This is a genomic window from Lysinibacillus sp. NPDC093688 (genome assembly GCF_050280145.1).
Classification (GTDB): domain Bacteria; phylum Bacillota; class Bacilli; order Bacillales_A; family Planococcaceae; genus Lysinibacillus; species Lysinibacillus xylanilyticus_B.
Window position 1 is genome coordinate 1 of sequence record NZ_JBNNUX010000004.1, and the last position, 224,428, is coordinate 224,428.

Below are 224,428 nucleotides of genomic sequence, written 5' to 3' on the forward strand. Positions count from 1 at the left end.
AATAAAACAAAAGTGATGAAACGGAATGCATATGGCTTTCGACGTTTCGATCACTTTCGAGCAAAAATCTTATTAAATTTAAAGTATAAAGAAATCGGGGTTCATCTGGGTTAATGTGCTAAAAGATTGCACCACCCCAATATTTGACTTAGAACCTTTTTTTATATGGATATTTCACTTAGGTCGGGTCATTATGATATATTTTAAGTTGGGCGCAAAAAGGATGGAGGAATCACGGAATGAATTACATACCAATTAATTTACAAGAGAAATTAACTAAATTTCATGATCATTGGTCTCCAAAAGTCATTGCTGAAATGAACGATTATCAATTTAAGCTAGTCAAAGTACAAGGGGATTTTGTTTGGCATAAACATGAAGACACAGATGAAGTCTTTATCGTCATTGAAGGAAATTTAATCATAGAATTTCGTGATGGAGAAGTTTCCTTGAATGAAGGAGAAATGTTTGTTGTTCCACGTAATGTTGAGCATAAACCTTTCACTGCATCCGAGTGTAAAATAATGATTGTAGAGCCTAAAGGTGTTGTGAATACTGGACAAGAAAAAACAGAGCTAACAGCAGAAAATGATGTTTGGATTTAACTTTGCATTATGAAAATTTAATATACGCAACAGAACCCTTCAAACCATTAAAGTTAGAAGGGTTTATGTTGTTTATAAGGATTTTTTTGTGTTGTAACTTGCACTTGTACTAAACGATCAACATCATCTAATCAAATATTCTCTAAGAATTACTTACCATCGAAATGGAGGTTACATATTTTGAAACTGGAAAGGCTCTTATCTATTATTATTCTTTTACTGAACCGTCGAAAGGTGCAGGCTAAGGACCTGGCGGAGCAGTTTGAGGTTTCTACTCGGACGATATACCGAGATATTGACTCAATTAATGCAGCCGGCATCCCGATCGTCACCTATCAAGGAACAAACGGTGGCATTGGTTTGGCAGAAGGTTACCGTTTGGATCGAAATTTGTTAACAAATGACGAGCTTGCTACTATCGTTACCGCTCTTCGCAGTATTTCCACTTCATATGGCAAAGAGCAACACCAACAACTTGTTGAAAAAATAAATAGCGTCGTACTACCAGCACATGAAGAAGAATTTCAACATAAGACAAATCGCGTACTAATCGATTACTCTCCTTGGGAAGGTATTGAACGTCTCCGTCCGAAATTACAACTATTAGACGAAGCAATAGGTAGCTGTGTATTAGTGTACTTTACCTATTCGAATGCAGAAGGTGAAGTATCACAGAGAATAGTAGAGCCACATATGCTCATGCTCAAAGGGAGGCAATGGTATTTACAAGCTTATTGTCTAGAGAAAAAAGAGTTTCGCCTTTTTAAATTAAAAAGAATGAAAGGGCTCGAGTTAGATCGTGATAGAAACTTCATTCGTCGAAATCCAGCTTCTCAGAAGCAGGTCGAAAGCAAGCGTAAATTTAAGCCAAACGATGTACCAGAAATTGTCTTTCGATTCCAGGATGAAGCTCGGCATTTAGCGGAAGAATGGTTTGGTATTGAAGAACTTTTGCCAGTTGAAGATGGAAGTTGGCTGGTAAAAAAGGCGTATCCAGAAAATGAATGGCTTTATAGTTTCATTCTTAGCTTGGGACATCATGTAGAGGTGCTTGAGCCTCATCATTTACGGGAAATCATTGCTAGTCGTGCTGAAAAAATAGCGATCATTTACAAAAATGACAAAGTAACATGACAATCAGTTGTCAGGTTGAGTGTTTTATACTGGTTTTATTCTATAATAAGGAGAATGATTTAGGATGAAACAAAACGAACAAAAAAGTATGACTGGCGAGAATCACGTATTGTCTGAAGATAACGTACCTACGAAACGAATTGAACCTAGCCGAATTGAAGTATTACCCTCTTTCACGTTAGCTGGAATTAGTACCGTTACAACAAATGAAGCCGAACAAAGTCAAGATGGAAAAATTGGTAAGTTGTTCGAAAAGTTCCATTCTCAAAATATTGGTAAGGAGCTTGGAGCTCATATACAAGAGGATGGTCATTATAGCTGTTACTTCAACTATGAACAGGGAGATGCGGGACTTTATGAAGTAATGGTCAGCTTACGTATAAAGGAAGAATTACAACTTCAAAACCTAGATATGATAAAAGCATTTACTGTTCCTGCTGCAAAATATGCTGTATTCGTTACAGAACGTGGACCAATTATAGAGATGGTTCAGCGTACTTGGGCTGATATTTGGCAATGGTCACAGCAGCAAGGGAACAACCGAGCATTTACAGGGGATTTTGAATATTATAGCAAGGATATTAACCCAGAGAACGGACAAGCAGAAATTTATATTTCGATAAAATAGCTTTCGTGTTGTATTAGACAATTTGAATTGCTTTTAGAAATTTATTAATCGTACAATTAAGTATTGATTAGTTTGTTATTTTTAAAAAAGGAATGATGAATATGAGTACAATTGAAAATACCAAGGTGGAGGAAGTATTCAAACATTACCCTAAACACATTCAGTCGAAACTATTGATTCTTCGCCAGTTAATTTTGGATGCGGCAAAAGAGCCAGAAAGTGTAGATCATGTGGAAGAAACGTTAAAATGGGGAGAACCAAGTTATATCACAAAAAAAGGGAGTACAATTAGACTAGGTTGGAAACAGTCAAATCCAGATCAATACGCTATGTATTTTAACTGTAATACGAAGCTAATTGATACGTTTAAAGAGGTTTATAGAGATGTATTCAACTATGAAGGGAACCGAGCGATTATATTTGCTGTAAATGATGAAATACCAGTAAATGAAGTAAAACAGTGTATTGCTTTGGCACTCACGTATCATACTCGAAAGCATCTTCCAATGCTTGGGATATAGTAATATAAGCTCCATCTAATTGTTAGGCTCATTATGAATAAAAGTACCCTATAAGCGAGACTTTTTTAAGTGTCTGTCATATAGGGTACTTATTTCGTAAGCTATGATTTTAATTATAAGGACTTCTATGATATAAACATTACTCTAATTTTTCTAGAATGGAATAAATACCTGGTGACTCTTCGATTAGAAAAATTTTGTTATCCTCTTTGACATTGTAAATGACTGTACCTTCATCGTAATAATTGGAAGTTAAATTCTCGTTTTCGATATCAGAGGATGATACCCTTCTTTTTATTTCACCAAATACTTCTCCCGTTGAATATTTTTCATATTTTGATAAGTCATAAGAGGCATAAATTGTTCCATTTAAATTTACCATGGGTGCATACGATTGATCTTGTTCTAGCTCTAACGAAATATCATTTTCTTGAATTGTTGAACAGCCACTTAAGACTATTATTACAGCCACTAGACACCCCAAAATATTATACTTCAAAAAATCTCATCCCTTCAGTATTTCGTTTGCTAACTTAGACGTCTGATTAACTAAGTAAATTACCTCCTTTGGGTATTAGTGTAATAGAATATAATATGTGGAAATCAAAAATTAAAATTAGTAATATATTATATTAAAAGGAGAGAGTGTATTATGAAAAAGATGTTAGTAACAATCGGGTTAATCATTTTCCTAGTAGGAGCATTCGTATTTAACAACAAACTCTATCTTCCTCCACTCCCAATAGAAAATTTAAGTAAAAAAACAGTGATAGAAAAAATAAATGATTCCGAGACACGAATGGTTAAATTGTCGAACGAAAATGGCTATGAATGGTATGTAATAAAGGAACGAAATATATCCGCAGCTGATGAAATGATTAAAGAAATGCTTGATCAAAATGGTTGGATTTTTAAACAAAAGGAGGGGAATGGCCTATTCTTTGAAAGACATGACGAAAGCTCGATTGTGTCGACACAAATGTGGACTGGGGACTATGTGTTAGTGAAAATCCCCATCAGTTTTAACGAATAAGAGTGTTTTGAAATGAAGGAGGGCTTTATGGGATATATAAAAGATTTGCATAAAGTAGTTGGAACTAAACCGTTAACTTCTTTCAGCAGTTGTTTAAACATCCGCTGAAAGAAGTTAAAGCCTCCGGCGGATCTCACGGAATCGGAGAGGAGTTTTTTGTGCAAGCACAAAAACGATTCCGGACGCAATTATGCCGAGGCATAATTGATTTATGTGCGGTACTTGTGTATTAGTCATTAATAATCGTCAACAGGTTTTATTACAGCTTCGTATAGATAATAGGTGTTGGGGTTCAATGGAGCTAGGTGAGACATTAGAGCAAGTTGCCCATCGAGAATTATTTGAGGAAACAGGGCTCAAGGCTAAAAAACTAAAATTAATCAATACGTATTCTGGACAAGAATTTTATTATCAATATCCGCATGGCGATGAAGTTTATTACGTTGCAACAGCTTATGAATGTAAAAAATATAATGGCCAACTTATTCATGATCAAGCTGAGGCAACAATGCTAAAATTTTTCCCTTTAGATGATTTACCTGAAAATATTAGTCCCCCTGATAGACCGATTCTTGAAGATTACGTTGTAAGCTATAGAAAAAGCCCTTCCAACCATAAAAGTTAGAAGGGTTTTCATGTTTATATGATTATTTTTGAGGTGCTACTTGCACTTGTGCTAAGCGATCAACAGCTTCTTGTAACATTTCTTTCGGTTGTACTAAGGCTAAACGTAAATAGCCTTGTCCAGCCGAGCCAAATACTGTACCAGGAACTGTCACGATGCCAGCTTGTTCAATAAGTTTAAAAGCTAGCTCTGTACAATCAATATCGTACGGATATTTTGCCCAGACGAACATGCCACCTTCAGAAGGAGCTGCATCCCATCCTAATGCACGTAAGCCGTTCATTAATGTTTTATGGCGCTCTGAGAATGTTGCACGTAGGTCTGCTGTAATTTCTTCTGCGTTATCAAGCGCTACGACCGCAGCATCTTGAATTGGTTCGAAAATACCGAAATCTAAATTTGATTTTAATTGTTTTAAAATCGAAATCATCTCAGCGTTACCCGCGATATAAGCGATACGTGTACCAGCAAGGCTAAAGCTTTTCGATAATGAGTTAATTTCCATCCCAACTTCTTTTGCGCCAGGAGTGGCTAAGAAGCTAATTGGGCCATCACCAGTAAAGTAGAACTCAGAGTATGCTGCATCATGTAGAACGATGATGTTGTATTTTTTCGCAAAGGCAATGACTTTTTCAAAATAGGCGATTGAAGGCATTGCAGGCACAGGGTTACCTGGTAAGTTTAAAATTAGTAGTTTTGCTTTTTGCGCAATCTCTTCAGGAACAGCATCTAATTCTGGTAAATAATCGTTGTCAGCTGTTTGAGGCATATAGTAAGGTGTAGCGCCTGCTAGATGAATGCCTGCATCATAGGCCACGTAAGCTGGGTTTGTAGATAGTACGATATCTCCTGGATCACAAAAGGCGATTGGTAAATGCACTAAGCCCTCTTGAGAGCCGATCGTTTGAATGATTTCAGAAGCGGGATCTAAATCTACATTACTACGACGTTTATAGTAGCGACTAACGGCTTTATAAAAACGTTGCGTGCCTGTTAATGTATAGCCGTAGGATTCTGCTAAACCCGCTCTATATGATAAATGCTCGCGAATTTTAGCATGAGGGGGAAGGTCAGGACTACCTAAGCTTAAATCAATCATTTTCATGCCTTGCGCTTCCTGTTGCTTCGCATGGTTTTTTAAATCTCCGAAAATTGCTGGTGTAAATAAAGACATTTTTTTAGATGGTACGATTTTCAAACTAGTACACTCCTTATAGTTATATAACAGAATAGTAGTTCACATTTTATCATACTAAATCATATAAAGGGAAAGTTATTCAGAAAAAAGAATATATTTCTATAATGGAGAAGATGTATGCGTAGACTAGCGGGAATGACTTGACTTCTTTCAGCGAGGTCCAGAATCCGCCGAAAGAGAGGAACTCAGTCTAAGAACGCCACGTCCTGTGGCATCACCGAAATGACCGACTTCGTGTCGGCCCTCGTGCAGGCCTAACACAAAGCCGATTCCGGACGCATTGTTTATCTGTAGCGAAAGCAAAGCGACAGCTACAATTATGCTGGAAATAGTAATTTTGACGGAAAAAATGTGACGTTTCTGCTATCATAAAATGGAAAGGAGCTGTCAGTCATGGATGTTTATTCTTTAAGTGGTCCAAGTGGAACAGGGAAAAGTACAAGCGCACTAGTTTTCGCCCATAAAATCGGGGTAGAGGCTCTTATTGATGATGGTCTTCTCATTGTAAATGGTGTGAAAGTAGCTGGAATTTCCGCGAAATTTGAGAAAAATACGATAACTGCCGTTCGTCGAGCCATTTTTACAGATGATACACATTGTGATGAAGTAAAAAAAGCACTTGATACATATAAGGTACAGTCGATATTGCTGATTGGCACGTCCGATAAAATGACTAAAACGATAGCTCGTCAGCTTGAGCTTAGTCCGATCGATACATATTACTATGTTGAGGATGTGCGTTCTCAAAAAGAAATTGCAAAAGCTCGCTTTATTCGTCAGACGCAAGGGAAGCATGTGATGCCAATACCGTACCGACAAGTCGAGCAAAACTTTTTTAAACGACTTGTTCAAAAAGGGATGGAGATTTTCTCTACAAAGCGTGAAAAAATAGGGGAGACGACGATTGTTCGTCCTGATTTTCAACAAGAGTATATTGAAATTGGTAAGCATGTTTATGTGCAGCTACTAACGTATTGCTGTGCAAAGCAAGATATTGTTCAGAAAGTCGAGCACGTCCAATTCGTATTAGGCGATCTAGCGCAAGCTACGATTACTTTACAGCTAAAGTTACCTATTACTTATTCTTTACCAGATCGATTGTATGCATTGCAAAAAACGATACAGGCGGAATTTCATCAGCAGTTTGGGTATGAATTAGATGCGATTCATCTTCAAATCAAGTCGGTAGTACAAAAGCGAAAATCCTAAAAAACAGGTACTCCATTCGCGAGAGGGCGAGCAGAGTACCTGTTTTTTATTTTGATTGACGTGTAAATTGCGGTTGACGTTTTTCTACAAAGGCACGGCAACCTTCTGCAAAATCATTTCCAACAAAGGGTGTTGAACCTTGCCATAATGAAGGTACACTATCCACACATTCCTGAACAGATTGCTTCACAGCTAGTAAAGATTCAGGTGACATGCCTGCAACAAGCTTACCCATGCGAATCATGTATTTATTTAAGTCTTTTTCAGCTACTAAATAGTTAAGCATGCCAAGCTTAAAGGCTTCTTCAGCTTTAAACATACGCCCCGTAAAAACTAAATCCTTTGTTGTAGAAGGGCCAACTAATTGAACTAAACGCTGTGCAAATTTGTTATTTAACGTGATCCCTAATTTACCTACAGGGATACCGAGCTTTGCTTTTTCAGAGCCGATACGGATATCACAAGCTAATGCAAGCTCTAAACCAGCACCCATTGCAGGACCATTAATGACGCCAATCGTTGGAATTGGTAAACGCTCAATTGTTGAAATTGTTTTTTCCATATGTACAAATGCTTCTTCGGCTTTTTCAAGAGAAATGGCGTTGAATTCTTTAATATCTGAGCCGGCAGTAAAGTTTTCACCAGAGCCGCGTAAAATCAATACTTTATTTTTCGGGTTATCTAATACTTGTAGGGCAATTTTAGCTAATTGATCCCACATATTTGCTGTTAGCGCGTTTTTAGCCTGTGGGCGATGGATTGTAATAATTGCTAGCCCAGCTGTTTCTTGATAAATAATTTTTGCGTCTTCTGCTTCAAGTCGAGTTGTTTTTACTTGCATACTTGCAAAGCCCCCTACATGTTATAGTTGATACTCTTATTATATAACACAAACGGGTATAAACACTAAATTATACGAATTTTCATGTAAATTAGCCTAGTTATACAAGAATAGGGTCATTTTAAAGAAATTGTACTTCAACAAAGTACGGAAAATTACTATTGTAAGAAAACAAAAGATGTGGGACACTGCTAAAGGATCATTTGTTTCTTTGTTTCGAAAGAAGCATTTGAACACGGGAAGCGCGATAGTGTATAAATACAACAGATTATCCGACAATACAATTTATATAAATGAATTATAAACTAACGCCCCAAAAATATAGTAAACTTAAATTAAAACACGCACAGTCAATAAGGAGGTCACAAGATGGTCACACTAGTGGAGGCATGGAACAGCTATTATTTACTTTTAAACTCATTGAAGAAAAGTGCTGCGACGAAAAAGCAATACAATATAGATGGACAGCAATTTTTAGCGTTTGCTCATGAGAACAACTACTTGTATGTAGATCATCATTTAAAAGAATTGTTATTTATATATAGTAATTATTTGAAAGAGACCTACGCAAATGTCAACACGTTTAATCATAAAATTGCTACATTACGGGGCTTTGTAGACTTTGTCTTTTTAAGAGAGTGGGTGGAGCCCTTTGACTCTGAGGGCATTTTACAGCCCAAAAAGAGACAGAAAGAGGCTTTGACATTACTGACTAAGAAGCAATTGATGCAAATTTCGAACGTCTGGCCAACTTATTTCCAATACGCGAAAACAATGGAGCATGCTTGGCTTGCAAGACGTAATGGCTGCATTGTCCAACTACTGATGGAAACAGGATGTAAGCCAGCAGAGCTTGTACGCATGAAATGGTCTCATTTTGATTTTGGCATATCGATGGTTTACATTGCTAATCAAAATGGACGTAGAGAAATAAAGCTTTCTTCAATTTTAATGGGCATGCTGGAGCACTATAAAGAGGCAACAGAGGAATTACATGAAGAAAAGCTGGGGGAATGGGTTTGGGTAAGTGAGGCTAGTCAATCTAAAGCTATCTCAACGAAAACAATTGAGCGAATTTTCCAAACGATATCAAAGGATATCGGCACAAATGTGAGAGCTACGGATTTGCGCTACACTGTCATGCAAAAGGCATTTCAAAGTGAAAAAACAGTCGAAAATATTCAAGAAAAAATGGGCTATGTACGAAAATGGGTGCTTACTGAAAGACAGGGGCGTTTTGAATGAAGATGGATTTTTTTAAAAATGTTTAACTGTTTTCAGCAGATGTTTGTACACCCGCTGAAAAGTAACTTTTGAAAAACAAAGACAGCACCATTCCATTACGTGTGGATGGTGCTGTTTTTGGTAAACGGTAATATAAAATTGAACGATCATCAGCGTCAATCTATCTTTTAATTCATTATCTAGACATTCTTTTCATGGAATGTTACAAAAAGAGTCCTTAGTAACATCAAATGTTAATAAATAATAAAAATAAAATCAACAGTAAATTAACATTCATATAGTTTAATAGAACTGTAACAAAAGGAATCTACTAGGAGGATTATTAGATGATTAATAACAAACTTGTGAAAAAAGGGGCTACTTTAGCACTTGCTCTAGCTATTACAGTTCCAGCATTATTACCGACAGCCGTGAATGCTCAGGAAAATATAACAATAGAAGCTGTTAAATTTAATGGAATGAAAGCACCATCTACTATTGAGGAAATGGTAAAAACGTATACAACCGCAACAGTTGATGTGAAATATAGCAATGGAAAAGTGAAAAATTTCCCATTGTCTTACAACTACCTCTTTAAATCGGAAGATAAAGTAGCAACTGTTAAAGGGGAAAAAATCCCTGCAGGTACACCAATTGATTTAAAAGGAAAGCCAATTAAGGATCCAAGCAGCACAGACGGAAAATACTTTGTTTCCGATGCTCCGGATTCAAACAGCTTAATGCTGCCTATTGATGGAAAACTTTATATGGTTACACATTATGAATATCAAACCATTGATGCTGCTGGTAAATCAGCATACGGTTTAGTTCCTGCATCTATGTCTTTAACTGAGTTGGAACAGGACAAAAAAACAGGTAAATTGGAACCTGTAAAAGTAGAAAAAATCGATTTTTCAGCAGTAAATGGACTTTGGATTCCATGTAACGGATCATTATCTCCTTGGAATACACATTTAGGTTCTGAAGAGTACGAACCAGATGCACGACTATTCTTAGATCCAACTTCGAAAGTAAGAAGTCAAGTTGAAACATTCTCTCAATTCTATTTTGGAGATAAAGCAAAGGCTAATCCTTATTTCTATGGGTACACTCCTGAAATTACAGTAGAAAAGAACGGGAAAGCATCAGTTGTAAAGCATTATAGTACAGGACGCTTCTCTCATGAGTTAGCGAAAGTCATGCCTGATAACAAAACTGTTTTTTACGGGGATGATGGCAGTAACACAGGAATGTTTATGTATGTGGCCGACAAAGCAAAAGACTTATCATCAGGTACATTATATGCAGCAAAATTTAAACAAATTGGTACTGAAAACGGTGGTTCAGGAGATTTACAATGGATTAATTTAGGACATGCAACCGATAAAGAAGTGAAATCTATTATTGATAGCGGCATTACATTCAATGATATTTTTGAAACTTCAGATGCGCCTAAAGAAGGTTTTACAGCTATTAAAACATACTCAAATGAAGGAAAAGTTGAGTATTTAAAACTTAAACCGGGCAAAGAAAAAGCAGCAGCCTTCCTAGAAACTCGCCGTTACGCTGCCATTCTTGGTGCAACTACAGAATTTAACAAAATGGAAGGTTTAGCACTAAACGAAAAGGATAAAAAAGTATATATCGCAATTTCCGATCAAAGTAAAGCTATGGAAAAAGATTCAACAGGAAAAGACCCAGCAGACCATATTCAATTACCAAAAATTAAAGCTGGTGTAACTTATCAATTAGATTTGCAAGGTGGTCAAAAGGATAGCAAAGGAAAGGCTATTAATAGCTCTTATGTAGCACCATCAATGTCTGGATTAGTTGTTGGTGAAGATTTGAAAGAAGCTGATTCATTTGGAAACACTGCAAATGTAGATAAAGTAGCCAATCCAGATAACTTAAGTTACTCTGAATCAATGAGAACACTCTTTATTGGCGAAGATAGTGGAGCTCACACAAATAACTACGTTTGGGCATATAATGTTGATACGAAAGAATTAGATCGTGTCTTATCTGTTCCAGCAGGAGCGGAAGCAACTGGATTATTTGCTGCTGATGATCGCAATGGATTCTCATATATTTTCAGTAATTTCCAACATCCAGGTGATGAAGTAGATGTTAAGTCAATTACAGCTGTTAATAAAGATGAATTACTTAAAGCTATTGACGAACAAATTGGTATTAATAAAACAGGTGGTATTGGTTATATCTCTGGTTTGCCTTCTTTAACAAACATGCTAGATTTCACTGCACCTGATGCTCCTAAAGTAGATATAGTAACAGCAAAATCTAAATCAGTTACAGGTACAACTGAAAAAGATGCTACTGTACAAGTTTATAACGGGGAAACATTATTAGGGGAAGCAAAAGCAAATTCAAAAGGGAAATTCAGTGTGAAGATTAAAGCCCAAAAAGCTGGCGCTAGCCTAACTGTTGTGGCTAAAGATAAGGCTGGAAACAAAATTGAATCAACAGTCATAGAAGTTGTTTCTAAATAACAAATACTTTTATTTATTGTGCATGAGAAAAATAAAAAGGGCTGTCATAAAAGTGACTTTTGTGACAGTCCTTATTCTATCCCATAGTTTTCCACAAGAATGGATTTAACTTCATGGAACTCTATAATGTAGTTTTAATAGATATTCAACATCTTGAACAATAAATAAAAATGCATATTGAAGTACCGCTTAGATCGGACTTTTATAATTGAAGGAGACAGAAATAAAATAATTAGAGATGGAAATTTACTAACCTCTTTTAGACATCTCACGGAGGACCGTATCATAAATAAGTGTAGTTTAAATCCAATCATTGACTAACAATGATTGGATTTTTATGGTTACAAAACCTCTTTATGAATGGGTTGTGGCTTTTTATATTTATTTGAAGTCTATAAATATGTGTCTCTATATTCTAGGACATTTTTATAATTCACGAAACAGAGTTCTTCTAATGAGCAAAATTTAAGGCATATTTTTTGTAATTCTATTTTCTAGTCGCCGCGTTTCTCTAGATTCTTAGCAGTTTTACTTTGGTCAACATCCTTTTGGTTTTTAAAGGTACCCATGAGAAAATCATAGGCTGGGTTCGTAACACCATACCAGTAATTTTCATTTTTGAAATGATGCCATAAATGAACTTTTTTCATCCATCGCCCCCATGGAGATATTGGTCGAAGGGGACGGTGGGCGATATAATGCTTCCACTCATAAAACAATAAAAAGAGCATGATACCTGCAATAAATGCGTTTGTAATTACAAAGCTAGATGAAAGAAAATAAAAAATGGCTGCTGCAATTGCAATATTTGGCACACTATACCATAAGGGTAAAAATAATAAGTGTAATTCATTCGGATTTGAATGGTGGTCATAATGTAAGCGTTTAAGCATTTTTAACAAAAATGCATTCTTTGGTGGTTTCAGATGAAAAAGAAACCTGTGTGTAACATACTCAGCTAAAGAATACATAATCATTCCCAGAATAAAAGCACCCAAAATTCCGATAGAGGTTAAATGTAGAATCATAAATCCAAAACTAATAAGGAATAGACAGGTCATGATTAATATATCCGGGTAGGAAAAATATTCTTTAAAATATTTCAATCTCATTTATCACGCCTCCAGTATTCATTGATTTTTTCTATCTTTCCAGAGAGCTAAGCTTTTCGCCATTGTTGTCGTAGACAACCTTTCCGCTTCCCTTGCATCTCCCTTTAATGCAGCTTTTAATAAGTCTTGGTAATAGTTGAAGGACAACCCTCGATGATCTTTTACAGAAAAATATCTTTTTGCCATATCTATATAAATAGAATCGAAGCTATTTAAAATGAGTAGAAAGATTGGATTGACAGCAAGGCCAGCACACCTTTTTTGCAAATCCCAATCAAATGCTGCATAGCTTTCTGCACTATCTTCAAGCTGCTCTAGATTGGCAAGGAGAGCAACCACTTTAGGTTGATTAAACGTGATAGCATCACGAATATAAGTCGGAGCCAAAGAACTTCTTAATTCTAATAAGTACATGATAAATTCATCTGTTATGGTACGATGATTCTCAACAATATTAACAAGTGTCGTTAGATTTCCATTGCGCCAATAATCATTAACAACCGCAGGCATTCCTTTTCTCCCTGTTATCCATCCACCCCTTCCTAAACGTTGAAGTGCCTCCCGAATAGTTGGACGACCAACACCAAATTCTTTTGCAAGCTCTCTTTCCGGCGGTAAAGTACTTCCTACAGAGTAAACATCAGCCAATATGGATCTAATTAATTCATTCTCAATTTTATCTGAGGAGCGTTCCTTTTCTTTCAAATCCTCGTCTCCTTTGCTATGTGGTAATACAAATTAAATACAGTGGTAATACCAAAAATTATATACCGAGTCAGAATTTTCTGTCAATAATAAGTGCAAATATTTATAAATAGGATTATCAAACAAGCCAGCCAGAAAAAAACTTAGTAGAACGCAATATAAATTATTTGAATCAAACAATTAATAGAAAGAGGGAAAAAGCTTTAAATAAGCCTTAGCTAAGACAAATGAATTTCTCATTCCATAGCTTTGATGGCCATAGTGGTTTTAAAGATAAGGAAGGGTATCTGAGAAGTATCCGTAATGGAAATCAACCTAGCAGTTTATTAAATATGGTTAAAATTAGTTAATCAACACACCTGGTTTAAATCAAAGAATCGTCATGGTCTTTTAAAAACTGACCGAAAATAATAATCTGAATTATAGAAATTTAAATGATTTTTATAAATAAAAGATCTAAAAAATTCCTATATCTTCCTTGATGATCTAAAATTTTTTATGCTTACAATATGTTATTTTGACGCATCTATTAACAAATTTAATAGGTGTTCATTCTATAATTAATATAAAAAAAACTTATATGTATTTTTATTCACTTTTTCTGATAAATATTGAATCGTTACAAATTGTTACGCTTACTATTTAGGGTAAATGAATTAATTTTTATATTGATTAATCATAAAATAATATTAAAAAATAAATTGACACTCAAATGTTTATGACTTAATATGAGTCTCAGCATAATAATATAGCTCTTATTAATAACCGTTGAGACGAGGGGTCGAAGATACGGTGGCCAAACAATTTAGTTCATAATGAATTGAATCCAGTGGGCCGAACCTGAGCACAAAATTAACTTTTGTGAACAATAAGAGGAACAGCAGCTGATAGTATTCGAAGCTTTCCTTAAAATTGGGTGAGCTTTTTTTTATGCCCTAAAAATCTATAATTTGTTAGGAGCAGATAAAATTGTCAGAAAAAGTATTATTCACATCGGAGTCTGTATCGGAAGGACATCCAGATAAAATTGCAGACCAAATCTCAGATGCAGTACTAGACGCAGCATTATCGCAAGATCCGCTATCACGTGTGGCATGTGAAGTATTCACAACTACAAACACAGTAATCGTTGGTGGAGAGATCACTACAAAAGCAGAACTAGATATCGAAAAAATTGCTCGTAATACCCTAATCGGCATTGGTTACACAGATGATAAGTTCGGTATTGATGGTCATAACTGTAATGTACAAGTTTTAGTACACACGCAATCTCCTGATATCGCAATGGGTGTTAATTCATCAAGCGATACAAAAGAAGTTGGTGCAGGTGACCAAGGTATTATGTTCGGTTTTGCGACTAATGAAACTGAAAACTATATGCCTTTAGCAATTGAAATGGCACATATGCTTGTAAAACGTGCAACTGAGCTACGTAAAAATGGTCAATTCAAATGGGCTCGACCAGATATGAAATCACAAGTAACAATTGATTATACTGATAGTATGCAACCTAAAATTGATACTGTTTTAATGTCAATACAACATGATGATGATTTTGACCGAGTAGCATTCATTGATTACGTTACAGAAAAAGTAATTAAAGCTGTTGCGAAGCAATTTGGTATGAATGAAGACTTCCGCATTTTAATTAATCCTACTGGTCGTTTCGTAGTAGGCGGACCACATGGAGATGCAGGTTTAACAGGACGTAAGATTATTGTTGATACTTATGGCGGCGCAGCTCGTCATGGTGGTGGCGCATTCTCTGGTAAAGACTGTACAAAAGTTGACCGTTCTGCGGCTTACGCAGCGCGATACGTTGCAAAAAATATTGTTGCAGCAGGCTTGGCAGATAAATGTGAAATCCAATTATCATATGCAATTGGTGTAAGTGAACCAATTAGTATCGCTTTAGAAACATTTGGTACAGAAAAAGTAGCGAAAGAAGAAATTCTACTAGCGATTCGTCAATTATTCGACTTAACGCCAACTGGCATAATTAACATGTTAAATCTACGTAAACCTCAATATCAACAAGTTGCAGCTTATGGTCACTTTGGACGTAATGATGTAAACGTAACTTGGGAAAATACAGACAAAGTTTCAGAATTAGAGCAACTCTTAACAGTTGCTATGGGACAATAATGCAATGCGTGCAAAATCGAGTGGCTACAGAGGAATTTTTAGCCACTCAAGACCGCATGCCATTATTTGAAGCTTTAGTCAATTATACTAAACAAGAAGTTACGCCGTTTGATGTGCCTGGACATAAAATGGGGCTACATGAAAACCCATTAAAATGGACGCTTGGAGAAATGACATTAAGAATGGACGTAAACTCGATGAAGGAGCTTGATTTATTAAGTCACCCGGAATCGGTTATTAAAGAAGCTCAACAATTAGCTGCTCAAGCATTTAATGTAGACTACGCTTACTTTTTAGTAAATGGAACTACTGTAGGTATTTTGGCGATGATTTTAGCGACATGTAAACAGGGCGATACATTGATCGTACCTCGTAACTGCCATAAATCAGTTATGAATGGCATTATATTAAGCGGAGCAAAACCAGTATTTATTCAACCTGAAGTTGATCAACATTTTGGTATTGCACACGGAATTTCAGTTGAAAATGTAAAATCGGCACTTGCAGAAAATCCACAAGCGAAAGCTTTACTTGTAACGTATCCAACATATTTTGGATCGATGAATCAACTGCAAGAAATTTGTAAGCTCGCACATGAACAAAATGTAACAGTTATTGTTGATAGTGCACACGGAGCGCATTTAACATTTTTACCTGATGCTAACGATGCGATTAGCGCTGGTGCAGATGCAGTAACGGTCAGTATGCATAAAACTGGGGGTTCATTAACACAAAGTTCACTTCTATTACTACAAGAAAAACGAATCGATTCGAAGCATTTGCAAAAAGTATTAAATATGCTTCAAACGACGAGTGCAAATTATTTATTGATGAGTTCTTTAGATGTAGCACGAAGGGAATTAGCGGTGTATGGACAGCAACGTTATAGCCATTTAAAGTCAATTGTTGATGCAGCAATTGACGAAATTGAAAATAATTCACGCTATGAAGTGCTAAAAGCTGAATATGTACAACAAAATTTCAATCAATCCTATGATTGGACGAAACTTGTTATTCGTGTGAACGATCTCGGTTTAACTGGTTTCGAAGTTTACACAATATTGAAACAACAGTATGGCATTCAATTAGAACTTGCCGAAGGATATGTCATAATGGCAGTCATTAGTCATGTTGATACGAATGAAACAATCGGTAAATTAGTACATGCGTTAAAAGATATAGAACTTAATCACGCAAAAAAAGATGCGATTCAGTCAGCTTATGTCACAGCGAATCAAATTAATAGATTAGCAATGACACCACAACAGGCGTGTAATGCTGAAACAGAAACAATTTTAATTTATGATGCGGTAGGTCGAATTAGTGCAGATTCATTAATGATTTATCCACCGGGAATACCACTAATTATCCCCGGTGAAGTTATTTCAGAGGAAGTAGTAGAATTATATAACTTCTATTTTCTTAATTTTGGGAATGTTCTGTTCGAAACGAAAGAAGAAAATTATATAACAGTCGTAAGGGAGACAAATAAATGAGCATTGAATTATCAACATTAGGTAGACACGTATTAATTGAATTTTATGGTTGTCCAAGTGAAATTATTGAGCAAAATGCATTAATCGAGCAGTTTATGAATGAAGCCGCTGACTATTCTGGGGCAACAATTGTAGAATCTTGCTTCCATCATTTCAACCCATATGGTGTTTCGGGTGCAGTAATTATTGCTGAATCACATTTAACGATTCATACTTGGCCAGAATACGGATTTGCTTCTGTAGATGTTTACACATGTGGCGACTCAGTAAGTCCCTGGAAAGCAGCAGAATATTTAGAACAAAAACTGCAAGCGAAAAAGACAGAATCATTTGAAGTACCACGTGGAATGGCAGATAAAATTCGCCAATTTGCAGAACAAGAAATTGATACAATTCTAGTGAAACAAGAAGTATTAGAGGACGTGATTTAATGAAATGGTATACAGAACAATGGAGCAATAACTGTAAATTTTCAATCGGATACAACGAAGAAATTCATAGTGAACAATCTCCGTTCCAAAAAATCGATTTTTATAAAAGTGAAGAGTTTGGTACTTTCTTTACTTTAGACGGTTTGATGATGGTCAATGAAAAAGATGAGTTCGTTTATCACGATATGATTACGCACCCAGCATTCGCTACCAACCCAGATATAAAAAAAGTATTAATTATCGGTGGTGGTGATGGTGGTACTGCTCGTGAAGTATTACGTTACGAATCAGTAGAAAAAGTAGTAATGGTAGAAATCGATGAGTTAGTATTCCGTTTGAGTCAAAAATACCTTCCAATTACAGCTGCTGGTGTCGAAGAAGATCCACGTATGGAAATGATTTTCGATGATGGCTTAGCTTACGTTCAAAACGCAGCTGATCAATCATTCGATTTAATATTAGTAGATTCTACTGATCCAATTTCTGTCGGCGAAGGTTTATTTACTACAGCTTTCTATAAAGAATGTTACCGTGTATTAAATGAAAAAGGAATTTTAATTAACCAACACGAATCACCATACTTCGCGGAGTATGCAGAAAACATGCGCAAAGCACATAAAAAGATTAAAGGTATTTTCCCAATCGCAAGCGTATATCAATTCCATATGCCGACATATCCATCGGGACACTGGCTATTCGGATTTGCTTCAAAAGCATTACATCCAATTAAAGATATTCAAGTAGATGCTTGGGACAAATTTGGTCTAAAAACGAAGTATTACAATACAGATTTACACGTTGGTGCATTCGCACTTCCTACATTTGTGAAAGAGTCACTTGATCGTGATGAATAAGAGGCTGGGACATAATTAAAAGGTTCATTTGTAAAGCCGAATAATCTCTAAATTATCAAAACAAAAATAAATAGAAAAACCGAACTATTTCTAAACACTTCATGAGCGTTTTATTGGATAGTTCGGTTTTTCTTTCGACGGAAGAAGTAGTTTCCAGGATATCGCTTTGCAATGCAAGTAATTCGTCAGGATGAGGGCAGTATAAACAGTGGTTTTTCCAGAAAAGCATGTATGGGAAGATTTTATAAAAAAAATCCATTTGACGTTTTGTACTATTTTTTGTATTATATTGAAGAAAAGAATGCCCGGACTAAAACGGGAGAGGTTCATAGCTGATACCCTCTATAAAAAACTATGGAAACATGATAATATGCCATGTCCATATCGGACGTGGCTTTTTTTTATGTTTTTACTTATGTTTTAATAGAACGATTGGTAATGCCTCTCTTGAAAAGTGTTGGGAAACATTTTACAAGGAGGTTTTTTATGTTTGGCTGAAGCCATGAAGAAGGACTAACTGATTTAACATTATTGGGTAACCAAAGTACAATATTCATATGTCGTTTAATGAACCACGATCTTAATCCAGAAAAATTTGATTATCGATAAATGAGGAATTGAATAGTTCAATCAAGAAAGAGGTATTTAGCTACCCTCTAAAAAAAACTAAGAAGAAAGCAGCACTTTCTCTTACAGTGCTGTTCTTTCGATATAAGGGAGTTTTTATAGATGAAGCAGGAAAAAGCAATTGTTGTATTTAGTGGAGGTCAGGACAGTACAACTTGTTTGTTCTGGGCAAAAGAACGTTTTAAAGAGGTTGAGGCAGTAACTTTTGACTATGGTCAAAGGCATCGTCTTGAAATTGAATGTGCGAAGATGATAGCTGGGGAGCTTGGTGTTAGGCATCACATTCTTGATATGTCACTCCTGAATCAGCTTGCTCCGAATGCATTGACACGACAAGACATAAAGGTGGAAAACGGAGAAAATGGTGAGCTTCCATCGACTTTTGTACCTGGCCGAAATCTTCTCTTTCTTTCATTTGCGGGCGTTTTAGCGAGCCAAGTAGGAGCTAAGCATATTGTAACTGGCGTTTGTGAAACGGATTTTAGCGGATATCCGGATTGCCGAGATGTTTTTATTAAATCCTTGAATGTAACATTAAATTTATCGATGGATGATTCCTTTGTAATTGATACACCGTTGATGTGGCTGAATAAGGCACAGACATGGGAGCTTGCTGATCAGTTTGGGGCACTTGAATTTGTTCGGGAAAGAACGTTAACTTGCTATAACGGTGTAATAGCAGATGGCTGTGGTGAATGCCCGGCATGTAAACTGCGAAAAAAAGGGCTTGATGAGTATTTGAGTTACAGGAAGGAGTCTTAAGGTATGTCAGATTTTAGAATCGTCGATAAGCTCCAAAAAATAGATGAAGATATTCAAAGAAATCAATTGAACTATCATGCAAAGCGTGTTCTTGTAAGCAAAGAATTTACCTTCGACGCTGCTCATCATTTACATAATTATGAGGGTAAATGTAAAAACCTGCATGGTCATACGTATCGCGTAGTATTAGGACTGAGTGGATACACAGATGAACGCGGTTTGATGATTGATTTTGGGGATATAAAAGGAATATGGAAAGAAAAAATAGAGATTCATTTGGATCACCGTTATTTAAATGAAACGCTTCCACCCATGAATACGACGGCAGAGAACATTGTTGTTTGGATTTACGAAAAATTGGCTGAAGCCTTGCTTGATGAACAAAGAAATAACGGTGCGCGTGTAGAGTTTATCCGGCTATATGAAACTCCGACAAGCTATGCAGAAGCGAGACGGGAGTGGATGGAAGTTGAGTAAGATACCTGTTATCGAGGTTTTTGGACCGACGATTCAAGGTGAGGGAATGGTAGTTGGCCAAAAGACAATGTTTGTGAGAACTGCCGGCTGTGACTATTCCTGTTCTTGGTGTGATTCATCGTTTACGTGGGATGGCAGTGGAAAGCATCTTATTGTCCAAATGACAGCGGAAGAGATATGGTCTGAGTTGAAACGTCTTGGAGGCAGCGGCTTTTCATTTGTCACGATTTCAGGCGGCAATCCTGCACTCATCCAAAATTTAGAGAATCTCATTGCCATTTTAAAAGAAAATGACATAAAGGTCGGTGTGGAAACACAGGGAAGTAGGTGGCAAAAATGGATGTATGAAATTGATGAACTGACAATTTCTCCAAAGCCACCTAGTTCTGGAATGACCACAGACTATTCGGTGCTCTCCGATATCTTCGAAAAACTTAAAAATCGAAACAGTAATCACCATGTATCCCTCAAAATAGTCGTTTTTAATCAAGGGGATTACGAGTATGCTAAACAAATTCACCATCGATATCCAATGATTCCTTTTTATCTCCAAGTCGGTAATGATGATCTCTCGACAACTGACAATTCACGGTTAATTAAACATTTATTAGATAAATATCATGTGCTGATTGATAGAGTGATTAAGGATGAAGAATTAAGAGATGTCAAAGTACTGCCACAGTTGCATGCTCTTGTTTGGGGGAATAAAAGAGGGGTATAGTGCCATTACAAAAATGTCATTAAGACAAATTCTAGAAGAGGATACTGTAAACCTTCAAATCAAAAGTAGATCATTACTTGGGACGATGTGAAAGTATAGGCTAATTTGGCCTATACTTTTTTGCTGTACCAGTATGGATGTAATCAATAGAATACATATCTGAACCACGAAGACAGAAGTAGTGACTAGCCAAGTGCAAAGGTGCTCGTTGCGATGCGGAATCTGAAAAAAGCATGATTCTCTGTTCTGAGGAAAACAAACTTTATATAGAGATGAGGCTTGCATGAATAGCAAGCTAATTATTTTTGAATTTCCCTCTTGACCTTAAAGTAACTTCAAGATGTAGCATTGAATTAAGGAGCTATAATGTTTTGAATAAGTTGATGACAATACAGGATTTCGCCGAAAGAACTACAGGTTCCATACTAGAATGGGATCGAGGGAATGGCTTTACTATCTCAACTTATTATTGCCGGTCACACAATTTGGAAAGAGGGGAGAAACGAAAAATGTATAAAAATTATGAAGAGTTAGTTGTAAGAATAGTAGAATTGAGAGGGAATTATTATCAATTTGGCTTGGAGCAGGGAAGAGAATTAAGGTCATTACCGATCTTAGAACAATTCGAACAGCTAGGGAAATTGAATTTAAACTCAAATGTACAAAAGGCGAAGGAAATATTAAAGACTGTTTCACCGAATCTTTTTCAAGAACTAATCGGCTTGGCAGCAGGATTAGATATGGACATAGATCATACGATTAAACTTTTTAGTGGTTATGATGTAGCATTTCCACAAATGGGGTGTACTACATTAGTAAATGATGGATATTATGTACGCAATTATGATTTTAGTCCAGAAATGTACGATTCACGGCTTGTATGGACGAATCCTACAGATGGCTATGCTAGCGTAGGCTTTAGTCAGCAAATAATTGGAAGACTTGATGGAATGAATGAAAAGGGGCTCATTGTAGGGTTACATTTTGTTAATAACGAATACAGGGAAGAGGGATTTATTGCAACGACTATTGTTAGAATGCTATTAGAACAATGTGCAAATATCGAAGAGGCATTAAATCTCATCACAAATATACCTCATGGTTATTGCTACAATTACTCTATTACGGACCAAAGTGGAACAAGTGTAATAGTAGAAGCTTCTCCACAACAACAGGTCATAAATTTCACAAATCCTCTTATTTGTACTAATCACTTTCAGTCAGAGATATTGAGGGAGAAAAACAGAATAGGAGTACAAGGATCGATAAAACGTAAGGACTATGTGAGTTCCTTATTATCGGAAAGTTTATCACCTATGTCTACATATCATCGCTTTAATGATGAAAGTTCCCCGTTATTTTTTAAACACTATAAAGAGTACTTTGGTACGTTGCATACAGTTGTCTATTCCCCAAAAGATTTAAGCATCATAATTGGAGTTGGGGGGAATTGTAAACCGAAGATGTTTTCTCTGAAAGACTATAAGGAGGGGACATTAATTCTACCTGAATACATGAAAGGGACAATTAATCATTCTAAATAAAAAGGACATATTTCTTGTGGAAGTTAGCGCCTGAATTTTAACTTATAATTTAACCTCATTTAAGTACACTTCCTTCAATAAAGCTCTGCTATTTGATTTAGAAAATACTAGTTTAATAAGAAGGAGATAATTTCCTACTATCGAATATACTATATAAGAATAGGAAGTAATTCCAGATGAGGTGTTCGATTGAATAAAATAAGAACTGAAACAGAAAGATTAGTTATTCGATTAATACAAGAGGGAGACTATTCTTCTTGGCTTACCCAATATGAAAATCGTTTACCTTCTCAACATAAATACGATGAAGGCAAATTAGATATGAGCATCTGTACGAAAGAATGGTTTCGTGATTTAGTTACTAAACATCATCAGATGGCTGAGGATGACAAGGTCTATGTATTTGGAGTGTTTAGAAAAGAGGATAATACCCATATTGGCTTTATAGATTTTTCGACAATTATGAGGGGAGAATTTCAATGGGCCAGGTTCGGATATACAATTCATAACCACTTTTGGAGAAAAGGTTATGGGAAAGAGGCTGTAAAAGCAGCCATTGATCTAGCGTTTGAAAAATTAAATTATCATCGAATAGAAGCTCACATAAACCTTGATAATATAGCATCTATAAAGTTAGCAGAAAGTGTTGGAATGGTTTATGAATGCACGAGGAAAGGATTCATATACGAGGACGACAAATGGACTGATCATCTCGTTTACTTTATAAACGCAAAGTAAGTTTATAAAGTAGACACAAGGTATTTCAACGAATAGTTTTGAAAATTTAATATAAATTTTTTATCACTAGTTTAAGATTATATTATTTAAAAACTATTTTTCAAAACAATAGATCCTAATAAAACCCCTGATTCTTCTGCTATACGTAGAAAAATCAGGGGTTTTAATTTAAACCATTGCACATATTTATTACAAATGATTCAATGCTTTAACGCTCGCTTTAAATGATAAGGAACAAAATCGTATTTTCACAAATAATAAAAAATACTACCATTTTATCTACTTTCCAATCTATATTTGTGTTAACTTATTATTAATTGTAGTTAACACAAATATAGAAGAATAGGAGGAAATAACATAAAGTTATTAAAGGTTAATTAAATAATTTAAAAAGTAAGATGGAGGAATAAAATGATCCGAAAGTTTTCTACTTATGATCTTGCCCAGATTTCATTGCTAGCTTGTCTTATTATCGTTTCAGGCATGTTTAAAATCCCAACAGGTATACCTGGGTCTGAATTTCAATTATCAGCACCCATTGCAGTTGCGATTGCGGCGGTGTTTGGATTTAAGCGATATTTTCTAGCGGGGATCATTGCAAGTTTAATCTTATTTTTACTAGGTATACACTCGATCCTAAATGTGGAGATCGCCTTAATTTTTCGATTGACTGTAGGCCTACTCATTGTTTTATTTGGGACTTCAATTCCGGTACTTGTTTTGGCAGGCCCAATTGGTACAACGATTGCTAGATTTGGTTTGGCTTTTACGTTAGGGACTCCATTTTTACCGTTATTAGTTTTAGCTATTCCGGGCATGGTAATCACAGCTGTTAGTGTTTATCCGATAACGAAAATGTTACATACAATTAATAGGAAAGTAGCTGGTAATAATCATGTTAAAAGCGTGTTATAGCATTCGAATGCGTGCGGCTGAAAGAAGTCCTGAACTAGGGGAAAAGCATATATCTGGTGGTGAACGGATAGGCAGTAAATCTCAGATAGAGCCAATTGTAAAACAGTTATTGAACAAAGCAAATAATCATTCACGTGGAGATGCTGACTTTATTCAAATTACCGTTGAAAAAATTGCACGTGATCAGATACAGTATATACCCCCCTTAGAAATTACGACTGTTGAGGCGGCTTCAATCGAAAATGCCCATAGTGAAGCAAGAAAGATACTAACCTCCTTAGGTATTTCGGAATATGCACTGAATGTTGCTTTTCATCAACTTAGTAGTAATCAAAATCTCCGTGGGGCAATCATCCTAAATAGTAAAACCGGCTCACGGCTTGACGATCGGGGGCAAAAGGGTGTTCGTGTATCACGAATCGATTGGCAAGATGCTACTGGGGACCTTAATGAGCGTGTCCGTGAAGCGTTGGCTCTGGCGTCGAAAGTGGCAAATTCTCCGTATACAATTGCAGAATTATGTTGGTCTGATGATCCAGATTACGTGACTGGATATGTAAGTAATCGTGACATTGGTTATGTCAGAATTACACCGTTGAAAAGGGAAGGCTGTGAGAGCGGAGGGCGTATTTATTTTGTGTCAGATGAAGTTGAACTAGAATCTTTTATTGACTATTTAGAGAGCGTACCGGTTCTCATTAGGAGGGAATAAAAATTGGATCAATGGTTTCAACAAGAACTACAATTAATAGAAGAGAAAGGATTGACAAGGAAGTTACGTTCGTTTTCAAATGGAAATGAGAGCGAAGTAATCATGAATGGTAAGAAGTTCTTGCTTTTTTCATCTAATAACTATTTAGGTCTTGCAACAGATTATCGGTTGAGAAAGAAAGCATCTGAAGGTATTAGTAAATACGGTACAGGAGCTGGTGGTTCAAGATTAACAACTGGAAATTTCGTTATTCATGAACAGCTTGAATCTGAAATTGCGGATTTGAAGAATACTGAAGCTGCCATTGTTTTCAGCAGTGGTTATTTAGCGAACATTGGCGTGATTTCGAGTGTGATGAAGGCAGGGGATATAATATTTTCTGATGCCTGGAATCATGCGAGTATTATAGATGGTTGTCGCCTTAGTCAAGCAAAAACAATTGTTTATGAACATGCGGATATGGTGGATTTAGAGCAGAAATTGAGGCAATCACATGGAGATGGAAAGAAGTTAATTGTGACGGATGGCGTCTTTAGTATGGATGGTGACATTGCTCCACTTCCCGAAATAGTTGCGCTAGCAAAGGAATACAATGCTTACATAATGATTGATGATGCGCATGTGACAGGTATTTTAGGAAGTGATGGTCGTGGTACTGCTGACTATTTTGGATTGAAAGATGAGATTGATTTTACAGTAGGCACGTTGAGTAAAGCGATTGGTGCAGAGGGTGGTTTTGTGGCGACGTCGTCAATTGCAAAGAACTATTTACTAAATAACGCTAGATCATTTATTTTCCAAACAGGTTTATCTCCAAGTGCGATTGAAGCCGCGCGAGAAGGAATATCCATTATTCAAAATGAGCCCGAACGAAGGGAACAATTGCTGAATAATGCTAAGTATTTACGTTTGAAATTGGAGGAATCCGGTTTTGTAGTTAATGAGGGGGAAACGCCAATTATATCTCTTCTTATTGGTGATTCCCGTGAAGCTATGCAATTTTCTGAGAAACTTATGGATGAAGGTGTCTTTATTCCAGCAATTAGACCACCAACTGTGCCAAAAGGGTCAAGCCGATTGCGGATTACAGTAATGGCTACACATACAATGGAGCAGCTCAATACAGTTATAAATAAAATTAAGAAAATAGGAAAAGAAATGGGTATTGTATAAAAAGTCTAATAGAACTTAATAATTTTGAAAAAATGTTTAATGACTAAATAATCGTTGTTGGATTACTGAGAACTTTAGTTTTCAAAACAATAGATCATAATAAACCCCCTGATTCTTCTGCCTAGCGTAGAAAAATCAGGGGGTTTAATAATAACCATTACCCATTTTTGTTACAAATGATTCAATGCTTTGACACTCACTTTAACTGTTAAATCATGCTTTCCACCTGAATAAACACCTTCAACAGGACTAATATCGGAATAGTCACGGCCAATGCATAAAATAATGTGATTTTCTAATACTTCTACATTATTAGTTGGATCGAGGCCAATCCAGCCGATTCCTGGTATCATAACTTCTACCCAAGCATGGGTTGCAATATCACCGATTAATGCGGAGTTTTCGTCCACATATAAATAACCGCTCACATAGCGTGCTGGAATTCCTTTAGCTCTTAGCACCGCAAGCATGACATGTGTGAAATCCTGACAAACACCTCGCTTAAGGGCGAAGGCTTCACTTGCCGTTGTCGTCACATCGGTTGCACCCGGATCGTATTCAAAAGTCGAGTATAAATATTGCATTAAATTTAATGAAAATAGTACAGGATTTTCAGCATGACCAATGGCATGATAAACTTCCTCTAACTGATTGTCTGTCATATACGTAAATTGTGTAAACTTTAAATAAGGTAAATAATGCTCATAAAACAATTGCGAGTGAAAAATGGTCTGCATCTCTGGTGAATATTGAATACGATGAATAAATGGTGCACGTTGAATGCTGACAATAGAGGTCGTTTGAATTTCTAGTTCTTGATGCTGCTCTGGTATATAAAAAGTGCCAACCGTATTGCCCCATATATCTGTATGCTCATTCGTTAAAGATGAAGGTGTAATGGCAATGCGATAGGTTAATAAGCGCTGTCGCTCATCGCCTCTTGGCTTTAAGCGGATTGTATTTAAGCTTTGATCGACTTCAGACTCATATTGAAAAATATTAGTATGTTGAATTTCAAATTTCATTGTGTCCGCTTCCTTTGAATTACTGACTTGCTTGTTGATAGGGAGCTGTCGTTGATTCCTTTCAAGGTTGTACGCTGGGTTCATATAAATGATAAATTGTTGAAAATGTATTGCCAAAATCAATACATTGACACAATCTTTCCTCCATTAAAAAAATAGTTTCTTCTAAAGTACTATTCCATACATCTACATTCATTATGGCAAACAATACACTTTTTAATGGGGCATGAAGCTCTAAAAATCTTGCTGAAAGAGGATCATTTTCTAAACAAATAAATGCTTCTTCTAATTTTTGTAAGCAAAACATTACTGAACGTGGGAAATGCTTATCCTGTAATAAATATTGAAGTACACACAGTAAGTTTGTTTGGCGATGCTTTTGTAAATAAGACTCCGTCGCCTCTGATAAATCGAGTAAAAACGAACCGTCCGCTTCTACTAAGGAGATGGCTATTTCTTTATGTTGCTCCAGTATAATTAAAGCCATACGAATCGTTTTTTCTGCACGCTCTAACCATTTCCCAACTTGTATGAAATAAAAGGGTACATCTCGATCCATTGAACCTTCGATAAGCCCGGTAATCGTCAAAGAAGTCTTACGAACATTTTGTAAAAAAGAGTTAAGAACGATAAGTGGAATCGGTCTTTCACGTTCCAATATGTCTTGCTGTAAGGATAAATAAAAGGCGTTTTGCAATTCCCAAAGCTCAATGGGGATGCTATCTCGAGTTACACGCGCATTTTCTCTTACAGCACGTAAAGTGGCATGAAGAGCGTTACCATTATTAGTTGAAAAGAGTAGATATTCGATAAGTGGATTAACTCGAATCGACTCAAAGAAGTTCAAGTACTCTTCCTTCGAGGCGCAAATATTCAACACCGCTTCCCAATGATCGATGTATTCATTTTCTTTGCCAGATTGCTCCAACATATTCAACAGCTGTACTTGTAATATATGTGCATTCGATTGTGATCGTTCACTATATCGTGCCATCCAGTATAGTGCATCGGCTACTCGACTTAGCATACTGCAATTCCTCCTTTAATATCCAAGTATCTTTTGCTCCTCCACCCTGTGAAGAATTCACGACTAAAGATCCTTCTTTTAATGCTACACGCGATAAACCACCAGGAAGCACATAAATATCCTCACCCTTCATTACATATACACGCAAATCGACATGACAGGGATAGAATCTCCCATCCTGGAAAGCTGGTGCTCTAGACAGACTAATCGTTGGTTGTGCAATGTATTGATGTGGGTTTTCCATAATTTTTTCCTTATAAATAGCGATTTCTTCATCACTCGCATGCGGACCAATAAGCATATCATAGCCACCAGAGGCACTAACATTTTTAATGACAAGCTCGCTCATATGTTCAAGAACCCAATCTAGCTGCCGATCATCAGCTAGATGATAAGTCTTCACATTACGTAAAATAGGTTCCTCATTTAAATAGTAGCGAATCATATCCGGTACATAGGCATACATCGCCTTATCATCTGCAACACCGTTACCAACTGCATTTAAAATAGCAATATTTCCAGCTTTATAAGCATCGAAAATATGTGGAACTCCGAGCAAAGAATCGTCACGAAAAACAACAGGATCTAGGAAATCGTCATCAATTCGACGATAAATAATATCGATTTGCTTTAGCCCGTGTATAGTCTTCATGTACACTTTATCGTCTCTGACCACTAAATCACGACCTTCAACAAGCTGAATATTGAGCTGCTGTGCTAAAAAAACATGATCGTAATAGGCCGAATTATACATACCAGCTGTTAAGAGGACAGCTTTAGGTTCTCTATCTGGTTCCATACAAGGTGGTCGATGAGCAAGGAGTGCCTTCTTCATAAAGGCCATTTGTTTGTCGAGTGACTGGATCGTATGTTTAGAGAAAAATTCAGGATACACTTCCTTCATCACAGATCGATTTTGAAAAACATAGGAAATACCTGAAGGATTGCGTAAATTATCTTCTAACACGTAGTAAACACCATTTTCATCGCGAATCAAATCGATACCAGCTAAAAAAATATGATTTTCGATAGGTACTTTTACACCAATCATTTCCTTATAATAATACGGATTGTTTTCAATGAGCTGTTTCGGAATAAGCCCATCCTCAACAATAGATTGTTCATGGTAGACATCATGTAAAAAGCAATTTAAGGCTTTCACACGTTGCTTCATCCCGGCTTCTATTTCTTGCCACTGTTCATGTGGAATAATAATAGGTATAAAATCAAAGGGCATTGTCCGTTCTGTTCCACCTTGTGCTCCATATACGGTAAATGTAATGCCTTGCTTAAGGAATCTAGATTGTGCTTGCTGATATTTTTCCTCTAATTGCTCCTTTGTGAATGCATTGAGCTTATGGTGGAAAGACCGATAATGAGGCTTCGGTTGATTGCCATCTAACATTTCATCAAAAAACAAACCAGATTCATAGAAATTCATCATATGGATCGCCCTCCGAATTTAAGTAGTAGAGTAAACGTGTTACACTAAATATGACTCAATTTCGCCTTGGCGTAATTTCGTCCGGATTTTGAATTGTGCCTAGGCCTGCACGAGGGCCGACACGATGTCGGTCATTTCGGTAATGCCACAGGACGTGGCGTTTTTACCGATGCAGGTCAGTTAGCCGTTTTCGCAGGATGCGAAGGTTTTAGGCTAACATCCTTTATTCATTCCTTTCAAAATCCGTGACATCCGCCGGAGGCTTTGGGCCAACAAGATGTTGGTCACTCAGTCGTTGCCACAGGACGTGGCGTTCTTAGACTGAGTTCCTCTATTTCAGTTGGCCATTGGGTACCAATTGAAAATGAACTACATCTGCATTCATCTCACTACTTTTAGAGGAATGAAGATGAATACATATAAAAGGAGATAGAAACATGACAATCATTAACTTAATGCAAGCTTATGAGCTAGACAAGCTTTCGAAATTAGATTTTACTAATGAGGAGATTGTGCGCACATTGCGAACAGGGGATTTATCAGTTTGGCAGGAAAAACTACCAAACTATGAATTTTCCGAAACAATGGCACTTTTTCAAGAAGGAGAACAATTATTCTTGGACGCTTTGCAAGGTAACTACCGTATCAAATATGTAACTTTGCCAGGCATCCAACGTTTACTGTATCTTCGTTTCCAATTAGAAGAGGGTACGGATTATCAATTATTAGAAACAGGCATCCAACACTTAACTTGTAATGAGGAAACAATCGAGAAGCTTCAGCGTATGCTATCAACAAATTGGTCTCTAGCAAAACAAGTAGATGGGACATATAGTATCTTTATCTCGTAAACGGATTTTGTCCTAGCTTAATTGACGCTTCGCTTTCTCACGGGTAAACAATGTGCCCAAAATTGACAAAAACCAAATAATTCCACGCGCGTTGTGAGAAGAATCGACATGTATAGTTACCCACCTTTGCATTTTTCGAATCGTCTCACAGCACATAGTTCATTTAGTTCACTAGATTTAAATATTCATTTTTTTTGCGCTTTATGCCTAAAAAGTGAAATTTCCAAAAAAAACTTTAAAAAAGATGATTTTCTTGCTAAAAGAGAATCATCTTTTTTGTCACTCAAATAGCGTACGTATGTTTCTTTTATTTTAAAAAAGCACTTTTTTCATCATAAAGTTCCCAAATTTATATTTGGGAACGTTTTTTCGTGGTAAAATAGAGCAAATAGAGGTGATTTTATGGAAAAGCCTAAGCTGCCAAAAATAATGAGAGATTTCCTTGTTTATTTAACAACGATTAAAGGGAAGTCTCAACGCACTAGAAAAGAGTACGAATATGATTTGACATTATTCTTCCGTTTTTACATAGCCATTCAGAATGAGCATGAACTATCAGATTTAACGAAAATAGATATTTCTACTATTTCAATAGAAGAAATTCGTGAATTGACATTAGAAGATCTTTATTTATTTATGGAATATTGCGAGGTACAGCGTGGGAATTCTGCATCAGCGAGAGCACGTAAAGTAGCAACGTTGAAGTCATTTTTTAAGTACCTGAAAGGGAAACGTCGTCTTATAGAGGAAAATCCGGCAGATGAATTAGAAACACCAAAAATAGGACGGAAAAGACCTATTTATATGAATATCGAGGAAGCGACGCAATTTATCGATGGTATCCAGCCAAATCGTGCTTCACCGAGAAATTATTGTATGATGATGTTTTTCTTAAATTTAGGGATTCGTGTGACAGAGCTTTGCCAGCTAAATAGGTCATCTATACAAGGGCGCTACTTAACAGTTGTTGGGAAAGGAAATAAAGAACGGACTGTTTATTTGAATGATAGCTGTGTACAGGTACTTGCAGACTATGAAAATAGCGGAAAGTCAGCATATAAAGGTGAGGGAGAGGAGCCCCTTTTCATCTCCCAAAAGGGAACTCGCTTTACCCGTCAAACCGTTGCAAAAATCGTTAAACAAATTAACCAGCAATCCGGACTTCAAAAAGAACGACTGACACCACATAAGTTACGACATACATCCGCAACAATGATGTATAAATCAGGGGCAGATATTCGGAGTCTTCAGCACATACTGGGCCATTCAAGTGTGGCAACAACACAAATTTATACACATATTGAAAATGAAGAGCTGCAACATGTACTCGAAAATAATCCATTCAATATTGTTCGGGCAAGATAATTTCTAATATAAAGAATACTTTACATGGTATGGAACATATACAGAATAGGAATCAAAAATCGTTTGGTAAGGGGAGTAGCTTATGAATCAATTAATTAACGACCATTTAAGTGAAACAAGAAATAACTTAGTAGAGGAGATTAAATTATTAAGTGATACTCAATTCAATGCTAAGCCTGAGGCAAACAGTTGGAGTATCGCCCAGGTTTGCCATCACTTAACTTTAACGGATGCATCTTTTATAAGATTGATTGCGTGGGCATTAAAACAAGAAGATAGTAAACAAGCGGAACGTAAAAATATTCATATTATCGCAGATAGAACAAAGAAAGTCCCAGCACCAGAATTTGTTGTACCAGCTGAAGACTTTTTTACAGTTCAGCAAATTATTGAGTTACTTGACGATTCGAGAGGGAATTTTACAACTTTCCTTGATACAATTGAAGATCCATCTTTGTTAGCAGAAAAATCCTTTAAACATCCTTTTCTTGGCGATTTACCCCTCGATCAATGGGTAGAACTAGTTTCAATTCATGAACAACGACATATTGAACAAATAAAAGAAATTAAAGCATTAATCTAAGTTGAGCACTAATGAACTTGCTGGAAACTATATAAAAAGAATGAAAAAAAGAAAAGCACGACATTATGTTAAAAAAACTATTATAGAGATTAAAAATTCAATCGCATTAGAAATAATCTGGAACATTATAATATTTATCCCTAGAATGACAATCCGATTATTGAAAAATACATGGTGAAAGGTCTAATTTCTCGATATTAATATTGAGAAATTGGGCTTTTTTAAAGTGATTTTTCTTGAAGCTATCGTTCAGGTAAATAATCAATCAAAGATGATGAAGTATTATTTACTATTCGAAATTTACGAGAGCCATTGTTTTGATCAATCATTTTCAAAATAATGGTTTTTGTTATGTCGTGGAATTAAGTCTTCAAGGTTATTTTAATTGTAAAGCTTGACGAAATCAATCATCTGTTATATATTAATTAAAAATATAAACAACTGTTATAAAACAGTTTAGTTCTAGGAGGAATTTTAATGACAAAGTATCGTGATGGTTATGAATTTTATTGTGAGATGTGTGAGCGTTATGGTTTAGAGCCAATTTCATTCCGCTATTATGTGTTACAGTTATCACAGCAGCAACTTTCAGCTTATAATATGCAAGCAAAACAATTAGGCATTTAAAAGGTTTAACATTAAAGGATGTGGTTAGAACGGACGCCGAAGTGAATATTTTATGAAAAGCCCAGCCATACTAATTTAAATGGACTGGGCTTTCGACTATTTGAAAGAAATATCAGAAAATTCATTGACACAGTAACTAAACTGTTATATATTATTAAAAAATAATAAAACTGTTATATAACAAAAAAGAGGAATGCATATGTCTCATTATAAAACTGGCTATGAATTTTATCTTCATTCAGTAAAAGACTTCAACCTTTGAAGGTATGAGATGTATGAGGTTGTCACTTCTTTGCAGTCAGTATCCAAATACTTACTGAATGAAAATAAAGCCTCCGGCGGATGTCACGGATTATCAAAGGAATGAATATAAGGATGTTAGCCTAAAACCTTCGCATCCTACGAAAACGGCTAACTGACCTGCATCGTGCAGGCCTGAGCACAATTCAAAATCCGGACGCAATTACGCCAAGGCGAAATTGATTGAAGGAAGTGTGAACAATTTGATTTAGAACCGATCAATTTCTATTATTATGTCAATCAATTATCACAAGAACAATTAGAATATTATAATGAGGTTGCACAAACGAAAGGAAGTTATTAGGATGACAGAATATCGAGAAGGCTATGATTTTTATCGACAAGTATGTGAGAACCATGGCTTAGAGCCCATAAATTTTCACTATTATATGTTGAACTTATCTCAGGAGCAACTAGATGCCTACAATGAACGAGCCAAAACATTGGGAGGTCCAATAGAATATGAAGTCTCTTAGCTTATAAAATACCTTACTGCCTAGTTATGACAGTAGGGTATTTTTGGTATTTATCATAAATAATAGAATTATTCAAGTGCTGTGAAATTACAGAAAGTTCATATATTCGAAAAAATAGGCTAAATATAACATATGATTAGTCTAAGGTAATTAAAGTATTCTACAACAAGCGTTTTAAGTAAGTTAAAAGACCTTGTTTTTGGGGTCTGTTCTATTAAATATCATCAAATATTGATTTGAATGTTTTAACATTTGGGTTGAATTAACTGCTTTTCTAATACTATAATATAATTACATAATAAAGGGCGATATCCCATAACTTTATACCCTACTTTTTATAAAACAAAAGTACCAAACCCTTCTAATGAACGGAGAATGTAAATGATGAATATCACGCCTAGTAGTATTAATCAAATTAACTATAGTCTGAAAGAATTACAAGATATTTTTTCTGCAATGAATAGTTCAATCATCGTAGCAATTACAGACCGAACTGGGAAAATTACGTTTGTTAATGATCATTTTTGCAAAATTTCTAAATATACTCGTGAAGAATTAGTAGGGCAAGATCACCGTTTACTGAATTCAGGTTACCATCCAAGATCTTTCTTTAGAGAGATGTGGAAAACGATAGGTAAAGGTGATATGTGGAATGGCGAGGTGTGTAATCGCGCGAAGGATGGCAGCCTATACTGGGTGAAGACAACGATTTTCCCTTTTCTTGATGACGATGGTAAACCGTATCAATATATTGCTATTCGAGTCGATATTACCGCACAAAAGGATATAAAAAAGATTACCCATATTGCTTATCACGATGAATTAACGGGGCTTCCAAATCGTCGTAAGTTAGAGCAACGTTTAGAAAATGAATTCCATCAATCTCGACGTACAGGTGAGAAGTTTGCGTTATTTTTCATTGATGTAAATCGTTTTAAAAACATTAACGATGGACTTGGTCATATCATCGGGGATATGTTCTTAGTGGAAATGGCGCATCGACTACGCAACATTGATTACACATCGAATTCTATCTACCGCCACAATAGTGATGAATTTGTGATTATACTAAACGATGTTGACCGTGTTGAGGAGAAGGCTGAGGAAATAATTAGCGTCTTTAATGAGAGTTTTATTGTGAATACGTATGAATTTTACGCAAGTATTAGTATTGGAATTAGTATCTTTCCCGATCATGCAAACTCTGCGGAGGAATTATTGAAAAATGCGGATATCGCTATGTATTCTGCTAAATCTTCACGTGGTAATCAATATCGCTTATATCGTCCAAATATGGATGAAATCAATGATAAATGGCTATTACTTGAAACAAAATTACATCAAGCGTTAAAAAAAGATATTTTAGAATTACATTATCAACCAAAAATTGATTTAAAAACGAATACAGTGATTGGTATGGAGGCATTACTTCGCTGGCATGATCCTGTACTTGGTTATATACCACCGGATCACTTTATTCCATTTGCTGAGGAATGTGGGCTTATTAATGATATAGGGGTATGGGTGTTAAGAAAAGCATCTGCCCAGGCACGCACTTGGAACGAGGTACATAATGTAAACTTACGTGTTGCCGTAAACATTTCTCCGATTCATATTAGTACATCAGGCTTTGTCGAAATGGTACGCGAAATTATTTCAGAAACAAAAATAGATCCGCACTTATTAGAAATAGAAATTACAGAGATGAGTATGTTGGATTATACGAAAGACTTGATCAATACTATTAACCAATTAAGAACACTTGGTATTACGATTTCTATAGATGATTTCGGAACGGGTTACTCGTCGCTCAATTATTTAAAAACATTCCCCGTAGATGTTTTAAAAATAGATCGTACATTCGTCCGTGATATTTTGCCTGAAAAATCAGGCATTGCCATGATTTCAGCTATGATCTCTTTAGCGCATGCCCTAAATCTTCAAGTTGTAGCTGAAGGCGTCGAGGAAGAAGCAGAATTAAATGTGTTGCGTGAGCATGGCTGCGAGTACGTACAGGGCTATTATTTCAGTAAGCCACTATCGGTAGAGGACTTTACACAATTGATACTTGATAGTTCTATGTAAACAATAGGGAGGATCTTGTCTTAAGTTTAGGACAAGATCCTCCCTATTGTTTATGGTTATATGATTACGAAATGAAATTTTACAACGAAAGAAGAAAGAACAAATGAGTAGCGAGCGCTGCTCTTTTTTCTTTTTGGATTGGCTGGCCTATGATATTACTCCGATAGCCTAAACCGCAATTAATCGAAAAAAATAACGATTTGCAATATCAATTGGTGAAAAATCTTTTGTATTTTGAAAGTAGCTTTAGGCTAGTTAGAAGCAATTTGGTCCACCGGAAAGTAAAGTCAATTTTCTGATATTTCCCGAAAAATAATTGTATTTGAAATATTTCAATTGTTTTGCTAAAGTTATATAAAATATAAATTGATGATGTGGCCAAGTAAGATAGAATTGTGAAACAGAAAATATAGCAACTGTTGAGAGCTATATCACCGCTTCTATCCGAAACCTACCACGGAGATGTTATGCAAACATAACCGAGTCGTTTTCGTTACAAAACGTTTGAGGGTTTTAAAATTTACTTAAAACTAAATTCAAGGTGGTACCACGTTTATTCGGCACAAAGACGTCCTTATAGTAGGACAGCTTTGTGCTTTTTTATTTTTATTCAATAGGTGGCAAACACCTGATAGAAATGGAGGAAAGAACATGACAACACAACAAAATGATTTTTCAAAATGGTACATTGAGACAATTCAAAAGGCGGATTTAATGGATTATACACCGGTTCGTGGCTGTATCGCATTTAAACCAGACGGCTATGAAATTTGGGAACACATTCAGGCAGAGATGGACCGCCGTTTTAAAGAAACAGGCCATCGCAACGCTTATTTCCCTATGTTAATCCCTGAATCCTTCTTCCAAAAAGAAAAAGATCATATCGAAGGTTTCTCACCAGAGCTTCCTTGGGTAACGGAAGCAGCAGGTGAAAAATTAGAAGAACGTTTAGCACTTCGTCCGACCTCTGAAACGATGATTGGACATCTATATTCAAATTGGATTAAAAGTTATCGTGATTTGCCGGTCCTAATTAATCAATGGGCAAATGTTTTTCGCTGGGAAAAGAAAACACTTCCGTTCATTCGAACATCTGAATTTTTGTGGCAAGAGGGCCATACAGCGCATGTTGATGAAGAAGATGCGCGTAAAGAAACAATGCAAATGTTAACGGTCTATAAAGAGGTAGTCGAGGGTTTACTTGCAATTCCCGTCTATGATGGACAAAAAACACCTTCAGAACGTTTTGCAGGAGCGGTTGATACATTTTCTATCGAAGCAATGATGAAAAATGGAAAGGCTGTACAAGCTGGGACCTCTCACTATTTAGGGACAAAGTTCGCTGAAGCCTTTGATATTAAGTATTTAAACAAAGCTAATCAGCATGAACATGTACACACAACATCTTGGGGGACTTCCACACGCCTAATCGGTTCTGTCATTATGGTTCACGGTGATGAACAGGGACTTGTTTTACCGCCACGAATTGCACCAACCCAAGTTGTTTTAATACCTGTAGGCCCATGGAAAAAGAACCCTGAAATTATGGAGAAACTAGATGACATCTTCGCGGCCCTTAAGAAGAAGGGAATTCGAGTTCGTCTAGATGATTCGGACCAATCACCTGGCTTCAAATTTAACGAATGGGAATTAAAAGGTGTACCGATTCGTATTGAATTAGGACCTCGTGATTTAGAGAAAAATCAGGCATTGTTAAAAGCACGAGATGAAGATGAGAAGCAATCCATTGACCTGAATGATATTATCTCAGCCATTGAGGTAGAACTAACAACGATGCAAACTCGCTTATTTGAAAAAGCACGGACATTCCGTGATGAAAACGCTCATACAACGATCGATACACTGCAGGAATTACAGCAGCATATTAACACTTCAAAGGAAAATGGGTCTATTCCGGGCTGGATTCTTGCTGGATGGTGTGGAACTGATGCATGCGAGGAAAAAGTGAAAGAAGAGACGAAATATACTTCCCGTAACATTCCGTTTAATCCACCAACAACGAAAACTACTTGTATTTGCTGTGGCAATGAAGCAAAGCATACAGTTTGGTTTGCTCGAGCATATTAATATCCAAACACCCTCTTATCAACCAATAAAGAGGGTGTTTAACACTTTAGAAAAGTGGGTTATTTTAAAATTCAAAGCGTTTGACCATTATCAATTGTAAAAACTTGGCCAGTAACAGACTTTTGAGTCAATTGAAATAGAATAGCCTCTGCAATATCATCTGGTGTTGAAATTCTTTTCAGTGGTAAATTACCTGCAAGTTGAACCATTTTATCTTCATTTCCAGACCACCATCTCGTTTCAATTGCACCAGGAGATATACAATTCACTCTAATCTTAGGTGCTAATGCGATAGCTAACGATCTAGTCATTGTGTGAATGGCTGATTTCGTTGCTGCATAGGGGATAGATGAGCCTATTCCGGTCATTCCAGCCACGCTACCCATATTCACAATCACTCCCGATTGTTGCTTCTTCATATAAGGGACAACTGCTTTTACGCAATGAAACATTCCTTTCACATTTACGCTGAAAAGGGAATCCCATACTTCATCTGTAACGGCATCTATGTCATCCAAAGCTATTTGAGCTGTAATACTTGCATTATTTACTAAAGCATCAATCGTCCCGAAAGTTACAACAATATAGGATACTAACTCATTCACTTCTTTTGCTATTGCTACATTTGCTTTATACGCGACTGCAGTTCCTCCTAGCTGTGTAATCTCATTTACTACTTCGAAAGCTTCTTTTTTAGAACGACTATAATTAATGACAACTTTTGCACCTTCAGCTGCTAACTTAATAGCTGTTGCTCTTCCAACACCAGTGCCGCCACCCGTTATTAGAACTACTTTATCTTTTAATTCCATGCTAAAACATCCTTACTTTATTTAGATTTTTAATACATTTCTATTATATTTTTATGTATATGGCGTGTATAATACTGAATAATGAAGAAGGTATCATTTTAAATGATACCAGTGGAAGGAATGTAATTATTGGAAAGTCATGATTTGTGGATTTTTAAACATGTTGCGGAACTACAGTCGGTATCAAAAGCTGCTGAAAAACTTGGCTATGTACAACCTAATGTCAGTCAACGAGTAAAGGGTTTGGAAGATGAACTAGGTGTAAAATTATTTATGCGCAATAATAGAGGCGTAACATTGACCGAGGAAGGAAAAGTCTTACTCGAGTATACACATCAAATAATACTTTTAATGGATGAAGCTAAGTCATTAGTTAATCCTACAAAGTGGAGAGAATCTCTTACAATAGGTGCTTCTCAAACAATTTCTGCAGTTAAAGTTCCTCAATTGTTTTCTTCTTTTTTAAGAGAGTATAAAAATATTGATGTAAAAATAAGAACGAATGATCAGGGAAAGTTACAAGAAATGCTTACTTACGGAGAACTTGATGGTGTTTTTATTAATGGAACATCTAATGACTCACAATTTGAAACTGTTTATAGCTATTTTGAAAAACTAGTACTCATTTCACCTAACAATAGTCAATATGAAAAGCAACAAAAGCATACGTTAATTGTAAATAGTGATAAAAATTGCATATACAGAAAGAAAACATTAGATTTTTTCAAAGAGGATCTGTCCATTTTAGAGTTTGATTCACTTGAATCAATTCTTCAAGCCGTTCATGATGGACTTGGTATCAGTATAATACCTGCAGACGTTGCAAATAGTCGAAAAAAAATACAATCTATTAAATATAAGGAGCTTTCTGAAATAATCAAGATAGACTTTATCATCAAACATAGAAAACAACACTCTCAAAGTCTAAAAAAATTTATTGATTTCATACAGAGGACATCATTGTATTAACTTAATTTGAATAACTGATAAAATCTAACAAAAGCGATCCCTGTTGAATTTAAAACTATTTCTTTGGATACTAAAATAATTGAATAAATAATAACAGCACGCAATTTCCCCACCTAAATATCAATTTGGTGGGGAAATTGCGTCTTTTTATTAATAGAATAATTGTTCTTCCAAAAACACATAAATCCCTTTAAATCTCTAGATAAACTCCGCAGTATCTCCATATAAACTACAGGTTACCCATATATATTATAGCTATCAAGGAGGTAATAAAAATGAATTTTATCAAACGAGCATTTTTAAGTGTTAAAGCAAGGAAAGGGAAATCGCTAATATTATTTACTGTATTTTTAGTAGTTTCCAATTTAGTATTAGCGGGTTTCGCTATTCAAAATGTCTCACAAAAGGCGAATGATCACGCTAGACAGACATTAGGTGTTGACGTGAGTCTTAGAATGGACGAAGAGAAGCTTATGGAAAATGTGGCGAAACAGCGACAAGAGAATCCAAATGGAAAAATACAACATCCTGAACTTTTTGCTGATGAAGCAGACCAGTTAGCTAAGTCACCCTATGTAATAGACTACAACTATCTAAAAAGTGACATGCTTGTAGCAGATGATTACACGCCTATTAATGGTGACAAAGATGAGGATGGGGTAATTGGAGCAGTAGGTGGTAGTCACTCTGGAAATATGAAAATGCCTAATACATTTATCCAAGGTGTAAGAAGTTCTGATTTATTACAAGAATTTACAGATGGAACGAATGAAATGATTGACGGTCGTTCAATTGCATCAAAGGATACGAATAAGAAAGTAGCTCTGATTGAAAAACGGTTAGCCGAACAAAACGAGCTTCAAGTTGGTGATAAGTTAAAGATTAAATCAACTGATGAAACATCGGAGGTTGAGTTAGAAATAATAGGGATATACAAAAATTCCGGGATAACTGACTTTGAGGAAAATTTACCAGCTATGATGCACCCATCTAACAAAGTATACACTACTTATGACGCGACGAAAGAAATGTATGAAGAAAGTGATAAAAAGGGTGTATCTATTAACGAAGCAATTTACTACTTAAATGATCCAGAAAATATTCAGGATTTTAAAGCAGAGGCAAAGAAAACAAATATTGATTTCGATTTATTTAAGCTAGATGCGCATGATGCTTTATATCAAAAAATGGTAGGCCCTATCGAGAATATTGCCGCTACTTCCAAAATGATTGTTTATTTAGTATCCGTTGCAGGATCCATTATATTAGGCCTTATTATAATGTTGACCATAAAAGAGCGACGTAAGGAATTAGGTATTCTATTGGCAATCGGTGAAAAAAAGAGGAAATTAATAGGTCAACTGTTAGTAGAAGTACTATGTATAGCTGTACTAGCATTTGGTATTTCTATCATTACAGGTAAAACAGTGTCTCAAAAAATGGGCGACAGTTTATTACAGCAAGAAGTGATTGCTGCCGAAGATCAACAACAAGAATCAAATAATTTAGGATTCTCGTTTGGAATGATCAATAAACAAGAGAAAGATGTTGAACCTATCGACAATATTGATGTAAGTATATTATCACAAGATGTATTGAATTTAGGTGGCCTAGGGCTATTAATTGCGATTTTATCAACACTTCTACCAGCATTATCAATTCTTCGTTTAAATCCAAAAGAAATACTATTAAAAGATGAGTAGGAGGAGTCACATGGACACTATATTACAATTTAAAAATCTATATTACTATTATCAAAGTAATAATAAGAAGAATACTTTATTAGAGAATGTAAACTTTACCTTTGAAACAGGATGTTTCTATAGCATTTTAGGTTCATCAGGTTCCGGAAAAACAACAGCACTTAGTTTAGCAAGTGGTTTAGATAATCCTAAAGAAGGACATGTGCTTTTCAAAGGAAAAGATATACGAAAAATTGGTTTAGATAAATATAGAAATAAATATGTTTCGATCATCTTCCAATCGTATAATCTCATTACGTATATGACGGCTCTGCAAAATGTCGTCACGGCAATGGAAATTACAGGAGTTAACATAAATGATAAAAAAAGAAGAGCTCTCGAATTATTAGAAATGGTTGGCTTATCGGAAATCGAGGCAAAAAGAAAGGTTTTACAGCTTAGCGGCGGTCAACAACAGCGTGTAGCCATAGCTCGTGCATTATCTTGTGAAGTAGATTTATTAATTGCTGATGAACCGACTGGTAATCTAGACGAGAATACTTCGGATGAAATTGTCAAATTGTTTAAAGAACTAGCTCATAAAGAGAACAAATGTATTATCGTTGTCACGCATTCCCAAGAAGTTGCTAAACAATCTGATAAGGTAGTTTATCTTGAAAAACGAAATTTGGTTTGTAAGAATTTGAAGAAGAACTAGTTTGTAAAAATGTAGTTGGAATAGAAGTCAAATATTAAATTGGAGTAGAAAAAATGTGGACGAAAATAGCAACATCCATTGGCTTAGTATCTATCGGAATAGCAATTGGTTTATTTGCGAATTTGATGAATTTAGGCGGAAACCTGGATCAAAGTGAAATCAATATGGACCAAAATAATAACACGTATTCAGAAGAAAATACTCCTGATCAGCGGCACTGGGAATCTCCAAATCCAAGAGGAGAAATGACACCAGAACAGTGGGAGGAGTTCACATCAAAACCAAGTGAGCAGACACCAGAACAATGGGACCCTCACACATCTAATTCAGAAGAAGATATGATACAAGGTTCTACATCTCCTAATTGAATTTCTTTAATGTATTTAAATACAATTCTGTAAGATACTAAAGCCAATCAGATATATCTGATTGGCAGAAATAAAATAATAGTTATGAAAAACATATATTCCCCTTAGGATAAACAAGCAAGTTTATTCTAAGGGGAACTTTGCGTCTTAAAAAATTCTCAAGAAAATTCAGTGAGAATTTTTTCTATTGATGACGTTATTACATGTAAGAAAGATTTGTAGGAAGCTCAAAATTAATGGTAGGAAAGTGAAAAGAATAAAGGGGCGTGTCAAAACTTAAACGGCAAAATAAGAATCCATCTTATTTCAAGATGGATTCTTATTATTGATCATATTGAAAATATATAGATTTTAATAAATGTCATATTAACAAGTGACTTCATACACTTAAAGAAGATGTCCTCTGCTCCCAAAGCTTTAAGGGATACGTAGGTCAAACACGAACACATTAACAACATAAATACGACCAGAAATAACCATGGACGTAGATTGATTTTATACATAATAACTGCTCCTTAACTGAATAAGTTGAATGATATCTGCTGTATAGACAGATAAATATTGATTCTGAACACTCTATAAAGGAGGTTAAAATCAATTTTCTTCCTAACAATTAATGTACATGACCAATCTGGAATCTGTATGAAGATATTGAGGAGTTTATATAGAGAAGTTGAACCCAAAAGCTTTTATTCAAGTGTTGCTTTGAAATAAAGTCAATACGTTTATAAAAAAGGTTCGATGAAAAATGTTATTGTGGATTAAAACAAGGTTTGACCGTTTTCCCTCTTTGAATAGTAATCTAAAATGGTATTTTTATAGTGAAAACTAAAAGAATATCTGAATTTAAAAATCGATTAAGGAAATGAAGAGTGACAATAAGCTGTTCCACTAAAGGGCCAGATTGTTGAGTAAACACTAATAGACATTAAAACATATATTGCTGGCAAGGACTATCTTAAAAAGAATACGTTCTATTTATTCAGAATATTGTGTGATATAATATTGAACGAGCTCTCGGTCATTATGCTTTATTCATTGCATTTAAGGGGGAATAGGTTATGGGGAAATCTAGTATTGTTTTCTTTGAAAGAAAATTTCCAAGTGCCAATATGGTTTTAATTAAGGATGAGCTTCCTATTCTGATTGACACTGGTTTTGGAAGTGATAAAGAACAAACGGAACAATTAATTAGAGAAGCAGGCGTTTTACCAGAAGAATTACACCTTGTTGTGAATACGCACTATCATAGTGACCATGTAGGAGGCAATTTTTATCTTCAAAAGAAATATGGTGTTAAGATTGCTGCTCATAAATGGGATGCCGATTTAATAAATTTGGGGGATACTGAAGCTTGTAGTGCAGAATGGTTAGATCAGCCCGTGGAACCATATCGAGTCGATAGAAAGCTCTCGGATAACGATGAGATTCATACAGGAAACAGAACCTTGAAAGTCTTGCATACACCCGGGCATACATTAGGACATATTTCTTTATATGAACCTGAAGAGAGGATATTAATTTGCGGAGATCTTTTTCATAAAAATGATATTGGATGGTTAAATATCTTTCGAGAAGGTATAGCATCTATACACCAATCAATAGAAAGCTTGGATCGATTGGCTACGCTCCGAATTGAGCAGGCTTATTCTGGACATGGACCTCAAATAGACGATCCACTTAGTTCAATAGATTCAGCAAGAAATCGGTTCGATAAGTGGGTCAAAAGCCCAGATAAGGTTTCATGGCATGCGTGTAAGAGGATTTTTGCATTCACATTAATCATGAAAAACGGATTAGCAAAGGAAGAAATTAATCACTACCTATTACAATGTGGCTGGTTTCAAGATTTTGCACGTTACTCTTTCCAACTTCAACCAGAAGAATTTATTCCAATCCTACTTGACGAAATGATTCGTTCAGGAGCAGCAAGCTGGCACAATAATCATTTAGTAGCCCTTACTCCGTACAAAGCACCAGAAAAGGAATGGGTGAATAAAAACATTAAGCCGAAAGATTGGAAACCTCAAGACTTTCTCGTATAATCATACATCGAATTATTAATGACGCTAGGAAAAGTTTGGGAATCACTTTTTGAAGTGATGTCTTTTATTAAATAGCTTATATACCCTTAATATAATTTTATAGTTATTCCATAAAAGGGCGCATTTGTTTGAATATTGAAGGTAACATATCATTAGACTTTTTTATATAAAATTAACTTAATACCGCTAGATAAAAATCCATTTTGATCGATCTTTTTTCAAAATGGATTTTTCTAAATTACCGAAAAATACATATTTATGAGGTGTTTTAAATCAAACTTTATTTCAAAGCAACATCAAGCCGATTATCCTCTCAATGAGGTTACCCAACCAACGTCGTAAAGTCCCCCATCTTCGCAAATGAGATTATTCGAGTACTAATATATATTGTGCTAACTATTTAGAGAGAAGATAAATAATAGCGTTGGCAGCAATTATTAATTCCATCTCAAATTGAAGATTTGCTTTATGAAAGAGAGGATAGTAGAGGTTGCAAAGGGAATATGAGGTATCTTCACATAAACTACAGATTGAACGGTTATAATGGGCTTCGAGGGGGATATATCGATGAACTATCATATTCTTGTAGTAGAAGACGATTTAGAAATTCAAGAATTAATTAAACAGTTTTTGATGACACAAAATTATACAATAGAGGTTGCTTCAGATGGGTTAGAGGGAATGAAACGTTTTAATACACAACCCTTTGATTTAATTCTTCTTGATGTAATGATGCCAAACCTTAATGGATTTGAAGTTGCCAAAATGATCCGTAGTCAGTCAAACATACCCATTATTATGTTGACGGCTTTAGAAGAAGAACAAGATCAAATGAAAGGCTTTGATATAGGGATTGATGATTATATAACAAAACCCTTTTCATTTCATGTGTTGATTAGACGAGTACAAGCAGTTCTAAGAAGAAGTTCTAATAAAAATAGAGATAATCATTTAAATTTTAATGAACTGAATGTTGATTGCGATGGATATAAAGCTTATGTTAATAAAGTTGAAATACCGTTAACAACTAAAGAGTTCGAAATTTTACAACTACTGCTTCTTAATGAAAAAAAGGTGCTTACTAGAGAAATCATTGTAGAAAAAATTTGGGGATATGAATTTTCAGGAGAAACACGGATGATCGATACACATATAAAAAATTTAAGAAAAAAATTAAATATACCCTATATAAAAACAGTAAAGGGTATTGGGTACAAAATCGATGAATAGGATTGTAAACATCATGAAGATGAAACGAATAACGTATAAGCTCTTTATGATCACTTCGCTCATATTATTATCTTTTGCAGTCTTGATTTATTTAACGTTATACTTCTTCCTTCCAACATTTTATGAACAATATAAAACGAATCAGCTCCAATCTGGAATAGAGGAAATAATTAATGAATCTAAGAATTTAGCATTAAAAAATGTGATACCACTTTTTGATGAGTACACCAAAGAAAACAATGCGATCATTTACTTACAAACTAAAGAAGGATCTATTATATACTCGCCTTCTTTTTTTATTCAGGGGAATACGCAACCACCAATACTTACTGCAAAAACAGCGCCAATACAGAATCTAGAAAGCCTTAATAATGCATTTAATGTTACTTTACCCATCCAATTCCTAGATGAAGATAATTTAATGGTTACTGTATTTGCGACATTCCAACCTATTGATGAAGCGACACAGGTCTTAGTCCGTTTTCTCCCTTATATAAGTATCATTGTAGTGTGTATCGGGTTAGGAAGTGCCTTTTTATATTCAAGGTTCATTACAAAACCTCTCATCTATATTAATGAAGGTGCGCAAAAGATGGCAAACTTGGATTTTTCCGAAAACATCGTAGTTCGTTCAAATGATGAATTAGAGGAACTATCCAATAGCTTGAATGAGATGTCGAATAACTTGCAACGAACTATGCTCGATTTACAAAAAGCAAATGAGCAATTAAAAGATGATATTGAAAGAGAGCGAAAAATCGAAACAAAACGCCGAGAATTTTTCGCAACAGTTGCACATGAATTAAAAACTCCGCTCACTGTTATGAAAGGATATTTAGAAGGGATGATTTATCATATCGGCCCTTATCAAAATCGTGACCTCTACTTAGAAAAAAACCACGAAATTATCGAAAGAATGGAACAATTAGTTCGAGAGATTTTGAGCATGTCTAAATTAGAACAAGATACCTTTAAATTGCAATTGGAAGAAGTCAACCTTTTAGAATTATTAGATTCAATAACGAAAGATCTCGGTTTTTTTGCTTCTCAAAAAGACATTCAGATTATAAAACAAATTCCTCCTAACATGAATGTACGCATAGATCGTGATTTATTAGAAAAAGCTTTCAAAAACATACTTCATAATGCGATTACGTATTCACCGCACGGAGAAACAGTATTTATAGACGTAACTGATCTCCCAAAAGAAAATCAGATTCAAATACAAGTGATTAATACAGGTGTCACAATTAAAGAAGAGGAAATACAACAATTATTTGAGCCATTTTATAGAATCGAAAAATCGAGAAATAGAAATACTGGTGGGAGCGGACTAGGTCTTTATATTGTCAAACAGATATTTGAATCTCTTTCTATTACCTATTTAATGAATAGTACCCAAAATGGTGTTCAATTTTTAGCTACTATTCCTAAAGGAAGATCATAGTATAAATTTGGACTTAAACAACGTCGTCTAGTTAAAAAAACTTATTCCACATAAAAATATCAGTCAAAAGAGTGTCAAATTGTAAAGGGATTTGACACTCTTTTTTTATTGTTGTGGAATGCTTTCTAATTATTGATAAATAAAGGAATAAAACGAATGCCATTTTGTCAAAAATAATATTTGACTAGACACTAAATGGTGTCATATAATTAAGACACCATTTAGTGTCCTATTCATAAGGGAGAGGAGATTTTGAGTGAGAAAAATCTAGAGCGTGATGTGTATGCTGCGATTGCTGACCCAACAAGACGTCAATTAATACGTTTGTTGGCAGATGCAGATGAATTACCTCTTCACGAATTAACGGCTCAATTTCAAATGGGTCGTACAGCCGTTTCTAAGCATTTGGCTATCCTGAAAGATGCTGATCTCGTAATAGCTCGAAGGGTAGGTAGGGAAACGAGATATCGGTTGAATGCCAATCCATTGAAAGAAATTCAAGATTGGGTATCGTATTACGAAGAATTCTGGAAAGAAAGAATGGCTAAATTAAACCTTATATTGGAGGAAAAAAAATGAAAGCAGATGTATCTTTAGATTACCAATTTACAAGTTCAATCGAGAAAGTTTGGAACGCATTAACGGATTCAGACACTCTTGAAAAATGGATCTGGAAAAATGATTTTGAACCAATCGTAGGGCATAAATTTCAATTCCGAGCTGAGCCAAACGAATGGTGGGATGGAATTGTCAATTGCGAGGTGCTTAAAGTAGAAGAGCCCCATACATTATCTTACACATGGGCAAGTGCTGGAGAAATCACTACGGTTACATGGACGTTGACACAAGGTGCAGATGGAACTACTAATCTACATCTAGATCAATCTGGATTCAGTGAAGCAACGAAAGCCCGTCAAGGAGCAATCGATGGAGCTAAATATGCTTGGATTAATAATGGTAATCAGCTTGAAAAAGTGTTAGCAGAACTATAATCAATCGTAACTGTTTATATAAATAAACCGACGCTTTCCCAAACACGGAAAGCGTCATTTTTAACTTCTTTCAGCAAAAGCTGAAATAGAGGAACTCAGTCTAAGAGCGCCACATCCTGTGGCAACGACTGAGTGACCAACATCATGCGCCGAGGCATAATTGATTGGCATGTCAAAACACAACAAATACACTTGAAGTTATGCTAACATGACAGTACTAGTTTGAATGGAGAGAAATATCCGATGAAAATAAATCAATTAATTGCTAACAATATTAACCGATTAGATGTGGACTTGCCGGAAGATCAATCTTTAGGAATTGCTGGATTGTCCGGATCTGGAAAAACTACATTTTGCCAAGCAATTGGTGAAGAATCCAAAAAGCGTCTCGTTTCTTTATTACCAAAAGCTGAATATCAGTATTTATTTCCTACTATTATGGAAACGAATTTTAGTGCCATTAAGATACGAGAAATGCCTTTAGTCCTTTTTCTCGGAAAATCATCCATTTCTGCCAATCCACGTTCAACGGTCGGTACTCATACAGGTGTTTTTAAAGAGATTCGTGAAAAGCTAGCAGATAAGTTTGATCTTTCGCAAGAAGTTTTTTCCTTTAATAATGCATTAGGCTGGTGTCCTGCTTGTAAAGGGCGTGGTACGACTAAAAATGTCGAATGTAAAAAGTGTGAGGGTAAGCGCTATAATCCGGAAGTTGAGCAATATAAGTTTGAATTATGGAATCAACCATATAGTATTTCCGATATTAACAATTTAAGTATAGAAGCGATTTATTCCCTTTCAGAGGAATTAGCGATTAGCGAAGAAAGACAACGGATTCTTACGAATATTATCCAAATGAATATTGGTTACTTAACGTTAAACCGAATCATGGGGACTTTGTCTGGTGGGGAATTAACACGATTGTACTTGGCAGAATTTATGGCAGCTAGTGAAAATACGGTCATTATTATTGATGAAATTTCAGTTGGACTTGATCATCAAACGCTGTTGAAAATTTTAGAGCAGATTAAACAATTGGGCTATAAAAACCAAATTTGGCTTATTGATCATTCTGATACGGTGCTTGATACAGCGGATGAGCAGCTGTTCTTTGGGCCTGGCAGTGGGAAATACGGCGGTAAAATTGTCGAAGTATCACCACGTCCAGAACCAGTCTATTGGGACCGAAATCAGGCAAAGCCTACAGACTATTATCAATTCCAAGAACTTTTCTGTCGTAACATTGAAATGACTGACATCCAGATTCCTAAAAATAGACTCGTAACCGTTACAGGTGAGTCTGGTTGTGGGAAATCGACCCTTGTCAATGAGTGTATCTCTAAGAATTTCCAAAAACGATATCCAAAAGATAAACTGGTTATGGTAGGACAAGACCGAAACCAATCGATTACTAGCCGATCAACGGTTGCAACGTTTCTTGATATTAAAAAGAAAATGACGAAATACAGTGACGAAATTGATGATATTTTCCAACGTTCCATTGAGGACATTATCGAGGAGCTTCCAAATGAAGACATCGCACATAAACGTTTAAGTTTACTGATCAAGCTAGGGCTCGGTTATTTGACGTTGGAAAGAAAAACACAATCCTTATCAACAGGTGAATTCCAATGTGTTCATTTAGTGTCTGAGCTGTTTTCGAACGCAAGAAATCCCCATACGCTGTTTATTTTTGACGAGCCATCAAAAGGTTTATCACAAAATATTTTAAACCAATTTATTGATAGTGTCAGGGACATTTTGCATGATGAATCCGTCTCTATATTGATGATTGAACATAATACTTATATGATGGAAAGCTCTGATTTCATCGTAGATTTTGGTAAAAGACAGGAGGAACCTGTTCGACATCTAGATGTTGTCAGTCATGATGATTATTTTAGTCAACATCACAATACAAATAGTGTTGCTCCATTGCATATATCTTCAACACTAGATTCAAAAAATGGCATTCATTACTTAGAAGAGAATCATATTAGCTATTTTAAAAATGCCGAAAACATCTACAAAGGCGGTATTTTAAAAAGCTTATCATCTATGGCCCGATTAATTTATGGTGAATACGAATCCGCAACTATTGCACCCGTCGTCGCCATTGATTTAGAAAGACACTTATATAGTCAGTATAGTTTTTTATATGAAATCGGTGGCCTCATCAACCATATTGTGGCGGCACATCCGACGAATAAAGATACAAGAAGCTTCGACTTCTTTAGTCAGGAAAATCATTGCCCAAGCTGTTCTGGCCGCCTGCAAATTGAAAAATTTGATTTTGATTTGGTCATAGAAGACAAAACAGTGCCATTTTGGGATGGCCTATTACATTCAGACGTGATGGACGTATTAAACTATTATCAATATCCGAAATTGCAGTTCCTGTTTGATGAGATTAAAAATGATCTGGGTCAAGATATTAGTAAAAGCTACAATGACATGACAGCAGAAGAAAGACATACATTCCTATATGGTTATTGGGAAAAATCATTTTATGATAAAGCAACGAAGTCTTCAAAAAAATGGGAAGGTTTTAATTTTATCCTTGGACGTTATATGGTGATCTCGAAATCAATTATTAAAGAACAAATGAAAGCATCAAAAGAGATGATTGCCTGTCCAATCTGTCAAGGAGCCGTGATAAACCATAAGAAAACACTAACATTTGGGGACACAGATATTCGTGAGCTTATTCATCAACCGATCGATCAGGTCATAAAAACGATTGGCAACTTACCAGAGCTTGAAAAACTAAAAACAATTGTTGGTGGCGATATGACACTTACGGAAGATGTCTCCTTACTTCCTAGAGAAACACAAGTGTCGTTAAAAATGCTGGAATTAGAACTCGCAAGCTTTGCTGGATATGAAATAGTCCTACGAAATGTTTTACCATTCTGGGATAAAATACAAGATAATATCGAAGCCATAAGCAGCAAAAACCGAATGACAATCTGTGATTTCGCCAATATTGACGAAACGAGAGAATCTATTATTGATCAGTATTTCACGAATGGAAAATACAAAAAATTAACGTACGTTTATGAAGCATTTGGCTACAAAAAAATCGTCACTCAAATTAATAAAATTAAAGCAAGCCATAAATGTCCATTCTGTAGTGGAAAGAAAGTCATTTCAGAAGATAATCTCCATGATGGCGTTTATAAATTATCAGTACCATGTGTTCGTTGCTATGAAAGTGGTATCAACGATGAAGGGCGTAAGGAAATTGTCGATGGAGTAGACGTGCAAACATGGCTAACTGGCAAAGTAAGCGATGTTGTAGCTGAAAGCTTACGAACAGAGGCTGTTGCCGATATTCCCATTTTTAATCGAATTCGTGAGCTAAATAAACGAGAGATGATGGCGATTTACCAATGCCTTGTGGAAAATAATTAATTAAAGCAAGCCATATTTTAAAAGAAAGCTACCTCAAAAACTCATTTGCAAAAATAAATGCAAATGAGTTTTTATGTTATCCTGAGAAAGAGCTTATAAAAAGTTATTAGAATAAAAGGGGAAAGATAGGAATGGCAGAATTAGTAGACTGGAAAAATAATGCTCAAGGGCATCCATTTATAGCTTCATTTAGCGGAGGAAAGGATAGTGTCTTAGCTTTATATAAAGCAATGCAAGTTGGAGAGGCAGTTGGACTAATCGTCATGATGGAGGAAGAAGGGAAACGTTCCAGATCTCATGGAATGCCGCCGGAACTCATACGTGCTCAAGCTAATTCTATAGGTTTACCTGTCTATACTGCAGCAACAAGCTGGACCGATTATGAAAAAGTATTTATGAGCCTGTTAGAAAAAGCTAAAAATCAAGGTGCAGAAGTTTTAGTAACAGGTGATTTAGATATGCCTGAACATGGCTGCTGGCATGACAAGGTTACGAAAAATGCTGGTTTAAAACTAGGCATGCCTTTATGGGAAATGAACCATCGTGAAGCTGTCGATGAATTTATAAACCTAGGATTCGTTACCATCATTGTCACTGTTAATTTATCATTAGGTATGCGAGAGGACGATTTAGGGCGAACGTTAACCCATGAATACGTAAAAGAGCTGGAAGCGCGCGGTATTGACCCTTGCGGAGAAGGTGGAGAATTCCATACTACAGTATTAGATGGTCCAATTTTCAAACATCCTATTCCAGTTCGTAAATGTGATGTTATTAGAAGCAGAGAATATGCTTTTTTGCCTTTGGAACTAGATTAGATTGTAGTTAGGGATTATGGGCTGCGGAGAAGTATAGAATAGTATAAAATATAAGAGCCTTTACTACATTTAATTGTAGAAAGGCTCTTTCATGTTGTTTCATCCAATAATTAACTCTTATTTTTTTATACAAGTATTACAAAACACAAATGGATAATTAGTTAATCCATTGAACAACTTTTTCTCGACTTTGTCTGGATTTTTCATGGGCTGGTTCTTTAGATCGGTAGCCGAACGCTGCCATAACTGATACACCAAATTTCCCACTATCTAATAATCCTTCATGTTCAAGAACTTCTGTTACTTTATCCATATTGAAACCTTCCATTGGACAAGAATCAATTCCGATTAATGCTGCGGCAGTTAACATATTGCCTAATGCAATATATGTTTGTTTACTAGCCCAGTCAAATAGTGCTCGTTCACTTTCATACAACTTAAAATCAAATTGTTGGAAGTTTTCATACGCCTTCGTCATATCCGCTACGATATTTTCAGGAAGCATTTTAACGTTTTTAAATAGATTTTGTACATAATCAGAATTAGCTTTTGCATCTTTCCGAGCAAGAAAAATCACTAGATGACTTGCGGTAGGTAGCTGGCCTTGTCCTCCAAAACTAACTTCTTTTAATTTTTCTCTAATCTCCATATTTTGAATAACTAAAAATTTCAACGGCTCAAATCCTAAGGAACTTGGTGATAGTCTACCTGTTTCTAAAATAAATTCGAAATCATCTTCTGAGATTTTTTTAGTTGGATCAAAAACCTTCGTTGCATGTCGAAACATATAAGCATCAATAATCTCTTGTTTTTTAACTGAATTGTTCATACTCATTACCGCCTTCTCACTATTTTTGTACACGCTATTTAATTTGAACCAACTTTTATTATTGGTCACTGGATAAATTGTAATTGATGTTGTTAGTTTAGTAAAATAGATATAAATGAATGAAACGTTCAATAGAAGTGAACGCAAAAGGAGAAGAATAGTATGGAACTTCGTCATCTTGTAACTTTTAAAATGATCGTAGATAAAGGAGGATTTAAAAAAGCCGCCGATCAACTTGGATATGCGCAATCCTCTGTGACAAATCACATTAAAGAATTGGAAGAAGAACTAAACCAGCCTTTATTTGATCGCTTAGGGAAGAAAGTGGTTCTTACTAATTTCGGAAAAGAGTTTTACCCTTATGCCATAAAAATTATGGATCTCTATACGGAAATTAAAGAAAAGGCAAACCGATATGATAAACCAACAGGGAATTTGACTATTGGGGCTTCAGAAGCCTTAACAAGTTACCGCTTACCTCAAATTTTGTTGGATTATAAAGAAAGGTACCCTGAGGTGAACTTATCTATCACGTCTATTAACTATCGAAATATTCCTTTAGAACTTCAACAAGGTAATATCGATTTGGCGTTAGTAATAAAAAAGAATGATTGGAAAGAAAAAGATTTACACAGTGAAAAAATTAAACAAGAACCAATGGTGTTAATTACACCTTTAAAAGATAAACCAAAAGGAAACAGTAAGACTGTTCTTTATTCAGAACAAAATTGCACCTATAAAAGTATATTTAATGATTATCTTTCAGAGTTTCATATTGAGATTGAGGGGAGTGTAGATTTCGCAAGTCTAGAACCTATTAAGCAATGTGTTATGAATGGGCTCGGTATTTCTATGCTCCCTTACTTCACTGTGAAAAATGAACTAGATAATAAGTTATTAAACGGGAAGATTATTAAAGATGATCAATATGCAATTTCTACATTTGTTACTTATCATAAAGATAAATGGGTTTCTCCAGCGATGGAGAGTATGATCCATTTAATCCAGTCCTATTCTAAGTATTGGGATTGATTTAATCATTATAGCTACTGATAATACCGTCAAGTAGCTGAAGATTTAAGTGTTTTCTTCCTGTCTATTACTAAAAATAATGTATACACATTGATTAAGTAAACTATTAAAAGGGTCACTGGAGGAAAGTGACCCTTAAGAACGGGAGGTGTATAGGATTATTTTGTATAATCCTATACATTATGAGCATTAGAGGCGGTATTTGGTATTAGTAAAAGCCTATAAAGCTAGTACCAACAATAATCAATAGAATGAATAGAACAACGATGAGCGCAAATGTTGAACCAGAACTAGAACCGCCACCGCAATATTCAGACATAGTAATTTCCCTCCTTTCAATATTCTATAATATGAATCGTAGTTAAAAGGATTTGCGATATTTATCTACTAAAAAAATGAAAATAAAATTAAATATCCAGGGATTTTATAAAAGGGGGAAGCTCGAAAAAGTTGTGGGAGGCAGTTATTCGTTTAATACCAGAAGGTTGCGCCTAAAGTCGACTGGATTAGAACTACGGTGTTTGCATCAGCACTTTTAATCTCTTTATATGAGTATAAGGTAGATTCCTTTTCTTAATTTTTTGTATAATGACATTATTCAATTTTATTTTAGAGGAGGATACTATGATGCAAGGTTCTTGGAGAGCATTGGTATGGATTGGATTATCAGAATTATGTGCTTTAAGTTTATGGTATAGTGCATCTGTTATCGCGCCCGAACTAATTACCATTTGGGAACTTGGCTCTAATTCAGAAGCTTGGCTGTCCGCTTCTGTTCCTATTGGATTTGTCATAGGCGCATTATTTAGTTCCTATTTTGGGGTAGCTGACCGTTTTAATCCTCGAAAGGTTTTTGCCATTTCAGCATTTCTAGGGGCACTTTTGAATGCCTTGCTAATACTAGTCGATTCCGGCTTTTTCGGTATTCTCTATAGGATTTTAACTGGCATAACCCTCGCAGGTGTTTACCCGATTGCAGTAAAAATGTTATCACAGTGGTTTCCAAAAAAACGTGGGTTAGCCATTGGTATCTTAATCGCGGCATTAACTTTAGGATCATCTTTGCCGCATTTTGTTGTGATGTTCTTTTCTTCATTAAGTTGGAAACTTGTGATCATTTGTAGTTCGGTATTGGCTCTCTTATCGGCTATTATAGTCACTTACATGTTAGAAGACGCTCCCGTAACATCCCCAAAAACGCCATTCTCGTTCAAGTTAATAAAAAAAGTAATGATGAATAAACCAGTAATGCTTTCGAACTACGGTTATTTTGGCCATATGTGGGAATTGTACGCGATGTGGACATGGCTCCCTGGATTTTTGACAGCTAGTTTTATCATCAATTCATCTGAAACTCCTCATTGGTTCATTGCATTATCCTCATTTATGTCAATTGGAATTGCAGGAGGGATTGGGTGTGTAGTTGGTGGACTTATCTCAGATAAAATCGGAAGAGCCAATTTAACGATTATTTCTATGGTGATCAGCGCTATCTGTTCAATAGTAATAGGTTTTACATTTGGACAATCGATTTGGTTAACACTCATCATTTCTATGATTTGGGGGATGTCTGTCATATCCGATTCCGCTCAATTTTCTGCAGCAGTCTCAGAAATAGCCGAAGTTGAATATGTAGGTACTGCCCTTACATTTCAAATGTGTATTGGTTTCCTAGTTACTATATTTTCTATTAATCTCATACCTATTATTCAAAGAATCATTGGTTGGGAATGGGTCTTTACTATATTAGCGATTGGACCAATTCTTGGAATACTATCTATGGTCAAATATAGACGCTACGAGTTCAATGGACAACAGGAGAATTAATGATTGAGAAATCAAAAGAACCTTTTAGCAAAGTATTTGATATTTTCATTATCATGAAGCGGGGATTTAAGCTACATATCACATTTAGCAATAGAATTATTTTTGATACCAAACAGAATAGTTTTTAAGTCAGTACAAATTAGTACTGGCTTTTTTTATATGTATAGTGATTGGAAGTAGGGAGGGGTGTGAAATAATATTGCCTAGAAGCGAAAGAACGAAAAAAGGCATCTCATCAATAGATGAAACACCTTTTCTTGAAATTATTGAGCTACTCGTTGGATAAAGGCATCTAATTGTACTAGTGTGACATTGTCGTTCACCCCGAAAGTATTGTCACCTTTACCAACCGTAATTTTATTGGAAGCTAGAATGGATACATAATTGTAAGCCCAATGCGTACTTGGAACATCAACAAATTGTTCTATTGTTCCTTGTTGTTTTAAATGGAATGCTTCCACTAAAATTTTTGATAATTGACCACGTGTCATAGGAGAACCTGGATTAAATTTCCCATTTTCATCACCCGTAAAAACGCCGATTTTTTTAAGTGCTTCTGCAGCACCTGCATATTTAGACGATGGTGTTACATCTGGAAAACTTGAATTTGTGTTACTAGTATCTAAATTTAATTGCTTAGCCAGTTTAAGAGCTACCTCTCCACGCGATGCATAAACGTTAAAGTCGATTTGAGCATCTTTTACTTCTCCATCAGTGAAGTTTGCTATGCGTTTTGCCCCTACGTAACGAGATCCCCAGTAATAAGGATCATTGAGTTTATCGATTTTTACCCCAGAACTTGTAGTAGCTGAAATAAAATTGCTGTCGCCTATGTATATGCCAACATGGGAAACACCGCTTCCCGAAGTATTAAAAAATACAAGATCACCAGCCTTCAACTGAGCTTTCGCAATCGAAGTACCTTGCTGATATTGAGCACTAGATGTACGTTGTAGTGAAATCCCCAACTTAGAAAAAACGATTTGTGTATATGCTGAGCAATCTATGCCTGTCTTAATGTCTGTCCCTCCATATTGATAAGGAACACCTATATATTCTTTTGCTGTATTTGTTATATCTGCTATTGTTGCCGCTTTCGCATCATGAACACCCATGCCTGTGAAGAACATAAACGATGCGAAAATGGGTAGTAACCATTTTTTCTTCAATGAAATTTACTCCTTTCAAAAAGCTTTCACTTTTTAATAAAGTAAGAATAGCATGAAACAGGCATGAGTTATTTTTCAATCATATTACCGATTCTCGTTAAACAGCAAAATTGAAACCTTATTTTTAACTGTGTAAAACTTCTGCAATAATCATGGGCAATTTTACTAAAAAAAATTTAAATAACTGGATGGGTAGGGTTTAAAGGGGGAATTTGGATATTTCATCCAACTGAAAAACCGTTATTTATTTTTAAGTGATTCCCTTTTAGAAACAGCAGAAGAATTCAAACAGGTTATAGATGAATACCCGAAAGTAGATATTCTTATTAACAACCTAGGGTTTTTTGAGCCAAAAGGTTATTTTAATATCTCAGATGTTGAATGAAACCTTTACCCGAATAAGTAATTTCCGCTATGCAATTACGATTCAGAAAGTCAAACCTAATGCTAAAATACTATATTTCAACAAAACACTTTTGTGGTATAATATCCCTAAAAAGGGGTGGATTTTTTGGGAAATCGAAATCATTTTAACGTAATAAAATTTCTAGTAAGCTTATCTGTTATTTTATGCATTATAAATTATCCGATTATTTCCTTTGCTGAAACACTTGATACCCACTTATCTAGTGAAAAAAGCAAATCTAATGACATTGATACTGGTATTGCAAACATGAACTACAATAACAATGAAATTTTAGCAGTGAAAGGAGATAAGATTGATCGTTTCGTACCAAGAGAAGGTATTAACTCAAATGATAAATTTATAGTAGTTGAACGTAATAAAAAATCACTTACAACTTCACCGGTGGACATTTCAATTATCGATTCTATGGCGAATCGTACCTATCCAGGAGCTTTACAACTTGCAAATCAAGCTTTTGTAGACAATCAACCTAGTTTATTGGTGGCTAAAAGAAAACCGCTAAATATAAGCATAGATTTACCTGGTATGAAAAGAGAAAATACAACGACCGTGGATAATCCTACATATGGTAATGTATCTGGTGCAGTAGATGAGCTAGTATCTACTTGGAGTGAAAAATATTCAACAACTCATACTTTACCCGCAAGACTCCAATATTCAGAAGCTATGGTTTATAGCAAATCTCAAATAGCAAGTACGCTAAATGTTAACGCCAAAGTTCTTGATAATTCACTAGGAATTGACTTTAATGCGATTGCAAGTGGAGAGAAAAAAGTGATGGTTGCGGCATATAAACAAATATTTTATACCGTAAGTGCAGAACTACCTAACAATCCATCAGACCTTTTTGATGATAGTGTTTCTTTTGAAGAGTTAACGCGTAAAGGGGTAAGTAATGAGGCTCCTCCCGTTATGGTGTCAAATGTAGCTTACGGCAGAACAATTTATGTGAAATTAGAAACAAACTCTAAGAGCAAGGATGTACAAGCTGCATTTAAAGCGTTACTGAATAATGTCAATACGAATGTAGAAACTAGTGGACAGTATAAAGATATTTTTGAAGAAAGTTCCTTTACTGCTGTAGTATTAGGCGGAGATTCACAACAGCATAACCAGGTTGTCTCAAAAGATTTTAATGATATTAGAAAAATAATAAAAGATAATGCAGAATTTAGTCTTAAAAATCCAGCATATCCAATTTCATATACAAGTGTATTCTTAAAGGACAATTCAATTGCTGCTGTTCATAATAATACAGATTATATCGAGACGACATCTACGGAATACTCTAAAGGCAGCATCACCCTTGATCATTATGGTGCATATGTTGCTCAATTTGAAGTAGCCTGGGATGAATTTTCATATGATGAAAACGGAAAAGAAGTGCTATCCCATAAAACTTGGGATGGAAACTGGAAAGACAAAACGGCTCATTTCTCTACAGTAATACCACTTCCGGCTAATTCAAAAAATATAAGAATTTATGCAAGAGAATGTACAGGTCTTGCATGGGATTGGTGGAGAACAATTATTGATGAATACAATGTTCCATTATCAAAAGAAATAAAAGTTTCAATTGGTGGAACCACATTATACCCAACAGGTACTATTAATTAGGTATTCCTCATGAGAGGTAATTTTTCATAGGCTGTGAGAATTAATTTTTCATGATTAAGATGTAAACTCCAATCTAAACTAGGGCTTGAAGTGGGTAAATGGTAAAACTAGTTATTAAAATACATCATCCTGGAAAAACAAACGGCTGAGACTCTTGTAACACAAGAACTTCAGCCGTTTCTATTTTTTAAAACACCTCTCCTAATAAAAAGAACACTCCCAAAGACTCACTCAGTGCTGTACCTCCATACATCGTAGCGTTGAAGTTAGTGAAGAAATTGAACCTTTAAGCTTACACGAACCAATAAGGATAACGACATAATATGGAAACTATTTTGTAACTTAGTTTAAACGAGTTCGTCGAATGGTAAGGAGGGATATGCATGAAGAAATATTTTTTATATTTAATAGCTCTTTTAGTACTTACCATAACGGGATGTTCAAATACTAATGGATTGTCGGGAGAAAAGCCTCCTAAAGTCTTTATAGACATTGAAAACAAAAAATTTGAAACGACACTCGGTACTTATTGTTGGCAAACTGGATGCGTTGATACTGTTGGACCAGTTGAACTTTTAGAAGGCAAAAATCCTATAAAAGTTAAATCTGGTGAAAAAATAACGCTTGTCATGGACTATGAACCAAAACCGAATGAATTTCATGTTGCACAAATAAGTAATAACAAGGAAACTGAAGTAATGGTCAAAGACAATCATTTTACTGCACCTACACAACGTGGCGTTTATTATTACTCTTATGGCGTATGGTGGAAGGATGAAAAGGAAGCGAATGTATCTCATGGTGATGCTTTCTATGCCTTCGCCTTAGAAGTAGAATAGTTATTCCATTAAAAGGCGCGATATGGATCAACAAAAAATGAAAAAATGATTAAACATACAAACAAAATAACTGAAAAAGAATCTATTTAGAATCAATCTTTTATTCAAATAGATTCTTTTTGATTTGACTGTTTTCGAAAAGTTTGTTGCTATTCAACTTACGAAGCAGTTTAGCGGAACAAGAAGGATACATCAATAGCCTTGTGGAAGTATTATTATTTGGAGGGGGACTTTAAAATGTTTATCGTAAATGTTGAAGGTGCTATAAGGAAAAATGATAAGTGGCTTATTATTGAAAGAAGCAAAAAAGAGGAACATGCTGGTGGTTTGCTTTCTCTTGTTGGAGGTAAGGTAGATAGAGAAGGGAATTCATCAGACATATTAGAGAGAACAGTGAAGCGAGAAATATTAGAAGAAGTCGGTGTGAACGTAAAAGACAGGTTAAATTATGTATATAGTACATCATTTCTAACAGTTAAAGGTGAAAATGTAGTGAATATTGTTTTTCTTTGTGAATATGAATCTGGGGAAGCATTTTCTAAAAGTACCGATGAGGTCGAAGCGGTATTATGGTTAACAACTGAAGAAATATTAAGCCACCGCAATTCACCAATATATTTAAAGGAAAGTATTAAACATGCGGAGGCATTGATTCAAATTCAGTTGTCATCAATGCTTTAAATTTATAATAGAAGTAAAGTAGTTATACATAAATGGGGGAATTTGTATGAGAAAAAGGCTATATATTGTAAGACATTGTGAAGCACAGGGGCAACTTCCGGAGTCACATCTTACGGAAAAAGGATTGATGCAAGCAAAATATTTATCTAGATTTTTCTCAAATACTAAAATTGACCGAATTATTTCAAGTCCTTTTTCACGTGCAATTCAGTCAGTAGAACCAATTAGTGAGAAAACAAACATAAAAATAGAGATTGATAAACGTTTATCAGAACGTACACTAAGTACTAAGGATTTACCTGACTGGCTTGAAAAACTAAAAGCAACATTCAATGATATGGAGTTAAAATTTCAAGGTGGAGAGTCAAGTAAAGAGGCTATGAACCGAATAGTAAGAGTTGTAGATGAAGTTTTTATAAGTGAATCTGAAAACACAATTATCGTTACTCATGGAAATTTAATGTCTCTGCTGCTAATGAATTATGATAACAGCTTTGATTTTGATTGCTGGAAGAATCTTAGTAATCCTGATGTGTTTGTATTATGTTACACAAACAATGAAGTAAATATGGAACGTTTATGGCAAGAAGAACTAATAGAAAAATAGTCAATTTTCTTAAATAAGAGGACGTCTTTTGGAATGCCTCAACACATTCAAACGATTGGATTTTGTTAGGGTAAAGAAATGATTGTGAAGATACTATAGAGTACTTTAGTTAAATTTCAATTCACGAAATATCAAAACTAAAAGGCGGATTTAATCTACACGTTTTGTAGATTAAATCTGCCTTTTGTTTTAAAAGCAACAATCTTTCGGAAAACAAAATTTTATTATTATAGTAATAAGTATGTATAATGGCGACTTTAGGCAAACTCGAAATTTCGACTTTGGCTAAAGTCTAAGAAGCAATTTACAGTGAATCTTTTCAGAGTAACTATAGCTATCGAACCGCTTTTCGTTTCTGTTCGATTTTTCGAAATATCAAAGAAATCATTGTAATCACAAAATAAAGTAGGACAAAGTTTAGAATTACACTATTTTCACTTTTACTCGCTATATAAACGTATAAGCCTACTACCAACGCAAAAATTAATGGTTTGTACATTGAATTCATCATCAATCCACCTTTTCTTAATACTTAAAATGAGTTTGCAATATTTCATTGGAGTACAACGTTTTAATATGGTAAAGGTCTATATGTAATAAATTAGCATATTGAACACAAAATGGAATGTAGGATTTTTATTTTGGTATCAAAGATATTTCAGCCTAAAATCAACGCAAAGGGACCAGGGCGATATCAACTAGTACCTATATCAAGGACTGTAGCAAAAATGATCAAAGCAAGCAAATATGATCCTGTTTATGAATAACATAATTTTGCTTCGATTGAGAACGACTTTAAATGTTCATCTAGCTAAGGTGAAACGTCTATTTTAGAGCAACCCATAAATTTTATTAATTTGGTCTAAGGCAACTTATTTTTACGCCCGAATTTTATTTAGTAATGGTAAAAAAGGTTGCTGTAGACCCACTCGATATTCGTCTGTTATCATAGTTGAGTATTAATTGAAGGAAGAAGAGTAAAGGGTATTTGAGGAAAATTCTTCCCACATTTTTTATGTACAAAACTCTTACTCGGAGGAGATATAAATGGTTAGTGAGAGAGAACAAATTAGCAAAAAAGTTGCATGGATTGCACTTATATCCAACCTAATTCTTATGATAGGTAAGATCTTCTTTGGTCTTTTTGGTGGTAGTGAGGCTGTTTTTGCAGATGGGATTCACTCTGGAGCAGATGTAGTAGCTTCGATTGCTGTGCTAGCAGTAGTCGGTATTTCTAATAAACCACCTGATAAGGATCATCCCTTTGGGCATGGTAAGGCGGAGGTTATTAGTGAAGCGATCGTTGGCATTATTTTAATAATAGTTTCCCTATATATTTTAGCAGAAGCAATTTTAGCATTTTTTGAAAAACCGAGCGTACCTCAATACAGTGCATTGATTGCGGCAATAATTTCTTACATAGCGAAAGAAATATTATATAGATACTCCATAAAACAGGGGAAAAAGTGGAATAGTAAGGCTATTATAGCGATTGCGTTAGATCATAAAGGGGATATTGTTGCTTCCCTTGCCGCATCTATTGGCGTCCTCTTAGCAATTATAGGAAATGCAATTGGATGGACATTTTTGTTATACGCTGACGCTATTGCAAGTGCTTTAGTAGCTTATTTTATTTTTAGAATCGCAATGGAATTAGTTAAACCTTCTGTTGATGTTTTAATGGAAAAAAGTGTGGATCAGGAACTTTTAGACGAGTATGAAGCTACTATTCATGAATTTAATCAAGTGCAACGAATAGACAAAATCCGTGCAAGAGAACACGGTCACTATAAGCTTCTCGACATCCGTCTATCACTAAATCATGATTTAACAATTAAACAAGGCCATGATATAGCTCGTGAGATAAAAAATGCGATAATAAAAAAATACCCTGATGTAGGGGAAGTCCTTATCCATGTAAATCCATACTATTTAGAACCTAATCAAGAGTAGTCCTACAATTTTGCGCAGGTTGAACTGGTGGCGCTAATATCGATGTAGTTATTGCTTGTTTTACAGTTTAAAGGACGTAATAGCTAAGTTCCAAGTAAGTACCTCAAAGTATTTGTAGGTAAATACATCTCAACAGGTCACATTTATTGAATAAAGAGGTTACATCATTTTGAAATTTTGTCTACGATAAAAAGTATAAATCACCCCAAAACGGACAATTTAATAGTTATTGGAGGTGAGTACATTGGCAAAAGAAAAGCAAAAGAAAGAATTAGAGCAAGAAGAATTCGGCATGGAATTTAGTCCAGAAGAATTAGAAGTACCTGAAGAAAAAGAACAAAAGAAAGAACAAATTGATAATAAAGAAAAACAGTAAGAAGAATGAATGCCACAATCTTCGGGTTGTGGAAAATCACAAAAAAGCCATAACGCGGTCGTTATAGCTTTAGGTATTGCGAGAATAACTATATAGACATTTTTATTTTGTATGGATTTTAGCTTATTTATACATTAGCTGTGAAGCAGAAAAATTATGTATTTGCGGGATAGCACAGTCCATTAACAATTTGGGGCGATGCATGCAACAGGTTGCTATCCCAAAACAAGTGTATGTACTAGTATTTAAAAACATTACAACTAGAAAACTGTGTATTCCTCTCCTTTTACTATTAAGTGAATTGAAGAAGGAAAAGCGTAAAATTATTATAGTCAAAAGGTAGACACCAAGTTAAACTAGTTTATCTTAACATTATTATTTATATGATTTAATAACTAAGTTTGTATAGTTCATCGCCTTTAGAAATGAAAAATGCAGAATAGAAATATCTATTCTGCTTCTGTGCTTTTTTCCATTTCTTCTTTTTTACTTCTAAGTAGCAATGCAATGAATAAAAAACTTGCTACCCAAAACGAAAAGAAAAAATTTTCAAGCAAAGCCAAATTATTATTTTTGAAATAGTCCCAAACCGTTGTAAATAAAAACAGTGTTACAAAGAAAGTGATATATAAGCATTTTCCGAATGTAGTCAATTTAAGCACCTCGATATGTAATATAAGTAAATTAAAATAACGTTAAAAGGGTCACTGGGATGGAATGACCCTAAGTAACAAATGGGGGAGGTCGTGACGGTCAACTAACGCCACAACCTAAGTGCGTGCGATACACTCAATAATAATCTGTACAAATTTAGGTTTTCTATACATAAAAGCCGCAACGTATTACAAGTAAGCATCCAATGATTAATTTACATGTTTTCAAATATCGTAATTTCGCCATTGGTTCAGTTTTAATATTTATTGTATTCGCATTACTTTTAGCACTTGCGATTCTTATGCCAATGTATTTAAAAGGATCTTTATTACTTACAGCAACAACTGCTGGGTTAGCGATGATAATTGGAAACATCTTCAATGCCGTCTTTGCTCCAATTGTCGGAAAAACTTTTGATCGTGTTGGTCCAAAACTTTACTTGCGTTTTGGGTTCTGATGCTTAGTTATTTCAACAACTATTTTATTCTTTGTCATTAGCGCCACGACACCACTTTGGTTAGTAATAGTTCCATGTATGATTTTCTACGTAGGTGTATCAACAACAATTATACCGGCGCAAACAAACTCACTTAATGATTTACCAAAACAGTTGTATTCACACGGTTCCGCGGTCATGAACACACTTCAGCAAATTGCAGGTGCAGCAGGTACACAATTTACATTTGGCGCTATTGTCATTGTGGCCGAAATCGGTCTACTATTAGCATTTTTTGTGAAACGCCCAGCAAATCATTCAACTAGTTGATAATTTATAAGAAATGATTATTTGCAAACTATGCAGCAAGCTAGTCGGCAATAAAAACAGAAACGTCAGGATCATTGGTAAATCATTGATCCTGGCGTTTTTAGTTACTCTTAAATTTGAAAAACAGCGTTTGAAAGAAGGGGATTGAAGGATATATTGTTAGAGACGATTGAACTTTATCATATGAATCTTCTATAAACATTCGTATTTTAGTGGTAAAGGCTATTCAACTATCGGCTGGATACTTCATCAATCTAATTGTAGAAGTTTTTGAGATTGTATTACAAAAACTTATCGATATGAAGAAGGAAATTATTAAACTATTATTGAATAAATAATCATTAATAAAGTTTTTCCTTAAATTTTACAGAGAATATTTAATTTAAAAAGGAGCTATTAAAAATGAAAAAGGTGTTATCAGGTGCTTTCCTTGCTTTGATTCTAATTATTACATCGGTACCTACTTATGCAGCAAAACCAAATATCCAAATAAAGGTTGGCGGTAATACAGTTGCATCCGATGTGAATCCCGAAATTAAAAACAATCGCACAATGGTACCTTTACGTGTTATCAGTGAAAATTTAGGAGCTACAGTCAATTGGTCGGATTCCCAAGTAACTCTCACTAAAAATGATATGCGAGTATGCAGTAGTAATCTTTCCAATCAATCCAATACATGTTGTTAATTAGAGCTTATTCCAACTACGACAGCAAAATATATAGTTTGCAATCCTTTAGTATTAACAGTTATATTTTTGAAATATGGAACTTATAATTTTATAAGTATTAGGGGACCCTGTTGACAATCTACTATTTTTTTATTATTATTTTACAAACGTTAAAGAATCAATTAAATTTCGTATAACCCCAATAATATGGTTTGGGGGTCTCTACCAGGAACCGAAATTCCTGATTACGAAGAAAGTACAAAACTTGTATTTTCTTTGTAGTCAGGAATTTTTTTGTATTTTAATCTAGAAATTTACTTCAGGAGGTCAAAAATGAACTTTTTAACATTGCCCAAAATTGAACTTCACTGTCATTTGGACGGAAGCCTAAGGGTTGAAACTATTATCGATATTGCACAGAAGGAAGGTATTCAGTTACCCTCTTTTGATAAGGATGAACTGCAAAAGGAGCTGATTGCTCCGTTAGAATGTGAATCCCTTGATGAGTATTTAAAAAGATTTTCACTTCCTAATTTGGTCATGCAGTCCAAGGAGAACTTAAGAAGAATTACTTTTGAGCTATTTGAGAATGCAACAAGAGAAAATGTGAAATATTTAGAAGTCCGATTTGCCCCGTTACTTCACACACTACAAGGTCTTAGTGTTGAAGAGGTTATTCAATCTGTTATAGAGGGCATGAGGGATGCTGAAAGCTGTTACGAAATAAAGGGAAATGTAATCCTGTCTTGTATGAGGACGATGTCTGTAGAAAGCGCATTTGAGGTAGTTGAAAAGGGGAAAAAGTTCCTTGGAAAAGGTGTGGTAGCAATTGACCTATGTGCATCCGAAGAAGAAGGATTTTGTGGAAAATTCGTAGATCCAATCTCATTAGCCAAAAAATATGGTTACAGAGTCACTATCCATGCCGGTGAAACGGGAATTGGTAAAAACGTTCTAGAGGCTGTTGAAATGTTGGATGCTGAAAGAATAGGACATGGCGTATTTATTAAAGATTGTGCCGAAGCTTATAAGATTGTGAAAGAAAGACAAGTAGTGCTTGAAATGTGTCCAACAAGTAATGTTCAGACGAAAGCTGTTCATAATTATTCGGAACATCCGATTTATAAGTTTCATAAAGATGGAATAAAAGTGACATTTAATACGGATAACCGAACAGTATCAGATACTACAATGGCTAAAGAAATCCATTTAGTGAACAACGAATTTAATCTAAGTGAAGAAGATTATCGCCAAATTTATTTAAATAGTGTAGAAGCATCCTTTGCGGATCAAGAAACTAAAGAATGGTGTTTAGCACAATATTAAAGAAAATTAGACTTAGTGACAAAATGAAGCCTAGCTGATTCAGTAGGCTTCATTTTTCCATAGATACCATGGCAATTTATAATCCACTTTCTTACCTTGCTTACTAATTTTATCTGTCACTATCCAATTACCATCTTTCTTTTGTACTTGATAACTTACATTTGTACCATCAGACTGTTTAAAGATTATATAACCTGTATTGCCTTTTATAAAAGTTACAGGGTCTATAACATTTTTGTAGGGTATCTTTCGCTGGGGAACAAAATGTTAGTTACTATTTCTTCTACAAGTTTAAAAAGGGGTTTAAATTCATTATTTATTTCTGCTTGGTATTGCAATTGATTATATGTGTAAAAATTGTAAGACGCTAAGTTCAGATTTAAAGTCTGTTTAAAATCAGAAAGTGTTGCACTATAAAATGCATTTAAATCCTTTTCTACTTTATCTCCCACATGTTTAAAACTAATTGTTTTAACTCCATTTGGTCTTACTTCAAAAGTCATTGTTTCTTTACCATAAGGAGGGTCATGTGCATGTTCAAATGTTGTGATTTGAACTTCGGTAATAAAACTAAACTGACCTTCATGCTTTCTGATGATACTCAGGATCTCAGCATCATATAAACCATATTGCTTACGATAGCCATAATAATGAATAATTTCCTTATCTATAGATGGGGAAATCAACGTATCTTACTGGGAATAATCAAAATAGTTACTGTAGCCATTAAAATATAAGTTAATTTTTTCACGGGGTATTAAGCCTCACTAAAATACGTTTTATAAATAATATGTGTTAATAAGAGCACATTATCTAAAGCTTTTTAAGAAATTGAAGTTTACCATTTGGAGTACCGTTTTCCATACACTATGATGAGGGTTTGGCTCTTTTCCATTTAGATAATCTGCCCCCATTCAAATAAGAGCGTGTTTTGATCAATCTTTTTCAAAACACGCTCTTTAGATTTGTTCTCATATCAAGTTTAATATCATTATTTTAATCAAACTATATTACAAAACTACAGGGTTTAGGTTTAAAATTTCATTCTCTTTTTATTGAGTACATTACGGTTAATTTGTAATTACTCAGTAAAGGACACGCCATAAATAAAAGGTAGCGTATGATTCCCAGTTTTTCCACGGAAACGATATTTCTAAAATTTCATCTTTCGTAGGCTTTCGGTTCATATTACGTAATAATTTTATCGAATTAATAAGACCCACATCATCGATTGGAAAAGCTGTCTGGAACCTGAGGCAGCGCATTAGAACATAATTGGCTGTCCAAGGACCGATCCCTCGTATTTTAATCAAGTTTTTTTCAGCATCTTTAAAGTTCATTGTCATTAATTTTTCCTTCGACAATTCTCCACTTGCCATTAATCTAGCAATTCCAATGATATATTCACTTTTTTTGACCGTCATTTTAATATCTGCTAGGTCGGTAGGTGTTAACTGTGCAATTCGTTCGTACGTTGGGAACACCCAATACTTTTTCCCATTCCATTCGATGGATTCGCCAAATCCTTCTACAAATTGCTTCTTTAAGGAGTACGCGAAGGCTAAGTTAATTTGTTGCCCTAAAACTCCCCAACATAAAGTTTCAAATAAATCGGGAATGCCGACAACTCGCAATCCATAAAATTCTTGGGCGGGCTTTTTAAGTAATGGGTCTGCTTTTGCCATTTCATAAAATGGCGTTAAATCGTTATCAAGATCAAACCATTCATGAATATATTTTACAATCTCTTCCCGCTTCCACTTTTCAATAGGTCTAGAATCATTTAGGAATTGAACAACCATTTGTTTATTATTGATTACGCTTACCTGTACTAAGGACCGAATTTTACCAATGGCTATAACTTTTGTTATGATTTCGTTCTCTATTTCATACATGCATTCATTTTTTTCCCTTGTTAGATAGCCTAGGTTAACCTTCATGTCGAAGTTTTCAGGTAATGCAATTACAATAACATCATTGACTTCATGCCATATCACTTTTTCATTCTCCTCATCTTATTACGATTTTCTATACTTTATCACATATTAATCTTACCTAATTTTGTTATCTTGCTATTACATTCTAAACATCTTATTTTTTTCTACTGATGAGGTTATAGTGTTAGTTATCAAGAATGCTAAATAGGAGTTGATAAAAATGGTCCAACATATACAAACACGTGTCGCAAACTTAAATTGGGATTCAATTCAACATGAATTAGATGAGCAAGGATTTGCAAAGATTCCAGCGATTTTAACAAAAGAGGAATGTGAATTCTTCATAGAATTGTATCGTGAGGAAGAGTCATACAGAGCGACCATCAATATGACAAGATATCGCTTTGGGAATGGGGAGTACAAGTATTTTTCCTATCCATTACCTGAAATCATCCAAAGTTTAAGAGAGTCCTTTTATCTAGAATTGGCCAAAACGGCTAATCGATGGTTAGGTTATTTAAAGAAAACAGAACAGTTTCCAGATCAGCTTCAAGATTTTCTGAACATCTGTGAAGAATATAAACAAACTAGACCGACACCTTTAATTTTAAAGTCTGAAACAGGCGGGTTTAATTGTTTGCATCAAGATTTATATGGCGACATATTTTTCCCGTTTCAAGTAGTATTTGTTTTAAATCAACGAGATAAAGACTATTGCGGTGGAGAATCTCTATTAGTCGAACAAATTCCTCGTGCGCAGAGTCGGGGACATGTCATTACTTTAGAACAAGGCAGTGCTCTGATCTTTCCTACTAACCATAGACCTGTTCTAGGTAAAAAAGGATATTACAAAAATACGGTTCGTCACGGGGTAAGCACGGTTACCTCTGGAGAACGATACGGTCTTGGAATTATTTTTCACGATTCTAAATAAAAATTAAACTTCAATATCTTGCTATTCTATTCCCAGAACTATACATTCTGAATTTATTGGGAGTATATTGTAAGGAGAGGTGAGATAAATGCCGGATAATAACAATAACGGACATAAAGAGAGCCATGATCATAAAATTTTGAATGATGTTGAAATGATAACAGATGAAAAGTGGCAAGCAATTATTAATAATGACACAGCGTACAATCATCATTTTTTTTACGCTGTAAAGTCTACAGGGATATTCTGTAAACCATCCTGTAAATCTCGCGTTCCGAAAAAAGAAAATGTATGTATTTTTCCAAACGCAGAACAAGCTCTCCGCGCAAATTTTCGCCCTTGTAAACGTTGCAAGCCCACTAATGAAAATCTGCCTGATAGCGAGTGGGTTGATTTAATTACTGAATACATTGATAAACATTTCACAGAAAAATTAACGCTAGAATCTTTAGCAACTATTTGTCATGGGAGTCCGTACCATATGCATCGAACATTTAAAAAGGTTAAAGGCATTACGCCGGTTGAATATATACAACAAGTTAGAGTACACGCGGCTAAAAAGTATTTGATTCAGACAAATAAAGCGATTGGTGATATCGCCATATGTGTAGGTATGGCTAACGCGCCTTATTTTATTACTTTATTTAAAAAGAAAACTGGACAGACTCCAGCGCAATTTCGTCAAATGACTAAAATGGAGGAAAAGTACAATGGAAACAAAGAATAAACCAACCCTTTATTGGTCTTTACTAAAGTTTAAGGATTGGCATTTTTATATTGCTTCAACTTCAAAGGGGCTTGTGTTTGTAGGTTCACAGAACAAACCATTCGAGGAATTGTTCGAATGGGCTAAAAAACGCTTTCCAGGAAGTCCTCTTGTGGAAGATGATGAAATGCTTGAACCTTTTGTCGTTGAAATCACTCAGTATCTAGAAGGAAAGCGGAAAACCTTTACTGTTCCATTTGAATACGTAGGTACGCAATTTCAGCTAGCTGTCTGGAATGCACTTTGTGAAATTCCTTATGGACAGACGAAATCCTATTCCGACATTGCAAATGAAATAAATAAACCAGCAGCTGTTCGTGCTGTAGGAGCGGCTATTGGGGCTAATCCGGCATTAATTACTGTACCGTGCCATCGTGTTATAGGGAAGAATGGCTCATTAACTGGCTATCGGGGCGGATTAGAAATGAAGACACTGCTCCTGGATCTGGAAAAGCGAGCTTTATCTAGCACTGAGTAATTATTGCCGTACAATGAATGGAGGTTCCTTCATGAAAAGTGAATTATTCTATAAAAATCCGAAAACCATTCTGAATAAAGGGACTGGCTTTCTTTCTGGATACACGCATTCATTAAATCCTTATACAGGCTGTTCATTTGGATGTTCCTATTGTTATGTACGCGAAATGCCTGTATCTCTTTTTCGAGAAGGAGAATGGGGAAATTGGGTCGATGTTAAAAACGGAGCCGCGAATTTATTAAAAAAGGAGCTTCATCGCGCCAAAGCCAAAGGGAATGTAACCATTTTTATGTCATCAAGTACAGACCCGTATCAACCAATAGAGCATAAGGAACAAGTGACGCGATCTTTACTAGAAGTTATGGTAGAGGATCCACCTGACTTTCTATTAGTACAGACTAGAAGCCCACTTGTAAGTCGAGATATCGATTTGCTGCAACATTTTAAAGATAAAGTTCGAGTAAGTATGACTATTGAGACAGATAGGGAAGATATTCGCAAGCATTTTACGCCCTATGCTCCACCTATTCCAGCAAGACTTAAAACACTCCAACAGCTTGCTGAATTCGGTATTCCTGCACAGGTTGCCATTGCACCCGTATTACCAAGTAGCGAACGATTTGCAGAAATATTGCGTCCCTTGGTTAATCGAGTATGTATTGACGATTATTTTATGGGGGACGGCAGCGGTGGTAAACGAACACAAAAGATGGGCTTACAAGCGTTATATAGAAATCTGGAAATGGAAGAATGGTATCATCCATCCGTCTATCAAATGGTTTATAAACGAATGCGGCATTATTTTTCGGAAGATGAACTTTTCATTAGCCAGAAGGGTTTCGAACCGTAGCGATCAAGTCTTCATTTTGGACCTAAAATCGCTTTTAGAACAGGTTTCGTCTGATCTTACTTAAATCGTAAACTTGGTAATTTATAAAAATGAATTAATAGAGATGTATTATGAAAAATAAAAAATATTTTAAAATAGTTAGAGGCGATTGTTTGCTAAAATCCTAACAGAGGATAAATAACGAACCTTTTCGTTAGAAACCCATAAAAACATTCGTGTTTTCGTTATAGGAATGCTAGTTACTCATCGGTTGGAGACATCTTCAATTCAATAAAACACGAATATTATATCTGAAAGTAAAAATGCAATTTCCTCAAATTTTCTGTGGTGTAGTGATAATTTGGCACTACGTGGATGGCGGAGGCAATGCCGCCAACAAAATATGCAGTATCCTTATCAACCGCGGTTAACAACTAATCATTATCACCCTGTTTATTCAAAGCATTTGAACGGTTACGATATTTTTTCCAATAAAAAATAACTACCCAATTACAGGTAGTTACTTTCCTTTTAAAGAAAGGCTGTTTTCTTAAAGAGTGTTGCTAAACTAAATTTTGAAGGACAACAAAAAAACAGAGTTAATCTACAATAATGCGTAGAGATCAACTCTGCTTTTTTATATTTTGAAAACCGTATCTTTACTAAAAACATCGTTAGTTGAAAAAGAGTTACAGTATTATGTATTTAAACGCTCAAAGGCATTAATACTCTAGATTCATTTGTCACAAAGCCATTTTTTCTAAAAAATATCTCGGGTTTACCATCGCCTCTTTCAGTTGATAAATATGCTGTATCAACCTCTTTCTGTGTAAGGATATTCTTTAAATAATTTAGTAAAATCGTGCCAATCCCATTTTGTTGAATATTAGTTAGCACACAGATTTCATTTATATAGAAGTTCTTAGTATCTGCCCATTGTTCTTCATTTCCAACTAAAAAACCACTCATTTGATTATCGGAATTAAAATAACCTATCCCGATATATCCAGGAGTCTTACTTATATCTAACAACCGTTTGTAAGATGTCTGAGAACTCCAAGGTTCGTTCCACGGATTAGAAGTAAAAATGATTGATGCTTCTTCTAAATCTTTTTCTGATAATAAACGAACAACATTTTGCATTAATAATTCCTCCTCTTAATAAACCTTGCCACAATTTCTTACTTTACATATTGCTTCTTAAACTAACTTGCTCTGTTAGTTTAAACAAATTTTATATTTCTCTTGAAAGAATATTCCACCAAAGCATAGAGTAAACCTGCTATACCAAAAATAATAATAGAACTAATCATACTTAAATTATATTCATTTATATAACGTGCATATATTATTTCAAAAGCAAACGCCCCTATTACTCCACCAAAAAAAGTAAAGATAATCACTTTAAACAGTAAAGATTTTATAAACTTACTTACGATAAATGTTAGTGGCAAAAATGAAATAGGATATAACATAAAGGCGAAAGAACCAATAAAGAACAAATAAAGAATTCCAAAATCACGAAGTCCCATATATTCTGATGTCCTGATTTTATTTCCTTCTAATGCTTCTAGTCCTAATCCTGCTAAGGAAAACAGCAATCCAAACGGTATCCACATTAGTAAACAATGATAAAAAGTTTTCATACTATTATGCTCCTATGAATTTCATAATATTGTACAATCAAACTTCATAATAAATCAGACGAAAAAAGTGGAATAAAGTTACAAATTCCTATTTAACCAACTTGCTCCGTTAGTTGAATAGAAACAATTTTTGAGAAAACTGCGTAAAGAAAAAATTCTTGAAGTGTTCGTAAATCATCGTTTTTTTTATTTCGTTGTAAGATCAATGTTGCAACAGTATGCTAGAAGTGATGTAGACGTGAAGCGGGTAGGTGGGATGCATGCCTTTTTCAACACATCTTAAAAGATCACATGTAAAACCCGCGGATCTAATGTTTTACGATTTTTATTTAGGAAAACAGGTTCTGATATGATCTTAAAGAAGCTTTATACGATGCCAGAAGCGGAAATAAGTGTGGGTGAAGGGGCATATCCGTTCTTTTTCCGTTTTCCATCAATTCGAATCATTTACCACATCAACTTGATCCCATGTTAATGAAACAAGTTCAGAACGTCTCAGACCTGTTGTTGCTAACGATTTAAACATTATCTCATTCGCATCGAAAAACGTGATTGGTCGCGTTCTAAATAGCCAAATAGCTGTTTAGACATTACTTCAACGAAAAAAGGGAACCGCAATTTGCGATTCCCTAAAATTTTTATTTATTTGCACTGTTTATAACACTTAGTGAATTGTTAAGAGCAGATTTGCCCTTATTGGCGTTAGGGTTTGATGAACGAACGGATGTTAATACAATATCAATCGTTCCATCAATTTTCGTCCATGTGTTTCCATCAATTGCCCTAAGTATAGGTTCCTGTGTATCCCATTGATGTTCCAGATCATCCGCATCTTTTTTCGCTGAGGAAAAGTCATTTGAGTTAACAGCTTTTAGCATGTCATTCTCAATTTTGATAAAATCTGATAACTGTCCAGCTAATGTCGTTTGCGATGCATTGGATTGTGATAGGATTTGGTTACTGCGCCAAATATAACTGCCTACTCCAAAAACTAAGAAAATACACAATACCACAATGGTTTGTACCAAAACATTTTTCTTGCTTCCGTTTGTCACTACTGTTTCATTTTTTGCTGCTATATCAATTTTTGAAATAGCGAGATAGATGATGATGGCTAATATAGCTACAAGAAAAATGACACTTGTAACAGTTGTCCCTAAACCTAACCCTCCATTAGCTTTAGGTTGAGATAAGTAATCTCCGATTGATGCTCCAAGCGGACGAGTCAAAATATACGCAATCCAAAACGCTAATATTCCATCCAATTTCATTTTCCATGCCAAGAATATACAAGCAATGATGACAATGACTGTTAATCCAGTTTTAAGATATCCAAAACCTAATTGTTCAGAATATAAATCGCCAACTGCTGTTCCAAGTGCAAAGGTGAAAAGAATGGTAAGCCAATAGAAAACTTCTCTTTTTCTTGTATAGATCGAGTGGATTGACAATGTTTTTTCACTAAGATACCAAAAAAGAAAAGTTAATCCAAGAAGTACTGAGAAAATTATTGTACTAACCTCAAGGCGTATTCCCATATAATCTGTCATGTTATCTGTTACCAATGTACCAAATACACTTATAAGTACAACTGTTAGCCAATAAATGCTTGGCACATATTTATTTACTCTAAACTGAAGATACAAAACAATAAAAAAGGCGAATCCCATTATGATGGTCGTATTCATTAACCCAAATCCAAGATTCAAATTCAAAAAATCAGCAAACGTTTCCCCTACAGTTGTACATAAAACCTTGATAACCCAGAAGAAAATAGTAACTTCTGGTACTTTGTTCAAGAATTGACGACCAGAAGTTTGGACAATTTCAGTTTGTTCAGAATAGGATAAGTTTCCTTTCATAGAACTCATCTCCTTTTTGTAAGTAGTCATTGTTACTATGCAATTTCCATCTCTATTTTCATTTGAGATGACGCCAGTCGTATAGGCGGCTAAGCCACCTGTGTTTTAAATGAAAGCTTATTCCTCGGTTTAATATCATTACTTGATACTTATCTGAATATTTGTATTAAAATTTTAGACTACTGATTTTTTAGGCAACCACCTCAAGCAAGAATGATAACCACACACAATCATGAGTATGGTACTTTGCAAAGTTGCCTCTACTACTTTTCTTCATTTTTTCACCTCCCAAAATGATTTTAAAATCTCAAAAACTTTGAATGCTTTAATAGTTTCATTCATGATATCTAAAAATTTTTATGCACTCTAAAAGAGGGCATACTTAGTTTATAAAACAAAACTGTCCATTTCCTATATAAAAACTTAAAAATTCCTTAATAAGCACCATTACTTTCAAAATAATGATAAATTGTAGATAAAGTTAAGGTGCTTCCTGCTTTTTGGATTAAATTTTGTAAATAAATTTGGAGGCTTTTATGTCATTCTTAATTACTTTATTTGAACAACACAGCTATTTGATTTTATTTATAGGGATCTTTTTAGAGCTCATGGCTCTTCCTATATCTGGGGAATTTTTAATGAGCTATGCAGGATTCTTTGTTTATCAAGGGGAAATGAATTATTTTTTGGCCATTCTCACAGTCTTTTTATCTGCTGGTGCAGGAATTACGTTAACTTATTGGATAGGGAAGGCAGGAGGCTATAAACTAATCGAGAGGTATGGTAAATATGTACATCTTGGACCTGAAAGATATAAAAAAACAGCTGATTGGTTTGAACGATCAGGCAGTAAATTATTAGTTTTTGCTTATTTTATCCCTGGTGTAAGGCATTTTACTGGTTATGTTTCAGGTGTTTCTAAGATTCCTTTTCGAAAATTTATCATACCGGCATATACAGGCGCTTTTTTATGGGGAATTTGTTTTATTACCCTTGGAAAAGTACTAGGTCCAAAATGGGAAACTTTCCATCAAGCAGCGAGTAAATATTTAATTATTTTTCTTATTGTTTTGGCTGCTTTGTTAGCAAGTTATCTCATCTTTAGGTTTTATAAAATTCAAATTAAAACCTTTTTTATTCATTTGTTAACATGGTTAACAAACCGATTAAGAACATTAAGGGCCACGGAAATTTTTCTTATATTCCTAACTTCAGTGCTAATTGGAATGGTGATTTTGATGTTTGGGATAGCACAAGATTATCTAGAAAATGATGTTGCCCAGTTCAATCAAATCGCAGAATATTTGGTTCATTCTACTGTTTATATAAACTGGATGGAAGAACTTTTAATATTCCAACATTCATTCACATTTAGCAGCATTATAGTTGTAACCATCATAAGTATTTGGATAAAGAAACAGAACCGGTTACTAGAATATCTTCAACTCGGTGTTTCCATATTAGGAGGTATACCTTTCCGTGCATTCATCTTGGAGGCTTTCTCTTTCCTCCAATCGATTGGTTTTGAGGGGGAATTTCATTCAGCCGATTTTCCTGACTTAAAGGCCACTTTGACGATCATCATTTATGGAACATGTATATTTTTACTAGTACGTCACTTAAAAAACAATTACTGGACAATTATTATTCCTTTATTGGGTTTACTCTTATTAATCGGTCTTGCGATTGGGAATATCGTATCGACCAATGTACTTCCCAGTGACATTATTGGGGGTTATGTATATGGCGGAGTTTGGATATTTTTTAACTTCCTGTTGTTTGAACTGTTTCGACTTGTGCTCGATAAAAATGAAATATAGAGAAATACTTTTATAGAAGGAAAGAGGATGAGGTTGAAATGAAAGCACATGTTCTTTTAATTGAGGATGAAACACAGATAGCTCGTGTCGTAAAAATGGAGCTGGAATATGAAGGTTATCAGGTCACAGTAGAACACGACGGTAGAGCAGGTTTTGAAGCAGCCTTACAAACAAACTTTGATTTAATTTTATTGGATGTGATGCTGCCTGGGCTAAATGGAATCGAGGTATTAAGAAGGCTAAGAAAGGAAAACAGGAATGTTCCTGTTATTCTTTTAACAGCTCGAAATACAACATTAGACATAGTATCAGGTTTAGATCAAGGTGCAAATGACTATGTGCCCAAACCATTCAGAATCGAGGAATTATTGGCCAGAATTCGTGCTTGTTTACGCAATCAACCTAAAGCAATTCAAGAGAATTCCGTATTGAAGGTGAATGATTTAATAATAGATGCAGATGCAAGAGAAGTCACTAGGAATGGAAAAAACATTACGTTAACACCCAAGGAATATGACTTTTTGCTTTATTTAGTCATGAATAAAAACAAAGTAGTCACACGGGAAAATATATTACTGAATGTTTGGGGATGGGAATATGAAGGTGAAGGCAACATACTTGATGTTACTGTAGCCCATCTCAGAAAAAAAATAGACGAAGGATTTTCATCCCCATTATTCACGACCGTTTGGGGAGTGGGGTATACCTTAAAGGAGAAAACAAATGAGGATTACCACAAAAATTAATCTATTAACGACTGCTTGGATGCTGTGTATTTTGATACTTGTAAATATCGCTGTCTATTTCTCGTTTATTAAATTCACGACTAATATGGAAGAAGTAGAACTGTTTCAAAAAGCCGAGGACTTAATAAAAGTTATTGATTCACTCGATGCATCCAGCAATATTAACGAAAAATTAGGTGATTTTTTAACTCCCCATTCTTATATTAGAATTATACATCCGAATAACAACGTCATTCATGAAAAAACCAATGATTTATTACTTTCAAAAACGATACAAGGTAAGTACGCTGAATCAAAGCAAGCACAAACACATTTGATTTCGGCAGAGCAAGATGAGGAACAGGTTTTAATTGTTCGTGTTCCAATTAAAGAAGGTAATCAAATTACCGGGAGTATAGAAATTGGAGAACGATTATTAGGTTTTGAAACTGATAAAGATATACTTCGTGCCATTCTAGGCCTCTGCACTTTATTAGCTGCTATTTTCTCCTTGCTTGGTGGCAAATGGTTGTCCAATATGATTATGAGGCCCATTTCAAACATGATTAAAACTATGGAGGAAATTGAAATGAGTGGGGTTCCTAAGCCCATCACCATTCAAAATCAGACAAAAGATGAACTCCATACAATGGCAAGAACGTTTAATCGAATGATTCACAGACTTCAAGACCATATGGAAAAACAAAAACAGTTTGTGTCTGATGCGTCCCATGAATTAAAAACACCTTTAACGATCATTATGAACTATACTGATTTTTTAAGAAGGCATGGATTAGAAAATCAAGAAATGACCGATGAAGCAATTAATGCCATTACTTCGGAAGCAAACAGAATGCAAAAAATGACACAGACACTTCTAGACTTAGCTACCTTAGAGAATGAAAGTGCTCTAGAATTGAATGAGCTAAATTTGGTGTCTTTATGCCAGAGAATTTTAAATCAAATGAAACAAGTTTATGGGCGTGAAATATCGTTACATTATGATGAGGATCCAATTGTTATATTTGCGGAGGAATTAAAAATTAAACAGCTTATGATTATTTTTCTAGATAATGCCATGAAATATAGTAATGATAAGATTGATGTATTTATAGAAAAGGATCGTCAACATGCCATTATACGTGTAAAAGATTATGGAATTGGGATACCACAGGAAGAACTTCGTAATATTTTTGAACGATTTTACAGGGTGGATAAAGCAAGAACTAGAAAAACAGAAGGCTCTGGTTTAGGACTAAGCATTGCAAATAGGATTATGAAATTGTATAAAGGTGAAATTAAAATTACAAGTCAAGAGGGAACAGGGACGACAGTAGCATTGTATTTACCATTTAGTAAATAAATATTTTTGACGTAAGAAATCCCAAATTGTCTATCAAAGTACTTTAGTGGAGTATCAAATGATGTTGATAAAGGCATTTTAGACAGATTCAGCCTGTGACTGCGATTGTGTTTCTAACTGTTGTAATAAAGTGTAAACAGGTCTCGTAACAAAAGAAGTTGGTTATATTTGAAACAGCTTTTAAGAGCCATGCTACGCTACATATATAGCGTAGCATGGCTCTTTTGGTTTTCACAATAAATAATGTTACCAATAAAAAACAAGTATTGGATAATTTAATGTTGAACTTATTGTACTAAGCAGCAGGTTAGTTGAAGAAAAAATAAAAGGATTCTTTCGCAGAAACAAGAATATATATTTATTGGTATTTTAATAAGCAATACTTGAGAATAGGAGGAAATGAATTGGAAGAGTTAATTAAGGAGTACGCTTTAGGATACACAATGCTTCGGGAAGCCATTGAAGGATTAACAGAGGAGGAGCTTCGTTACAAGCCCTCACCGGACAAATGGAGCATTCATCAAATCCTCATACATGTAACGGATTCCGAGATTTCGTCCACATCTAGGCTTAAAAAAGTCTTGGCAGAGGATGCGCCGCTTCTGATTTCATTTGACCAAGAGGCTTGGGCAAATAACTTGGGTTATGATTTGTTGGACCGTGAACAACATTTGCTTCTTTTTAAATTGCTACGTTCCAGTATGCAGCCTATTCTAGACCATCTAACTAGTGAACAAAGCAAGCGAGTGGGGGTGTATGTCGATCAGGCCCAGTTCACATTTAAGCAATTGCTGGAATTTCGAGTGCAACACGTTCGAAACCATCTTGATCAAATTGAACGGGTGAAGATTGCATATCAAGAGAACCAAACCTATTAAACTTATTGTTGGCTGTATTTGAAACAGCTTTTAAGAGCCAATGACAGCATGTAATTACAAGTATTATTTTTGAAAAAGAAATATATTAACAATAGTGAATTGACTAAAATTTCATTTAACGGTAAAATCAAATGCTAGTTAAGTTATTATATTTTTCTAATAATAATTCATTTAGAATAGTTTTCTCTTACGTCTATTAAATGCTAATTTATTTATAATTTCATTTAAATGAAGAATATTATGGAATTGCTATCTAGGAATTTTAATAGTTTTGTTCTTATAACTTAATAAATATTTTTTTGTTGGTGCAAATGACTTTGATCGTTTGCTTAAAAGGGAAATCGGTGTAAATCCGATGCTGTCCCGCAACTGTAATGGGGAGTCTATACAAAATGTCACTGTAGCGAGCTATGGGAAGGCGTATAGATGATGAACCTAAGCCAGGATACCTGCCAATAAAAGCAACAAACTTACATTGAACCACGAGGATGGTTGTAGTGGCCGGGTTGAGACACCCTTTTTTCACTATGACATCCTCTTGCAGACAAGGGGATTTTTTTTATGCCCTTTGATTTAAGAGAGGAGAGCGTTTTGAAGAATTCAACAACAAGAAATATCAACCTACTCTTATTAGTATTGACTGGTGTCGTTCTAATATCGATGACATTAGCGATCATGGTAGGCTCTGTGTCAATTACACCTAGTATTGTATGGCGCATTATTTTATCGCATATCCCGTTCAATCCACTTGCTATTACAGAGGATTGGAGTCGTTCGCAGGAAATCATCATTTGGCAAATTCGTACTCCACGCGTAGTGCTTGCCATAATAGTCGGAGCGGGTCTTGCTATTTCGGGAGCAGCCATTCAAGCTTTAGTTCGCAATTCAATTGCGGACCCGTACATTTTAGGGGTATCATCCGGTGCTTCTGTAGGGGCGACGTCTGTTATTTTACTTGGTAGTTTTTCGATTTTTGGTATGTATGCGCTATCATTCGCTGCTTTTATAGGGGCGACGATTGCTGTACTAATCGTGTTCTTCTTAGCACGGGTTGAAGGGCGTATTTCAGTTATACGACTATTATTAGCAGGGATTGCCGTGTCACTAGTTTTGTCAGCGTTGACGAATTTTATGCTGATGATGGCGAAGGAAGAGGGCGGTATTAAGGCTGTGATGTATTGGATGATGGGAAGTCTGGCTGGAGCGAAATGGATGAATATAATGATTCCATTCATCGTTTTAACTGTCGTTTACGCAATTTTACGTCTCCATGCACGTCATTTGAATTTACTTTTACTTGGCGAAGAATCTGCTGTTACGTTGGGTGTTAATATAGAGAAATTTCGACTGCTACTAATATTATTAATTTCACTATTGACAGGTGTACTTGTTGCAGTAAGTGGCGCAATCGGCTTTATTGGCCTAATTATTCCTCATATCGTACGCATGATTGTCGGTTCAAATTATAAGTTTGTACTGCCAGTTAGTGCATTAATGGGTGCGATATTTTTAATATGGGCAGATGCAATTGCTCGCATTGTGATTGCGCCTGAGGAAATGCCGATTGGAATTATTACGGCTTTATGCGGATGCCCATTCTTTATATGGATGTTGCGTAAGCAAATGTATTCTTTCGGGGAGGAGAATTAGATGGTTTATGTAGCAAAAAACCTTTCTTTTGCCGTGCATCAGGTGAAAATATTAAACAATGTTTCTGTACATATTCAAGAACGCGAGTTTGTTGGCATTATTGGGCCTAATGGTAGTGGGAAATCAACCCTATTAAAAAATATGTACCGTATGCTACAACCTCAAGAAGGAGAAGTATTTTTATTTAATGAAAATATTTACAACCAATCTTCAAAGGTAATAGCGAAGCAACTTGCCGTTGTAGGCCAGGAAACACCAGTGCTATTTGAGTTTACGGTTAAGGAACTTGTTGCAATGGGACGTACACCGCATAAAAGGCTTATGGAAGTGGATACAAAAGAAGACCTTGCTATTGTCGAGGAATCGATGCAGCAGGCAGGCGTATTACATTTAAGTGAGCGTACCTTTAGTTCATTATCCGGTGGTGAGAAAAAACGAGTCATTGTTGCAAGAGCATTGGCACAACAGGCTAAGATCATGGCATTAGATGAGCCAACGAATCATTTAGATGTTCAGCATCAGCTCCAGCTCATGGATTTGATACAGAGCTTGCCGATTACGGTCATTGCAGCCTTGCATGATTTAAATATTGCAGCAACTTACTGTGATAAAATTTATGTTTTAAAGGACGGAGAAATCGTAGCATACGGGACACCATTTGATGTATTAACGCCCTCATTATTACAAAGAGTGTTTGGAGTACATGCGGAAGTGAGCGTGCATCCTATCACGAAAAAACCCCATATTTATTATATATCTGAGCAATTTTTATAGTTAGTTAAGGGATCATAGATTTCATTCTATATAATATTTTTTGAAAAAAGGAGAAATAGAAATGAAGACATTTAAAAGCGTATGGCTTGTTCTTGCAATCTTAATGGTAAGTATTTTAACGGCTTGTGGTAACGAGGAAAAACAAGATTCAGCATCGCAAAGTGAGCAAGTAGAACCAGCAAAAGCAGAGGCAACGAAAGTAACGATTGAAAATAACGGTACGACACAAGTTTATACGGAAGCGCCTAAAAAAGCCATTAGCTTAAATCAGCATGTAACAGAAATTATGCTAGCGTTAGGCTTAGAGGATTCAATGGTTGGAACAGCGTATTTAGATGATGCAATTTATCCACCGTTACAAGCGGCGTATGAAAAAGTTCCGGTATTAGCTGAGGAATACCCAACAAAGGAGCAGGTGATTGATTCAGGAGCAGATTTTTTATTTGCAGGCTGGAAAAGTGGATTTAGTGAGAAGGGTGTTGGGACTCCAGAAGAACTAGAAGCACTTGGCATTCATACTTATTTACATACATCTTCAAGCATTACAAATCCTAAGTTAGAGGATATTTTCGCCGATATCAGAAACATTGCTAAAATATTCCGTGTGGAAGAGCGTGGAGAAAAATTAATTGAGCAAATGACAAAAGAAGTAGAGGACATTCGGACGAAGCTTCCGCAAAATAAGGATAATTTGCGTGTTCTTGTATTTGATAGTGGTGAGAAAGAAGTTTTCACTGCTGCACAAAACTTCATGAATGAACTTGTGACTGTAGCAGGTGGAAAAAATATTTTCGATGATGTTAAGTCTGGCTGGGCAACAGTTTCTAAAGAAGATGTAGTAGAGCGCAACCCCAAAGTTATCGTTGTAATTGACTATGGTTCAACTACTGCTCAAGAAAAAATTAATTTCCTGAAAAATGATCCGGCATTAAAAGAAACAGAAGCGGTATTAAACGGACGTTTCGTTGTTTTACCACTATCAGCAGCATCTGAAGGTGTTCGTGCAGCTGAAGCAATTCAAATATTAGCAAAAGGATTTTATCCAGAAAGCTTTCAATAATAAAGAAGAGGAGCTAGCCAATTGCTAGCTTCTTTTTTCATAGGAGGATGGGAAACGATGACAATAAATACATTTAACAATAATATTCCTGAAAAAACATTTGCTAAGTTAAACAGTGAAGGTGAATTTACACGTATTGCCGTGAGTCCTGGAATTATCAACAAACATTATACACCAGCACAATTTCAAAAAATCGCAGAAGTAGTTGGAAAGAGTGGAGCGATTAAATATTCTACGTCTTATAACATCATGATTTCTGTGCCGACGTTAGATCTGATAAGAGTGACGCAAGAGCTGGAACAGGTTGGTTTATATATTGCGCAACAAGGACAGGTTGTTGCGATGAAGGCCTGTGATTTTTGTGATGGGGTTAAGATGGATGCAGCAACAATTACAGAGGAGCTGTATCAGCAGCTTGATGGCTTGGAAGTGCCAAGCCGAATTCGCATTAATATGAATGGCTGTGCATCAGCTTGTTATAATGCCGTTTATGATGATATTGGGCTAGTATATCAGAAAGATAGCTTTGATGTGTATTTAGGGGCTGTTCCTATGGGGAAAAATGCACAGGCAGGGGAGCTATTTGCGAAAAAAGTACCTGTACAGCATATCGAAAATCTTTTACAGGAAATAATTAAGCTCTATAAAGAACTTGCCCTCCATAAAGAACCATTTTATAAATTTTACAAAAGAACAAAAACAGCAGACTATTGGCAAAAGCTAATAAATTAATGGTTGCCTCATTAAAAATATTGTATAAACCTACTTATTGCTTAAAAAATAAAATGATATGTTTTTTGTTTTAAAAATTTTCTTTATGGATATAAGCTCTGTAGCATCTATTAGACAACCTTGTGTGAATGTTCCCCTGCTTTTGCTTTAATATTGTGCGGCTTTCCTCGGATGAATCCTCATCATTTGGTATAATAAAGTATAGACTTTTTTTGAACGGAGAGAGATTGATATGAATGGAGCGCAAAAAGCGTTTTTTGAGGAAAAGGAGCGTTCACTTGGCGTTCATCTAAATGATGTACAGACGCAGGCGGTGTTACAAACGAGTGGGCCGCTGTTACTATTGGCTTCTCCCGGTTCAGGAAAAACGACGACGATTATTATGCGAATTGGCTATATGATTGAGGCGCTTGGTGTGAATCCTTCTCGCATAAAGGCTGTCACGTTTAGTAAGGCATCAGCCGATGATATGAAGGCACGTTTTGCAAAGTTTTTCCCGCATTTGCCACCGGTTGATTTTTCGACGATTCATAGTTTAGCATTTCAAGTTGTGCGGCAGACACTTGAACGCCAGGGCATTTCGTACGGTATCATTGAAGAATCGGACAAGCCTGGTGTTGTTTCAAAAAAACGAGTACTTCGCGAGATTTTTGAACAATTAAATAGCACAAAAATTACCGAAGATCAGTTAGACGAGCTACTGACGTACATAACGTTTATCAAAAATAAAATGCTGCCAGAACAGGAATGGGCAATTGCAGAAGTAAAGGTACCTAAAAAAGTCGAGATTTTACAGCGTTATGAGGAATATAAACGCACAGGTAGTGATCGTTTATTAATTGATTTTGACGATATGTTATTAATGGCGAATGATATTTTCACGAAAAATCGAGAGGTGCTGGCGCAATACCAACGCCGCTACGATTATTATTTAACGGATGAAAGTCAAGATACATCACCCGTTCAACATGCGATTATCGCGAAGCTCGTCGCAGTCCATCAAAATTTATGCGTCGTTGCAGATGAGGATCAGGCCATTTATAGCTGGCGCGGTGCAGAGCCAGATTATTTGCTGAATTTCCAAAAGGTATATCCGGAGGCGCATGTTTTACTTATGACGCAAAACTATCGTTCAGCTGCAACGATTGTAGAGCCAGCCAATATATTCATTCAGCGAAATAAAAAGCGTTTTAACAAACAAATGTTTACGGAAAACCCTGCTGCAGAACCGATCTCGTTTAAAATCCTCGAGAATTACAATTTACAGGCCAAGTATTTAGTGGACCAATTGAAAAATCTGTCTAAGCGCGGCTCAACGGCTATTTTATATCGAAATAATACGTCAGCCATTCCGCTTATGGACGCTTTTGACAGAGCAGGTTTGCCTTTCTATATGAAAGATTCCACGATTCGCTTTTTCACGCATTGGGTCGTGGAGGATATTATGAACTTCATGCGTCTAGCGTACAATACAAAAAATATTACGGTATTTGAAAAAGTTTACAGAAAAATGAATGCTTATATTACACCAACGCAATTGAAGGCGCTACAGAAAGTGCCAGAAGATGGCTGTGTATTCACACAGTTGTTAGAACATGTTGAGTTAAAGGATTATCAGCCTGAATATATTAAGCGCATTCGCAAAACGTATGATAGCATTCAATTTGATAAAACGACGCCAACAGCCATGCTAGAGCATATTCGTTATGACTTTGGTTATGAGCGCACCTTAAAGAATATGAGTGAGAATCTCGGTTTTAATTATGAAAATTTACTAGATATTGTGGATGTACTCGGTTTAATTGCTCGTCATACGACGACGATGACCGAATTTGCGGGTCGTTTGAAGCAGCTTGAAAATTTAGCACGTTCTTCTCATATGAAAAATGAATTGAATGCAATTACACTGACAACATTGCACAGTTCAAAAGGCTTGGAATTTGACCATGTGTATTTGATTGACTTGATTGAGGGGATTTTACCTAGTGAGGCGGAAGAAGAAATCGAAGAAGAAACACGACTCTTTTATGTCGGTATCACGCGTGCGATTCGCCATTTAGAATTAATTTCGTATAATAAGCGCTTTAAAACAAGTGTGGTGCCATCGATTTTCATGAAGGCGTTAAAACAAATCGTCTCTCCGCAGGAATTGCCAAAGAAAGCGCCGAAAAGTCCGAGGAAAGTACTGAAGCAATACCGTAATGAGCGGACGATTACAACCGAGTCAGCGTTAATCGTCGGCTCAAAAGTAAAGCATGTGATTTTAGGAGAAGGAGAAATATTAGCCGTTACGAGTAGCACGATTGAATTGTCATTTGCTACGGGGATTAAGAAATTTTTGACGGATACATGTTTACAGCAATGCTATTTAGAAACGATTGAAGATTAAAGGAAGCGTATTCGGGATTTTTCGAATACGCTTTTATAATAGTGCTATTTTGTAGGGGTTCCTTGATGGAAAAATAAACGTCATTGCTCATTATCTTCTTACCACCAAATGGACCTTTTATTCATTTTGCATTTTCCTAATCTCAACAATTTCCTTCCAGATCGCCCTATCAATTTTGGCAAAACTACTTATGCTTGGTGTTGTATTTACTTCAAATAATATAGGTTTTCCTTCAAGATTTATTCCGAAATCAATGCCATATTCTCTACAAGGAAAGTGGGATGCTATTACTTCAGATGCTAAAATTGAATCTTCTTTTAGAGAAGCTATTGTTTTATCTTTCTTTGTATTATCCATCAACATATAATCTGATAATAATTCATCAATCGGTATTACTTGAGAACCACGATTTGAATTAACAATCCCATGATCCTCAGTTGCAATCCTTCCGTAAATACCACCAATTATCCATTTTCCCTTTAGATTTTGAACATGAACACGAATGGATATTGAATCCCCATCAGGGGTTAGACTCATGACTCCCTCCTGTATAATATAAATTCCGCTTAATCTATCGTGTTTCTCATATGGGTGTAGAACTTGATGGAAATCCTCAATTGCTGCCACACACTTATTTATTTCTTCACCTTGCATGGTAAATCCGTTAAAACAATACTGTCCATCTTTTCTTTTGTAGACTTTATAAATTGCTCTTCCTTGTCCGGTGCTAGTATGTTTCACATAAACATACTCATACCTATCTAATAAATAGATTAGGTTTTCTAGACTGTAAAGTGTTGATTCTGGAATGCAGTTAGTTGTTAAAGGATTTTGATTTAATAGTAAGAATTGGTCCCATTTTCCAAGTCCATTTTTCAATAAGCGCACCTCATTTAGTAAGATATTTTATTTTTTGTATGAAGAGTGTAGTCCTCTCCTCTTATGAAAGTTACTGTATTGTATGTAAATAGATTTGTCTTGCATAGGTGGGTGTGACTTAGTAACGCAATTAATGTCTCCCATTTTTCTGTTAGAGTCCCATATACTACACAGAAAATAGCATTTTGATTGTTCTCTATACTTCATTTTTTTGATTTCAAAATCGTTAGTTTCTAATGTATCTGCCCTGCTAATCTTTACTTTTAGTCATATGATAATACGACATGTCGAGTAAGGAGATGGAAGATATTGAAAAAGACGAAGAAATTAAAAGAATTAATATATTCAGATGAACTCGAATTTTTAATGGAAGCCCATAACGGTCTTTCCGCAAAAGTTGTAGAGGAGGCCGGTTTTAAAGGGATTTGGGCGAGTGGTCTATCGATTTCAGGATCTTTGGGTGTAAGAGATAATAATGAAGCATCATGGACGCAGGTATTAGATATACTTGAATTTATGAGTGATACGACAACAATTCCCATCCTATTAGATGGGGATACAGGATATGGAAATTTTAATAATGCTCGGCGGTTAGTTAGAAAACTAGAACAATTAAAGATTGCTGGAGTCTGTATCGAGGATAAAATTTTTCCGAAAACGAACTCATTTATTAATGGAGAATTACAGCTTCTCGCATCGATTGAAGAATTTTGCGGGAAAATAAAAGCAATGAAAGATACGCAAGAGGATGAAGACTTTATGGTTGTAGCTAGAGTCGAGGCTTTTATTGCAGGACTGGGATTAGATGAAGCCCTTAAACGTGCGGAAGCCTACAGGAAGGCAGGCGCCGATGCAATTCTTGTGCATAGTAAAAGGTCAGATTTTAAAGAAATTGAAGCATTTATGAAGGAATGGGGTAGAAGGCATCCAGTGGTTATTGTGCCTACAAAATATTATACAACCCCAACAAATGAATTCAGAAAAGTAGGAATAAGTACTGCGATCTGGGCTAATCATAACTTAAGAGCATCGATAACTGCTATGCAGAACATCTCAAAACAAATCCTAAAAGATGAGAGTCTCATTCAAGTAGAGAAATCGATCGTAAGTGTACAAGAGATTTTTAGACTCCAAAATGCTGAGGAGCTTCAAAAAGCGGAGAAGAAATATTTGCCATCAACTAATAACCAATCAAAAACGGAAACGGAGTGATGGTATGCTAAATACAAGCGAATTTGGAAATGAGCTTAAAAGACATGGTTTTGACTTTTACAGTGGGGTCCCATGTTCATTTTTAAAGAATCTTATTAACTATTCCATAAATGAGTGTGAATATATTGCTGCAGCCAACGAAGGCGATGCAGTAGCTATTGCTTCAGGAGCATACCTTGGTGGAAGGAAATCAGTTGTTTTAATGCAAAACTCTGGTCTAACCAATTGTATTTCTCCATTGACTTCCTTAAACTACCCCTTTCAAATACCTATACTTGGGTTTGTTAGTCTCCGTGGAGAACCCGGGTTGAATGATGAGCCCCAGCATGAATTAATGGGGCAAATTACTACGCAACTATTAGATCTCATGCAAATAAAATGGCAATTCTTATCTTTTGATGATAGTGAGGCAAAGAGACAACTTGAAGAAGCTAACAAGTGGATTGAAGCAAATCGACCATTCTTTTTTGTAGTGAGAAAAGAAACTTTTAAAAGTGAGAAATTGAAGATAGAGCAACGCCTTAATCATAAAAATAAGGAAAAAAGTGAACAAACTGACTTAGATGAACTGCCAAGTCGTTTTGACACTTTAAAAGTGATAAATGGACTCAAAGATATGAAAACAGTACTAATGGCCACAACTGGTAAAACAGGAAGGGAACTATATGAGGTCGAGGATTCTGATAATAATCTATATATGGTTGGCTCCATGGGTTGTGTCGGTTCTTTAGGCTTAGGCTTAGCCTATACGCGAAAAGATATAGATGTAATTGTTATTGATGGAGATGGTTCCCTCCTTATGCGAATGGGAAGCTTATCTACAAATGGCTACTATCAACCTGAAAATATGCTCCACATTCTTCTAGATAATCAAGTTCACGATTCAACTGGAGGGCAAAATACCGTTTCTCACAATGTTGATCTTGTCAATATTGCTGCAGCTTGCGGTTATGAAAAGTCATGCTATATCCATAGTTTACATGAACTTGAAAAGTGTATTCAAGAATGGAAAATGACAAAAGGGCTGACTTTTATTTATTTGAAAATCTCAAAGGGATCTAAACAAAATCTAGGACGTCCAAAAGTTACTCCAAGTGAAATTAAAACTCGTCTACAGAGATTTCTTAAATAATTGTTCTGAAAATAAATATTTGCAGGTTAATCTTGCCTATAAGAACCTCTTTACAGAGATAATTCGAACCGCGTATAAAAGTGTAATAAAATTAAAGGGAGGAGTACCGTGAAGAAAATTAAAAGAAATATATTACTGAATCCCGGACCTGCTACTACAACAGATACGGTTAAATACGCACAAGTGGTACCTGATATTTGCCCTCGTGAAGATGACTTCAGCCAATTATTGCAATTTGTTACTTCTGAAATTACTAGTTTAGTTTCAGAAGAGAATCAGTATACAACCGTTTTATTCGGTGGTTCAGGTACTGCTGCTGTAGAATCAATCTTGAGTTCAGTAATGACTGATGGGGTTTTAGTAATCATTAATAACGGAGCCTATGGAAAGAGAATGTGCGAAATTGCAGAAGCTTATCAGCTGGATTGGATTGAGTTTTTAAGTCCACCCGATCAAGCTATTAAATTAGATCAGTTACATTCATTCATTCAAAAAATTCCACGAAAAGTTTCTTATCTAGCTGTTGTGCATAATGAAACAACAACGGGAATATTAAACGATATAGAATCGATTGGCTCCATTTGTGAAGAAAATGAGATTCATATGATGGTAGATGCAATGAGTTCGTTTGCGGCTATTCCTATTAATATGAGTAAAATGAAAATAAGTTATTTGGCGGCTAGTTCCAATAAAAACCTTCAAGGAATGGCAGGGGTCTCTTTTGTTATAGCTAAAAAAAGCGAACTAGAAAAAGGAAAAACAAAAAAGCCGACAAATTATTACTTGAATCTTTATTCTCAATATTACCATTTCATCGAGACCGGTCAGATGCGTTTTACTCCACCTGTACAAACTATCTATGCGCTAAAACAGGCCATTGTAGAATTAAAAGCAGAAGGAATGAAAGAAAGATATGAACGATATTCTAAATGTTGGGAAACCTTAATAGAAGGTCTCTCTAGACTTGGTTTAAGATATCTCGTCCCTTTGGAGCACCATTCGAAAATTATTACAGCAATAGTAGAGCCCGAAAGTGAAAATTATAATTTTAAAGAAATGCATGATTATTTATATGCTAACGGAATAACGATATATCCTGGAAAACTTAATCAATTAAATTCTTTTAGGGTAGCCAACATTGGTGATCTTAGCAAAGATGATATCGAGCTCTTTTTAACTTTATTAGAAAAATATCTTCAAACCTAAATTATTCATAGAACAGTAGAAAACCTACTTGCTTACAAAACGTAGTAATGGCTATGATCGCAGTCCGGGTACACAAAAAATACAGTTTGAAACGGCGCCAGTTTTATATGCCTGTGAAATAGAAGAACATTTTTTTGGTATACTACGTCGGACTTTTGATGATTTACAGTACGAAAATCTTAAAACAGTAGCCTTTATTACACGTAGTATGCGAGATGAAATTAGTATTATATACTGTGGAAATTTAGAAAAGTATAAAGATGAGGTTACAAACACGTTAATAGCTAATGGGAAAAAGGTGTTGAAAAGTAAATTTGCAAAATCCGTAACGGCATGGATATACATTGGCGATGATTACGTCACGAATTACAATAATGATCAAGAGAAACGAAACAGCGTTTGGAAAGAAGGGAATTTAAGTATATATACTTAGAAATGATAGTTTACAAAAATACTAACAGAATAGAATTAACGAACTATTATTCATAAAACAATATTAACATTCGTATTTTAATAGTGAAAGTGCTATTCTTCCATCGACCGGATACTTTATCAATCGGATAAAATACGAACATTATACTTGAAAGTTTTCTAACGTTAATAATATTGGCTGTTTTCTCTAAGGTTGTTATTCTCTTGACCAAAAGTTTAAACAAAATGGAAAAGATTTTGTATTGGACACGGAAAATATAAAGACATTGAACCCATAATTGAAAATGTAAACTATAGTAATTTATTAGAATGGATTAAACGAACGGAAGTTCATTTTAGACCTAAAACGGTCAATCAAATAATAGCCTTAGGATCGTTACTAGCAATCCTATAGCCATTGAAGATTGCGATACTTTGGAAGGATTATTTGCCGTCTATAAAGCCGCGTATGAATTACAAGATACTGGGGTAAATAAACTAGTTGAGCAGCCATGATCTGTATTAAAAAGGTTAAAAGAGCTGTAAATCGTATTCATAACTTATGACCATATTGACCGTGTAATTTTTCAATTTCAATATTCAACACAAATTCATCAATAATGACAGCATGGCGCTGCAAGTATAAAATCTCCAGATATCGTAATAAACAAATAATTATTATCTGTACAAAATCATAAGAGGAGCGTTATCGTTCACATGAAAATTATAAGGAACTTTACAAGAGCAAATCGAAAAGTCCAATAGGGAGTTGTCAAATCAGGAAATGTTGAATACTTTTATTGTGGCTGTGAGAGCGATCGAGATGGGCAACGGTACGTGTTACTGAATCTCGATCGCTCTCACAGTCTTATTTAAATTGTGAAAATTTGTTATTTGCAAACAAGAATCATCAGCTATAAAGTAAGATTAACAATTTTAATTGAGGTTAGTCTATTCCACAATCGGGATAGATTGTGGAAAAAAAGAAAAAAGGGATTCTACAAGTTAGCATGAGTAGGAGATATTATTTATAATATTATTGAACTCATTATAAAAAGTTGGTGAATTGAGGAATGCGAGTATTAATTGTTGATGATGAAGCAAAGATTACAAATGTATTGTCATCTTATTTTGAAAAAAACGGAGATTATACATATATCGCGAATACTGGAGAATCCGCAATACAAATGGTAGACCAAGTACCTCTTGATATGATTATTTTAGATTTAATGTTACCAGATATGGCAGGGGAAGATATTTGCCAATATGTAAAATCAAATTATGATATTCCCGTGATTATGCTTACGGCAAAAATTTCTATTGATGATAAAATAAAAGGATTTGAAATGGGGGCAGACGATTATGTGGTTAAACCATTCCATCCTAAAGAAATATTAGTGAGAGCAGAAAGGCTATTGCCAGATTCACACAAAAAGCAAGTTATTACTTTAGGGCAATTAGAAATTTATAAAGATGAAAGAAAAGTATTAATAAATCACCAAAGTACTCAATTTACACCACACGAATTTAGCATATTACTATTATTAGCTGAAAACCCTAAAAAGGTATTCAGTAGAGATGATATTATTCAAAAAATATTTGGATTTGATTCAGATATAAATCCCCGGATAGTGGATCAACATATTAAAAATATTCGTAAAAAAATGAAAGAGGATTATATCCAAACTGTATTTGGGTTGGGATACAAAATAAATGAGAAGGTTAAACAGGAATGAAGTTTAATACAAAAATCACCTTAATTATTGCCGTCTTTTCATCATGCATGCTCCTATTTATAACGGCGATATTACTTTATAAAAGTCATGAGCATTTGATGATGCTTCATATTACAGACTCCAAGGAAGTCATTCACCATTATGACATGGCATTAAGAGAAACAGCATTGTGGTCATTAGGTTTATTACTTATTGTCATATTGATTTCTAGTTTTTTAATTGCAAGAACAATAAGTAGGCCAATTCAAGAATTAAACCACTTTGCGTTAAGACTTGTGCGTGGTGACCGCCACTTAAATATGAGTTATATCATTAATGATCAAATTGGACAATTAGGTCAATCATTGATAAGACTGGATGAAACATTAGGCGCCTATGAATTGCGGCGTAAAGAAATGACACAAGACCTCGCACATGAAATTCGTAATCCACTAGCCTCAATAAAAAGCTATTTAAGTGCATTTGAAGATGGAGTTTGGGCAGCAACCCCAGACCGTTTGCAAGCATGTGTTGAAGAAATTGATCGGCTTATAATCCTTGTTGGTGAATTAGATACATTAAATGATATTAATAATCCTACATTTAAGGTCATCATGAAAGAACAACTGATTGCTAATCTAATCGAAAAATCTGTTATTGGGTTGGCAAGTGAATTACTTGAAAAAGAAATACAGGTAGACTTGGATTTAGACAAAGAAATCCATGCCAAGGTAGACGCCCTAAGATTGAATCAAATTCTACACAATATTATCAAAAATGCTATGTACCATGTTCATAAAGATGGTGCTATATTAATTAAATTATTAAAAAATAATAGCCATTTTATAATTATTGTACATGATAATGGAATCGGTATGGATGGAGAGACGAGTAAAAAAGTCTTTGAACGAAATTATCGGGAGAGAAATCAATATACTGGCAATGGAATCGGTATGACAATTACTAAAAAGCTAGTGGAGGCGCATGGAGGTAAAATTTCCGTCAAAAGCGAAAAAAATAAAGGGACAACTTTTCGTATACAAATACCCCTTTCTACATAATTTCTACACAACTATTCTGTATGCTGTGGGTGAAAGGAATGGTTGATATTATGAAGAAAATCGCACTAGCAAGTATTATTGTGGGTCTAGGCATAATTGGAGCTTGTAGCCAAGAAAAGAGCAACGATATGAAAGGCATGGATCATTCCACTATGAATCAAGACAAGATGCAGGGACATGAGAGTCATGGCAATGTGGTAAGATTAAACGATTCAACAGGGGAAAATGAATTGAAAATTCCTGCTGTACTCGAACGTGATAACGAGAAGGGTATCGTATATACTGTTAAAGCACAAAAAGGGAATACGGAAATTTTCGATGGTATCGAAACAAAAACGTATGGATATAATGGATCGTTTTTAGGACCAATGCTTCGTTTTGAAAAAGGCGACAAAGTTAAAATTAGAACGATAAATGAACTGGATGAACCAACAACTTTTCACTGGCATGGGCTAGAAGTATCTTCGGACGTAGATGGGGGACCGTATGACATACTTAAACCTGGAGAAGAAAAAGTGATTGAATTTGAAGTGACACAAGAAGCGTCTACATTATGGTTCCATCCCCATCCTCACGGGAAAACGTCAGAACAGGTATATAACGGGCTTGCAGGCTTGATTTATATCGAAGATAATCATTCAAAAGGTCTTGGATTGCCAAATGATTATGGGAAGAACGATTTTCCATTGGTATTTCAAGATAAATCTTTTGATGACAAGAAACAATTGAATTATAACGCTGTAAAGAATGAAGACGGAACAATCGGCGATACATTATTGATAAATGGAACACTTAATCCCAAATTGACTGTAAACAAAGAGAAAGTGCGTCTTCGCTTATTAAATGGATCTAATGCGAGGAATTACACCTTTAAATTGAATTCAGGGGATTCGTTTCTTCAAATTGCAACGGATGGGGGCTTTTTGAATGAACCAGTGACTTTGAAAGAAATTACACTGACACCTTCCGAGAGAGCAGAAATCGTTGTTAATTTTTCTCAGCTTAAAAAAGTCAATAACAACTTAGCGTTAATAAATGAGGATGGAACTGTCCTATTGCCATTTGAAGTTACTGATCAAATTGGGGTGAGCAGTAAGGTTCCGGAAAAATTAAATGATTTTTCATTGGCGGATAAAGAACTGAATTTACCTGTCACAAAGAAAGTGGAACTCTTTGGGATGATGAACATGGTGACGATAAACGGAAAGAAATTTGATCCAGAACGAATTGATTTTACTCAAAAACAAGGAGTTACCGAGGTATGGGAAATTTATAATAAACCGGATATGATGGGTGGAATGATTCATCCGTTCCATATTCATGGAGCGCAATTTAAAATAATATCCCGAGATGGGAAAGAGCCACCTGAAAATGAACAAGGATGGAAGGACAGTATCTCCATAAAACCAGATGAGAAAGTAAGAATAGCTGTACAATTTAAACATAAGGGTGTCTATATGATCCATTGTCATATATTAGAACATGAAGATAACGGAATGATGGCGCAAATTAAGGTTGATTAATGTACAGTTGTGGATTGAAATAAAAATTTGATTAAAATCCTGTGTTAATTTTTTAATACAGGATTTTGCTTTTATGTTCTTGTCAATATTGCAAGATCGCAGGATAGATTAGGATTGTATTTAAATGTAAGAGATTCGAACAATTAAAGATAATAATGGAAACTATATGATAAAGTCACATGTAATTTGTTGTGGCTTTTTAATATGCCCTTAAAGGTTAAGTATAACATTGAAACAGGAAATATTTAAAGGATCACCGGAGGATAGTGACCCTTAGTTAAGATTTAAAGGTGTAAGGTTAAATTAGTATTGCCTTACAACAGTTATGAGCATTATAGGCGTATTGGGTATTAATAACCTTTATGCATGAAAGCAGCTCCGACAATAATCAGAAGAATGAATAGAACAACAATTAGTGCAAATGCTGAACCAGTACCACTACCATAAGATTCGGACATAGTAATTTCCCTCCTTTCTATAATATGAATTGTTGTTAACAGGAACCGCGGCAATTATCTACTTAATAAATAGGCTCTATTTATTAGCACTGTTGGTTTTTGGTTAGAACGTCCGTGCGCGTTAAAGTACAGTAACATACTTATTCGGAGGTGTTTGTTATGACTAGGAAAACAGGGAAACAATTTACTTCCGAGTCAAGGGAAAAAAGGGCTCATACCTGGGGAAAAATGGTCTCCCGACTGCGAAAAATGGGCTCATACCTGAGAAAAATCGGCGTCCTTCATTAAAACGCATTGGATTTACCATTTTTTTAACTCCCTTCAATTGATATAGTATAGGCTATGTTCAATCAATGAAGTGGCTTAGACTAAGACACAAATAAGGGATCTTTGCAAAGGAAGATTTAAAGTACTGTTATGTAAAATAAAATGTATTCAATTTCGGTGTGCTGAGCAAGCAAAATGGGCATTAAAGAACATAGAGTTGGTCCATTGGCCAGTAACATGATCAATTTGCAGTACCTACAACTGTACTCAGGTCGTTAAATCGGTTCTAATAGCGATGATGATTATAGAAGTAAATGTAATCATCTATCACTTTTAGTGTCATAATACTTCTCACATATGGATGTTTACTTCGAGCCATAAAAAATACTCCCTATTAGATAAACAGATTTTAATCTGTCTACCTAATAGGGAGCATATCAGAATACCACTTAAACGATTTTACTATATTTACAGTGCAGATAATTGTGTGCTAATTCAAGCGACAACAACGCACTTACCACTTGGAAAGAGAGTTTTGTAAGATGATGCAACAACTTAATCTAATGAATCTAATTTCCCTCTTATATATTTCGCACGTGCTTCAATAAAATCCAATATATACTCTGGTTCCTTATCAAATAAATGTATATCGTCTTTTTTATAAGGATCTTTTTGAATATAAGGTCTTATTAAATCATGCATACCATGTATTTTCGGTTTCAAATAGTCTACATTAAATTGGTTGTTCAAAATAACTTTTAGCAAGTTTTTATATTGACGTCGAAATGTTTTTACGTCGAGAATTCTTGCGGTAAGCGTATTAAATCCTTCGATTCGTAAATAGTCTTCCGCCATCACTTTTCCGTTTACATCCCTTCCCCATGTTGCATCGTAATCCCATGGGATAACTTCGAATAGCCTAGTTTCACTATTCTGGTATAATGCGTAATTATGAACAAAACCATCAAAATTTTGGGTGAAAACAACGCCAGCCAACCATCTAATATACTGATCAACATTGAGGTATTTCACAATTGCATTTTCAAATTCAGCTTTTGAAATGGTATTAATTTCAATAATCATTTTTTGCAAATGAATTTCATCTTGTTCTGTCCCATATTTTAATTCATAGCCAGCTTTAAGTGATTTCTTTACATCTTTATCAAGATCACTCATCAACGAAAAGTTTGCATCGCCATCAACCGCATAGAATATTGGTCCTTGCGGTAGTTGTCGATTTTTAAGGAAATGCTCATCCACTGATTCTAATTCCAAATAAAGTCCCTCATTTTTCCCATTCAATTTCATATTTACAAATCGGGACTTTGGAGATAAGCACCCTATTTCATTGAAAAAATCGAGCGATAGTTTATTTCTTAATAGAGAAGGATCTTTATATTCTGCGTTGATATGAATTTCTTTGGCATTTCTATACGTACTTGGCTTATTAAACGAAATGTGATACGACTTCTTTCGAAAATCCCGGATATGGGAGCCACGATAGACGATATAAATATCACACTTTCTTTTGTTAATCGTTAGCTTGGCAGAGATAGGATCGTCACACCAAATATCTTTACGAAGTTCACTTAAATCTAAAGGATGAATAAAAAGCTGATATTCAGGTATTATTATGCCGTTATCCACGCGAATTCTTTCCTTTCATTTTTAAATTATTCCTATAAAACAAAAATGTAAGATTCCACAAAAGATATAAAATTTATATTTTACTTTTGAAAATTATGTGATTATCTCTAACATCTTTAGTACAACCTCATATATTACGAAAAGGGGGAGAAAAGTGCTGAGGCATGGGTTTGATTCTTTTTTAAAAGGAATCTACCTTCTTTCTCTAATTAAGATGAAAGGAGGTTGAATATGTTATTTATACAGAAAGCAGTAGAAATAGCTAACAACTCAGGGTTAGGTCACTTCATGCACCAGGATCCTATTAGTAACGAACGATGCACGAGAAGGAGACGCCGTACTTCGCGAATCCAGCGACGCACAAGCAGGGTACGCCGTACTTCGCGAATCCAGCGACGCACGAGCAGGGTACGTCGTACTTCGCGAATCCAGCGACGCACGAGCAGGAGACGTCGTACTTCGCGAATCCAGCGACGCACGAGCAGGGTACGTCGTACTTCGCGAATCCAGCGACGCACGAGCAGGGTACGTCGTACTTCACGAATCCAGCGACGCACGAGCAGGAGACGTCGTACTTCGCGAAACCGGCGACGCACGAGCAGTAACTCCTTTTGGAATAACTTATTTTTTTAAAAACTTCAGGCGATTTTTCGCTATCTTAAAAGTATGTCACTCAATGTTTTATTGAGTGCGTCTGTATATAAAGTTAACTAGTTCTTACTAGTTAACTTTTTCTGTGTTATTCCTATCGAAGTTCAAAGTTGAAAGAAAAGTGAAGGGCAGCAGAGGTGGGTTCCGTCGGAGCTTTTCTTTTATGTATTTTCATCTGGATGGATTGTTATCGTTGTGTATTACAAAGCATCTATCAGAATTGTTTAAATCACTGTAGCCCATCGACTTTTCTTGTTTAAACCAGAAATTAAACAAATGATTCCTTGAACTGCGTGAACCATCACGTGATCCTCCTATTCCTTTGTATCTTGGAAAACCAGGAAACATTTGATGTCCTACATTTAAATGCATTGGATTTAACACTTTTAACATCCATTCTTAGAGTATAGTAAAGAATATGTTTAATTAATGAAGAGGCTTAGTCTAAGACCCATACTTGAGATCTTTGCATGAAACGATTTTGGATTGTGCAGCAAATCGCCACCTTTACAACTACTCTCCAATTGGTATTTAGAACCAAGTATTCATTACCATGTCTTATGTAAACTAAAAATGTATGACGATTTCGATTGTATTTGAAAATTCTTCCTGAACTAAGGAGCAGCATTCCTGTTAATAAATAAAACTAAAGAAGATATGCATATAGAAGAAAAAAATATTTAGATTGTGAATTATCATGTTGGTTTAAAAATTAAGATTCAAAAAAGAGATGCATATATTATAGAGCACCTCAAAAATCTAATTGAATCGGAAGCTGCTGCTGTTCAACCTGATTATACAAAGGGAAGGGAATATTCAAAAATTACATTTGGGAGCACAATTATTTATTCGGATCTATTAAAATATGGGCTAGAACATCAAAAGACCTTTAAACTTAAATACCCACTAGAACAGGGCTAGGATCACCGACATTTTATTAGGGGTATTTGAAGGAGATAGTTTAAAGAAACAAGTTCAGAACGTCTTAGACCTGTTGTTGCTAGCGATTTAAACATTATCTCATTCCGCATCACAAAACGTGATTGGTCGCGTTCTTAAAAAGCAAATAGCTGTTTTAGATCTGTTAATGTCATATAGACGGGGAGTTTATCATCGGTCTTTGGTGATTCAATCCCGTACGAAAAATTATAAGCAAGGTAGTGATCTTTAAGACAATATTTGGCGACCTATTTTGTACAAAATCATCCCATTATCGTAAAAAAGGAGAGTTAGCGTTCACATGAAAATTATAAGGAACTTCAAAATTGCAACTTAAAAAGTACGGGTATTATGGGGGATTAACATATTTAAGCCCTCCTCCACTCCAAATGATTTTAGTTTACATAATATAAATACCTTAGTCACAACTTTCTAATTATCGGATGTTTCCTATAATTTATCGTTCAAAAGGGGATTATTCGTTTAAATAATACTAATTATCGTTTAATCTAGATTCTCCTTAAGACGAATAAAAAATTCAGCGTAACAATTAATAGCACTTCCAATTGTCAGACAAAAATCTAACCTAAGCCAAAAGCAGGTGCAGCAAGAAGAGAAGCGCTAGAAGATTTAGGTGTAAAGATAAGAAGTTAAATTTAATGGCAATCAATATTTTTTCTTATCGGAAATAATTGAAAGGGATTTTGGAACTGGGCAAGTTGAAGAGTAAACTGACAAAAACAAAGATAGAGGAACTTATTTACCAATATGGGTAGAGGTCGAAAAATGTTGTTGATCGATGTTAAGCCTAAAGAAGTTGCTTTATAGATTCATTCTTTATTCAAGTAGAAAACTAACTGATGCAGTGTAATGTTACTATACAATCTGAGAATAGAAATTATAAAAGGGTCACTGAGTTAAGGTGACCCTGAATGAGGGAGGATGTGACGGTCAACCAACGCCACAACCGAATAATTGCGTGCGATACATTCAATATAAATTTGTGCAGGTAGAGGTTACTTATACATAAAAAAACGCAGCGTCGTCACACGCTACAGCAAACTAATGAACACTATTAGGAAGAATAATCAAAAGATATTGTTTAGAAAGGAAAAAAATTACGGCTAATAAATGTGAGGTTTGTAATAAAGAGTTTAGCAAGGATTAAGAAATGGAATGTCCATATTACTTAACATGTGAGCTAATAATAATAAGTGTTATTCCCGTAAAAAGGCAAATGATTCTCGTCACAGGAATTTTATCAGCTAGTCCAAATAATGCAATTGCTGTCGTTACGATTAAAACTGTTGGACCAACCAATGCAAGCATTGTATTAATATAGAATGCTTTTTCTAAATTATTCAACTTTAGCATCAACAATCCAGCACTTACTTCAATACTTCCAGACAATACACGTAAAATAACCATAGCAAGAACCGATTTTTCAATAATTGTCATCATCCTATCTTTATAGATAATTTTCGCATATATTATAAATCCATCTTAGGATAATTATAGACTTCTGTTTTAATGAAATACTAAAATCAATATATGTATGATTCGTATCAAATATTCTTGTTATATTATGCTTTATAGTGTTAATTTAATAAGTGATTTTCAAGATAAAAGTTCAAAGAATTTATTAATAGAATCAGTTTTATATATCCATTCTCTGTTTTTAAAAGGAAATAGTATAGGTGCATATAATAAAATCCTAAAGATTTATGGGAAAGATAGTACTTTTAAAAGATGCAGGCTTTACAAATATCTCAATTGTGAACCAAAAAATGATTCCAAAGAATTTATCTGTGAATGAGAACCTAATTATGATTTAGAAAATTATATTGTCTCAGCTATTATTCAAGCTGTTAAATAAAAGGTTTAATTAACTGCAGTTGAACAAAATCACAAGCAAGCATAAGCCCGTTCTAAATTAGAACGGGCTTATTTGAAGGAACATTAGTTCATTGTTGATAAAAAAGTAGATAATCATAAGCTTCAACATCATTTTTAATTTGTCTGTAGGACATTCTTGTCCAAAAAGTAGGGAATTATATTATGTCTGGACATTCTTGTCCATATACAAGTACAGATATTATGGGTAGTTGATGAATCAAGGCCCTCCTCCACGCCAAATAATTTTAGTTTACATAATATAAATACCTTGGTCACAACTTTCTAGTTATCGGAAGTTTCCTATAATTTATCGTTCAAAAGGGGATTATTCGTTTAAATAATGCGAATTATCGTTTAATGTAGATTTCTCCAATATACTTAAAAATTATTCATAAGAGTAACAAACGTAACTGGTTGTTAAAGAATCACAATACATGTTCGTGGAGGAGTAATACATAGATTATTGATTTTAAAACGAGAATACCTGAAGAGTTAGGCGATATAAAGTTTGGCCACTAAAATTTTTTCAAATAAAAGAATATGATGCTTTGCATAGAGCTTTGATATCAAAGGGCGCCCATCAGAAAAATACAAATTAAACAAGAGTAAACACAACAAAACTGCTTAAGATGATCAAGAGATTATGGCCATTCAGCATACGAAATATCCGGTATTGGGCTTGCAATTTCATCCCGATCAATTGGTACAAAAGAGGAAGATTAATGATTTAATAGATGTTAAACACCCTTATCTATATTTAGATAAGGGTGTTTAACGTTAGTAATCTTTTCAAAGATACCAAGGTTTAAACTATATATTTAAATTCAAAGAATTAGTTATTTGTTCTTCAATTTGAGTAACAGTTGTTAGACCTTCCAACGTTGCTTCTTCAATCGTTCTTGGTGCGAGACAATCACCAATTTGAGCAACATAAGGAGCCATGTTCTTTATTGTCTCAAACAGTTCTGTATTCGGTATTCTTCCAACAGCTAAAATAACATGATCAGCATTTATTAATCTTTTCTCATGTGTAAATAGATTACGCATGTGAATTCCATCTTTCGAGATTCCACCAAAATCGTGATGTGTAATCATTTCGATATTTGCCTCGTATAAATGCTTCATGTATTCATTTCGTAAATACTGATGTACATCTTCTGCAATATATAAACGCGCAGTAACAAGTGTTACTTGACAACCCTTTTCTGCTAAATAAAGAGTTGCCTCTAGCCCAGCCCAATCTCCTTTAAAATCAAATACTATTGCCTTTTCTTTCTTTTTAAATATGTTTTTCTTAAATAAATCATCAATTAATATCACTCTCTCATCCATTACTCCTTCAACATTAGGAATATAAGGTCGTGAACCAACTGCACAAATAATTGCATCCGCCTTAAATTCTTCAATTTCCTTTGGAGACAACTTTGTATTAAGCTTTAGTTGAATATTAGTCAATGCCAGTTGGCGTGAAAAATTGTCGAGCATCGCTGAAGCCATTTCATTTCGTTGTGGTGCATGTAGCATCAAATTTAGTGACCCACCAATACGATTCGATTGATCCACTACTGTTACATCATAACCCATAGTATCCGCAGTAATGGCTGCTTCAAGTCCACCAGGTCCAGCACCAATAATTAGTACTTTTCTAGAAGGGTTATTTTGCTGAAGAACACGCTCAAAGAATTCTTCTTTACCTACTTGTGGATTCTGAACACAACCAATTGGTAAATCTTTATGATAATGCCCAATGCATGCTTGTAGACAGCCAATGCAAGCATTTATCATTTGATGTTCACCATTTTTTGCCTTATTCGGCATATTAGGATCGACAATAGTAGCACGTGTCATTCCAACCATATCTGCTCGACCACTACTAATAATTTTTTCACCCTGAATCGGGTCTACAATTCGTGAACCAACGAATACAGGAACTGCTGCTTCTAGACGTATTTTAAAGCTATCAGGGGCCAAATAAGCCTGTTTCATCGGAGCCGGCGGAACGATGTGAGTAGAACCTGCATAAGTACTGGAATCGCCAGCAGTAATATTAATAAAATCAACACGAACTTTATCCGTCAAATACTCTGCAATTTTGATAGAGTCTTTAATAGTTAAACCATCTATTGTCATCTCATCAGAACTCATTCGAATTCCTACAGTAAAATCTTCGCCAACTTCTTTCCATATTGCTTGTATTGTTTCTACTATAAAACGCATACGGTTTTCAAAACTTCCACCATATTCATCGTTGCGTTTATTGGTTTGTTCACTCCAAAATTGTGCCGGCAAATACCCATGGGAACAACAAATCTCAACACCATGTAGTCCGCCATCCTTTGCATTGCGCGCTGACTTAGCAAAACCTGTAATCACCTCTTGAATTTCTGAGAATGACATTGGCCGTGGCATTGTGCCAAAACGCAGACTTGGAATAGAAGAGGGCGCAAGTGCAGCAGATCGATAATTACTGGACACAATTTCACGTCCACCGTGAAAAAGTTGTGCAAACACTTTCGTATCATATGGAGAAACTTTCTCTATCAACTTACGATAGATTTCTTTAATACTAGGATCAAAAGCGGCAATTGTATGTGTTGTTAAAAGACCAGACGAATGCACTGCACCAGCTTCTAAAATAATCAGACCAAGACCACCTCTTGCACGAGTAACATGATAAGCAATTAAATCATCTGTAGGAATACCGTCCAATACGTGATTTGTTTGATGTGCTGTTGATAAAATACGATTTTTGATTATCGTATTTCCAATTTCAACAGGTGTAAATAAATATTTAAATACTGACATAGCAAATCCTCCTTCTTTTAAGCATGTGAGATAGGCAAATAATAGAAAACAAATGTGATAATTACGAGAGCGATTCCACTTATGATTAAATAAGTAGGGTATCGTTTTGTAATTGCCATTTCTTGTTTCTCGTTTTCTTCCATTGGTTGTTGATGAAGCATTCGTTGATATGAAACTTCTTCCTCAGTAATAACACCAAATTTAGAAACTACATACAGGGTAATAGAGCTGAGGATAAATCCTATAATTACTGGATGGAGGTAGATGGGTAACTTAATTAATGTGCCGATCGCTTCTCCAGCAATTACTCCTAAAAATCCTGCAATAATACTCCAGAAAGCACCAAGACTTGTTACAGTTTTTGAAAATACACTTGAAAAAGCAACAGGTCCCCATGATGCTGCAAAAAGAGTTGCTGCAAAATAGCCAATCCACATGACAGAAGGAGGTTGCCATATACCAATTATTAGAACGATAACCGTCACAATAATCATTGAAAATCGACTAAAACTCAGTAGTTTCTGATCACTATATTTCTTCTTACTGAATGGTTGAATGATATCATTAGCGATACTACTACCGATAAGTTGTAAAAATGTTGCACATGATGAAAGAGCTGCCGCCATAATGCCGCTTACAATGATAACGCCAAGCCAAGAAGGGACAAGATGCATTGCTGCCCAAATGAATACTTTTTCCGTAGGGTAAATAGAGGAATTCACATTGTTAATCATCGCCATACTAGAATGTAAGAATATATAAATCGTAAAAATCGAAATAGTTGCCCAAACACCTGAACGAATGGCTACATGCTCATTTTTTGCCATTAAGTATCGACTGCTTTGCCATGGACTAATCGCTACTACAGAACCCCATACGAGTCCCAATATAACTGCCCATATTAATACATCAGTTGGCGATCCCATATAGGCACCTGATCCGGTAACACCGTGCCAGCTAAAGATATTGGGTTTTTCTACATTATTAGCAGCTTTCATAATAGCATCAGGGAAACCTCCAGTAGCTTTGATGATGAATGGAAAAGACACATAAGCTGCTAACGAGAAAAGAAAGAACATGATCGTGTCATTAACCATTACACCTTTTGCACCTGACATTACCGTAAAGGAGGCGAAGACAATACACATAATCACAATTGCTATGGCATAAGGGATATTGAATATTTCGGACAATAGAAGTGATGAGCCTTGAGCTACTGCCACTAAGTATGCAGCAATTCCAATAACTGTTGTAATCGCAGCAATTAAGCGAACTTTTCTTGAATTAAAGCGATTCCCGAAGTATTCAGGAACAGTAAGAGATTTACTTCTTCTTAAATAACGTCCAAATAGAAAAACTCCAAATATATAACCACTTGCATTAAAAATTACTAGAATTAATAATGGTATCGGATAACCTTCATAAGAAAACCCGGCTTCCCCCATAAAAGACACAGTACTTAAAAAAGATGCCACTAACGTCCCTGTAACCATTAACGTTGATCCACTTCGACCAGATATATAAAAGTCTTCCGTATTTTTGACGTTTTTTGATAGTATTGCACCAATAGCAATATATAAAATAAACGATACAATGATCCCTACGATAAATACCATCGACTACACCGCCTTATCAACTTTTTTAGGTATAGTTGGTTTAGAAGCTTGCTGTTCCATTTTTTTTAAATAACCCCTTGTAATAAAGCCCAAAACAATTAGTGAACTCCCATAAGCAATTGTAAAAATAAATTCGCCCATTATAACCCCTCCTTTAGATAATAAATAAACCCCTTAGATATGAAAAAGTGAAACAACCATTCTTTCCAATTCGTGGTATACTTTAAGTATCACTTAAAAAAATATAAAAATTTAAGCGTCACTTAAAATATATAATATTCTGAAAATTCGGTCAAGGAGGTTTTTTATGAATAACCAATCATTAGGAGAGAATATTAGAAGAATTCGTAAGGAAAAACACTATACCATTGAAAAAATCGCAGAGAAAACTGGATTAACAGCAAGCTTTATCAGCCAATTTGAGCGTAGTTTGACGGATGGCTCAGTTGCAACTATAAAAAAAATAGCAGATGCTTTAGAATTACCTGTATCTGCACTATTTAGTGACAATGAAGTGTATCCACAAATAATAGAGGATGTATCGATCGTTCGTAAAGATAGACGAAAAAAAATGTCTTATCCAGATGGAAGGTTAACGGACTACATGCTGACAACAGGAGAAGGAAAATTACAAGTACTTTTATGTGAAGTAGAGGTGGGAGGATGCAGTGGTTCTCAGTATAATCATGCAGGTGATGAGGAATGTATTATAATTTTAGAAGGGCAGATGGAAATTACCATAGATACAAATACATATATCTTAAATATTGGAGATACTATTAATTTTCCAAGTCATAAACCCCATGCTTGGCGCAATATTGGAAAAGAGACTTTGAAGGTAATATGGATAATCACGCCTACTGGTTTCTAGAAAGGCATACGATATAAACACCACTACCAATATTTTTCACTCAATCTACAAATAATTAAATAAAAACCAATTAAATATGATGTTGCACATTTAAAGTTCAACATCTTTGCGCAGTATAACTTCATGGATTAATGCAGACAAGTTACTTTAAGAAATGTGTTTTCGGTAGCTGTAGAACATACCTTCTTAACGGGAGGGATAATATGCTAAAAATAATATTGATTTTTTTCTGAGAAAACATCCATTGTTCCCATAGAAAAAACACCTCCTCATTGAGTATTTCAGGTTTATATACCCGCTATTCAATGAAAGGTGTTTTTATTTGTCTCATATATTTAGGTCAGTGTGGTACGCTTTTGTAAGTGGTCGAGTTTTTTATTGAATAGATGTGACGAGCATCGTAGAGCTAATATATTGTTTCTGATTTGACTTGCTTAATTTCAGTTATCACAATATTTCCTTATTAGTTTCGATGCTTGTGTTTGACTAATTTGTAAATCACTTGCCACTCTTCTAGAACTGCCATACTTTTCATATGACTTTTTCACCATTTTTTCTTTCACAAAATCAATCGCTTCTCTCAACGTAGCAGGTGAATCTTGAGGTACTTGTTCGATTTGACGGTACATTAACTCTGGTAAGTCCTCCACATCAATGACATCATTGCTAATAATCACTAATCTTTCCATGACATTTTCGAGTTGTCGAATATTTCCTGGCCAAGAGTACTCCGTAAACAACTCTAAGCATTTTTCTGAAATAACTTTATTCGTTTCGTACATGGCATTAAATTTATACAAAAATTTATACGTTAACGGAATGATATCCTCTTTTCTCTCTCTAAGTAACGGCAATTCAATATCGATCACATTTAAACGATAAAACAAATCTTCGCGGAACTGTTTTTTTTCTACCATTTCAATAAGCTTTTGATTCGTTGCTGCGATAATACGAACATTCACTTTTTTCTCTTTAGCACTACCAATCGGAATGAATATCTTATCTTGAATTACTCGAAGTAATTTTGCTTGAAGGGGTAAAGATAACTCTCCTATCTCATCTAAAAATAATGTGCCTTCTTCTGCTGATTCAATTAATCCGATTTTACCGCCCTTATTTGCACCCGTGAAAGATCCAGCACTATACCCAAATAATTCGGCTTCTAACAAATCTGCTGGAATCGCTGCACAATTAATGGTTAAGAATGGATGAGATTTACGATTGCTAGCATTATGAATATGCTGCGCAAGCACTCCCTTCCCAGTTCCTGATTCCCCTTGTATTAAGATCGTCGATTCGGTTTTTGCAACTTTCTGAGCAAATAGAAGCAATTTCTTTACCTTTTTATTATTTGTCATCATCGCCGATTCGGTTACATTGGGTTCTCGATTGGAATCTATCTTATTTTGCTGCGTCAATTTTAGCATTTTATAGTTTTGCAATTCTTGTGCTGTCGTCACAATTAATTTAATTTCATTATCCTTATTTACTATAGGTATAGCAGATGTTAGCAATTCAGCACCTAAGATAGTAGTTTGTTTTATGAAGATGGGTCTTTTCTTTTCGTATACTTCAGGAAGTACAGACGGCGTCCAATACCCCTCGTTAAACAATTCATCGCTAAATCTTCCGATTACATCAGACTTCTTCAATCCGTAATGCCGTTCACATGCATTATTCACAAAAATAATTCGTCTATTTTCATCAAGAACAAAAATCTCATCCGACGAATAATCTAAAATTTGGAGCAATGCCTCCATTTCAAGATCAGTAGATAAACTAGCGAACATTTAAAAACCTCCCCCTCATTAAAATTGAGTCTAATAAAATTCAAAGTGAGTCAATTTAAGTTCGTTCAATCATCAAGAGTTCACGCATTTTGATAACGAAACTAGCTAAACATCAAGCTTACTTAAAAGTGGCATGAAAATTGCTTTATAAGTTTATGAATCGTTCATCAAGGACTTTTAAGTGAAGAGAGGATGTTGATGTGAATGAATAAATGATGTGCCTAAATTTACTCTATATGATATGGGAAGTAATGTAAATGTCTGATATTAATAATTACTCTAATTGCAAAAAACGGAGGTTTTTTTAATGAATGGATATTCCAAAATATATGATATTACAATAATTGGTGGAGGTCCCGTTGGTTTATTCACCGCATTTTATGCTGGAATGCGCCAAGCTTCCATCAATATTATTGAAAGTTTACCGCAACTTGGGGGACAGTTATCGGCACTTTATCCGGAAAAGTTTATTTATGATGTAGCAGGATTTCCTAAAGTAAGTGCGCAAAACCTTGTGAATAACCTCATTGAACAGATGAATCAGTTTAAAGTGGAGCAATGTCTTGGCCAAACAGTTCAAACAATTTATAGACGCGACGATGGTGTTTTTGAACTTACGACTAATGAACAAACGCATTACTCAAAAACGATTATTATTACTGCTGGAAATGGTGCGTTCCAACCAAGAACGATGAAGTTGGAAAATGAAGAATCTTTCGTTGGAAAGAACTTGCATTATTTCGTTGACACGATTGAGAAGTTTGCTAATAAAGAAGTTGTAATATTCGGCGGCGGTGACTCTGCTGTTGATTGGGCGCTTATGTTAGAACCAATTGCCAAAAAAGTAACATTAGTTCATAGAAGAGATTTGTTTAAGGCACATGAGTATAGTGTTGATCTGTTAAAAAAATCACGTGTGGAAATCCTAACACCATATGTCCCAACAAAATTAATCGGAGACGTACAAATAGAGAAAGTCATCATTCAAAACAACAAAAGTGAAGAAACAATCGAATTAACTGTAGATGATGTTCTTGTAAACTACGGTTTCGTTTCTTCGCTAGGTCCAATAAAAAACTGGGGATTGGAGATCGAAAAAAATTCAATCGTTGTAAACTCGAAGATGGGAACAAATATTGAAGGGATCTACGCAGTAGGGGATATTTGTACGTACGAAGGAAAAGTAAAGCTAATTGTAACAGGATTTGGAGAGGCGCCGATTGCAGTCAATGAGGCGAAAATGTACGTTGATCCACAAGCTAAAAAACATACACTTCATAGCACAAGCCTGATGGAGACAACATTTAAAGAGAAAGTAACATACTAAAAATCATATGAGGAGGAAAAGATATGACAGTATATACGATGGTGGACCGCGCAACATGTATAGCATGCGGCGCATGTTCTGAAAACGCTCCTAATTTATTTGACCATGATGAAGAAGGTCTTTCCTTTTCATTACTCGATCTAAATGCAGGTAATACCGAGATCCACGAAGAATTTATAGAGGAATTAGAAATTGCAGTAGAGGAATGTCCAACAAATTCGATTAAAATCGCGACCGAACCGTTTACTATAAGAAACAAGACGTAATTTGAGTTAGGAAATACTCACTTTCCCCATTTCTAAACGTGAAAAAACCTTCTCTACCTAGATGCTATCGTCTTTTCGAAGTTGGTACAATAATTGCTATATGAGCTATAGATATCAAAATGCATTTTTTATTATAGGGAGGATGAAAGAACAATGACAATCAATACGTTTAGCAACAAAGCAAATGCGACTTTGTCTTACAAAAACTATGTGGAACAACAATACTTTGATGAAGAAAAAGAAAATATCTTTTCTAAAAAGTGGGTCTTCGTTGGCCATATGAGTCAATTAGAAAAAGTAGGCGATTTTTTCACTTTCGAAATTGCTGGAGAATCCATTATTGTTAGCAAAAACAACGATGGGAAAGTAAATGCCTTTTATAACATTTGCCCACACCGCGGTACACGTGTTGAAAAAAGCGCTTCCGGAAACAAAAAAGTATTTCTCTGTTCATACCATGGTTGGTCTTTCAAACTAGACGGAAAAGTAAATCGTGCACCAAATTTTGATAAAGTTAGTTTAGGTGACCATAATTGCATGACATCTATTAAGCTAGAAATTTACCAATCTCTCATTTTTGTAAACTTAGATCCAAACGCTAAGTCGTTTCAATCCGAATATAGTGATTTAGTTGAAAGTCTTAATCAATATAAGTTTTTAAATTCTTTGAAGAGAATCCGAACGACTGAAAGGGTAATCGAAGCAAATTGGAAAGCAGTCGTTGACAATTATTTAGAGTGTGATCATTGTAAATTAGCGCACCCTGCATTTGCCAAAACATTTGATTTGGAAAATTACAATATCGACACATTTAACACATACACTTGTCAATATTCTGAAATGAAACAAGGAGAAGAAGCAGATCCAGCATTTTTCTATTGGGTATGGCCTAACTTAATGATTAGCATTTATCCTGGTGAAGAAGGAAACATAACGACAAGCCAAATACTACCTATCTCGCCAAACCAATCTTTGGCAATTTACAGCTACTATTTTAGTTCCGAGAAAATTACGGATAAACAAGAAGAACTTATTAAATTTGTCGATCAAGTTCGTAAAGAAGACTTTGATCTCGTTGAATTATTGCAAACTGGGCTTCATACAAAGGCTTTTGATAATGGGATTTATTCACCAACTGAGCATGGCATAAAGCATTTCCACAAGCAGTACAAGGAAGCAATGGGCATTTCTGAATAATAATTTAAACTTGCTAATAAAAAGGAAAGTACATCACAAGATGCACTTTCCGTCACTTTCAGTACATTTTAAAAAATGTTATAAATAACAGACTCTTTTAATCATTCCTAAATAATCGTAAAGAGAAAATGTAATGTAACAGGAGAAAACACATAGATGTGAGTATAAAAAACTCAATTGAGTTCTTATCTGTTCGAATACTATAAACCTTTGAATAAGTTATAAACAAAACGTTGAAGTTATGCAGTTTTTAAGAATTATGCAATACGTGCATGCTTATTTAAGCATCGTAAGTTGGAACAAAAGAATACATTGTGTATCGATAGAGTTTTTTGTACTAATAAACATAAATAATATTATAAACAGTTAGGGAGGAAAGCAGATGACAGAACAATTAAAGCTTTATATAAATGGAGAATGGATTGATTCAAGTAATCCTCAACTATTTGATGTAATTAATCCTGCAACTCAAGAAGTGATTGCTAAAGCCCCGAAAGCAACGAAAGAAGAGGTTGAACAAGCGATTAAAATTGCGAAAGCAACTTTTGAAAGTGGTGTTTGGTCTTCAAAAAATCCACAAGAAAGAGCTGCGATATTACTACAAATTGCTGACAAAATGGAAGAACATGCAGCTGAAATTGCTCAGTTAGAAACACAAAATAACGGAAAAGTGTTAAGGGAAGCAGAGGGTGATGTTGCCGACTCAATTAGCGCTTTTCGTTATTATGCAGGCCTTATTCAAAATCAAACAGGTGTAATATATGAAGCAATGGAAGGTTTACAAACGATGATTGTGAAAGAACCAATGGGAGTAGCAGGGTTAATAGTTCCATGGAACTATCCATTGTTAATGGCGGTTTGGAAAGTAGCTCCAGCACTTGCGGCAGGAAACTCAATTATATTAAAGCCGGCTGAAATTACACCGATAACAGCTGTCAAACTGTTTCAGTTAATCGATGAAACAGATTTACCGAAAGGTGTTGCACAATTAATCCTGGGTGGTGGAACCATCGTTGGCCAGACGATTGCTGAAAGTGACGAGGTGGATGTTGTCTCCTTTACAGGAAGCACAGAAGTTGGGCGTAGTATCATGCATGCGGCGACAGGAAACTTGAAAAAAGTATCATTAGAACTTGGCGGGAAATCCCCTAATATTATTTTTGATGATGCTGATTTCGAAACAGCTGTTGACTATGCTTTATTTGGAATCTTTTATGGTAGCGGACAAGTGTGTTCATCTGGTAGTCGAGTGTTAGTGCAAGAGGGAATATACGATAAGTTTGTTGAAGAATACGTAAAACGCGCACAACAAATTAAAGTTGGCCCCGGTCATGATGAAAGCTCAAAAGCGGGTGCAATAGTTAGCGAGAATCATATGAACAGCATTCTTGAATATATCCGTATCGGTCAAGAAGAAGGGGCTACATTGGCCTGCGGTGGTAATCGTATTGAGCGAAATGGGATGGAGAAAGGTTTCTTCATTGAACCAACGGTGTTTACCAATGTAACGAGCGATATGCGAATTGTTAAGGAAGAAATTTTTGGACCAGTTGTTGTGATTCAAAAGTTCAAAGATGAAGAAGAGGCTATTCGTCTCGCAAACGACTCTGATTATGGATTAGCCGGTGCGGTCTTCTCTAGCAACAGTAATAAAGCATTACGCGTCATTCAAAAAGTTCGTTCAGGAATTACATGGGTGAATGCTTATCACCTCACAAACATTCAGGCACCATGGGGTGGCTACAAACATAGTGGAATAGGTCGTAGCATTGGCACATATGGATTGGATGAGTATCAAGAAACAAAACAAATTAATATGAATTTAAACCCTCAACCACTCCATTGGTTTGAGTGATACAAAGACAATATTAGCAAATTGGAGAGATAGAAATAATCAAACCAATGAGAACTAAAGGTTTTGGTAAGCGTTTACACAGGAGAATATGGTAATGACAGATGGTAGTTTAGAAAAATATCAACAAGTTAAAGGCAAATTAAAATTGACAGTCGCAATTAACTTGCAACTTGCCATATCAATAATAAAAAAATATGTAATATTGGGAGGAACACAATGAAGGAACTATTAGAGAAAGTAGCTGAAGAGAAAAGCAAAAATTACCAAGAATACACTGTAGCCGATGCTATTGTAGAAGAATTAGTTGACGCTGGTGTTGAAGTTATATTTGGGATTGTGAGTATTCATAATATGCCGATTTATGATGCGATACTCAGAGATGGGAAAATCCGTATGGCGACATCGCGTGGTGAAAGCGGAGCTGTCAATATGGCAGATGCTTATTCGCGCGCAACTGGAAAACTAGGAGTTGTATTAACAAGCACGGGTGCTGGAGCTGGAAATGGTGCTGGTTCACTAACAGAAACTTGGAACTCTGGTACACCTCTTCTTCACATTACAGGCGAAGCGGATTCAAACTATATTGGAACGGATCAACGATATATTCATGAATGTAAAGATCAATTGAAAATGATGGAAGGTGTGAATAAATCTGCTTTTTTATTGAAACGTCCAAAACTAATTAAACCATTCATGAGAAAAGCAATTAACGATGCAGTAACTGTTCCGACTGGACCAGTTACTGTTCAAATTCCTACTGATTTTCAGGCCATGATTATTCCAGAAAATAATCTAGTTAATCTACAAACTGTTGAAGATATAGAAGTACAAGTTACCTTACCAGAAGGAATTATTGAAAAAATTGCTGTCGCAAGACGCCCAGTGATTTGGGTAGGAGATGGAATTATTCACGCTGGCGCATCAGAAGAGTTAGTAACGCTAGTGAACAAAATTAAAGCAGGTGTAATTACAAGTGAATCAGGAAAAGGTGCAATTCCTGAAGATCACCCATTATGTATTGGAAACTTTGCATGGTTCACACGTGTTGAGAAGCATGTAAGCAAAGCAGACTTACTTATTAGCGTTGGAGTTCGTTTCCGAGGTTCTGAAACAAATGGTTGGTCTACTCCAATTCCGGAGAATCATATTAACATTGACTTGAATCCAGAAGCATTTAACCGTAACTTTGATACACAAGACTTTTTAATTGGTGATGCAAAAGCTGTATTAGCAGCAATTAATAAAGGTATAGCGGATGTAGAAATCACTCGAGATCTAACTTATACAGAAGAGATAAAAGAAGTTCGAGAGGGAGTTCGTGAAGATCTTCGAAGTACAATCGAGCCTTACGGTGAAATTGCTGAAATTATGAACGAGCAACTTCCACATGACACAATTTTAGTAACGGATGTTACAATTCCTGGTTATACTTGGGCGAACAAATTAGTTGATGTACATGAACCAAGAAATTACCTCTACATGACAGGCGGAGGAATTGGTCAAGGTTTACCAATGGCGATCGGTGCTAAAGTGGGTCAACCAGACAAACCAGTAGTACTTATAGCTGGCGATGGCGGGTTTATGGTAAATGCTGGTGAGATGATTACAGCTGTACATGAAGATGCGCCAATAATTGTTCTGTTATTTGATGATGGAGGTTACGGTATCTTGAAGTATTATCAAGAGGCTGCTTATGGCAGAAAAACTGCTGTTGATTTGAAAAACCCAGACTTTGTTATGATGGCAAAATCTATGGGGTATGAAGCGGAAAAAGTAACTTCTGTGGAAGAGTTTGAAAAGGGATTAGCGAATGCTTTAGCTAGCAAAAAATCTTACATGGTTGTTGTTGATGTTGAGGCAGTTGGAATTCTTAATTATAAAGATTCCAATGAATATATCCGCTCTTTCCGTCCGCACAAATAAGCAAACAAAATGATGGGCATATAGAGATCGTTTTCTATATATGGCTGTCTCCTTTTGCAAAGAATTGAACACTATGTGACCAAAAGTAATGAGATAATCAAGGGGGATCCCAAATAACGCAGCGATATAAACTCTATTCGTCTTGCAAACGACAATGATTATGGTTTAGCTGGTGCGGTCTTCTCTAACAACAGTAATAAAGCATTACGTGTCAATCAGAAAGTACGTTCAGGAATTACATGGGTGGATACTTATCACCTCACAAACATTCAGGCACCATGTGGCGGCTATAAACATAGTGGAATAGGTCGTAGTATTTACACTTATGGACTGGATGAGTATCAAGAAACTAAACAAATTAATATGAATTACGATACAAACGCTACGCTGGGATTATCGACACTAGGACATCTTGGACGTTGGAAATCGTCCGCCAAAGCGTAATTTTGAAAGTTCCGAAGCTCTATTTGTTGTGGAAATTAACTTTGTTAAAATGCAGAATCTATTCTATATTTCGACTTAGGAGGAGTATACATGTCTACAAAACCATATTTAATTGTTGAATGGAACGACACGGAAACAGATGCAAAAGGATGGATGGTTGTACACAACTTTGTAAAGGGTTACACAGGTGGCGGTACAAGAATGCACCCATCCGTTACAAGAGAGGAAGTTGAGCGTCTTGCAGAAGCGATGGCGTATAAATATGTAGCAAGTGAATCAGAAACTACTGGAGGTTGTAAAGGTGGTATTGCCTATGATTATAAAGCTCCAGATGCTTTTGAAGTATTAAGGAGATATATAATTGCTATGCTACCGTATATTGACAACGGTGTTTCTTTAGGAAGTGACCTTGGTACGAAATATAATGATATACTGAAAATCTTTCGTGAATTTGGGATAGAAATTCCTCTTACCCAATCTATGAAAAGTGATCCAGCTGTTTTAAAAGGGATAAAAGATTACGATGATTTATTACTTCAAAAAATTGATGGATTGTATATGAATGATGTAGTAACAGGTTATGGCGTTGCATTCTCTGCTGACGAAGCTTGGAACTATAAAGATGGTGGAGAAGGTGCAAGAGTTGTTATTCAAGGATTCGGCTGCGTTGGTGCAAGTTGTGCGTTAAAACTATCTCAACTAGGGTATAAAGTTGTAGGAATTTCTGATGCGAATCTATTTGTCACTAGCGAAGATGGATTAGATGTTCAAAAGTTAATTAATCATAAGAATGAGTTCGGTGAAATGGATCAAAATTATTTTGAAAATGACTATGTAGTACGTCCAAACTCAGAATGGCTTGATGTAGATTGTGATATTTTAATTCCATGTGCGCTAGAAGATGTTATTCATAAATCTAATGCTAATCAAGTAAAAGCAAGCCTAGTTGTTGAAGCAGCAAACATCCCGATTTCTGCTGAAGGAGACGAAATCATCAAGGAGAAAGCTATTGATATTGTAATTGATTTCGTAGCAAACCTCGGTGCAATTAGAGCTTACGATGCTGTTATTTTTGGATTAGTAGAACCAAACCCACAAGCAGTAATTGATGATATTGAAAAGCTTTGCCGTAAAAATGTTCGCACTCTCTTTACCGAAGCTAAAAAGCAAGGCAGATATCAAAGAGATGTTGCATATGAAATTTTTAAACCGGCGAAAAGTGATTCAATGGAATATGTTTCACCAAATCTAACTGTAGTTTATTAAATTTGATAGACAGGAGATGCAAAACGCATCTTCCGTCCGTTTTCATTGTAGTCCTACGAGTTAAATTAACTGAAAAGGGTGAATATTATGAAAAAGAAGTTTAATAGCCAGCCGAAAGAATTACAACGGTCGATGAAAAGTAGACACTTATTTATGATCTCCGTCGGTGGAGTTATGGGTACTGGTTTCTTCCTAGGTACAGGTTATGCTATTGGTGAAGCAGGTCCATTGGGAGCTATGGCAGCTTACTTATTTGGTGGACTCGTTATGTATCTCGTTATGGTTTGTCTTGGTGAGTTGTCAGTAATTATGCCAGTGTCTGGTTCGTTCCAAAGCCATGCGGAAAAATTTATTGGACCAGCAACTGGATTTATGATTGGTTGGACGTACTGGCTCAGCTGGGCGATATATTTAGGTTTGGAGTTCGTAGCAGCTGGACTATTGATGGCTAGATGGTTCCCAGATGTTCCAATATGGATTTGGTGTCTTGTATTCTCGACATTATTATTTGGAATTAACGCATTAACAACTAGAGCATTTGCTGAAATGGAGTATTGGTTTACGGCGATTAAAGTACTTACAGTAATCGCATTTATTATAATCGGTGGAGCAGCTATTTTTGGTATCGTACCAATCCAAGGTCAAGAAGCTCCATTCTTCTCAAACTTTACAAGTGCTGGTTTAATGCCTACTGGATTTATCGGGATATTTGCTTCAATGATGACAGTTGTATACGCTTTCATGGGGTCGGAAGTTGTTGGAGTAGCAGCTGGAGAAACTGAAAACCCAGAAAGGAACGTCCCATTAGCGATTCGTACAATTATTATACGTATTGTACTTTTTTATGTACTTGCAAACTTTGTACTATCTGCAATTGTTCCTTGGAAAGAAGCAGGAATTCTTGAGAGTCCATTCGTCACAGTGTTTGATATGGTAGGTATTCCATATGCTGCTGATATTATGAACTTTGTTATTTTAACAGCAATTCTTTCTGTAGGTAACACGGGTATGTTTGCTTGTGCGAGAATTTTGTTCTCTTTATCACAGAGTGGTCAAGCTCCACAGATGTTTGGAAAAGTGAACAAGCGTGGAGTACCAATGAATGCTCTTACTATTACATTAATCTTTGCTTACGTATCTCTATTGTCAAGTGTAGTGGCTAAAGAAACATTATTCATATTATTATTAGCGATTAGTGGTGTTGGTGGAATTGTCACTTGGATAGTGATTGCTTATTCGCAAATAAGATTCCGTAGGCAATATGTCGCTACTGGTGGTAAAGTTGAAGACTTAACATATCGCGTCCCACTTTTTCCATTAATTCCAATTGTATGTATAACTTTGTGTTTGGTTTTAGTAGTCATGACAGCATTTGATCCTACTCAACGTATTTCGTTATTTATTGGATTTGGTTTTATAGCGCTTTGCTATATCTTCTATCACTTTAAATTTACACGAAAAAAAGAAGTGCCAGTTTCATTAGCTGAAAATGGTGGTGATTTAGCAAGATAATTCATTTTAACTTCATTCAGCAGGTGTTCAATCGCCGGCTGAACGAAGATAAAGCATCCGGCAGATGTCACAGATTATGAAAGGAGTCAATTGCGCGAGCGCATTTCAAAACTTGGACGCACTTATGCCGAGGCATAAGTGATTTCAGGGAAGGCCAGTAAACCGTTCTGGCCAATCCCTTGTACTAATAAACATACATGATTGATAAACAGTTAGGGAGGAAAACGGACGACAGAACAATTAAAGCTATACATAAATGGTGAAAGCATTGATTCGAGTAATCCGTAACCATTTGATGTAATTCATTCAGCGAATCAAGAAGTGACTGCTAAAGTTCCAAAAGCGTCTAAATTCATACTGTAAATGAAAAAAATATTAATAACGAATTAAAAGGATGAGAATAGAATGATGAAGATTAAACAAGTAGATTTATTTGCAATTGAATTGCAGCTGAATAATCCTTTTGTAGTTAGTTATGGCGGATATAATAGTATTCAATCTATTATTGTTAAAATTACAATTGATAATGGATTAGTTGGTTATGGTGAAGCAGTACCTGATATTTATGTAACTGGGGAAACATTAGAAAGCACATATAATATTCTAGCTCATACGTTAGCACCAATTATTATTGATGAGAATCCACTTAATATTGAGCGGATTCACGACCTTATGGACGAGACAATTTTTGGTGTTCCAACCGCAAAAGCTGCAATTGATATTGCTTGTTATGATGTGGCAGGAAAAAGTGTAGGTTTACCAGTGTATATGTTAATTGGTGGTCGTTATCGTGAAAGTATGCCAATTACCCATGTTTTAAGTATTGATACACCAGAAAATATGGCGGATGAGGCAGCACAATGTGTAGAAGCTGGATATCGTTCTTTAAAGTTAAAAGTTGGTACAGAGCCATTAGAAGATGTTAAAAAAATCAAAGCAGTTCGTGAGCGAGTTGCGGAAGACATTGCCATTCGAGTTGATGTGAATCAAGGTTGGAAAAATAGTGCGACAGCCCTACAAATCCTTGATAAATTAGCAGGACTCTCTATCGATTGGATTGAGCAACCTGTAACAGCAATTGATATAGATGGAATGGTTGAAATTAAAAGCAAATCGACTATACCAATGATGATAGATGAAGGTCTGCATAGTAGTGTAGAGATGCGCCAAATCATTTCGAAGCGAGCAGCTGATAAAGTGAATATCAAATTAATGAAATGTGGTGGTATATATCCTGCAGTAAAATTAGCTCATATGGCAGAAATGGCAGGAATCGAATGTCAAATTGGATCAATGGTAGAGTCATCAATTGGATCTGCAGCAGGATTTCATGTTGCATTTTCAAAGAAGATCATAACAAGTGCCGAACTAACCGGACCATTAAAATTTGAAAAAGATGTTGGTGATTTACAATACGACATTCCGATTATTAAGCTTAATGAACGACCTGGATTAGGCATTGATGTAAATGAAGATATTTTACAAGAGCTAACAGTATATTCTGAAAGTATTAGAAGGAAAAGTTAATTTAGAGATTCATCTACTTAAATAAATGTATGTTATTGATTAATTAAGGAGCTAATAATGAGCAATTTAAACCCAATCGATTTTATTAGTGATAACCAAGGGAATATTATCCAGACATATCGTGACTTACACGCTCTTGCAGAACCTAGTTGGGGAGAAAAGGAAACTTCAGCTTATTTGATTGCAAAGCTTCAAGCGGCTGGATTTACTGTACAAACTTTTTCAGGACATTACGGATTCATTGTAGAAATTGAAGGTAACACAAGTAATGTTGTTGGACTAAGGGCAGATATGGACGCTCTTGTTCAAGAAGTTGATCATGTTGTTCGTGCAAACCATTCTTGCGGACATGATGCTCACAGCACAATGGTGTTACATACAGCGTTAGCATTAAAACAAGCTGGTATTCGTCCAGAAAAAACGATTCGATTTATTTTTCAACCAGCGGAGGAGACTGGAGAAGGTGCTAAGCGGTTTATGGAAGCTGGGATTTTGAATGATATTGAGATGTTATTTGGCATCCATTTACGTCCAACTTTCGAAGTTCCTTATGGAAAAGCTGCACCAGCTATTGTCCATGGTGCCTCTGTAACTACGGTTGGTGTTATTTATGGCTTGCAGGCGCACGCAGCGCGTCCAGAGAATGGAAGTAATGTGATTGAGGCTGCGTCTTTATTAATCCAAGTGTTGCACGGGATTAGACTTCAAGTAGGTTGTTCTTTTTCTGTTAAAATGACACAGCTTCATTCAGGGGAAAGTGCAAATACTATTCCAGGAAAAGCTTCATTTACGTTAGATTTACGTGCTCAATCAAATGAAGGTATGACTGAGTTGCAAGAGAAAACAGCGAAAGTTCTTGAATCAGTAGGGAATTTAACGAATACTCAAATTAATTATGAATTTCAAGGGTTTGTACCCGCAGCTGCACTCAATGAGAAGATGATTGAAATAGCAAAAAAATCCATTGCGGATATATGTGGACCTGAACATCTCGTAGAACCTTGTATTACACGTGGAGGAGAGGATTTCCACTTCTATACAATGAAGCATCCGCATATTGCTGCAACGATGATTGGATTAGGGTGTGGTTTAGAGCCAGGCTTACATCATCCACAAATGTCTTTTCAAATTGATGCACTCAATTACGGTACAAAAATTTTAACAGTATGTTTATTAAATGCTGCAAAAATATAAATTGAAAAGAGAAAGGAAAACAAGTATATGGGTCAGTTCGAAAACCTTTCACTTACAATCCGCCCTATCCATGATGTGAAGGAGTTTGTTGAGGTAAGTGAATTAGAAAAAATCATTTGGCAATCAGATGATCCGGTTCCCGTTGCCCATGCAGTTACATCGGTAGATAATGGTGGAATGGTAATTGGAGCATTTTTAAACGATAAAATTATTGGATTTCAATATAGCTTTGCTGGCTTTAATGGAATCAATACTTATTTATGTTCCTATTTACTTGGGGTGCATCCAGAATATCGCATTAGTGGAATTGGTGAACAATTAAAACTTGCTCAGTGTAAAGAAGCTTTAAAAATTGGTTATGATTTAGTTACTTGGACGTATGATCCATTAGAAACAGTGAATGCCAATTTAAATATTAAAAAGCTTGGTGGAGTTTGCTCTACTTATATTGAGAACTATTATGGGGAAATGAAAGATAGTCTCAATTCTGGTATTCCGTCCGATCGCTTTTATGTTGACTGGTGGATTCAAAGTGATCACGTAAAAGATAAAGTTGATAGAGTTTATGGGAAGCTCCCTAAATATCAAGAAGATTTGGCAGTTATCAGAGTGAAAGAAAGGGAGAATGAATATCCAGTTCCTGAGGAAGTGAATACAAATTTAACTGTTGATTATAAAATATTATTTGTTCCAGTACCTGGTGAATTCCAGAAAATTAAAGAGAAAGACTTTGATCTTGCTTTAGAGTGGCGTTTGCAAACAAGGAAAGTGTTTACTCATTACTTTAAAGCTGGCTGGCAAGTAAGTGATTTTATTAAAAGTGAACGCGAAGAAAATTTTAGTCCTGTTTACTATTATGTTTTAACAAAAAGAGGCTAGGACAAAACTTGGCAAATTGGACCTGGATGGAACCAAGAATATCTTTTTTGCCCATCGATGGCTTGGCTTTACGGTATAACTCTGGCAGTGTTAACCGTTGTCCTTGATATTGATAACGTTTTTTCAACTGCTTCATCATAACAATGACAAATAAAAAACCTTTGAGATAAATGTCTTAAAAAGTGAAAAGCTATTAATAGAGCAGCGATTTCCTGAAGGATTTAGGGAAGTAGAAAATAATCAGTTATTCAAGGATTTCCATAAAGCAATGTTAAGAATCTACGATGAATCTAATCCAACCAATACTTTCATGGTCAAGGAGTTCTTGAAGCGTTCGTAAGTCAACGTTTTCTTTATTTTGTTGCAACATCAGTGTTGCAACTGTATGACGCAAGTGATGCAACGTGAAGCGGGTAGGTACTGACGGATAAATTTGATACGATTTTAAAGAAGCTTTATAGAGTGCTTGAAGCGGGATTAAGTTTGGATGAAGGGGCAAGATCAAAGCGAATTAGTTGAGCCAAATGTGATTACTTATTCTTCCTTTGACGGACTTGAAATAGAGTCTTTATTTTTCAAAGCTAAAAAGGAAAATGATAATGGTGAAATCATCTTTTGGCCGCATGGTGGTCCGAAAGCTACAGAGCGTAAATTTTCATAATCGTGTACCATTAAAAGATATTAAAAATCTAAACAATTGGGAGAAAGGCTTTGATAAAGGTTTTCCTTATTACGAAGAAGGTGATAAAGAACGCAAATCCGGCAACATTATTGGAGCTATAGAACTATTCGATAAAGCACGTTTTAACGGGTATAATGCACCTGCGCTTTATAGTTCTTATGCGAAGGCTTATCGTAAATTAAAAGATTATGATAATGAAATTGCTATTCTTGATGAAGCAATCGAGCGCTTAAAATCTGAAGTAGGTAATAATGAAACGCGAATTATGGAATTTAATGAGCGACGTACAAAAGCGATAGCTTTAAAATGTAAGTAACTATAATACTAAACACTCACTTGGATTTAACAAACTATACTATTTTAGTATCCTATAGGTGTTTTCATTACTGATTGATAATAGATAGTGTGACGCATTTAATTGTTAATCCAACAATTTTTATTAGAGGTGTATGTTTGACAATAAGTGCAGTTTCTAATAATAGGCATAGTGCTTGTGCAGCTGTGCCTATTATTTAGTAGTTAAGAAAGTTTAATTACTTCAATATATCTATACATTTCGTTTAACATTATGGGTTCATCTTTTATAATTTTGAGTCTTCGTTCATTTTGGTTAAACAATCCCTCAAAACTTTTTCCAATATCAGTTCCTAATATGCTTATAAATGGTCTAAACAGTTTTTTTGTTAGAGTTATTTTTTGATTTTTAGGAGCAAATTTATCAAAGATCAGAATCCTTCCATCATTTTTTAAAACTCTTATCATCTCTCCAAAGCATTTATTTTCATCAGGAACAACAGAGAGAATTAAACTTGCTACAATATAGTCAAATGATTCATCATCAAACGCCATTTTTTGAGCATCCATTTCCAAGAAATTGATAGGAGAGTGTTTGAATTTACTTTTAGCTACATTTAGCATGTCAGGAGAATAATCAATTGCTGTTATATCATAATCAACGTAATCAATTAATTCTAAATCAGCTCCTGTACCAATGCCTACATATAAGATTTTTTGTTTGCTCTGAAAAGGTACTTCTTGAAAAATCCTCATTCTAGTCTTTAAAAAAGTACCTGTGTTAAAAAAATTATCGTAGAAGGAAGAGCCAATTTTGTAAATAATCTTGTTCCACTTATTATTCAATATGTCATCCTACCTTTCAACAGAGCATTAAAGCATATAAACTCCTAAAATCCTGTGAACCCTCCGAAAATAGGAGTGACCCATGCAATTAATATATCCACTGCTAACATTTTAGAGCCTGCAGCTTTGTAATGTTACGTTTTTTTCTTTAGTTCTTCTACCGATTAAGGTCCCTTTACTAAAAAAGGACTCTCAGGCTTAAGAATTAAGTTTGTAGCTACCCAGCTAATGTCATCATTATCCCTATTTAAATAGCGACTCACTTGACTAGAAGATGAATTGCTTTACATTGAGGGAACGCTTAAAAAGCGCTTTGGTAGACCTCAAGTGAAAGTAAAACATGCACTAACGACGAAAAGAATATGAAATTGAAGGAAATTCATAAATTTTTATCCAGTTTTTTATTTACTTTTAAATAACTATTTTGTAAGATAGATGAAAATACAAAAGTGGTCAGACCACTTTTGTATTTATTCAGTAAGAGCCACCATCCTCTAAAAGTAGTGGATTTCGTTTCCTTATAGCAAGTATCCAAACACCTACTGAAAGAAGATAAAGCCTTTGGACGCATGTTTATCTGTGCGAAAGCGATAGAACGAGGAGTTGATCGTATGGATAAAAATACCGAACAAAAGAAAGTGTTTTTAGATATCGTCCAACAATTACGACAACTTATTAAATTGGAAGAAATACATGCTGGAGAAAAACTACCTTCCGAACGAGTTCTTTCAGAGCGTCTAGGTGTCGCGCGATCCTCTGTGAGGGAGGCATTGCGAAGCTTAGAGATTGTTAGGTCTTATTGAAACGAAACAAGGGATAGGTATGTTTCTAGCTTCTACACATATGCATCAGCTCGTAGAAATACCTGTCAATGTTTATGTTAGAAGCTGAAAAATCGAAAAAAGATGTCGAATTAACGCGACAAATTCATGAAAAGGAAGCCATTCGCGTAATAAGTTGTACAGAGACTCTGCGAATACTACCTGTGTGTGACAGTTTTTTGTAAGGCTAGAAATTGAAGGTACGATTAATTGTCAAGATGTATTACGAGAAATAATCATCATGGCGGGAAATCGTCTTTCACTAAAAATTAAAATCTGGTTTCAGTTAGCGGCTTATGATGGTGAGCGTGTAAATCAAAGCTCAACAGAAGAAGAAAAAATAATCATTTAAACTATGTAGAAATCGATGCAGCTTGGCTGTGAAAAAGAAGCTTTGCAAGCTTACGAGCAGTGGATGATAACTTTACTAAGGATGTAAACAACAAAGGGGGAGACGAACATGGCAATACGTAGCTTATTTAGTAAAAAGAAAGAGGACGGACAGGAAAAGGGATTTCCTGAAGGACTTATGACAAAATGTCCAGAATGCCGTCACATTCAGTTAACAAAGGAATTAGAAAAAAATCATAAAGTGTGTACAAAATGCGATCATCATTTCAAAATGACTGCACGGGAGCGCGTAGCATATTTCTTAGATGAAGGTTCATTTGTTTCAATGGATGATCATTTACAAACAAGTAATCCACTTAATTTCCCTGATTATATAGAAAAAATTTCAGTGGCTAAACAACAAACGGGATTAAGCGATGCTGTACTAACTGGGTTAGGTACTCTTGATGGAGAAGAAATTGTTTTAGCAATTATGGATTCTCATTTCCGTATGGGCTCAATGGGTTCAGTTGTAGGAGAAAAAATCACACGTGCCGTTGAAAAAGCTATTAAATTACGTGTACCGGTTATTATCTTTTCTACTAGTGGTGGAGCACGCATGCAAGAAGGTATTCTATCATTAATGCAAATGGTAAAAACGAGTGCGGCATTAAAACATCATAGTGAAGAAGGACTACTGTTTATTTCTATCATGACGCATCCTACATACGGTGGCGTTTCGGCAAGCTTTGCTTCTATTGGAGATATTAATATTGCTGAACCAAAAGCATTGATTGGCTTTGCTGGTCGCCGTGTAATAGAAGAAACATTAAGAGAAAAACTACCAAACGATTTCCAAAAGTCAGAATTTTTACTAGAGCATGGTCAGCTTGATGCAATTTTCCATCGAAAAGATTTACGAAACCAAGTAGCAATGCTTGTAAAAATGCATACGAAAGGAGGCATGCGACATGTCTAAAAATTTAGCTTTTGAAGAACCAGTAGTACAATTACGTGAAAAAATTGATGAGTTAAAAACAATTGCTACCGAAGCGAATGTAGATATCACAGGCGAAATCGAAAAGCTTGAAACACGCCTTACTCAGCTAGAACAATCCATTTATACCAATATGAGACCATGGGATCGTGTACAGGTTGCTAGACATCCTGAACGTCCAACAACATTACAATATATAGAAGCTATGTGTGAAAATTTTATAGAATTACATGGAGACCGTTCGTTTGGTGATGATGCGGCTATTCTTGGAGGAATCGCTCTCTTTGAAGGACAGCCCATAACAATTGTTGGACACCAGCGCGGAAAATCAACTAAAGAAAATATTCGCCGAAATTTTGGTATGCCACACCCAGAAGGATATCGTAAGGCATTACGCTTAATGAAGCAGGCTGAGAAATTTAAGCGCCCAATTATTTGTTTTATTGATACGAAAGGTGCCTATCCAGGTAAGGCAGCCGAGGAACGCGGCCCAAGTGAAGCCATTGCCAGAACTCTTGCTGAAATGACGATTCTAACAGTACCAGTTATTAGTATTGTTATTGGAGAAGGCGGAAGTGGTGGTGCAATTGCATTAGGGGTAGCTAATCGCGTTTTTATGTTAGAGAACTCAACGTATTCGGTTATCTCGCCTGAAGGTGCTGCATCGATCTTATGGCGAGATGGTAGTCTAGGGAAGCAAGCAGCAGAAGCAATGCGTATAACAGCTCCTGACTTAAAAGAGCTCGACGTTATTGATGGAATAATTCCTGAAATAACTGGTGGAGCACACCGTAATGTTGCAAAGCAAGCAATTTATATAAAAGAATGTATAAGCGTCACACTAAAAGCATTGAATTCTTTAAATGGCGAACAATTAATTGAGGATCGTTATGAGAAATTCAGAAAGATTGGACAATATACAGAAGCTTAAATTCATTTTTAGGTTTTTGACATGTGAATTTGCTCGTAAAGAGATAAAAATAGTTTCTTAAATAAAACAATAGCCTAATGATGGAAGAATAAAGGGTTGTAGTTTGTAAAAAAGATTGATCATATAAAATAAAGTTCGATAATTTGTGATATAGTTTGATAAAAATAACTTCGCATTTAAATAAAACCCACGCATTTTGATCAAACTTTCAAAATGCGTGGGTTTCTTCTATTATAAAATCAACGTTTGCAGCAAACTTTTAATCAAACTTTATTCCAAACCAACACTACTGTGCATAGCTGTGGAACAATACGAGCACATGGAGAAGAAATATTAAGACAGCCGGAAAAATGTGCGTTGTCTGGACATTCTTGTCCTTTTTATTTTTTGAAATGTAAGTTTGTCTGGACATTCTTGTCCAAAAAGTAGGGAATTATATTATGTCCGGACATTCTTGTCCAAGATGTCTGTAGATTCTTGTCCATATATATGTCCTTGTACATATGGGTAGTTGATGAATCAAGCCCTCCTCCACGCCAAATAATTTTAGTTTACATAATATAAATACCTTAGTCACAACTTTCTAGTTATCGGATGTTTCCTATAATTTATCGTTCAAAAGGGGATTATTCGTTTAAATAATGCTAATTATCGTTTAATGTAGATTTGTCCAATATTCATAAGAATTATTCATAAGAGTGAACAAATAAGCTGGTTGATACTATATCTTAACAAAGGATAAAAAATTGATATGGAGTATTTCTCCTTATCAACTTTTTTATTATCATGAAATGATTTTGTGGATAGTTTAGTCAAATTAGTTGGTAGCAACATCAAAGAAAAAGATTTTGGGAGGTAAATTTTTTGTTTGCTCGATCACTTCAATGCTTGGATTACCAAAAGCGTAATATCCATCTTCTTTATAGTCATTTTCCCAAAACGGTTACTTAAGTATAACCTCTTTTCTTAATTAACTGTAAACTCACTTAGCAAAGAAATCATAACATGGTAAAATATAGATTGGTATATATATGATAAATAACGTAATGAACTATATTCAAAAATCTAATGTTAGGAGCGAAAATACATATGGCGAGGAAGAGAAAAACGTTACCGAAAAATTTTAATGAACTAATTGAAGCAGGTGATATTGCGGCACTACAAGAGGTATTTACAAAGTGCGAGCTAGATGCATATGGTGGTTATAGTAAAACAACAGCCTTAAGCTTTTTCAATGTACCGGATGAATTGGTTCGCTGGCTCGTGGAACAGGGGGCAAATATAAATGCGAGAGACAATTACAAAAGTTCGGCTTTACATAATCAGGCAATAAGTTGGCGGGGGAATATTGAATTGCTTCTTGAGTTAGGTGCAGATATAGAAGCCTTGGATTATCAAAACGAAACACCTTTATTTGCTGCGGCTGCTTTTTTTAAACCAAATGCAGTGCGCACATTGGTCTCTAAAGGCGCAAATATTAGCGCGGTAAATATGATGAATGAGACGCCTTTGGACAAAGCTTTAGCAGTATGTAGAAATATAAATATTGTTGATCTAGTGGAAGTTTCTGAGATTTTTCTGAGCGCCAGTATAGCTGTAACGCCGGAAATGAAAAATTCTATTAAGCGAATTGGAAAAGACTTTGAATTTCATAGAGAAGGTTTTAATAAAGAATATTTGAACGAAACGGATGAGGCACTTTCCCGTCTTTATGAGCTATTTGATGTTCCACCAGTAGAGAAGCGAAAAACGCATGATGGTACGTCTCCAATAACAGTATGTACAAAGGGCTGGCAGGCTCAACATAATGAACTTTGGGATTTACTAATTCCCTCGCAAGGTCATGCGCAAACTGTACAAGGAGAGGTTATTCGTATTACTGGTAAAGTCTCATACGAAATTTTAGATAACGGCGGCATCAACTGGGATAATGATTTTCGTAAAATGCTCAAAAGTTTGAACCGTTACATTAGCTTAGGTACGCCATTACATCCCGCTGCACTTCAGGAGTCTATCACTTTAGCGAAAGAACTTCACAATGGCGATGGAGATGAGGAACCTGCAAGACTATGCGAGTTGGCAGTGCAATGGGTACTTAGCAATCCGAATCCGATTATTTTAGAACAGCCCGAATATAAGCGCTAACATATTTAACGAATCTAATATGCATTTTTATAAACAATACTATCCCCTTTTCTAAGCACTTAACGGTTAAGAAAAGGGGGTAGTATGCCGTAAGTGATGCAACGTGAAGAGGGTAGGTGGGAGGCCTACCTTTTTTGATACTATATCTTAACAAAAGATAAAAAGATGATATGGAGTATTTCTCCTTATCAATTTTTTTATTAGCATGAAATGATTTTGTGGATGGTTTGGTCAAATTAGTTGGTAGCAACATCAAATTTAAATTTCGATAATAAGTTGAGTATGATCTTGCAAAATTAAATAGAAGACAAAGTGAAACCGAAATACGGATAGTATTATATATTGCTTATGAGTTATTTAATACATACAAATATTATAGGAATAAGGAAAAGCTGTAGTCTATAGTTGTAGAAAATCAATGAGGTGTTCATCCTGGATTATGTAAAATAAGGAAACGCGAAATACTTTTATTGTGCTCTGTGAGAGCGATCGAGATGGGCAACGGTACGTGTTACTGAATCTCGATACATTTCATAGCGTTAAAGAACAGTAAAGTAAAGAACCTGTTAAGGATTTGGAAATAGCTGAGAAAGAATCTCCTAGAGTAGAAAATCAATGAGAGATTGAAACAAGTGATGGTATGCTAGCTATTGGTGATTCTTTAATGATAGATATTACTTCAAGCTTACAAGAAATAGATCCTATCATTACAATTGATGCAAAAATTGAGCGCTGTAATGATATTAGATGAAGGCACTACTGAATTAAAGTGTTCAGTAGGTTTACCGAAGAATGTAAAAATTGATGATACTTTGATTCAACATATAGTTGATGATTCTATTAGGAATGTTTCTGAAACAGAAAACGTAACAATTGAAAATACAAAAATAATAATCGAGAAACTAACAGACATATAAGTATAGTCGCTATATGAGATTAATGAGGTGGTAATGAGGAAAAAAATCTGCTGAACATATTATTGGATTGATGATGGTATCTTCTGGTGTTGGCTTCATTAATTCGACCATCATATTAATGATGTGACGTGGCGTACTGAACCAAGCCCACCAACACCAATGTGTTGCTCACTGTTGGTAAAGAAAGTTTAATAGTTGAGATGCATTAGTAAAGATTCTTTTACCTGATGAACTATCGTGCCTGTTAGCGTAAGACTACATGCCATTATTACATAATAGGCAACCATGACAAGATAGAAGAACTTTATGGTTCGAACATTTTGGGAAACCAATAGGTATTGTAGGTTCCTCATCTGACTCGTCTGTAACCCAGTAAGTGTAATAACTCTCATCTACAAATTCTTCATAAAAATTAGTTATTAATAAACATAAATGATTTAAATTCCTTACTACCATGTACTCATTTGGGGTGTAATTTAAATCTTTCCATCTGCATTTATTAATTGCACCATCAATAACAGACAACAAAAATCTCTTTAGCTCGATTAAATCCATTTTCGTCCAAGGCATCTCACTAATGCTAAAACCCACAGTTCCAATACCTACAACTGATTGATCTCTTTGATTCAACCAAACGATAAACTCTTTCTCTCTGGCTGTTACTGCTAAGTCTGACCCACTTAATGCTAGTACATCGAGAAGCACATTAGTGGCGCCATTGGACATAGAGAGTGACTCAACAATTTTTTCATCGCAATTGTCACATAAAGTTATTGTGTTTCCCATGTAAATGATCACCTCGTCACTATTACGTACAAATTATACCACGTTATACTGCTCGTTAGAGTTATTTGAATTGGAGTTACGGATACTGTCATAAGCGTAATTAACTAAAGTTGAACAAACCCACAAGATAACCCCGTTCTAAATTAGAACGGGGTTATTAACATTAGTGCATTGTACTTGAAAATGAATTGTTGAACTATCCGGAAACGTTAGTTTATTGGTTTTTTAGAAAATTAGATAGATTAATGATTCAAAACTTCAGGAACTAGAGGAGTTGATGATGCTTTCGAATCTCATACAGTGGTTATTCAATACTCATTTTTATACCATATTTAAATCTCTATATGAAACTTAAAAAATTTGTTCTGCTACCAATTCTGAAAGAGTTTTAATTCCATAGTCAATTTCATTTAAGGATGCATAAGAATAAGAAATTCTTAAATATTGATCAGAGTGAAACTCATACAAATCGCCAGGGTGAACAAGTATTTTCCGACTTAAGGCTTTAGTAAAAAGCTGGTACATGGATATACCTTCATTTAACTTAAGCCAGATGAAATATCCGCCCCTAGGGATATTCCATGTACCGATGCCGGTAAAATATTTCTTTAATGCTTCAAGAGCAACATCTCTTCGGATCTTAACATTTTTCCTCATTATTTCGTTATGCTGATAATAAAGACCACTAGAGAATAGTTCTGTGGTTACATTCTGGGAGAGTGAGCTGGTTCCATAATCAGTTTGCATTTTTATATCTGCCAATCTTTCAATGACTTTTTCTGATCCGACAATCCATCCAATCCTGAGACCAGGACTTAAATTCTTCGATAATCCACCAATATATAATACAAGTCCATTGTTATCAATTGCCTTTATTGGCTGTGGAGGTTGTTCATCAAACCAAAGCTCCCTATATACATCATCCTCGATAATAGGCAAACGTTCCCTATCACATGCATCAACAAGCGTTTTTCTTCTTTCAAGTGACATGACACTCCCGGTAGGATTTTGAAAAGTAGGTATTGTAAAAAGCATTGCTCCTTTTCTCCGCCTATGTCGATCAACCAATTCTTTTATTTCTATACCTTCTTCATCCAGCTTAATTCCCGAAGGCTGCATTCCGAACGATTGAAAGGTTCTAAGAGAGTATAGGTAGGATGGCTTTTCAACATATACTACTGAGTTCGTGTGCAAAAGGCCAAGGGAAATAAGCTGCAGTGCCTGCAAAACACCAGAGGTAATCAAAACTGAGGATGGATCAGCTTCTATTCCTATTGTTTTAAGGTATGTGCATACCTCTCTTCTTAGATGGATATTTCCTTTTGGTTCTTCATAGCCCAGCGATGCCATAGACTTAGACAGTTTTTTTAGTACGCCCTGAATCATTTTGTTAGGTATTAAATCAGGGGAAGGTTCGCAGGACCCCATTCGGATGATATCAGGTTGGAATTCAGCCTGATTGATCAGCTGCATTATATTTTGATTTGTTTGATGTAATCCCGAAGATATATAGGGAAGCCAATTATGTGAATGATTAATGGACATTAATGTCCATGTATTGTTTATTACTTTTGTACCTCCACCAGCATTACCGCTAATAAGGCCTTCAGCTGCCAGCTCTTCAAGGGCAGATACTACGGTACTTCTGTTTACACAGAAAATTTCAGAAAGTGTCCGCTGACTTGGCAATTTGAAACCAACTGGCCATTCTCCAGTTGCTATTTTATCTTTTATGAAGTTAACAATCTGTATATTCAATCTAGTAGGATTATTTCTATCAGGTCTCCAGTTTATATCTAACATGAAATTCCTCCAAAATCATAGTACTTTTAACTTATCATTTGGTTGGTTAAATAACAACCAAGAATGGTTGGAGACTTTTTGTTGTTGTTCAAATACAATTTCATTAACAGATATAAAAATTTTAAAGGAGAATGATAACTATGGTACCAATAAGAATTCTAAGTGATAATGATGTTAAGAACATTCTTGATATCAAGAATACAGTAGCATGTGTAGAAAAAGCCTATGCGCTTAAAGCCAACAATCAGGTGAGACTATTCTCCATGGTATCTGAGGTGATTTTTGAGGGTAGGGCAGAAATGGATATTAAATCCGGGATGCTTAATGAAGAAGATGTATTTGGATTAAAACTCGTTTCATGGTTTGGTGATAATAAAAATCAAGGGCTTCCAGCTATAACTGGGCTGACTATGTTATTTGATTTGAAGAATGGGTTTCCTAAGGCAGTGATCAACGCAAGTTATTTGACAGGAATGCGTACTGGAGCAGCAGGTTCAATAGGCGTGAAACACCTGTCAAAACAAGATTCAAAAACACTAATGATTGTAGGTACAGGAGTTCAGGCGATTTTTCAAATAGCAGCCACTCTATCTCAAGTTCAGACAATCAACAAGGTATTTATATATGACCCCGTAAAATATGAAAATGCATCAAAATTCCAGTATTCAATAAAGACGGAACTAGATAAAATCATAAATGATATCAACGATACTAATAATAAGAGCTGGAAACAACGAATTGAGTCAGTTCAGTTTCTAGCTGTAGAAAATCCAGTGAAAGCTTTGGAAGGAACCGATGCAGTAATTTCGATAACGCCTTCGCGAAAACCACTGATTTTTAAAGAGTGGATTAAGCCAGGCATACATTTCAGCTGTGTGGGGGCAGACATGACTGGAAAACAGGAAATAGATGAAAAGATCTTTGAGGTAGCTTCTGTATATGTAGATGATATTACACAAGCATCGACAGTCGGAGAAACACAAAGTGCTATAAGGGCTGGTATATTAGGCAAAAACAATTTGACTGAAATCGGACAATTCATACTTGGAAATGCGAAAGGACGTACAAGTGAGGAAGAAATTACGATTTTTGATAGTACTGGCATAGCATTGCAGGATCTTGCAGTTTCAAAATATATTGTATCAAAAGCAGAAGAAATGAATGTTGGGACAATCGTGCAAATATAAAATCGATATACAATTTGGAGGAATCATATTATGAAGTTAAAAGTTTATACATTAAATTCATTTGCAAAATCCATTGAGGGAGGGAACCCTGCCGGAGTGGTACTTAGCGCTGAATATCTATCAGATGAGGACATGAAAAAAATAGCAGGTATCATCGGTTTTAGTGAGACTGCTTTTGTCATGAAGTCAGACCTTGCTGACTTCAAGGTTAGATTCTTTACACCTAATGAAGAGGTTGATCTTTGTGGCCATGCAACGATAGCAGCGTTCTATACACTTTCAAGCCAAGGATATATTAAACCAGGAAAATATTCTCAAGAAACAAAGGCTGGAATTTTAAATGTAGAAGTAATGGAAGACCTATCAATTATGATGGATCAAAATGCTCCAAGCTATTATGAAATAATAGACAAGGAGGAAATTGCAGATTCCTTAAATATTACTATAGATGAAATGTTGAGGGATCTACCAGTGCAAATTGTATCTACTGGCCTTAGGGATATACTTATACCGATTAGAAACTTAGATATATTAAATTCTATAAAGCCAGATTTTGAAAAAGTAAGAAATATCAGCAGTAAATATAATACCATTGGTTATCATATTTTTACCCTTGAATCACTAAAGGGTTCAAATGCTCACTGTAGAAATTTGGCACCTTTATATGGAATTCCAGAAGAATCTGCAACTGGTACATCCAATGGTGCCCTTTCATGTTATCTATATAAATATGGTAAAATCAAACCTGAACATGTTATTAATATATCTGTTGAGCAAGGTTACTCTATGAAAAAACCTTCAGAAATAGTTATAGCGTTAACCACTCAAGGGAAAGAAATTATTGAGGTAAAGGTGGGCGGAAAAGCATTGAATTTATCTGAAACAGAGGTTGAAATATAATTGTAGAATATAAATTTCTAATGTTAGTGAAAGCTAACAGTCTTTTTATAATTGACTTTGTAGTATAGATTTTGGGTAGATAAAAGTAGTCCGAAACTATTTGCCTCAAGCGTCCAAGACTAATTGTCCTTCTACAAAACATTAGTTCATTGTTGAAAAGAAAGTAGATAATCATAAGTGTCAACATCATTTTTAATTTGTCTGTACATTCTTGTCCATATACAATTACGGGTAGTGGACGTCCAAGCCCTCCTCCACGCCAAATATTTTTAGTTTACATAATATAAATACCTTAGTCACAACTTTCAAGTTATCGGATGGTTCCTATAATTTATCGTTCAAAAGGGGATTATTCGTTTAAATAATGCTAATTATCGTTTAATTAGATTTGTCCAATATTCATAAAAAATATTCATAAGAGTGACAAGCTTAGCAGGTGGTTGTTACTATATCTATCATAGGATAAAAAGTTAATTTGGAGTATTTCTCCTTAACAATTTTCTTTTAAGGGGGACAGGGACACTTTACGGAGTACTCACACGTATGAAAAAGCACGGTCTTATTTCATTGCTGGCACGGAACACCCAGTTTGATAAGTTCTTATCATTCGTAAGCAGGACATATCGTTCCCAACGGTAAAGAGGCAAGTATTGGATGAACTTATCATAGCTGAGTTTTGCTAGAACGGTAGGTCCCGCAATGCTTCGCTGAATGGCAGCTTGTGGGGCTTTCCCACGTTTCATTTGTGCTTTTTGTGTGGCATCCATTTTGCAGTGCTTGCACTCGTAGGTATGTTCAATATGCTGAATGCGCATCATTTTTGCCGGAATGAATTTTGCCTCTTCACGCGCAATAGTTGTACCGGCTTCGGTCATTGGGCCAAGGCAACAGTCGCATTGTGTATTGGTGGGATGATGGTGAATTTCTTCTATTTCAATCCCATCATGAAAAGAATCATTCCGTTTTTTTGTAATTTACGGTTAACAGTATAAGTGACCGTCGCTGAGCTTTGTTCTTCTGTGTGCTCAGATTCGTTAAAAGACGGATCGTCATCGAATAAAGAGCCTTGTCCGTCTGGCCCTTGATACTTTGATTTTTCCGATTTCGAACCATATAAAGCCTTGGTTAATTGGCGAACTTGTTCAGTCAATGCTTCGATTTGTCGATTTGACTGAGCTAATTGTTGCTCAAGCATTCGAATTAATCGTTAATTTTGATTTTCTCGATTAGGAACGTTCTTCAAATCATTCACCACATTTCCGTTCAGTATAAGTTATGGATGATTATACCAGTGGGTTTAAAAGAAGCCTTTTGCAGATTTCGTTATCGCTTTTGGCTGCTGAAGCGATAAACCTTCTAAAAGCAGCGAAGTTCCTTTTGTGAAAAGTTACGTACTTCCTTTTCATCTTTTCTTTTGTTTTTTGATTGCTACCTCACTCTTAGGATTTTTGTTGCAATGTGTATTCTCTATCAATACCTTATTTTTCAGCCATATCTACAATAGAAAGACCTTATTTCTTTATTTCCAAACTATTGGGGTTGGCGAAATTGACATAAATGATTTAGAAAATATTTGGAGAACTTTTTACGAATTGGAAAATCAAAAAATAGAATCTTTCTACTAAGGATTTGGGCTTACCTTTTATTTTGAATTAAAAAATAATAGGTTAGAGTTTTTTTGTGACATTCGTGTAACAAACCGATATTACTCTAGGTATGGAGGTGTGTTACATGAAAAAAATTCTATCAATCATGTTAATTGCTGCAATATTGACAAGCGTTCTTACGGGATGTAAGGAAGAAAAAACTAATAAAGGTAGAGAGGTTACGCCACAAATAAATAATTTAGACTTTAACTTTAGTGTGGATCCTGAGACACTTGCGCTTGAGGTCGAGTCCAATGGAATTACTGAGAAAGTATCGGAACCATTGTGGAAAATGAAAGTTTCAAATTTAAAAGACAGTGGAGATAACATTAGCTGGAACTATGCAGAACAGGGAATTAAGGTTGATATCGAAAAAAAAGATAAGTATGTTGATGTAACCATAAAATCCAGCAAAGATGAAGACAACATGTTTGCATGGCCAAAAGTGAAAGGTGACGGATATATGCTCCCATTAAATCAAGGGAAGTATATTCCAAGCAATGATTCAATTTGGAAAAATTACTTAAGTGAAGAAAAAATGAAGGTAATTGAGGCTTTATCTATGCAATTTTTTGCAGTTGATAAAAGTGGGTATTCACTAGTATATATAATTAAAAACCCTTATAATAGTGAAATTGTTTATAATACAGAAAACGATATTGAGTTTACTTTTAATCATGAGTTTCCAACTATTAATAAAGAGAAGGAATATGGTTTCAGAATATATTTAACGGAAAAAAATCCAGTAGATGTTGCAAAGACCTATAAAAATTATTTGATTGAACAAGGGAACTTCAAAAGCTTGGCGGATAAGGCTAAAGAAAATAGTAATATTGAAAAGCTTTATGGAGCACCTCATGCTTATTTTTGGGACAGAACTGTGATTTCAGAAGAAAATATTAAATGGGCAAAGCTGAGAGACAGTTTTCCCGAAAAACTGAAATTATGGATTCAGGGGCTATTAACTACTAATGTTGAGGATGGATCAGAGCTTTCATCAGCTTTTGAAGATTTAAAAACCTTAGATTATGTAGATAAATACAATAAAAAAAGAATAATAAAAGCCTTAAGTGCCGTAATGCAACTAAAGGAATTCTATAATCCGGAAGTATTTACTGAAACAGATAAAGATACTCAGAGGCTGTTAAACAAGGGAATAGAAAAATTAAATCCCGTTGAATTAATTGACCTAAATAAGAGATTATTAAAAAGCATGCTTGGAGATGTAGTTGACCCAATAAAGAAGTGGGCAGATGCTAATACTGTGGATGTGATAAAGGACATGAAGGATTCTGGGCTAGAAAATATGTGGATCGGCTTGGATGATTGGCAGGAAGGATTCATTAAACCAGAGTTAGTAAAAGAAGCAGAAGAATTCGGCTATCTATTTGGTACCTATGATTCATATCATTCAATCCATGAACCAGGTAAAGAGAAGTGGGAAACTGCTAAATTTAAGGACACTTCACTTTACGAGAATGCAACTGTAACAAATAAAAATGGAGAAAAGATTGAAGGATTCCAAGGTGCAGGTAGAAAGTTGAATCCGACGCTTGCAATGCCTAGTGTAAAAGAAAGAGTAACTTCGATTTTAAATACTGGCTTAGCATTTAACTCATGGTTTTTAGACACAGATGGTACTGGAGAAATCTTTGATGACTATTCGCCAGAACATATTACTACTGAAAAGGAAGATATCCAGGCTAGGATTAAGAGAATGGAGTATCTGCAAAAAGAATGGAATATGGTAGTAGGAACTGAGGGCGGAAATGATTTTGCTAGCAAATCTATTGCCTTTGCACATGGAATAGAAACGCCATCATTTTCTTGGATGGACGAGGATATGGCAAAAAACAAACAAAGTGAGTATTACGTAGGGAGATACTATTCGAGTAATGGTGGAGTTCCCGAAATGTTTTCTAAACAAATACCACTAAAGGATAAGTACAAGAAGTTATTTTTGGATTCAAACTACACGATCCCATTGTATAAGTTGGTTTACAACGATTCAGTGATCACAACTCATTGGTGGGGATGGGGAACCTTAAAATTTAAAGATGAAATAACAAATAGAATGTTGTATGAGATACTTTATAATGTTCCACCTTTATATCATATAGATAAACACGAGTGGGAAGAACATAAAGAAACAATTGTAAGGCATTCAAAGGTATGGTCAAATTTTAGCAAAAAAGCAATAACGAAAGAAATGACAGACTTTAAAATTATATCAGATGATAGACTTGTTCAAATGACTGAATATGGTGAAGCATTAAGAGTAGTCGCAAATTTTTCAGAAAATGAAATTAACTATCAAGGCAAGACAATACCAGGTAAATCAGTGTTAATTATTAATGGAAATAGTAATACTATCTATTCACCTGAAAAATAAGCGTGAAATTCGCAATAGTTTAACTGCTAATAATTTTCCTTGAGACTTCAGAGAGGCTAAATCTGAACGCTAAGGGATAGTTTACAAGAAGACATAGAAGTAGCTTATCCATTGTGGGGGTTCATTGAAAAAAGGATTAAAAAAGTTATAATTACGTATGCTGCAGTTAGCGTATAAATATTAGAAAAAAGGTGAAGTTTACGTTTTAAAATGCACCCTATAAGATAGACACTTTCAAAATTGTCATCTTATAGGGTATTTTTGTTTATATTGTAGAAGAATCGAGGAATAAAGGGCTGTCGGGAACAAGGCTAGGATTGTTGAGAAGCTTTATAAGATGCCAGAAGCGGCATTAAGTGTGGATGAAGGGGCAATATACGTTCTTTTTTCCCTTTTCCTTCTATTCGAATTGTTTCACTTACCAAATCAACTTGTTCCCAGATCAATGAAACGAGCTCAGAACGCCTCAGACCTGTTGTTGCTAACAATTTAAACATTATCTCATTCCGCATCGAAAAACGTGATTGGGCGCGTTCTAAATAGTCAAATAGCTGCTTTAGATCCGTTAATGTCATATAGACAGGAAGTTTATCATCGGTCTTTGGCGATTCAATCACGCGCGTAAAATCATTCACAAAATATTGTTCCTTTAAACAATATTTTGTGAATGATTTTAATGAAGAAATTTTTCGGTTCACCGAACGAAGTTTTTGTTTTAATGATTCTAATAGATATTGGATAAAACGACGTACTTGGGTCTTGGTGATCTCGTTTAGACAGGTTGAACAGTCATGATCCGTTAGAAAGGTTAAGAAGAGTTGTAAATCGTATTCATAACTAGTGACTGTATTAAGCGAGTAATTTTTTTCAATCTCGATATACAAAACAAATTCATCAATAGACTGCATGTAGTTGCAAGTATAAAACCTCCAGATATCGTATTAAACAATAATTATTATCCGTACAAAATCATCCCATTATCGTAAAAAAGGAGAGTTATCGTTCACATGATAATTATAAGGAACTTCAGAATGACAAGTCGAAAAGTACAGATATTATGGGTAGTTGACGTATCCAAGCCCTCCTCCACGCCAAATAATTTTAGTTTACATAATATAAATTATAGGAAGTTACATATCAATGAAAAGTATACTAATAACAGTGAGACAAAACAGCAAAAAAAATTTAAATAGTATTGTTTTTTACGTATAAAATATGGGAACTTCCGATTTGGACGTTCCCATTCTTATTTCTGTAAAACTAATGAAGCTTTTTTAAAAGCTGAGTTTAACTGACTAAGCTCCTTGCATTTTACTTAGGAATACTATTTGCCCAATATGATATGCGTCGTGTAATGCTAAACTCTTCATTTCAAGCACTAATGATCTTTCTCCAGGAATCTGTCGATACAAATCTTCTTGTTCTGCTTTTGCTAGTATTTTTTCAAGTTCACGATGCACATCATAATATTCTTGTTTTGTTTCCTTCCAATTATCAAACGTCATAGTTGGTAATCGAAATGTAGATTCATTATTATCTGCCTGTGGTTCATTCGCTGTATCACCAAGAAATCGCATCAGAAGTCTCTTTTTATAGAAAAGTAAATGACAAACTAATTCCCAAATGGAATTCATTGCTCCGTCAGTTGGTTTCCAAATTGCCTGTTCAAAAGTAATTTCCTCCAGCACTTTTTCAAGTGCTGGAAACCAGTCTTCTTCATCTAAGCAGCTTGCCCATTGTTGTAACAAAAGTGTCTTTGCATCCATTGTTTGTTCCCTCCAGCTTAATCCCTTTAATAGATAATCCACTTTGTCAAAATTCATTTACGGCTAAAGATTTGAACTACTTTTACCAACCAAACGTCCATACATTACCCAACAATTCCCTTTACGTATGCGTGCTGTCTTATAATGCGTTCGTACTTCTAAGCCCTTTAAAGCGCGAAATAATCATAGTCTGCTATTTCAGTTGCAGTTAACCTTCAATTGGAGAATAAAGTTTAAGCCATTTATAAATCCTGACTTCTGATAAACCATATTCGCTAGTTTAGATATAAATACGTCCTCTATTTTGCATAATTCAATTGATATATGAATTCATCACTATATTGCTAACCTGATCTATTTGCATACAGAACATATGTTCTACGCTTGAAAAAACAGCATTTATTTATTAATTATATTTATAATTTTCTGTTGAGCATCTAGTGCTTCAGGGATTGGCATAACAACAAACACATGATTCATTTTCGGATAAACAAAGGTATTGAGTTCAATTCCCTGTTCTGTTAGTTCTTCATCAAGTCTTATTGCATCTGGATATAAACATTCGTGTGTTCCAATAAAATGAGTAATCTTTCCAAGTTCTTTAAAGTCACCGTATATTGGACTAATCAATGGGTCTTTTAAATCTTTATCAGCTGCCCATAACTTAGTAATGACTACCATTCCTTCACTTGCTAACATCGGATCCTTTTCTTCATATTCAGCTATAAGAGAATTTTCAAAACTCAAATCAACACTTGCTGATAATAAAATAATATCTTTCGGTTGAGGCAAATTGTTCATTTTTAAAAGATGAGCTAGGCCAAGTGCTATATTACCGCCTGCCGAATCACCCATGATCGTTAATTGATTGGAATTTTCAACAGATGCAAGCATTTCTTTATATAGGTTTAGAATTTTCGGATAAGTATCTTTATAGTTAAAATGAGGTACTTTAGGATAAATCGGAACAATTATTTTCGCATTCAAAGATTGCGCCATTTTATCCAAGAACAACCAATGTAAATTTAAAGGTTGATTCGTCCAAGCACCACCGTGTATATATAGAATAGCTTTTTGCTTCAAAGACTTTTCGTCATTTAATGTGAAAACCTTTATTCCCTCGAACACTTGCTCCTTAACTTCACTTAAAAATGTAATATCCTCTCCAATAACATACGGTTTAGTGTTTTCAGTTCCTCTTTCCTTAACAAACTGTTCTGTGTTTGCAATACTAGAAAAACTCTCTTTATTACTTTCTGCGATTAACCATTTTTCGAATTGAATACTTTCTTCAGAACGTTCTCCGTTATAAATAGTTACACACATCTTTTAATTTTCTCCCCTTTAAATAAACATTTTTATTGTTTCAAAACACAGAATATTGATATGTAATAGCCGTGAGTCTTAGAAGTTTTCAAACTGTATTACAAATTATTAATTTATATTATATTATACTTTATTACCCTTTTTTCCCTAAATATAAAAAGTCCAAAACTATTTCTCCATTTTTAAGACAAATAGTTTTGGACTCTTAAATTAAATCAACCGATTCATATACTTTCCTCTTGTTTGTTTAAAGGCTATTAGAATCCCTTTTAAGAGCCGTTCAATAATTTCGAAGTAAATAGACGACATGAAGTTTGCAACGTCTAGAGAACTCTATATGTCGCTCCTAGACGTTGCAAACTACTAATTCAGCTTAAATTGTTATGCGTGTACCTGCATTTCCGTCTAATGCTGCTACTGCTTGATCGATTGAACAAATGATTGACTCTTTCCCTAATTTTGCAAATTCTATAGCTGCTTGCATTTTTGGTAACATACTACCTGCTGGGAATTGTCCTTCTGCAACATACTGTTCAGCTTCTGTTACTGTAATGTGGCTTAGCTTTTGCTCATTTTCTTTCCCAAAATTAATATAGACATTTGGTACATCTGTTAACATCATGAAAACATCCGCATTCACTTGTTGCGCAAGCTTTAATCCTGAACGATCTTTGTCAATGACTGCTTCAATACCATGTAATTGACCACTGTCTTCACGATATACAGGTATACCGCCACCACCAGATGAAATAACAATCGTATCATCAATTAAACGTTTAATTTCGTCTATACCATGAATCACTTTTGGTTCTGGTGAAGGGACAACTCGTCTATAACCCCGTCCTGCATCTTCTGTCATCGTAAAGCCTTGCGCTTCTAAACGTTTCGCTTCTTCCGCCGAGAAAAATACACCAATAGGTTTAGTCGGATTTTCAAACGCTTGATCATCCTTAGCCACTTCAACCATTGTTAACAATGTCACCACATTTGTAGCAATGTGTCGTTCTTTAATATGGTTTTTTAATGCTTTTTCTAGCATATAACCAATGAAACCTTGTGATTCTGCGTTACAAACATGGATTGGAAGTGGTTCGACAACATTTTTAGCAGCTTCGTTCTGTGCAATAATATTTCCTACTTGCGGACCATTGCCGTGTGTAATGACAATATTATGCCCCGCTTCTCGAATTTCCACCATATGGCCTGTTGCAGACACTACGTTTTTAAATTGATTATCATAAGTTGCTTCTTGTTTCGGCTGTAAAATGGCATTACCACCCAAAGCAATAACTACACTTTTCCCCATTTCTTTCACTCCTTAGTTAACGACATGTAAATGCCATATAACGTATCCATCCCTGATGATGATCCTACATCTATAAGCCGCTTCATGCTTTCTATAGATGGATCATACTGCAAAGCTGTAATCTTCGAACTAAATAGACCATCTAAAGCACATGTTAGAAAGCGCTTACTAACAATGGTTGTTAAAGGTTCCTTGATTAAAGCTTTTAACGTTTCGAGATGTTTATGTTCGATAAAATTATTAATAAAATGTCCATACAATATGCCGACCAGTATATCGTCACCAGTTGGTGTTAAACCTTGTCCACGTCCAATGAAGTAACGGAATGTCTCGTCAAGATGTTCGGTTGGATCGTGTAACCGATTGATCAAAGACGACACACGTGCAAGTTGAAAATCTGTTGATTCATAGGATTCAAATGAAATGTATTGAAAATTTTCTTTTAATTGAGTAATATTTGCACGTTCAAAATCCATATTTAAAGGGAGTGTTTTAGAATTCAACAGCATGTCAAAATGCTTATGAGAAAGACGATTATGACGAATTGTTAACGTATCGCCTACTTGAATATGGGTCTTTATCGTTTGTTTCGTTTGTGGATTAAGCAAGATGCCAAACGGAAATGTCCCGTTTTCATCGGTACCAGCAAATATCAATTCACCATGTTGATCAACCATATTTAACCCTTTTTCAAACATACTGTGCACGGTAAAGGTTTTTCCTTCATGCAATAATTGAAGTGCGATTGAACCAACCGCACTTGCTTGTAAAATCATCCGTTAAAGCCTAGCTTTTCGGCATATGCTGTGATAGCTTTCTCAAAGCATTCGATTGGCGGATGGACTGTACCGGCACCGATTTGTCCGTAACCCGCAATTTTGTGGGCAATACCTGTGTTGATAACTGGTGTGATGCCTGTTTCAACAACTTTCCTAGCGTCGATGCCTAAACATGCGCCTTTGAAGTCCCACGTTGGGATGACAAAGTTCGGGTTTTCACTAATACAGATTTCAGTCATTTGATTACTAGTTTCAAGTGCATCATTAAATCCACCTGTACCAACGAAGCGCGTTACTGCAGGGGCTGCAATCATTGCCATACCACCAACACCGATTGTTTCTGTAATCGCTGAATCACCCATATCTGTGTTAGCATCGTCTGCTGAGTAACCAGTGAAATATAATCCTTGTGGCGTATTAACAGGAGCCGTAAACCATTCGTCCCCCATACCCGCAATACGAATACCAAAGTTTTCACCGTTTCGGCACATTGCAGTAACAACTGTACCGTGTTCGATTGTACGTGCTGCATCCATCATTGCTTTACCAGCCGCCATGGCAATGTTTAAGAAAAATTGGTCCGTGTCGGCTAAGAATTGGATTACTTCTGTACAGTGTTCTTTTTCAACGTCTTCTAATGTAGTAATAATTGGCGCTATTTCTTTTAAAAACGCAAGTGAAGCAGCAATATTACGTTGGTGGAATTCATCACCCATGGCAATAGCCTTCGCAAACAATACGTTCACATTCAAGCCTTCATCCAATGTTCTTAATGCTTTACTTAACACTGGACCTAATACATCTTTCATCCAGTGTAAACGCTTGATTACTTGCTCATTGTAAGCACCGAAGCGTAACACTGCTCCAATCCCTTCGTTCATCTGACAGTAAGCTTCATGACCACTCTCTTGGTTAACAACAACGAGTACTGGCATATTAGGTGAAGTGATACCACCCATTGGTCCAACAGCATTCACATGGTGACATGGAATGAATGTAATCTGATCGTTTTCAAGTAATTTACGTGCATCCTCTTCGTCTTTTGCCCATCCTTCAAAAAGGATTGCGCCAACGCAGGAACCTTGCATAGGATCTGTCATGTTTTCATATTTCATTGGAGGTCCAGCATGTAATAATACATACTCTTTTAATTCAGGAATGACAGACTTAGCAGGTACAACATTTGTTAAGAATGGTGCTGCTACTATGATCTTTTGAATAACGGCTTCGTTCGCTTCATTTATTGTTCTATAACCCATTAGATTGTACCTCCTTCATAATAGTTTAAGAATTGAAGTACTTTCATTAGCTTCTCATCGCCACCAGCAATTGGACGCCAGTTAAATTGAACACACTCCGAGCCACTGTTTTGAACAGCTTCCGTAAAGCTTTTTAGTCCAATATTGATTACGCTAGGCTTCGAATTGATTAAGGACATAACTTTATCATCTACTGCTAAATTTTCTTTTGTATAGTCAAATTTTTGTACATCAACAATTGGTTGTTCCACTGTACCGCCTACAAGTTCGATAGCTGTGCGAACCATTTGGTCGTTTGTCTTACAAATAATTGCACCACTCTCTTTTAAGATCTCAATTTGTTTATCATAACCTTGGATGTCCTGTGCTGTACCTACAACCGTTGCAAGTACTGCAAGTTGACGACCATCTTGACGTGCATTGTCCAAAATACGTTTGATTGTTGGTGCTAGTTCACTGGCCATATCTTCATGACCACCGTTACCGATCACGTTATCAATCATAATGACCGCTGTTTCAGGATCGTTGACGGATTTTTCAAGCATTTCGATACGTTTTTCAGGATCAATCATCGGGTGTGGTTTACCTTTTGTATAAACATCATCACCTAAATCGATAATTTCATGATTTTTTGTTTTTAACACATAGCTATCGTTCTTTTCTTCCGTTATTGTATCTTTGAACGCATCTCTCACTAGCATCGCTGCTTCAGATGCTAATGTACCGCCTGAATAATAACCTTTTATCCCAACTTGTGATTCTTGTAAAAAAACGTTTACATGTTCAACTGTTGTCGGTTCAAAATTCGGTTTGTCCCCATTAGCTAATTGGACAGCTACAACTGCAGTTTCTTCTAGTGTATAAGCATGATAGATGCTATCTTCTTGATAGGAAGGTTTGTCACCTAAAAATAGTGTTACAACTGGTTTGTTAATATTTCTTAATACGTTTAATACTTTACGTTGTACTTCCTCTGCAGGTGGTTTGGAGATCACTGTAATCACTTTTACTTTCGGATCTTGATTTAACGCTTTGATGCTATCTAACATCGTGATGGCACCAACTTCCGTCGATAAATCACGTCCACCTGTACCAAGAGCGTTTGTTACACCTTTACCATAACGGTCAATAATTGTTGTCACTTCTTGGATCCCTGTACCTGATGCCCCAACAATACCGATATCGCCTTCGTTGACGTTATTTGTAAAGGCAAGAGGTACGCCGTGAATAAGTGCAGTACCACAGTCTGGACCCATCACTAATAACCCTTTTTCATGCGCTTTTTGTTTTAATTTCACTTCGTCTTCTTTCGAAACATTGTCACTGAACATAAATACATGTAAGCCTTCGTTCAATGCGTTTTCCGCTTCCATCGCTGCATATTGACCAGGAATTGAAATTAACGCTAAGTTCGGATTGTTAGCAAGCTCCATTGCACGTTTCCAGTTGTGTGCTTCTTGACCTTTAGACGTATCTTGTGAATCTGATTCACCTTTTAAAGCTACCTCTACTTCTTCTTTCACTTCGTCTACTTTTTCTTCTTGATCTGTATCTACAACGATGACAATATCATTTGGCTTTGCTTTTTCTAATTCATCCGTGCCTAAGCCAGAAGATTTAAAAATGTCTTTGTTCGCTGGTGTTCCCATCATGATTGATACTTTGTTTACACCATCAATTGCAGATAACTTATTTGATAAAAGCATTAACACGATGGAGTCTTTATAAGTGTTTTCTTTGATAATTGTGTATAACATGATGATCCTCCATTTTATTATTCTGCAAATCTATTTTTTCCGTGATAACGATCGTAATGAACGTCGTCTGACACAAGATAGTTGTAAATGTCGTCTACGATTTCAATACCTTCCTTATCATATTCCTTACTTCTTAATATACCGCGTTCACCTGGATAATAAATTTCTCCATAGCCCTCTGCCGCTGGTTGATTTTTTAATTCATTAAGCATCGTTGAAATTTGTTGTTTAAAAGTATCTAAATTTGTGAAATAGGCAGGGTTAATTACGATATGAATTTGACCTAAATCGCGTCCTTTAGTTAAGTCTTGATACATAGAAGACACGTGTATACCATGTGGGACTCCTAGAAGACTACCTGATAAAATATCTACCATCATCATCAGGCCATACCCTTTTGGACCTGCAATTGGCAGGAGTGCGTGAACATCTCTTGCATTCGTTGTAGGTGCACCAGTTGCATCGACAGCCCATGTATCTGGAATTGATGCATTTTTACTTCTTGCATCTAAAATTTTGCCCCATGCTTGGACAGTTGTCGCCATATCAAATGTAATGATGCGGTCATCAGCAGACGGTGCACTATAGGCAATTGGGTTTGTCCCAAAATAAGGTTCAGTTCCGCCAAACGGCACGACCATTGGATCTGATTGACACATACTTAGAGCAACCATATCTTGTTCTGCCGCCATCTCAACAAAATAACCTAGCGCACCACTATGCGAGATATTTTTCATACCTACAACGGCAACACCGGATTTTCTGGCCATTTCAATCGCTTTTTCCATCGCTTGTTTAGCTATTTGATGACCTGGACCATTATCCCCGCCAAAAACTGCAGAGCACGGTCCTGTTTGTTCAAATGTATAATTTGGATTTGCAGTAATACCACCTTTTGCGATTCGTTCAGAATAGTATTCAACACGTACGGCACCATGGGAGTGAATACCTCTATGATCGGCGTATGTTAATACATCTGCAACATCATGTGCCGCTCCTTCATTTAATCCCGCTTTCATAAACTTCTGTTTCATTAAATTAAACAGTTCTTCTTGTGATACTCGCATCTTGTCAGCCCCTTGCCTTACATGATTAAAATAATTTGTCAGATTCTACATAAGTGAATTTCTTTTATATCGGACATACCTAATTAATTAGACTTCCTCTTTAAAGGTCAATGTCTCGGTTTGCATCTTTGGAATAAATATAGGAGAATGGTTCATCTAAACCAATTGCATAAGTTGCTTGTGGTACATAAGCGCCCATAAAAATATAGTCCCCTTTATCAACTGGCATCCATTCATTATCTAAGTTATACATCCCTCGCCCACTTAAAACGTACGCACCGTGTTCTTGGACATGTGTTTCAATGTAACCATGTGAAGCACCTGGTTTGAATGAAAGAATATGAATGTTCATGTCATATCCGATCTCTTTTGGTAATAAGTCTTGAACTAATACTTCTTTCATACCTTCATAAGCTTCTTGTTTAATGTCGTTCACATTACCTGTCACTACTTCAGGTGTATGTCCTTTAAGTGGATGCCCTTTTAGTGGTTGATAACGTTTTTTATATAAAAATAAGCGGCTATCCTCACCGTTATTATTATTTTCAAAAGTTAACTGTAAGTGCGGCGGTACATATAAGTAGCCACCTGCCGTTAATTCGTATTTTTCACCATCTGCATAAGCGTTGATTGTGCCATAAATAACGTATACAAACGATTGAATACCATCACCAGCGAAACCAGTGTTATTTCCACCTTCGTTTTTAACCGTTACTAAGTAATCTACGAATCTTGCACCTAAACGTGGTGATCCTAAGATTGTTACGTCACAATCTTGAAAGCCAGGTACAACATTATTCACTAAGCCGTCTGGTGTGATTAATGCGTAATTATCTTTTTTAATGACAGAACGTGTTTCTAATAAACCCTCTCTGTATCCTTGATTAAGATTTAAGTAACCCATAAGTAAGTCCGCTCCTTTTCAATGTTTATTCTTTATACGCCAGTTCATAAAGTACATCTGCCAATACTTCAATACCTTTAACAAGGTCTTCTATCTTCGTTTCTTCATTAATATTGTGACTAATGCCATCAATAGAAGGTACAAACAACATCGCTGTTGGAACATATTGAGCAAAGATTTGTGAATCATGTCCTGCACCAGATGGCATCACTTTATATTGATCACCTACATTGTTTTTTGCTGCTTGTTCAATGATTTGAACGATTTCTTGATCCATCAATGTTGGCGCTTCATCCATCCATAAATGAATATCATAAGTCATGCTATTTGCTTCAGCGACTAGTTTAATGTTGCCTTCGATTTCTGTTGCAAAATCATTTAATAGTTGCTGATCAATATGACGACAGTCTATTGAAAACGTAATTTCACCAGGAACTACATTTACTGTGTTTGGTACAGGTACGACATGACCGAACGTTAACACAAGTGGTTCTCCAATTTCTCTTGCACGTTTTGTTAAATCGGTAACAATTTCACTGTAAGCAACAACAGTATCCCGACGTAATGACATTGGCGTTGTGCCTGCATGGTTTGCTTCGCCTTTTAAGTTGATTGTGTAGCGTTTTTGACCGACGATACCATTGACAACACCGATTGTTTTGTTTTCTGTCTCTAACACTTTCCCTTGTTCGATATGCATTTCAACAAATGCTTTGATGTCATTACGAACGTCAGTCGTTTTTCGATAATCAAAGCCTGATTGGCGCATCGCATCTTCGAACTTAATACCGTCTGCATCTTCAATTGTGTCAACATCTGATTTACGCGCTAGGTTAAAGAAGTTTTTGCTCCCCCAAAATGCGTAAGGGAATCGACTACCTTCTTCTTCTGCAAGCGATAATACTTCTAATGACCGTAGTGGTTGACCATGCTTTTCTTTTAAATATTTCATAGCCACGAGTGCAGATAAGATGCCAAATTGTCCATCTAGATGACCACCTTCAACTACTGTGTCGATATGTGATCCCGTTAAAATTGTTTCTTCCGGATATTTACTGCCAACAAGTCGCCCAGATAAGTTACCGATATCGTCGAAACGTGCTTCGAAGCCTTCTTCCTTGAATGTTGTTTCCAGCTCAAGAACAGCATCATTCCATTCTTGAGAATATAAGAGACGTGTAATTCCACCTTGTTCTAAACCACCAAAGCTTGTGAATTTTTTATCTAACGTTTCAAAAGTCGATTGAATATCCATACCTCATCACTCCTTCCTTCTTACTTCACTTTAATTATAGGTCCTTCCTCACAACCATTCATTGACATAATGAACAATAATGGAGGGGCGTTTTATGCACTTTAGACAAATAATTTTTAAAAAGGTGTAAGTAGCCAAGTAAAAAGGAACGCTGGTAGCTGTCGATTGTATAAATGTAATAAGATGGCGTGTGAGCGGAGTAAATAATAGAATTGATCCTTACTAAAAAACAAACACCACATAGTAAATCAATGTAAAAACTTAGATTTACCATGTGGTATAGTCATTATTAAAATCATTAGAGGATAAACGATAACCCGAGTGTCATAATACATACAAGAAGGAGCATGAGTAGTTGTTTCTATCATGGTTTAGTTGAATTTCTTTGTTCAAGCTACTTTAGCATGCTATCCTTGTTGTAACCCGCTTTTCAAAAACGAAGCATCACGTAGAATATTCTGACCTTGTTCATGCAGATGATGCTCCTTTACTATTTTGAAATAAAGGATTATACGTATAATAGCCTTTGAAAATAGTATACAATCAGAGTGATAGGTTATCCTTGTAGCATCTTACATATTTAATTAATATTTTGGCTTTTTCTAACAAAGATAAAGGAGATGATTTTTGTGACAACATTAAAAGAAATAATGTCTGTCCAACAATTTTCTGATTTAACATTGTTAAATGATGAGGGAGATTTAGAAAGAGAAGTAGAAATGGTCGATATTACAGAAACGCCTGATATCAAAAATTTCACAGCACCACACTCATTTATCGTCACTACGGGTATGTGTTACCAACACGATCAATCCGGATTAATAGATCTCATTCGAGAATTAAATGATATACAAGTTGCTGGTATAGGGGTTAAGTTATCGCGCTTTTTAGAAAAGATCGACGATGAAGTAATAGAATTTGCCAACGAGTTAAAATTTCCAATTATTAGAATCCCTGATAGTTGGAATCTTGGATCCATTACACATCATATATCATCCTATATTTTGGATGAAGAAACTGAAAAGTTATATTTTGCATTAGATATCCAACAAGAATTAAATACAATGCTTATGAGAGGTTTAAGCTTGGAAATGATGATTGAACGGATGAGCAGACTCCTCAGAGTCCCTGTGATGCTCTTAAATCCTTTCCATCAAGTTAAATCGATGAGCCATCACTTCCACGAACACTCAGAGCAAGTTCAAAGAAATCTTAGTTACTTCAAAAGATGTTTTAATTCCAAGCAAATTACACCTAATAATAAAGCATCTTTCCAAGAAGAACATATTATATTTGAAGTTCCAGCATTTAAATATTATCCATATTATTTGATGGTTTCAAATGTCAATACGCTTACTTATCCATTTAGCTTGCTTGCCATAGAACAAGCCGTAAATACACTCAGTCTCGCCATTTATAAAAATAGTAAAATCAAAGAAGCGGAACAACAAGACGTAAACCGATTTTTCGAAACATTAATGTCTGAACATCCTGATAATCTTATTTCAGTGAAGCAGCACCCTGAGTTTTTAAAAAAACATCTTATCCAACCATCTAATTTCTATCAAGTGATAGTTTGTGCGATTGATCAAGAAAGAGATGTGGAAAATAATATTTATTTGAATGAGCGCTATCAAATGACCTTTGAATGGTTAACACATAAGTTGACTGACATTGATCCTTCTATCAGTGTCTATATGTCTCCAGGTAAACATCGGTTTACGATACTATTACAAACTAAACATCAATATTATTTAGATTACTGCAAATATATCCAAAAAGAGTATCAAAAACTTTTTAATAGCACACTTTCATTCGGTATTGGTAATGAAGTCACTGAATTCTCACAGTTACCACTCTCTTATTTCGAAGCGAATGAAGCTTTTGATCATAAGTCTGAAAGTGGGAAAGTTGAATTTATAGAACTCTATAAATCTAAAAGTGTAGAAGAATTATTACAACTCATTCCAGCCAATAAATTAAAACCTTTTATCACGTATACACTAGGTTCATTAGCCTATCCGAAAACGACGAAGGAAAAAGAACTAAAACATACATTGAAAGTTTATTTGGCGAACCATTGTGATCTTACAAAGACTTCAGAAGATATATTTATTCATCGTAATACGGTAAAATATCGTATTAAAAAATGTGAAGAGATTTTAGGTCAGTCTATCGAATCGCCTGACATTTCATTGGATATACGATTAGCATTATTTGCATCTGAGAAAATAACGTTTTAAACGTAAAATCCCGCTAAAAAGCTGTTCTAAATGCTTTTTGGCGGGATTTTATTTGCACGAAATAATTGAAAAAGGTTTTGCGACAAAACATAGAAAAGTGTTTCTAGAATTACTTTATCGGTACACTTGCTGTAGCTGTGGTATAAAGTTCGATCAAAACTTTTGCTAATGCACCCCGTTAGTTTAATAAGAACAGCGACGCTTCTTCAACTAAAGTTCTTGTTAGTTTAAGTTGAAGTACCGATTAAAAAATACTGATTTACAGCGTTATAAATTGTCTATATATGCACGTTTTTATTCATATAGCATATCTGTAGAATTTTCTGCAAATTCTTGAAAAGTCTTATTGTAGCTATGTTTATATACCTTTGCATAAAAAGCTGCATAATTAATGTTCATACAAAAAGCCACAAACGTTGATTTAACAACATTCATGACTTTTTAATGTGTGCCCAAACTTTCATTTGGGCACTTTATTTGTATATTGAATTAATAATATCGTACATTTTTTACATACATAATTACTAGGTTTAGCTATTTAACATATTGAATATACCCTAGCATATCAGCAGCAATGAAAGTAGCTATTATGCCCAATAATAGACTTAAAAGTAATCTAAACTTTTGCCATGTAAAATAAGGTGTATCTATATCGCTATGGTTATCATTCGTCCGTTCTAACAAATACCACATAGAAGGTAGAATGATGAAGGATACGATTAGTTGTTTCCATATGGGTAAATGTAATGGTAAACCTGGTCCTTCTTCAATAAAAAAAAGAATTGTAGCCATAATCATACCCATAGCATACTTTTCAAGATATTTCTTCATGTAATACCACATTTCATTTGAAAGTCATTTAGATATTATACCAAAAAATTGAACAACAAGTTAAACAACACACTTCAACTAAACTGCACCTTTACTTGAAGAAAAAGGCATTAATCCTTATCGTTCATTAGCGAAACAACTAATTTTTTTGTATTCTTTTTCCAAAACATTAAATCAGAAAAAGCCAATCCAAATGATGTCGCCAAAGGAATACCTAAATCCCACACATCCATTTTCTTATTTGAATCCAATTTAACTTCCTCATATTTGCAATAACCATTGCGATAAGAAACATACCATATAGAAGTAGATAAATTACATATCCTGTAATTAATTTCAGAGAAAACGAAGTATCAATATCCTTATATATAATAAATATCGAAAGTATGGTTCCTGCCAAAAATACTATAAACAAAATTAAGTTTAAAGAAATATATTTCTTCATATTTTTATCCCTTGCCTTCAAAGTCTTGATGCCTTTTGATTATCTCAAAATATCAAAACTTTAGCATTGTTAAATTGTTCCTTATTCAACTATCCTGCTCCGTTAGTTCAATAAGAAAAAAGAGCTGCCTATGCAACTCAATGATCTTCAAGTAAAGCACCCTATTATTGAAAAAGGGACAATTCCTCTTAAGAATTGTCCCCTTTAATTGAATTACTATTAACTGGTGGTGTTCAATACTTTAAAATAACCTTCATCGCTTTATCAATGCAGATAATTCGCCCTCAAAAACTTTTTCTTCCTTATCATTGAAAGTAGATAACAATACCGTTAGGATACCCGTTTCATTCTTTGTTGCTTTCTTATCAATAACCTTTACAATGATATGTAGTTCATCATCAGGATACACCGGCTTTATAAATCTAATATTATTCATTCTTGTTCCTGCAATAACATCCTCACCATATTTACCTTCTTCAACCCATAGCTTAAATGAAATAGCTAGTGTATGTATCCCAGAAGCAATGATTCCATTAAATCTTCCCTGATTTGCTTTTTCCTCATCTAAATGCATATATTGGGGGTCAAACTCACCTGCAAACCTCATAATATCCTCTTTTGTTAATTTGTATGGTTTAGTTTCGAACACATCTCCAATTGTAAATTCATCTAACTTCATAAAAACACCTCTTAAATATTAATTAACACGATTACTTAATCTATTCTAACACCTACTATTAATGGTTAGTATTACTTTTTCCTACCTCAAGAAACTTGAACGTTGACTTAAGTACATCTTCACAAGCTTTCATAAATCTTAACTTAAACATCTATTTTCTTTTAATGTGTTATTCAATTAAATGGCCCGATTATTGAACACAAGTTAAACAACACTCTTAAACTAACCTGCTTCGTTAGTACAATAAGAAAAAAAGAGCTGTCTAAAACAGCTCAATAATCTTCAAGTAAAGCACCCGTTAGCCATCCATGTCGTGTAAAATTAACACTACACCACAGAAAATGAAAGATGGTTGCGTTCTTTCATGGGAGTTTAAGTACATTCCTTCACAATCTAACATATAAAATTGCACAATCTAATTTGAGATTATTAAATCGTTTAAATTCAATTGGCGAATAGTTCATATTCTGCTAGTCCGAACTAAATTCGGACTTACGTAATAATCCACTGATACAAAAGGTTTTTATCACCCTGTATATATTTTTCGCGTGCAGTTAAAAGATAATAACATAGTTCTTACGACTCCACCCATTTCCGCGAGTAAATAATGTGAATTTTATTATTATATATATATGATCATCAGGGTTGCTGAGGTTAGCTTTTTCTTATATATGGTAAAATATAAGGCGTAGTTTTTAATTATGGCGGAGATGATTCATGTGTATTTTATTATCATCACATCCCAATAGGGTTTACTCTATTGGGATGTTTCTGTGATTATTTAATTAAAAGAGATAGAGTGAAAATCATGTGCGAAATACATGTAAGTAAAACCAGAAAGAATATAAGCTTAGTATTAGATACATATCGTTCTATTCTTTTTCTCATTTCAATTTGTTTTACTTTTTCAACTTGGAAGGATCAATTTGAATTTGCCCCTTCCAAGATCCAGCAACTTTTCCGATTTTATTTATATTTACATCTAATGTAAGTGGCTGCTTGAAGGAATCTTTTCCCTCAGGGCCTTCCACAAATGTAAGGACACTTTCTGGTCGATCTTTATCACGAATACCTACATACTCTAATTCTTGCCCCGCTGCTTTTAGCTTGAATGGTAAGCCATTTCCTCCTTGAATAAAGGGTAATTGCGAGAAGATTCCATCTTTTTCGTAGTACTCTGAGTTTTCTTCTTGTTGTCTATTTTCCTTGCCATCACTTTTAAGATTTAATCCCGTTGTATCTAATTCATACGGTACTAAACTTCCATCCGCTTTTTCAATGTTATAATGAACAGATATACGTGAATCCGCCACATATAATTCTTTGAAATGTACAGTTATACCTTGATCCGTGATTTTCTCATCAATCGGAATGTATTGTCCATTTTTCATCATGTCTTGTGTGACACCATTTTCATCTTTCATGCCTTCATTTACAACCTTATCATTTGAAACTTCATTCGAAAAATAGGAAACAACATTCATAGCTGCCACTTGTACTTGTGGAATCATAGCTGTTGTGAAAAGCCCTGCTGCAGCTACCGCCGCATACATAAAGCGTTTTGATTTTTTATTCATATTTGTAAACAATCCCTTCTTCTGTTCAGTTTTTTGATTGATATAAGAAACATTTTCTAGTTTTGAGCGACTTTCAAATATTTTCCACGCTTGATCAATATCAATATCGATATCTTGTGATGAATGTATAGCTTCTTCCTCGAACATTACATGTTCCCATTGATTTAACTTACTGATTTCTACTAATGCATCTTGACATATTTCACATGTATCTAGATGTTTTATGAATGTTTTACTTGTATCATGAGGAAGCTCCCCATCTATATACGCTTGAATAAATCCCTTATCATAACAACGCATTTGTTATGCCCCCTCTACTTGTGTATACATCTTACGAAATTTCTGTTTGGCTCGGACCAATAGTGTTCCAATAGAAGATATGTCCATCTGAAATACGTCTGCGATATCTTTATATTGAAAGCCAGAAAATTTCATTAACAATATGGTTCGATCTCGCTCATTCATGCTACTAAGTACGTTTCGTACCTTTGTAATATCTTCTTTTCTAATCCAGTCATCATCTAATGATGATATAGGTTGCACCTCATGATATTGTATAGTTTTATCTATCCTTGCCTGATGCCGTTTTTCAGAACGTAGATAGTTATACGCTACATAAGTAGAGGATTTTATGAGCCATCCAGGTACATTTTCAATTGCTTTCCAATCATTGCGATATAGCTGTAAAAATACTTCTTGTGCTAATTCTTCGGCAATCGTTTGATTTTTGACAATCCATAAAATTTGTTTGACAACGTAAATGTAGTATTGTTTAAAAAGATCTTCAAATGTAAAATCAGAGACCGTCTTTTCTTCCTTTTTTATTGTTAACATAGTAATTAAAACCTCCTCTCATTTGATGCCTGTATTATAGAGAAACCAGAAGAACAAGTTTTGTGACAAAAATGTTTATTTTTTTATTATGTACGAAAAAAAGCATTCATCTTTCAAGTAGATGCATGCAAAAATTAGAATTATTTTGGGTTTCTCTTCCTGTCCTCACTAAAAGATAAATGAGTACAAAACATAAATAATTCACCATATTTTCTTATAAAAATGTGAAAAGAGATATCTTCTGTAAATAAAAATAGATCAAATATTATTCTGAATTTAATTTGTTTTTATAAGTGACCCCAAAAAGAAGAAATCGTTGTCGTGTCCCTATGAGTGAAGAATGTGATCAGTACGTAGAAAAAGAACGGAAATCTCCAATCGATATGGTCAATATAGAATTGCTGGAAGCTTACAGTCACTACAACCGTAGAAAGAGAGTACTAACCTGCCTCGTTAGTTCAATAAAGAAAAAAAGAGCTGCATATGCAACTCAATGATCTTCAAGTAAAGCACCCCGTTAGCCATCCATGTAGCGCAAATTCAACACTACACCACAGAAAATGAAAGATTTTTACGTTCTTTCATGGGAGTTGAATAAGATGTGTTTCATTTTCTATGCAATACATATTGAGACTTACTGAATTTAAAGTTATTTTTCTCGTAAAACGGAATTAATTCTTCTCCACAAAATAAGCTAATCACATCAATATGAGTAAGTTCGTCCAACAATTTTGATACAAGTGTCGTTCCTAATCCTGCTTTTTGAAATTCATTATGTATAACTACATCTTCAATGTACGCCCTAAATTTACCGTCTGAAACAGCTCTAGCGAATCCTATAAGGTTACCGTCAATCCACACACCAATTGAAATATCCTTTTTTAACATATTTTCAATATCATTCTCTTTTCTTTCTGCCCACCAACCTGCATTTTTATAGAGCATCATAAGTTCAGTGCCTTTAATTGGTCTTTCGGAAAAACTTAAAAATTGCATATTCATTTGTTATCCCCCTTTGACTTTTCATTAATTTTACATCTACAGTAAAGAGCTGTCTTGTTCAACTAACCTGCTCCGTTAGTTCAATAAGAAAAAAAAGAGCTGCCTATGCAACTCAATAATCTTCAAGAAAAGCCCCCGTTAGCCATCCATGTAGCGCAAAATCGGCGCTACACCACAGAAAATGAAAGATTTCTACGTTCTTTCATGGGAGTTGAATAAAAAGTTTAGTTTCTAAATAAAGCGATATTTACGTGAAAATTGAGTGATAACCAAAATACTCGTTAACCCAACAATGAAATACCATATTGTATTAAAAGGAACTATGTACATTAATACACCAAATAAAATAGCTGTTAAAAAGCTAATTGTAATTGATTGTACACTCGTAAATTTATCTTTAATAAAATAATATAAAGTGAATGGTAGTGCTAAAGTAAATAACGGAATATAAATTGTTACAATAGATGTTTCAATGAGGGATATTGAAAGCACGGCTATTATGAAACCTATTGACGTAGTAAGCGTTCTTCCCACAAATACTTTACCAGTAAAATAGCCGTATAGCAGAATAAACATAAGCGTTAAACTGGAACAAATCCCCGTTATTAAAACAAATGAATGACCTATGAAGAAAGCTGCTATTGAGAAATAAACTAAAGAAACGAATGGCAACAGCAATATTGAAAGATTTTGCGCTTTTTCTATATTCATTACATTTGTAAAACCTACAAGAAATAATAAAGTAAACGGAATCGTCAAATATCCTAATTCAAAGTGATTACCTAGATTAATATGACTAACCTCAAGTTTGCCGACCATTATTATTACAAGTGATGTACAAATTTGACCAATCAGCCCCCCAATGCTTGATAATTTAAAAGCTTGCGTAAGCTTTTCCGTAATTACAATTAAAACGATGCCAATTAATAAAGCTAAATATAACAAGTGTTTTCCCTCCAGAAATAATTCATTAGAAATACCAAAAGTTAAATATTACTATGTGAAATTATACAACATATGGAAAAATAACTAAATACAATAGTGATGCTTATTGAACTAAACTGCTCCGTTAGTTTAAGTACATTTCTTCACAAACTTTACAGTGATATTAACGTAAATATCCAATAAAAAACACCTCTCAACCAAAAACCTAAAGGCGGGAGAGATGATTTTAATCAATCTTTATTTAAAATTATCGAATTTTGTTATAAATTATCAAACTTAATTAAAAGATTAGACTTGCTTCCCACCTCAATTTACATGGACATAATAATGAAAATAAATCACAAAGCTACCCATCGATGGGAGATTAAGAAAATCTCCGCCGATGGGTAGCTTTGTTTTATTCATTAATTAGCGGTGGGGTTGCTTTATTCTCTCGTAACATCACGATAAGGAAAAATAGAATTGCTGCTACTGCAAGAAGTATTGCTGCAATATAGAATGCCAATACTTTCGAACCAGTAATATCACCAATATAACCAGTAAGAGTTGGCGCAACAACGGATGAACTCATTCCAAAGAAGTTAAAGAAACCTAGTGCTTTAGCAACTCTGTCGGAAGAAACTGAATCCGTTACATATGTGATTAAAACTGGATCAATGGCAAGTTTACCTAATAAACCATATAAAATGAGTGCAGCATAAAGCACTGCAGGGTTAGGTGCAAACACAGTTAAACTAATGGTTACAGCTGCACCAATTAACAAGAATAAAATTAATTTCAGACGCATATGTGCATTTTTATCAATATACTTAGAAAAGATCAATGCTCCAGGTACTGCTGTGACTGCCACTAAAGCAGCTACATATCCTACTGAACCTTGTTCGAATCCTTTTTCTGTGACAAGGAATGATGGTAACCATGTCACAATCATGTAATAACCATAACATGTTGCAAAATAGACAAAATAAATAACTAATTTATTTAGCGAGAATAGATTTATGCTTTGAGATTCTATGTCTTGTGTTGTAGTTTTCTTATCTTCAGCTTTTTCATTTGTAGCTGTTTTTTTGTCTTGTTTAACAAATAACATAAACACAAATGTTACCGCTACTATTAAGACAGATGTAATATAGAGCAAGTAATTCCATTTGATTTCAAGACCACCTACTAAAACAGATGAACCTACTAGACCAATGACCATACCTAACGCGGCACCACTGTTGATGATCGCATTAGAAAAACTTTTCTTATCTTTAGGCATATGTTTAGCCGATAACGAGAACGCTGCACCATAGTATGAACCAGTCGAAAGACCTGCCAATAAGGCGCCTGCATAAACTTGAGTGATTGTCGAGCTTGTCCCAATGACGAATGCTGCTAAAGCAAAAATAACAAACGCAGGGATTAATACTCGCTTTTGTCCAAATTTATCAACTAGTACTCCGGATGGAATTTGCATACCTGTATAGGCAAAGAAATAAATAGATGCAACAAGTCCTACTTGTGTATCGCTAATATTCCCTAGCGATTCTTGAATTTGCGGGTATATTGGCGTAAGTATTGTACGATAAATCCAAATAACTACCCAACCTAAACACAGTGCGAAAATGATTTTTTTGTAATAATTTGGGTCATGTTTAACTGTTTGTCCCATGGATAACACTCCCATTTTTTGTATTTTCTTATGGTGTTACTTAACTTGATTGTAGGTTACGAGCAAATAAATAACATTGTTCACTTTGAACAAAAATAAAAATTACTTTACACACTTTAGACAAAAGGTCGTTTTTACAATAGGTAAAATTTCGTCTAAGCCTATGAGTCTTTTGTGTTATGGTTGGATCTTTGAGGAGTTACCTAAAAAGCCGAATAAAAAACGGATTGAGGAAAACCTTTCATTTCCTCAATCCGCTTCTCTAGTTATGTTGACCATATAATAAAAAGGCTGCCAAACAATCAGATTTTGATCTGACTATTTGGACAACCCCGTTCTAAGATCCACGTATTCCTGTGAAATCGTGTTACCTCTCTTTTTTTACGATGAAAACTAGTTAATCAACAGACGTGATAGTTAACTCTTTACTATTAATGCGGAATAAACCCAATTGGTGTTGGACCCGCAATTCCTAACATAACGAAATCTTTATCAGAAGTATTAGTCATGCCGTGCTTTTCACCCGGACGTGCAACAACAATATCACCAGCTTTAATTTGAACCATTTCACCACATTCTGGATAAAAATCTGCTGTTCCTTCAACAACAATCCAAATATCATCCGCTTGCTTATGCGAGTGAATCGGTAAATCTTGTCCTGGCCGCATACACCACACAGCTCCAACAGTATTAGCTGTTTCATAGAAAATATATTTTGTCGCTTCTTGTTCTCTAAACTCTTGAATATCTGGCCAATGGAAAATACGGTTTTTCAAATCATTTCTTGCTATTTTTTTTAATGTCATTGTATTTTCTCCTTGTTTCAAATTTCAAACTTCACCATCCCTAAATGATTTAGCGTGTATCAAACAACGAATAAAAACTTTTCGGATTTGCAAGAAAAATAGCAAAGAATTAGCTTTTAATAATATTTTGAGGTTTACCCTCTAAAAATGCAATCGTGTTATCGAATGCAATTCTAGCACGCAATTCCATCGCTTCATTAGTAAGGAAACCTACGTGTGGTGATAAAATTACATTTTTGGCGTGTAATAGTTTGTAGTCTTCAGGAATAGGTGGTTCCATATCAAATACATCGATACCAGCTCCTGCAATTCGCCCTTCATTTAAAGCATCCGCCAATGCATCATTATCTACAATTGGTCCTCGTGCGCAGTTGATTAAAATAGCTGATTCCTTCATTAAATGTAATTTTTCTTTAGATATTAATCCCTTTGTGCTTGGTAATAATGGTATATGTAATGACACAATATCAGATTGTGTTAATACCTCATCTAATTCCATATACTCGATCCCTAAAGCTTTAGCTTCTGGATTTCTTCGGGATTGGTCTGCAGCCACTATTTTTGCGCCGAATGCTTTAAACAAATGAGCAGTCATCATGCCAATTTTACCTGTACCAATCAAGCCAACTGTTTTCCCTTTAATTTCACTACCTTGGAATGCTCCTGAGAAATTAGCGCCACGAATTTCTTTATCCCCCTGAGTGATATGACGATACACATCTAATACTAAACCAATTGTTAATTCCGCAACTGCTTGATTTGCATATCCAGCAGCATTACATATCATAATATCTTGGTTTTTAGCTTGAGCGATCCCTACATGATCAACACCTGTAAAGGCAACATTAATTAATTTTACATTTTCATTTTGATCAATGACTTCTGTAGGATAAGGATTATTAGCAATCATAATAACATCTGCACCTTCACTACGTCTTGCTAATTCTGCCCAATCCGTTGTTTTCTCGTTGTAATAAATAAATTCATGACCGCCCTATTTAATTGGTTCTGCTAATTTTTCAATGATCGAATCCGAAACATTTAATGGTTCTAATAATTTAACTAACATGTAATCAATTCCTTCCTATTATTTTGTAATACGTCTGTTGATTAACTAGTACCCATAGTTTTAAAAAAGAATGATTCACGTAATGTCACACAGGAAGAGGTAGATGAAATTTCAGTTTATCGCTTTGTATGTTTTGCACAAAAAATACGGTATTTTCATTTCTACATACTCCTGTTTTTTCATATTTCCTTATGTTTTTCCTTAATACAATTGTAGGATAGGTGCTATTAAATAACATTGTTCACTTTTAACAAAAACAGAAACAACATTACATATTTTTGACAAAAGCAAATACGTAAATGAACGATGAAATTATGCTTTATTAATCTTATGAGTATTTTCTCTTTCCGCTCTCGGTGCGGTATTTTTGTAACTACATACAATAAAAAAGCCCGTCTACCTCTAAGGTTTACGGACTGATTCAATCTATAAAGGAGTGCTAAAGTTTCGAGAAAATCAATATGAAGATTTATATATCCACTATATCCACCATACTTTTCATCTAATATAATATTGATGATATGAGTTGGACGAGATCGATCCTGAGAGGAAATACTAAGAACCCCACTTTCAAAAATGAGAGTGGGGTTTGTATATACGGCTTTCAAGTCTAATTATGATCAAGATTCGCCGCGAGTTATCTTCGTAAAAGGGTTAAAAAATCCTATTTTGTATTCTTTCGTTACGTTTACAAATTCGATGAGTTTTTTCATTTATTTCATCCCTTCATATCGTTTTCGGTCAACGTCAAGTAACTCTAAAATAAACAACAATTGTCGTATATTTTAGAGTTACATTTTTTGTCGAATGCGCATTATTAAGAAGCCAGTGATCATGGCAAAATAGTAGAGATTTAAATCGATATTTAAAAGCATTTCTAATAACCGCTCTCCGTAGCAATTTCACCCGTAATGAACATGATGGTACGTCCCTTCCTCACGACTTAAAGATGTTTCCATTGCGATTAATACCGTTATGTCTCGGCATAATTTTGTCCAAAATCGACCGAGAGCAGTTACATCTTTCTAATAATATATAAGTCGATAGAATTAAATATATACATGTTTGGGAAAAAATGCATTTTAAACCCCGCTATTAATAATGAAGCTTTTTATCGTTTCTTATTTAGTTGACATAATAAAATTATCTTATCAATAAATATATATGAGATATGTTGGTGGCTTTTTCATCACACCTTACCTAAAGTCTTAAAAGCATTTTACTTGTTCTACCTGTTATTTCTTTAAATTATTCATAAAAAAAGCCACTCCAATTGTGATTAGTTACGTCACAAGAAGCGGTTTACTTTTCTTCAATTCGTATAACTATCATACACGAAGAAGACTATTATAATTTTTGCAAAAAACAGTTAATTCAATTAAGGATATGGTATACTTTTCCTTATTAAGAAAGGAGGCACAAGTCCAATGGTAAAAAAATAAAATGGGAAAATCTCAAATTATTTTATATTTTTTAAAATACACATGTAGATTTTCTCTTTCATAGCATGATTATCTAAAGTAGAGGAGAAATAACATGTTAAATAAATTAAGTGATACTATTTATTATTTATCAAATCAAGATGATAGAGAACGACCAACATTAGGATTGGTGTGTGGTGAGCAATTTAGTTTAATTATAGATTCTGGCAATTCAACTCAACACGCTAAAGATTTTTTACTAGAAATCGAGAAACTAAATGTACCACCTGTCGAGTATTTGGTCATTACCCATGCACATTGGGATCACTTTCTTGGTATGAATGAATTTGATGCAACTGTTATCGTTAATAGTCAAACTAACGAGCTATTAAAAGAATGGCAAAGTTTTAGGTTTGATGATAATTCCCTTCAGAAGTATGTGAATACTAATCAGATGAGTGCTAAGTGTATGGAGATTATACAAACTGAAATACCAAATAGAGATAGTTTTAAATTGAACTCTCCAAATGTAATCTTTGAAAATGCATTAACCATTGATTTAGGTAATAAAGTTTGTATAATTGAAAGAATCAAAAGTACTCATACAGACGACTCTACAATTATTTATATTCCTGATGAAAAGGTTGTTTTTTTAGGTGATGCTGCATATGGTACAACCATCAATTCTCTTTTTCATTTCAAGCAATCCATGTTATTGCCTATGATAAAAGACAGTCAAAAATATGATGCTGAAATGTTCCTGCTTGGTCATGAATCAATCTGTGATTCTGATGAAATGAATATTTATTGGGAAGAGTTAACAACCTCAAGTCGAGCTGTAAAATCCACCTCACTAGAAAATGCTATTGAGTGTTTTAAGGTAGAAAATAAAAGGGACCCTAATGATAATGAATTATTTTTCATACAGGCATTTGTTAATGATCATATAGTTCAATCATAATGATTCTATACAATTAGTAGTCATTTCATTTAAATGAAATGACGTGGCTAAAAATAACTCAGAAGTTCCTTCGAACCCCTGAGTTATTTTTTTTATTTAGTTAAGGCCTTCATATCTGCCACTATCGTTTCAACTGGTACATCAGTGGTACCGTCATAATTCTTCACAACCATACCATCAGCATCCACTAAGTAATAACTTCCCATATGTACAACTTGGTCAGAATTCGGATCATTCTTTACTAATGAATTAAACGATTTCATGGCAAACTGTTCAATAAACTTTTGATCATAGCCAGTTAATAGCTGCCATTTGCTCGCATCGGGCACAGAATACGTTTTTAAATAATTCGTTAAAACTTCCGGCTTATCAACCTGAGGATCCACACTAAAAGCTACAATTTGATAGTCTTCCACGCCTTTATCCTGAAGTGCCTTTTGCACCTCTGTCATGTTATACGTCATTGGTGGACAAATGGAATTACAATTAGTAAAGATGAACATCACTAATGATGGCTTGCCCTTAATATCATTAAGACTAACCTTTTCATTTTTTTGATTTGTTACCGAAAAATCCTGTACTTCTATGTTCATTTCTGGTTCAAATTTATAACTTCCGCAAGCGGTAAGTATGCTACTAATTGTTAGTATCAAAACGAGCATGACACTTTTCTTTTTCATTTATTTGCTCACTTCCCTTCAATTTACCATCGTTGTTTATTGTATAAATTATAATTACTTAATACAAGATATGAGCTTAACCTTTCATTTTTTTATGTCCATTCAATGTATGTTGTAAAATTTTACTATAATTAATACCATCTTTATTCCAGACAATTCATACTTTTTAAAAATTTTTTTAATGCTGTTTTTTACTATTTCGGTTATTTCCCAAGAGATCAACTTTTTGTTATATAACAAAGTTTTGTTACTTTTCAGGTTCCCCCTCATCAGATGACAGAATAATAAACCTCCGAAAATTTCTCTTTCATACACAAATCTTCTACCACATTCAAAATTATTATTATTAAACTATTATAGGAATATTATTCTTATAGACAATACGGTTCTCTTTCATACGGTTTATTTCTATTAAATCCTTATTATTTCTATGTTATTTCCGCAATCCGGAAATGATTAAAAATTATAAAAACTCAAAATTTAGTATTGCATTATAAGAATCTTCCCCATAAAATAAGTGAATATAACGGCGAAAAGAAAAGAAATATGTCGTCTAAAACAGAAATATATCACTTTAGGGGGAATAATAATGGCAAACATTTCTGGGGACAAAAATATAGAATCAATTGATTATAATGCAATTGAAGCTATGGAATCGTTCAACAAGTTCGTGAAAAAGAAAAATACCTTTCTTTTCTCGATCACAGCAGTCTTTTTAACACTTTATATTTTGTTACCAATCCTTGCTTTCCAACCTGTACTACAACAAAAAATCTTCGGAAATATTACGGGTGTTTGGGTTTATTCAGCTGGATTATTCATTATGACAATCGTTCTTTGTACAGTATATGTGAAAAAAGCAGCTTCATTCGATAAAGCTGCCGCAGCAGTGCTAGCTGAGTATCAGGCGAAAGGTGGAAAATAAATGAACTTCGTATCCGTTGGTTTCTTTTTAGCAATCGTTGGTTTAACTCTTGTAGTAACATTTATCGCAGCGAAACGTACGTCTTCTGCAGCTGATTTCTATACAGCGGGCGGTGGTCTTAAAGGTTGGCAAAACGGCTTTGCGATCGCTGGTGACTATTTATCTGCAGCCGCATTTCTAGGTGTGTCCGGTGCGATTGCATTAACTGGTTTCGATGGCTTCTTCTTCTCTGTAGGCTATGTAGTAGCAAACTTAGTTCTTCTTTATGTAATTGCAGAACCTATGCGTAACTTAGGTCGATTTACTTTAGCAGATATGCTTACTGCCCGTTTTAATGAAAAACGCATTCGTGGCGTTGCGGCGTCAGGAACAATTATCATCGTCATCCTTTATATGATTGCACAATTAGTAGGTGCAGGTGCCCTTATTAAACTATTATTTGGTATTGAGTACTGGATTGCGGTTTTAATCGTAGGTGTTATGATGACTACTTATGTTTTATTCGGTGGAATGACAGCTACGTCTTGGGTGCAAATTATTAAAGCTAGCCTTCTATTATTCGGGACAGGCGTATTAGCTACATTAGTATTAATTAAATTTGACTTCTCTCTTATGAAAATGTTTGATACGATTGCCACGGATCATGGTGAAAAATTCCTTGTACCAGGGATTAAATATACAAGCTCAATTGATTCTGTTTCGATGATGATGGCACTTGTGTTAGGTACATCTGGGTTACCGCATATTTTAATGCGTTTCTTTACAGTGAAAGATGCTAAAACTGCTCGTTCTTCTATTTCATGGACAACTTGGATTACAGCTATTTTCTTCTCATTAACTATTTTCTTAGGCTTTGGCGCATTAAACTTTGTAGGGATTGATAAAATTCTTGCTGAAAGTAAAGCTGGTAACACTGCAGCCCCACTTCTTGCTAATTACTTAGGTGGTGATGTGTTAATGGCATTTATCGGCGCAGTAGCATTCGCAACTATTTTAGCTGTAGTTTCGGGCTTAGTTTTAACAGGAGCTTCTGCCATTTCCCACGATATTTATGGAGAAATCATTAAAGGTGGTAAATTAACTGAAAAGCAACAAGTTGTAGCAGCTCGTACTGGCTCGATTTCTATTGCCATCGTATCCATTATCCTTGCGTTATTTGCACAAAACTTGAATGTATCATTCTTAGTATCCTTTGCATTTTGTATCGGTGCTTCAGCAAACTTACCAGTTATTCTTTACACAATATACTGGAAAAAATTCAATTCAACAGGTGCTATATCAGCGATGCTAACTGGTTTAGTATCATGTTTAGTGTTAGGTGCAATGGGGCCGAATGTATGGAGTCCTGTTGAAGGTGCAGCTATTTTTGTTGGTAATCCTATCGTACCATTAGCAGTTCCAGCAATTATTACGATTCCACTTGGCTTTATCGCAGGTTATTTAGGCTCTGTACTATCTTCTAGTAAAGTACCACAGGAAGAAGCCGAACGTATTTACAAGGAAATTCGCGTTAAAGCAAACACTGGCGTATCAGTTTCTGATATCTCTCATTGATTGCTTCTTACCATCCAAATTATTGAAAAAATATCTATCAATCATCCTATCTATATTAATAAAAATATCACGTTAAAGAACCCGATTTTCCATCGGGTTTTTTAACTTTTTATCTTGAAATATTCACCAATTTACTTATCGAACAATACTATTCTCTTTCAAAAAAATGAAAAAAAAACCTGATTTTCACTGAGTAAATAGTGTTTATTTTTTATAAAAAACCATTTATTTTTTAAAAAATTTTCCATTTACCCCGCTCAGAAATCTAGAATTGACCTACCCCCATATACTTATTCGAATTTTCCAAAACCCCTTTATTTCTTGGTTTTGTCATGCATATTCTCTTTCAAGACTATTTTTTCCGAAAATTATTTTTTCATAATTTTTCTGAAAAGTATTGCAATTTTGTGAACTGTCTCATAAAATGAAGATGTGAATTCACTAATCTAGCAAAATTTAGTCTTTAAGCAGTAAAAATAAACACAAAATGGGGAATGTTAATGGGGAACAAACAAGCAAACAAGGGCGTTGTGATTGACTATGACGCGATTGCTAATCAAGAATCATTTAAAGCTCTTGTTCGAAGAAAGAATTCATTTCTTTGGTCAATGACTGCAATCTTTTTAGCAGCTTACATGTTGCTACCAATTCTGACTTCGTTCACGAAAATACTACACCAAAAGGCAATTGGGGAAATTACTTGGGTGTGGGTATATGCAGCTGGACTATTCATCATGACTTGGTGCTTATGTCACTTATATGTAGCAAAAGCAAATAGCTTTGATAAAGAGGCAAAGGCAATTATCGCTGAATACGAGAACGGAGGTGGCCGCCGATGAGTAACGGGATGAGTTTTACAGCCATATTCTTCTTTGTATCCATTGTTGGTTTAACATTAGTTATTACATGGTGGGCATCAAAACGAACTTCTTCTGCAAGTGATTTCTATACTGCAGGCGGTGGATTAACAGGCTGGCAAAATGGACTAGCCATCGCTGGTGACTACTTATCAGCAGCATCTTTCTTAGGGATCGCCGGAGCAGTTGCATTATTTGGATTTGATGGATTCTTCTTCTCTATCGGATACTTAGTAGCTTACTTAGTGGTTCTATATATCGTTGCTGAGCCATTACGTAATCTTGGTAAATTCACATTAGCTGACATGATCACAGCGCGTTTTGATAGCTCTAAAGTTCGTGGTACAGCAGCTTTAAGCACTATTACAATTGTATTATTCTACATGATTGCACAACTAGTTGGTGCAGGAGCACTTATTCAATTACTTTTAGGAATCGACTATTGGGTTGCCGTTTTAATCGTTGGATTTATGATGACGACTTACGTATTATTCGGTGGTATGACTGCAACATCTTGGGTACAAATTATTAAAGCTTGTCTTTTAATGATAGGTACAGTTATTATTTCATTCTTAGTATTAAAAGAATTCGGCTTTAGTATTGCAACGATGTTCAAAGAAATGGAAACTGCAACTGAAAGCGGTGCCGCTTATTTGAACCCAGGTCTTAAATATACAAATGGTATTGATACAATTTCAATGTTAATCGCTTTAGTATTAGGTACAGCTGGTCTTCCACATATCCTAATGCGCTTCTTTACAGTTAAAGATGCGAAAACTGCTCGTTCATCAGTTATATGGGCTACTTGGATTGTAGGTATCTTCTACATTCTTACAATCTTCTTAGGATTCGGTGCAGCTAAATTCGTTGGTAAAGAAAAAATTATTGAAGCAAATGCTGCTGGTAATATGGCTGCTCCACTTCTTGCGGATGCGCTTGGTGGGGACATCCTATTCTCATTCGTATGTGCGGTAGCTTTCGCAACAATCTTAGCGGTAGTAGCTGGACTTGTACTTTCTGGCGCATCTGCCCTATCACATGATATTTACGGTCAAATTATTAAAAAGGGAAAAGTTACAGAGAAAGAGCAAGTTCTTGCAGCTCGTATCGGTTCCATCACAATCGCTGTTATCTCAATCCTTTTAGCACTTGGTGCACAAACATTAAACGTAGCGTTCTTAGTATCACTTGCATTCTGTATTGCAGGTTCGGCTAACTTACCTGTAATCATTTATACAATTTACTGGAAACGCTTTAATACAGCTGGTGCTATAACGGCAATGTTAACAGGTTTAATCTCTGCTTTAGTTCTTGTTGCTGTTTCACCAAACCTTTGGAATCCAGTTGAAGGAAAAGCAATTTTCGTTGGTGATCCGTTAATTATGTTAACGAATCCAGCTATCATCTCTGTTCCACTTGGCTTCCTAGGAGGCTTCATCGGAACAATGCTTTCTAAGGAAACAAATGATAAGAAATATCGTGAAGTGGATGTTAAAGCGAACACAGGTATTTCTGTACAGGACGTATCTCACTAATAATACGACAACCGCCTCGTAAGTTAACACTTACGAGGTTTTACTTTTTCTTCCGTATTCGGTACTATATTTACAAATGACAGTTGGGGGGTAATGTAACATGACACACTCAAAAGCAAAAAAGAAACGCATGCATGTAAAGCGCACTAAAGGGAAGGACGTTGAAAAAAATCGTCAATCTTCCCCTTTCAGTACACATGAGCGTGTAACGAAAACGAAAAAAGAAAGCATTGAACATATTATTACAAAGCACAAAAAACACAACCACACTGAGGATTGTTAGTGGTTGTGTTTTGTTTGTAATGGGACATTTTGTTGTTTAGAAGTAATCAGTTTTGGTATGAAGTATAACGGATACAGTAAAAGAAAAAGGTTAGGTATCCACCACATAAGATCAAAATCAAGCTTTATTGTCCAAAAAGCAATCGCTTGTAATCCAGAACAACTTGTTAGTGTCAGAGATAGTAAGGCAAATGCTCTCCACTTTTCATTTTTTATTTTAAATAGATAGAGAGTAATAAAACCCGTAACTGAGATTAAAATATCTAGTGGGAAAAACGACCAATTCCATATAACTAGTAATTCATTTTGATAATCCTGATATAAATACTCTTCTGGAATCAAATGAAAAAAAGTGACAAGCCAATAGAGTATAAAAAAGAAATCTGTACCTAAAAATAGTATTCTTAAAGCTTTACTCATTTACAGCCCCCATTTAGTTTTCTTCATTAACGTTTCCATTAAGAATACCAAGCATAAGAATGTCCACCATTTCCTGCATTGTATCCTGAAGTGAAAGCATATTTCTGTTTTTGGATGCACGATCCATCAATCGATAAAGCCCTCCAATATAGACTTCTATAAATATCTCTTTATTAAAGGGACGTATTTTATTTGTTGCAATTCCTTCATCTATTAACGAAACGATGCCTGACCATTGTTCATGAATAAATTTATCAAGTGTTTCCCATTGCTTTGGATAATATCGTTGAAGCTCCTCTAAATATTGGAGCTGAGCAAATGTAAAATCAGCTGGAATTAGCACAAGACATTTCTGTAGTTTTTCTACAAGATTTAACGTTGAATCATGTAGTATTTCATTCTCTTTCAACTTCAATTCATGAATTGCTAGATCAATCATTTCATTTAGCAATTCTTCCTTTGAGGGATAGTAACCATACAATGTTTTAGTACTCATACCTAGTTGCTTTGCTAAATCCCCCATCGTAAAACGGAATCCTTTTCGTTCAGCTTCACTTATTGATACCTTTAAAATTCTATCTTTCAATATTATCACCTACCTATAGGAAAATAAAAAAAGTATTCTATTTTCCTTATTTTCCATTTAATAATAGTGCAGATTAAAAATATTGTCAATTGGACTACTTCCACTTCGCTTAAACGACCTTCCAAGTGTAACGCCAACATTTTTGAACGTAAAGCAAATTACAATCTAAAAAAGTCGGATTCCTGTACGATATGGAACCGACTTTTTTAGATTGGTGAATTCAACACCGTCATTTGTAGCTACCTCTCATCCTAATCCATCATAGATATCAATCTCGATGTGATTGCACGCTTTCTTAATCTTGCAAATCAATCTTTTTTAAATAATTTGCTATTGTCCTAATAAATTTATTATAGTCTGGGCTCCATAATTCATGTCCTGACTCCGAAAATTCTAGGAGTTCAACATTCTTCAAGTTACTTTTATATTTTTCTGCTTCATATTTGTTTAGTAAAGCCCTCTCCGTACCATCTTTTATCACTAAAACAGGACAACTAATTTCTTTTAGTTCTTCCCATAAAACTATTTCCTTTGAATCTTTCTGAATCTCCCTAACTACATGTTTCCTGTCATCTTCTACTAATTCCCCCACGGCTTCTATCCATGTTTCTTGAATGAGAGGATATTTTGCAGGATAATCACATACTATTAACCCCTTTATTTTGCTTGGATTCATGGCTGCATATTTTATAGCATAGGGTACACCCATAGAATAGGCAATCAATTATGCCTCGGCATAATTGCGTCTGGAATCGGCTTTGTGCTTAGGCCTGCACGAGGGCCGACACGATGTCGGTCATTTCGGTATTGCCACAGGACGTGGCGTTTTTACCGATGCAGGTCAGTTAGCCGTTTTCGCATGGATGCGATGGTTTTAGGCTAACATCCCCTAAGAACTCCTTTCCGATTCCGTGACATCCGCCGGAGGCTTTAGGCCGACACGATGTCGGTCACTCAGGCGTTTTCACAGGATGTGGAGTTCTTAGCCTGAGTTCCTCTATTTCAGTGGGTGTTTGGACATCCGCTGAAAGAAGTTAAACAATAAGCATTAACATTACTCTCATTCATAACTGATGAAATATCCATTATATGTTCTTCAAACGAATAACCCGTTAGTGGGGCCTCGCTTTTACCTCTTCCCCTTAAACTTATAGAGATACAGTGTCTAGGATAAAGATATTCCATTTCTCCAACAAATTGTTCAGCGTTCCCCAAAGCTCCAGGGATATATAAGAGGCAATAAATGATGATCATAGTTCGTTGTTTCAATATAATGGATTTTTATTCCCTTACTTGTAAACCTTTCAATAGAACGCATATAGAACCCCCAATTTTTTATTCACCTTATTATTTTAAATATTTTCTTATTTTTCAGCAATTAATATTGTATTTTCCGTCGCAACGTCACTATGTCCTTCTCATTCCTTGAAGCGGGAGTCTTCTGATAAAAATACACAGTTGCTCTTAAAAAGTGCAGCTGTGTATTATTTTATAAATTATAAAACATTGTCGTATTTCTTGTAATGATGCGAGCCGCTTCCTGTGTTGTAAGCCCCTTTATCGAGGCGATAACCTCTATGGAATGATCCATCATCCAAGGTGATGTTCGTTTATTGTCAAAAGGACCTTCGAACGGCCATGGTCCATCTGTTTCTACCATCATCAGCTCGATTGGGTATTTTTTGATCAATTCTTGAATATCAACCTCATACGTACAATCAGGCGTCATAGAAATGAAATACCCATTATAAATCATTCGTTCAACTACTTCATCATTGCCTTTAAACCAATGGAAATGCGCTTTCGTTATATGATGTTTTTCTAGCAAATCACAAACAATCGCCGCATCCTCATAAACAGCATGTAGGACAATCGGTTTATTTAATTCCTTTGCCAATACAATAAACCGTTCTAACAAAGCCACATACGAACGATCATCAATAGCCTTCTCCTGCCTCAAATAATAAGGCAACCCTACCTCGCCAATTGCCACCATGTCATGAGCGTGTTGACGTATCCACTCGAATAATGCCTCTTCCTCTGCAGCACTAGGTACCGATTGTTCAGGATGAAAGCCAAACGCCGCCTTTACCTTAGCATAGGCTTTCGACAGCTTCAACGTCTTCTCACACGACGGTAGATTCATGCTTACTGCAATGACATGTTCCGCTTCTTCTAGCAAAGTAGGTATGTCGTTTTCCTTATACTGATCTAAATGAATATGTGCATCAATCAACATTCGCCTCATCCTTTTCTTCTTTTAAATACGTGAATAATTGTTGCTTCAAAGCCGTAAATGAAGCGGAATGACGAATTTCTTCTTGTCGAGGTCTTGCAAAAGGCACGATTATTTCCTTTTTCATTGTCGCTGGCCGTTTCGTGAGTACAATAATACGATCAGCTAAAAACAGAGCTTCCTCAATACTATGTGTAATGAACAAAATAGACTTTCGATATTTTTCCCAAATCGATAAAAGCCACGCCTGCATTTCAAGCCTTGTAAACTCATCAAGCGCAGAAAACGGTTCATCTAAGCATAAAATAGGCTTATTACTGACAATTGCACGAATAAACGATACCCGTTGTTGCATACCACCCGACAGCTCATTAGGATATGCATTTTCAAATGCTGCGAGCCCCACTTTATGTAACCATTCCTTCGCAACGTTAACATTTAGTTTTCCATGAAGCTCCTCGACCATAGTGACGTTTTCTATTATCGTACGCCACGGTAATAAACATGGCTGCTGAGGCATATAGCCAATCGTTCCTCTTGTTTGCTGGATGTCTGTACCGTTTAATAAAATAGCACCCTTATCAATTGAAGAAACACCACCAATTAATTGAAAGAGTGTACTTTTTCCACTGCCAGACGGACCTATAATCGCCACAAACTCCCCGTCCTTCACCTCAAAAGATAAATTACGGATGACTGGAAGGGAGTCAAAGGATTTATCAATGTTTTGAATGCTTAGCATGGTGTCCTCTCCCCTTCACAACAAGTTTTTCTAGTAATCGAATAGCACTAAATAATAATAAGCTTAAAAATACGATGGCAAAGATTGCTACAAATACACGATCCGTTCGAAATGAAGATTGTGCCAAGGTCATATAGACACCAATCCCCATTTTCGCACCTAACCATTCCGCAATGACAGCCCCCATGACACTATAGGTTGCCGCTATCTTTATGCCTGAAAAAATCGCTGGATACGCATAAGGCCATTCTAGCTTCCAAAAGGTTTGTGCTTTCGTTGCACCAATCATCTCAAAATAATGCTTCAGCTCGGGCGAAGTTTGACGAAAGCCGTCCATTGCCGAAATAACAATAGGAAAAAAGCACACAAGACAAATAATAATGAGCTTTGGCAATAAACCAAAGCCAAACCAAATAATTAATAATGGTGCTAGGACGAGCACAGGGACATTTTGCGACATAATAAGAATAGGGTAAAATAAATCCCTTACTAACGTAAAACGATGTAATAGTACGGCAACCGTTAGCCCACACAATATCCCGATAGCAAGGCCTAGAAGTGCTAATTGAATTGTCGCGAAAGCATGTGGCACAAACGTTTCATACGATTGAAAGCCTTCTTTCAAAATGGCACTCGGTGCAGGCAAAAGCCAATGTGGAATATCAGCAAAGCGGACAATTAGTTCCCATATGAATAAGAGGAAGGCGATAAAAATTATCGTCCTTCCTTGTTTAACAGCCTGCTTCATCCCTTGTATTTCTCCGTTAGCGTATCCATTGTAATACCGGATGGCTGATATAAAATTTTCACTTGCGTAATGACATTAATCGCGCCAAGCTCGATCATTTTGTCATTCATTTTTTCAATGATTTGTAGCAAAGTCGTAAGTTCACCCTCCATTGTCGTTTCTAATGGATGAACTTCATATTTCACCCCTGATTCGTCGATAACCGCAATCGCAGCATCAACAAACGGGATCACATCTGCGTATGTTTCAGTTTTCGGGATAATTTGGACACTTATTAATGAGTTTGCCATATTACTTTGTCTCCTTTTTCGGTAAAAAGTCGTTTGTAAATGCTTGTTTTGCGTTAAATTCGCCCTCTAAAACTTTGTTGTTAGCCATCCATTTCGCGTAGTTTTCCCAAACAGCTAGTTTTTGCTCGCCCCATTGTGCAGCGTCGTCTTGATACTTATCTGCTAGCCATTCCTGACTTTTATGCACAAGGTTCTTATCTAAATCAGGTACCGCTTCTAGTAAAATATCAGCTGCCTCATTAGGGTGATTTATCGCATATTCATAGCCCTTTGCTGCAGCAACGACAAATGCTTTTACCGTCTCAGGATTTTCCTGAATCATTTTTTCATTTGTAGCAAGTACAGGTGTGTAATAATCTAACTGCTCACTATAATCTGTTAAATAAAGCATGTTCAGCTTTTCGCCACGAAGTTCTGCTTCAATACCTGTCCATGCATAATAAATCCACGCAAAATCAATATCTTTTTTCATCATTGTGAAGAAGTCTAAATCACCTGCATTGACGATATCTAACTTATTAATATCCGCATTTTCTGTTTGCATAAGTGATTGTAGTACAGCCTTTTCAAGTGGCGCACCCCAGCCCCCGTATGTTTTACCTTCAAAATTCTTTGGTGATGTAATGCCTTTTGATGCGGTAGATGCGAAGCCAGAAGTATTATGTTGAATAATCGCTGCAATAGATACTAAAGGTACATCCTGCACACGTGCTTGTGTAATTCCTTCCTGATAGCTTACGCCAAACTGAGCCTTCCCTGATGCCACAAGCTGATCTGCGCCCGTTTCGCCAGGTAATAAAATTTCAACATCTAAGCCCTGTTCCTTAAAGTAGCCCAGTTTTTCCGCTACATATAAACCGGTATGATTTGTGTTCGGTGTCCAATCTAGAACTACCGATACTTTTGTTAATCCTTTAGCATCCTTTTTAGCCTCTTTTTCGCTACAACCCACTAATGTTAAAAGTGCAGCCATTAGGACCAATAACCATTTTTTCATGCTGATTCCTCCAAGTAAGTAGTGTGAAAGTGTTCATGAATGAATGTGTCTACCTTCTTTCAGCAAGTGTTCTCGTATCGAAAGTGAAACGTCAGCTACAAATGACTTTTGCACCAGATGCTTAACGACAGGTACAGAAGTCTCTTACCTCTATAGATAATGAGATGAAAGCTGATTTAAGCTACTTTTCACAGGGTGTCCATAGACCCACTGAAAGAAGTTAAAGCCTCCGGCGGATGTCATGGAATCGGAAAGGAGTTCTTAGGGGATGTTAGCCTAAAACCATCGCATCCATGCGATAACGTCTAACTGACCTGCATCGGTAAAAACGCCACGTCCTGTGGCAATACCGAAATGACCGACATCGTGTCGGCCCTCGTGCAGGCCTAAGCACAAAGCCGATTCCAGACGCAATTATGCCGAGGCATAATTGATCAGAAGAAAGCGTATCACGGTCTGTTTACACCTAAGGTCTGTGCATGCAACAAAAGTCTGAAAACAAAAAAACGCCTAGGATTCCTCCCAGACGTTTTGCAATCAGTTTCAAAAAATTTCTTTTTTTGAATAGATGTTCCCTACGCTGGTACGAGCCAAATCAGGTTCAAAGGGTCAGCGTCTATCGGACACAATCTCAGCTGGCAACTACCAGCCCCCCTACATTCTTTCCATATGAACTTTTCGATGATAATTATAACCATATCAATCCGTAAATGACAAGGCTCTATTTACCGAAAGTGCTGAATTATGATTAAACAGCCTCATTTATAATCCTTCTTCTGAAATATATTTTTCATTCACACCAAATAACTGCTATGCCCTCTCCTTTGAAAAACGTCCTTTGACATAGATACTTCTAAAGAATAATGGCCCTTCATTGAAGTAATTCCGTTATTACTAGCTATAAAATTCAAAAAAACCCCATCATTATATTGACAATGGAAACATATTACAATAAAATTTGATTGACCAATCAATCATTTATTCTGGAAGGAGTATCTAAATGGAAACTAAACTTACTAATGATGAGAAAAAGAAAAGAAAAAGATCTACTATCCTAAACGCTGCCATTAAATTATATAGTGATACTGGTTTTGCGGAGACAAAAGTTGCCGACATAGCAAAGGAAGCGGGTGTTAGCTTTGGTACCGTATTTACGTATTTTGATTCAAAAGAGGCACTTTATGAATCAGCCATTTTGGAGCCATTGAAGGAAATCAAACCTTATTTTATTGAGGTAGGAGAACACTTTAAAGGTGAGCCTCTTGAAGTTGTGAAGGAAATGATAGATTGCCATGTACAGCTTTTTTCAATGAGAAGTGAATACTTACGTCTAATTCAGCAGGTTCTTGCAAGACCTGATCGTTTCCCAAAACTTTTTAAAGAACTAGATGATTTCGTAAAAGTATTTAAAGATAGTATTTATCCGGTTATTGAAGAAGGTCAAAGGCTCGGTTACTTTTATGAAGAATCCCCTTCATTAATTGCTGAGTCATACTTTTCCATCTTAAACGGCATGCGTTTAACATTTATTGATGAATATACAAACGTGATGCGGCAGGATATATCGAGACAAGCTCTGAGATTATTTGGGCCTATCACCAATAAATAAGCCTCCTCCCCACTTTGTCCAGCCAGCACTTGTAGACAATATATTATTAAATAGGAGTGATTATATGAAATTAAGAGATATTCATCCCAACATCAAACTTCGCCTAGCCATGCAATTTCTAGGCGGACTTATTTCTATGGCTGTTATCCCTTTTCTGGCAATTTATTTTACTCAAAATATCGGAGCTACTAAAACGGCAATTATTCTTATAATAATAGTGATTAGTGGGGTTATTGGAGGGTTTATCGGAGGGCATATTTCAGATAAAATAGGGCGAAAAAAAATAATGATTTATTCTGAAATTGGACTATTGCTTTCGTATCTGTTTATAGCACTTTGTAATTCCCCTTGGTTTAACCTTCCTTATATTTCTGCAGCATTCTTCATCATTAATATGTTTTGCGGAGGAATGTTTCAGCCAGCCGCACAAGCTATGATGATTGATGTTACTAATTCCGAATCGAGAAAGCTTGTATTTACAATTAGCTACTGGTTAGGAAATTTATCAACGGCAATTGGAGGGATCGTTGGAGCATTTCTGTTTAAAAACTACTTATTTGAGCTATTTATTGGGATTTCACTCATCTCTTTATTATCTGTATTTATCACTGTATTTTTTATCACAGAAACTTATTCACCAGAACCTTCACCTAAGTCTTCTAATCATAAGAAAAAATCTTCATCCGTAGAAATGTTTCAAACGTATTCAACCGTTATAAAAGATAAGCTATTTATGTTATATATTTTAGGAGCAATCTTGATCTTTACCTTGGAACAGTCTTTATCAAACTATATTGGGATACGTCTCGAAAAAGATATACCTCAACATTCAGCCTCCTTCTTTGGAATAGATTTAATGGTAGATGGCACAAAAATGCTTGGTTTTCTTCGAACGGAGAATACTATTCTTGTAGTTCTTCTCTCAAGTGCTGTATTATTCTTATTAAAAAAATGCAGTGATCGCTGGACTCTTGTTACAGGCATGTTGATCTTTTCTATATGTTTTAGTGTCTTTGCTTCTTCAAATAGCGTGTTGATTCTTTTTATTGCCATGTTTATTGGAACAATTGGTGAGCTGATGTTTGTGCCTATTAAACAGGCGATGATCGGAGAACTTGCCCCATCTAACGCTCGTAGCACCTATATGGCTTTTAATAGCTTAACTACCTATGGAGCAATGATTATAGCTTCATTATTGATCATCATTGGACAGTGGATTCGCCCCATATATATGAGCGGATTGCTCCTTATTCTAGGATTAACTGGTACATTTTTGTACTACATAATAACAAAAATGCTATACGCTAAAGTTAGTGAAAGGAATGATAGAAAAGTACCTGTTTCTTAATCAATTATGCCTCGGCTCAGCATAAAGGGGTGTTTTAATGAAGAAAAAAATAATATTTTTTATAGCTTTATTTTTAATAGCAATCGTCTCAATATATTTTTTTTATGAATACAAAACAAAAAATCTTGTAGAAGATTTTTTCAGTACAGATTCTTTAGCCGAGGAAACACATCATATTAGTATCATAAAAAATGATAAAGAGAGAAATATTACAACTATTAAAAAAGACAGCACTTTATTCCCAACTTTCATAAAATCACTAGAAAAACTTAAAGTAAAACGGACTAGTAGCGCTAATTTTACTTACATTGAAGGATACACTTTTATTATTTTTCACAACAACGATTTACATTCAATTCATCTCAATGAAAACGGAATATTAACTTTTAATAACAAAACTTATGAAATACAAAATAAACAGTCATTTGAAGATTTTCTTGAGATAGTAAAAAAAAGCACCCAATAAAGGGTAACTGGTTCGGTTGATGGGGAGACTTTGGCAGTAAATTAGCAGTATAAACAGCAAGTAAAAACGCTCAGATATTTCCAAGCGTTTTTTTGCGTAGTATTTTCCCAATCTAGAACAAAAGCCACCTGTTAACTATATTATTTCAGATTATTTGGAGTTGTTAGAAACTCAAAATCTCCATTAAAATCTCCCGTACATTGGCTGAGTATATATTTATTAACATCTTTTTCGGTTTTAATTACAATGTCATTGCAGTTATATTCCTCAATAAAATCTCCGTCAACGCTATGAGAAACATTTATTTTCTCTCCATCAAAAGTCAATGTTTTTACTCCTCGTTGTCCTTCTATCCCATATTGTACATAGTTAATTTTAGCCTGGTTTTGCTTTTTTACATTCTCAACAAAATTATTTAGACCATCTAAATTTTGAATATCATTGTGGTTGTTCGCAATCTCTTCAATATTTTCATTTGATTGACATCCAGTAATTACAAAAAGAATAAGTGTTAAACCAATAAAAGCACGCATCATTTTGTAGCCCTCCCCCTCTATCCAATTCGCAACCATTTTAGCACAGGTTTTAACAACACCGCATAAATTTATGTGGTGTCACCAATTAAGATGTTATTTAATGTTTTCTCCCCAACTACCGAACCCGTTAAATAAATGGTGCATCTCTTTTTACATAATAATTGATCCGCCATCTGATGTAAGAGTTATAGAGGGAGGATATAACCATGAATTATAGTAAAGTCAACGTTCCCTGTCGCAAGTTTTTTGGCTGAACCGCATCTAGGTTAGACAAGGCACAGAGATTTTTGGTTTCAATTCACAAAAAAAGCCCAGCTCTCATAAGGAGCTGGGCTAGAAAACTAATTTTATTTCTCTTCTTTTTTGACCGTGAACACATGTGAAATGGCACCGTCTGTAGCAATATCTACTTTAAAGGAGCCGTTGGAATGTCTATCTGCTCGAGTTAATGCTTGTACGTCAAGAATTTCTTGCACGCCTTTTTCCGTCTCGATCGTTAGCTGTTCCTCATTTGTTACCTTTACTACAGCCACGATACGATGTGGATTAGCTTTTAACTCTGTTAATACTTTTAAGCCGCGTTTCGCACGACTAGTCATTTCTACTTCGGCTACATTCATTTTCTTCACAGCACCGCGCTGTGTGACAATCGCCACATAGGCCGTGTCATTTGGCGGTAAAACATTGATGCCAACTAATGCTTCTCCGTCTTTCAGCGTAATCCCTTTGACGCCGCCTGTTTTCACACCTGTAACTGGTAATTCCTCGATTGGGAAACGAATTGCATAAGCAGTATCTGTCGTTAACATTAGTTCTGCCTCGTCCGTCACAATACCCGCAAAAATCATTTCATCGCCTGACTTGACATTCATCGTTTTTATCGGCTTCGAATAGCGTGTTACAGCATAATCTGCTACAGATGAGCGTTTAATTTGTCCATCTTTCGTAGCCGTTAAAATATACGTATTGGCCTGTTCGAATGTCTCAAAACCATATACAGCAATAATAGATTCATCTTCTCCGGTTGGCACAATACTTGAAATATGCTGACCAAGATCCTTCCAACGAATATCAGGTAGCTCATGGACAGGCTGATAAATATAATTGCCTCGATTTGTGAACAGCAGTAGATGATGCTGTGTATTTAAATTTGCTTCATATAATAAATAATCGGAATCTTTCATTGCAAAATCCTGACCGTTTGAAGCTGCATGTGAACGTGTAGATGTCCGCTTAAGATAGCCATCTTTTGTGACAGTCACTACGACCTCTTCACTTGGCACAAGGACATCTAACGTAATTTTGATTTCTTCAATTTCTTGCTCGATTCTTGAGCGACGTGGCTCTGAAAAGCGCTTTTTAATGTCAAGTAGTTCCTGTTTAATGACACGTACAAGCTTTGCTTCGCTATTAAGAATACCTTCAAGCTTATCGATTAGTTTACTTAATTCATCTTGTTCATTACGAAGCTCTGTGATATCCGTATTTGTTAATCGGTATAATTGTAAGCTCACGATTGCCTCAGATTGCACTTCTGTAAAGTCAAACTTCACCTGTAAATTCGTTTTCGCATCTCGTTTATCATTAGACGAACGAATCGTTGCAATAACTTCGTCTAAAATGGACAATGCCTTTATTAAGCCATCAACTATATGCGAACGATCTTTAGCTCTTTGCAAATCATAAATAGAGCGGTTCGTCACAACTTCCTTTTGATGGGTAATATAAGAATCCAGTAACAATGGCAATGTCATCATTGTCGGACGACGATTATGGATAGCGATCATATTAAAATTATAGGCTACTTGTAAATCAGTTGTTTTGAACAAGTACTGTAAAATCCCTTGTCCTGGAACATCTTTTTTCAGTTCAATGACAACACGTAGGCCTGTACGATCCGATTCATCGCGAATTTCTGCAATTCCTTCAAGTCGCTTATCCACGCGTTGCTCATCGATTTTCTTCACAAGATTTGCTTTATTGACATCATACGGTAATTCCGTAATAACAATTTGCTCTTTGCCACCTTTAATTGGCTCCACGGCTGCTTGAGCGCGCACAATGATTTTACCGCGACCAGTCTCATATGCCTTTTTAATACCATCGACACCTTGGATAATCCCACCTGTTGGGAAATCAGGCCCTTTAATAACGGTCATTAATTCATCAACAGTAGAGTTTGGCTTATCTAAGCGCATCAGAACACCGTCTAGAACCTCATCAAGTGCGTGAGGAGGAATGTCTGTGGCATAGCCGGCCGAAATACCCGTTGAGCCGTTGACTAGTAAGTTCGGGAAACGAGCTGGTAAAACAGTCGGCTCCATATCCTGATCATCAAAGTTTGGTACAAATTCAACTGTTTTCTTGCCAATATCGCGGAGCATTTCCGCTGCAATAGCAGAAAGTCTTGCCTCTGTATAACGCATCGCTGCCGGTGGGTCACCATCAACAGAGCCGTTATTCCCATGCATTTCAATAAGCATATGGCGCGCCTTCCAATCCTGACTCATGCGCACCATCGCTTCATAGACTGAACTGTCACCGTGTGGGTGATAATTACCGATAACATTACCGACAGTTTTGGCTGATTTACGGAATGGTTTATCGTTCGTATTGCCCTCTGTAAACATCGCAAATAAAATACGTCGTTGCACAGGCTTAAGACCGTCACGTGCATCTGGCAACGCGCGGTCTTGAATAATATATTTACTATAGCGACCAAAACGGTCACCCATTACTTCTTCTAAAGGTAAATCTTGAAACTTTTCTGTACTACTCATGCTTGGTCCTCCTCTTGTTGGATGAATTCATTTTCTAAAATATTTGAATCATCCTCCATACCGAAGTTTACATTCGCTTCGATCCATTTACGGCGTGGCTCTACTTTATCACCCATTAATGTTGTCACACGTCTTTCAGCACGTGCACCGTCCTCAATCGTTACACGTATTAATGTACGCGTATCAGGGTTCATCGTCGTATCCCACAGCTGGTCAGCATTCATCTCACCAAGACCTTTATAGCGCTGTAATATGTAACCCTTTCCAACTTTATTAATGGCCTTTTGTAAATCATTTTCGGTCCAAGCATATTCAATCACTTCTTTTTTACCAGTACCTCTTGATACTTTATAAAGTGGTGGTAATGCGATAAATACCTTTCCAGATTCAATCAATGGTCGCATATAACGATAGAAGAACGTTAGCAGCAACACTTGAATATGCGCTCCGTCCGTATCCGCATCGGTCATAATCACGACTTTGTCATACGCTGCATCTTCGACAGAGAAATCTGTTCCAACGCCAGCACCAATAGCATGGATAATCGTTGAAATCTCTTCATTTTTCATAATATCCTGAAGCTTTGCTTTCTCTGTATTAATAACTTTACCACGCAATGGTAAAATCGCTTGGAACGTACGATCTCGTCCTTGTTTTGCAGACCCTCCTGCAGAGTCCCCTTCGACTAAATACAGCTCGTTTTTCGCCGCATTTCGAGATTGTGCAGGTGTTAATTTTCCGGAAAGAATCGTACTGCCTTTTTTGCTTTTCTTGCCGTTTCGTGCATCTTCACGTGCTTTACGAGCCGCTTCACGTACTTGCTGCGCACGAATAGCTTTACGCACAAGAGAGGCAGACAATTCAGCGTTTTCCTCAAGCACATATAAAATTTGCTCCGAAACAACACCATCTACTGCCGAGCGTGCCTCACTAGTTCCGAGCTTACCCTTCGTTTGACCTTCGAATTGTAGTAAATGCTCTGGAATACGAACAGAAACAATCGCTGCTAAGCCCTCTCGAATGTCTGTCCCTTCAAGATTTTTATCTTTATCTTTTAACAGCCCAATTTTCCGTGCATATTCATTGAAAACACGAGTTAACGCTGACTTGGCACCTGTTTCATGTGTCCCACCATCACGGGTACGTACATTGTTAACAAATGAAAGGATTGTTTCTGAGTAGCCATCATTGAATTGGAAGGCGAATTCTACTTCAATTTCGTCTTGAATCCCTTCCACATACTTAACGGGATGAAGGACATCCTTTTCCTCATTCAAATACGCAACGAAAGCTTCAATGCCGTTCTCATAAAAGAAAACATCACCTTTGCCTTCCTCGCGTTCATCGATTAGCTCAATTTTTAAGCCTTTTAATAAAAATGCTGACTCTCGTAAACGTTCTGCAAGCGTATCATAATTGTATTTTGTTACAGAGAAAATCGTGTCATCTGGTAGAAAATGTACAAGTGTTCCTGTCTGTTTTGTTTGTCCTATTTCTTCTAATGTTGTTACAGGATGGCCACCGTTTTCAAAGCGTTGACGATACTTTTTACCGTCACGATGAATCGTTACTTCTAAAAAAGTGGATAAAGCATTAACAACAGAAGAACCTACACCATGTAAGCCACCACTTGTTTTATAGCCACCTTGCCCGAATTTACCACCAGCATGTAAGACAGTAAAGATAATTTCGGGAGTGGGTTTCCCCATCTTATGCATACCTGTTGGCATTCCACGGCCGAAGTCTCGAACGCTGATACTTTGATCTTTATGAATATGGACAATGATATGAGAACCAAAGCCAGCCAGTGCTTCATCCACCGCATTATCTACGATTTCATATACTAGGTGATGAAGTCCACGGCCATCTGTAGAACCGATATACATGCCGGGTCGTTTTCGTACCGCTTCTAATCCTTCTAATACTTGAATGGCGTCATCATTATAGACGCTTGGTGACTGTTTATTCGCCAAAAATTTCCCCTCCAAAAAACAAAACGCATGTTCTATTTATGTTCTCTTCCTAATAATAATAGCATTTCCTGTCAATAGCTAGTGACAGACCCAATAAATTTTTAAAATTTCCTCACAGCTTTGTCGTTTTGAGCTTTTTACCGGAAGAAAAAGTTGCAATAGTTGCTTTAATATGTATTACTAACTATCCTATTCCCTTGACGCAGGATCATAAACATTAGTTGCATAAATAAAACTACATATGGCTAACTTCTGGTCATTTCTCTCATTTCAAAACGATGTAGATCGCTATAGGTTTTGGTCTTCCTTACAGAAGCATTTGAATATCCCCTGGAAAATATACAGTACAGTACTTCATAGGTTTCTTCTGTCTATTAAAAAATTCATACTAACTTACTCTAGAAATTAAAGATAGACTTCTATTCTACCAAAGGAATGGATGATTGACAAAATTGCCTTTATACCTATATTTTCAGAAAGGGCTTTCATGCCGCCAACATGAATCATGTCAAAAAGCCTAATATAAATTTAACTACATATAAAAATCCTTGAAAAATAGTTATCTTTTATAATGAATTCAAGATACACTAAGAAATCTCCTTCATGACATTGTAGATTGTAGAGAAAAAGTGTAGAATATTTATTACATATTATTAGTACCAAGTGATAATCTTTGGATGAAAGGAGTCCAGCTATGTTAAATGGACTTATTATTTTATGTGCTTATCTAATCGGCTCTATACCTTCTGGATTATGGGTAGGCAAAATTTTTTACAAAACGGATATTCGTGAACACGGAAGCGGTAATTTAGGTGCAACGAATACATTTCGTATTTTAGGAAAAAAAGCAGGAATAGTCGTTACGATTATGGATGTCTTAAAAGGTACAGCAGCCGTATTACTTGTAGCTCTCCCTGTATTCTCTGAAGTCTCCATTCACTCGCTAATTCTTGGGATAGTAGCCGTTATTGGTCATATGTTCCCTATTTTTGCAGGTTTCCGTGGAGGGAAAGCGGTGGCAACATCAGCAGGCGTTCTGTTAGGATATTCATGGCCTCTATTTGTCTTACTATTTATTGCTTTTTTTGTAACATTAAAAATAACGAAAATTGTAAGTTTAACTTCGATGATTGCCGCTTTAGTAGCACTTATTTATTCAATCGTTTATTATTTTGTTACCGGTGATTTTGCATTAGGTATTTTAGTAGCATGTTTATTTACCTTTATCATGTATCGTCACCGAGCAAATATTGCCCGCATTAAAAATGGCACCGAGCCAAAGGTTAAATGGCTGTAACGAGGAGAGGAACATTCTAATGAATATCGTATTAACAGATGAAGCCCTACAATGGTTCAAACAAGAGATGGAAGTAGAATCCGGAGATACTATTCGTTTTTATGCTAGATATGGCGGTTCCAGTCCTTTTCACGAAGGCTTTTCTCTTGGTATGACACGTGAAGAACCAATCGAAATTGGTGTAAAGACAGTTATTGACGATGTGACCTACTATATTGATGAAAAAGATTTATGGTTCTTCAATGATCACCATTTATATGTAGATGTGGATGCTACAAATGACGAATTAAAATATGAGTATAAAAAATAAAGCAGTGTTTCCTTTCGTTTATGCGAAGGGAACACTGCTTTTTTATATGAAATCACTTCCTACCTTGGTTTATCTTCTCTCAAAGTTGTACATTCTATATTTATGTTAAAACTTGAGGAGGAAAGAACATGTCTATTTCTAAAATTGCAGATACCTCCCAAAACAATGACCAACTATATAGTTCTCTTTCTCAAAATTTGAAGATCATTAAAAACACACTCGGAAATAGTAATGACCTTGTCATACGAGAAATCACCATTGGAAAAGCTGAAAAATATACGTTAGCGATTATCTATGTAGATGGCTTATCCGATAAAATAAGCATTTCTAATGCTGTAATTGATAAATTAATGCTTGATATTGAAGATAATCAAGATACAGAAATAGAACGGATTATTCGATATTTGAGAGATTCTTGTTTAACAGCCGGCGATGTAAATGATATTTTTCATTTTTCAGCACTGTACAATTCTATTTTAAATGGTGATTCGGTCATCTTATTAGATGAATCTTCAACTGGTATCGTGACAAGTACAAAAGGTGCAAAAGATAGAGCCGTTATGGAACCATCCACAGAGTCGGTAATTAGAGGACCAAGGGAATCATTTACGGAAACATTACGTACGAACACGGCTCTGGTCCGTCGAAAAATTAAAAGTCCGAATCTTTGGATCAAGACCCGGATTGTCGGTGAAGTAACAAAAACGGATGTTGCAGTTATGTATATAAATGGCATTGCCAATGACAAAATAGTAGCAGAGGTTCTTGCCCGATTAGATCGTATTAATATTGATGGTATTTTAGAAAGCGGCTACATCGAAGATTTTATTCAAGATAACAAATTCACTATATTCCCTACTATTTATAATTCTGAACGGCCGGATGTTATTGCTGGTGAGCTATTAGACGGTAAAATTGCTATTTTAGTGGACGGTTCACCGTTTGTCCTAATTGTGCCAGCCTTATTTACAGCCTTTTTACAATCTGCCGAAGATTATTATCAGCATTGGATGATTAGTTCTCTTGTACGCTTATTGAGATTTTTCGGAATTGGCCTAGCCTTGATAGCGCCATCTCTTTACGTAGCTATCACCACCTTCCATCAAGAAATGCTACCAACTCCTATGCTGATAAGTATTGCATCTCAACGAGAAGGAGTCCCCTTCCCTGCCGTTGTAGAGGCACTCATTATGGAGATTGCCTTTGAGGTGTTAAGAGAAGCAGGTCTTCGAATGCCAAGAACTATTGGACCAGCCGTATCCATTGTTGGAACATTAGTGATCGGTCAAGCTGCTGTAGAAGCAGGAGTTGTATCTGCCGTAATGGTCATTATTGTAGCCTTAACAGCCATTTGTAGCTTCTTGTTCCCTGCTTATGGCTTATCCAATACAGTTCGTGCGCTTCGTTTCCCATTAATGATTGTAGCAGCAATAGTTGGGTTATTTGGTGTGATGTTTGGCCTTATGATCATCCTCCTACACTTATGCAGCATACGAACTTTCGGTGTTCCATATTTAAGTCCATTCGGTCCATTAATTTTAAAGGATCAAAAAGATGCATTAGTATTGTTCCCGCGTAGAGCTTTATTGACTCGACCACGCTTAATTAGTCAAAAAAATACTGTCAGAGGTCATAAATATTTTAATACGAAAAAAAGGAACCAAAAGAATGTGTAAATGAGGAATAAACTATGTCAAAATTTAGGGCAATATGTTTACTAATGATTCTTACTTTACTTTTAAGTGGTTGCTGGAGTAAGCGTGAACTAAATGAATTAGCAATTGTCGCAGCATTAGGAATAGATAAAGTAGATAATGAATTTGAAATAACTGTTCAAGTTGTAGATCCTGGTGAAATTTCTTCAAAACGGCCTACTTCAGGACGATCACCAGTTATTACCTACCATGCAAAAGGTAAAACGGTCTTTGAGGCCATAAGAAAAATGACAACAGTAACAGCTAGAAAACTTTATTTTTCTCATCTTCAAATAGTTGTGCTCGGCGATGAATTAGCAAAAGAAGGAATTGGCAAGCCGTTAGATTTAATTTCAAGAGATCATGAATTTAGAAATGATTTCGATGTCATCGTTGCTCATGAAGCGACTGCCGACGAAGTTTTAAATGTATTAACACCTATCGAAAAAGTACCAGCTAATAAAATGCTAAATTCTCTTAAAACATCAGAGAAAACATGGGGTACAACCCAATCCATTAAAATTGATGAATTAATCAATACTTTAAATAACAAAGAAACAAGTGTAGTCATGTCTGCCATTGAAATACATGGGGATAAAAGTGCGGGAATGGATCAATCGAATGTTAAAAAATCGAAGTCTTCTGTGCTATTGAAGTACGCTGGATTAGCTGTTTTTAAAGAAGATAAACTCATTGGGCTCTTATCAGAAGATGATAGTAGAAGTCTAGGTTTTTTAAAGGACAAAATAAACAGCACAATTGAAATTTTTGCTTGCCCTAAGGGAGGTACGATATCAACTGAAATTACGCACTCAAAGACAAAAATAAAAGGAAAATTTGAAAATGGATCTCCCAAAATTAATGTTTCTATAGATGTTAACCAAAATGTCGGAGAAGTTGAATGTACGATAGACCTTACTAAAGAAAAATCGATTCACTACGTCAATAAAAAAACAGAAGAACTTATTAAAAAACGAATCGAAGAAACAATCAAAACAGTTCAGCAAAATTATCGGGTCGATATTTTTGGATTTGGTTCAGCACTTCATCGCACAAATCCTAAAGAGTGGAAAAAAATAAAAAAAGACTGGCTAACTATATTTCAAGAGTTACCAGTTAAAGTTGACGTACATGTGAACACACAAGGATTAGGGACGATGGAAAACTCATTAGTGAATAAGCCGAAGGGAGAATAAGCTATGGTTATGACGATATTCATACTAATCATTTCTGCTAGTATTGCCTTTGCATTTATTCCAACATTAAAAAGAAATAAAGAAACGAAAACGATTGTTGTTTTTTCGATTTTTTTATTGCTAGGTACTGCATTAAATATTGCGATCTTATTAAAGCTCAAAATACCGAGCCCACTAGATTTGATTTCCTTTATTTTTTCACCAATTAAAGATTTAATCGTCTCTCTGACAAAATAATAAGGCAACTTTATGTTAAGAAAAGGGGTATCGTTCATAATGGAAAAAGAAATAATTAGTTCAAGACAATTTATGATCATTACCCTTCTCTTTTCAATTGGTACAGCCATTTTAATTATCCCTGCAAGTGTAACAAGCGAAGCAAAGCAAGATGCATGGATTGCAGCGATCATTGGTGTCGTTATAAGTTTGCCCATACTAAAGCTTTTCGTTGCTTTAGGAAATAGAACACCTACCCTTACATTTGTAGAGGCGAATGAAAAGATATTAGGTCGTTTTTTCGGAAAATTTACTGCAATTGGCTTTATTCTTATAACCTTACTTTCTGCCGGTGAATTATTATATTTCATTGGAATTTTCATGAAAACGGAAATTATGCCAGAAACACCTACGATGGCCTTTGCATTTATGTTCAGTATTATCATTATTTATGCTGCATTTTTAGGAATTGAAGTATTTGCCCGTTCTGCAGAGATACTATGCCCAATTTTTATTTTAATTTTTATCTTCTTTGTCATTTTTATTTCACCATCCATCCAAATTGAAAATATACAGCCAATAATGGAAACTTCAAAAAAATCATTATTCTTTAGTATCATTCGATTTATAAGTCTTTTTTCATTTCCGCTTGCTGTATTATTAATGATTTTCCCTTCCGCAGTTAACGTCCAAAAATCTGCACAAAAAGGGTTTTACATTGGCGCAATTATTGGAGGGATTGTCTTAATTACGATCATCGCACTGTCTATCCTTGTCCTAGGTCCGGCAAATACTGCTGCTCGAACATTTCCTAGTTATTCATTAGCACAAAGAATTTCAATCGGGAACTTTTTACAACGCATTGAAGTAATTATGGCAGCCATGTGGATTATATCAATTTATATTAGAACTTTTATGTATTTTTATGCCTCGGTGATCGGTATCGCACAAATATTTAAAATTAAAAATCATCGACCGCTCATTTTTCCACTCGGTATGATTATCCTTGGACTTTCACAAATTGTGCATCCTAATATCATTCATTCAGATATTTACAATAGAGAAACATGGCCTATGTTATCCTTCGTTTTCATGATCTTATTACCAATAGTTTTATTACTTGTCGCGATGATTCGTAAAATTAATGGTAATCAAGGAAATACAACGCAATGCAATAGTAATACACAAAATGAAAATGGTAGTACTGGCGGGAATACTACACAAAATGACAGTAGTAATAATAACGATAATTCTGCTCAGAATGCGAGTAGTAGCAATGGTGGAGATTCTTCTCAAAGTGCAGGTAGCAGCAATAACGATAGTTCTGCTCAATGTGAAAGTAACAACAATGGCGGTAATGCTTCTCAAAGTTCAAGTAATAGCAATAACGAAAACGCTTCTCAAAGTTCAAGTAATAGCAATAATGAAAACGCTTCTCAAAGTACTAATAACAGCAATGGCGGTAATTCTTCTCAAAGTACAAGTAATAGCAATAACGAAAATGCTTCTCAAAGTTCAAGTAACAGCAATAACGAAAATTCTGCTCAATGTGAAAGTAACAACAATGGCGGTAATTCTTCTCAAAGTGCGAGTAGTAGCAATAACGAAAACACTTCTCAAAGTGCAAGTAACAGCAATGGCGGTAATGCTTCTCAAAGTTCAAGTAGTAGCAATAACGAAAACACTGCTCAATGTGAAAGTAACAACAATGGCGGTAATGCTTCTCAAAGTGCGAGTAGTAGCAATAACGAAAACACTTCTGAAAGTACAAGTAGTAGTAATGGCGAAAATACTACTCAAAGTAAAAGTGAAAACGATGCCGGCAATACTACACAGAATGATAGCGATACCGGAAATACGCCAAACAGTGATAAGAATGGAAAACCGCCAGACAATTAACAGCAGTGTGGTTCATCACCAAAAGTTGTGGGTGACATTTGTTGATTGGAGTGGAGACTGGGCGACTCCTCGGGGATCAGCAATAGAGGAACGAAGGCTAAAACCATCACATCCTGTGAGAACGCCTTCATGACCAACATCGTGTTGGCCCGAGACCCTGCAGCGTAGCGGATGTTTTCTGTGCGAAAGCGTAGTGCTAACGTAGCGGCAGCAAATGTTTTATCTGTGCGAAAGCGTAGCGACAGCAACAACAAATGTTTTATCTGCGCGAAAGCGAAGCGGCAGCGACAAAGCGCCCAGTCGAAACAGAAATCAACCACACGTTATGATGATGATCCGGAATAGTAAAGTAAAAAATGATGACCCTAAAATATCAAGGTCATCATTTTTGAATGCTATTGAAGAGCATTAAATATGATATTCAATCTGATCAACAAAATCCCATTCGTATGGTGTTTCTTGGTAAACATAGTAGTTCAGCCAATTCGAGAATAATAAATGTGTATGAGCACGCCACGTATTAATCGGTTCATTTCCTGGATCATCATTTGGGAAGTAATTCACGGGTACCTCAATATCTAATCCTTTCTCAACATCACGACTATATTCATCCGCTAAAGTTGTCGCATCATATTCAAGGTGACCGGTAATCATAATATTTTTATTGTCCTTAGATTGCACAATGAAAACACCAGCATCTTCTGAATAAGATAGTAATCGTAAATCAGGATGGTTGCGTACTTCGTCAATCGATACAGATGTATAACGTGAATGTGGTGCCGTAAACGAATCACTAAAGCCCCGTACTAAATCCACTGTTAAATCCGTAATGACATGAGAATATACACCTGAGCATTTAGCAGAAAGCCCAATTTTGCCAATACCGTAATGATGGTATAACGCTGCCTGTGCACCCCAACATATATGAAGGACCGATGTTACGTTTGTTTTGGACCAATCCATAATTTCTGAAATTTCCTGCCAGTAGTTCACTTCTTCAAACGCCATTTTCTCTACTGGTGCACCCGTAATAATCATGCCATCATAGCGACGATGACGAATTTGATTGAAAGTCGTATAAAATAATTGTAAATGTGATTTACTAACATTTTTCGATTCATGAGTAGCAGTATTTAAAAATGTAATATTCACTTGTAACGGGGTATTACCTAATAAACGTAGTAATTGCAGCTCTGTTTTTTCTTTTTCAGGCATTAAGTTGAAAATTAATATATTTAATGGACGAATTTGTTGCGTTTTCGCTCTGTCCTCTTCCATAACGAAGATTTTTTCCTCACGTAAATGTTCTCCAGCTGGTAAGTTTTTTGGAATATTAATTGGCATCTTGCATTCCCCTCTCTAGTTAAAATCAATTTGGCCTTAGTCTCCATTCACAGGCCCTGCGCAAAGCTCATTAAGTCTTCTTTTTCGATAAAATTAAAAAATCCCCCTCATTCCATTTGAGATAGAATGAGAAGGATTTACCACGTTCACTCTTATCTCTCAAAGGACAGATCCTTTGCTGGAATTAGCACCTTTCTAACTTTTGTTAGAGGTTGCTGAAGCGTCATCGGGCCAAATCCCTCTACTTCTCTTGATAAGATTATTTAATTAAAAAGAATTGTAACATGAACAATTAAGAATATCAATAATACATAGAATATTTTGTTATTAACCATGCATGTCATGATGTAATTTGTTTAACACTAATATTGAAGCAAACTAAGTTTACATCATTAAATTTGATGGTAAACATGCTGTACTTATGTTAACATATACCTTTAGTAACAGAGAGGAACGTGAATAGTTTGATTAAAATTGATTTTCCAAAACCAGATTTAGTAATTCGTCAACGCGAACAAGATTTAAAGCCAGGTGATGTACCAATCACACCGTACCATGGTTTTATTGATTTCCATAAAATCACACGTGAAAATGGCGGCATTTTCTTATTCTACAATGAAGAGAACGAGCTATTATTTGTCGGTAAAGCACGTAAAATTCGTCAACGTATTAAAAAGCATTTTGAGGACAATGTTTCACCGATGAAAAATCATCGTGATGAAATTTTCAAAATTGAAGTGTATGAAGTGGAAGATGCTATGGAACGTGAAATTTACGAAACATACGCGATCAATTCATTCCGCGCTAAATACAATGTTGATAAAGTTTTTTATTAAGATAAAAAATACTATTTAACAAAAAATAAGAATCTGCTCGCCATCTGTAATGTACATGATGGCTTGTAGATTCTTTTTTATGTTTTTATTCTACAAAAAAGGCTTTACGTTCTTTAGTAATCCATTCTCCAAGCTCTTTATCATCGCGCTTTAACAGTCGATTGACAAGCACGTCATGCCAAATATAATCCTCTAATAAATAGATATGCACCGGGTCATTTGTAATAAAAGCCGTTTCTTGATTGGACGGTGAGTGACCATAAATCATCTCTTGACCATCTACAGATAGAATAAACCAATGGGGCGTAGAAGCATTCCTCGTATATTGAGTAATGCGATGCTGGTCAACGGATACAATATTTTCATCCACATAGATTGTAATTCCATGAACCGGAATGTGCTGAGCGACCTCATGTAAATCTTCTCGCAATTCTTCATACATATCTTCCCACATTGATAAAAGTACTTTTTTCTCCGCTTTTTTTAATAACGACTGACAATAATTGACGATTGCCTCTTTTCCTTTTAACGTGACAACCTTATGCTCCGTTTCCTGCTCTTTTACCTCTAATTTTTCTAATTGATCACTAATCGACGTGAAATTCGATTGCCAACGCTGCTGAATTTGTTGTAAAAACACAGCGACAGGAATAGAAGAGTATGTCGTTTGATCTGCGGTTTCCTCTTTCATTACTAACCCTTTTTCAACAAGTACATTTAGTATGTCATATATTCTTGCACGTGGGATACCGGAGTTTTTACTTACTTGATAGGCGCTAACATGGCTATTTTGTACGAGTGCCGTATAGGCCTTTGCCTCATATTCTGTGAATCCCAGTTCTTTTAATTGGGCGATTAATAATTCCATCGAATCCCTCCATTTCCTCTATTATAGTTTAAAGCTATGAGGATTAGCCAACGAAAAAAATTTGTCTTTACAGCTACGCGAAATTTAGTTACTATTTCAGTAGTAACTATCTAAAGAGGTGTAAGCATGCTATTTGATGTAGATTTAAATGTAGTCATATTATTAATATCTTTTGGATTTTTAGCCGCCTTTGTGGATGCAGTCGTTGGCGGTGGTGGCTTAATTGCATTACCTGCCCTTATGTTTGCGGGGTTAAATCCAGCAGCAGCCGTAGCAACCAATAAGCTTGCAGGTACAATGGGATCTTTGACATCAACTATTTCCTTTTATCGTTCCGGTCAGCTAGAAATTCGTTCGGTTATCAAATACTTTCCCCTAGCCTTCATAGGATCCCTTTGTGGTGCATGGACAGTACATTTAATCAATCCTGAATTACTAAAACCACTTATGCTTATAATGCTTGCTGCTGTTGCAGTCTATACAATCTTTAAAAAAGACTGGGGTTCAGTAGCTACGGTCAAAAATTTAAAGTTTTCGCACTTAGTTTTATTCATGCTGTTGTTATTTAGCATTGGTTTTTATGATGGATTTCTTGGTCCAGGAACTGGCTCATTTTTAATTTTTAGTTTTTTATTAGTCGGCTTCGATTTCTTAAAGGCAGCAGGAAATGCCAAATTTTTAAATTTAGCAAGTAATTTTGCCGGTCTTTTAATGTTCGCCTACTTAGGTCAAATTTATTATGTCTATGGTTTACTAATGGGTATAGCTCAAATTGCCGGTGCACTTGTAGGTTCACGGTTAGCAATTAAAAAAGGTAGCGGCTTTGTTCGCGTATTGTTTATTATTGTAACGATAACATTGCTCACTAAAAATGCTTATGATTACATAATAGTTCAGTGATAAAACGCCGCAGATATGCTACTTTTATTAAAAGTCAAGTTATAAGCTGAAACTATTTTAAATAGTGAATTCTTATTTAATGTCACACATTATATGTATAGAAATTAAAAGGAAGTGCTTCCACAACAAATGACGTTGATTTGGGAGAGATAAAGAGGATCTGATTTGTATCAAATATGGCAAGAAAATCAGAAAGAATATGTCACAGTTAGTTTAGTAGGAGATAATCTTTGATTGCTTAATAATAAATAGCAAAAAGAGAAATTGCGCTGTGCAATTTCTCTTTTTGCTTGAACTGAAATTAATTACAACTTATCCTCGGTAACTTCATTATTATTTTTATTACCGTTTCCGTTTCCGTTGCCATTACCGTTGCCATTTCCATTGCCGTTTCCGTTTCCGTTTCCGTTTCCGTTTCCGTTTCCGTTTCCGTTTCCATTGCCGTTGCCACTTCCATTACCATTCCCGTTGCCATTTCCATTGCCGTTTCCGTTTCCGTTGCCATTGCCGTTGCCATTTCCATTGCCATTACCGTTTCCGTTGCCGTTGCCGTTGCCGTTGTCATTTCCTGGCTTTACAACCAACACATCAAATGTTAGTGTGTGCTCACCATACGTTACCGTAATCGTCGTAATACCTTGACCTTTTCCTTTTACAGCCCCTGCTTTTACAGTAGCTATTTTATCATTCGCTACTTCGTAGGTTGCAAGCTTTGTAACATCTTTTTCTGTTATTTTACCATCAAAAGTAGTTACTTCGGTAATCTTAACTGGTACTTCTTTACCTATTCTAGTTTCAACCTGAGCTTGGTCAATTTCTAGTGTTACTATTGGTACTTCAACACCAGGTGCTTTAACTGTAATATTTACGGTAACTTCATTACCACCGTATGAAATAGTAATTGTAGTCGTACCCTCACCTACTGCAGTTACTAATCCATTTACTATTGTTGCAACATTTTCATCTCCAACAACATAAGTAGCTTTTGAAGTTACGTCTTCCTCTGTTGCAGCACCTTCTGCAGGCGTTGACGTTTCTGTTACCGTAATTTGTGCAGTTTCTCCAGCTGTTAGGTGTAGCTCAGTTGGATTTACAGAAAGTGCTACTACTGGTTCTACTACTTCTTTTTCATAAATCTTCGCTTCACCAACATTCCCGGCAGCGTCTTTAATTATTACTGATACAGCATTTGTTTCTGCTGTTACTGGGAATGTGAAGCTACCATCTTGATTTAATTCAAAAGCAACTGGCGCTTGTACTTTTCCATTTACCGTCGAAACATAGGAAGCTTTTAATTTATCATTTAAATTGTAATCTAAACCGTATAAATATAACTCTTCATTGTAGTCGATATACTTATCTGTTACCTGTCCTGTAGCGACACCTTTAGTTACTGAGCCAGCAATTTCTGGTTTAGTCGTTTTCACGATAATTGGTCCAACATAATCTGAAACTACTCCTGATGCTGCAAGACCGGTGAAGTCAATTGTATACAGACCATCTGGAATCTTTGTGGCAGGTTTTGTTCCCCATGGTTTGTACTGCCCACCAATATTCAGCGTATAAGAGCCTTTTCCAAGCGCAGTACCTGCGTGTAGATAACCAATGTAGCCGTCTCCGTATTCTCCACCTTCAGGATTCATAATATCCCAAAGCTCGATATAGTTAGTTGTTACATCTCCAGTTAATGTGAATGAAAGTACAGCTGAGTCTTTAACTCCATCTCCGTTAAAGGATAGGTCTGTTTCTGTAATTTTAAAATCTTTAATTTCAGTTGCTGCCGCGCCGCCAAAGTCAGCTGCGAATGGCAATGAAATTTCTGTAGCTCCGCCGCTGATGTTAATATACCCTAGTATTTCAGAGCCGTTTGGTGCCGTAGCTTTTGAAGCAGTTAATGTAATATTTAAAACTTGCTCACCAACTAGATTAAATGTCGGCTGATCTACTGTAACAGTTGCATCACCAAATGTTTTTGTCACATCAATTGATACGTTATAATTGCCGCCGTTCCCTTTAATATCTTTTACTAAAACTTGTTTCGTTACAGAAATATCTCGGTCTTTAAGTGATTGTGGACCGAAAGTAACCGTACCTTTCAAGTTTTCTGTAACTACACCAGTTCCATCTAAAATTGCGCTATCAAGTGCATAGGCAAGAATTTCCGGATGAGCTGCTGCATAAGCATCTACACGCCCTGCCCCCTGAGAAAACACATCGTATTTTGTTGTATCTATAACCTTTGCTGTATTAGAAAGCGCCACTTTTACATCGAACGCGTTCCAATCAGGATTTGCTTGTTTAACTAATGCAGCAATACCTGCAATATGCGGGGTTGCCATAGAAGTTCCTGTTTTACGACCATATGCTTCCCCATAATCTGCATTAGGGAAATCTTTTTTATACATTGGAATCGTTGACATAATGTTTGTTCCAGGTGCACTTACATCTGGTTTAATATCAAAGTTTGGTGTAGATGGTCCACGTGAACTTGAATCGTTCACATCATCTCCCAGTGTCTTTGTGGAAGCAAATTTACTAAAGCTCACTTTTCCGGTTCCGCCTGCTAATGCAGCGCGAATTGTAGCGCCATCCGTTTGTGACATATCAAATGTTGGCAGAAACTCAAATGAATCACCAAGGAATGTGCCTGAAATGTTAGGTGCATTCGTTCCACCAGCAAAGTTATGAATAATTGTTGCGACTGCTCCTTTTGCCTTTGCATTCGCAATTTTATCAACGAATGCGATACTGCCACGAGAAATCAATGCCACTTTACCTTTTACATCAATTCCTGCAAAGTCTTTTACTTCCCCGTTTCCAGGCACAGCAACTAGGTCAAATTCTCCTTGAAGCTGTGTTGCTAAATCTTTCCCAAAAGTCGTTCCCATTAATGGAAGCTGTTTTGTTAAGTTGTAGTTGCCAACTGTAACATTCACTTCCCCGTTATACATTGTTTCAGGATTTGTTGTGTTACCAACAGCAATTCCTAAACGAGCGGTTGCAGGCGTGCCCATTGTTCCGCGATTTGGACCTTCGTTCCCTGTTGCAATAACTCCGATTGTTCCAGCCATCATTGCATTATTAATAGCAAATGAACCAGCATCCGTTTCAGAGTTAGCTCCCCCACCAAGTGAAAGGTTGATAACGTCCATTTTTTCTTTTACAGCAGTTTCAATTGCTTTAATAATACCAGATGTAGCTCCACTTCCGTACGCCCCAAGAACACGGTAAGCATAAAGGTCTACTTTTGGAGCGATTCCTTTAATACCGAATTCGTTCGCTCCGATTGCTGCAATTGTTCCAGCAACATGTGTACCGTGAGAAGTATAGAACGCGCTTCCCTTTTCATTAAATTCAGGTGTCCCGGCTGGACGCTCCGAAGGCAATGTTTCCGATGCATCGTCATCTGCCCGAGGCTTCGTGTAAGTTGCTGAATTTGGAATGAAGTTTTTTCCACCTTTGTAATTTCTGGCAAACTCAGGGTGATCTGCATCAATACCAGTATCTAATACCGCTACTTTTATTCCTTGTCCTTCAAGTCCTTCCTTCCAAAGCTGTTCGATGCCAAGGAAAGAATTACTTGTATTCATTTGAGCTTCTAATTGATCTTCCTTAATAAGTTCCGATGATTTCATCGTATTATCTTCTGATGCGTAAACAATTGCATCAGGTTCGATTAATGTAATTCCTTCTACTGTAAGCAGTTTTGGGAGATCATTTGCTTTCACAGTTGCCGCAAAACCGTTTAAAACAGTATCAAATGTGTATCCTTGAGTCATCTGAACTTTTTTAGCAGCTAACTCTTTTTTAACTTCTGCTTGTTGTGCTTTTACATTTGAACGAACTTCATTTGCTCGGGCATTAGAGAATTTTTTGCCTTTGACTTCGCTCATTCCTTGCTCTAGTGCTACAGGCTTTTCAGATAAATGAACGATTACTGCAACATCTTGATTGCCTGATACATTTTGTAAGCTTTCGTGAAGAGTTGGACCATCTTTAGACAAGCTTAGCTGTTCGGCGATAGCCGCCTTTTGTTGAATTATACTTTCACTTTGACTATCCTGCTTGAATGGTTTCGATTCTTCAGCACTAGCACTCGACAATGGAACCAATAGATAAAGCACCATAACGAAAGCTAGAATACTACTTAAGAACTTCGTAAACTTAAACTTTTTCAAATCTCATTTCCCCCTCTGCCTTTAATTGTCACACTTTTCAGTTTAGTGTGATATTTCAAATTTATCACAAGGGAACTAATTCGAATATCGAAATATTTAAACATTCTAAAATATTGATAATTAGTATCAGTTTATCAAAGATAGATTAAATCTATCTTCCTAGTAATTAAATAAAAAAGTAGAACTTTCAAATGAGAAATGACTTACAGTAATTCATTAATTTTTTCAATTAATCCTATCAAGGCAGCAGTTGTAGGTACAGTCGGTGGTGTAGTTGCTTATAGAAATTTAGGAGAGCATTAAGAGGAGTGATTGGAAGGGAATCGGTTTAGTACGTAATCCGGGAAATTAAAATAACTGGAGATTATTTTTAAAAAACCGCCAGCTAATAGGTTGTGGTGAATCATCCATCACCTCAGAGATTCTATCCTCGATTTTGAACGTTCTATCCATCATTTCAAAGATTCTATCCACGTTTTTGGATGTTCTATCCATCATTTCAGAGATTCTATCCACGTTTTTGGATGTTCTATCCATCATTTCAAAGATTCTATCCACGATTTTGGATGTTCTATCCATCATTTCAGAGATTCTATCCACGATTTTGGATGTTCTATCCATCATTTCAGAGATTCTATCCACGATTTTGGATGTTCTATCCATCATTTCATAGATTCTATCCACGATTTTGAACGTTCTATCCATCATTTCGCAGGTTCTATCCATCTCTTATTGTCTAAAATATAAAACGCCGTAGATATTCTATCTCTACGGCGTTTTATTAACTAGATAAACAACTTTTCGTCTTTAAATTTATGACTTGTTAATAAGCTAACAATAACAAAAATGAAAAAGGAAGCGACAATTGGAATTGTGACGGTATGCATGCCAAAAACGGAAGGATAAAAACGATCAATGATAATATACAAGCTCATACCAGAAATCATTGACGCAATTGCACCATACTTGTTGGCCTTTTTCCAATATAGTCCTAATACGACGGTCCAAATAAAGACTGCCTCAAGTCCGCCAAAGGCAAATAAATTAAGCCAAACTAATAAATCTGGTGGATTTATTGCAAAAACGATAACGACTAAACCGATCACTGTTGTAACAATAAAGCTTGCACGCTTAATTTCCGTATCATTAGCTGTTGGCTTTATATAGTTTAAGTAAATATCTTTCACTACTGTAGAGCTAACAAGCATCAGTAGCGCATTAACTGTAGACATCGTTGCTGCCATTGGTGCTGCTAAGACAACGCCAGCTAAAAATGGCGGTAAAACCTTTAATGTAAGCAGTGGCATAACTTTATCACCAATCTCAATACCTGGCATCACTGGCCTTGCTAAAACACCAATTAGATGCATCCCAAACATGATTGTCCCAATGGCAATAGTGCCAATGATAATGGCTAAATGCATGCTTCTGGAATCTTTATAACTCATCGCACGAACTGCGATTTGTGGAAGCCCGACCACTCCAACACCGATCAAAATCCAAAATGTAGAAACGTATAATGGCGTTAATTCACCTTCTGCTCCAAATGGAGACACAAGATTCGGATTCTCAGCGACAAGTGAGGCCATAATATTATCGATTCCTCCGCCAGCGATGATTGTCCCAATTAATAAAATGATTGTTCCGATAACCATAATTGAGCCTTGCACCGTATCTGTCAATGCAACAGCGCGGAAGCCCCCAATGATCACATAAACTAAAACGGAAATCGCAAAAATAAAGAGTGCCGTTGTGTAGTTTAAGCCAGTTAATGATTCAATTAATCGAGCACCACCTACCCATTGTGCCATCATGGCAGAAAATAAAAAGATGATAATACTAATGGCTGATAAGATGACGATGGCATGACTTTTATAGCGTTCTCGTAAAAAGTCTATTAACGTGATGGCTTGATAACGTCTTGCGATAATAGCAAATTTCTTCCCAAGAATCATTAAAACAAAATAACCCGCCGGAAGCTGAGCCATCGCTAGTAATACCCAACCTAGCCCTTTCGTATAAGCAACGCCTGGACCACCAATAAAGCTACTTGCACTACCATACGTAGCAATCATTGTCATCGCAAGGATGAAGCCGCCCATTTCACGACCACCAAGGAAGTACTCCTGTAAAAATGAATTGGATGAGCGTATATGCTTATTTGACCAGATACCAATGCCAAAGATGATGACTAAAAATAATAGCAGCGGAACAATAACTTGCCAGTGCATTATTGATCCACCTCCTCATCGTCAAATGGTACCTCTTTGAAAAAGAGTTTCATGACGAACCAGATTAAAATAATCATAAAGCCTGTCCCCGCAATACAGCTATAGAAAAACCATGCAGGGAAACCGAATACATACGTATAGCTTGTTGGATCACCAGAACCTAGTCCATAAGCAAAGCCGAACCAAATCGCAAAGTTAACGATAACAAGCCCGATACCGATTAGCGCCTCTCGATGCGCAATTTTAAAGCGTTGATCTTTCAAAATATAGTCCCCCTAACCTACTCTATTTTACTGATATGTTCGTATTATGGGAACCTTTGTGAAAAAAATAAATGTTTGATTAAAATAATACTTTATTTTTTGCGTTTCAGGACTTTATTTAGAACATCTCCGCTACAAAAAATGAAGACAAAATAAAAAGGCATGAGTCCGATAGACTTAAGGACTTCCGGTATGTTGGAAGCACGGACCCCATTCCCGCGAGCTGTATCAAATTTAGTCGGCACATCACTGGCAGAGAGTGCGTCAAAACAACGGTAAACATTCCTTTAACCTTTCTAAACCGAGATTATTCCTTTATACATTTAAATCTTCTTCTAAGACTCTTTAATATAGTCTTTACTCAATGGTATCTAGTAGCTCTACATCTAAATTTTCACTATCTTCCCTGCTGTGAAATATTTCTAAGTGCCATTTATTTTTAAGTCTTTCAAATCTATTTTCTTCAATCCACAAATGTAGATTCTTATAGGCATCCATTATTTTATGATTGGCCCCTTTATGTCTTAAAGTCGCATATTTTTGAGGTGGGATTATTAGAGTTACCATATCATGTGGAATATCTTCGAACTCTTTCACTTCAACACAAACCCAGTATCCATCTTCTTCACTATATTCATGTTTACAACAAAAGCCCCAACTTGCTGTAAAGGATTTATTACATGTTAATTTCGCTAATTCGTTTATTTAACTGCAAAGATGTTTTAGGAATTTCGATTATATATTGATCATCCGGACATAAAACTCGAAAACCTACTAACTTTAGCTCCCCAACTTCTTTAATCGCTTTGTATTGCCATGTGTATTCTGTCATTTTATTCCCCTCCCTATATAATCATTTTACAATTTCTACAAAATAGATAAATAATCCTCCTTTCAAAATTGAAAAAACGCCTGGATAGCCAAGCGTTTTTCAACATCTTCAATATTGGAATTTCTTTAATAAGCTTTGAAGTTCGTCTGCCTGTTGTGCCATCTCTTTAGCTGAAGAAGCCATATTATCGATGAAAGCTAATTGTTCCTCCGCTGTTAACGTAACGTGCTCCGTGCTTTCGGTTGCCTTGCTTGCAATGCGTGCCATCGCTTCAGTTGAGGCAGTAACTTCTTCAACACTCGCGGACATTTGCTCCGTCACAGCTGAGATGTCATGCAACTGTGTACTAACTCCCTTAATCGATTGCATAATCTTATGGAAGGCCAGTTTTGTATCATCGACAACATTCATACCTGCGGCAGCTTCTTTCGAATTGCTAGAAATAGCCGTAATAACATTGGCCGTATCACTTTGAATTGAATGAATAAGTGATGCTATTTGATCAGCAGATTCCTTTGATTGTTCTGCTAATTTACGAACCTCATCTGCAACGACAGCAAAACCTTTTCCTTGCTCACCAGCACGAGCCGCTTCAATGGCTGCATTTAAGGCAAGCAGGTTCGTTTGATCAGCGATGCTTGTAATCACATCAACGATATTGCCGATTTGCTGTGACTGATCACCTAATATTCGGACCTGCGCCTCTACATGGTTAGATGATTCATTAATAATTGTCATTTGATTCAATACACGATTCAAAGAGTCATTTCCTTGAGCAGCCTCGTCACTCATTAAATCAGCAGCATCTGAAACAGTTGAAGCGGTTTCAGCAACTTGTTGGATGCCAATCGCCATTTCCTGCATGGCCGTTAAGCTATCACTCGTGCTATGTAATGTTGTTCTTGAACCATCCGCTAAATCTTGTAGGGTTGATGTTAACTGTCTCGTCATATCCGCCGTTTGCTGTGATTTAGATGTTAAGCCATCAGACGATACATCAACTTGTTTAGAGGATTGTGCTATTTGTTGCATGACTACCTTTAAGCTTGTCAGCATTTTATTAAACGATTGCGCAAGCTCACCTGCTTCATCCTTGGAATTTATTTGTAGCTGTTTTGTCAAATCTCCCTCTCCATCTGCAATGTCTCGAAGTTGAGCATTCATTTCACGAAGCGGCTTCACAAATGCTTTTGTGAACAGGAAGCTACCTAATATAGCAATGACAGCTCCGATGAACAAGACAATGAGAAGCTTGCCGATAAACGCAAAAATAATAGCATTCACTTCATCGATCGTTTCACCGACAAACCACATCCCAATGATGTCTCCATTAGCATCTTTAATGGGTGCATAGAGTGTTAAATATTTCGTTCCTACTACATCTGCCTCACCTATAAAGGTTTCCCCTTTATTCATTACATTTTCAACGACTTTTGGATCAGCGTCTTTGCCAACTAAACGTTCTCCATTTAGCTTTAGATTGGTGATAAGTCCTTTGGAGCCTTGGAAAATGGTTACACCACCATCGATGCTTTCTCCAACCTCATCTACAAAGGCTTCCTGATCAACTATTTTTGTATCCCCTTTGTAAAGTTCCCCACCTTTTATTGTCCAATCTCCCTTAAATCGTTCTTCTAGAAGCTTATAGCCGACCTTTGAAATATGGGTTACACTCTGCTCAAAATTGCTAAGCATAATTTGCTTCACTTGTATATGGGATACAAAACCAATCATCACGCTTAAAAATAGAATAACTCCCACTAAAAGTAAATTAAATTTGGTACTAATTTTAAAAGTGCGCAAATAATTCACCTCTCCTTTCTCACATTAATTAGGAATATTATGTATAAAACGTAAACCATTTTTATTAAACATGATTCTATAAATAGTTTCAATACATTATCAATAAATTAACAATTTTAATATAAATGAATTGTTAATGAGCAGTGGCTAAGGAGAATACAATGAATTCACAACATGTGGTTGATTTCCGCATAACATATGCTTTAACATAATGTCACCACCATCTCTCGCTGGTAAACTAGAATCCTTCATTTTTATGGTGTAATTTTAAATTTATGCTAATATATCTTTTAAAAAGGGGGGAATTTATGAAACTTGTTTTAATATTTGGTCCTCAGGCAGTAGGAAAAATGACTGTTGGACAGGAATTAGCTAAAATAACGGATTTGAAACTTTTTCATAACCATATGACGATTGATTTGGTTGGTCATTTTTTTGGTTATGGTACAACAGAAGGAAAAAGACTGGTTAATTTGTTTCGTCAGGAAATATTTGAAGAGGTATCCAAAAGTAATTTGTATGGTTTAATTTTTACTTATGTCTGGGCTTTTGATATGCAGGAAGATTGGGATTATGTCGACGATCTTGCAAAGCTTTTTGAATCTAGAGGAGGTACTGTTTATTTTGTAGAGCTTGAAGCTGATATAGTAGAAAGATTGGAAAGAAATAAAAGCGGTAATCGACTTGAGCATAAACCTTCAAAAAGAGATATTGAATGGTCCGAAAAAGATTTGAAAAGCTCGATGGAAAAATACAGATTAAATTCCTTAGAGGGCGAATTAAATTATGCAAATTATCTCAAGATCAACAATACAAACTTGAGTGCTGAAGAAGTTGCTTTGAGCATTAAGGAAGCATTTCATTTATAGAATTGAAAAACGCCTGGATTTCCAAGCGTTTTTTCGACTCTATAATTGGAACTACATACCACTTATAACTTTATTTTAATCAACTGTTAATCCGTTAATAAAACAATATACTATTTCTTCTTCTAACTGACTTAATTTACGATTTAGTTGAGAAGATAGCTCATTAACCAAATTCGAGTGGTTTATATGATGTTTTTCTGTTAAATCACAAATTAACTTCAATAACATTATATAACCCATAAAATCCTCTTTAGATAATGGAGGTTCATGTGAAAGTACATAGATTTCGGCATCAAACATTTCAATGATTTCTAAGAGATGTCTAACATTATCAACTTTATATTGTGGTTGTTGTGTGTATACACTCGGATACAAGCAATCTCCTAAGAAAAGTACCTTTTCTTCCTCTACAAAAATGAGTGATGAGTCATCAGAATGATCTCCACCTACATGTTTGACTACACATCGAATACCACCTAAATCAATCTCATATTTATCTTTAAAAGTAGTATTAGGTAAAGTGATGGTGATATTTCTATCTTCTCCAAATTCTTTTTTTATCATGTCGGAGCAAAACTGATTCTCTAGTCCTTTTTCGACGCGATTATCTAAAGCTTCATCGGACCAATCATATTCCGTTATTTTTTCAAGATGCATTTTTGTGTTTTCATGTGCTATGGTTAATAGATTCATCTGATTTGTTCCAAAGCTATGATCCCAATGCCAATGTGTTAATACTACAGAATGATAATTAGCAATTTGACTTTGATTTAGTTCACCAAGAAATAACTTAGCATGTTTATCAGAATTTCCTGCATCTACAATTAATGTTTCGTCATCCCCACAAATGGCAGACAGTATTGGTCGATCTGTTTCAGGATCATGCGGTAAATAATGTATACGATTGGTTAGTTGTTTCAAATTTTTCTCCATTATCTTAACTCCCTTTGTTTTAATTAGTTCCGACAATCTTATTTAATGTATCAAGAACATTTTTTAATTCGGTTAAGCTAACTTTCGAATAATATTTTTCCACAAGAATGGCGTCAATTTTATTTAAAAGCTGATGAAACTCTTGACCTCTATCCCCAAGATAAATAAAGGTCTCTCTACGGTTTATTGAATTCTCTTGACGATAGATCATTTTCATTTCTTCTAGCTTTGAAATTACTTGGCTAACCGCACTTTTTGAAATACCAAAATGATTTGCAATATCATTCGCGATTACGGGCTCATTGCGAATGATATAAAACATAATAATTTCTTGTTGAGGGGTTAAGTGAAAGTTCTCTAATTCCTCAACCTCTTTGGTTTCTTGTAAAACTAACAACTTGAACTGCTCAAACTTTTGATTGATTTTGTCTACAATTGTTAAATAATCGTGCACAGATTTATCATCCCCAATTCACCTTTAGTTAAGTTAAGTTTACTTAACTATTATTTTTTTGTCAATTATTGCATGAACTTATTAAAGATGGTAAGTCTTCTTTATTTTTTCATAACCACTGCCCACTAACAGCTCATTTATATTAAAAATAGTAAAGGTCGTTAGTGAGTTAAAAGTTCATCAATCGCTTGAACAGCTAGTTCCAACGCTTTAATTCTTCTTTCTAAAAGCGTTCTTTGGGGACTACCAACCTTTGACTTCATATAAATGTTCTCAATTGAAGGTAATAAACCCGTAAGAACATTGCGTGCTTCTGCTAAATCTTCCTGGGTATAATGATGGGGGCTTTGATTCCAAACGTTTTCTAGCATTACTAAGCCAATGCAAACAGCTTTGAGTCGTTTCTTCACTAAAGTAGTATTTGCCCCTTTCCCGGTCATCTGGGACAAGGCTTTTTCGAGTTTATTTATTGTCGATTGTAAAGATTTTATTGATTCCAATTGTTCTACATTTGATACGTTTTCCATAGGAGTACTGCCCTTTCTTCGTTTCGAATAATATTCCTTGATACGTGAGAATATCGTTAAGTACCTGATTTCACTCGCAATATTTTATCATAAATACAAAGAGGATTCTCAACAATATTGCCCAATTGAATCGCTTCTTTTATCCGTTTCTCCCCATCTTTTAGGGACTTCCTCGAATAAAGAATCAAGGAATCATTTCATTTATAGAAACAAAAAAACGCCTGGATCTCCAAGCGTTTTTATCTTCATTCAGTAGAAGACTCCTCCATCTAAATGTGGTGAACTGAATGCGGATGTGGTTCCTTTTTAGAGCGTGTTCAAAGACCTACTGAAACAGAGGAACTCAGTCTAAGAACGCCACGTCCGGACGCAATTTATCTGTGCGAAAGCAAAGCGGCAGCAACACGGTTTTATCTGTAGCGAAAGCGAAGCGGCAGCTACGATTCCGCCAAGGCGAAATTGATTATTTAGATGCCTTCGCATACATTAGTAATGCCTTCTTATCAATTTTTCCGACACTTGTTTTTGGCAATTCATCGATGACAATAATCTTTTTGGGAATTTTGTAGCGACCTAAATGCTTGCTACAGATTTCTTTAATTTCTTCTAATATAGTTTCATCCTGATCCTGACAAACGATAACAGCAACCACGATTTCTCCCCAATAATCATCGGCTACTCCAATTACCGCTACCTCTTGCACTAGCTGATGGCGCAAAATACATTGCTCTACTTCTTGCGGGTACACATTTTCCCCACCAGAAATAATCATCTCTTTACTGCGACCGACAATAAAAAAGTCACCATCCTCATCCATCATGGCTAAATCGCCAGTTTTCAACCAGCCTTCATGCATGATTTTTTCAGTCTCCTGCTGATTATTCCAGTAAAATAGAAACATATGCTTTCCTCTGACCAATAGCTCTCCCACTTCGTTTGGCGCACAGCTTTCTCCGGCACTATTGATAATTTTAGCTTCATTGAATTGCATACTCTTCCCTACAGCGCCTTTTTTCAAACAGGCTGCCTCTCGGGAAATATAAAAATTATTGGGCCCCGCTTCTGTTAATCCATAGCCCTCTTTAAAATATAGCCCCTTCTTAAAAAACGCGTCATAGATAGGATATGGACATGGTGCCCCCCCTGATAAAAATACGTTCATGGAAGGGAAGCTACTTTTCTTAAAGTAATCTGTCGCTATCATCGCTTGGTACATTGTTGGCACAAAAAGTGAAATCGTAGTCTTATACTGATTAATCGCCTGAAGAGCGCTTTCTGCCTCAAATTTATCACCAATTACAACTGTACCGCCAGCCATAAGAAGTGGTATACATAGGGCATTCAAACCTCCTGTATGAAACAACGGCATATAATTTAACGTACAATCACGATCATTCAAGCCCCAGCTAATAATTGTATTAATCGCATTCCAATTCACTGAATTAAAGGATAGGACAACACCCTTTGCCTTGCCGGTTGTGCCCCCAGTATAAATCATTAGCCAAGGATCATTCAGGTCTACTTCTCGAATGCTAAGAGTAGCCGCTTCACTCGCTAAACGCAGAGAATGCATATTTTCTAAAGATACAGGACAATTCATTGCTTCATCGTAAAGCAGTAAAGAAGGCGTAGCATCCGTCAAAATATCATGTAATTCCTTCGTGCTCATACGCCAATTCAATGGGACGTAGATTAGTCCTCTTAATCCACAGGCGAATAAGACAGCAAAAAGCTGGATATGATTTTTTGCAAATACGGCAACACGACTTCCTGCCCGCAAGTTTTGACGCTCAAAAAAATAACACCATTTTGTGATTTCCTCTGTTAATTGCTGATAAGTCCACTGCTCCTTAGTTTCTAGGTTCACCAATGCTAGACGTGTCGGTGTTAACGATGCACGTTTTAAAATCCAGGATTGCTCTACAAACATCTTGAAAGCCTCCTTTATCACATCATAATTGCTCCATCCACATGAAGCGTGTGACCGTGGACATAGGAAGCCTCATCAGATGCTAAAAATAAATAGGCATTGGCAATATCTCTAGGTGTTCCTAATCTTTGCAGCGGCACGATGGAGCGCATTTGTGCTAGCACATTTTCTGGCATTTTTTTCACCATGTCTGTTTCTGTAAAGCCAGGTGCCACCGCATTTACGTTGATCCCCTTGCGCCCTAATTCCTTCGCCCAAGTTTTTGTCATGCCGACAATAGCGGCCTTTGTGGCAGCGTAATTCGTTTGACCAACATTGCCATATACACCGCTAACAGAGGATGTATTAATAATTTTGCCCCCTCCAGCAGCAACCATATGTGGAATGACCTCCTGCGTACAATTAAACACGCCAGTCAAATTCACATCAAGCACTTGGTGAAACTGATCTTCCGTCATTTTTGTAAGCATCGCGTCACGTGTAATACCTGCATTGTTCACTAAAATATCAACTCGACCCGTTTGCTCTATGACTGTTGCCACTAAGTTTTTGACGCTCTCTCTATCCGCAACGTCTACTTGCACAAATAATGCCTGGTTCCCTAATTGCTGGGCAGCTGAAACACCAGCATCCTCATTAAAATCAGCAATGACAACGAATGCACCCTCTTCAATAAATCGTTCAGCAGCAGCATAGCCAATCCCGTTTGCAGCTCCCGTAATAATGGCAACTTTATTGTTTAAACGCATACTTTTTTCCTCCTATTTCTAAAAACGCTTCAATTTCTGATGTCAGCTGTGGTAAATCATCTATTAGTGGGGAATGACCGCAGTCTTTTAAACTAACGAATTGTGCATTTTCACCTAAATCGAGCATTGTCTCGTCATTCATTCCTTCTGTTATAACGTAATCACGATCCCCCCTTAACACTAAAACTGGAATAGTGATCTGTTGCACCTCATGAGTACCTTTTGTGACCTCATGATCAACTACACTTATATTGAAGACGTTTAACGCATGATAAACTTCGGCTAAATTTCTTTGCGTCAGCATATCCTCTACATAGTTCTGATAGTGTTCTGGGCTAGGCTGTTTATGTGTGTAAATAAGTGCGTTCCAGACCGACTGTAAGCCCTGCACATTTTTCGAATCATAGAAGCCTTGTACTAATTTTGTTTTAGATGTATCGACGAGTACTTCTTCATAGGTAAAGGCCCTTTTGAATGCTGCTGGATTGCCAGTACCTAAATCTGAGAAAAATGGATAGCCTCTCGTAGATGCCGAGGCAAGTAAAATAAGCTGCTGACAATAGCCTGGATACTGAGCGACAAACTGCATACATACAGCTCCGCCCGTTGACCAGCCAATCATGTCAAACTGTTGCAATCGAATAGCATCCACAAAAAGCTTCACATCATCACTAAAATCTTTAATCGCGGAAATTGGTTTATGATAAGATGAACCACCAAAGCCCCGTAAATCCAGCGCATAAATTGTATATTTTTCATCCAACGCGTCGATTAGAACGTCCCAATGTTTAGAGGATGTCATATTACCGTGAATCAGTAATAAAACACGTTCTCCCCCTTGACGTTTCCGATAAGCAATCGTTTCTCCATTTGATAGCTGAACCGTTTTTAACATCTCATTTCCCCCTTATCCCCATTGAATCGTAATAGCTCCCCATACATAGCCAATCCCTGCACTAACAAGTGTGACGATGTCTCCATCGCGGATACGGCCTTCATCTAACGCAAGCTGCAATGAAACGATTTGGTCAATCTGTCCGATATGACCATACTCATGTAAGTATATAGACTGCTCCTGCTCTAACCTTAGTTCAGATAAAATATAATCATGAGCAGATCGTTTCATGTGAAGCATCGCTAAATAACCAATATCGCCCTCATTGAATCCACTTTTCGCTAAAGATGTTCGAATTACCTTCAAAAAATTGCTTAAAGATTTTTGCTCTAAGCGTTCCTTCATTCCAATTGGATCGATCACATCAAGCTGATACAATTTATTTTCTAAATCGGAAGGCGTCAAAGGTTTTTTTGTACCGCCGACAGGCACGACTACATCCTCTGAGAACGAGCCATCCGTCATAATATCCGCCTCTAATAAATGATTTTTGTCATAGTTTTTCTGTAAAAGAATAGCGCCACCACCAGCTGCTAAATTGTACATAAAGCGTGTTCGAGGATTGCTGTAATCGATAAAATCCACGTTTCGATAGCCACCAGCTAGGAGTACGGTATGAATGGAATCATCCGTGGCCATTAAGCTTTTCGCTAGCTTTAGTGCCATAATGGTTGTGCCGCATCTTAATTGCACATCGAATGCCCAAGCATTTACGGCTCCTACCTCCTCCTGCATTTTTATAGAAGCAGTCCACAAGGGATACTCCTTATGCTCCTCTCCCATATAAATCACAACATCAATGTCTTTCGGGTTGATATTAGCCTTGCGTATAGCGTCCTGTGCGGCCCATATCCCCATTTGAACCGTATGATCGTGCTCACCAGGAATAGGCTTTTCATAAATACCCATTTTTTGCCGAATAATATCCTCTGGAATAGTAGAAAGCGCCGCAATTTCTTTAGATGTCATTTTCGTTTGCGGAATATAGATTCCTGTACTTACAATGCCTACAGTCATTCAAATCGCCCCTTTTCCTGCGACATGGCAACCGATGATTGATCTTTTCCCTTGCGCTTTAATCGCCATTTCCAAAACATTATGCGCAGTGATCCAATAATTCCTTTTGGGAAAAAGATAACAGCTAAAATATAAAGAATCCCAAAGAAAATAATCCAACGTTCAAATATCGGATAATCGCGAGCTAACCCTGAAAGTGCATGCTGTGCATATTCGATAACAGCCGAACCTAATAATGGTCCAACTAATGTGCCAACACCGCCAATAATCGTCATTAATAATGCATCTAACGTAATGTCCATTGTCATCACACTCGTATTAACAAATCGGAGTGAGATAGCATATAAGGAGCCTGCTAAGCTTGCAACGGTACCTGCGACAATTGAAGCAATCACTTTATAGTACAAAGTGTTGTAGCCTAATGATTTTGTTCGTTGTTCATTTTCCCGAACAGCAATTAAAATTCGACCAGTTGGCGAGTTCACGAAGCGATATAGCGCAATAAAAATAATGACTAAGCATGCTAGCACGAAGAAATAAAACGTCATTCGATCTCTAAATATTTCGGGTGCTCTAAATGTAAAGCCATCATTTCCGTATGTAACAGAACGCCATTTTTCTGCCACCACTAAAAATAGTCCTGAAAAAGCTAATGTCAGCATCGCAAAGAAATGACTTTTTAATCGAAGTGTCAGTAATCCTACTAAAAAGCTAATGAACCCTGCTAGCAACATGCCGACTACGCTTGATAAAAAAAATGTCGAAAGCGTTGGCTCCATTTGTTTCAGCATGACAGCCGTTGTGTAAGCACCTAAACCAAAAAACATCGCATGCCCGAACGACACAATACCTGTATAACCAAGGAGAATGTCATAGCTCATCGCTAAAATACCGAAAATAAAGATTTGCGTTAATAAAATAATGAGCGTCCTTGAATCATTGACGAAAGGGAGAAGCACTAAAATAGCTAACATGAGGAAAAAACATAGATGCTGCAATGAAAGCTTCATTTTCATGTTGATCTCTCCTTTCTCATAGCGAATAAACCTTGTGGACGGAAAATTAAAACAATGGCCATTAAAATCATATTGACCGCAAGCGATAACACTGGCACATAATAAGCCATAAAGCTGCCTGCTAAACCTACTAATATAGCTGCCAATAGCGAGCCTGAAAAACTACCCATTCCTCCGATTACGACAACGATAAAGCCTAAAATCGCATACTCCATGCCCATTTCCGCATAGATGACACCTGAATACGGAGCCATTAACATACCACTAAGTGCTGCTAGTGCCGCACCAACCATAAAAACATATAAAAATACTCGCTTTATATGAATACCAAGTGCTTGTGCCATTTCTTTATCCTGTACACCAGCCCGAACGATGAGCCCAATCTTCGTTTTCTTTAGCATGTATTGGAAAATACCGAAAATGATAAACCCTACAATAATAATAAATAATCGATATTTTATGATAATAACGTCTCCAACTTCCCAGCTACCTGATAAGTAACTCGGCGTTTTCACTGCTACACCATTAGGGCCAAAAACAACTTTAATCATTTCCTGCAGGACGAGCATCAACCCTAATGTAATTAAAATTTGCTGGATATGATTGCCGTACACAGGTGTTATAATTAATTTTTCAGTAATGAGTCCCAATAAAGCTCCCGTTACGATGGCACCTACAATTCCAATGAGAAAGCTCTCTGTGAACATATACGTAAAGATCCCAGCATAAGCCCCCCAAACAAATAAACCACCATGCGCAAAGTTCAAAACATCCATTAATCCAAAAATTAACGTCAGACCAGCCGCCAGTAAGAAAATTAACATGCCGGTTGCAAGGCCATTAATGACTAAATTGACGAATAGTTCCAATAAAACACACCACCTTTATCCGATTCCAAGATATTTTCTTTTTAGTTCTTCATGATGGATAAGATCTTGCATTTTGCCCGAGTGAACTGTTCTGCCATCATCAATCAATGTATACGTATCGCCAATTCGGCTCGCCATCATAAAGTTTTGCTCTACAAGAACGATGGACGTTTGCTTTTTCATTTCAACGATGGCCTCCATCACTTTCTCTATCACTATGGGCGCCAGTCCTTTCGAAGGCTCATCAATCAATATCAACTTACTATCATTGATAAATGCCCGTGCCATGGACAGCATTTGTTTTTGACCACCCGAAAGATGTCCACCAGCCTTCTTCCAAAATTTCTTTAAATCAGGAAACAGCTCTAGCACATAATCTTGTCGTTCTAAAGTAGCTGTATCTTCTTTACGCATAGCCACTTTCATATTTTCCTCTACCGTTAAATCTGCAAAAATCCCTTGGTTTTCAGGAACATAGCCGATTCCTAATTTCGCTACTTTATAGGTCGGGTTTTTCTTAATAGAATGTGAGCGAAATTCTACCTCTCCCTTTGAAGCAGGCGTTAACCCCATAATCGTTTTTAAAGTAGTCGTTTTACCTGCCCCATTTCTGCCAAGCAGTACACTTACCTGCCCTTCCAATGCCTCAAAATTAACTCCCTGCAAAATATGGTATTGCCCGATATAGGTATGGACATCATTTAATTTCAGTAAGGTGTTCATCGTACAGACCTCCTAAATATGCATTTTGTACGGTTTCGTTTTTCATGATGTCCTCTGGTGTTCCATCTGCAAGAAGCTGCCCATTAAATAGCACCATAATCGAGTCCGACAAATCTAGAATCATATCCATTTTGTGCTCAATGAGGAGAATGGTTTTATCACCCTGATTTTTAATGGTACGAATCACTTCTAAAATCGTTGGCACCTCCTCTAATGACATGCCTGCCGTTGGTTCATCCAGTAAAAGGATTTCCGTATCAAGGGCTAACAGCATCGCAATCTCAAGCTTTCTCTTTTCCCCATGAGATAGCATTGTCGTGAGCGCATCTCTTTTATTGTCAAGCAAAACAAGTGTTAATAGTTCCTCCGCTTTTTCTGTAATCGCCTTATAGCTTTTATAATGGCGAAATAATTGGTAACGAATTTTCTCCTTGGATTGCACAGCCAAACGGACATTTTCTAAAACTGTCAAGTTCGGGAAAACATTCGTAATTTGAAAAGATCGCCCTAGCCCCATGCGTGTTCTTTCGATTGCTGATTTTTGCGCGAGTGATTGCCCCTTAAAATAGATATCCCCGGCAGTCGGCTTTAACTCTCCACTAATCAAATTAAAGAAGGTTGTTTTTCCAGCTCCATTTGGTCCAATAATTGACTTCAAATGCTTTTCTGGCATATTAAAATTCACATGGTCGACAGCTGTGTGTCCGCCAAAACGAATGGTTAAGTTTTCTGTTCGTAAAATGGGTTCCATCGTATTCTCCTTTCTAGTACTTCTATCTCTCTTCACCCATTCTCATATGAAAGTGGGTGAAGAGAGACAGAATAATAAAGCTATCTGTCTCCAATTTCACTAATTCATGACCGGAGGGGCCGTTTCTTCAGGGCTAAGCTCACGAACTAGCACCGGTACCGGATAATCTACACCTTCATGTTTTTCTAAACGGATCGAATACATCGACTGTAATGCTTGATGGTCTTCTTTTCGGAAAGTCATCGTTCCTTTTGGTGTTTCAAATGACATCCCTTCCATAATGCCGATCAGTTTTTCTGAATCTGTATCGCCATTTGATTTTTTAAGAGCATCTACAATTGAAATGGCTGCAGACATGCCTCCTGGCGTAAATAAATCTGGAACTTCATTAAAGCGTTTTTTATGTTCCTCAACTAACCATTTATTTACATCATTTTGTGGTAACGTATTATAATAAACAGAGAACCCTTCCATACCAATTAATGGATTCATAAATTTTAATGCAATAATATCTGGTGCACCTGTTGAAATTTTAATGCCCTTTTCTTGAATTTTTAAATCGGCAATTTGATTCCACGGTGAGTTTGCACCAGCCCATACAACAAATAAATAATCTGGTTTTGCATCAATTACTTTTTGCAAATTGGATGTAAAATCAGTTGCTGCCGGATCTGCATATTCCTCTAAAACAATTTCTGCGCCTAGCTTTTCCGCAGCTGTCTTAAAGGCTTTTACCCCGTCCAAACCAAAAGAATAATCCGGCGCGAACGTTGCGATTTTAACACCTTTTCCCGCGATTGCTGCCGCTGCTGCATAAGCATCCTGAGAAGAATTTCGACCTGTACGGAAAATATATTTATTAAATTCTGAGCCCGTAATACTATCCGCTACCGCAGGCTCCACCACCATAATCTTTTGGTACTCTTCCGCAAGTGGTAAAACAGCAAGCGTATCACCTGAGCTAGAGGAACCTACTAAAAAATCAACCTTGTCATCTTCTAAGAGCTTTGTCGCTTTTTGGACCGCTACCTCAGGCTTTGTTTCTGTATCTTCATAGACAATTTCTATTTTCTTACCGTTAACCTCCATCGTGCCGCCAGTCGCATATTCAATTCCTAAATCAAAGCCACGCTGTGTTTGTTTCCCATACGATTCAAGAGCACCCGTCAATGACGCAAGCACACCGATTTTTATTGTGCCCCCTTCCTCAGTCGTCCCCTTTGTATCATCCTCTGAAGCTTTACCGCCTGTTGAACTATCCTTCGATCCCTCTGAATTACAAGCATACATCAACATCATCAGCATCAATAAAAGCACAACTAACCAATGCTTCTTCATCCCATATCCCCTTTCATAATGAACTAAAAGAAAGCGCTTTCGTTGCTATGTAAACACTATATAAAACTTCAGTTACAAATTAGTTACAAGATAGTTGGCTCAGTTTAATTAGCCAACTATCTCTGTCGCGAAAATGGAGCGGTAGCGTAGTGGCAGCTGCAAAACCTTTTAATGAGCTGCCCTTTTATCGTCAAGTGGGGCTTTTTTTGGGGATGAGAGATTTATCGAAACAGTTTTGATCTTTATCGAGAACTTTTGATTGTTTATCGACCCACTTTTTTGATTTATCACCCAACTTTCGAAAAATATCGATATCTACCTTCATGCATGCTATCTGACCGTACTGAACCTTGTGGGGAGCTACTTTTTCTGCTGCGAAAATGGAGCGGTAGCGTAGTGGCGGCCGCAAAATATTTACATGGAGCTGCCCTTCTATCGTCAAGTGGGGCTTTTTTTGGGGATGTGATTGTTTATCGACCCACTTTATCGATTTATCACCCAACTTTTTTTAATTTATCACCCAACTTTCGAAAAATATCGATATCTACCTTCATGCACGCTATCTGACCGTACTGAACCTTATGAAAAGCTACTTTTTCTGCTGCGAAAATGGAGCGGTAGCGTAGTGGCGGCCGCAAAATATTTACATGGAGCTGCCCTTCTATCGTCAAGTGGGGCTTTTTTTGGGAATGAGAGATTTATCGAAACAGTTTTGAGCTTTATCGAGAACTTTTGATTGTTTATCGACCCTCTTTATCGATTTATCGCCCAACTTTTTTGATTTATCACCCAACTTTCGAAAAATATCGATATCTACCTTCATGCACGCTATCTGACCGTACTGAACCTTGTGGGGAGCTCATTTTTCTGCGACGAAAGGGAGCGGAGCGCAACGACAGCAACGAACCTCTTTAGCAGTTTTATATAAATTTTATATTAATTCATTCGTAATAATATATTATCCATATTGAAATCTGGTTTTTATAATGAAGATAGCACTTTTAAAAGGAGGGACTGGAATGGAGTTTAGTAAACTTGGCAATAGCGGATTAACAATAAGCAAGATTGCATACGGAAACTGGATAAATCATGGGGGTAAAGTAGATGAGGATACTGCAAAAGAGTGTGTTAAAGCAGCACTAGATGTCGGTATAACAACATTCGATACTGCTGATGTTTATTCTGAAACTAAAGCTGAAGAAGTACTCGGCAGGTCTTTACAAGGTATTCGCCGGGAGAGCATTGAACTATGTACAAAGGTGTGCCATCCGACTGGGAATGGGCAAAATGATAAGGGTTTATCACGAAAACATATTCTAGAAAATTGTAATGCATCTTTGCGTCGGTTACAGACAGACTATATAGATGTCTATTATGCACACAGATTTGACCCAACTACGCCTCTTGAAGAAACGATGTTAGCTTTCGCAGATCTTGTAAGACAAGGTAAGGTGCTTTATATCGGTGTAAGTGAGTGGACAGCAGAACAAATCACCCGTGGTGCAGCACTTTCAAGGGAATTGAATATTCCGTTCATCGCAAGCCAACCCCAGTATTCAATGTTGTGGAGAGTTATCGAAAGTGATGTTATACCAACCTGTCAACGTGAGGGACTTGGGCAAGTAGTATGGTCGCCTGTGGCACAAGGTGTTCTCACAGGGAAATATCTACCCCAAAAACCAGTACCAATCCAGTCGCGTGCTAATTCTTCGGCTGGCAAACCATTCTTTAATAAACTTGCACAACGTTGGATGAACGACAATGTGCTCACTGCTATTCAGAAGCTTAAACCCATCGCACAAGAGATTGATCTGACCCTCGCTCAACTCGCAGTAGCTTGGGTACTACAAAACCAGAACGTTTCCTCAGCAATTATCGGTGCCTCGAGCCCAGAACAGGTAAGAGAGAATGCGCTCGCTTCTGGTGTCAAACTAGACATTGAAATAATGAATCAGATTGACAAAGTATTAGAAGGTTTCGTTGAGTACGACCCGAGTAAAACAGGTTAAGTTTGCACGTGACTTTACAAGAAATATATATATCTTTGAAGTCTTCCTTTAAAATTCAAATTAAATTAGACTTCTTCCTTTCTAATTTTTAATTTCCCATCCCATTAGGATGGGCTTTTATTTTTGGTGATTAAGTTGAAAAATCGAATACATCTCTCTAACAACTGTTAAGAAATGATTTACTACTGCAGATTTTTCATCTTCTCTCCAACCAACATATAAATTTACTTTTGGTGTAGTCTCTTGGATTTTTTTATAGATAACCCCAGGATGTTTATAACTTTCCACCGACGATGGAACGACAGAAACTCCCATTCCGGTTGCCACTAAATTAACAATCGTTTGCATTTGAATAGCTTCTTGAACAACATTTAAACTTACACCATGATCCCAAAAGTAGCTAATAATTACATCATAAAAATTTGGACCCATATGACGCGGAAACAAAATAAATGGTTCATCAATTAACAATCGGAGTGGTATTTCGGGCAATGAGGCGAAAGGGTGATCTTGATGTAAAACCAATCTTAAAGATTCTTCCGAACAAACTTCAGAAGAAAGTATCCCGTTGTTCTGTTTAGAACGAATAAATCCAATATGAATTTGTTTCTCATAAAGTGCTTTTAATTGCTGCTCTGTTGTCATTTCACGTAATATAAGATGGATTTTAGGAAAGCGTTCTCGAAATTTATTAAGAACTTCTATAACAATTTCTGTGGAATCGACAAAACCAATTATTAAGCTCCCTATTTTCCCTTCAGCCGCAAGTTGTGTTTCTTTTATGGTTCTTTCTAATTGAAGCAGTGTTTGTTGAGATCCTTCTAAAAATATCTTCCCAGCATCCGTAAGTTCAACCATTCTTTTCGTTCTATGAAAAAGTTGAACGCCCAATTCTTCTTCTAATTTACGAATTTCTTGGCTTAAAGGAGGTTGCGCCATCCTAAGACGTTCTGCTGCACGACTAAAATTCAATTCTTCTGCCACCATTATGAAATATCGCATTTTCCTAATATCCATTTGCAACTATCCCTTCTACTAAATCTATTAAGGTATTCTTTTAATATCAAACTCATTTTAGTGCCTAGTATTTTCGTAGCCATACTTTTTATGTTTTACGGCTCTTTGGTTTAGGAAAAGTAACCGATGATTACTCAAATGGTCAAGCAATAATAAGTAACTTTAATACTAATGCTTCCGCAATATTCATTACGCCAATAATTCGTACAATGGATAACGATGGGAAAGTCACTAAAGAAAAACTTAAGACTATAAAAATTGATATAGATTCCAATGAGGAAAATACGTGATAAGAAATTAGACAGAAAGAATCCCTTGAATTTATTGAGAAGTGAATTCTTCAATCGATCAAAGGATTTCATTCTGTCTGTCTTTTTTAAAGGTTGTTTTCTCAAAGATTTTTGCTTCTCGTTTGGCTATCTTCTTTAACTTAAGCACCCGTTCGTATTAAAAGGTCAACCGGAGTAATAATCTGGTTGACTATTTTTTATTCAATTTATAGATTGATAGTAGCCGGGGTCGAACGGAAGCACCCGTGGGACTAGATCCCGACAACTAAACTGTTCGCACTCTACTTGTTAACACATGATTAGGCTGGTTGGGACAATACGATCTCGTATAACAAGTGAAGATATGAATAACAAGCTAGATAGAGGTTACCGGTCAATACACTTAGGAGGAGATAAACTATGAATCCAGTAGTTGGTCTGGATGTCGCAAAAGGTGAAAGTCAGGTTCAAATGTTCTTGGATAAAAAAATGCCCTATAAAAGCAGCGTGAAAGTTGATCATACGGTGGATGGATTGGAAGAGTTACACTCTTATTTATTAGATTTAGAGCGTCAAACAGGGATGAAGCCACCTATTGTTTTGGAATCAACGGGTCACTATCATGCCCCAGTTGTACAGTTTTTAGAAGCAAGAGAATACATTGTCATTATCGTAAACCCACTGGTTTCTTACCGAGCAAAAAGTTCTAGCTTGCGCAAAACCAAAACAGATGCCATTGATGCTTATCACTTAGGCGAACTGTATTACAAAGAGGATTTAGCGCCTCAGAAAAAGCGGGGTGTACAGTTATTAAACCTTCGGAATCTAACAAGGCAACACGAAAATATGACGGGAATTATGATTCAAACAAAGCTTCAATTTCAAGCCATATTAGATCAAATATTCCCTGAGTACAAAGGAGTTTTTGGCGATCTATACGCTGAGATTTCCATAAAAACTTTACAAGCTTACCCTACTTCTGAATCAGTCAAAGAAGCAGGTGTAGAAGAGATCGCACAATTCATTGATACACATTGCAAAGCACGTTGTAATTATTGCTTCAGTAGATGTTCTTCACGCCCAAAATTTAAATTCCATTAGTTATTGCGCTTTGGATTAATTTAATTTAATATACAAATGGTAACTCAATAACCATTAACTTACAAGGAAAATTATGAAAATTATTATATGGTTCTTTATCCTAAAATCGGGTGGGGAAGTTTTTTAGATAGCAAGTTTTCGTATAAAATACAATCGAAGGGGGCGGAATTTTATGGATTTTATCAGGAAATAAACAGCTTGGAAATAATTTATTCCTTTCTGCTATTGCGGATTGTCTCTGATCCTATCTGTACCTTATAGTAAGGGAAGAAGGGTACGGAAGAAGCCGTATAGTCAGTAGAAACCCTTGAAAAAGTTAGTTCAGAAAATTTCTAGTAGGAGGGTGTAAAATGAATTTAAAAGAAAAGTTGATATTAATAAAAGAAAATGGGTACCAAGCACCCCCCGATACATTCCAGTTGATACTAGAAATGATAAATAACATCGGTTCTTTGGATGCCCAACTACGTGATGAGCTAATTTATACAACCTTATCACATTGGATTCCTGATAATTCTCTAACAGCAAACGAACTAGAACAACTTCTACCGGTTGTTTTGGATAAAAACCATTTGCTTTCTAAGCTTGGTGAAACAAATACAGACTCTGTCTTCACTCGATCTTTCTCCATGCTAGTCATACCGCTCCTCTTCAAGAGGCATAGAGAATCACCATTTCTCTCAAGAGAGCAAATTCATCAGATAAAAGAGAAAGTATTTTACAATGTACAAAAAGAGCGAGATTACCGTGGGTATGACGAAGAAAAAGGCTGGGCTCATGCTATAGCCCATGCAGCAGATGCTTTAGAAGATTTGGCTCAATGTTCCGAACTGGATAAAAATGACCTCTTAACTATCCTCGATTTGGTTTACGAAAAGGTGACCATAACAGATCGAATTTACTCCGATGGGGAAGATGAGAGAATGGTAAAATCCATAATTAGTGTTTTAAATAGAAAAATACTTAGTCAGACTTATGTAGAGCAATGGATTCAAAGTTTTGGTGATGTGGAGAAAAATTCAGAATTTCTCCCTGCCTTTAAGCAAAAAAATAATATAAAGAACTTTTTGAAAAGTTTATACTTTCGAGTTAAATTTTACAAAGTGGATGCCGTTCTCTGCTCGACTATCGAGCATACATTATATAAAGTAGAAAAAGTATACTATTCCTAATTAAAAAAAATGAGGGGAAAGCACCCGCACTTGTCCGTCTCCACTTCAAATGTGGTAACAGGCAAACAATAGCCCTCAGGGAACATTTTTACTTCACACTTTTCACAGAAAATTTGATTTGCGGGGATTCAGATGGATCTCCGTTCTACATGGCAAAACAGACTATTCAACTAATTATTTTACCTTATTTTAGTATTAATTCACCTATTACTTTGAAATTTCTTATTGAACTAACCTGCTCCGTTAGTTGAATAAGAAAAACAATATTTATTACTTCTATTCGTTAATATTAAGTATCTTGTAATAAGCAAAAATGATGGTGGAGATACCAATCCCAAAAAGGATACTTCCTGCAGCTAAGAAATTATTTGTATAACCTTCAATTACAATTAGGTATTGCGAAGTGTCCATCCCACATTGTGTAACTATCCGATATTCAGCAAGTGATAATCCAATATCATCACTGAAAAATAGCAATATAAAACCAATTGCAGTTATTACAGAACCTAAAGAAACTAAACCTTTTAATTTATTTTTTGTCATTGCTCTTCCTCCAATCTATTCTTTCACTAAACTACTCCGTTAGTCGAATAAGAAATGAGGCTGCTGAAGCAACCCAATTGTTCAACTCAAGTCCCCGTTATTTTAATAAGAAACTTTTGATTGATACAAATAAAATAAATATAAATACAACTATACTTAGCCAGCCGTAACCTTTTTGTCCCTTTTGAAATTCTCTTAATCCCATTACCAACATCATTAATCCTAAAAACAACATCATATATGGTTGAAACTTAAAATCTTCAGTAATCAATCCATATCCTGCAAGTGAAATAACTGTTATTGATAAAATAATTTGCAAAAACATTAACAATTAAAAACCCCCCCTTAACAAAGTTACCGCATATTACCAATTTTCGTTAAACTATCCTGCCTCGTTAGTACAATAAGAAAAAAGAGCTGTCTAAAACAACTCTTTTTTCTTCAAGGAAAGCACCCGTTAGCCATCCATGTAGCGCAAAATCAACACTACACCACAGAAAATGAAAGATTTTTACGTTCTTTCATGGGAGTTTAATAAGAACAGCGACGCTTCTTCCACAATCGCGCCCGTTAATGGAATAACTGTAAGCTAATGAAGCTTTTTTAAAAGCTGCGTTTCCCTGCCCAGGCTCCTTGCATTTTACTGAGGAATACAATTTGCCCAATATGATATGCGTTGTGCATTGCTAAACTCTTCAGTTCAAGCACTAATGGATTGTCATCGGGAATCGGTCTATACAAATCTTCTAGTTCTGATTTTGCTAGTATTGTTTCAAGTTCACGATGAACAGAAAAGTATTCTTGTTTTGTTTCCTTCCAATTTGGAAAGGTCTCAGTTGGTAATCGATATGTAGCGTCATTATTT

204 protein-coding genes, 7 pseudogenes, 5 riboswitches and 1 other annotated feature are annotated in these 224,428 nt (G+C 35.8%); of the genes and pseudogenes, 122 read left to right on the forward strand and 89 right to left on the reverse strand.

Going from position 1 to position 224,428, the window contains the following annotated elements; translation table 11 throughout:
• The 5 genes from ACQKN2_RS04880 to ACQKN2_RS04900 form a co-directional block, all read left to right on the forward strand.
• Positions 1-114, forward strand: a 114-nt coding sequence (locus tag ACQKN2_RS04880) for a transposase (RefSeq protein WP_427414142.1), incomplete at its 5' end; no start/stop codon positions are given.
• A gap of 125 nt (positions 115-239) precedes the next feature.
• On the forward strand, positions 240-605 hold the full coding sequence (locus ACQKN2_RS04885; protein WP_427413957.1) for a cupin domain-containing protein: 366 nt from the start codon (positions 240-242) through the stop codon (positions 603-605).
• Positions 606-785: 180 nt separating this feature from the next.
• A complete protein-coding gene (locus ACQKN2_RS04890) occupies positions 786-1,739 on the forward strand; it encodes a helix-turn-helix transcriptional regulator (RefSeq protein ID WP_427413958.1) in 954 nt (317 codons plus the stop codon).
• Between the two features lie 64 nt (positions 1,740-1,803).
• On the forward strand, positions 1,804-2,367 hold the full coding sequence (locus ACQKN2_RS04895; RefSeq protein WP_427413959.1) for a GyrI-like domain-containing protein: 564 nt from the start codon (positions 1,804-1,806) through the stop codon (positions 2,365-2,367).
• 101 nt (positions 2,368-2,468) lie between these two features.
• On the forward strand, positions 2,469-2,888 hold the full coding sequence (locus ACQKN2_RS04900; RefSeq protein ID WP_427413960.1) for a DUF1801 domain-containing protein: 420 nt from the start codon (positions 2,469-2,471) through the stop codon (positions 2,886-2,888).
• Between the two features lie 139 nt (positions 2,889-3,027).
• Here the strand turns inward: ACQKN2_RS04900 and ACQKN2_RS04905 are convergent, their stop codons facing one another.
• On the reverse strand, positions 3,028-3,360 hold the full coding sequence (locus tag ACQKN2_RS04905; protein ID WP_427413961.1) for a hypothetical protein: 333 nt from the start codon (positions 3,358-3,360) through the stop codon (positions 3,028-3,030).
• Positions 3,361-3,540: 180 nt separating this feature from the next.
• On the opposite strand from ACQKN2_RS04905, the gene ACQKN2_RS04910 reads away from it, so the two are divergent.
• Positions 3,541-3,921, forward strand: coding sequence for a hypothetical protein (locus ACQKN2_RS04910; RefSeq protein ID WP_427413962.1), 381 nt, complete (start codon positions 3,541-3,543; stop codon positions 3,919-3,921).
• Positions 3,922-4,132: 211 nt separating this feature from the next.
• On the forward strand, positions 4,133-4,546 hold the full coding sequence (locus tag ACQKN2_RS04915) for an NUDIX hydrolase (RefSeq protein ID WP_427413963.1): 414 nt from the start codon (positions 4,133-4,135) through the stop codon (positions 4,544-4,546).
• A gap of 22 nt (positions 4,547-4,568) precedes the next feature.
• Here ACQKN2_RS04915 and ACQKN2_RS04920 read toward each other — a convergent pair whose 3' ends face one another.
• A complete protein-coding gene (locus ACQKN2_RS04920; RefSeq protein ID WP_427413964.1) occupies positions 4,569-5,744 on the reverse strand; it encodes an aminotransferase class I/II-fold pyridoxal phosphate-dependent enzyme in 1,176 nt (391 codons plus the stop codon).
• 393 nt (positions 5,745-6,137) lie between these two features.
• Between ACQKN2_RS04920 and ACQKN2_RS04925 the strand changes: the two genes are divergently transcribed.
• Positions 6,138-6,953, forward strand: coding sequence for a hypothetical protein (locus tag ACQKN2_RS04925; protein WP_427413965.1), 816 nt, complete (start codon positions 6,138-6,140; stop codon positions 6,951-6,953).
• 46 nt (positions 6,954-6,999) lie between these two features.
• On the opposite strand, the gene ACQKN2_RS04930 is transcribed toward ACQKN2_RS04925, so the two are convergent.
• The gene (locus tag ACQKN2_RS04930; protein ID WP_427413966.1) at positions 7,000-7,794 is read right to left on the reverse strand and encodes an enoyl-CoA hydratase/isomerase family protein; all 795 of its coding nucleotides are present in this window, start codon (positions 7,792-7,794) and stop codon (positions 7,000-7,002) included.
• A gap of 369 nt (positions 7,795-8,163) precedes the next feature.
• Here ACQKN2_RS04930 and ACQKN2_RS04935 point away from each other — a divergent pair, with 369 nt between their 5' ends.
• Positions 8,164-9,039, forward strand: a complete 876-nt coding sequence (locus ACQKN2_RS04935) for a tyrosine-type recombinase/integrase (protein ID WP_427413967.1) — start codon at positions 8,164-8,166, stop codon at positions 9,037-9,039.
• Positions 9,040-9,365: 326 nt separating this feature from the next.
• Positions 9,366-11,525 (forward strand): alkaline phosphatase PhoX, encoded by a 2,160-nt coding sequence (locus ACQKN2_RS04940; protein ID WP_427413968.1) that lies wholly within the window; start codon positions 9,366-9,368, stop codon positions 11,523-11,525.
• A gap of 494 nt (positions 11,526-12,019) precedes the next feature.
• Here ACQKN2_RS04940 and ACQKN2_RS04945 read toward each other — a convergent pair whose 3' ends face one another.
• Both ACQKN2_RS04945 and ACQKN2_RS04950 read right to left on the reverse strand, forming a co-directional pair.
• Positions 12,020-12,637, reverse strand: a complete 618-nt coding sequence (locus ACQKN2_RS04945) for a sterol desaturase family protein (RefSeq protein ID WP_427413969.1) — start codon at positions 12,635-12,637, stop codon at positions 12,020-12,022.
• 18 nt (positions 12,638-12,655) lie between these two features.
• Positions 12,656-13,342, reverse strand: coding sequence for a GntR family transcriptional regulator (locus ACQKN2_RS04950; protein WP_427413970.1), 687 nt, complete (start codon positions 13,340-13,342; stop codon positions 12,656-12,658).
• Between the two features lie 179 nt (positions 13,343-13,521).
• Between ACQKN2_RS04950 and ACQKN2_RS04955 the strand changes: the two are divergent.
• From ACQKN2_RS04955 to bioF, 13 genes and pseudogenes are all read left to right on the forward strand, one after another.
• Positions 13,522-13,641, forward strand: a pseudogene (locus ACQKN2_RS04955) (radical SAM protein); the annotation flags it as partial.
• A gap of 670 nt (positions 13,642-14,311) precedes the next feature.
• A complete protein-coding gene (gene metK / locus ACQKN2_RS04960; RefSeq protein ID WP_427413971.1) occupies positions 14,312-15,487 on the forward strand; it encodes a methionine adenosyltransferase in 1,176 nt (391 codons plus the stop codon).
• A complete protein-coding gene (locus ACQKN2_RS04965; protein WP_427413972.1) occupies positions 15,487-16,983 on the forward strand; it encodes an aminotransferase class I/II-fold pyridoxal phosphate-dependent enzyme in 1,497 nt (498 codons plus the stop codon). Before metK ends, ACQKN2_RS04965 begins: the two co-directional genes overlap by 1 nt.
• Positions 16,980-17,414 (forward strand): adenosylmethionine decarboxylase, encoded by a 435-nt coding sequence (gene speD / locus ACQKN2_RS04970; protein ID WP_082172725.1) that lies wholly within the window; start codon positions 16,980-16,982, stop codon positions 17,412-17,414. Before ACQKN2_RS04965 ends, speD begins: the two co-directional genes overlap by 4 nt.
• Complete coding sequence (gene speE / locus ACQKN2_RS04975; protein WP_323646042.1) at positions 17,414-18,268, forward strand: polyamine aminopropyltransferase; 855 nt, start codon at positions 17,414-17,416, stop codon at positions 18,266-18,268. Before speD ends, speE begins: the two co-directional genes overlap by 1 nt.
• A 315-nt stretch (positions 18,269-18,583) precedes the next feature.
• Positions 18,584-18,630: riboswitch (PreQ1 riboswitch) on the forward strand.
• Between the two features lie 367 nt (positions 18,631-18,997).
• Entirely contained in the window at positions 18,998-19,657 is a 660-nt protein-coding gene (queC, locus tag ACQKN2_RS04980) for a 7-cyano-7-deazaguanine synthase QueC (protein WP_427413973.1), read from the forward strand.
• 3 nt (positions 19,658-19,660) lie between these two features.
• Positions 19,661-20,134 carry a 6-carboxytetrahydropterin synthase QueD gene (gene queD / locus ACQKN2_RS04985; RefSeq protein ID WP_427413974.1) on the forward strand — a complete coding sequence of 158 codons (474 nt, stop codon included), beginning with the start codon at positions 19,661-19,663 and terminating at the stop codon, positions 20,132-20,134.
• Positions 20,127-20,855, forward strand: coding sequence for a 7-carboxy-7-deazaguanine synthase QueE (queE, locus tag ACQKN2_RS04990; protein WP_427413975.1), 729 nt, complete (start codon positions 20,127-20,129; stop codon positions 20,853-20,855). Before queD ends, queE begins: the two co-directional genes overlap by 8 nt.
• Before the next feature lie 509 nt (positions 20,856-21,364).
• The gene (locus ACQKN2_RS04995; protein ID WP_427413976.1) at positions 21,365-22,399 is read left to right on the forward strand and encodes a C45 family autoproteolytic acyltransferase/hydolase; all 1,035 of its coding nucleotides are present in this window, start codon (positions 21,365-21,367) and stop codon (positions 22,397-22,399) included.
• A 189-nt stretch (positions 22,400-22,588) separates the two neighbouring features.
• The gene (locus tag ACQKN2_RS05000; protein WP_427413977.1) at positions 22,589-23,137 is read left to right on the forward strand and encodes a GNAT family N-acetyltransferase; all 549 of its coding nucleotides are present in this window, start codon (positions 22,589-22,591) and stop codon (positions 23,135-23,137) included.
• Positions 23,138-23,548: 411 nt separating this feature from the next.
• On the forward strand, positions 23,549-24,052 hold the full coding sequence (locus ACQKN2_RS05005; RefSeq protein WP_427413978.1) for a hypothetical protein: 504 nt from the start codon (positions 23,549-23,551) through the stop codon (positions 24,050-24,052).
• A complete protein-coding gene (gene bioW / locus ACQKN2_RS05010) occupies positions 24,033-24,764 on the forward strand; it encodes a 6-carboxyhexanoate--CoA ligase (protein WP_427413979.1) in 732 nt (243 codons plus the stop codon). Before ACQKN2_RS05005 ends, bioW begins: the two co-directional genes overlap by 20 nt.
• Positions 24,765-24,767: 3 nt before the next feature.
• Positions 24,768-25,937 carry an 8-amino-7-oxononanoate synthase gene (gene bioF / locus ACQKN2_RS05015; protein ID WP_427413980.1) on the forward strand — a complete coding sequence of 390 codons (1,170 nt, stop codon included), beginning with the start codon at positions 24,768-24,770 and terminating at the stop codon, positions 25,935-25,937.
• A gap of 170 nt (positions 25,938-26,107) precedes the next feature.
• Here the strand turns inward: bioF and ACQKN2_RS05020 are convergent, their stop codons facing one another.
• From ACQKN2_RS05020 to ACQKN2_RS05030, 3 genes are all read right to left on the reverse strand, one after another.
• On the reverse strand, positions 26,108-26,962 hold the full coding sequence (locus tag ACQKN2_RS05020) for a transglutaminase family protein (protein ID WP_427413981.1): 855 nt from the start codon (positions 26,960-26,962) through the stop codon (positions 26,108-26,110).
• A gap of 61 nt (positions 26,963-27,023) precedes the next feature.
• Positions 27,024-27,989 (reverse strand): alpha-E domain-containing protein, encoded by a 966-nt coding sequence (locus ACQKN2_RS05025; protein ID WP_427413982.1) that lies wholly within the window; start codon positions 27,987-27,989, stop codon positions 27,024-27,026.
• Positions 27,943-29,433, reverse strand: coding sequence for a circularly permuted type 2 ATP-grasp protein (locus ACQKN2_RS05030; RefSeq protein ID WP_427413983.1), 1,491 nt, complete (start codon positions 29,431-29,433; stop codon positions 27,943-27,945). Before ACQKN2_RS05030 ends, ACQKN2_RS05025 begins: the two co-directional genes overlap by 47 nt.
• A gap of 264 nt (positions 29,434-29,697) precedes the next feature.
• On the opposite strand from ACQKN2_RS05030, the gene ACQKN2_RS05035 reads away from it, so the two are divergent.
• The 8 genes from ACQKN2_RS05035 (at position 29,698) to proS (ending at position 37,808) form a co-directional block, all read left to right on the forward strand.
• Positions 29,698-29,832, forward strand: coding sequence for a hypothetical protein (locus tag ACQKN2_RS05035; protein ID WP_427413984.1), 135 nt, complete (start codon positions 29,698-29,700; stop codon positions 29,830-29,832).
• A 38-nt stretch (positions 29,833-29,870) separates the two neighbouring features.
• Positions 29,871-30,284 carry a hypothetical protein gene (locus ACQKN2_RS05040; RefSeq protein WP_427413985.1) on the forward strand — a complete coding sequence of 138 codons (414 nt, stop codon included), beginning with the start codon at positions 29,871-29,873 and terminating at the stop codon, positions 30,282-30,284.
• Between the two features lie 402 nt (positions 30,285-30,686).
• Positions 30,687-31,649: a tyrosine recombinase XerC gene (locus tag ACQKN2_RS05045; protein ID WP_427413986.1), complete on the forward strand. Its 963-nt coding sequence runs from the start codon at positions 30,687-30,689 to the stop codon at positions 31,647-31,649.
• An 82-nt stretch (positions 31,650-31,731) separates the two neighbouring features.
• On the forward strand, positions 31,732-32,232 hold the full coding sequence (locus ACQKN2_RS05050) for a DinB family protein (RefSeq protein WP_427413987.1): 501 nt from the start codon (positions 31,732-31,734) through the stop codon (positions 32,230-32,232).
• 477 nt (positions 32,233-32,709) lie between these two features.
• The gene (locus tag ACQKN2_RS05055) at positions 32,710-32,859 is read left to right on the forward strand and encodes a hypothetical protein (RefSeq protein ID WP_036126419.1); all 150 of its coding nucleotides are present in this window, start codon (positions 32,710-32,712) and stop codon (positions 32,857-32,859) included.
• 605 nt (positions 32,860-33,464) lie between these two features.
• A complete protein-coding gene (locus ACQKN2_RS05060; RefSeq protein ID WP_427413988.1) occupies positions 33,465-33,635 on the forward strand; it encodes a transcriptional regulator in 171 nt (56 codons plus the stop codon).
• A 381-nt stretch (positions 33,636-34,016) separates the two neighbouring features.
• Positions 34,017-35,720: a putative bifunctional diguanylate cyclase/phosphodiesterase gene (locus ACQKN2_RS05065; protein ID WP_427413989.1), complete on the forward strand. Its 1,704-nt coding sequence runs from the start codon at positions 34,017-34,019 to the stop codon at positions 35,718-35,720.
• A 360-nt stretch (positions 35,721-36,080) separates the two neighbouring features.
• Positions 36,081-36,299 (forward strand) — a binding site (T-box leader).
• 72 nt (positions 36,300-36,371) lie between these two features.
• Complete coding sequence (gene proS / locus ACQKN2_RS05070; protein ID WP_427413990.1) at positions 36,372-37,808, forward strand: proline--tRNA ligase; 1,437 nt, start codon at positions 36,372-36,374, stop codon at positions 37,806-37,808.
• A 71-nt stretch (positions 37,809-37,879) separates the two neighbouring features.
• Here the strand turns inward: proS and ACQKN2_RS05075 are convergent, their stop codons facing one another.
• Positions 37,880-38,620 carry an SDR family NAD(P)-dependent oxidoreductase gene (locus ACQKN2_RS05075; protein ID WP_427413991.1) on the reverse strand — a complete coding sequence of 247 codons (741 nt, stop codon included), beginning with the start codon at positions 38,618-38,620 and terminating at the stop codon, positions 37,880-37,882.
• Positions 38,621-38,749: 129 nt separating this feature from the next.
• On the opposite strand from ACQKN2_RS05075, the gene ACQKN2_RS05080 reads away from it, so the two are divergent.
• The 11 genes from ACQKN2_RS05080 to ACQKN2_RS05130 all read left to right on the forward strand — a co-directional run bounded on the left by ACQKN2_RS05080 (position 38,750) and on the right by ACQKN2_RS05130 (position 52,303).
• Entirely contained in the window at positions 38,750-39,589 is an 840-nt protein-coding gene (locus tag ACQKN2_RS05080; RefSeq protein WP_427413992.1) for a LysR family transcriptional regulator, read from the forward strand.
• Positions 39,590-39,864: 275 nt separating this feature from the next.
• Positions 39,865-41,292, forward strand: coding sequence for an ABC transporter permease (locus ACQKN2_RS05085; protein WP_427413993.1), 1,428 nt, complete (start codon positions 39,865-39,867; stop codon positions 41,290-41,292).
• Positions 41,293-41,302: 10 nt separating this feature from the next.
• Positions 41,303-41,989: an ABC transporter ATP-binding protein gene (locus ACQKN2_RS05090; protein ID WP_427413994.1), complete on the forward strand. Its 687-nt coding sequence runs from the start codon at positions 41,303-41,305 to the stop codon at positions 41,987-41,989.
• A 53-nt stretch (positions 41,990-42,042) separates the two neighbouring features.
• Positions 42,043-42,357, forward strand: a complete 315-nt coding sequence (locus ACQKN2_RS05095; protein ID WP_427413995.1) for a hypothetical protein — start codon at positions 42,043-42,045, stop codon at positions 42,355-42,357.
• A 1,061-nt stretch (positions 42,358-43,418) separates the two neighbouring features.
• Positions 43,419-44,402 (forward strand): MBL fold metallo-hydrolase, encoded by a 984-nt coding sequence (locus ACQKN2_RS05100; RefSeq protein WP_427413996.1) that lies wholly within the window; start codon positions 43,419-43,421, stop codon positions 44,400-44,402.
• Between the two features lie 543 nt (positions 44,403-44,945).
• Positions 44,946-45,632 (forward strand): response regulator transcription factor, encoded by a 687-nt coding sequence (locus ACQKN2_RS05105; protein ID WP_427413997.1) that lies wholly within the window; start codon positions 44,946-44,948, stop codon positions 45,630-45,632.
• Positions 45,625-47,079 carry a sensor histidine kinase gene (locus tag ACQKN2_RS05110; protein ID WP_427413998.1) on the forward strand — a complete coding sequence of 485 codons (1,455 nt, stop codon included), beginning with the start codon at positions 45,625-45,627 and terminating at the stop codon, positions 47,077-47,079. Before ACQKN2_RS05105 ends, ACQKN2_RS05110 begins: the two co-directional genes overlap by 8 nt.
• Before the next feature lie 252 nt (positions 47,080-47,331).
• Positions 47,332-47,658, forward strand: coding sequence for an ArsR/SmtB family transcription factor (locus tag ACQKN2_RS05115; protein ID WP_427413999.1), 327 nt, complete (start codon positions 47,332-47,334; stop codon positions 47,656-47,658).
• Positions 47,655-48,071: an SRPBCC family protein gene (locus ACQKN2_RS05120; protein ID WP_427414000.1), complete on the forward strand. Its 417-nt coding sequence runs from the start codon at positions 47,655-47,657 to the stop codon at positions 48,069-48,071. Before ACQKN2_RS05115 ends, ACQKN2_RS05120 begins: the two co-directional genes overlap by 4 nt.
• Positions 48,072-48,314: 243 nt before the next feature.
• Positions 48,315-51,485: an ATP-binding cassette domain-containing protein gene (locus ACQKN2_RS05125; RefSeq protein ID WP_427414001.1), complete on the forward strand. Its 3,171-nt coding sequence runs from the start codon at positions 48,315-48,317 to the stop codon at positions 51,483-51,485.
• Between the two features lie 131 nt (positions 51,486-51,616).
• A complete protein-coding gene (locus ACQKN2_RS05130) occupies positions 51,617-52,303 on the forward strand; it encodes a diphthine--ammonia ligase (RefSeq protein ID WP_427414002.1) in 687 nt (228 codons plus the stop codon).
• Positions 52,304-52,460: 157 nt separating this feature from the next.
• Here the strand turns inward: ACQKN2_RS05130 and ACQKN2_RS05135 are convergent, their stop codons facing one another.
• Positions 52,461-53,132, reverse strand: a complete 672-nt coding sequence (locus ACQKN2_RS05135) for an NAD(P)H-dependent oxidoreductase (RefSeq protein ID WP_427414003.1) — start codon at positions 53,130-53,132, stop codon at positions 52,461-52,463.
• A gap of 162 nt (positions 53,133-53,294) precedes the next feature.
• Between ACQKN2_RS05135 and ACQKN2_RS05140 the strand changes: the two genes are divergently transcribed.
• Positions 53,295-54,164, forward strand: coding sequence for a LysR family transcriptional regulator (locus ACQKN2_RS05140; protein ID WP_427414004.1), 870 nt, complete (start codon positions 53,295-53,297; stop codon positions 54,162-54,164).
• Between the two features lie 208 nt (positions 54,165-54,372).
• Here ACQKN2_RS05140 and ACQKN2_RS05145 read toward each other — a convergent pair whose 3' ends face one another.
• Complete coding sequence (locus tag ACQKN2_RS05145) at positions 54,373-54,483, reverse strand: YjcZ family sporulation protein (RefSeq protein WP_427414005.1); 111 nt, start codon at positions 54,481-54,483, stop codon at positions 54,373-54,375.
• A gap of 305 nt (positions 54,484-54,788) precedes the next feature.
• Here ACQKN2_RS05145 and ACQKN2_RS05150 point away from each other — a divergent pair, with 305 nt between their 5' ends.
• Positions 54,789-55,991 (forward strand): MFS transporter, encoded by a 1,203-nt coding sequence (locus ACQKN2_RS05150; RefSeq protein WP_427414006.1) that lies wholly within the window; start codon positions 54,789-54,791, stop codon positions 55,989-55,991.
• A 263-nt stretch (positions 55,992-56,254) separates the two neighbouring features.
• Here ACQKN2_RS05150 and ACQKN2_RS05155 read toward each other — a convergent pair whose 3' ends face one another.
• Complete coding sequence (locus ACQKN2_RS05155; protein WP_427414007.1) at positions 56,255-57,160, reverse strand: NlpC/P60 family protein; 906 nt, start codon at positions 57,158-57,160, stop codon at positions 56,255-56,257.
• A gap of 292 nt (positions 57,161-57,452) precedes the next feature.
• Between ACQKN2_RS05155 and ACQKN2_RS05160 the strand changes: the two are divergent.
• From ACQKN2_RS05160 to ACQKN2_RS05190, 7 genes and pseudogenes are all read left to right on the forward strand, one after another.
• Positions 57,453-57,536, forward strand: a pseudogene (locus ACQKN2_RS05160) (SDR family NAD(P)-dependent oxidoreductase); the annotation flags it as partial.
• 135 nt (positions 57,537-57,671) lie between these two features.
• Positions 57,672-59,204 carry a thiol-activated cytolysin family protein gene (locus ACQKN2_RS05165; protein ID WP_427414008.1) on the forward strand — a complete coding sequence of 511 codons (1,533 nt, stop codon included), beginning with the start codon at positions 57,672-57,674 and terminating at the stop codon, positions 59,202-59,204.
• Positions 59,205-59,587: 383 nt separating this feature from the next.
• On the forward strand, positions 59,588-60,043 hold the full coding sequence (locus ACQKN2_RS05170) for a hypothetical protein (protein ID WP_427414009.1): 456 nt from the start codon (positions 59,588-59,590) through the stop codon (positions 60,041-60,043).
• A gap of 237 nt (positions 60,044-60,280) precedes the next feature.
• Positions 60,281-60,724: an NUDIX hydrolase gene (locus tag ACQKN2_RS05175; protein ID WP_427414010.1), complete on the forward strand. Its 444-nt coding sequence runs from the start codon at positions 60,281-60,283 to the stop codon at positions 60,722-60,724.
• 46 nt (positions 60,725-60,770) lie between these two features.
• A complete protein-coding gene (locus ACQKN2_RS05180) occupies positions 60,771-61,331 on the forward strand; it encodes a histidine phosphatase family protein (RefSeq protein ID WP_427414011.1) in 561 nt (186 codons plus the stop codon).
• Between the two features lie 1,047 nt (positions 61,332-62,378).
• Positions 62,379-63,284 carry a cation diffusion facilitator family transporter gene (locus ACQKN2_RS05185; RefSeq protein WP_427414012.1) on the forward strand — a complete coding sequence of 302 codons (906 nt, stop codon included), beginning with the start codon at positions 62,379-62,381 and terminating at the stop codon, positions 63,282-63,284.
• A gap of 244 nt (positions 63,285-63,528) precedes the next feature.
• Positions 63,529-63,660, forward strand: a complete 132-nt coding sequence (locus tag ACQKN2_RS05190) for a hypothetical protein (RefSeq protein ID WP_427414013.1) — start codon at positions 63,529-63,531, stop codon at positions 63,658-63,660.
• A gap of 449 nt (positions 63,661-64,109) precedes the next feature.
• Here the strand turns inward: ACQKN2_RS05190 and ACQKN2_RS05195 are convergent, their stop codons facing one another.
• A complete protein-coding gene (locus tag ACQKN2_RS05195) occupies positions 64,110-64,313 on the reverse strand; it encodes an RNA polymerase subunit sigma (RefSeq protein WP_323645980.1) in 204 nt (67 codons plus the stop codon).
• Between the two features lie 206 nt (positions 64,314-64,519).
• Between ACQKN2_RS05195 and ACQKN2_RS05200 the strand changes: the two genes are divergently transcribed.
• From ACQKN2_RS05200 to add, 4 genes are all read left to right on the forward strand, one after another.
• Positions 64,520-64,771, forward strand: coding sequence for a hypothetical protein (locus ACQKN2_RS05200; protein ID WP_427414014.1), 252 nt, complete (start codon positions 64,520-64,522; stop codon positions 64,769-64,771).
• A gap of 78 nt (positions 64,772-64,849) precedes the next feature.
• The gene (locus ACQKN2_RS05205) at positions 64,850-65,080 is read left to right on the forward strand and encodes a hypothetical protein (RefSeq protein ID WP_427414015.1); all 231 of its coding nucleotides are present in this window, start codon (positions 64,850-64,852) and stop codon (positions 65,078-65,080) included.
• 402 nt (positions 65,081-65,482) lie between these two features.
• Positions 65,483-65,767 carry a copper amine oxidase N-terminal domain-containing protein gene (locus tag ACQKN2_RS05210; protein WP_427414016.1) on the forward strand — a complete coding sequence of 95 codons (285 nt, stop codon included), beginning with the start codon at positions 65,483-65,485 and terminating at the stop codon, positions 65,765-65,767.
• Between the two features lie 151 nt (positions 65,768-65,918).
• Positions 65,919-66,017, forward strand: a riboswitch (purine riboswitch).
• A 65-nt stretch (positions 66,018-66,082) separates the two neighbouring features.
• Positions 66,083-67,075: an adenosine deaminase gene (gene add, locus ACQKN2_RS05215; protein ID WP_427414017.1), complete on the forward strand. Its 993-nt coding sequence runs from the start codon at positions 66,083-66,085 to the stop codon at positions 67,073-67,075.
• Between the two features lie 224 nt (positions 67,076-67,299).
• Here the strand turns inward: add and ACQKN2_RS05220 are convergent, their stop codons facing one another.
• Together ACQKN2_RS05220 and ACQKN2_RS05225 are read right to left on the reverse strand one after the other, a co-directional pair.
• Positions 67,300-67,761 (reverse strand): DUF3888 domain-containing protein, encoded by a 462-nt coding sequence (locus tag ACQKN2_RS05220; RefSeq protein WP_427414018.1) that lies wholly within the window; start codon positions 67,759-67,761, stop codon positions 67,300-67,302.
• Positions 67,762-68,160: 399 nt separating this feature from the next.
• Positions 68,161-69,072, reverse strand: coding sequence for a DNA glycosylase (locus ACQKN2_RS05225; protein WP_427414019.1), 912 nt, complete (start codon positions 69,070-69,072; stop codon positions 68,161-68,163).
• A gap of 160 nt (positions 69,073-69,232) precedes the next feature.
• Here ACQKN2_RS05225 and ACQKN2_RS05230 point away from each other — a divergent pair, with 160 nt between their 5' ends.
• The 4 genes from ACQKN2_RS05230 to ACQKN2_RS05245 all read left to right on the forward strand — a co-directional run bounded on the left by ACQKN2_RS05230 (position 69,233) and on the right by ACQKN2_RS05245 (position 72,040).
• Positions 69,233-69,946, forward strand: coding sequence for a 2OG-Fe(II) oxygenase (locus tag ACQKN2_RS05230; RefSeq protein WP_427414020.1), 714 nt, complete (start codon positions 69,233-69,235; stop codon positions 69,944-69,946).
• 88 nt (positions 69,947-70,034) lie between these two features.
• A complete protein-coding gene (locus ACQKN2_RS05235; protein ID WP_427414021.1) occupies positions 70,035-70,673 on the forward strand; it encodes a bifunctional transcriptional activator/DNA repair enzyme AdaA in 639 nt (212 codons plus the stop codon).
• Positions 70,657-71,190 carry a methylated-DNA--[protein]-cysteine S-methyltransferase gene (gene adaB / locus ACQKN2_RS05240; RefSeq protein ID WP_427414022.1) on the forward strand — a complete coding sequence of 178 codons (534 nt, stop codon included), beginning with the start codon at positions 70,657-70,659 and terminating at the stop codon, positions 71,188-71,190. Before ACQKN2_RS05235 ends, adaB begins: the two co-directional genes overlap by 17 nt.
• Before the next feature lie 31 nt (positions 71,191-71,221).
• Entirely contained in the window at positions 71,222-72,040 is an 819-nt protein-coding gene (locus tag ACQKN2_RS05245; RefSeq protein ID WP_427414023.1) for a radical SAM protein, read from the forward strand.
• Between the two features lie 684 nt (positions 72,041-72,724).
• Here ACQKN2_RS05245 and ACQKN2_RS05250 read toward each other — a convergent pair.
• The 3 genes from ACQKN2_RS05250 to ACQKN2_RS05260 form a co-directional block, all read right to left on the reverse strand.
• Entirely contained in the window at positions 72,725-73,162 is a 438-nt protein-coding gene (locus ACQKN2_RS05250) for a GNAT family N-acetyltransferase (RefSeq protein WP_427414024.1), read from the reverse strand.
• Positions 73,163-73,242: 80 nt separating this feature from the next.
• Positions 73,243-73,665 (reverse strand): hypothetical protein, encoded by a 423-nt coding sequence (locus ACQKN2_RS05255; RefSeq protein ID WP_427414025.1) that lies wholly within the window; start codon positions 73,663-73,665, stop codon positions 73,243-73,245.
• A 638-nt stretch (positions 73,666-74,303) separates the two neighbouring features.
• Complete coding sequence (locus tag ACQKN2_RS05260; RefSeq protein WP_427414026.1) at positions 74,304-75,527, reverse strand: hypothetical protein; 1,224 nt, start codon at positions 75,525-75,527, stop codon at positions 74,304-74,306.
• Positions 75,528-76,063: 536 nt separating this feature from the next.
• Between ACQKN2_RS05260 and ACQKN2_RS05265 the strand changes: the two genes are divergently transcribed.
• The 9 genes from ACQKN2_RS05265 to ACQKN2_RS05305 all read left to right on the forward strand — a co-directional run bounded on the left by ACQKN2_RS05265 (position 76,064) and on the right by ACQKN2_RS05305 (position 86,918).
• The gene (locus tag ACQKN2_RS05265; RefSeq protein WP_427414027.1) at positions 76,064-77,347 is read left to right on the forward strand and encodes a DedA family protein; all 1,284 of its coding nucleotides are present in this window, start codon (positions 76,064-76,066) and stop codon (positions 77,345-77,347) included.
• Positions 77,348-77,385: 38 nt separating this feature from the next.
• On the forward strand, positions 77,386-78,093 hold the full coding sequence (locus tag ACQKN2_RS05270; protein WP_427414028.1) for a response regulator transcription factor: 708 nt from the start codon (positions 77,386-77,388) through the stop codon (positions 78,091-78,093).
• Positions 78,071-79,435, forward strand: coding sequence for a sensor histidine kinase (locus ACQKN2_RS05275; RefSeq protein ID WP_427414029.1), 1,365 nt, complete (start codon positions 78,071-78,073; stop codon positions 79,433-79,435). The genes ACQKN2_RS05270 and ACQKN2_RS05275 overlap by 23 nt, the downstream gene beginning before the upstream one ends.
• 404 nt (positions 79,436-79,839) lie before the next feature.
• The gene (locus ACQKN2_RS05280; protein WP_427414030.1) at positions 79,840-80,313 is read left to right on the forward strand and encodes a DinB family protein; all 474 of its coding nucleotides are present in this window, start codon (positions 79,840-79,842) and stop codon (positions 80,311-80,313) included.
• Positions 80,314-80,599: 286 nt separating this feature from the next.
• Positions 80,600-80,784, forward strand: a riboswitch (cobalamin riboswitch).
• Positions 80,785-80,973: 189 nt separating this feature from the next.
• Positions 80,974-81,963 (forward strand): FecCD family ABC transporter permease, encoded by a 990-nt coding sequence (locus ACQKN2_RS05285; protein ID WP_427414143.1) that lies wholly within the window; start codon positions 80,974-80,976, stop codon positions 81,961-81,963.
• Positions 81,964-82,737 carry an ABC transporter ATP-binding protein gene (locus ACQKN2_RS05290; protein WP_427414031.1) on the forward strand — a complete coding sequence of 258 codons (774 nt, stop codon included), beginning with the start codon at positions 81,964-81,966 and terminating at the stop codon, positions 82,735-82,737.
• 61 nt (positions 82,738-82,798) lie between these two features.
• Entirely contained in the window at positions 82,799-83,797 is a 999-nt protein-coding gene (locus tag ACQKN2_RS05295; RefSeq protein WP_427414032.1) for an ABC transporter substrate-binding protein, read from the forward strand.
• A gap of 57 nt (positions 83,798-83,854) precedes the next feature.
• Positions 83,855-84,529, forward strand: a complete 675-nt coding sequence (locus ACQKN2_RS05300; protein WP_427414033.1) for a precorrin-3B methylase — start codon at positions 83,855-83,857, stop codon at positions 84,527-84,529.
• Between the two features lie 232 nt (positions 84,530-84,761).
• A complete protein-coding gene (locus ACQKN2_RS05305; protein WP_427414034.1) occupies positions 84,762-86,918 on the forward strand; it encodes an ATP-dependent helicase in 2,157 nt (718 codons plus the stop codon).
• A gap of 117 nt (positions 86,919-87,035) precedes the next feature.
• On the opposite strand, the gene ACQKN2_RS05310 is transcribed toward ACQKN2_RS05305, so the two are convergent.
• Complete coding sequence (locus ACQKN2_RS05310; protein WP_427414035.1) at positions 87,036-87,797, reverse strand: YheC/YheD family protein; 762 nt, start codon at positions 87,795-87,797, stop codon at positions 87,036-87,038.
• A gap of 309 nt (positions 87,798-88,106) precedes the next feature.
• Between ACQKN2_RS05310 and aepX the strand changes: the two genes are divergently transcribed.
• The 7 genes from aepX (at position 88,107) to ACQKN2_RS05345 (ending at position 96,057) form a co-directional block, all read left to right on the forward strand.
• Complete coding sequence (gene aepX / locus ACQKN2_RS05315; protein ID WP_427414036.1) at positions 88,107-89,009, forward strand: phosphoenolpyruvate mutase; 903 nt, start codon at positions 88,107-88,109, stop codon at positions 89,007-89,009.
• 4 nt (positions 89,010-89,013) lie between these two features.
• Positions 89,014-90,141 carry a phosphonopyruvate decarboxylase gene (aepY, locus tag ACQKN2_RS05320; protein WP_427414037.1) on the forward strand — a complete coding sequence of 376 codons (1,128 nt, stop codon included), beginning with the start codon at positions 89,014-89,016 and terminating at the stop codon, positions 90,139-90,141.
• A gap of 108 nt (positions 90,142-90,249) precedes the next feature.
• Positions 90,250-91,347 carry a 2-aminoethylphosphonate aminotransferase gene (locus ACQKN2_RS05325; RefSeq protein WP_427414038.1) on the forward strand — a complete coding sequence of 366 codons (1,098 nt, stop codon included), beginning with the start codon at positions 90,250-90,252 and terminating at the stop codon, positions 91,345-91,347.
• Between the two features lie 28 nt (positions 91,348-91,375).
• Positions 91,376-91,780, forward strand: a complete 405-nt coding sequence (locus ACQKN2_RS05330) for a hypothetical protein (protein ID WP_427414039.1) — start codon at positions 91,376-91,378, stop codon at positions 91,778-91,780.
• Positions 91,781-92,831: 1,051 nt separating this feature from the next.
• Positions 92,832-93,494 carry a response regulator transcription factor gene (locus ACQKN2_RS05335; protein ID WP_427414040.1) on the forward strand — a complete coding sequence of 221 codons (663 nt, stop codon included), beginning with the start codon at positions 92,832-92,834 and terminating at the stop codon, positions 93,492-93,494.
• Positions 93,491-94,534 (forward strand): sensor histidine kinase, encoded by a 1,044-nt coding sequence (locus ACQKN2_RS05340; RefSeq protein ID WP_427414041.1) that lies wholly within the window; start codon positions 93,491-93,493, stop codon positions 94,532-94,534. The genes ACQKN2_RS05335 and ACQKN2_RS05340 overlap by 4 nt, the downstream gene beginning before the upstream one ends.
• A gap of 38 nt (positions 94,535-94,572) precedes the next feature.
• Positions 94,573-96,057 carry a multicopper oxidase family protein gene (locus ACQKN2_RS05345; protein ID WP_427414042.1) on the forward strand — a complete coding sequence of 495 codons (1,485 nt, stop codon included), beginning with the start codon at positions 94,573-94,575 and terminating at the stop codon, positions 96,055-96,057.
• A gap of 350 nt (positions 96,058-96,407) precedes the next feature.
• Here the strand turns inward: ACQKN2_RS05345 and ACQKN2_RS05350 are convergent, their stop codons facing one another.
• Together ACQKN2_RS05350 and ACQKN2_RS05355 are read right to left on the reverse strand one after the other, a co-directional pair.
• The gene (locus tag ACQKN2_RS05350) at positions 96,408-96,515 is read right to left on the reverse strand and encodes a YjcZ family sporulation protein (RefSeq protein WP_427414043.1); all 108 of its coding nucleotides are present in this window, start codon (positions 96,513-96,515) and stop codon (positions 96,408-96,410) included.
• An 822-nt stretch (positions 96,516-97,337) separates the two neighbouring features.
• Positions 97,338-98,429 carry a CotH kinase family protein gene (locus tag ACQKN2_RS05355; protein WP_427414044.1) on the reverse strand — a complete coding sequence of 364 codons (1,092 nt, stop codon included), beginning with the start codon at positions 98,427-98,429 and terminating at the stop codon, positions 97,338-97,340.
• 231 nt (positions 98,430-98,660) lie between these two features.
• Here ACQKN2_RS05355 and ACQKN2_RS05360 point away from each other — a divergent pair, with 231 nt between their 5' ends.
• Complete coding sequence (locus ACQKN2_RS05360) at positions 98,661-99,062, forward strand: CotG/ExsB N-terminal domain-containing protein (protein WP_427414045.1); 402 nt, start codon at positions 98,661-98,663, stop codon at positions 99,060-99,062.
• A gap of 2,142 nt (positions 99,063-101,204) precedes the next feature.
• On the opposite strand, the gene ACQKN2_RS05365 is transcribed toward ACQKN2_RS05360, so the two are convergent.
• On the reverse strand, positions 101,205-101,480 hold the full coding sequence (locus ACQKN2_RS05365) for a YqhV family protein (protein WP_054611762.1): 276 nt from the start codon (positions 101,478-101,480) through the stop codon (positions 101,205-101,207).
• Positions 101,481-102,555: 1,075 nt separating this feature from the next.
• On the opposite strand from ACQKN2_RS05365, the gene ACQKN2_RS05370 reads away from it, so the two are divergent.
• A complete protein-coding gene (locus ACQKN2_RS05370; RefSeq protein WP_427414144.1) occupies positions 102,556-102,690 on the forward strand; it encodes a hypothetical protein in 135 nt (44 codons plus the stop codon).
• A 35-nt stretch (positions 102,691-102,725) separates the two neighbouring features.
• Here the strand turns inward: ACQKN2_RS05370 and ACQKN2_RS05375 are convergent, their stop codons facing one another.
• Genes ACQKN2_RS05375 through ACQKN2_RS05385 form a run of 3 tightly spaced genes read right to left on the reverse strand, consistent with a single transcriptional unit; the run spans position 102,726 to position 106,477 of the window.
• Entirely contained in the window at positions 102,726-104,720 is a 1,995-nt protein-coding gene (locus ACQKN2_RS05375; protein ID WP_427414046.1) for an FAD-dependent oxidoreductase, read from the reverse strand.
• A gap of 17 nt (positions 104,721-104,737) precedes the next feature.
• Positions 104,738-106,336 (reverse strand): sodium:solute symporter family protein, encoded by a 1,599-nt coding sequence (locus ACQKN2_RS05380; protein ID WP_427414047.1) that lies wholly within the window; start codon positions 106,334-106,336, stop codon positions 104,738-104,740.
• A gap of 3 nt (positions 106,337-106,339) precedes the next feature.
• Positions 106,340-106,477: a hypothetical protein gene (locus ACQKN2_RS05385; RefSeq protein ID WP_427414048.1), complete on the reverse strand. Its 138-nt coding sequence runs from the start codon at positions 106,475-106,477 to the stop codon at positions 106,340-106,342.
• Positions 106,478-106,643: 166 nt separating this feature from the next.
• Between ACQKN2_RS05385 and ACQKN2_RS05390 the strand changes: the two genes are divergently transcribed.
• A complete protein-coding gene (locus tag ACQKN2_RS05390) occupies positions 106,644-107,207 on the forward strand; it encodes a helix-turn-helix domain-containing protein (RefSeq protein WP_427414049.1) in 564 nt (187 codons plus the stop codon).
• A 440-nt stretch (positions 107,208-107,647) separates the two neighbouring features.
• Here ACQKN2_RS05390 and ACQKN2_RS05395 read toward each other — a convergent pair whose 3' ends face one another.
• Positions 107,648-108,997 (reverse strand): sigma-54 interaction domain-containing protein, encoded by a 1,350-nt coding sequence (locus tag ACQKN2_RS05395; protein WP_427414050.1) that lies wholly within the window; start codon positions 108,995-108,997, stop codon positions 107,648-107,650.
• Between the two features lie 307 nt (positions 108,998-109,304).
• On the opposite strand from ACQKN2_RS05395, the gene ACQKN2_RS05400 reads away from it, so the two are divergent.
• The 12 genes and pseudogenes from ACQKN2_RS05400 (at position 109,305) to ACQKN2_RS05455 (ending at position 122,387) form a co-directional block, all read left to right on the forward strand.
• The gene (locus ACQKN2_RS05400) at positions 109,305-110,324 is read left to right on the forward strand and encodes an NAD(P)/FAD-dependent oxidoreductase (protein WP_427414051.1); all 1,020 of its coding nucleotides are present in this window, start codon (positions 109,305-109,307) and stop codon (positions 110,322-110,324) included.
• 23 nt (positions 110,325-110,347) lie between these two features.
• Positions 110,348-110,590, forward strand: coding sequence for a ferredoxin (locus ACQKN2_RS05405; RefSeq protein ID WP_427414052.1), 243 nt, complete (start codon positions 110,348-110,350; stop codon positions 110,588-110,590).
• 153 nt (positions 110,591-110,743) lie between these two features.
• Positions 110,744-111,787 carry an aromatic ring-hydroxylating oxygenase subunit alpha gene (locus ACQKN2_RS05410; protein ID WP_427414053.1) on the forward strand — a complete coding sequence of 348 codons (1,044 nt, stop codon included), beginning with the start codon at positions 110,744-110,746 and terminating at the stop codon, positions 111,785-111,787.
• 382 nt (positions 111,788-112,169) lie between these two features.
• Positions 112,170-113,642: an aldehyde dehydrogenase family protein gene (locus ACQKN2_RS05415; RefSeq protein WP_427414054.1), complete on the forward strand. Its 1,473-nt coding sequence runs from the start codon at positions 112,170-112,172 to the stop codon at positions 113,640-113,642.
• A 94-nt stretch (positions 113,643-113,736) separates the two neighbouring features.
• Positions 113,737-113,862, forward strand: a complete 126-nt coding sequence (locus tag ACQKN2_RS05420) for a hypothetical protein (protein WP_427414055.1) — start codon at positions 113,737-113,739, stop codon at positions 113,860-113,862.
• Complete coding sequence (locus ACQKN2_RS05425; RefSeq protein ID WP_427414056.1) at positions 113,859-115,565, forward strand: thiamine pyrophosphate-binding protein; 1,707 nt, start codon at positions 113,859-113,861, stop codon at positions 115,563-115,565. The genes ACQKN2_RS05420 and ACQKN2_RS05425 overlap by 4 nt, the downstream gene beginning before the upstream one ends.
• A gap of 135 nt (positions 115,566-115,700) precedes the next feature.
• A pseudogene (locus tag ACQKN2_RS05430) lies at positions 115,701-116,009 on the forward strand (aldehyde dehydrogenase family protein); the annotation flags it as partial.
• A 90-nt stretch (positions 116,010-116,099) separates the two neighbouring features.
• Positions 116,100-117,275: a Glu/Leu/Phe/Val family dehydrogenase gene (locus ACQKN2_RS05435; protein ID WP_427414057.1), complete on the forward strand. Its 1,176-nt coding sequence runs from the start codon at positions 116,100-116,102 to the stop codon at positions 117,273-117,275.
• An 87-nt stretch (positions 117,276-117,362) separates the two neighbouring features.
• The gene (locus ACQKN2_RS05440) at positions 117,363-118,787 is read left to right on the forward strand and encodes an amino acid permease (protein ID WP_427414058.1); all 1,425 of its coding nucleotides are present in this window, start codon (positions 117,363-117,365) and stop codon (positions 118,785-118,787) included.
• Between the two features lie 408 nt (positions 118,788-119,195).
• Positions 119,196-120,314 carry a mandelate racemase/muconate lactonizing enzyme family protein gene (locus ACQKN2_RS05445; RefSeq protein ID WP_427414145.1) on the forward strand — a complete coding sequence of 373 codons (1,119 nt, stop codon included), beginning with the start codon at positions 119,196-119,198 and terminating at the stop codon, positions 120,312-120,314.
• A gap of 57 nt (positions 120,315-120,371) precedes the next feature.
• Positions 120,372-121,508, forward strand: a complete 1,137-nt coding sequence (locus ACQKN2_RS05450; protein WP_427414059.1) for an amidohydrolase — start codon at positions 120,372-120,374, stop codon at positions 121,506-121,508.
• Between the two features lie 27 nt (positions 121,509-121,535).
• Positions 121,536-122,387, forward strand: a complete 852-nt coding sequence (locus ACQKN2_RS05455; RefSeq protein WP_427414060.1) for a GNAT family N-acetyltransferase — start codon at positions 121,536-121,538, stop codon at positions 122,385-122,387.
• A 271-nt stretch (positions 122,388-122,658) separates the two neighbouring features.
• On the opposite strand, the gene ACQKN2_RS05460 is transcribed toward ACQKN2_RS05455, so the two are convergent.
• Positions 122,659-122,892 carry a tyrosine-type recombinase/integrase gene (locus tag ACQKN2_RS05460; protein WP_427414061.1) on the reverse strand — a complete coding sequence of 78 codons (234 nt, stop codon included), beginning with the start codon at positions 122,890-122,892 and terminating at the stop codon, positions 122,659-122,661.
• Here ACQKN2_RS05460 and ACQKN2_RS05465 point away from each other — a divergent pair.
• Together ACQKN2_RS05465 and ACQKN2_RS05470 are read left to right on the forward strand one after the other, a co-directional pair.
• Positions 122,875-123,048, forward strand: a complete 174-nt coding sequence (locus ACQKN2_RS05465; RefSeq protein ID WP_427414152.1) for a hypothetical protein — start codon at positions 122,875-122,877, stop codon at positions 123,046-123,048. The two genes, ACQKN2_RS05460 and ACQKN2_RS05465, sit on opposite strands and share 18 nt — an antisense overlap.
• On the forward strand, positions 122,987-123,385 hold the full coding sequence (locus ACQKN2_RS05470) for a tetratricopeptide repeat protein (RefSeq protein ID WP_427414062.1): 399 nt from the start codon (positions 122,987-122,989) through the stop codon (positions 123,383-123,385). The genes ACQKN2_RS05465 and ACQKN2_RS05470 overlap by 62 nt, the downstream gene beginning before the upstream one ends.
• Before the next feature lie 203 nt (positions 123,386-123,588).
• Here ACQKN2_RS05470 and ACQKN2_RS05475 read toward each other — a convergent pair whose 3' ends face one another.
• Positions 123,589-124,209, reverse strand: a complete 621-nt coding sequence (locus ACQKN2_RS05475) for a class I SAM-dependent methyltransferase (RefSeq protein ID WP_427414063.1) — start codon at positions 124,207-124,209, stop codon at positions 123,589-123,591.
• Positions 124,210-124,820: 611 nt separating this feature from the next.
• On the opposite strand from ACQKN2_RS05475, the gene ACQKN2_RS05480 reads away from it, so the two are divergent.
• The 5 genes from ACQKN2_RS05480 to ACQKN2_RS05500 all read left to right on the forward strand — a co-directional run bounded on the left by ACQKN2_RS05480 (position 124,821) and on the right by ACQKN2_RS05500 (position 130,350).
• Positions 124,821-125,012, forward strand: a complete 192-nt coding sequence (locus tag ACQKN2_RS05480; RefSeq protein ID WP_427414064.1) for a FadR/GntR family transcriptional regulator — start codon at positions 124,821-124,823, stop codon at positions 125,010-125,012.
• 478 nt (positions 125,013-125,490) lie between these two features.
• The gene (gene accD / locus ACQKN2_RS05485) at positions 125,491-126,339 is read left to right on the forward strand and encodes an acetyl-CoA carboxylase, carboxyltransferase subunit beta (RefSeq protein WP_134023112.1); all 849 of its coding nucleotides are present in this window, start codon (positions 125,491-125,493) and stop codon (positions 126,337-126,339) included.
• Positions 126,332-127,288 (forward strand): acetyl-CoA carboxylase carboxyltransferase subunit alpha, encoded by a 957-nt coding sequence (locus tag ACQKN2_RS05490; RefSeq protein WP_427414065.1) that lies wholly within the window; start codon positions 126,332-126,334, stop codon positions 127,286-127,288. Before accD ends, ACQKN2_RS05490 begins: the two co-directional genes overlap by 8 nt.
• A gap of 1,089 nt (positions 127,289-128,377) precedes the next feature.
• Positions 128,378-129,433 carry an ankyrin repeat domain-containing protein gene (locus tag ACQKN2_RS05495; RefSeq protein ID WP_427414066.1) on the forward strand — a complete coding sequence of 352 codons (1,056 nt, stop codon included), beginning with the start codon at positions 128,378-128,380 and terminating at the stop codon, positions 129,431-129,433.
• Between the two features lie 725 nt (positions 129,434-130,158).
• A complete protein-coding gene (locus ACQKN2_RS05500) occupies positions 130,159-130,350 on the forward strand; it encodes a hypothetical protein (protein ID WP_427414067.1) in 192 nt (63 codons plus the stop codon).
• Positions 130,351-130,605: 255 nt separating this feature from the next.
• Here the strand turns inward: ACQKN2_RS05500 and ACQKN2_RS05505 are convergent, their stop codons facing one another.
• Together ACQKN2_RS05505 and ACQKN2_RS05510 are read right to left on the reverse strand one after the other, a co-directional pair.
• Entirely contained in the window at positions 130,606-131,076 is a 471-nt protein-coding gene (locus ACQKN2_RS05505; protein ID WP_427414068.1) for a hypothetical protein, read from the reverse strand.
• 411 nt (positions 131,077-131,487) lie between these two features.
• Positions 131,488-132,939, reverse strand: a complete 1,452-nt coding sequence (locus tag ACQKN2_RS05510) for a PLP-dependent aminotransferase family protein (protein WP_427414069.1) — start codon at positions 132,937-132,939, stop codon at positions 131,488-131,490.
• A 140-nt stretch (positions 132,940-133,079) separates the two neighbouring features.
• On the opposite strand from ACQKN2_RS05510, the gene ACQKN2_RS05515 reads away from it, so the two are divergent.
• Together ACQKN2_RS05515 and ACQKN2_RS05520 are read left to right on the forward strand one after the other, a co-directional pair.
• On the forward strand, positions 133,080-134,126 hold the full coding sequence (locus ACQKN2_RS05515; protein WP_427414070.1) for an ornithine cyclodeaminase family protein: 1,047 nt from the start codon (positions 133,080-133,082) through the stop codon (positions 134,124-134,126).
• Between the two features lie 30 nt (positions 134,127-134,156).
• Entirely contained in the window at positions 134,157-135,026 is an 870-nt protein-coding gene (locus tag ACQKN2_RS05520; protein ID WP_427414071.1) for a PhzF family phenazine biosynthesis protein, read from the forward strand.
• 563 nt (positions 135,027-135,589) lie between these two features.
• On the opposite strand, the pseudogene ACQKN2_RS05525 reads toward ACQKN2_RS05520, so the two are convergent.
• Positions 135,590-136,221: pseudogene (locus ACQKN2_RS05525) on the reverse strand (IS66 family transposase zinc-finger binding domain-containing protein); the annotation flags it as partial.
• A gap of 536 nt (positions 136,222-136,757) precedes the next feature.
• On the opposite strand from ACQKN2_RS05525, the gene ACQKN2_RS05530 reads away from it, so the two are divergent.
• On the forward strand, positions 136,758-139,064 hold the full coding sequence (locus tag ACQKN2_RS05530; RefSeq protein ID WP_427414072.1) for a glycoside hydrolase: 2,307 nt from the start codon (positions 136,758-136,760) through the stop codon (positions 139,062-139,064).
• Between the two features lie 311 nt (positions 139,065-139,375).
• Here ACQKN2_RS05530 and ACQKN2_RS05535 read toward each other — a convergent pair whose 3' ends face one another.
• The 11 genes and pseudogenes from ACQKN2_RS05535 to allC all read right to left on the reverse strand — a co-directional run bounded on the left by ACQKN2_RS05535 (position 139,376) and on the right by allC (position 150,483).
• On the reverse strand, positions 139,376-139,699 hold the full coding sequence (locus ACQKN2_RS05535) for a tyrosine-type recombinase/integrase (protein WP_427414146.1): 324 nt from the start codon (positions 139,697-139,699) through the stop codon (positions 139,376-139,378).
• 3 nt (positions 139,700-139,702) lie between these two features.
• Positions 139,703-139,972 (reverse strand): annotated as a pseudogene (locus ACQKN2_RS05540) (site-specific integrase); the annotation flags it as partial.
• A 387-nt stretch (positions 139,973-140,359) separates the two neighbouring features.
• On the reverse strand, positions 140,360-140,830 hold the full coding sequence (locus tag ACQKN2_RS05545) for a DinB family protein (RefSeq protein WP_427414073.1): 471 nt from the start codon (positions 140,828-140,830) through the stop codon (positions 140,360-140,362).
• Positions 140,831-141,229: 399 nt separating this feature from the next.
• Positions 141,230-142,156 (reverse strand): alpha/beta hydrolase fold domain-containing protein, encoded by a 927-nt coding sequence (locus tag ACQKN2_RS05550; protein WP_427414074.1) that lies wholly within the window; start codon positions 142,154-142,156, stop codon positions 141,230-141,232.
• Positions 142,157-142,529: 373 nt separating this feature from the next.
• Positions 142,530-143,462 carry a carbamate kinase gene (gene arcC, locus ACQKN2_RS05555; protein ID WP_427414075.1) on the reverse strand — a complete coding sequence of 311 codons (933 nt, stop codon included), beginning with the start codon at positions 143,460-143,462 and terminating at the stop codon, positions 142,530-142,532.
• A gap of 5 nt (positions 143,463-143,467) precedes the next feature.
• Positions 143,468-144,238 carry a DUF2877 domain-containing protein gene (locus tag ACQKN2_RS05560; protein ID WP_427414076.1) on the reverse strand — a complete coding sequence of 257 codons (771 nt, stop codon included), beginning with the start codon at positions 144,236-144,238 and terminating at the stop codon, positions 143,468-143,470.
• Complete coding sequence (locus tag ACQKN2_RS05565; RefSeq protein WP_427414077.1) at positions 144,235-145,500, reverse strand: DUF1116 domain-containing protein; 1,266 nt, start codon at positions 145,498-145,500, stop codon at positions 144,235-144,237. The genes ACQKN2_RS05560 and ACQKN2_RS05565 overlap by 4 nt, the downstream gene beginning before the upstream one ends.
• The gene (locus tag ACQKN2_RS05570) at positions 145,500-147,257 is read right to left on the reverse strand and encodes an acyl-CoA synthetase FdrA (RefSeq protein WP_427414078.1); all 1,758 of its coding nucleotides are present in this window, start codon (positions 147,255-147,257) and stop codon (positions 145,500-145,502) included. The genes ACQKN2_RS05565 and ACQKN2_RS05570 overlap by 1 nt, the downstream gene beginning before the upstream one ends.
• 17 nt (positions 147,258-147,274) lie before the next feature.
• Positions 147,275-148,324, reverse strand: a complete 1,050-nt coding sequence (gene allD, locus ACQKN2_RS05575) for an ureidoglycolate dehydrogenase (RefSeq protein WP_427414079.1) — start codon at positions 148,322-148,324, stop codon at positions 147,275-147,277.
• Between the two features lie 100 nt (positions 148,325-148,424).
• Positions 148,425-149,228 (reverse strand): (S)-ureidoglycine aminohydrolase, encoded by an 804-nt coding sequence (gene allE / locus ACQKN2_RS05580; RefSeq protein WP_427414080.1) that lies wholly within the window; start codon positions 149,226-149,228, stop codon positions 148,425-148,427.
• A gap of 25 nt (positions 149,229-149,253) precedes the next feature.
• Entirely contained in the window at positions 149,254-150,483 is a 1,230-nt protein-coding gene (gene allC / locus ACQKN2_RS05585) for an allantoate deiminase (RefSeq protein WP_427414081.1), read from the reverse strand.
• 629 nt (positions 150,484-151,112) lie between these two features.
• Here allC and ACQKN2_RS05590 point away from each other — a divergent pair.
• A complete protein-coding gene (locus ACQKN2_RS05590) occupies positions 151,113-152,726 on the forward strand; it encodes a PucR family transcriptional regulator (RefSeq protein ID WP_427414082.1) in 1,614 nt (537 codons plus the stop codon).
• 534 nt (positions 152,727-153,260) lie between these two features.
• Here ACQKN2_RS05590 and ACQKN2_RS05595 read toward each other — a convergent pair.
• The 10 genes from ACQKN2_RS05595 to ACQKN2_RS05640 form a co-directional block, all read right to left on the reverse strand.
• Positions 153,261-153,557: a hypothetical protein gene (locus ACQKN2_RS05595; protein WP_427414083.1), complete on the reverse strand. Its 297-nt coding sequence runs from the start codon at positions 153,555-153,557 to the stop codon at positions 153,261-153,263.
• Positions 153,558-153,667: 110 nt separating this feature from the next.
• The gene (locus ACQKN2_RS05600; RefSeq protein ID WP_427414084.1) at positions 153,668-153,808 is read right to left on the reverse strand and encodes a hypothetical protein; all 141 of its coding nucleotides are present in this window, start codon (positions 153,806-153,808) and stop codon (positions 153,668-153,670) included.
• 447 nt (positions 153,809-154,255) lie between these two features.
• The gene (locus ACQKN2_RS05605; protein ID WP_427414085.1) at positions 154,256-154,681 is read right to left on the reverse strand and encodes a MaoC family dehydratase; all 426 of its coding nucleotides are present in this window, start codon (positions 154,679-154,681) and stop codon (positions 154,256-154,258) included.
• 899 nt (positions 154,682-155,580) lie between these two features.
• Positions 155,581-156,558, reverse strand: coding sequence for a DUF4179 domain-containing protein (locus ACQKN2_RS05610; protein ID WP_427414086.1), 978 nt, complete (start codon positions 156,556-156,558; stop codon positions 155,581-155,583).
• Between the two features lie 3 nt (positions 156,559-156,561).
• Positions 156,562-157,092 carry an RNA polymerase sigma factor SigX gene (locus ACQKN2_RS05615; protein WP_427414087.1) on the reverse strand — a complete coding sequence of 177 codons (531 nt, stop codon included), beginning with the start codon at positions 157,090-157,092 and terminating at the stop codon, positions 156,562-156,564.
• 606 nt (positions 157,093-157,698) lie between these two features.
• Positions 157,699-158,088 carry a GNAT family N-acetyltransferase gene (locus ACQKN2_RS05620; RefSeq protein WP_427414147.1) on the reverse strand — a complete coding sequence of 130 codons (390 nt, stop codon included), beginning with the start codon at positions 158,086-158,088 and terminating at the stop codon, positions 157,699-157,701.
• 237 nt (positions 158,089-158,325) lie between these two features.
• Positions 158,326-159,039 (reverse strand): UDP-N-acetylmuramyl pentapeptide phosphotransferase, encoded by a 714-nt coding sequence (locus ACQKN2_RS05625; protein ID WP_427414088.1) that lies wholly within the window; start codon positions 159,037-159,039, stop codon positions 158,326-158,328.
• A gap of 397 nt (positions 159,040-159,436) precedes the next feature.
• Entirely contained in the window at positions 159,437-160,693 is a 1,257-nt protein-coding gene (locus ACQKN2_RS05630) for an MFS transporter (protein WP_427414089.1), read from the reverse strand.
• 431 nt (positions 160,694-161,124) lie between these two features.
• Positions 161,125-161,499 carry a cupin domain-containing protein gene (locus tag ACQKN2_RS05635; protein ID WP_427414090.1) on the reverse strand — a complete coding sequence of 125 codons (375 nt, stop codon included), beginning with the start codon at positions 161,497-161,499 and terminating at the stop codon, positions 161,125-161,127.
• Positions 161,500-161,608: 109 nt separating this feature from the next.
• Positions 161,609-162,478 carry an NAD(P)-dependent oxidoreductase gene (locus ACQKN2_RS05640; protein WP_427414148.1) on the reverse strand — a complete coding sequence of 290 codons (870 nt, stop codon included), beginning with the start codon at positions 162,476-162,478 and terminating at the stop codon, positions 161,609-161,611.
• 1,626 nt (positions 162,479-164,104) lie between these two features.
• On the opposite strand from ACQKN2_RS05640, the gene ACQKN2_RS05645 reads away from it, so the two are divergent.
• Positions 164,105-164,950, forward strand: a complete 846-nt coding sequence (locus ACQKN2_RS05645; RefSeq protein WP_427414091.1) for an MBL fold metallo-hydrolase — start codon at positions 164,105-164,107, stop codon at positions 164,948-164,950.
• A gap of 92 nt (positions 164,951-165,042) precedes the next feature.
• Here ACQKN2_RS05645 and ACQKN2_RS05650 read toward each other — a convergent pair whose 3' ends face one another.
• Positions 165,043-165,630 carry an SCO family protein gene (locus tag ACQKN2_RS05650; RefSeq protein ID WP_427414092.1) on the reverse strand — a complete coding sequence of 196 codons (588 nt, stop codon included), beginning with the start codon at positions 165,628-165,630 and terminating at the stop codon, positions 165,043-165,045.
• Between the two features lie 589 nt (positions 165,631-166,219).
• On the opposite strand from ACQKN2_RS05650, the gene ACQKN2_RS05655 reads away from it, so the two are divergent.
• From ACQKN2_RS05655 to ACQKN2_RS05675, 5 genes are all read left to right on the forward strand, one after another.
• The gene (locus tag ACQKN2_RS05655; RefSeq protein WP_323645864.1) at positions 166,220-166,555 is read left to right on the forward strand and encodes a DUF485 domain-containing protein; all 336 of its coding nucleotides are present in this window, start codon (positions 166,220-166,222) and stop codon (positions 166,553-166,555) included.
• A complete protein-coding gene (locus tag ACQKN2_RS05660; protein WP_427414093.1) occupies positions 166,556-168,109 on the forward strand; it encodes a solute symporter family protein in 1,554 nt (517 codons plus the stop codon).
• Between the two features lie 500 nt (positions 168,110-168,609).
• Positions 168,610-168,948 carry a DUF485 domain-containing protein gene (locus tag ACQKN2_RS05665; RefSeq protein WP_323645860.1) on the forward strand — a complete coding sequence of 113 codons (339 nt, stop codon included), beginning with the start codon at positions 168,610-168,612 and terminating at the stop codon, positions 168,946-168,948.
• A gap of 8 nt (positions 168,949-168,956) precedes the next feature.
• Positions 168,957-170,501, forward strand: a complete 1,545-nt coding sequence (locus ACQKN2_RS05670; RefSeq protein WP_427414149.1) for a solute symporter family protein — start codon at positions 168,957-168,959, stop codon at positions 170,499-170,501.
• A 100-nt stretch (positions 170,502-170,601) separates the two neighbouring features.
• The gene (locus tag ACQKN2_RS05675; RefSeq protein ID WP_427414094.1) at positions 170,602-170,784 is read left to right on the forward strand and encodes a hypothetical protein; all 183 of its coding nucleotides are present in this window, start codon (positions 170,602-170,604) and stop codon (positions 170,782-170,784) included.
• Here the strand turns inward: ACQKN2_RS05675 and ACQKN2_RS05680 are convergent.
• The 8 genes from ACQKN2_RS05680 to ACQKN2_RS05715 all read right to left on the reverse strand — a co-directional run bounded on the left by ACQKN2_RS05680 (position 170,781) and on the right by ACQKN2_RS05715 (position 176,802).
• Entirely contained in the window at positions 170,781-171,203 is a 423-nt protein-coding gene (locus ACQKN2_RS05680; RefSeq protein ID WP_427414095.1) for a DUF5360 family protein, read from the reverse strand. The two genes, ACQKN2_RS05675 and ACQKN2_RS05680, sit on opposite strands and share 4 nt — an antisense overlap.
• A gap of 13 nt (positions 171,204-171,216) precedes the next feature.
• Positions 171,217-171,789, reverse strand: a complete 573-nt coding sequence (locus tag ACQKN2_RS05685; RefSeq protein ID WP_427414096.1) for a TetR/AcrR family transcriptional regulator — start codon at positions 171,787-171,789, stop codon at positions 171,217-171,219.
• A 295-nt stretch (positions 171,790-172,084) separates the two neighbouring features.
• Positions 172,085-172,513, reverse strand: coding sequence for an alpha/beta fold hydrolase (locus ACQKN2_RS05690; RefSeq protein WP_427414097.1), 429 nt, complete (start codon positions 172,511-172,513; stop codon positions 172,085-172,087).
• 765 nt (positions 172,514-173,278) lie between these two features.
• Positions 173,279-174,028, reverse strand: a complete 750-nt coding sequence (locus ACQKN2_RS05695; RefSeq protein ID WP_427414098.1) for a TatD family hydrolase — start codon at positions 174,026-174,028, stop codon at positions 173,279-173,281.
• Positions 174,018-174,767: an ABC transporter ATP-binding protein gene (locus ACQKN2_RS05700; protein ID WP_427414099.1), complete on the reverse strand. Its 750-nt coding sequence runs from the start codon at positions 174,765-174,767 to the stop codon at positions 174,018-174,020. Before ACQKN2_RS05700 ends, ACQKN2_RS05695 begins: the two co-directional genes overlap by 11 nt.
• Entirely contained in the window at positions 174,745-175,515 is a 771-nt protein-coding gene (locus tag ACQKN2_RS05705) for an ABC transporter permease (protein ID WP_427414100.1), read from the reverse strand. Before ACQKN2_RS05705 ends, ACQKN2_RS05700 begins: the two co-directional genes overlap by 23 nt.
• A complete protein-coding gene (locus ACQKN2_RS05710; protein WP_427414101.1) occupies positions 175,512-175,805 on the reverse strand; it encodes a thiamine-binding protein in 294 nt (97 codons plus the stop codon). The genes ACQKN2_RS05705 and ACQKN2_RS05710 overlap by 4 nt, the downstream gene beginning before the upstream one ends.
• A 1-nt stretch (position 175,806) precedes the next feature.
• A complete protein-coding gene (locus tag ACQKN2_RS05715; protein WP_427414102.1) occupies positions 175,807-176,802 on the reverse strand; it encodes an ABC transporter substrate-binding protein in 996 nt (331 codons plus the stop codon).
• 555 nt (positions 176,803-177,357) lie between these two features.
• Positions 177,358-177,468, reverse strand: a riboswitch (TPP riboswitch).
• A gap of 334 nt (positions 177,469-177,802) precedes the next feature.
• Between ACQKN2_RS05715 and ACQKN2_RS05720 the strand changes: the two genes are divergently transcribed.
• The 3 genes from ACQKN2_RS05720 to ACQKN2_RS05730 all read left to right on the forward strand — a co-directional run bounded on the left by ACQKN2_RS05720 (position 177,803) and on the right by ACQKN2_RS05730 (position 180,225).
• Positions 177,803-178,411, forward strand: a complete 609-nt coding sequence (locus ACQKN2_RS05720; protein ID WP_427414103.1) for a TetR/AcrR family transcriptional regulator — start codon at positions 177,803-177,805, stop codon at positions 178,409-178,411.
• Between the two features lie 64 nt (positions 178,412-178,475).
• Positions 178,476-179,759 (forward strand): MFS transporter, encoded by a 1,284-nt coding sequence (locus ACQKN2_RS05725; RefSeq protein ID WP_427414104.1) that lies wholly within the window; start codon positions 178,476-178,478, stop codon positions 179,757-179,759.
• Between the two features lie 37 nt (positions 179,760-179,796).
• Positions 179,797-180,225 carry a hypothetical protein gene (locus ACQKN2_RS05730; RefSeq protein WP_427414105.1) on the forward strand — a complete coding sequence of 143 codons (429 nt, stop codon included), beginning with the start codon at positions 179,797-179,799 and terminating at the stop codon, positions 180,223-180,225.
• Positions 180,226-180,365: 140 nt separating this feature from the next.
• Here the strand turns inward: ACQKN2_RS05730 and ACQKN2_RS05735 are convergent, their stop codons facing one another.
• From ACQKN2_RS05735 to parE, 3 genes are all read right to left on the reverse strand, one after another.
• Positions 180,366-180,761: a DUF4362 domain-containing protein gene (locus ACQKN2_RS05735; protein ID WP_427414106.1), complete on the reverse strand. Its 396-nt coding sequence runs from the start codon at positions 180,759-180,761 to the stop codon at positions 180,366-180,368.
• Positions 180,762-181,108: 347 nt separating this feature from the next.
• On the reverse strand, positions 181,109-183,541 hold the full coding sequence (gene parC, locus ACQKN2_RS05740; RefSeq protein ID WP_427414107.1) for a DNA topoisomerase IV subunit A: 2,433 nt from the start codon (positions 183,539-183,541) through the stop codon (positions 181,109-181,111).
• The gene (gene parE / locus ACQKN2_RS05745) at positions 183,538-185,514 is read right to left on the reverse strand and encodes a DNA topoisomerase IV subunit B (RefSeq protein ID WP_427414108.1); all 1,977 of its coding nucleotides are present in this window, start codon (positions 185,512-185,514) and stop codon (positions 183,538-183,540) included. The genes parC and parE overlap by 4 nt, the downstream gene beginning before the upstream one ends.
• A gap of 694 nt (positions 185,515-186,208) precedes the next feature.
• Between parE and plsY the strand changes: the two genes are divergently transcribed.
• The 6 genes from plsY (at position 186,209) to ACQKN2_RS05775 (ending at position 192,126) form a co-directional block, all read left to right on the forward strand.
• The gene (gene plsY, locus ACQKN2_RS05750) at positions 186,209-186,811 is read left to right on the forward strand and encodes a glycerol-3-phosphate 1-O-acyltransferase PlsY (RefSeq protein ID WP_427414109.1); all 603 of its coding nucleotides are present in this window, start codon (positions 186,209-186,211) and stop codon (positions 186,809-186,811) included.
• A 19-nt stretch (positions 186,812-186,830) separates the two neighbouring features.
• Entirely contained in the window at positions 186,831-187,121 is a 291-nt protein-coding gene (locus tag ACQKN2_RS05755) for a HesB/YadR/YfhF family protein (RefSeq protein WP_427414110.1), read from the forward strand.
• 128 nt (positions 187,122-187,249) lie between these two features.
• Positions 187,250-188,797 (forward strand): spore germination protein, encoded by a 1,548-nt coding sequence (locus ACQKN2_RS05760; protein ID WP_427414111.1) that lies wholly within the window; start codon positions 187,250-187,252, stop codon positions 188,795-188,797.
• Between the two features lie 14 nt (positions 188,798-188,811).
• Positions 188,812-190,011: a Ger(x)C family spore germination protein gene (locus ACQKN2_RS05765; protein ID WP_427414112.1), complete on the forward strand. Its 1,200-nt coding sequence runs from the start codon at positions 188,812-188,814 to the stop codon at positions 190,009-190,011.
• 3 nt (positions 190,012-190,014) lie between these two features.
• Positions 190,015-190,248 carry a hypothetical protein gene (locus tag ACQKN2_RS05770; protein WP_427414113.1) on the forward strand — a complete coding sequence of 78 codons (234 nt, stop codon included), beginning with the start codon at positions 190,015-190,017 and terminating at the stop codon, positions 190,246-190,248.
• Between the two features lie 39 nt (positions 190,249-190,287).
• Complete coding sequence (locus tag ACQKN2_RS05775) at positions 190,288-192,126, forward strand: GerAB/ArcD/ProY family transporter (RefSeq protein WP_427414114.1); 1,839 nt, start codon at positions 190,288-190,290, stop codon at positions 192,124-192,126.
• A 408-nt stretch (positions 192,127-192,534) separates the two neighbouring features.
• Here the strand turns inward: ACQKN2_RS05775 and metA are convergent, their stop codons facing one another.
• Positions 192,535-193,470 carry a homoserine O-acetyltransferase MetA gene (gene metA / locus ACQKN2_RS05780; RefSeq protein ID WP_427414115.1) on the reverse strand — a complete coding sequence of 312 codons (936 nt, stop codon included), beginning with the start codon at positions 193,468-193,470 and terminating at the stop codon, positions 192,535-192,537.
• Between the two features lie 149 nt (positions 193,471-193,619).
• A riboswitch (SAM riboswitch) is annotated at positions 193,620-193,730 on the reverse strand.
• Positions 193,731-193,934: 204 nt separating this feature from the next.
• Here metA and ACQKN2_RS05785 point away from each other — a divergent pair.
• On the forward strand, positions 193,935-194,306 hold the full coding sequence (locus ACQKN2_RS05785; protein ID WP_427414116.1) for a nucleotide excision repair endonuclease: 372 nt from the start codon (positions 193,935-193,937) through the stop codon (positions 194,304-194,306).
• An 85-nt stretch (positions 194,307-194,391) separates the two neighbouring features.
• Here ACQKN2_RS05785 and ACQKN2_RS05790 read toward each other — a convergent pair whose 3' ends face one another.
• Positions 194,392-195,174: a TrmB family transcriptional regulator gene (locus ACQKN2_RS05790; protein WP_427414117.1), complete on the reverse strand. Its 783-nt coding sequence runs from the start codon at positions 195,172-195,174 to the stop codon at positions 194,392-194,394.
• A 126-nt stretch (positions 195,175-195,300) separates the two neighbouring features.
• On the opposite strand from ACQKN2_RS05790, the gene ACQKN2_RS05795 reads away from it, so the two are divergent.
• The gene (locus tag ACQKN2_RS05795) at positions 195,301-196,074 is read left to right on the forward strand and encodes a TSUP family transporter (RefSeq protein WP_427414118.1); all 774 of its coding nucleotides are present in this window, start codon (positions 195,301-195,303) and stop codon (positions 196,072-196,074) included.
• Positions 196,075-196,379: 305 nt separating this feature from the next.
• Here ACQKN2_RS05795 and ACQKN2_RS05800 read toward each other — a convergent pair whose 3' ends face one another.
• The 7 genes from ACQKN2_RS05800 to ACQKN2_RS05830 all read right to left on the reverse strand — a co-directional run bounded on the left by ACQKN2_RS05800 (position 196,380) and on the right by ACQKN2_RS05830 (position 205,381).
• The gene (locus tag ACQKN2_RS05800; RefSeq protein ID WP_427414119.1) at positions 196,380-200,252 is read right to left on the reverse strand and encodes a S8 family serine peptidase; all 3,873 of its coding nucleotides are present in this window, start codon (positions 200,250-200,252) and stop codon (positions 196,380-196,382) included.
• Between the two features lie 348 nt (positions 200,253-200,600).
• Complete coding sequence (locus ACQKN2_RS05805) at positions 200,601-200,960, reverse strand: hypothetical protein (protein WP_427414120.1); 360 nt, start codon at positions 200,958-200,960, stop codon at positions 200,601-200,603.
• Between the two features lie 77 nt (positions 200,961-201,037).
• Positions 201,038-202,483, reverse strand: a complete 1,446-nt coding sequence (gene panF / locus ACQKN2_RS05810) for a sodium/pantothenate symporter (RefSeq protein ID WP_427414121.1) — start codon at positions 202,481-202,483, stop codon at positions 201,038-201,040.
• Entirely contained in the window at positions 202,483-202,746 is a 264-nt protein-coding gene (locus ACQKN2_RS05815) for a YhdT family protein (RefSeq protein WP_427414122.1), read from the reverse strand. The genes panF and ACQKN2_RS05815 overlap by 1 nt, the downstream gene beginning before the upstream one ends.
• A 357-nt stretch (positions 202,747-203,103) precedes the next feature.
• Positions 203,104-203,451 carry a GyrI-like domain-containing protein gene (locus ACQKN2_RS05820; protein ID WP_427414150.1) on the reverse strand — a complete coding sequence of 116 codons (348 nt, stop codon included), beginning with the start codon at positions 203,449-203,451 and terminating at the stop codon, positions 203,104-203,106.
• Entirely contained in the window at positions 203,423-203,578 is a 156-nt protein-coding gene (locus ACQKN2_RS05825) for a hypothetical protein (RefSeq protein WP_427414123.1), read from the reverse strand. Before ACQKN2_RS05825 ends, ACQKN2_RS05820 begins: the two co-directional genes overlap by 29 nt.
• A gap of 108 nt (positions 203,579-203,686) precedes the next feature.
• A complete protein-coding gene (locus ACQKN2_RS05830; protein WP_427414124.1) occupies positions 203,687-205,381 on the reverse strand; it encodes a methyl-accepting chemotaxis protein in 1,695 nt (564 codons plus the stop codon).
• A gap of 308 nt (positions 205,382-205,689) precedes the next feature.
• Here ACQKN2_RS05830 and ACQKN2_RS05835 point away from each other — a divergent pair, with 308 nt between their 5' ends.
• Complete coding sequence (locus tag ACQKN2_RS05835) at positions 205,690-206,250, forward strand: AAA family ATPase (protein WP_427414125.1); 561 nt, start codon at positions 205,690-205,692, stop codon at positions 206,248-206,250.
• Positions 206,251-206,325: 75 nt separating this feature from the next.
• On the opposite strand, the gene ACQKN2_RS05840 is transcribed toward ACQKN2_RS05835, so the two are convergent.
• From ACQKN2_RS05840 to ACQKN2_RS05895, 12 genes are all read right to left on the reverse strand, one after another.
• Positions 206,326-207,183, reverse strand: coding sequence for an MBL fold metallo-hydrolase (locus tag ACQKN2_RS05840; RefSeq protein ID WP_427414126.1), 858 nt, complete (start codon positions 207,181-207,183; stop codon positions 206,326-206,328).
• Positions 207,184-207,202: 19 nt separating this feature from the next.
• On the reverse strand, positions 207,203-207,637 hold the full coding sequence (locus ACQKN2_RS05845; RefSeq protein WP_427414127.1) for a MarR family winged helix-turn-helix transcriptional regulator: 435 nt from the start codon (positions 207,635-207,637) through the stop codon (positions 207,203-207,205).
• Between the two features lie 161 nt (positions 207,638-207,798).
• Complete coding sequence (locus ACQKN2_RS05850) at positions 207,799-208,164, reverse strand: hypothetical protein (protein ID WP_427414128.1); 366 nt, start codon at positions 208,162-208,164, stop codon at positions 207,799-207,801.
• A 463-nt stretch (positions 208,165-208,627) separates the two neighbouring features.
• The gene (locus ACQKN2_RS05855; RefSeq protein ID WP_427414129.1) at positions 208,628-210,094 is read right to left on the reverse strand and encodes a class I adenylate-forming enzyme family protein; all 1,467 of its coding nucleotides are present in this window, start codon (positions 210,092-210,094) and stop codon (positions 208,628-208,630) included.
• A gap of 17 nt (positions 210,095-210,111) precedes the next feature.
• Positions 210,112-210,843, reverse strand: a complete 732-nt coding sequence (gene fabG, locus ACQKN2_RS05860; protein ID WP_427414130.1) for a 3-oxoacyl-ACP reductase FabG — start codon at positions 210,841-210,843, stop codon at positions 210,112-210,114.
• Complete coding sequence (locus tag ACQKN2_RS05865) at positions 210,827-211,738, reverse strand: alpha/beta fold hydrolase (protein WP_427414131.1); 912 nt, start codon at positions 211,736-211,738, stop codon at positions 210,827-210,829. The genes fabG and ACQKN2_RS05865 overlap by 17 nt, the downstream gene beginning before the upstream one ends.
• A 12-nt stretch (positions 211,739-211,750) precedes the next feature.
• Positions 211,751-212,755 carry a 3-oxoacyl-ACP synthase gene (locus tag ACQKN2_RS05870; RefSeq protein ID WP_427414132.1) on the reverse strand — a complete coding sequence of 335 codons (1,005 nt, stop codon included), beginning with the start codon at positions 212,753-212,755 and terminating at the stop codon, positions 211,751-211,753.
• Complete coding sequence (locus ACQKN2_RS05875; RefSeq protein ID WP_427414133.1) at positions 212,752-213,771, reverse strand: branched-chain amino acid ABC transporter permease; 1,020 nt, start codon at positions 213,769-213,771, stop codon at positions 212,752-212,754. Before ACQKN2_RS05875 ends, ACQKN2_RS05870 begins: the two co-directional genes overlap by 4 nt.
• Positions 213,768-214,640: a branched-chain amino acid ABC transporter permease gene (locus tag ACQKN2_RS05880; protein ID WP_427414134.1), complete on the reverse strand. Its 873-nt coding sequence runs from the start codon at positions 214,638-214,640 to the stop codon at positions 213,768-213,770. The genes ACQKN2_RS05875 and ACQKN2_RS05880 overlap by 4 nt, the downstream gene beginning before the upstream one ends.
• 15 nt (positions 214,641-214,655) lie before the next feature.
• Positions 214,656-215,363, reverse strand: coding sequence for an ABC transporter ATP-binding protein (locus tag ACQKN2_RS05885; protein WP_427414135.1), 708 nt, complete (start codon positions 215,361-215,363; stop codon positions 214,656-214,658).
• Entirely contained in the window at positions 215,338-216,114 is a 777-nt protein-coding gene (locus ACQKN2_RS05890; RefSeq protein ID WP_427414136.1) for an ABC transporter ATP-binding protein, read from the reverse strand. Before ACQKN2_RS05890 ends, ACQKN2_RS05885 begins: the two co-directional genes overlap by 26 nt.
• A gap of 99 nt (positions 216,115-216,213) precedes the next feature.
• On the reverse strand, positions 216,214-217,452 hold the full coding sequence (locus ACQKN2_RS05895; protein WP_427414137.1) for a substrate-binding domain-containing protein: 1,239 nt from the start codon (positions 217,450-217,452) through the stop codon (positions 216,214-216,216).
• Between the two features lie 1,019 nt (positions 217,453-218,471).
• On the opposite strand from ACQKN2_RS05895, the gene ACQKN2_RS05900 reads away from it, so the two are divergent.
• Positions 218,472-219,461, forward strand: coding sequence for an aldo/keto reductase family protein (locus tag ACQKN2_RS05900; protein ID WP_427414138.1), 990 nt, complete (start codon positions 218,472-218,474; stop codon positions 219,459-219,461).
• Positions 219,462-219,578: 117 nt separating this feature from the next.
• On the opposite strand, the gene ACQKN2_RS05905 is transcribed toward ACQKN2_RS05900, so the two are convergent.
• Entirely contained in the window at positions 219,579-220,478 is a 900-nt protein-coding gene (locus ACQKN2_RS05905) for a LysR substrate-binding domain-containing protein (protein ID WP_427414151.1), read from the reverse strand.
• A 689-nt stretch (positions 220,479-221,167) separates the two neighbouring features.
• On the opposite strand from ACQKN2_RS05905, the pseudogene ACQKN2_RS05910 reads away from it, so the two are divergent.
• Together ACQKN2_RS05910 and ACQKN2_RS05915 are read left to right on the forward strand one after the other, a co-directional pair.
• Positions 221,168-221,794: pseudogene (locus ACQKN2_RS05910) on the forward strand (IS110 family transposase); the annotation flags it as partial.
• A gap of 404 nt (positions 221,795-222,198) precedes the next feature.
• Complete coding sequence (locus ACQKN2_RS05915) at positions 222,199-223,020, forward strand: DUF2785 domain-containing protein (protein WP_427414139.1); 822 nt, start codon at positions 222,199-222,201, stop codon at positions 223,018-223,020.
• Between the two features lie 276 nt (positions 223,021-223,296).
• Here ACQKN2_RS05915 and ACQKN2_RS05920 read toward each other — a convergent pair whose 3' ends face one another.
• The 3 genes and pseudogenes from ACQKN2_RS05920 to ACQKN2_RS05930 form a co-directional block, all read right to left on the reverse strand.
• Positions 223,297-223,563, reverse strand: a complete 267-nt coding sequence (locus tag ACQKN2_RS05920) for a hypothetical protein (protein ID WP_427414140.1) — start codon at positions 223,561-223,563, stop codon at positions 223,297-223,299.
• A gap of 97 nt (positions 223,564-223,660) precedes the next feature.
• A complete protein-coding gene (locus ACQKN2_RS05925) occupies positions 223,661-223,894 on the reverse strand; it encodes a DUF3953 domain-containing protein (RefSeq protein ID WP_427414141.1) in 234 nt (77 codons plus the stop codon).
• Positions 223,895-224,166: 272 nt separating this feature from the next.
• A pseudogene (locus tag ACQKN2_RS05930) lies at positions 224,167-224,428 on the reverse strand (DinB family protein); the annotation flags it as partial.

Coding starts and splice junctions, on each gene's coding strand:
- ACQKN2_RS05410 (WP_427414053.1), top strand. CDS start 110,744: ATGACAATCAATACGTTTAGCAACAAAGCAAATGCGACTTTGTCTTAC.
- ACQKN2_RS05420 (WP_427414055.1), top strand. CDS start 113,737: ATGACAGATGGTAGTTTAGAAAAATATCAACAAGTTAAAGGCAAATTA.
- ACQKN2_RS05595 (WP_427414083.1), bottom strand. CDS start 153,557: ATGAAGAAATATCTTGAAAAGTATGCTATGGGTATGATTATGGCTACA.
- speD (WP_082172725.1), top strand. CDS start 16,980: ATGAGCATTGAATTATCAACATTAGGTAGACACGTATTAATTGAATTT.
- ACQKN2_RS05305 (WP_427414034.1), top strand. CDS start 84,762: ATGAATGGAGCGCAAAAAGCGTTTTTTGAGGAAAAGGAGCGTTCACTT.
- proS (WP_427413990.1), top strand. CDS start 36,372: ATGACAACACAACAAAATGATTTTTCAAAATGGTACATTGAGACAATT.
- ACQKN2_RS05060 (WP_427413988.1), top strand. CDS start 33,465: ATGACAGAATATCGAGAAGGCTATGATTTTTATCGACAAGTATGTGAG.
- ACQKN2_RS05345 (WP_427414042.1), top strand. CDS start 94,573: ATGGTTGATATTATGAAGAAAATCGCACTAGCAAGTATTATTGTGGGT.
- ACQKN2_RS05170 (WP_427414009.1), top strand. CDS start 59,588: ATGAAGAAATATTTTTTATATTTAATAGCTCTTTTAGTACTTACCATA.
- add (WP_427414017.1), top strand. CDS start 66,083: ATGAACTTTTTAACATTGCCCAAAATTGAACTTCACTGTCATTTGGAC.
- ACQKN2_RS05435 (WP_427414057.1), top strand. CDS start 116,100: ATGTCTACAAAACCATATTTAATTGTTGAATGGAACGACACGGAAACA.
- ACQKN2_RS05545 (WP_427414073.1), bottom strand. CDS start 140,830: ATGGATGCAAAGACACTTTTGTTACAACAATGGGCAAGCTGCTTAGAT.
- plsY (WP_427414109.1), top strand. CDS start 186,209: ATGTTAAATGGACTTATTATTTTATGTGCTTATCTAATCGGCTCTATA.
- ACQKN2_RS05760 (WP_427414111.1), top strand. CDS start 187,250: ATGTCTATTTCTAAAATTGCAGATACCTCCCAAAACAATGACCAACTA.
- ACQKN2_RS05570 (WP_427414078.1), bottom strand. CDS start 147,257: ATGTTATACACAATTATCAAAGAAAACACTTATAAAGACTCCATCGTG.
- ACQKN2_RS05125 (WP_427414001.1), top strand. CDS start 48,315: ATGAAAATAAATCAATTAATTGCTAACAATATTAACCGATTAGATGTG.
- ACQKN2_RS05725 (WP_427414104.1), top strand. CDS start 178,476: ATGAAATTAAGAGATATTCATCCCAACATCAAACTTCGCCTAGCCATG.
- panF (WP_427414121.1), bottom strand. CDS start 202,483: ATGCACTGGCAAGTTATTGTTCCGCTGCTATTATTTTTAGTCATCATC.
- ACQKN2_RS05805 (WP_427414120.1), bottom strand. CDS start 200,960: ATGATGGATAGAACGTTCAAAATCGTGGATAGAATCTATGAAATGATG.
- ACQKN2_RS05285 (WP_427414143.1), top strand. CDS start 80,974: ATGACATTAGCGATCATGGTAGGCTCTGTGTCAATTACACCTAGTATT.
- ACQKN2_RS04940 (WP_427413968.1), top strand. CDS start 9,366: ATGATTAATAACAAACTTGTGAAAAAAGGGGCTACTTTAGCACTTGCT.
- ACQKN2_RS04925 (WP_427413965.1), top strand. CDS start 6,138: ATGGATGTTTATTCTTTAAGTGGTCCAAGTGGAACAGGGAAAAGTACA.
- ACQKN2_RS05560 (WP_427414076.1), bottom strand. CDS start 144,238: ATGATTTTACAAGCAAGTGCGGTTGGTTCAATCGCACTTCAATTATTG.
- ACQKN2_RS05715 (WP_427414102.1), bottom strand. CDS start 176,802: ATGAAAAAATGGTTATTGGTCCTAATGGCTGCACTTTTAACATTAGTG.
- arcC (WP_427414075.1), bottom strand. CDS start 143,462: ATGGGGAAAAGTGTAGTTATTGCTTTGGGTGGTAATGCCATTTTACAG.
- ACQKN2_RS05465 (WP_427414152.1), top strand. CDS start 122,875: ATGAAGGGGCAAGATCAAAGCGAATTAGTTGAGCCAAATGTGATTACT.
- allD (WP_427414079.1), bottom strand. CDS start 148,324: ATGCGAGTATCACAAGAAGAACTGTTTAATTTAATGAAACAGAAGTTT.
- ACQKN2_RS05510 (WP_427414069.1), bottom strand. CDS start 132,939: ATGTTAGATATAAACTGGAGACCTGATAGAAATAATCCTACTAGATTG.
- ACQKN2_RS05405 (WP_427414052.1), top strand. CDS start 110,348: ATGACAGTATATACGATGGTGGACCGCGCAACATGTATAGCATGCGGC.
- ACQKN2_RS05610 (WP_427414086.1), bottom strand. CDS start 156,558: ATGCGTTGTTATGATAAGGGATTTATTCAAGCGTATATAGATGGGGAG.
- ACQKN2_RS05290 (WP_427414031.1), top strand. CDS start 81,964: ATGGTTTATGTAGCAAAAAACCTTTCTTTTGCCGTGCATCAGGTGAAA.
- ACQKN2_RS05650 (WP_427414092.1), bottom strand. CDS start 165,630: ATGAAAAAGAAAAGTGTCATGCTCGTTTTGATACTAACAATTAGTAGC.
- ACQKN2_RS05375 (WP_427414046.1), bottom strand. CDS start 104,720: ATGTCAGTATTTAAATATTTATTTACACCTGTTGAAATTGGAAATACG.
- ACQKN2_RS05255 (WP_427414025.1), bottom strand. CDS start 73,665: ATGAAAACTTTTTATCATTGTTTACTAATGTGGATACCGTTTGGATTG.
- ACQKN2_RS05065 (WP_427413989.1), top strand. CDS start 34,017: ATGATGAATATCACGCCTAGTAGTATTAATCAAATTAACTATAGTCTG.
- ACQKN2_RS05840 (WP_427414126.1), bottom strand. CDS start 207,183: ATGGAGAAAAATTTGAAACAACTAACCAATCGTATACATTATTTACCG.
- ACQKN2_RS05350 (WP_427414043.1), bottom strand. CDS start 96,515: ATGTCCGAATCTTATGGTAGTGGTACTGGTTCAGCATTTGCACTAATT.
- parC (WP_427414107.1), bottom strand. CDS start 183,541: ATGAGTAGTACAGAAAAGTTTCAAGATTTACCTTTAGAAGAAGTAATG.
- ACQKN2_RS05790 (WP_427414117.1), bottom strand. CDS start 195,174: ATGGAATTATTAATCGCCCAATTAAAAGAACTGGGATTCACAGAATAT.
- ACQKN2_RS04895 (WP_427413959.1), top strand. CDS start 1,804: ATGAAACAAAACGAACAAAAAAGTATGACTGGCGAGAATCACGTATTG.
- adaB (WP_427414022.1), top strand. CDS start 70,657: ATGGAAACAAAGAATAAACCAACCCTTTATTGGTCTTTACTAAAGTTT.
- ACQKN2_RS05270 (WP_427414028.1), top strand. CDS start 77,386: ATGAAAGCACATGTTCTTTTAATTGAGGATGAAACACAGATAGCTCGT.
- ACQKN2_RS05390 (WP_427414049.1), top strand. CDS start 106,644: ATGAATAACCAATCATTAGGAGAGAATATTAGAAGAATTCGTAAGGAA.
- allE (WP_427414080.1), bottom strand. CDS start 149,228: ATGGGTTACTTAAATCTTAATCAAGGATACAGAGAGGGTTTATTAGAA.
- metA (WP_427414115.1), bottom strand. CDS start 193,470: ATGCCAATTAATATTCCAAAAAACTTACCAGCTGGAGAACATTTACGT.
- queD (WP_427413974.1), top strand. CDS start 19,661: ATGTCAGATTTTAGAATCGTCGATAAGCTCCAAAAAATAGATGAAGAT.
- speE (WP_323646042.1), top strand. CDS start 17,414: ATGAAATGGTATACAGAACAATGGAGCAATAACTGTAAATTTTCAATC.
- ACQKN2_RS05635 (WP_427414090.1), bottom strand. CDS start 161,499: ATGACATTAAAAAAAATAGCAAGAAATGATTTGAAAAACCGTATTTTC.
- ACQKN2_RS05415 (WP_427414054.1), top strand. CDS start 112,170: ATGACAGAACAATTAAAGCTTTATATAAATGGAGAATGGATTGATTCA.
- ACQKN2_RS05250 (WP_427414024.1), bottom strand. CDS start 73,162: ATGCAAAATGTTGTTCGTTTATTATCAGAAAAAGATTTAGAAGAAGCA.
- ACQKN2_RS05855 (WP_427414129.1), bottom strand. CDS start 210,094: ATGTTTGTAGAGCAATCCTGGATTTTAAAACGTGCATCGTTAACACCG.
- ACQKN2_RS05565 (WP_427414077.1), bottom strand. CDS start 145,500: ATGGGTTATAGAACAATAAATGAAGCGAACGAAGCCGTTATTCAAAAG.
- ACQKN2_RS05230 (WP_427414020.1), top strand. CDS start 69,233: ATGGTCCAACATATACAAACACGTGTCGCAAACTTAAATTGGGATTCA.
- ACQKN2_RS05675 (WP_427414094.1), top strand. CDS start 170,602: ATGACACACTCAAAAGCAAAAAAGAAACGCATGCATGTAAAGCGCACT.
- ACQKN2_RS05705 (WP_427414100.1), bottom strand. CDS start 175,515: ATGAAGCAGGCTGTTAAACAAGGAAGGACGATAATTTTTATCGCCTTC.
- ACQKN2_RS05365 (WP_054611762.1), bottom strand. CDS start 101,480: ATGATGACAATTATTGAAAAATCGGTTCTTGCTATGGTTATTTTACGT.
- ACQKN2_RS05185 (WP_427414012.1), top strand. CDS start 62,379: ATGGTTAGTGAGAGAGAACAAATTAGCAAAAAAGTTGCATGGATTGCA.
- ACQKN2_RS05360 (WP_427414045.1), top strand. CDS start 98,661: ATGTTATTTATACAGAAAGCAGTAGAAATAGCTAACAACTCAGGGTTA.
- ACQKN2_RS04930 (WP_427413966.1), bottom strand. CDS start 7,794: ATGCAAGTAAAAACAACTCGACTTGAAGCAGAAGACGCAAAAATTATT.
- ACQKN2_RS05480 (WP_427414064.1), top strand. CDS start 124,821: ATGGATAAAAATACCGAACAAAAGAAAGTGTTTTTAGATATCGTCCAA.
- ACQKN2_RS04965 (WP_427413972.1), top strand. CDS start 15,487: ATGCAATGCGTGCAAAATCGAGTGGCTACAGAGGAATTTTTAGCCACT.
- fabG (WP_427414130.1), bottom strand. CDS start 210,843: ATGCGTTTAAACAATAAAGTTGCCATTATTACGGGAGCTGCAAACGGG.
- ACQKN2_RS04910 (WP_427413962.1), top strand. CDS start 3,541: ATGAAAAAGATGTTAGTAACAATCGGGTTAATCATTTTCCTAGTAGGA.
- ACQKN2_RS05470 (WP_427414062.1), top strand. CDS start 122,987: ATGGTGAAATCATCTTTTGGCCGCATGGTGGTCCGAAAGCTACAGAGC.
- ACQKN2_RS05205 (WP_427414015.1), top strand. CDS start 64,850: ATGATTTTCTACGTAGGTGTATCAACAACAATTATACCGGCGCAAACA.
- ACQKN2_RS05140 (WP_427414004.1), top strand. CDS start 53,295: ATGGAACTTCGTCATCTTGTAACTTTTAAAATGATCGTAGATAAAGGA.
- ACQKN2_RS04945 (WP_427413969.1), bottom strand. CDS start 12,637: ATGAGATTGAAATATTTTAAAGAATATTTTTCCTACCCGGATATATTA.
- ACQKN2_RS05025 (WP_427413982.1), bottom strand. CDS start 27,989: ATGCTAAGTCGAGTAGCCGATGCACTATACTGGATGGCACGATATAGT.
- ACQKN2_RS05180 (WP_427414011.1), top strand. CDS start 60,771: ATGAGAAAAAGGCTATATATTGTAAGACATTGTGAAGCACAGGGGCAA.
- ACQKN2_RS05700 (WP_427414099.1), bottom strand. CDS start 174,767: ATGCTAAGCATTCAAAACATTGATAAATCCTTTGACTCCCTTCCAGTC.
- ACQKN2_RS05175 (WP_427414010.1), top strand. CDS start 60,281: ATGTTTATCGTAAATGTTGAAGGTGCTATAAGGAAAAATGATAAGTGG.
- ACQKN2_RS05765 (WP_427414112.1), top strand. CDS start 188,812: ATGTCAAAATTTAGGGCAATATGTTTACTAATGATTCTTACTTTACTT.
- ACQKN2_RS05730 (WP_427414105.1), top strand. CDS start 179,797: ATGAAGAAAAAAATAATATTTTTTATAGCTTTATTTTTAATAGCAATC.
- ACQKN2_RS05045 (WP_427413986.1), top strand. CDS start 30,687: ATGGAAAAGCCTAAGCTGCCAAAAATAATGAGAGATTTCCTTGTTTAT.
- ACQKN2_RS05400 (WP_427414051.1), top strand. CDS start 109,305: ATGAATGGATATTCCAAAATATATGATATTACAATAATTGGTGGAGGT.
- ACQKN2_RS05380 (WP_427414047.1), bottom strand. CDS start 106,336: ATGGTATTTATCGTAGGGATCATTGTATCGTTTATTTTATATATTGCT.
- ACQKN2_RS04885 (WP_427413957.1), top strand. CDS start 240: ATGAATTACATACCAATTAATTTACAAGAGAAATTAACTAAATTTCAT.
- ACQKN2_RS05885 (WP_427414135.1), bottom strand. CDS start 215,363: ATGAACACCTTACTGAAATTAAATGATGTCCATACCTATATCGGGCAA.
- ACQKN2_RS05295 (WP_427414032.1), top strand. CDS start 82,799: ATGAAGACATTTAAAAGCGTATGGCTTGTTCTTGCAATCTTAATGGTA.
- ACQKN2_RS04915 (WP_427413963.1), top strand. CDS start 4,133: ATGTGCGGTACTTGTGTATTAGTCATTAATAATCGTCAACAGGTTTTA.
- ACQKN2_RS05075 (WP_427413991.1), bottom strand. CDS start 38,620: ATGGAATTAAAAGATAAAGTAGTTCTAATAACGGGTGGCGGCACTGGT.
- ACQKN2_RS05655 (WP_323645864.1), top strand. CDS start 166,220: ATGGCAAACATTTCTGGGGACAAAAATATAGAATCAATTGATTATAAT.
- ACQKN2_RS04935 (WP_427413967.1), top strand. CDS start 8,164: ATGGTCACACTAGTGGAGGCATGGAACAGCTATTATTTACTTTTAAAC.
- ACQKN2_RS05505 (WP_427414068.1), bottom strand. CDS start 131,076: ATGTCCAATGGCGCCACTAATGTGCTTCTCGATGTACTAGCATTAAGT.
- ACQKN2_RS05490 (WP_427414065.1), top strand. CDS start 126,332: ATGTCTAAAAATTTAGCTTTTGAAGAACCAGTAGTACAATTACGTGAA.
- ACQKN2_RS05130 (WP_427414002.1), top strand. CDS start 51,617: ATGGCAGAATTAGTAGACTGGAAAAATAATGCTCAAGGGCATCCATTT.
- ACQKN2_RS05020 (WP_427413981.1), bottom strand. CDS start 26,962: ATGAAATTTGAAATTCAACATACTAATATTTTTCAATATGAGTCTGAA.
- ACQKN2_RS05455 (WP_427414060.1), top strand. CDS start 121,536: ATGGGTCAGTTCGAAAACCTTTCACTTACAATCCGCCCTATCCATGAT.
- ACQKN2_RS05620 (WP_427414147.1), bottom strand. CDS start 158,088: ATGCAATTTTTAAGTTTTTCCGAAAGACCAATTAAAGGCACTGAACTT.
- ACQKN2_RS05905 (WP_427414151.1), bottom strand. CDS start 220,478: ATGGATATTAGGAAAATGCGATATTTCATAATGGTGGCAGAAGAATTG.
- ACQKN2_RS05385 (WP_427414048.1), bottom strand. CDS start 106,477: ATGGGCGAATTTATTTTTACAATTGCTTATGGGAGTTCACTAATTGTT.
- ACQKN2_RS05235 (WP_427414021.1), top strand. CDS start 70,035: ATGCCGGATAATAACAATAACGGACATAAAGAGAGCCATGATCATAAA.
- ACQKN2_RS05030 (WP_427413983.1), bottom strand. CDS start 29,433: ATGATGAATTTCTATGAATCTGGTTTGTTTTTTGATGAAATGTTAGAT.
- ACQKN2_RS05795 (WP_427414118.1), top strand. CDS start 195,301: ATGCTATTTGATGTAGATTTAAATGTAGTCATATTATTAATATCTTTT.
- ACQKN2_RS05900 (WP_427414138.1), top strand. CDS start 218,472: ATGGAGTTTAGTAAACTTGGCAATAGCGGATTAACAATAAGCAAGATT.
- ACQKN2_RS05200 (WP_427414014.1), top strand. CDS start 64,520: ATGATTAATTTACATGTTTTCAAATATCGTAATTTCGCCATTGGTTCA.
- ACQKN2_RS05495 (WP_427414066.1), top strand. CDS start 128,378: ATGGCGAGGAAGAGAAAAACGTTACCGAAAAATTTTAATGAACTAATT.
- ACQKN2_RS05665 (WP_323645860.1), top strand. CDS start 168,610: ATGGGGAACAAACAAGCAAACAAGGGCGTTGTGATTGACTATGACGCG.
- ACQKN2_RS05645 (WP_427414091.1), top strand. CDS start 164,105: ATGTTAAATAAATTAAGTGATACTATTTATTATTTATCAAATCAAGAT.
- ACQKN2_RS05260 (WP_427414026.1), bottom strand. CDS start 75,527: ATGAAAGGAAACTTATCCTATTCTGAACAAACTGAAATTGTCCAAACT.
- ACQKN2_RS05300 (WP_427414033.1), top strand. CDS start 83,855: ATGACAATAAATACATTTAACAATAATATTCCTGAAAAAACATTTGCT.
- ACQKN2_RS05720 (WP_427414103.1), top strand. CDS start 177,803: ATGGAAACTAAACTTACTAATGATGAGAAAAAGAAAAGAAAAAGATCT.
- ACQKN2_RS05050 (WP_427413987.1), top strand. CDS start 31,732: ATGAATCAATTAATTAACGACCATTTAAGTGAAACAAGAAATAACTTA.
- ACQKN2_RS05210 (WP_427414016.1), top strand. CDS start 65,483: ATGAAAAAGGTGTTATCAGGTGCTTTCCTTGCTTTGATTCTAATTATT.
- ACQKN2_RS05340 (WP_427414041.1), top strand. CDS start 93,491: ATGAAGTTTAATACAAAAATCACCTTAATTATTGCCGTCTTTTCATCA.
- ACQKN2_RS05120 (WP_427414000.1), top strand. CDS start 47,655: ATGAAAGCAGATGTATCTTTAGATTACCAATTTACAAGTTCAATCGAG.
- ACQKN2_RS05615 (WP_427414087.1), bottom strand. CDS start 157,092: ATGTTAACAATAAAAAAGGAAGAAAAGACGGTCTCTGATTTTACATTT.
- ACQKN2_RS05095 (WP_427413995.1), top strand. CDS start 42,043: ATGTGGACGAAAATAGCAACATCCATTGGCTTAGTATCTATCGGAATA.
- ACQKN2_RS05245 (WP_427414023.1), top strand. CDS start 71,222: ATGAAAAGTGAATTATTCTATAAAAATCCGAAAACCATTCTGAATAAA.
- ACQKN2_RS05775 (WP_427414114.1), top strand. CDS start 190,288: ATGGAAAAAGAAATAATTAGTTCAAGACAATTTATGATCATTACCCTT.
- ACQKN2_RS05040 (WP_427413985.1), top strand. CDS start 29,871: ATGACAATCATTAACTTAATGCAAGCTTATGAGCTAGACAAGCTTTCG.
- ACQKN2_RS05450 (WP_427414059.1), top strand. CDS start 120,372: ATGAGCAATTTAAACCCAATCGATTTTATTAGTGATAACCAAGGGAAT.
- ACQKN2_RS05825 (WP_427414123.1), bottom strand. CDS start 203,578: ATGACAGAATACACATGGCAATACAAAGCGATTAAAGAAGTTGGGGAG.
- ACQKN2_RS05875 (WP_427414133.1), bottom strand. CDS start 213,771: ATGAAAATGAAGCTTTCATTGCAGCATCTATGTTTTTTCCTCATGTTA.
- aepY (WP_427414037.1), top strand. CDS start 89,014: ATGCTAAATACAAGCGAATTTGGAAATGAGCTTAAAAGACATGGTTTT.
- ACQKN2_RS05425 (WP_427414056.1), top strand. CDS start 113,859: ATGAAGGAACTATTAGAGAAAGTAGCTGAAGAGAAAAGCAAAAATTAC.
- ACQKN2_RS05395 (WP_427414050.1), bottom strand. CDS start 108,997: ATGTTCGCTAGTTTATCTACTGATCTTGAAATGGAGGCATTGCTCCAA.
- ACQKN2_RS05605 (WP_427414085.1), bottom strand. CDS start 154,681: ATGAAGTTAGATGAATTTACAATTGGAGATGTGTTCGAAACTAAACCA.
- ACQKN2_RS05515 (WP_427414070.1), top strand. CDS start 133,080: ATGGTACCAATAAGAATTCTAAGTGATAATGATGTTAAGAACATTCTT.
- ACQKN2_RS05660 (WP_427414093.1), top strand. CDS start 166,556: ATGAACTTCGTATCCGTTGGTTTCTTTTTAGCAATCGTTGGTTTAACT.
- ACQKN2_RS05630 (WP_427414089.1), bottom strand. CDS start 160,693: ATGGGACAAACAGTTAAACATGACCCAAATTATTACAAAAAAATCATT.
- ACQKN2_RS05335 (WP_427414040.1), top strand. CDS start 92,832: ATGCGAGTATTAATTGTTGATGATGAAGCAAAGATTACAAATGTATTG.
- ACQKN2_RS05445 (WP_427414145.1), top strand. CDS start 119,196: ATGAAGATTAAACAAGTAGATTTATTTGCAATTGAATTGCAGCTGAAT.
- ACQKN2_RS05265 (WP_427414027.1), top strand. CDS start 76,064: ATGTCATTCTTAATTACTTTATTTGAACAACACAGCTATTTGATTTTA.
- bioW (WP_427413979.1), top strand. CDS start 24,033: ATGTTAAAAGCGTGTTATAGCATTCGAATGCGTGCGGCTGAAAGAAGT.
- ACQKN2_RS04995 (WP_427413976.1), top strand. CDS start 21,365: ATGTATAAAAATTATGAAGAGTTAGTTGTAAGAATAGTAGAATTGAGA.
- ACQKN2_RS05550 (WP_427414074.1), bottom strand. CDS start 142,156: ATGTGTGTAACTATTTATAACGGAGAACGTTCTGAAGAAAGTATTCAA.
- ACQKN2_RS05850 (WP_427414128.1), bottom strand. CDS start 208,164: ATGGAAAACGTATCAAATGTAGAACAATTGGAATCAATAAAATCTTTA.
- ACQKN2_RS05530 (WP_427414072.1), top strand. CDS start 136,758: ATGAAAAAAATTCTATCAATCATGTTAATTGCTGCAATATTGACAAGC.
- ACQKN2_RS05005 (WP_427413978.1), top strand. CDS start 23,549: ATGATCCGAAAGTTTTCTACTTATGATCTTGCCCAGATTTCATTGCTA.
- accD (WP_134023112.1), top strand. CDS start 125,491: ATGGCAATACGTAGCTTATTTAGTAAAAAGAAAGAGGACGGACAGGAA.
- ACQKN2_RS05145 (WP_427414005.1), bottom strand. CDS start 54,483: ATGTCTGAATATTGCGGTGGCGGTTCTAGTTCTGGTTCAACATTTGCG.
- ACQKN2_RS05865 (WP_427414131.1), bottom strand. CDS start 211,738: ATGTTAAAAACGGTTCAGCTATCAAATGGAGAAACGATTGCTTATCGG.
- ACQKN2_RS05890 (WP_427414136.1), bottom strand. CDS start 216,114: ATGGAACCCATTTTACGAACAGAAAACTTAACCATTCGTTTTGGCGGA.
- ACQKN2_RS05440 (WP_427414058.1), top strand. CDS start 117,363: ATGAAAAAGAAGTTTAATAGCCAGCCGAAAGAATTACAACGGTCGATG.
- ACQKN2_RS05105 (WP_427413997.1), top strand. CDS start 44,946: ATGGGCTTCGAGGGGGATATATCGATGAACTATCATATTCTTGTAGTA.
- ACQKN2_RS05100 (WP_427413996.1), top strand. CDS start 43,419: ATGGGGAAATCTAGTATTGTTTTCTTTGAAAGAAAATTTCCAAGTGCC.
- ACQKN2_RS05110 (WP_427413998.1), top strand. CDS start 45,625: ATGAATAGGATTGTAAACATCATGAAGATGAAACGAATAACGTATAAG.
- allC (WP_427414081.1), bottom strand. CDS start 150,483: ATGGATATTCAATCGACTTTTGAAACGTTAGATAAAAAATTCACAAGC.
- ACQKN2_RS05520 (WP_427414071.1), top strand. CDS start 134,157: ATGAAGTTAAAAGTTTATACATTAAATTCATTTGCAAAATCCATTGAG.
- ACQKN2_RS05710 (WP_427414101.1), bottom strand. CDS start 175,805: ATGGCAAACTCATTAATAAGTGTCCAAATTATCCCGAAAACTGAAACA.
- queC (WP_427413973.1), top strand. CDS start 18,998: ATGAAGCAGGAAAAAGCAATTGTTGTATTTAGTGGAGGTCAGGACAGT.
- ACQKN2_RS05755 (WP_427414110.1), top strand. CDS start 186,831: ATGAATATCGTATTAACAGATGAAGCCCTACAATGGTTCAAACAAGAG.
- ACQKN2_RS05835 (WP_427414125.1), top strand. CDS start 205,690: ATGAAACTTGTTTTAATATTTGGTCCTCAGGCAGTAGGAAAAATGACT.
- ACQKN2_RS05150 (WP_427414006.1), top strand. CDS start 54,789: ATGATGCAAGGTTCTTGGAGAGCATTGGTATGGATTGGATTATCAGAA.
- ACQKN2_RS05090 (WP_427413994.1), top strand. CDS start 41,303: ATGGACACTATATTACAATTTAAAAATCTATATTACTATTATCAAAGT.
- ACQKN2_RS05695 (WP_427414098.1), bottom strand. CDS start 174,028: ATGTTGATTGATGCACATATTCATTTAGATCAGTATAAGGAAAACGAC.
- ACQKN2_RS05135 (WP_427414003.1), bottom strand. CDS start 53,132: ATGAACAATTCAGTTAAAAAACAAGAGATTATTGATGCTTATATGTTT.
- ACQKN2_RS05680 (WP_427414095.1), bottom strand. CDS start 171,203: ATGAGTAAAGCTTTAAGAATACTATTTTTAGGTACAGATTTCTTTTTT.
- ACQKN2_RS05770 (WP_427414113.1), top strand. CDS start 190,015: ATGGTTATGACGATATTCATACTAATCATTTCTGCTAGTATTGCCTTT.
- ACQKN2_RS05895 (WP_427414137.1), bottom strand. CDS start 217,452: ATGAAGAAGCATTGGTTAGTTGTGCTTTTATTGATGCTGATGATGTTG.
- ACQKN2_RS05735 (WP_427414106.1), bottom strand. CDS start 180,761: ATGATGCGTGCTTTTATTGGTTTAACACTTATTCTTTTTGTAATTACT.
- ACQKN2_RS05915 (WP_427414139.1), top strand. CDS start 222,199: ATGAATTTAAAAGAAAAGTTGATATTAATAAAAGAAAATGGGTACCAA.
- ACQKN2_RS05920 (WP_427414140.1), bottom strand. CDS start 223,563: ATGACAAAAAATAAATTAAAAGGTTTAGTTTCTTTAGGTTCTGTAATA.
- ACQKN2_RS05870 (WP_427414132.1), bottom strand. CDS start 212,755: ATGACTGTAGGCATTGTAAGTACAGGAATCTATATTCCGCAAACGAAA.
- ACQKN2_RS05085 (WP_427413993.1), top strand. CDS start 39,865: ATGAATTTTATCAAACGAGCATTTTTAAGTGTTAAAGCAAGGAAAGGG.
- ACQKN2_RS04900 (WP_427413960.1), top strand. CDS start 2,469: ATGAGTACAATTGAAAATACCAAGGTGGAGGAAGTATTCAAACATTAC.
- ACQKN2_RS05275 (WP_427414029.1), top strand. CDS start 78,071: ATGAGGATTACCACAAAAATTAATCTATTAACGACTGCTTGGATGCTG.
- ACQKN2_RS05055 (WP_036126419.1), top strand. CDS start 32,710: ATGACAAAGTATCGTGATGGTTATGAATTTTATTGTGAGATGTGTGAG.
- ACQKN2_RS05670 (WP_427414149.1), top strand. CDS start 168,957: ATGAGTTTTACAGCCATATTCTTCTTTGTATCCATTGTTGGTTTAACA.